At 39.8% G+C, this 206,268-nt stretch carries 183 protein-coding genes, 3 tRNA genes, 1 pseudogene and 2 riboswitches (1 of these 189 only partly in view); of the genes and pseudogenes, 77 read left to right on the top strand and 110 right to left on the bottom strand.

What is annotated here, in order from left to right; genetic code table 11:
* From BLQ18_RS16975 to BLQ18_RS17175, 5 genes are all read left to right on the top strand, one after another.
* The coding region (locus BLQ18_RS16975) for a hypothetical protein (protein WP_175443724.1) at positions 1-363 on the top strand (363 nt) is incomplete at its 5' end.
* Between the two features lie 2 nt (positions 364-365).
* Positions 366-1,532 (top strand): gliding motility-associated C-terminal domain-containing protein, encoded by a 1,167-nt coding sequence (locus BLQ18_RS06700; RefSeq protein ID WP_090293608.1) that lies wholly within the window; start codon positions 366-368, stop codon positions 1,530-1,532.
* Positions 1,533-1,595: 63 nt separating this feature from the next.
* Positions 1,596-2,330: a M15 family metallopeptidase gene (locus BLQ18_RS06695; protein ID WP_090293607.1), complete on the top strand. Its 735-nt coding sequence runs from the start codon at positions 1,596-1,598 to the stop codon at positions 2,328-2,330.
* Between the two features lie 39 nt (positions 2,331-2,369).
* Positions 2,370-3,134 carry a M48 family metalloprotease gene (locus BLQ18_RS06690; protein WP_090293606.1) on the top strand — a complete coding sequence of 255 codons (765 nt, stop codon included), beginning with the start codon at positions 2,370-2,372 and terminating at the stop codon, positions 3,132-3,134.
* 115 nt (positions 3,135-3,249) lie between these two features.
* Complete coding sequence (locus BLQ18_RS17175; protein ID WP_313795034.1) at positions 3,250-3,417, top strand: DUF6747 family protein; 168 nt, start codon at positions 3,250-3,252, stop codon at positions 3,415-3,417.
* Positions 3,418-3,514: 97 nt separating this feature from the next.
* On the opposite strand, the gene BLQ18_RS06685 is transcribed toward BLQ18_RS17175, so the two are convergent.
* On the bottom strand, positions 3,515-3,904 hold the full coding sequence (locus BLQ18_RS06685; protein WP_090293605.1) for an ankyrin repeat domain-containing protein: 390 nt from the start codon (positions 3,902-3,904) through the stop codon (positions 3,515-3,517).
* Between the two features lie 206 nt (positions 3,905-4,110).
* On the opposite strand from BLQ18_RS06685, the gene gpmI reads away from it, so the two are divergent.
* Genes gpmI through BLQ18_RS06670 form a run of 3 tightly spaced genes read left to right on the top strand, consistent with a single transcriptional unit; the run spans position 4,111 to position 7,285 of the window.
* Positions 4,111-5,628 carry a 2,3-bisphosphoglycerate-independent phosphoglycerate mutase gene (gene gpmI, locus BLQ18_RS06680; protein WP_090293604.1) on the top strand — a complete coding sequence of 506 codons (1,518 nt, stop codon included), beginning with the start codon at positions 4,111-4,113 and terminating at the stop codon, positions 5,626-5,628.
* Positions 5,629-5,674: 46 nt separating this feature from the next.
* A complete protein-coding gene (map, locus tag BLQ18_RS06675) occupies positions 5,675-6,493 on the top strand; it encodes a type I methionyl aminopeptidase (protein ID WP_090293603.1) in 819 nt (272 codons plus the stop codon).
* Between the two features lie 27 nt (positions 6,494-6,520).
* Entirely contained in the window at positions 6,521-7,285 is a 765-nt protein-coding gene (locus BLQ18_RS06670; RefSeq protein WP_090293602.1) for a class I SAM-dependent methyltransferase, read from the top strand.
* Here the strand turns inward: BLQ18_RS06670 and BLQ18_RS06665 are convergent, their stop codons facing one another.
* The 8 genes from BLQ18_RS06665 to BLQ18_RS06630 form a co-directional block, all read right to left on the bottom strand.
* Positions 7,286-8,287 carry an FAD:protein FMN transferase gene (locus tag BLQ18_RS06665; protein ID WP_090293601.1) on the bottom strand — a complete coding sequence of 334 codons (1,002 nt, stop codon included), beginning with the start codon at positions 8,285-8,287 and terminating at the stop codon, positions 7,286-7,288.
* Complete coding sequence (locus BLQ18_RS06660) at positions 8,287-8,646, bottom strand: Na(+)-translocating NADH-quinone reductase subunit F (RefSeq protein WP_090293689.1); 360 nt, start codon at positions 8,644-8,646, stop codon at positions 8,287-8,289. Before BLQ18_RS06660 ends, BLQ18_RS06665 begins: the two co-directional genes overlap by 1 nt.
* A gap of 88 nt (positions 8,647-8,734) precedes the next feature.
* Complete coding sequence (gene nqrF, locus BLQ18_RS06655) at positions 8,735-10,045, bottom strand: NADH:ubiquinone reductase (Na(+)-transporting) subunit F (RefSeq protein WP_090293600.1); 1,311 nt, start codon at positions 10,043-10,045, stop codon at positions 8,735-8,737.
* A gap of 2 nt (positions 10,046-10,047) precedes the next feature.
* The gene (gene nqrE / locus BLQ18_RS06650) at positions 10,048-10,797 is read right to left on the bottom strand and encodes an NADH:ubiquinone reductase (Na(+)-transporting) subunit E (RefSeq protein WP_090293599.1); all 750 of its coding nucleotides are present in this window, start codon (positions 10,795-10,797) and stop codon (positions 10,048-10,050) included.
* A gap of 11 nt (positions 10,798-10,808) precedes the next feature.
* Positions 10,809-11,456 carry an NADH:ubiquinone reductase (Na(+)-transporting) subunit D gene (locus BLQ18_RS06645; protein WP_090293598.1) on the bottom strand — a complete coding sequence of 216 codons (648 nt, stop codon included), beginning with the start codon at positions 11,454-11,456 and terminating at the stop codon, positions 10,809-10,811.
* A 1-nt stretch (position 11,457) separates the two neighbouring features.
* The gene (locus tag BLQ18_RS06640; protein ID WP_090293597.1) at positions 11,458-12,207 is read right to left on the bottom strand and encodes a Na(+)-translocating NADH-quinone reductase subunit C; all 750 of its coding nucleotides are present in this window, start codon (positions 12,205-12,207) and stop codon (positions 11,458-11,460) included.
* A gap of 2 nt (positions 12,208-12,209) precedes the next feature.
* Positions 12,210-13,460 carry an NADH:ubiquinone reductase (Na(+)-transporting) subunit B gene (locus BLQ18_RS06635; protein ID WP_090293596.1) on the bottom strand — a complete coding sequence of 417 codons (1,251 nt, stop codon included), beginning with the start codon at positions 13,458-13,460 and terminating at the stop codon, positions 12,210-12,212.
* Between the two features lies 1 nt (position 13,461).
* Positions 13,462-14,814 (bottom strand): Na(+)-translocating NADH-quinone reductase subunit A, encoded by a 1,353-nt coding sequence (locus tag BLQ18_RS06630; protein WP_090293595.1) that lies wholly within the window; start codon positions 14,812-14,814, stop codon positions 13,462-13,464.
* Between the two features lie 150 nt (positions 14,815-14,964).
* Between BLQ18_RS06630 and BLQ18_RS06625 the strand changes: the two genes are divergently transcribed.
* From BLQ18_RS06625 to BLQ18_RS17150, 5 genes are all read left to right on the top strand, one after another.
* A complete protein-coding gene (locus BLQ18_RS06625; RefSeq protein WP_090293594.1) occupies positions 14,965-16,209 on the top strand; it encodes a type IX secretion system plug protein in 1,245 nt (414 codons plus the stop codon).
* Between the two features lie 29 nt (positions 16,210-16,238).
* Positions 16,239-17,492, top strand: a complete 1,254-nt coding sequence (locus BLQ18_RS06620; protein WP_090293593.1) for a DUF3667 domain-containing protein — start codon at positions 16,239-16,241, stop codon at positions 17,490-17,492.
* Between the two features lie 5 nt (positions 17,493-17,497).
* Positions 17,498-17,884: a Co2+/Mg2+ efflux protein ApaG gene (apaG, locus tag BLQ18_RS06615; RefSeq protein WP_090293592.1), complete on the top strand. Its 387-nt coding sequence runs from the start codon at positions 17,498-17,500 to the stop codon at positions 17,882-17,884.
* Positions 17,885-17,956: 72 nt separating this feature from the next.
* Entirely contained in the window at positions 17,957-19,585 is a 1,629-nt protein-coding gene (pruA, locus tag BLQ18_RS06610; RefSeq protein ID WP_090293591.1) for an L-glutamate gamma-semialdehyde dehydrogenase, read from the top strand.
* Between the two features lie 285 nt (positions 19,586-19,870).
* Positions 19,871-19,993 (top strand): hypothetical protein, encoded by a 123-nt coding sequence (locus tag BLQ18_RS17150; RefSeq protein WP_262492778.1) that lies wholly within the window; start codon positions 19,871-19,873, stop codon positions 19,991-19,993.
* On the opposite strand, the gene rsmG is transcribed toward BLQ18_RS17150, so the two are convergent.
* Positions 19,994-20,629: a 16S rRNA (guanine(527)-N(7))-methyltransferase RsmG gene (rsmG, locus tag BLQ18_RS06605; RefSeq protein ID WP_090293590.1), complete on the bottom strand. Its 636-nt coding sequence runs from the start codon at positions 20,627-20,629 to the stop codon at positions 19,994-19,996.
* 113 nt (positions 20,630-20,742) lie between these two features.
* Between rsmG and BLQ18_RS06600 the strand changes: the two genes are divergently transcribed.
* Both BLQ18_RS06600 and BLQ18_RS06595 read left to right on the top strand, forming a co-directional pair.
* Entirely contained in the window at positions 20,743-21,843 is a 1,101-nt protein-coding gene (locus BLQ18_RS06600) for a fatty acid desaturase family protein (protein WP_090293589.1), read from the top strand.
* A 15-nt stretch (positions 21,844-21,858) separates the two neighbouring features.
* Complete coding sequence (locus BLQ18_RS06595; protein WP_090293588.1) at positions 21,859-23,043, top strand: pyridoxal phosphate-dependent aminotransferase; 1,185 nt, start codon at positions 21,859-21,861, stop codon at positions 23,041-23,043.
* A 135-nt stretch (positions 23,044-23,178) separates the two neighbouring features.
* Here the strand turns inward: BLQ18_RS06595 and BLQ18_RS06590 are convergent, their stop codons facing one another.
* Positions 23,179-24,669, bottom strand: a complete 1,491-nt coding sequence (locus BLQ18_RS06590; RefSeq protein WP_090293587.1) for a TrkH family potassium uptake protein — start codon at positions 24,667-24,669, stop codon at positions 23,179-23,181.
* The gene (trkA, locus tag BLQ18_RS06585; protein ID WP_090293586.1) at positions 24,669-26,018 is read right to left on the bottom strand and encodes a Trk system potassium transporter TrkA; all 1,350 of its coding nucleotides are present in this window, start codon (positions 26,016-26,018) and stop codon (positions 24,669-24,671) included. The genes BLQ18_RS06590 and trkA overlap by 1 nt, the downstream gene beginning before the upstream one ends.
* 193 nt (positions 26,019-26,211) lie before the next feature.
* Here trkA and ubiE point away from each other — a divergent pair, with 193 nt between their 5' ends.
* Positions 26,212-26,940: a bifunctional demethylmenaquinone methyltransferase/2-methoxy-6-polyprenyl-1,4-benzoquinol methylase UbiE gene (gene ubiE, locus BLQ18_RS06580; RefSeq protein WP_090293585.1), complete on the top strand. Its 729-nt coding sequence runs from the start codon at positions 26,212-26,214 to the stop codon at positions 26,938-26,940.
* Between the two features lie 4 nt (positions 26,941-26,944).
* Positions 26,945-27,643, top strand: a complete 699-nt coding sequence (gene porT, locus BLQ18_RS06575; RefSeq protein WP_090293584.1) for a type IX secretion/gliding motility protein PorT/SprT — start codon at positions 26,945-26,947, stop codon at positions 27,641-27,643.
* 1 nt (position 27,644) lies between these two features.
* On the opposite strand, the gene BLQ18_RS06570 is transcribed toward porT, so the two are convergent.
* Positions 27,645-28,364 carry a TrmH family RNA methyltransferase gene (locus BLQ18_RS06570; RefSeq protein ID WP_090293583.1) on the bottom strand — a complete coding sequence of 240 codons (720 nt, stop codon included), beginning with the start codon at positions 28,362-28,364 and terminating at the stop codon, positions 27,645-27,647.
* Between the two features lie 24 nt (positions 28,365-28,388).
* Between BLQ18_RS06570 and tamL the strand changes: the two genes are divergently transcribed.
* From tamL to BLQ18_RS06545, 5 genes are all read left to right on the top strand, one after another.
* Positions 28,389-30,971 carry a translocation and assembly module lipoprotein TamL gene (gene tamL, locus BLQ18_RS06565; protein ID WP_090293582.1) on the top strand — a complete coding sequence of 861 codons (2,583 nt, stop codon included), beginning with the start codon at positions 28,389-28,391 and terminating at the stop codon, positions 30,969-30,971.
* A 54-nt stretch (positions 30,972-31,025) separates the two neighbouring features.
* A complete protein-coding gene (gene fbaA, locus BLQ18_RS06560) occupies positions 31,026-32,093 on the top strand; it encodes a class II fructose-bisphosphate aldolase (RefSeq protein WP_090293581.1) in 1,068 nt (355 codons plus the stop codon).
* A gap of 27 nt (positions 32,094-32,120) precedes the next feature.
* Positions 32,121-32,981 carry an acetyl-CoA carboxylase, carboxyltransferase subunit beta gene (accD, locus tag BLQ18_RS06555; protein ID WP_090293580.1) on the top strand — a complete coding sequence of 287 codons (861 nt, stop codon included), beginning with the start codon at positions 32,121-32,123 and terminating at the stop codon, positions 32,979-32,981.
* A gap of 269 nt (positions 32,982-33,250) precedes the next feature.
* Entirely contained in the window at positions 33,251-33,520 is a 270-nt protein-coding gene (gene rpsO, locus BLQ18_RS06550; RefSeq protein ID WP_090293579.1) for a 30S ribosomal protein S15, read from the top strand.
* Between the two features lie 219 nt (positions 33,521-33,739).
* Positions 33,740-35,965, top strand: a complete 2,226-nt coding sequence (locus tag BLQ18_RS06545) for a polyribonucleotide nucleotidyltransferase (protein WP_090293578.1) — start codon at positions 33,740-33,742, stop codon at positions 35,963-35,965.
* A 59-nt stretch (positions 35,966-36,024) separates the two neighbouring features.
* Here BLQ18_RS06545 and BLQ18_RS06540 read toward each other — a convergent pair whose 3' ends face one another.
* A complete protein-coding gene (locus BLQ18_RS06540) occupies positions 36,025-37,269 on the bottom strand; it encodes an acyloxyacyl hydrolase (RefSeq protein ID WP_090293577.1) in 1,245 nt (414 codons plus the stop codon).
* A 203-nt stretch (positions 37,270-37,472) separates the two neighbouring features.
* On the opposite strand from BLQ18_RS06540, the gene BLQ18_RS06535 reads away from it, so the two are divergent.
* A complete protein-coding gene (locus BLQ18_RS06535) occupies positions 37,473-38,336 on the top strand; it encodes a sigma-70 family RNA polymerase sigma factor (RefSeq protein ID WP_090293576.1) in 864 nt (287 codons plus the stop codon).
* Positions 38,337-38,507: 171 nt separating this feature from the next.
* On the opposite strand, the gene BLQ18_RS06530 is transcribed toward BLQ18_RS06535, so the two are convergent.
* A complete protein-coding gene (locus BLQ18_RS06530; RefSeq protein ID WP_090293575.1) occupies positions 38,508-39,059 on the bottom strand; it encodes a conjugal transfer protein TraO in 552 nt (183 codons plus the stop codon).
* 362 nt (positions 39,060-39,421) lie between these two features.
* Between BLQ18_RS06530 and rpe the strand changes: the two genes are divergently transcribed.
* The 4 genes from rpe (at position 39,422) to BLQ18_RS06510 (ending at position 42,053) form a co-directional block, all read left to right on the top strand.
* Complete coding sequence (gene rpe / locus BLQ18_RS06525; protein WP_090293574.1) at positions 39,422-40,081, top strand: ribulose-phosphate 3-epimerase; 660 nt, start codon at positions 39,422-39,424, stop codon at positions 40,079-40,081.
* Positions 40,081-41,067, top strand: coding sequence for a YpdA family putative bacillithiol disulfide reductase (locus BLQ18_RS06520; RefSeq protein WP_090293573.1), 987 nt, complete (start codon positions 40,081-40,083; stop codon positions 41,065-41,067). The genes rpe and BLQ18_RS06520 overlap by 1 nt, the downstream gene beginning before the upstream one ends.
* An 81-nt stretch (positions 41,068-41,148) precedes the next feature.
* Positions 41,149-41,574 carry a DoxX family protein gene (locus BLQ18_RS06515; RefSeq protein WP_217630568.1) on the top strand — a complete coding sequence of 142 codons (426 nt, stop codon included), beginning with the start codon at positions 41,149-41,151 and terminating at the stop codon, positions 41,572-41,574.
* Positions 41,575-41,579: 5 nt separating this feature from the next.
* Positions 41,580-42,053, top strand: coding sequence for a glutathione peroxidase (locus BLQ18_RS06510; protein ID WP_090293572.1), 474 nt, complete (start codon positions 41,580-41,582; stop codon positions 42,051-42,053).
* Position 42,054: 1 nt separating this feature from the next.
* Here BLQ18_RS06510 and BLQ18_RS06505 read toward each other — a convergent pair whose 3' ends face one another.
* From BLQ18_RS06505 to BLQ18_RS06490, 4 genes are all read right to left on the bottom strand, one after another.
* On the bottom strand, positions 42,055-43,098 hold the full coding sequence (locus BLQ18_RS06505) for a D-alanine--D-alanine ligase (protein WP_090293571.1): 1,044 nt from the start codon (positions 43,096-43,098) through the stop codon (positions 42,055-42,057).
* A gap of 2 nt (positions 43,099-43,100) precedes the next feature.
* Positions 43,101-43,817: an NRDE family protein gene (locus tag BLQ18_RS06500; RefSeq protein ID WP_090293570.1), complete on the bottom strand. Its 717-nt coding sequence runs from the start codon at positions 43,815-43,817 to the stop codon at positions 43,101-43,103.
* Positions 43,805-44,290 (bottom strand): hypothetical protein, encoded by a 486-nt coding sequence (locus BLQ18_RS06495; RefSeq protein ID WP_090293569.1) that lies wholly within the window; start codon positions 44,288-44,290, stop codon positions 43,805-43,807. The genes BLQ18_RS06500 and BLQ18_RS06495 overlap by 13 nt, the downstream gene beginning before the upstream one ends.
* A gap of 113 nt (positions 44,291-44,403) precedes the next feature.
* The gene (locus BLQ18_RS06490) at positions 44,404-44,847 is read right to left on the bottom strand and encodes a YHS domain-containing (seleno)protein (RefSeq protein WP_090293568.1); all 444 of its coding nucleotides are present in this window, start codon (positions 44,845-44,847) and stop codon (positions 44,404-44,406) included.
* Positions 44,848-45,064: 217 nt separating this feature from the next.
* Here BLQ18_RS06490 and BLQ18_RS06485 point away from each other — a divergent pair, with 217 nt between their 5' ends.
* Positions 45,065-47,464, top strand: a complete 2,400-nt coding sequence (locus tag BLQ18_RS06485; protein ID WP_090293567.1) for a hybrid sensor histidine kinase/response regulator — start codon at positions 45,065-45,067, stop codon at positions 47,462-47,464.
* A gap of 119 nt (positions 47,465-47,583) precedes the next feature.
* Here the strand turns inward: BLQ18_RS06485 and BLQ18_RS06480 are convergent, their stop codons facing one another.
* The 16 genes from BLQ18_RS06480 to BLQ18_RS06405 all read right to left on the bottom strand — a co-directional run bounded on the left by BLQ18_RS06480 (position 47,584) and on the right by BLQ18_RS06405 (position 65,762).
* Entirely contained in the window at positions 47,584-49,203 is a 1,620-nt protein-coding gene (locus BLQ18_RS06480) for a carboxylesterase/lipase family protein (protein ID WP_090293566.1), read from the bottom strand.
* A 198-nt stretch (positions 49,204-49,401) separates the two neighbouring features.
* A tRNA-Arg gene (locus BLQ18_RS06475) sits at positions 49,402-49,475 on the bottom strand.
* 143 nt (positions 49,476-49,618) lie between these two features.
* Positions 49,619-50,068 carry a GatB/YqeY domain-containing protein gene (locus tag BLQ18_RS06470; protein ID WP_090293565.1) on the bottom strand — a complete coding sequence of 150 codons (450 nt, stop codon included), beginning with the start codon at positions 50,066-50,068 and terminating at the stop codon, positions 49,619-49,621.
* Positions 50,069-50,169: 101 nt separating this feature from the next.
* Positions 50,170-52,146, bottom strand: a complete 1,977-nt coding sequence (ftsZ, locus tag BLQ18_RS06465; RefSeq protein ID WP_090293564.1) for a cell division protein FtsZ — start codon at positions 52,144-52,146, stop codon at positions 50,170-50,172.
* 26 nt (positions 52,147-52,172) lie between these two features.
* The gene (ftsA, locus tag BLQ18_RS06460) at positions 52,173-53,504 is read right to left on the bottom strand and encodes a cell division protein FtsA (protein ID WP_090293563.1); all 1,332 of its coding nucleotides are present in this window, start codon (positions 53,502-53,504) and stop codon (positions 52,173-52,175) included.
* Positions 53,505-53,507: 3 nt separating this feature from the next.
* Positions 53,508-54,227, bottom strand: a complete 720-nt coding sequence (locus BLQ18_RS06455) for a cell division protein FtsQ/DivIB (RefSeq protein WP_090293562.1) — start codon at positions 54,225-54,227, stop codon at positions 53,508-53,510.
* Positions 54,217-55,566 (bottom strand): UDP-N-acetylmuramate--L-alanine ligase, encoded by a 1,350-nt coding sequence (gene murC, locus BLQ18_RS06450; protein WP_090293561.1) that lies wholly within the window; start codon positions 55,564-55,566, stop codon positions 54,217-54,219. Before murC ends, BLQ18_RS06455 begins: the two co-directional genes overlap by 11 nt.
* A 100-nt stretch (positions 55,567-55,666) precedes the next feature.
* On the bottom strand, positions 55,667-56,758 hold the full coding sequence (gene murG, locus BLQ18_RS06445; protein WP_090293560.1) for an undecaprenyldiphospho-muramoylpentapeptide beta-N-acetylglucosaminyltransferase: 1,092 nt from the start codon (positions 56,756-56,758) through the stop codon (positions 55,667-55,669).
* A complete protein-coding gene (locus BLQ18_RS06440; protein WP_090293559.1) occupies positions 56,745-57,950 on the bottom strand; it encodes an FtsW/RodA/SpoVE family cell cycle protein in 1,206 nt (401 codons plus the stop codon). The genes murG and BLQ18_RS06440 overlap by 14 nt, the downstream gene beginning before the upstream one ends.
* 3 nt (positions 57,951-57,953) lie before the next feature.
* Entirely contained in the window at positions 57,954-59,288 is a 1,335-nt protein-coding gene (gene murD, locus BLQ18_RS06435) for a UDP-N-acetylmuramoyl-L-alanine--D-glutamate ligase (protein ID WP_090293558.1), read from the bottom strand.
* On the bottom strand, positions 59,289-60,509 hold the full coding sequence (mraY, locus tag BLQ18_RS06430) for a phospho-N-acetylmuramoyl-pentapeptide-transferase (protein ID WP_090293557.1): 1,221 nt from the start codon (positions 60,507-60,509) through the stop codon (positions 59,289-59,291).
* 11 nt (positions 60,510-60,520) lie between these two features.
* Positions 60,521-61,984, bottom strand: coding sequence for a UDP-N-acetylmuramoyl-L-alanyl-D-glutamate--2,6-diaminopimelate ligase (locus BLQ18_RS06425; protein ID WP_090293556.1), 1,464 nt, complete (start codon positions 61,982-61,984; stop codon positions 60,521-60,523).
* On the bottom strand, positions 61,981-63,990 hold the full coding sequence (locus BLQ18_RS06420) for a penicillin-binding protein (protein ID WP_090293555.1): 2,010 nt from the start codon (positions 63,988-63,990) through the stop codon (positions 61,981-61,983). Before BLQ18_RS06420 ends, BLQ18_RS06425 begins: the two co-directional genes overlap by 4 nt.
* A complete protein-coding gene (locus BLQ18_RS06415; protein ID WP_090293687.1) occupies positions 63,990-64,307 on the bottom strand; it encodes an FtsL-like putative cell division protein in 318 nt (105 codons plus the stop codon). Before BLQ18_RS06415 ends, BLQ18_RS06420 begins: the two co-directional genes overlap by 1 nt.
* A gap of 104 nt (positions 64,308-64,411) precedes the next feature.
* Positions 64,412-65,314, bottom strand: coding sequence for a 16S rRNA (cytosine(1402)-N(4))-methyltransferase RsmH (gene rsmH, locus BLQ18_RS06410; RefSeq protein ID WP_090293554.1), 903 nt, complete (start codon positions 65,312-65,314; stop codon positions 64,412-64,414).
* Positions 65,307-65,762: a division/cell wall cluster transcriptional repressor MraZ gene (locus tag BLQ18_RS06405; protein ID WP_090293553.1), complete on the bottom strand. Its 456-nt coding sequence runs from the start codon at positions 65,760-65,762 to the stop codon at positions 65,307-65,309. Before BLQ18_RS06405 ends, rsmH begins: the two co-directional genes overlap by 8 nt.
* A 265-nt stretch (positions 65,763-66,027) precedes the next feature.
* On the opposite strand from BLQ18_RS06405, the gene BLQ18_RS06400 reads away from it, so the two are divergent.
* The 6 genes from BLQ18_RS06400 (at position 66,028) to BLQ18_RS06375 (ending at position 70,466) form a co-directional block, all read left to right on the top strand.
* The gene (locus tag BLQ18_RS06400) at positions 66,028-66,792 is read left to right on the top strand and encodes an alpha/beta fold hydrolase (RefSeq protein ID WP_090293552.1); all 765 of its coding nucleotides are present in this window, start codon (positions 66,028-66,030) and stop codon (positions 66,790-66,792) included.
* A gap of 2 nt (positions 66,793-66,794) precedes the next feature.
* Positions 66,795-67,406: a ribosome biogenesis GTP-binding protein YihA/YsxC gene (yihA, locus tag BLQ18_RS06395; protein ID WP_090293551.1), complete on the top strand. Its 612-nt coding sequence runs from the start codon at positions 66,795-66,797 to the stop codon at positions 67,404-67,406.
* A 73-nt stretch (positions 67,407-67,479) separates the two neighbouring features.
* A complete protein-coding gene (locus BLQ18_RS06390) occupies positions 67,480-68,346 on the top strand; it encodes a helix-turn-helix domain-containing protein (RefSeq protein WP_090293550.1) in 867 nt (288 codons plus the stop codon).
* 90 nt (positions 68,347-68,436) lie between these two features.
* A complete protein-coding gene (locus tag BLQ18_RS06385) occupies positions 68,437-69,165 on the top strand; it encodes a pirin family protein (RefSeq protein WP_090293549.1) in 729 nt (242 codons plus the stop codon).
* Between the two features lie 76 nt (positions 69,166-69,241).
* A complete protein-coding gene (locus BLQ18_RS06380; RefSeq protein WP_090293548.1) occupies positions 69,242-69,898 on the top strand; it encodes an SH3 domain-containing protein in 657 nt (218 codons plus the stop codon).
* Between the two features lie 100 nt (positions 69,899-69,998).
* On the top strand, positions 69,999-70,466 hold the full coding sequence (locus BLQ18_RS06375; protein WP_090293547.1) for a hypothetical protein: 468 nt from the start codon (positions 69,999-70,001) through the stop codon (positions 70,464-70,466).
* A gap of 50 nt (positions 70,467-70,516) precedes the next feature.
* Here BLQ18_RS06375 and gldC read toward each other — a convergent pair whose 3' ends face one another.
* Together gldC and gldB are read right to left on the bottom strand one after the other, a co-directional pair.
* Positions 70,517-70,852 (bottom strand): gliding motility protein GldC, encoded by a 336-nt coding sequence (gene gldC / locus BLQ18_RS06370; RefSeq protein ID WP_090293546.1) that lies wholly within the window; start codon positions 70,850-70,852, stop codon positions 70,517-70,519.
* A 1-nt stretch (position 70,853) separates the two neighbouring features.
* A complete protein-coding gene (gene gldB / locus BLQ18_RS06365; RefSeq protein ID WP_175443723.1) occupies positions 70,854-71,843 on the bottom strand; it encodes a gliding motility lipoprotein GldB in 990 nt (329 codons plus the stop codon).
* A gap of 66 nt (positions 71,844-71,909) precedes the next feature.
* Here gldB and nadE point away from each other — a divergent pair, with 66 nt between their 5' ends.
* A complete protein-coding gene (gene nadE, locus BLQ18_RS06360; protein ID WP_090293545.1) occupies positions 71,910-72,698 on the top strand; it encodes an NAD(+) synthase in 789 nt (262 codons plus the stop codon).
* A gap of 153 nt (positions 72,699-72,851) precedes the next feature.
* Complete coding sequence (locus tag BLQ18_RS06355; protein ID WP_090293544.1) at positions 72,852-73,481, top strand: response regulator; 630 nt, start codon at positions 72,852-72,854, stop codon at positions 73,479-73,481.
* A gap of 53 nt (positions 73,482-73,534) precedes the next feature.
* Here BLQ18_RS06355 and dnaG read toward each other — a convergent pair whose 3' ends face one another.
* A complete protein-coding gene (dnaG, locus tag BLQ18_RS06350) occupies positions 73,535-75,508 on the bottom strand; it encodes a DNA primase (protein ID WP_090293543.1) in 1,974 nt (657 codons plus the stop codon).
* 141 nt (positions 75,509-75,649) lie between these two features.
* On the opposite strand from dnaG, the gene BLQ18_RS06345 reads away from it, so the two are divergent.
* The 3 genes from BLQ18_RS06345 (at position 75,650) to BLQ18_RS06335 (ending at position 78,408) form a co-directional block, all read left to right on the top strand.
* Positions 75,650-77,470: a Xaa-Pro dipeptidyl-peptidase gene (locus BLQ18_RS06345; RefSeq protein ID WP_417935099.1), complete on the top strand. Its 1,821-nt coding sequence runs from the start codon at positions 75,650-75,652 to the stop codon at positions 77,468-77,470.
* Between the two features lie 82 nt (positions 77,471-77,552).
* Positions 77,553-78,113: a flavodoxin domain-containing protein gene (locus tag BLQ18_RS06340; protein WP_090293541.1), complete on the top strand. Its 561-nt coding sequence runs from the start codon at positions 77,553-77,555 to the stop codon at positions 78,111-78,113.
* On the top strand, positions 78,100-78,408 hold the full coding sequence (locus tag BLQ18_RS06335; RefSeq protein ID WP_090293540.1) for a phosphoribosylpyrophosphate synthetase: 309 nt from the start codon (positions 78,100-78,102) through the stop codon (positions 78,406-78,408). The genes BLQ18_RS06340 and BLQ18_RS06335 overlap by 14 nt, the downstream gene beginning before the upstream one ends.
* A gap of 1 nt (position 78,409) precedes the next feature.
* Here BLQ18_RS06335 and BLQ18_RS06330 read toward each other — a convergent pair whose 3' ends face one another.
* Positions 78,410-79,039 (bottom strand): 2OG-Fe(II) oxygenase, encoded by a 630-nt coding sequence (locus tag BLQ18_RS06330; protein WP_245668074.1) that lies wholly within the window; start codon positions 79,037-79,039, stop codon positions 78,410-78,412.
* Between the two features lie 119 nt (positions 79,040-79,158).
* On the opposite strand from BLQ18_RS06330, the gene BLQ18_RS06325 reads away from it, so the two are divergent.
* Complete coding sequence (locus BLQ18_RS06325) at positions 79,159-79,395, top strand: zinc-ribbon domain-containing protein (protein ID WP_090293539.1); 237 nt, start codon at positions 79,159-79,161, stop codon at positions 79,393-79,395.
* On the opposite strand, the gene BLQ18_RS06320 is transcribed toward BLQ18_RS06325, so the two are convergent.
* From BLQ18_RS06320 to rsgA, 12 genes are all read right to left on the bottom strand, one after another.
* Entirely contained in the window at positions 79,390-80,535 is a 1,146-nt protein-coding gene (locus BLQ18_RS06320; RefSeq protein WP_139150369.1) for a hypothetical protein, read from the bottom strand. The two genes, BLQ18_RS06325 and BLQ18_RS06320, sit on opposite strands and share 6 nt — an antisense overlap.
* Before the next feature lie 88 nt (positions 80,536-80,623).
* Positions 80,624-81,358 carry a hypothetical protein gene (locus tag BLQ18_RS06315; RefSeq protein ID WP_090293537.1) on the bottom strand — a complete coding sequence of 245 codons (735 nt, stop codon included), beginning with the start codon at positions 81,356-81,358 and terminating at the stop codon, positions 80,624-80,626.
* Positions 81,359-81,368: 10 nt separating this feature from the next.
* Positions 81,369-81,938 (bottom strand): RNA polymerase sigma factor, encoded by a 570-nt coding sequence (locus BLQ18_RS06310; RefSeq protein WP_090293536.1) that lies wholly within the window; start codon positions 81,936-81,938, stop codon positions 81,369-81,371.
* 107 nt (positions 81,939-82,045) lie between these two features.
* Positions 82,046-83,020 (bottom strand): polyprenyl synthetase family protein, encoded by a 975-nt coding sequence (locus BLQ18_RS06305; protein WP_090293535.1) that lies wholly within the window; start codon positions 83,018-83,020, stop codon positions 82,046-82,048.
* Between the two features lie 264 nt (positions 83,021-83,284).
* Positions 83,285-84,325 (bottom strand): dual-specificity RNA methyltransferase RlmN, encoded by a 1,041-nt coding sequence (gene rlmN, locus BLQ18_RS06300; RefSeq protein WP_090293534.1) that lies wholly within the window; start codon positions 84,323-84,325, stop codon positions 83,285-83,287.
* A gap of 73 nt (positions 84,326-84,398) precedes the next feature.
* A complete protein-coding gene (queA, locus tag BLQ18_RS06295; RefSeq protein WP_090293533.1) occupies positions 84,399-85,448 on the bottom strand; it encodes a tRNA preQ1(34) S-adenosylmethionine ribosyltransferase-isomerase QueA in 1,050 nt (349 codons plus the stop codon).
* 87 nt (positions 85,449-85,535) lie between these two features.
* The gene (locus tag BLQ18_RS06290) at positions 85,536-86,765 is read right to left on the bottom strand and encodes a 3-phosphoshikimate 1-carboxyvinyltransferase (protein ID WP_090293532.1); all 1,230 of its coding nucleotides are present in this window, start codon (positions 86,763-86,765) and stop codon (positions 85,536-85,538) included.
* Between the two features lie 69 nt (positions 86,766-86,834).
* On the bottom strand, positions 86,835-87,161 hold the full coding sequence (locus tag BLQ18_RS06285; protein WP_090293531.1) for a nucleotide pyrophosphohydrolase: 327 nt from the start codon (positions 87,159-87,161) through the stop codon (positions 86,835-86,837).
* Positions 87,162-87,203: 42 nt separating this feature from the next.
* Positions 87,204-89,174 (bottom strand): DUF3857 domain-containing protein, encoded by a 1,971-nt coding sequence (locus BLQ18_RS06280; RefSeq protein WP_090293530.1) that lies wholly within the window; start codon positions 89,172-89,174, stop codon positions 87,204-87,206.
* Positions 89,174-91,075 carry a DUF3857 domain-containing protein gene (locus tag BLQ18_RS06275; RefSeq protein ID WP_090293529.1) on the bottom strand — a complete coding sequence of 634 codons (1,902 nt, stop codon included), beginning with the start codon at positions 91,073-91,075 and terminating at the stop codon, positions 89,174-89,176. The genes BLQ18_RS06280 and BLQ18_RS06275 overlap by 1 nt, the downstream gene beginning before the upstream one ends.
* Positions 91,076-91,156: 81 nt before the next feature.
* Positions 91,157-91,609 carry a D-aminoacyl-tRNA deacylase gene (gene dtd, locus BLQ18_RS06270; RefSeq protein ID WP_090293528.1) on the bottom strand — a complete coding sequence of 151 codons (453 nt, stop codon included), beginning with the start codon at positions 91,607-91,609 and terminating at the stop codon, positions 91,157-91,159.
* Positions 91,609-92,547: a ribosome small subunit-dependent GTPase A gene (gene rsgA, locus BLQ18_RS06265; RefSeq protein ID WP_090293527.1), complete on the bottom strand. Its 939-nt coding sequence runs from the start codon at positions 92,545-92,547 to the stop codon at positions 91,609-91,611. Before rsgA ends, dtd begins: the two co-directional genes overlap by 1 nt.
* A 97-nt stretch (positions 92,548-92,644) precedes the next feature.
* On the opposite strand from rsgA, the gene BLQ18_RS06260 reads away from it, so the two are divergent.
* Positions 92,645-93,085, top strand: coding sequence for a hypothetical protein (locus BLQ18_RS06260; RefSeq protein ID WP_090293526.1), 441 nt, complete (start codon positions 92,645-92,647; stop codon positions 93,083-93,085).
* 63 nt (positions 93,086-93,148) lie between these two features.
* Here the strand turns inward: BLQ18_RS06260 and BLQ18_RS06255 are convergent, their stop codons facing one another.
* From BLQ18_RS06255 to BLQ18_RS06235, 5 genes are all read right to left on the bottom strand, one after another.
* Positions 93,149-93,823, bottom strand: coding sequence for a head GIN domain-containing protein (locus BLQ18_RS06255; protein WP_090293525.1), 675 nt, complete (start codon positions 93,821-93,823; stop codon positions 93,149-93,151).
* A 128-nt stretch (positions 93,824-93,951) separates the two neighbouring features.
* Positions 93,952-95,034: a bifunctional 3-deoxy-7-phosphoheptulonate synthase/chorismate mutase type II gene (locus BLQ18_RS06250; RefSeq protein ID WP_090293524.1), complete on the bottom strand. Its 1,083-nt coding sequence runs from the start codon at positions 95,032-95,034 to the stop codon at positions 93,952-93,954.
* A gap of 8 nt (positions 95,035-95,042) precedes the next feature.
* Positions 95,043-95,903 carry a prephenate dehydrogenase gene (locus BLQ18_RS06245; protein WP_090293523.1) on the bottom strand — a complete coding sequence of 287 codons (861 nt, stop codon included), beginning with the start codon at positions 95,901-95,903 and terminating at the stop codon, positions 95,043-95,045.
* 3 nt (positions 95,904-95,906) lie between these two features.
* A complete protein-coding gene (locus BLQ18_RS06240; protein WP_090293522.1) occupies positions 95,907-97,049 on the bottom strand; it encodes a pyridoxal phosphate-dependent aminotransferase in 1,143 nt (380 codons plus the stop codon).
* On the bottom strand, positions 97,049-97,876 hold the full coding sequence (locus BLQ18_RS06235) for a prephenate dehydratase (RefSeq protein ID WP_090293521.1): 828 nt from the start codon (positions 97,874-97,876) through the stop codon (positions 97,049-97,051). The genes BLQ18_RS06240 and BLQ18_RS06235 overlap by 1 nt, the downstream gene beginning before the upstream one ends.
* Positions 97,877-98,255: 379 nt before the next feature.
* Here BLQ18_RS06235 and gldA point away from each other — a divergent pair, with 379 nt between their 5' ends.
* Both gldA and BLQ18_RS06220 read left to right on the top strand, forming a co-directional pair.
* A complete protein-coding gene (gene gldA / locus BLQ18_RS06225) occupies positions 98,256-99,155 on the top strand; it encodes a gliding motility-associated ABC transporter ATP-binding subunit GldA (RefSeq protein WP_090293519.1) in 900 nt (299 codons plus the stop codon).
* Positions 99,156-99,242: 87 nt separating this feature from the next.
* Entirely contained in the window at positions 99,243-100,694 is a 1,452-nt protein-coding gene (locus BLQ18_RS06220) for a pyridoxal phosphate-dependent decarboxylase family protein (protein ID WP_090293518.1), read from the top strand.
* On the opposite strand, the gene BLQ18_RS06215 is transcribed toward BLQ18_RS06220, so the two are convergent.
* From BLQ18_RS06215 to metK, 18 genes and pseudogenes are all read right to left on the bottom strand, one after another.
* The gene (locus BLQ18_RS06215) at positions 100,691-101,776 is read right to left on the bottom strand and encodes a serine hydrolase domain-containing protein (RefSeq protein ID WP_090293517.1); all 1,086 of its coding nucleotides are present in this window, start codon (positions 101,774-101,776) and stop codon (positions 100,691-100,693) included. The genes BLQ18_RS06220 and BLQ18_RS06215 overlap by 4 nt on opposite strands.
* 74 nt (positions 101,777-101,850) lie before the next feature.
* Positions 101,851-102,588 (bottom strand): head GIN domain-containing protein, encoded by a 738-nt coding sequence (locus BLQ18_RS06210; protein WP_313795033.1) that lies wholly within the window; start codon positions 102,586-102,588, stop codon positions 101,851-101,853.
* An 80-nt stretch (positions 102,589-102,668) separates the two neighbouring features.
* Positions 102,669-103,769, bottom strand: a complete 1,101-nt coding sequence (locus BLQ18_RS06205; RefSeq protein ID WP_090293515.1) for an acyloxyacyl hydrolase — start codon at positions 103,767-103,769, stop codon at positions 102,669-102,671.
* Positions 103,770-103,932: 163 nt separating this feature from the next.
* Entirely contained in the window at positions 103,933-104,886 is a 954-nt protein-coding gene (gene metF / locus BLQ18_RS06200; RefSeq protein ID WP_090293514.1) for a methylenetetrahydrofolate reductase [NAD(P)H], read from the bottom strand.
* Positions 104,887-104,889: 3 nt separating this feature from the next.
* A complete protein-coding gene (gene metH / locus BLQ18_RS06195) occupies positions 104,890-107,586 on the bottom strand; it encodes a methionine synthase (protein ID WP_090293513.1) in 2,697 nt (898 codons plus the stop codon).
* A 9-nt stretch (positions 107,587-107,595) separates the two neighbouring features.
* The gene (locus BLQ18_RS06190) at positions 107,596-108,597 is read right to left on the bottom strand and encodes a homocysteine S-methyltransferase family protein (protein ID WP_090293512.1); all 1,002 of its coding nucleotides are present in this window, start codon (positions 108,595-108,597) and stop codon (positions 107,596-107,598) included.
* A 92-nt stretch (positions 108,598-108,689) separates the two neighbouring features.
* A riboswitch (SAM riboswitch) is annotated at positions 108,690-108,810 on the bottom strand.
* Between the two features lie 142 nt (positions 108,811-108,952).
* On the bottom strand, positions 108,953-109,714 hold the full coding sequence (locus tag BLQ18_RS06185) for an SDR family NAD(P)-dependent oxidoreductase (protein ID WP_090293511.1): 762 nt from the start codon (positions 109,712-109,714) through the stop codon (positions 108,953-108,955).
* Positions 109,715-109,797: 83 nt separating this feature from the next.
* A pseudogene (locus BLQ18_RS17170) lies at positions 109,798-110,019 on the bottom strand (helix-turn-helix domain-containing protein); the annotation flags it as partial.
* Between the two features lie 15 nt (positions 110,020-110,034).
* Positions 110,035-110,715, bottom strand: coding sequence for an AraC family transcriptional regulator (locus BLQ18_RS06180; protein WP_313795032.1), 681 nt, complete (start codon positions 110,713-110,715; stop codon positions 110,035-110,037).
* A gap of 90 nt (positions 110,716-110,805) precedes the next feature.
* Complete coding sequence (locus BLQ18_RS06175; protein ID WP_090293510.1) at positions 110,806-111,867, bottom strand: NAD(P)/FAD-dependent oxidoreductase; 1,062 nt, start codon at positions 111,865-111,867, stop codon at positions 110,806-110,808.
* A gap of 45 nt (positions 111,868-111,912) precedes the next feature.
* The gene (cobA, locus tag BLQ18_RS06170) at positions 111,913-112,689 is read right to left on the bottom strand and encodes a uroporphyrinogen-III C-methyltransferase (protein ID WP_090293509.1); all 777 of its coding nucleotides are present in this window, start codon (positions 112,687-112,689) and stop codon (positions 111,913-111,915) included.
* Positions 112,682-114,772 (bottom strand): HEPN domain-containing protein, encoded by a 2,091-nt coding sequence (locus BLQ18_RS06165; RefSeq protein WP_090293508.1) that lies wholly within the window; start codon positions 114,770-114,772, stop codon positions 112,682-112,684. The genes cobA and BLQ18_RS06165 overlap by 8 nt, the downstream gene beginning before the upstream one ends.
* Positions 114,773-114,836: 64 nt before the next feature.
* Positions 114,837-115,460, bottom strand: a complete 624-nt coding sequence (locus BLQ18_RS06160; protein WP_090293507.1) for a phosphoadenosine phosphosulfate reductase domain-containing protein — start codon at positions 115,458-115,460, stop codon at positions 114,837-114,839.
* 173 nt (positions 115,461-115,633) lie between these two features.
* Positions 115,634-116,041: an RrF2 family transcriptional regulator gene (locus tag BLQ18_RS06155; protein WP_090293506.1), complete on the bottom strand. Its 408-nt coding sequence runs from the start codon at positions 116,039-116,041 to the stop codon at positions 115,634-115,636.
* Between the two features lie 54 nt (positions 116,042-116,095).
* Positions 116,096-117,268 (bottom strand): trans-sulfuration enzyme family protein, encoded by a 1,173-nt coding sequence (locus tag BLQ18_RS06150; RefSeq protein WP_090293505.1) that lies wholly within the window; start codon positions 117,266-117,268, stop codon positions 116,096-116,098.
* Entirely contained in the window at positions 117,265-120,651 is a 3,387-nt protein-coding gene (gene thrA / locus BLQ18_RS06145; protein WP_090293504.1) for a bifunctional aspartate kinase/homoserine dehydrogenase I, read from the bottom strand. The genes BLQ18_RS06150 and thrA overlap by 4 nt, the downstream gene beginning before the upstream one ends.
* 79 nt (positions 120,652-120,730) lie before the next feature.
* A riboswitch (SAM riboswitch) is annotated at positions 120,731-120,837 on the bottom strand.
* A gap of 117 nt (positions 120,838-120,954) precedes the next feature.
* On the bottom strand, positions 120,955-122,889 hold the full coding sequence (locus BLQ18_RS06140) for a CocE/NonD family hydrolase (protein ID WP_090293503.1): 1,935 nt from the start codon (positions 122,887-122,889) through the stop codon (positions 120,955-120,957).
* A 104-nt stretch (positions 122,890-122,993) separates the two neighbouring features.
* On the bottom strand, positions 122,994-124,247 hold the full coding sequence (metK, locus tag BLQ18_RS06135; RefSeq protein ID WP_090293502.1) for a methionine adenosyltransferase: 1,254 nt from the start codon (positions 124,245-124,247) through the stop codon (positions 122,994-122,996).
* A 328-nt stretch (positions 124,248-124,575) separates the two neighbouring features.
* On the opposite strand from metK, the gene BLQ18_RS06125 reads away from it, so the two are divergent.
* The 3 genes from BLQ18_RS06125 (at position 124,576) to BLQ18_RS06115 (ending at position 127,435) form a co-directional block, all read left to right on the top strand.
* Positions 124,576-125,193 carry a deoxynucleoside kinase gene (locus tag BLQ18_RS06125; protein ID WP_090293500.1) on the top strand — a complete coding sequence of 206 codons (618 nt, stop codon included), beginning with the start codon at positions 124,576-124,578 and terminating at the stop codon, positions 125,191-125,193.
* Positions 125,194-125,300: 107 nt separating this feature from the next.
* Complete coding sequence (locus BLQ18_RS06120; RefSeq protein ID WP_090293499.1) at positions 125,301-126,578, top strand: serine hydrolase domain-containing protein; 1,278 nt, start codon at positions 125,301-125,303, stop codon at positions 126,576-126,578.
* A gap of 140 nt (positions 126,579-126,718) precedes the next feature.
* Entirely contained in the window at positions 126,719-127,435 is a 717-nt protein-coding gene (locus tag BLQ18_RS06115) for an energy transducer TonB (RefSeq protein WP_090293498.1), read from the top strand.
* 93 nt (positions 127,436-127,528) lie between these two features.
* Here the strand turns inward: BLQ18_RS06115 and BLQ18_RS06110 are convergent, their stop codons facing one another.
* The 4 genes from BLQ18_RS06110 to BLQ18_RS06095 all read right to left on the bottom strand — a co-directional run bounded on the left by BLQ18_RS06110 (position 127,529) and on the right by BLQ18_RS06095 (position 134,280).
* Entirely contained in the window at positions 127,529-129,931 is a 2,403-nt protein-coding gene (locus BLQ18_RS06110) for a sodium-translocating pyrophosphatase (RefSeq protein WP_090293497.1), read from the bottom strand.
* Between the two features lie 116 nt (positions 129,932-130,047).
* A complete protein-coding gene (locus BLQ18_RS06105) occupies positions 130,048-130,575 on the bottom strand; it encodes an inorganic diphosphatase (protein ID WP_090293496.1) in 528 nt (175 codons plus the stop codon).
* Between the two features lie 76 nt (positions 130,576-130,651).
* Entirely contained in the window at positions 130,652-133,147 is a 2,496-nt protein-coding gene (locus tag BLQ18_RS06100) for a DUF5686 and carboxypeptidase-like regulatory domain-containing protein (protein ID WP_090293495.1), read from the bottom strand.
* Positions 133,148-133,302: 155 nt separating this feature from the next.
* Positions 133,303-134,280, bottom strand: coding sequence for a pyruvate dehydrogenase complex E1 component subunit beta (locus BLQ18_RS06095; protein WP_090293494.1), 978 nt, complete (start codon positions 134,278-134,280; stop codon positions 133,303-133,305).
* Positions 134,281-134,448: 168 nt separating this feature from the next.
* Between BLQ18_RS06095 and BLQ18_RS06090 the strand changes: the two genes are divergently transcribed.
* The 8 genes from BLQ18_RS06090 to BLQ18_RS06055 all read left to right on the top strand — a co-directional run bounded on the left by BLQ18_RS06090 (position 134,449) and on the right by BLQ18_RS06055 (position 141,710).
* Positions 134,449-135,195, top strand: coding sequence for an electron transfer flavoprotein subunit beta/FixA family protein (locus BLQ18_RS06090; RefSeq protein WP_090293493.1), 747 nt, complete (start codon positions 134,449-134,451; stop codon positions 135,193-135,195).
* Positions 135,196-135,209: 14 nt separating this feature from the next.
* Positions 135,210-136,178, top strand: coding sequence for an electron transfer flavoprotein subunit alpha/FixB family protein (locus BLQ18_RS06085; protein WP_090293492.1), 969 nt, complete (start codon positions 135,210-135,212; stop codon positions 136,176-136,178).
* A gap of 89 nt (positions 136,179-136,267) precedes the next feature.
* Complete coding sequence (locus BLQ18_RS06080) at positions 136,268-136,897, top strand: bifunctional nuclease family protein (protein ID WP_090293491.1); 630 nt, start codon at positions 136,268-136,270, stop codon at positions 136,895-136,897.
* A gap of 114 nt (positions 136,898-137,011) precedes the next feature.
* The gene (locus tag BLQ18_RS06075; protein ID WP_245668081.1) at positions 137,012-138,364 is read left to right on the top strand and encodes a NupC/NupG family nucleoside CNT transporter; all 1,353 of its coding nucleotides are present in this window, start codon (positions 137,012-137,014) and stop codon (positions 138,362-138,364) included.
* A 348-nt stretch (positions 138,365-138,712) separates the two neighbouring features.
* Positions 138,713-139,537, top strand: coding sequence for a thymidylate synthase (locus tag BLQ18_RS06070; protein WP_090293489.1), 825 nt, complete (start codon positions 138,713-138,715; stop codon positions 139,535-139,537).
* A gap of 10 nt (positions 139,538-139,547) precedes the next feature.
* Entirely contained in the window at positions 139,548-140,363 is an 816-nt protein-coding gene (locus BLQ18_RS06065) for an energy transducer TonB (protein WP_175443722.1), read from the top strand.
* Between the two features lie 92 nt (positions 140,364-140,455).
* The gene (locus BLQ18_RS06060) at positions 140,456-141,226 is read left to right on the top strand and encodes a hypothetical protein (protein WP_090293487.1); all 771 of its coding nucleotides are present in this window, start codon (positions 140,456-140,458) and stop codon (positions 141,224-141,226) included.
* 70 nt (positions 141,227-141,296) lie between these two features.
* On the top strand, positions 141,297-141,710 hold the full coding sequence (locus BLQ18_RS06055) for a Dabb family protein (protein ID WP_090293486.1): 414 nt from the start codon (positions 141,297-141,299) through the stop codon (positions 141,708-141,710).
* Positions 141,711-141,759: 49 nt separating this feature from the next.
* Here the strand turns inward: BLQ18_RS06055 and BLQ18_RS06050 are convergent, their stop codons facing one another.
* Both BLQ18_RS06050 and BLQ18_RS06045 read right to left on the bottom strand, forming a co-directional pair.
* The gene (locus BLQ18_RS06050) at positions 141,760-142,056 is read right to left on the bottom strand and encodes an isoamylase early set domain-containing protein (RefSeq protein ID WP_090293684.1); all 297 of its coding nucleotides are present in this window, start codon (positions 142,054-142,056) and stop codon (positions 141,760-141,762) included.
* Positions 142,057-142,198: 142 nt separating this feature from the next.
* Positions 142,199-143,293, bottom strand: a complete 1,095-nt coding sequence (locus tag BLQ18_RS06045; RefSeq protein ID WP_090293485.1) for an aminotransferase class V-fold PLP-dependent enzyme — start codon at positions 143,291-143,293, stop codon at positions 142,199-142,201.
* Between the two features lie 55 nt (positions 143,294-143,348).
* Here BLQ18_RS06045 and BLQ18_RS06040 point away from each other — a divergent pair, with 55 nt between their 5' ends.
* Complete coding sequence (locus tag BLQ18_RS06040) at positions 143,349-143,738, top strand: 2TM domain-containing protein (RefSeq protein ID WP_090293484.1); 390 nt, start codon at positions 143,349-143,351, stop codon at positions 143,736-143,738.
* The gene (locus tag BLQ18_RS06035; protein WP_090293483.1) at positions 143,738-144,235 is read left to right on the top strand and encodes a dihydrofolate reductase; all 498 of its coding nucleotides are present in this window, start codon (positions 143,738-143,740) and stop codon (positions 144,233-144,235) included. The genes BLQ18_RS06040 and BLQ18_RS06035 overlap by 1 nt, the downstream gene beginning before the upstream one ends.
* On the opposite strand, the gene murI is transcribed toward BLQ18_RS06035, so the two are convergent.
* The 8 genes from murI to BLQ18_RS05995 form a co-directional block, all read right to left on the bottom strand.
* Positions 144,232-145,011, bottom strand: coding sequence for a glutamate racemase (gene murI, locus BLQ18_RS06030; RefSeq protein ID WP_090293482.1), 780 nt, complete (start codon positions 145,009-145,011; stop codon positions 144,232-144,234). The two genes, BLQ18_RS06035 and murI, sit on opposite strands and share 4 nt — an antisense overlap.
* A gap of 87 nt (positions 145,012-145,098) precedes the next feature.
* Positions 145,099-145,608: an OmpH/Skp family outer membrane protein gene (locus tag BLQ18_RS06025; protein WP_090293481.1), complete on the bottom strand. Its 510-nt coding sequence runs from the start codon at positions 145,606-145,608 to the stop codon at positions 145,099-145,101.
* Between the two features lie 49 nt (positions 145,609-145,657).
* Positions 145,658-146,491 carry an OmpH/Skp family outer membrane protein gene (locus BLQ18_RS06020; RefSeq protein ID WP_090293480.1) on the bottom strand — a complete coding sequence of 278 codons (834 nt, stop codon included), beginning with the start codon at positions 146,489-146,491 and terminating at the stop codon, positions 145,658-145,660.
* Between the two features lie 98 nt (positions 146,492-146,589).
* The gene (locus tag BLQ18_RS06015) at positions 146,590-149,259 is read right to left on the bottom strand and encodes a BamA/OMP85 family outer membrane protein (RefSeq protein WP_090293479.1); all 2,670 of its coding nucleotides are present in this window, start codon (positions 149,257-149,259) and stop codon (positions 146,590-146,592) included.
* Positions 149,231-149,971, bottom strand: coding sequence for an isoprenyl transferase (locus tag BLQ18_RS06010; protein WP_090293478.1), 741 nt, complete (start codon positions 149,969-149,971; stop codon positions 149,231-149,233). Before BLQ18_RS06010 ends, BLQ18_RS06015 begins: the two co-directional genes overlap by 29 nt.
* Position 149,972: 1 nt before the next feature.
* Entirely contained in the window at positions 149,973-150,656 is a 684-nt protein-coding gene (porG, locus tag BLQ18_RS06005) for a type IX secretion system protein PorG (RefSeq protein ID WP_090293477.1), read from the bottom strand.
* Between the two features lie 112 nt (positions 150,657-150,768).
* Positions 150,769-151,650 carry an NAD kinase gene (locus BLQ18_RS06000; protein ID WP_090293476.1) on the bottom strand — a complete coding sequence of 294 codons (882 nt, stop codon included), beginning with the start codon at positions 151,648-151,650 and terminating at the stop codon, positions 150,769-150,771.
* A 1-nt stretch (position 151,651) separates the two neighbouring features.
* Positions 151,652-152,308 carry a CBS domain-containing protein gene (locus BLQ18_RS05995; RefSeq protein WP_090293475.1) on the bottom strand — a complete coding sequence of 219 codons (657 nt, stop codon included), beginning with the start codon at positions 152,306-152,308 and terminating at the stop codon, positions 151,652-151,654.
* Between the two features lie 86 nt (positions 152,309-152,394).
* Here BLQ18_RS05995 and BLQ18_RS05990 point away from each other — a divergent pair, with 86 nt between their 5' ends.
* The 7 genes from BLQ18_RS05990 (at position 152,395) to clpX (ending at position 159,449) form a co-directional block, all read left to right on the top strand.
* Positions 152,395-153,111 carry a pyridoxine 5'-phosphate synthase gene (locus BLQ18_RS05990; RefSeq protein ID WP_090293474.1) on the top strand — a complete coding sequence of 239 codons (717 nt, stop codon included), beginning with the start codon at positions 152,395-152,397 and terminating at the stop codon, positions 153,109-153,111.
* Positions 153,111-153,881, top strand: a complete 771-nt coding sequence (locus BLQ18_RS05985) for an alpha/beta fold hydrolase (protein WP_090293473.1) — start codon at positions 153,111-153,113, stop codon at positions 153,879-153,881. The genes BLQ18_RS05990 and BLQ18_RS05985 overlap by 1 nt, the downstream gene beginning before the upstream one ends.
* Before the next feature lie 135 nt (positions 153,882-154,016).
* The gene (locus tag BLQ18_RS05980) at positions 154,017-155,516 is read left to right on the top strand and encodes an SGNH/GDSL hydrolase family protein (RefSeq protein WP_090293472.1); all 1,500 of its coding nucleotides are present in this window, start codon (positions 154,017-154,019) and stop codon (positions 155,514-155,516) included.
* A gap of 75 nt (positions 155,517-155,591) precedes the next feature.
* Positions 155,592-155,936: a phage holin family protein gene (locus BLQ18_RS05975; RefSeq protein ID WP_090293471.1), complete on the top strand. Its 345-nt coding sequence runs from the start codon at positions 155,592-155,594 to the stop codon at positions 155,934-155,936.
* Positions 155,937-156,035: 99 nt separating this feature from the next.
* Positions 156,036-157,358, top strand: coding sequence for a trigger factor (tig, locus tag BLQ18_RS05970; RefSeq protein ID WP_090293470.1), 1,323 nt, complete (start codon positions 156,036-156,038; stop codon positions 157,356-157,358).
* 89 nt (positions 157,359-157,447) lie between these two features.
* Positions 157,448-158,125 (top strand): ATP-dependent Clp endopeptidase proteolytic subunit ClpP, encoded by a 678-nt coding sequence (gene clpP / locus BLQ18_RS05965; protein ID WP_090293469.1) that lies wholly within the window; start codon positions 157,448-157,450, stop codon positions 158,123-158,125.
* 88 nt (positions 158,126-158,213) lie between these two features.
* On the top strand, positions 158,214-159,449 hold the full coding sequence (gene clpX, locus BLQ18_RS05960; RefSeq protein WP_090293468.1) for an ATP-dependent Clp protease ATP-binding subunit ClpX: 1,236 nt from the start codon (positions 158,214-158,216) through the stop codon (positions 159,447-159,449).
* On the opposite strand, the gene BLQ18_RS05955 is transcribed toward clpX, so the two are convergent.
* From BLQ18_RS05955 to BLQ18_RS05940, 4 genes are all read right to left on the bottom strand, one after another.
* Entirely contained in the window at positions 159,446-159,985 is a 540-nt protein-coding gene (locus BLQ18_RS05955) for a hypothetical protein (RefSeq protein WP_090293467.1), read from the bottom strand. The two genes, clpX and BLQ18_RS05955, sit on opposite strands and share 4 nt — an antisense overlap.
* A 205-nt stretch (positions 159,986-160,190) precedes the next feature.
* Positions 160,191-160,640, bottom strand: a complete 450-nt coding sequence (locus BLQ18_RS05950) for a hypothetical protein (protein WP_090293466.1) — start codon at positions 160,638-160,640, stop codon at positions 160,191-160,193.
* A gap of 96 nt (positions 160,641-160,736) precedes the next feature.
* The gene (locus BLQ18_RS05945; RefSeq protein ID WP_175443721.1) at positions 160,737-161,669 is read right to left on the bottom strand and encodes a helix-turn-helix domain-containing protein; all 933 of its coding nucleotides are present in this window, start codon (positions 161,667-161,669) and stop codon (positions 160,737-160,739) included.
* A 201-nt stretch (positions 161,670-161,870) separates the two neighbouring features.
* Entirely contained in the window at positions 161,871-163,379 is a 1,509-nt protein-coding gene (locus tag BLQ18_RS05940) for a GH3 auxin-responsive promoter family protein (RefSeq protein WP_090293464.1), read from the bottom strand.
* A 97-nt stretch (positions 163,380-163,476) separates the two neighbouring features.
* Here BLQ18_RS05940 and BLQ18_RS05935 point away from each other — a divergent pair, with 97 nt between their 5' ends.
* The 4 genes from BLQ18_RS05935 (at position 163,477) to BLQ18_RS05920 (ending at position 167,864) form a co-directional block, all read left to right on the top strand.
* Positions 163,477-164,277, top strand: a complete 801-nt coding sequence (locus tag BLQ18_RS05935; protein WP_090293463.1) for a DUF2797 domain-containing protein — start codon at positions 163,477-163,479, stop codon at positions 164,275-164,277.
* A 5-nt stretch (positions 164,278-164,282) separates the two neighbouring features.
* On the top strand, positions 164,283-165,572 hold the full coding sequence (locus BLQ18_RS05930) for an APC family permease (RefSeq protein WP_090293462.1): 1,290 nt from the start codon (positions 164,283-164,285) through the stop codon (positions 165,570-165,572).
* A 154-nt stretch (positions 165,573-165,726) separates the two neighbouring features.
* Positions 165,727-167,061 carry a YfcC family protein gene (locus BLQ18_RS05925; protein ID WP_090293461.1) on the top strand — a complete coding sequence of 445 codons (1,335 nt, stop codon included), beginning with the start codon at positions 165,727-165,729 and terminating at the stop codon, positions 167,059-167,061.
* Between the two features lie 38 nt (positions 167,062-167,099).
* Positions 167,100-167,864, top strand: a complete 765-nt coding sequence (locus BLQ18_RS05920; protein ID WP_090293460.1) for a DUF6090 family protein — start codon at positions 167,100-167,102, stop codon at positions 167,862-167,864.
* A 31-nt stretch (positions 167,865-167,895) separates the two neighbouring features.
* Here BLQ18_RS05920 and BLQ18_RS05915 read toward each other — a convergent pair whose 3' ends face one another.
* From BLQ18_RS05915 to sppA, 3 genes are read right to left on the bottom strand one after another with little or no spacing between them, the layout of a single operon-like run.
* Positions 167,896-170,607, bottom strand: coding sequence for an AsmA-like C-terminal region-containing protein (locus BLQ18_RS05915; RefSeq protein WP_090293459.1), 2,712 nt, complete (start codon positions 170,605-170,607; stop codon positions 167,896-167,898).
* Between the two features lie 36 nt (positions 170,608-170,643).
* Positions 170,644-171,351: a queuosine precursor transporter gene (locus tag BLQ18_RS05910; RefSeq protein ID WP_090293458.1), complete on the bottom strand. Its 708-nt coding sequence runs from the start codon at positions 171,349-171,351 to the stop codon at positions 170,644-170,646.
* 4 nt (positions 171,352-171,355) lie between these two features.
* Positions 171,356-173,116 (bottom strand): signal peptide peptidase SppA, encoded by a 1,761-nt coding sequence (gene sppA, locus BLQ18_RS05905; protein WP_090293457.1) that lies wholly within the window; start codon positions 173,114-173,116, stop codon positions 171,356-171,358.
* A 70-nt stretch (positions 173,117-173,186) separates the two neighbouring features.
* On the opposite strand from sppA, the gene folK reads away from it, so the two are divergent.
* Complete coding sequence (folK, locus tag BLQ18_RS05900; RefSeq protein ID WP_090293456.1) at positions 173,187-174,332, top strand: 2-amino-4-hydroxy-6-hydroxymethyldihydropteridine diphosphokinase; 1,146 nt, start codon at positions 173,187-173,189, stop codon at positions 174,330-174,332.
* 120 nt (positions 174,333-174,452) lie between these two features.
* On the opposite strand, the gene BLQ18_RS05895 is transcribed toward folK, so the two are convergent.
* On the bottom strand, positions 174,453-174,986 hold the full coding sequence (locus BLQ18_RS05895) for an RNA methyltransferase (protein ID WP_090293455.1): 534 nt from the start codon (positions 174,984-174,986) through the stop codon (positions 174,453-174,455).
* A gap of 249 nt (positions 174,987-175,235) precedes the next feature.
* On the opposite strand from BLQ18_RS05895, the gene mutS reads away from it, so the two are divergent.
* The 3 genes from mutS to BLQ18_RS05875 all read left to right on the top strand — a co-directional run bounded on the left by mutS (position 175,236) and on the right by BLQ18_RS05875 (position 178,092).
* Positions 175,236-177,818, top strand: coding sequence for a DNA mismatch repair protein MutS (mutS, locus tag BLQ18_RS05885; protein WP_090293683.1), 2,583 nt, complete (start codon positions 175,236-175,238; stop codon positions 177,816-177,818).
* A 75-nt stretch (positions 177,819-177,893) separates the two neighbouring features.
* A tRNA-Gly gene (locus BLQ18_RS05880) sits at positions 177,894-177,966 on the top strand.
* Between the two features lie 41 nt (positions 177,967-178,007).
* Positions 178,008-178,092: transfer RNA gene (locus BLQ18_RS05875), tRNA-Leu, on the top strand.
* A gap of 66 nt (positions 178,093-178,158) precedes the next feature.
* Here the strand turns inward: BLQ18_RS05875 and BLQ18_RS05870 are convergent.
* The 5 genes from BLQ18_RS05870 to BLQ18_RS05850 form a co-directional block, all read right to left on the bottom strand.
* Positions 178,159-179,205, bottom strand: a complete 1,047-nt coding sequence (locus tag BLQ18_RS05870; protein WP_090293453.1) for a DNA cytosine methyltransferase — start codon at positions 179,203-179,205, stop codon at positions 178,159-178,161.
* On the bottom strand, positions 179,183-179,872 hold the full coding sequence (locus tag BLQ18_RS05865) for a hypothetical protein (protein WP_090293452.1): 690 nt from the start codon (positions 179,870-179,872) through the stop codon (positions 179,183-179,185). Before BLQ18_RS05865 ends, BLQ18_RS05870 begins: the two co-directional genes overlap by 23 nt.
* 150 nt (positions 179,873-180,022) lie before the next feature.
* A complete protein-coding gene (locus BLQ18_RS05860; protein ID WP_090293451.1) occupies positions 180,023-180,877 on the bottom strand; it encodes a helix-turn-helix domain-containing protein in 855 nt (284 codons plus the stop codon).
* 198 nt (positions 180,878-181,075) lie between these two features.
* Positions 181,076-181,573 (bottom strand): hypothetical protein, encoded by a 498-nt coding sequence (locus BLQ18_RS05855; protein WP_139150368.1) that lies wholly within the window; start codon positions 181,571-181,573, stop codon positions 181,076-181,078.
* Between the two features lie 216 nt (positions 181,574-181,789).
* Positions 181,790-183,946 carry a helix-turn-helix domain-containing protein gene (locus BLQ18_RS05850; RefSeq protein ID WP_090293449.1) on the bottom strand — a complete coding sequence of 719 codons (2,157 nt, stop codon included), beginning with the start codon at positions 183,944-183,946 and terminating at the stop codon, positions 181,790-181,792.
* Between the two features lie 346 nt (positions 183,947-184,292).
* Between BLQ18_RS05850 and BLQ18_RS05845 the strand changes: the two genes are divergently transcribed.
* The 3 genes from BLQ18_RS05845 (at position 184,293) to BLQ18_RS05835 (ending at position 186,587) form a co-directional block, all read left to right on the top strand.
* On the top strand, positions 184,293-185,000 hold the full coding sequence (locus BLQ18_RS05845; protein ID WP_090293448.1) for a collagen-like triple helix repeat-containing protein: 708 nt from the start codon (positions 184,293-184,295) through the stop codon (positions 184,998-185,000).
* 18 nt (positions 185,001-185,018) lie between these two features.
* Entirely contained in the window at positions 185,019-185,699 is a 681-nt protein-coding gene (locus tag BLQ18_RS05840) for a collagen-like triple helix repeat-containing protein (RefSeq protein WP_090293447.1), read from the top strand.
* 183 nt (positions 185,700-185,882) lie between these two features.
* Positions 185,883-186,587, top strand: a complete 705-nt coding sequence (locus tag BLQ18_RS05835; RefSeq protein ID WP_090293446.1) for a collagen-like triple helix repeat-containing protein — start codon at positions 185,883-185,885, stop codon at positions 186,585-186,587.
* Positions 186,588-186,638: 51 nt separating this feature from the next.
* Here BLQ18_RS05835 and BLQ18_RS05830 read toward each other — a convergent pair whose 3' ends face one another.
* Both BLQ18_RS05830 and BLQ18_RS05825 read right to left on the bottom strand, forming a co-directional pair.
* Complete coding sequence (locus tag BLQ18_RS05830) at positions 186,639-187,349, bottom strand: gluconate 2-dehydrogenase subunit 3 family protein (RefSeq protein ID WP_090293445.1); 711 nt, start codon at positions 187,347-187,349, stop codon at positions 186,639-186,641.
* Positions 187,350-187,353: 4 nt separating this feature from the next.
* Positions 187,354-189,078, bottom strand: a complete 1,725-nt coding sequence (locus BLQ18_RS05825; protein ID WP_090293444.1) for a GMC oxidoreductase — start codon at positions 189,076-189,078, stop codon at positions 187,354-187,356.
* 221 nt (positions 189,079-189,299) lie between these two features.
* Here BLQ18_RS05825 and BLQ18_RS05820 point away from each other — a divergent pair, with 221 nt between their 5' ends.
* On the top strand, positions 189,300-191,675 hold the full coding sequence (locus BLQ18_RS05820; RefSeq protein WP_090293682.1) for a S9 family peptidase: 2,376 nt from the start codon (positions 189,300-189,302) through the stop codon (positions 191,673-191,675).
* 52 nt (positions 191,676-191,727) lie between these two features.
* A complete protein-coding gene (locus BLQ18_RS05815; protein ID WP_090293443.1) occupies positions 191,728-192,972 on the top strand; it encodes an NRAMP family divalent metal transporter in 1,245 nt (414 codons plus the stop codon).
* Here BLQ18_RS05815 and BLQ18_RS05810 read toward each other — a convergent pair whose 3' ends face one another.
* From BLQ18_RS05810 to BLQ18_RS05780, 7 genes are all read right to left on the bottom strand, one after another.
* Positions 192,973-194,919, bottom strand: coding sequence for an OmpA family protein (locus tag BLQ18_RS05810; protein WP_090293442.1), 1,947 nt, complete (start codon positions 194,917-194,919; stop codon positions 192,973-192,975).
* 1 nt (position 194,920) lies between these two features.
* Entirely contained in the window at positions 194,921-195,910 is a 990-nt protein-coding gene (locus BLQ18_RS05805) for a PorP/SprF family type IX secretion system membrane protein (RefSeq protein ID WP_090293441.1), read from the bottom strand.
* 1 nt (position 195,911) lies between these two features.
* Entirely contained in the window at positions 195,912-201,233 is a 5,322-nt protein-coding gene (locus tag BLQ18_RS05800) for a Calx-beta domain-containing protein (RefSeq protein ID WP_090293440.1), read from the bottom strand.
* A 138-nt stretch (positions 201,234-201,371) separates the two neighbouring features.
* Complete coding sequence (fabD, locus tag BLQ18_RS05795) at positions 201,372-202,256, bottom strand: ACP S-malonyltransferase (protein WP_090293439.1); 885 nt, start codon at positions 202,254-202,256, stop codon at positions 201,372-201,374.
* Between the two features lie 105 nt (positions 202,257-202,361).
* The gene (locus tag BLQ18_RS05790; RefSeq protein ID WP_090293438.1) at positions 202,362-202,877 is read right to left on the bottom strand and encodes a gamma carbonic anhydrase family protein; all 516 of its coding nucleotides are present in this window, start codon (positions 202,875-202,877) and stop codon (positions 202,362-202,364) included.
* 56 nt (positions 202,878-202,933) lie between these two features.
* Positions 202,934-203,665 carry a LytR/AlgR family response regulator transcription factor gene (locus tag BLQ18_RS05785; RefSeq protein WP_090293437.1) on the bottom strand — a complete coding sequence of 244 codons (732 nt, stop codon included), beginning with the start codon at positions 203,663-203,665 and terminating at the stop codon, positions 202,934-202,936.
* The gene (locus tag BLQ18_RS05780) at positions 203,665-205,896 is read right to left on the bottom strand and encodes a tetratricopeptide repeat-containing sensor histidine kinase (protein WP_245668072.1); all 2,232 of its coding nucleotides are present in this window, start codon (positions 205,894-205,896) and stop codon (positions 203,665-203,667) included. Before BLQ18_RS05780 ends, BLQ18_RS05785 begins: the two co-directional genes overlap by 1 nt.
* 183 nt (positions 205,897-206,079) lie before the next feature.
* Here BLQ18_RS05780 and BLQ18_RS05775 point away from each other — a divergent pair, with 183 nt between their 5' ends.
* Positions 206,080-206,268 carry the 5' portion of a VWA domain-containing protein gene (locus BLQ18_RS05775; RefSeq protein WP_090293436.1) on the top strand. The gene runs 981 nt beyond the window's last position, so the window shows 189 of its 1,170 coding nt (coding positions 1-189); it begins with the start codon at positions 206,080-206,082; its stop codon lies beyond the right edge, outside the window.

The following is a 206,268-nucleotide window of genomic DNA, read 5'->3' as shown; positions in this document are numbered from 1 at the left end:
GCACTTAAAGAAGACCTCGCGAACAAATCCACAAATGTAGCATTAGGTACTTCAGATGTGCTATACCCATCTCAAAATGCCGTTAAATCCTATGTCGATACTGTAACAGATGAAATAGCATCAGCTGCAAAAGTTCTTGCAGCCAATAATGTATTAGGTTTCCCAGGACTCTACACCATCAGTAATACTGCAGTAGAACCAAATTCAATAATTCAGTTAACCGTTGAAAATGCATCAACACCAACAATTATCCAATTATTAAGTCAAGGAGTGGAAACATTTTCAGTTCAAGTTTACACATTTTCTGGAGGATCTTTTGTAGAGTCAAACTCGAATTGGCAATACATTGTGGTGAATCCTTAATTATGAAACTCCTCCTCCAAATAACACTTGTTCTCACCACCAGCATAGCCGTGGCACAAACTGCTTTCTATAACAGTGGCAATGTACAAGTGCACAACAATGCCAATATTGGTCTGCATACCGATTTTATCAATAATGCCAACTTTGATCAAACCACGGGGACCCTTGGATTTTATGGCAACCGCGCTATTATAGTTTCAGGAAGTATTCCTCCAAGTTTGTGGGATGCTGAAATTTTTATGGATGCAAACGTTTTTTTGCAAACCCCTATCATGGTTCGGAACAATGTAAATTTTGTGGATGGGGACGTTTTAACGCCTACCAACCTTCAATCAGTATACCTCAGTTTTATGAACGAAGGTTTATATACTGGAGAAGGTGATTTTTCAAAAATCACTGGTTTTGCTGCCATTAATGATAGGAATGTGTTTATTTTTCCAGTAGGAGACCCACAACGTTTAAGACCGTTGACTTTAAATTCACAGGGCAACACGCCATTAGTCATTTGTGGCTATTTTTTCGAAAACCCTTCCAATCCATCCTCCGTGCTTAACACTTTTGACACCTTCACCAAAGTAAATGATATTGGCACTGTTTCGGACCGTGAATTTTGGATTGTACAAAGTGATGTGCCCGCCCAGGTCACTATTAGCTGGGATGACCGAAGTAATTTGGCTGCCATTCCCAATGCTACTTTCGAATCTATCATTGTTGTTGGATGGAACAAATCGGCCAATCAATGGGTGATTATTGGCAATTCAGGAATGAGCGGGGATATCAATCAAGGGTTTGTTACTTCACAAACTTTTGTTCCAAGTGATTATGCCGCCATCACTTTTGGTACCATTCCATTACCCACCGATACTTTCGCCGTGAACAATCCAACTTTGGGCAACTATTTTTTGAGTCCCAACGCAGATGGCATCAACGATGTTTTGGTTATCGATGGACTTGAAGAATCGCCCAACAACGTTGTTCGTATTTTTAACCGATATGGACAAAAAGTGTTTGAACAGGTTAATTACACCAACCAATTTCAGGGCATTGCCAATACGGGCACTTTAGTTTTGGGGCAAGAAAAAGGACTGCCAGAAGGTGTTTATTTTTATACAGCCACACTCTTTGACCTCGAATTGGAATACACAGGATTTTTGTTCTTGGACCAATAACCAATTTTGTAGCAGCCCGTTTTACTGAAAAATACTTCTTAAATTGGTCAAAAATCCAAATTGATGAAAAGAAGGAATTTCATAAAAACAGCTTCAGCTTCTAGTCTTGCCCTCAGCATACCACCTTTTTTACCTTTAGGAGAAGTTTCAGAATACTCTACCGAAGAACTAATGGGCAAAGCAGATGTTGCACTTTATGGTGAAGGAATCAATTTGAGAAAAGAAGCCTATGAATCCTTTTTGGAAATGAAAAGTGCCGCAGAAGAAGACGGCATCAACATTAAAATTGCATCAAGCTTTCGGGATTTTTACCGTCAAAAAAGTATTTGGGAACGCAAGTATACCCAATATACCCAAACCGACAATATGGAACCCATTGATGCCATAGACAAGATTATAGAATATTCTACCATTCCTGGAACCAGCAGACACCATTGGGGTACTGATATTGATATCATTGATGGCAACAAAAAAGTGGATGGCGATGTACTGGTTGCTGATAAATTTGAAGTTGGAGGACCCTATGACGAACTGAAACTTTGGATGGATATTAATTCCAAAGACTACGGGTTTCATTTGGTCTATACCGAAAATCCAAGACGAAGAGGTTTTAAATACGAACCTTGGCATTATAGTTATGCTCCTATCTCAATTCCTATGCTAACGGATTACAGAAGACTCAACGTTTTGAAGTTGCTTCAAAGGGAAGACATTCTGGGATCTGAACACTTCACAACAGGTTTTGTGAGAACCTATGTGCAGGACAATATTTTGGACATCAACCCAGAATTGTTATAAGCCTTTTTTGTACCTTCAACTTACTAGAACACTACCATTATGAGAAGAGGAAGTTGGAGGATTCGCATCCTGATCGGCTTGGCGATTGTGGCTTTTGCTTTTATTCGTCGTTGCAGCAATCAAGAGGAAAATCCATATACGGGCAGAACCCAAAACATTAACATGACAACTGCCGATGAAATTGCCATCGGCTTGCAGAGTGCCCCAGAAATGGCACAGCAACACGGAGGCCTTTATCCAGATGAACGGATGCAATCGCTGGTGGACGCCGTTGGAAATCGATTAGTGAACAATAGCATTGCACGAGAAACACCTTACCGATATGAATTCCATTTATTGGCAGATGACAGAACCATTAACGCTTTCGCACTTCCTGGTGGACAAATTTTTATCACCTACGCACTTTTTTCTCAATTGAATGAAGCCCAATTGGCAGGAGTTTTAGGTCATGAAATAGGACATGTAATCGGAAGGCATTCTGCGGAACGTATTGCCGAAAGTAGTTTCTGGCAAACCCTTGCCACTGGCGCAAGTGTTGGTGGCGACATGGGCAACCTAGTGGCTGGCATAGGTCAAAATACCTTATTGACCAATGGTAGAGATGATGAATTGGAAAGTGACGATTTAGGAGTGCTTTTCATGATTCAATCCAAATACGACCCATACGAAATGATTGAGGTAATGCAAGTTTTAAAAGCAGCTGCAGGTCCAAATCGTGTTCCTGAATTTCAAAGCACCCACCCCGACCCAGAAAACAGGATTGAACATATAAAAGAAGCCATCCAAAAATATTCAGGTCGATAGAATCGGCACTTAATCGATTAAAAAATAGAGAAGGAAATATTTCATTACCTTTGAGTCAACCCCAAATCCTACAACCGTTCTCTTAGCCGATTTTGCTATTTAAAAGAGAGAACACATGGGAACACTAGAACATTTTAAAAATCTCTATTTAGAGGCATTTAACGATTGTAAACCAAGCTTTGTGGTACTTTTATTAAAAGGGTACTCTATTTTTTGTGCGGTCATGCTTTTTATGGCTTTTTACGCATTCTTTTACAGAGCATTTAACGGTTTCGAATTTTAAGCCGAAAGAAACACTCTTTTGCAAGAACACTACATAAGTAAATGAAATGAAAAAGCCCATCCAAATTGGATGGGCTTTTTTGATGAATAAAACCCCTCTATTTTTTCATAGCAGATTCTAAAACTTCAAGCGCTTCATCGGCATGCGACAGTTCGGCATATTTCTTTGCAGTCATACCTTTGTCACATCTTTTTTTAAGGTCGGCCCCATTTTCAATAAGAACTTTAAGGACTTCCACCTTGTTGTACCTACTTGCATAATGAATGGGTGCTCTACCCAATGATTTTTGATTAACGTCTTCCCCTAATTCGATTAGCTTTTTAACTGTAACCACATCACCTTGGATGACTGCCTTACAAAAGGCACTTAGTTCGGGAGCAACATTTTCGGTAGTCGGTTGAACGGCATCGGAGCCTAGTTCGTTGGCAGAAACGCCAGTTAGTGCCACAACAAATGCAATGGCAACCGTGAAGATTGTTTTTTTCATGATGTTTTGATTTTGATTAATGAATATTAGTTATAAAAGTAGACTGATAAAAACCGAACATGTTACAGGATTAACAGTTTTATAACCAAACTTTAACAAAATCTCATGTTTCATTTAAAATAATTAACAAATTCACAAAGATAAATTTTAACAAAAACTAGTGTGTACGCCTAATTCACTTTATTTTTGAGGTACAATTTTTTACTATGAATAAAAAGGTAATTCTAATGATTCTGGATGGTTGGGGAAAATCTCCAGATCCAAAGGTTTCGGCCATTGAACAAGCAAACACCCCATTTATAGATTCACTGTACAGAAACTATCCCGATGCAGATTTACATACGGATGGAATGAATGTAGGACTGCCCGAAGGACAAATGGGAAACAGTGAGGTAGGACACATGAATCTAGGTGCTGGAAGAATCGTTTATCAAGATTTTGCCAAAATCAATAAGGCGGTTCAAGAGGATACCCTTAAGGATGAAAAAGTATTAACAGATGCCCTTGAATTTGCCAAAGAGAACAATAAACCAGTTCACTTTTTAGGTTTGTTAAGTGATGGTGGCGTACATAGTCACATCAACCACCTAAAGGCACTTATCAAAATTGCAGATGATGCTGGAGTTGAAAACTCTTATGTACACGCATTCACCGATGGGCGCGATGTGGATCCTAAAAGTGGAAAAGGCTTTTTGGAGGATTTGACTTCCTATTGTGCAGATAAAAGTACTAAACTGGCCACTGTAATTGGTCGGTACTATGCCATGGACCGTGATAAACGCTGGGAGCGTGTAAAATTAGCTTATGATGTCGTGGTAAATTCCGAGGGAGAAAAAATTCAAGATATCGGTGCAGCGATGCAAAAAAGTTATGATGAGGGCGTTACCGATGAATTTATCAAACCTTTGGTACTGACTGATGCAAATAACGAACCTCTTGCCAAAATTGCAGAAGGTGATGTGGTTATTTTCTTCAACTTTAGAACCGATAGAGGTCGGGAATTGACCCAAGCGTTGAACCAACAGGATTTCCATGAGCAAAACATGCACAAAATGGACCTGTATTACGTAACCATGACCAATTATGATGAGTCTTTTAAAGGCATCAAAGTAATTTACGATAAGGACAACATCAAGGACACACTTGGCGAAACCTTGGCTAAAAATGGGAAGAAACAGATTCGAATTGCCGAGACTGAAAAATACCCTCACGTAACCTTCTTCTTCAATGGGGGACGTGAAGAACCTTTCGAAGGTGAGCAACGAATTCTTTGTCCTTCACCAAAGGTGGCCACTTACGATTTGCAACCCGAAATGAGTGCTTATGATATTCGTGATGCCATTGTTCCTGAATTGAAAAAAGGAGAGGCTGATTTTGTTTGTCTCAACTTTGCCAATCCAGATATGGTAGGGCACACAGGAGTAATGGAAGCTGCGGTTAAAGCATGTGAATCGGTAGATGAATGCGCAAAAGACGTAATCACTACAGGTTTGGAAAATGGGTATTCCACTATTGTAATCGCCGATCACGGAAACTGCGATACCATGGTTAACCCAGATGGTACTCCGAATACCGCACACACTACCAATCCAGTGCCGTTGATTATTGTTGACAAAGACATTAAAGATGTTAAAAGTGGGGTTTTGGGTGATATTGCACCGACTATTTTAAAAATGATCGGGGTTCCGCAACCAGAACTTATGACCCAAAAACCATTGGTGTAAGGGAACAATACCACTAAATCCATAGAATCAATTTATCTTTGCGCCTATGATTCATGTAAAGACAGCAGAGGAAATAGAATTGATGCGCGAAAGTGCCTTGGTAGTATCCAAAACTTTGGGCATGCTCGCGAAAGAAATAAAACCAGGAGCCAATCCTTTAAAGTTGGACAAAATGGCCGAAGAATTTATTCGGGAACAGGGTGCTGTTCCCGGATTCTTGGGTATGTACGACTTTCCCAATACCCTAAACTGGAGTCCTAACGCACAAGTTGTTCACGGCATCCCCAGTAACGAACCTTTAAAAGAAGGAGATGTTATATCAGTGGATTGCGGAGCCGTTAAAAATGGATATCACGGGGACCATGCCTATACTTTTGAAGTTGGTGAAGTGGCTGCAGAAACTAGAAAATTACTAAAGGTTACCAAGGAATCTCTGTACATCGGAATTCGAGAGTTCAAAGAAGGAAACCGAGTTGGAGATGTGGGTTATGCCATACAAAAATATTGCGAAGATCACGGCTATGGTGTAGTTCGTGAGTTGGTTGGACATGGTTTGGGTAAAGACTTGCACGAAGATCCCCAAATGCCCAATTATGGTAAACGAGGTCGCGGGAAAAAATTTGTTAATGGAATGGTTGTGGCCATTGAGCCGATGATCAATATGGGAACCAGACGTATCAAACAATTAAATGACGGCTGGACCATATTAACTGCTGACGGAAAACCAAGTGCCCACTTTGAACATGATGTGGCCTTAGTGGACGGAAAGCCAGAATTGCTTTCTACTTTCCAATACATTTACGAAGCTTTGGGCATTACCAGTGATGAAGAGGATGAGTTCCGTGCTAAGAAGTTGGTATTATAATCCAATTCGTGATAATTCGATTAATTCGTGTCAAAAATATTCAAGTATTTCCTGAACCTAATCCCTAGGCCTTTATTAATCAGGTTAAGTTATTGGGTGCGCCCAGTGGTAGCATTATCACTGAAAGGAAACAACTTTACAGACCCGATCGACGGTAAATCATTCAAGAAATTTTTGCCTTATGGTTATGAGAATCCAAGAGAGAATGTACTCTCCCCTTCTACTCTTTCTTTAGAAAGACACCGTTTGCTTTGGTTGTATTTAAAAAACGAAACCAATTTCTTTTCCCAACCCTTAAAATTATTGCACTTTGCCCCTGAGCAAGCATTCTACAAGCGCTTCAAAAAGTTAAATAATATTGATTACACCACCACTGATTTAAATTCACCTTTGGCGGATGTAAAAGCAGATATTTGCAATCTACCTTTTGAGGAAAATTCGTTTGATGTGATTTTATGCAACCACGTTTTGGAGCACATCCCAGATGACACCAAGGCCATGCAAGAGTTGTATCGAGTATTGAAACCTGGCGGATGGGGTATCTTTCAAATTCCACAAGACTTAAAACGGGATGTCACTTTTGAGGACGATTCCATTACCGACAAAAAAGAACGAGCCAAGATCTTTGGACAGTACGACCATGTTCGAATTTATGGACGGGATTATTTTAATAAACTCCGAAGCATTGGCTTTAAGGTTGAAGAAGTGGATTACACCCATTCAATTCCAGCAGAAGAAGTTGAAAAATATAGATTGGCAAAAGGGGAAATCATCCCTTTGGTGAAGAAATAATTATTTCTGAATTAGCTTTTCAAAACCTGGAGTAAAATACTCCTTGGTCTCGCCATTTTCATCCAAATAAATAATGTAGGCCTCCAACTCACCGTGCTCTTGGATTACTTGCTTGGATTCTTCTAAATCCATTGCCATAAAGGTTGTAGCAAATGCATCAGCAACGGCACAAGTTTCAGCAACGACACTTGTTGCCAATACACTGGAATTTTTAGTATAGCCTGTTTTTGGATTTATGGTGTGTACATATTTTTCACCAGTTTCGGGATCCACCCTAAACTTTCGGTAGTTTCCAGAAGAAGCCATAGCCTGATCTTTCAAGGAAACAATCAATTTGAGTTGGCGTCCTGTTTCTACCTGAGGATCATCAATTCCAACAGACCATTGTTTTCCAGACACCAGATTGATTCCCTTGGCCAGTACCTCACCCCCTACTTCAACTAAATAGTTTTTTATGCCTTTAGCATCGAGCATGGCTCCCAATCGATCAATAGCATAACCTTTGGCAACTGCATTAAAATCAAAACGAATGGAGGGACTTGCCTTTGAAATGGTATTATCATTGTTCATGCTCACCTTTCCCCATCCCACATAGCTTAATAAACTATCCACACGCAGGCTATCAAGCTCAATTTGTTCTCCAGGCCCAAATCCCCATGCATTGGCCAAAACGCCAATAGTAGGATCAAAATAGCCGTTGGAAGCTTCATGAACTTTTGTTGAGATGTCAAATACCTCTTTAAACATATCATCCACCACAATGGTAGAGTCACCTAAATTGATTTTCGAAATATCGGAAGTTGGGATGTAGGTAGACATGGACTGGTTCAACACCTGAAATACAGAATCTATTTCTTGTTGGTAATCCAACTCTTGGTCTGCAATGTAAATGATGGAATAGGTGGTACCCAAAGCATTTCCCCAAGTTTGATTTTTAATATTTGTAGTTGGACCACATGATAAAAGCAATATTAGTACTCCTAAAACCCAGAATCGATTCATTATATTTCTATTAATCCTTGATAATCCACTATATATTCTTCATCTAAATGAACAGGCAATGTTCTATCGGATGCATTGGCCAAGCCAACACCAGCAAAGTAGGTTTTGGCCTCAAACTTTATGGCATGTTCCTTTACTGTATACATCAACTCCTCATCGTACTCTCTTGGGTCTAGAGGAAATTCCACATTTCGAACTACAATAAAATGCATTATTTTTTCCTTTAGACAGACGTATTGCGGGTTCTTTTTGAGCTTACTGTTAATGGCCATAAACTCAAATCCATCAGCTTCCAACTCACGACCCACAATATTCATGGCCAAATTGTGCAATTCTTGTTCTGTTAATGGTCTACTCATAGCAATAAAAAAAACCGATGCCTTTAGAGCATCGGTTGGTTTTATAAATACCTCTCGACAATGCTCGAGGTTAGGATTCAACTTTTAATTATCCTCCAAAGTCATCGAATCGGATATTCTCATCTGGAATACCAAAATCCTGACCCATTTTTTCCACTGCTTTATTCATCAATGGTGGTCCACAGAAATACAATTCAATATCTTCAGGAGCTTCGTGATGGTTTAGGTAGTTTTCAATTACACAGTTGTGAATGAAACCAACGAATCCATCTCCTTCTTCGTCGTTTATGTCTTTCTTTACCTTCCAGTTATCTTCTTCCATTGGTTCTGAAAGTGCCAAATAAAACTTGAAGTTAGGGAATTCTCTTTCCAATTCTTTAAAGTGCTCTAAATAGAATAACTCTCTTTTGGAACGACCTCCGTACCAGTATGTCACTTTTCTATTCGTCTTCAAAGTTTTGAACAAATGGTACAAGTGCGAACGCATCGGCGCCATACCAGCTCCACCACCAACATAAAGCATTTCTGCTTCTGATTCGTTGATGAAGAATTCACCAAACGGACCTGAAATTACTACTGGGTCACCTTCTTTTAAACTAAAAATATAAGATGATGCAACACCTGGGTTTACATCCATCCATCCATTTTTAGACCTATCCCATGGTGGGGTAGCAATTCGAACGTTTAACATAATTTCCCTTCCTTCTGCTGGGTAAGAAGCCATAGAGTATGCTCTTTCAACAGTTTCTGGGTTCTTCATGACCAATGGCCACAGGTTAAACTTATCCCATTCTGCTTTAAACTTGTCTGGAGTTTCATGCTCTTCTGGGTGAGCTGTGATGTCTATATCTGAATATTTTACTTCACATTCTGGAATCTCAATTTGGATATATCCACCAGCTTTGTAGTTCATATCCTCTGGAATCTCAACCACAAATTCTTTGATGAAAGAGGCCACGTTGTAGTTACGAACCACTTTGGCATTCCATTTTTTGATTCCGAATACTTCTTCCGGAATTGTGATTTCCATGTCTTGCTTCACCTTCACCTGACAGGCCAAACGTGCTCCATGCTGCAATTCTTTTTTGGAGAAGTGTGGAGTTTCTGTTGGCAATGCTTCACCACCACCAGAAAGTACGTGGCACTCACATTGAATACAGGTTCCACCTCCACCACATGCAGACGGCAAGAATATTTTTTGATTACCCAAAGTGGATAATAAAGAACCTCCTGAGGCTACTTCCACTTCCTTTTCACCATTTATGGTAATGGTTACGGGACCGGATGGGGATAATTTTTCTTTGGTGAACAGCAATAATGCCACCAATAATAACAACAAAACAAGAAATGCTACTACGGTAATAAGAATAGTACCCCCGGTACTTGCGGCTAATATCATCTTTATTTGTTTATGGCTTCGTTATAAGAGATGGCTTTGTCTTGATCTTCATCGTCCACAATCTCCTTTTTAATTTCTTTTTCTTCTTCAGCTTTTACCGTAGCGGTCTGGGCTTCTTCCGGTGCCTCGTTGTCACCAGTCAACATTCCACCAAAACTCTGGAAACCGATTCCCATTAAACCTGTAATGATAAAAGTAATACCCAATCCTCTTAACGGGGCAGGCACATTGGAATATCTGATTTTCTCGCGAATAGCGGCAATGGCCAATATAGCCAAGAACCATCCAATCCCTGAGCTGATTCCGTAATTGAAAGCCAATCCAATATTTGGAATCTCACGGGTTTGCATAAACAAAGACCCACCTAAGATTGCACAGTTTACCGCAATCAATGGCAAGAAAATACCCAATGAGTTATAAAGGGATGGCGAAAATTTCTCTACTACAATCTCTACCAACTGTACCATTGTGGCAATGGTAGCAATAAAAAGGATAAATGAAAGGAAGCTAAGGTCGTAATCGGCATATTCTGGGCCTAACCATACCAATGCACCATCTTTCAATAGGTATTTATCCAACAACCAGTTCATAGGTACTGTAACACCCAATACGAAGATTACAGCAGCACCCAAACCTACTGCGGTGGATACTTTTTTGGATACGGCCAAATAGGAACACATTCCCAAAAAGACCGCAAACACCATATTGTCTACGAAGATTGATCTAAAAAACAGTTCTAAATGCTCTAACATACTTCTTCAGTTTAAGCTTCTTCAATTAATTCTCTATTTCGGGAACGTTGTACCCAAATAATGATTCCCACAACAATCAATGCTGCTGGAGGAATAATCATAAATCCGTTGTTTTCGTATCCGATGGAATACAAACCAGTTTTGGTCACAGGATCACCCAACACTTTGAAACCAAATAGGGTTCCTGAGCCCAAAAGCTCTCTGAAGAATCCAACAATTACCAAAATAATTCCATATCCCAAAGCATTACCGATACCATCCAAAAATGCTTTTCCTGGTGTGTTACCCAAAGCGAAGGCCTCAAAACGACCCATGATGATACAGTTGGTAATGATCAAACCAACGAATACGGAAAGGGTTTTACTCAATTCGTAAGCGAAAGCCTTTAGCACTTGGTCCACAATAATTACCAAGGCTGCTACCACTACAAGCTGAACAATAATTCTAATTTTTGACGGGATTACGTTACGAAGCAATGAGATTACCACGTTACCCATACTCAATACAAACAATACTGAAAGGGCCATTACCACAGATGCTTTTAGCTCAGCTGTAATTGCCAGTGCAGAACAGATACCCAATACCTGAATGGTAATCGGGTTATTGTCCGCTAAGGGGTCCAATATCAGATTTGCATCCTTTTTTGAAAGTAGTCCCATATTAATTTGTTCTAATTGTTTCTAAATAAGGTTTGTACAACTTCAGACTTTCTTTGATCATGGCTGTTACCCCATTTCCTGTAATGGTTGCACCTGCAAGGGCATCCACCGCATTGTCTTCTTTGTCGTTATTCATTGGATCGTTGTTCCCTTTGGCTACGGTAATACCTTCAAAGCTATTTCCATTTAAAATGGATTCACCAATAAAGTCGTCCATAAAGAAACGTTGCTTAATGTTTGCTCCCAATCCAGGAGTTTCTCCTCTGTGATCGAAGTAAACCCCCTGAACCACCATTTTGTCATCCAAGGAAATGTATCCGGAAATAACATCCCATAATCCTTTACCACTCATTGGAATGATGTAAAATTTCTTTCCATCTTTCTCTCCAATCAATAAAGGGAGTTCTGCTTTTTCACCAGCTTTTGCTTTTACTATTTCCTTTTGCACATCAATTAAGTATGCATTTTCCTTAGCTTCGGCAGTGGAGCCATCAAGCACCAATTGTTCTGTAATGTATTTTGAAAATTCTTCTTCCACTGATGTAGTGGGAACAAAAACCACATCTCCATCACCTTCATTTTCATTTACGCCCATGGCATACAGAATGTTCTGCTGCTTTTCGAAGCGCTGATTTTCGTGAATCTTTGGTTTTAGGCCAGATGCTACAAAGGCAAGTAAAGAACCTACTACAACTACCATAACTACCGCAAAGATTACCGTGTAGCTATTTTTATCTGTACTGATTGCCATAATTAAGCTGTTTCCGTTTTTAATGAATCAACCTCATCCGAAGATTTTGGATAAATTGTGGCTGTCTTCAATCGTTTCAATCTCTTTTTAATGTTTCCTCGTACCACATAATGGTCTATGGTCGGAGCAAATACGTTCATCAATAAGATGGCCAAGAACACACCTTCTGGGTATCCTGGGTTAAATACTCGAATCATCACGGAAAGGAAACCGATCAAGAAACCGTAAATCCATTTTCCTTTATTGGTCTGTGAACCTGTTACAGGATCAGTTGCCATGAACACAATACCGAAGGCCAAACCACCTACCAATAGGTGCTGCCAGTAAGGGAAGCTCATTAACGTATAGAATTTACTGTAAGTTGGCAACCATCCTGCATCTACAACTCCATTAAAAATCAATCCCATGGCCAAAGAACCCAAAACGGCACTTACCATAATTCTCCATGATGCGATTTTTGAAAAGATCAAGAAAAGTGCTCCCAACAAAATCAACAAAGTTGATGTTTCACCCACAGAACCTGGAATGAATCCGTAGAACATATCTGCAAGCGAAAAAGTTGGTTCGCTCCCCGCTGCCAATGAACCCAAAACGGTTTCACCAGAAATGGCATCGGCAGTACCTGCTCTTTCTACAGCTTCGTGCACCCAAACTTTATCACCACTCATCCATGTTGGATAAGCGAAGAATAAGAAAGCACGAATAGTCAATGCAGGGTTAAGGATATTCATCCCTGTACCTCCAAAAACCTCTTTACCTATAACCACACCGAATGCAACGGCTATGGCCAACATCCAAAGTGGAGTATCAACTGGAATAATCAATGGCACCAACATACCTGTAACCAAATACCCCTCTTCCACTTCGTGTCCTTTAATTACAGCAAACAAGAATTCAATGGCCAAACCAACACCATAGGATACAATTACCAAAGGTAAAATGGTAGGGATACCCACCAAGAAGTTTTCCCAAGTCAAGAAGTGCTCAAAAAGAGAAAAGTTTTCTGGAAAACCGTTGATCGCCGAATAATGTTGATATCCTGCGTTGAACATTCCGAACAACAAACATGGCACCAATGCCATGATTACCGTGTTCATGGTTCTTTTTAGATCATCGGCAGAACGAACGTGTGCACCGGAGTGCGTAGTTTCGTTTGGCGTATAAAGGAAAGTATGCAGTGCATTGAAGGCAGGAGCCATTTTAGTGCCCTGATACTTTAGTTTTAACTGATGTAATTTATCTTTCATGCCCATATTATCCAAGTTCTTTTTGCAACAAATCCAATCCTTCCCTGATAATTTGTTGGTGTGGTTGTTTTGATATGCAGATGAATTCTGTCAATGAGAAATCTTCAGGAGCCACTTCATAAAGCCCCAATTGCTCCATTTCGTCCAAATCTTTAACCATACAGGCTTTCAACAACTGCAATGGGTAAATGTCCATTGGAAAAACTTGCTCATACTGCCCGGTTACCACAAAAGCTCTGTGCTCACCATTGGTATTGGTGTCCAATTTGTATTTTTTTCCTGGCAACATCCAAGAAAAGGTCATAGCCCTTGTATTGGAAATTTTATTGAAGATAGGCTTGTTCCAACCGAACAGATCGTAATCATCTCCTTCTGGAATTGCAGTAACGGTACTGTTATAAAAACCAAGATAACCCTCGGTACTTGTTTTGGTTCCGGTAAGCACATCTCCATTGATCAATCTGAAACGATCTTCAGTTACCCCACTTGCGTACAAGAAGGTAGAGATTTCAGCTCCGATTTTAGTGGTATAATATTGTGGAGTTTTCACTACAGACCCAGCTAATGCCACTTTTCTTTCGGCATTGAATTTACCGGTCAACACCAATTCTCCCAACATCAACAAATCTTGCGGAGAAAGCGTCCAAACAACTTCTCCTTTGTTTACAGGGTCAAATTGATTGATTTGCGTACCTACCAAACCTGCTGGGTGAGGCCCCTTTACCCTGTGCAACTCGATTCTTTTCATATTAAGAAATGGAGACCTGGTAGAGTCCCCAATCGAAACATGAATTTTACCAGGAGTCATTTTGCTCAAAGCATCGATACCCGCCTGAAGTTCTTGTTCTTTACCTTTAAGGATAAAATCAACATTGGCAGCCAAAGGTGCAGTATTGAAACCTGAGATAAAAATCGCTTTTGGCGTTTCGTCTGGGTTGGCAATTACGTCATAAGGTCTTTGTTTGATGAAAGGCCAACCCCCACACTGAAGTAGGTAGTTTTTAATGGCAGCTCCATCGGCCGTATCCAAATCCGGCACCTTATTTATAATATAGTTTTGTTCTTTGTCGGCAAGGATCTTAAGTGTTAAGATTCTTCTTCTTGCGCCCCTAACTACTTCCACCAACTCACCACTCACAGGAGAAACAAAGTGCATTTCTGCTTTGTTTTTATTGTAAAAGAGAGCTTCCCCTGCTTTTACCTCTTCCCCTTGTTTTACCAACATTTTTGGAGTGATTCCGTGGAAATCATCTAGGTTCAGGGCGTACACGTTACTGGTAACGGCTTTGGATGTCGTCTGCTCAGCAGCCCCGACGAGGTTGATGTTCAACCCCTTTCTAATCCGGATGTCTTTAGACATATTGTTGTAGACCTTTTGTTATCAAAATCGGTCGCAAATTTAGCACTAAAAGGATTGTTTTCATAATTATTATCCATAAAATTGGGATTATGGCGAGGTAAATTTCTTGGGCATACATTTTGCTTATCTTTACCTTAAAATCTACTGTAGATGCGTTTTTTAACCAGTCTGCTACTTATATGTTTTTCACATGTAGCGGTTTTTTCCCAAATCATGGAGGAAATTAATCCTCCAGAAAACATCAAGACCATAATTTTTAAAGGTCCTACCGATGACCAATTTCCTGTGGTTCAACTAGGAGAATCCATTAACCTTAGTTTTGATGATCTTACCGCCAGTGAGCAGGACTATTACTATAAAATTGTGCACTGCAATTACGACTGGACGCCTTCCCAAATATTGAAGTCACAATATTTATCGGGAATGGACAACCAGCGCATCATTGATTACGAAAACAGCTACACTACGCTTCAGCCCTACTCCAATTATCAGCTTACCATTCCAAATTCGAATGTGGGATTGCGATTAACTGGCAACTATGTACTGGAGGTCTACAATAGTTATAATGAAATTCAATTTTCAAGACGCTTCGTAGTATATCAAGATGCGGTTGTGGTCTCTGGGGAAATTAAACGATCACGTGATTTCAACTACATCAACACCAAACAAGCAGTTCAGTTCAGCATAAACACGGCTGCATTTCCCGTGGTTAATCCGCAAAGGGAAGTGAAAATCGTCATTCTACAAAACCATCATTGGCCCACAGCACTTTACAATATAAAACCGCAATACACTATAGGAAGGGAATTGGTGTATAAGTATTTTGACGAGACCAGTTTTTTTGGAGGCAACGAATACCTGAACTTCGACACAAAAGATCTTCGATCACCCACTTTTGCCATTTCCAGCATTGAAATGAAAGAAGTTTACCATCATTATCTTTTCACCAACGAATATCGAAATGATGAACCCTACACCTATTTTCCAGACATTAATGGGGATTTTGTGGTGCGCACCATGCAAGGTGAGGATGTCTCCCGCGAAGCCGAGTATTCGCAAGTACATTTTAGCCTGCCCTACACCAACCAAATTGGATTGGACCAGGTATTTGTCATCGGAAAGTTCAACAACTATGCACTTACTGACGAAAATAGAATGGTCTTTAACGAGGAAAATGGGAAATTTGAGACTACTCTAATGATGAAACAAGGGTTCTACAATTATAAATATGTAGTCCAAAAAGAAGATGGAAGTATTGAGCCCAATTTAGTGAGCGGTAATTTTCATTTTACAGAAAACAACTATTTGATATTGGTTTATTATCGTGATTTTGGGAATCTTTACGACAGTCTTATTGGTATTGGCTCATTGAATTCACGAAATATTAGCAATTAATTATCTTTAAAACCAAATCCTGGGGAGGCATGGGGAAAAAAGATGGCTTGATCACCAAAGGTCGCTATGAACTTAAATTTAGGGGAGTAAAATGTTTGAACTGTGGGCATCCGCTTGACATCAGCGATAAGTACTGTCCCAATTGTTCTCAAGCCAACAGCACTAAAAAACTTACGTTAAAGGATTTTTTCGATGAATTCTTTTCCAGTTTGATCAATTACGATTCCAAACTACTCAAGACTCTTTCCGCATTATTGCTCCGCCCAGGTACCATTACCAAAGATTATATAGAAGGGAAGCGAATTACCTACACCAATCCATTTAGGTTCTTGTTGAGTTTAGCTTTCCTGTATTTTTTGATGTTCACCTACAACAGTCAATTTGAAAATTGGGATCAAGCGGCCCGAAAATTTGACGGGACCATTTACGACGGCATTCCTTTTACGTTCAATACTGACACAGGTGGTTTTGAATTGGATAGTGTTGCCCTTGAAAAGCAAACCAAAGAGACACAGAATACCATTGACTCTTTAAAGAAGAACAATCCTGAAATTCTTGTTGGCTTTCACAAGATAGACTCCATAGAAGACAGCAATCCAAAACTTTCATCCACCTTGAAAAACTTGGATTCATTGGGCGTTTTCATGAATGGAATAAAAGAAAAAGAACGTCAAAAAGATTCTTTTATGAATTCCGACCCAGTCGGCTATTTCAAAACACTTGAATCTAAATCAGGAATGAATGCCTTTTCCAAAAAAGCAGAATTTTTTGGCCTTTATATTAAAAAGGACACCCTATTCAATTTTGCTGAAGCCCAGGCAAAATATCAAATTGAGCCAAGTACCACCAACAAAATGGCCTTCAATTTTTCCAACAGTGTTTGGAAAGTTGTTAGCGAACCTGGCACTTGGGTAAACGAAACCATTTCTAAGCTGCCATTCGTCGTATTTTTCTTTTTACCGGTGTTTACCTTGTTCATTTCTTTGGTTTACATCAGAAATAAATACAACTACACCGATCATCTTATCTTTAGTTTCCACAATCAGTCGCTCTTGTTTATCTTGCTCATCCTTAGCTTAACACTGGATGCTGTTTTTAAAATTAGTAGCGCTGGTATTTTTTTACTGATTTTCGGTATTTACCTTTATAAGGCAATGCGGAATTTCTATGGCCAAGGCAGGTTTAAAACAATTGTGAAATATATCTTTCTGAACACGATATTTTTGATGTTGGCTTTTTTCACCATCTTAGCAACGTTTACGGGAAGCGTCTTTACCTATTAATTAATATGTTTACACAGGTCACAAAAGGAATCAAAGTATCGGTTCGCACTTCATTTGAAGGCACCTTCTTTAAGAATTACAAAATGCACTATGCATTTGGCTACACCATTACCATTGAGAACCTCACCAAGGACAATGTACAATTAATGGCACGCCACTGGGATATTTTTGATGCTTTAAAAGACATGGAAACCATAGATGGCGAAGGCGTAATTGGCAGAAAACCTGTAATTAAACCTGGAAAATCCCACACCTATAGCTCGGGTTGTTTATTGGCATCCCCTGTTGGTGCCATGCGTGGGCATTACCAAATGGTGAATTTCACCAATGGTGAAGAATTTGAAGTAGAGATTCCTACATTTAAATTCGCCGCACCTTTTGCGATAAACTAATCCAGACCATTTTCTATTCGATATCGGTTTACTTACCTTTGGAACCATTGTAACACACTTAAAAACATTTCAATGGGAAAAGGATTTTTTCAAGTACCTACCGCAATTAACGAACCCGTAAAAAGTTATGCGCCAGGTTCTCCCGAAAGAGAAGAAGTACTTAAGCAATACAAAGCATTTTATAATAGCACCATAGACGTTCCCCTGTATATTGGTAGCGAGGAAATAAGAACAGGCAACACCAAGCCTATGTCTCCTCCACACGAACACCAACATGTTCTCGGACACTATCATTTGGCCGAAAAATCCCACGTTGAAAAAGCCATTGCAAACGGCTTGGAAGCTCGCGAAAAATGGGCCAACCTTACTTGGGAGCAACGCGCAGCGATCTTTTTAAAGGCAGCTGAATTGATTGCAGGGCCTTACCGAGCAAAAATGAATGCCGCAACCATGTTGGCTCAATCCAAAAATATTTACCAAGCTGAGATTGATGCAGCTTGTGAGATTATAGATTTCTTGCGTTTCAACGTAGAGTATATGTCTCAGATCTATGGAGAACAACCAGAATCTGCTGAAGGTATTTGGAACAGAGTAGAATATCGTCCTTTGGAAGGGTTTGTGTATGCCATTACGCCATTCAACTTTACCGCAATTGCAGGTAACCTACCAGCAAGTGCCGCGATGATGGGCAACGTTGTGATCTGGAAACCAAGTGACAGCCAAGTGTATTCCGCAAAAGTTATTGTGGATGTATTTAAAGAAGCTGGTTTGCCCGATGGGGTGATCAATGTGGTGTACGGAGATCCCGTTATGATTTCTGATACTGTTTTGGCAAGCCCTGATTTCTCTGGAATCCACTTTACTGGTTCCACACATGTATTCAAGGCATTGTGGAAACAAATCGGAAACAACATTGATAAATACAAAACCTACCCACGAATTGTAGGCGAAACAGGTGGAAAGGATTTTATAATTGCCCACCCCACTGCAAAACCACAGCAAGTAGCCACTGCAATTACTCGCGGAGCATTTGAGTTCCAAGGTCAAAAATGTAGTGCGGCATCCAGGGTGTACCTTCCAAAATCCACTGCTGATGAAATTTTGGAATTGGTAAAGGCTGATGTAGCATCTTTCAAAAAACCAGGTTCACCAGAGGACATGAGCAACTTTATCACTGCTGTGATCCACGAAGGTGCGTTTGATAAATTGGCCAGCTATATTGAACAAGCCAAAGCCGATAAAGATGCTGAAATTATTGCGGGTGGCGGATACGATAAATCTGTAGGTTATTTTATTGAGCCAACAGTAATTTTGACCAGCAATCCAAAATACGACACCATGTGTACCGAACTTTTTGGACCTGTGGTGACCATTTATATCTATGAAGATGCAGATTGGAGCGAAACGTTGAAATTGGTAGATAGTACATCCGAATATGGATTAACGGGAGCTGTGCTTTCAGCAGATCGTTACGCCATTGATGAAGCCACCAAAGCATTACAAAACTGCGCTGGAAACTTCTACATTAACGATAAACCTACAGGAGCCGTGGTTGGCCAACAACCTTTCGGCGGTGCAAGAGCATCGGGAACCAACGACAAAGCAGGTTCTATGCAAAACCTGTTGCGCTGGGTTTCTCCAAGATTGATCAAAGAAACTTTCGTAACTCCAGAGGATTACAGATATCCATTTTTGGGGTAAGCACAAGTTATAAACCTATTAAGTAAAAGGCTGTTATTTAAAATAACGGCCTTTTTTTTGTTTCACATTCGCGAGTGGAACGGTCCAAAATTGGCAAAAAACCTGCCTCAATAATCATTTCTAATATTCTCACTCATAAAATCACCTATATAATTGATTTACTGATATTTATTCGGAATATTTTTCATTAAACAGATAGTAAAAACAATATTCAATGTAAATTTAACGTTAATTAATTGTAACTTAAACGTAATAAACTTAATTTTACACCGTAAACCATTAGTTATGAAAGATAAAATGATTGCTTGGAGGAAAAAATTGGTCGCACAATACAATCGCCTATGGCAATATGCCAAAGACTATGCTAGAAAATGTAGATTGGTCTATAAAAGAATGTACAGTATTTAATTACCCCTTAAACTTTTGGGGGAGGTAGACTACCTTTTTGGTTTCAAAAAAGTCCTCTTCAAAATATTCCTGCAAGTCGAAAATTTGAACTGTCTCATAACCCTGTAGTTCTTCGGTCAAGTCACCACCTTTTAAATAGAGAATTCCATTTTTGCGTGCATGCGCAGAATCCTTTTTAATTTTCCCTTTGGTCCAATGCACAAAAGTGGGCATAGCTGCCACCGCTCTACTCACTATAAAATCAAATTGTTCAGGAATTTCTTCAACTCTTGCGTGATGGGCAGTTACATTGTCCAATTGCAAACCCTCAACCACCTCGTTCACCACTTTAATTTTTTTACCAATAGCATCCACCAAGGTAAAATTTACATTGGGAAATAAAATGGCCAATGGAATTCCAGGAAATCCTCCTCCAGTCCCAACATCTAAAATATCAGAGCCTTCATTAAAAATTTGAATCTTGGCAATTCCCAGAGAATGAAGCACATGACGCAAGTACAACTCATCGATATCTTTTCTGGAAACCACATTTATTTTTTGGTTCCAATCCTTGTAAAGTTCCTCAAGCTGAGCAAATTGCTCCTTTTGATGCTCGGTGAGTGTCGTAAAATATTTATAAATGAGGTCAGCTTTCATACACCAAAGGTTATTTTTGACAAAATTAATACTTTTAAGGACCTTAACACCGTTCTAACATAAAGCCTTATCGCAATAAGGTCTAATTGGTTATTTTTGTAAAAATTTATTTTATGGATAAGAGTACCGTCCGGTTTTCAAGAAAAGACTCTGCTCAATTTTTCAGAACTCTGAACAAGCGAGTTAACGATTACTTCAACGAAAACAACCTCAAAAAAACCGGAAACTGGAAACTTCACTTAAAAACTATAGTGATGTTCGCCCTGTTTTTGGCCCCTTACTTTTTAATCTTGACTTTGAATTTGCCTTTCTGGGCTTACCTTTTGCTTTCCATTACCATGGGAGTTGGTATGGCCGGAGTGGGAATGAATGTGATGCACGATGGTAACCACGGCGCCTATTCCAACAAAAAATGGGTAAACAAACTCATGGGAAGTAGTATTTATATCTTGGCAGGAAATGTATACAACTGGCAAGTTCAACACAATGTGCTTCACCACACCTACACCAATATTCATGAGCATGATGAAGATATGGAAGCAGGTAGAATTTTAAGATTCTCCGAGCATGCAGAATGGAAAAAGCACCACAAGTTTCAACACTACTACTCTATTTTCCTATACGGATTATTAACCTTTAACTGGGCCATTACCACCGATTTTCAGCAAATGTACCGTTACATGAAAAGAAAATTGAGCTATGGTAAATTGCCTAACCCCATAGTAAACTGGAGTACTTTGGTGATCACCAAGATCATTTACTTGACTATTTGGATCGTATTGCCTTTGATCTTTGTTGATATCGCTTGGTGGCAAGTATTATTGGGCTTCTTTATTATGCACTACGTAGCAGGTGTAATATTGAGTGTTGTTTTCCAATTGGCACACATTGTGGATCATGCCGAAACTCCACTTCCAGATGAAGAAGGAAACATGAAAAACACATGGGCCATCCACCAGTTGTTCACCACCGTGAACTTTGGCACAAAAAACAGAATAGTAAACTGGTTTACAGGAGGTTTAAACCACCAGGTAGAGCACCATATTTTCCCAAATATTAGCCACATACATTACACAAATATTTCAAAAATTGTGAAACAGACGGCTAAGGAATTTAATTTGCCTTACCACGAATACCAAACTACAAGAAAAGCTATAATTTCGCACTTCAAACACTTAAGGGAATTAGGCAAAGAGCCAGCCCTTCAATATTAGTAAAAAGAAGTATCCATGAGCAACCATTTATCTGACAGGATCAAGAACATGTCCACGTCAGCAACTTTGGCCATGGCCGCCAAAGCTCGAGAACTACGAAACGAAGGAAAGGATATTATAGGATTGAGTTTGGGTGAGCCCGACTTTAACATTCCCGACTTCATTAAAGAGTCTGCAAAGCAGGCCATCGATGAAAACTTTAGCAGCTATACCCCAGTTGACGGGTATGCTGAATTAAAAAAGGCCATCGCCCTCAAATTTAAAAGGGACAATGGATTGGATTACGGATTGAACCAAATTGTGGTTTCAACCGGTGCCAAGCAATCTTTGTACAATGTTGCCATGGTGGTTTTAAACCCTGGTGACGAAGTAATTCTTCCTGCACCATATTGGGTAAGCTATAGCGATATTGTAAAATTGGCCGAAGGTGTTCCTGTTGAAGTTTCAACTGGAATCGACACCGATTTTAAAATGACACCTGCTCAATTGGAGGCTGCCATTACCCCTAAAACCCGAATGATCTGGTTCAGCTCACCTTGTAACCCTAGTGGTTCGGTTTACAGCAAAGCGGAATTGGAAGGTTTGGCCGAAGTATTGAAAAACCATCCAGATATTTATGTGGTTTCTGATGAAATCTATGAGCACATCAACTTTGTTGGTGACCATGTTAGCATTGCTGCCATTGATGGAATGTACGACAGAACTGTTACTGTAAACGGTGTTTCCAAGGCTTTTGCCATGACAGGTTGGAGGATTGGATATATTGGCGCTCCTGAGTGGATTGCTAAAGGATGTACCAAATTGCAAGGCCAGGTGACCAGTGGGGCAAATTCCATTGCGCAACGCGCAGTTATCACTGCTTTGGAAGCTCCCGTGAACAAGATTCAATACATGATTGATGAATTCCATAAAAGAAGGGATTTGGTGCTTGGACTTTTAGGTGAAATCGAAGGTTTCAACCTTAATATTCCAGAAGGTGCCTTTTATGTGTTCCCAGACATCTCTGCTTTCTTTGGAAAGACCTTGAATGGAACCACAATCAACAATGCATCTGATTTTGCATTATATCTATTGGAAAATGCCAATGTAGCTACCGTAACAGGGGAAGCATTTGGAAATCCAAACTGCATCCGTATTTCTTACGCGGCATCAGAAAAAGAATTGAAAGAAGCTATTGCCCGAATTAAGGCGGTGCTTTAAACCATAGATTGTCATGCTGAACTTGATTCAGCATCTCATAATAAAGTTCATGTAATTAATTGAGACCCTGAAACAAGTTCAGGGTGACGAATTAAAAAGAAATTAAACCTCTTGAAATGTTTTCAGGAGGTTTTTTTATGTCTTTTTCCAGAAATATGGGGTAAGTACGATCAGAACAGTAAAAAGCTCCAGACGGCCTAACAGCATCAAGAAACTACACCACCATTTGCCTATTGGGGGTAAACTGTTGTAATTGCTCACTGGATTTAAACTTCCTAAAGCAGGACCTACATTCCCTAATGAAGAAGCAGACCCTCCTACGGCAGACACAAAGTCCAAACCTAACAGACCCAACACCAGGGAGCCTATAATGAATAGCAGCATATATAGCACGAAGAAAGCTATCACATTGTAAACAATATGCTCTGAAACTGTTTTTTGATTATAACGTACTGGAATCACCGCATTGGGATGCAGGGTACGTTTAAATTCCAAGATTCCGTTTTTAATAATAATCAAATGACGCATCACCTTGATCCCACCTGCTGTTGAACCAGCAGAGCCGCCCAAGAACATCAACCCAAAAAAGAAAACGGTTAAAAATGGGGTCCACGAGGTAAAATCAGCAGTAACAAAACCAGTTGTGGTAATCACCGCTACTACCTGGAACAAAGAATGCCTAAAGGCACTTTCCGCTTCTCCCCAAACCATGGGATGAAAATCGGAAACAGGCACCTCGGCCTTATAGTAGACGCCCAGTGTAGATAAAATGGCAAAAATCACTACGAAACCGAAGTAATATTTAAATTCTTCGTCCTTTAACACCCGTTGAATTCTTTTGGTCAAAGCAAAATAGCTCAATACAAAGTTACTTCCTGCCAAAAACATGAACAGGATAATAATATATTGAATAACAGGTTGGTCGTTCCAATAGGCCACACTAGCATTCTTGGTGGAAAATCCACCCGTGCTCATGGTTGCTAAAGCATGGTTGATGGCATCAAAAAATGACATTCCAGCAAACTTTAACAGTACAGTTTCCAAAACGGTGTATCCAAAATAAATGAACCACAAACGCTTGGCTGTATCCGTAATCCTTGGGTGCAATTTATCCCCTGCTGGACCTGGTGCCTCAGCAGCAAACAACTGCATACCTCCTATTCCTAAAAGTGGAAGGATGGCAATGGCCAAAACAATAATCCCCATACCTCCTATCCAGTGGGTAAGGCTTCGCCAAAGTAAAATACCAGAGGGAAGTCCTTCAATATCATCCAAAATGGAAGCCCCTGTCGTGGTATAACCCGACATGGTTTCAAAAAAGGCATCGGTTATAGAAGGAATGGACCCAGAAAACAAATAGGGCAACATCCCTGAAATGGACATGATAATCCATCCGAAAGTAACCACAATATAACCTTCCTTTCGCTTCACTTCCTTTTTATGACCTCTAGTGTAGAACATGGCCATAATTCCAAAAAGCATGGTCACAATGGCAGCCAACATAATATCCAAGGTGGCACCATCATTATAAATACCACTGGCTACCGCCGCTAAAAGCATAAAAGAGCCATTGCAGAGCAGCAACAACCCCATTATATGGATAATGATTCTTGTATTCAGCTTCATTATAGGAACAGCTTTTCTATCCTCGGAATGGCCTTTGGTAAACAGCAGACCACTACGCGGTCGCCTTGCATGATCCTAAAATCACCCAATGCGATGATTCCTTCACCATTTCTGATAACTCCACCGATACTGGCTTCTCTTGGAAAATTCAATTCTCGAATCAATTCCCCGTTCACCAAGGAAGAAGCTTTTACTTCAAACTCCAAGATTTCGGCATTCAAGTTGTTCAAACGGGTCAAGGCAAGTACCTCACCTTTTCGGATATATCTAAAGATGCTGTTGGCAGCCAACAGTTTTTTATTGATCAAGGTATCCACTCCAATGGAATGGGATAATTGAAAATAGTCCATGTTTTCCACCAAGGCAATCGTTTTTTTAATGCGTTTGCTTTTGGCCACCAAACAGGACATGATATTGGTTTCGGAATTTCCAGTTACCGCGATAAAGGCATCCATGGATTCCAAGCTTTCTTCATCCAACAACTCCACATTGCGTCCATCACCATTGATGACCAAGGCATGGGGCAACTCATCGGCAATATCAAAGGCCTTTTCCTTATTTTTCTCTATAAGTTTTACATTGAATTTTTTGGTACAAAGGTCACGAGCGGTTTTAAAACCAACCTTACTACCTCCAAGAATCATCACGTTTTTGATGTCTTGCTTTTGCATACCCGTAAGCTTGTACAACTCCTCTACCCCTTTATCGGAAGTAATGAAATATACCTGATCACCTTCCTTAAAAATGGTATCCCCTCTGGGAATCAAGGTGAATTGGGTACCAGTTCGCTGTAAGGCGATGGGCATAAAGTGCAGTTCAGGGAAAATTCGAGCCGCTTCTTTCACCATTTTACCTACAAAAGGTGCTGTTTTGGGCAAAATAACCCCGAACATGGTCAAAAGTCCACCTTCAAATTCATAAGTATCGTTAAACGCAGACTGATTCAGCATCAACTGGATTTCCATCGCCGCCAATCGTTCTGGAGATATGAGTTCATCGATACCAAGTTGCTCAAACTTGATCAAATCACGATTGTCCATAAACTCGGTATTGGAAATCCTGGCCATGGTCCTTTTAGACCCCAATTGCTTGGCCAATACACATAATGTAAGATTCGTTGTTTCCGACTCGGTTACTCCGATTACTAGATCGGAATCGTCTACTTGGGCATCTTGGAGCACTTGAATGGACGTGGCGTCTCCTCTTAGCACGCGAATATCCAAATGGCTATCGGCATATGCTAATTTTTCCTTGTCCGTATCGATCAATGTAATCTCTTGGGCTTCATAGGACAAAAGTTTTGCCAAATGGAAACCCACCTCACCTGCTCCTGCTATAATGATCCTCATTTATAGGAATATGATGTTTTTAAATTTTTTCAAATGTATTGGTTCTAAAAACAATTCAGTGGGTTATGGCCGGCTAAATGACATATTTTTAGTCCAATAGGCTTCAATAGTTCATTTGGTGGGCAAAATTACACAAATATTTTAGTCTCCGTCCCTTATTCCGAAGTTGTATATTTGCCAGCAAATTAAAGCCATGTCGGAAAAAGTGACCCCATATAAAGAATCCCAACTCGGTAAGAAAGAACAGGTGAAGCAAATGTTCGATAATATTTCGGGCAATTATGATGGACTGAACAGGGTGATTTCCTTTGGAACAGACATTAAATGGCGTAAAAGAATCGTTGCTTTTTTAACCGATAAATCTCCAAAAAACATTTTGGACATTGCCACTGGGACAGGTGATCTGGCCATTGCCTTGAACCAGACAGGGGCAGAAAAAATTGTTGGTTTAGATCTTTCCCCAGGCATGTTAGAGGTTGGAAAGAAAAAGGTTGCCGACAAAAAACTGGACAAAACCATTGAAATGGTGGTGGGCGATAGTGAAAATCTACCTTTTGAAGACAATTCGTTTGATGCCATCACGGTTGCTTTTGGAGTTCGAAACTTTGAAAACCTCGAAAAAGGCCTACAGGAAATTTATCGTGTGTTAAAACCAGATGGACATTTTTTGGTTTTGGAAACTTCAGTACCTACCAAAACTCCTTTTAAACAAGGGTACCGCTTTTACACCAAATACATTTTACCGAACATCGGCAGATTATTTTCAAAAGACAGATCGGCCTATGCATATTTGAGCGAATCGGCGTCTGTTTTTCCACATGGAGAGGCTTTCAACAATATTTTGGGCAAAATTGGGTTTATAGGAATAGAGAACAAACCACAAACCATGGGTGTAGCAACCATTTATGTCGCCTCAAAATAGTTTAATGAAAAATTTTCTCATTCTATTTGGACTACTTGTTTTGGCCAGTCCAACTTCAAATGCCCAATTTGGCAAAGACCCGATTTTAAATCTGCAGAACGAGGATAAATATCTTCTTAACTGGGGGTACTATCTTGGTTTTAACCAATATGATTTTCAATTTGAATACAAGGATGATATTGGCCGTGATGTTTTGGTGGATAAAACTTTTGGATTTAATGTTGGGCTGATCGGAGAGCTTCGAATCAATGAATTTTTGGATGCGCGTTTTGAACCTGGACTACTTTATACGGCCAGAACTTTAGGTTTTCCTGGTTTTTCCAATGAGAACGATGCACTTCGCGAGGTACGATCCACATACATCCGTTTTCCATTATTGTTAAAGGCCAGCACCCGAAGAATTGGCAACTGGAAGCCATTTATTATTGGTGGTGTTTATACATCCATGAACTTAGGCGCCAAGGAGGATAGTTTGGATGATAACAGTACAGGCGAATTTCGGATGAAAAAGAATGTATATGGTTACGAAATTGGTTTTGGTATCGATTTTTACACCGAATACTTTAAGTTCACCCCATCTATTCGAGGAGTTTTTGCCTTAACGGACGAGTTGGTTCCCGATAACAATCCAGATAGTCCATGGACGGGAAATATCAACGCCATGCGTACCCGAGGTATTTTCATCAACTTTACTTTCGAGTAAACTAGCTTCTTCTTATTTCATTTAAAAGAATTGCCGTTGCGGTGGCTACATTTAGACTTTCCGTAGTAGTTTCTCCAAATTGAGGAATTGAGATTCTTTTAGTGACCATTTGATTTACTTCATCGGAAACACCATTGGCCTCATTTCCCATGACCAGTATTCCACTTTGTGGAATTTCTTCGCTATACACAGATTCACCATCCATAAAAGCACCATATACGGGTTTTTCTGTTTCCTTTAAATAATCAACTAAATCCAGATAGCTGATTTGAACCCGAGCAATAGAACCCATTGTAGCTTGCAACACTTTTGGATTGTAACAATCTACAGTATCCTGCGAACAGATCAATTGTTTGATGCCGAACCAATCGCAAAGACGGATAATGGTTCCCAAATTCCCTGGGTCACGAACAGCATCCAACACTACTACCCAATCAACTTTTGAGCTATCCGAAACTTTTTCAATATAAAAAACGCCTAAAACTCCATTGGGTTGCGAAAGGCTGCTCATTTGTTTCAGCACCTTGGAATCGACCAACTCAGAACCTTCAAATCTATTGACTTTTGCAGGGTCGTCCACCAAAATAAGGTAAGGTTGAACACCTTCATGTAAAAGCTCCTTTACAACTTTTTCACCCTCAACAACAAATAGCCCATGTTGAGATCGGTACTTTTTTTGCTTTAGGCTTACAACTAGTTTAATTTGGTTTTTTGTAACCATCTAAATCGTGTATTTTTGACGTCTATGAGGGGTTCTTTAGGTCTATTGTACAACAGAGCAAAAATAGGGTTATTGTTGCTTTTGTTCGGCATATCGGGGTGCAATACCTTAAAAAAGGTGGAGGATGAAGAATTACTTCTGACCAAAAATTCCATTTTTGTTGATGAGGAAAAAGTGACCGATAGCGAAATTAAAGGACTTATAGGTCAAAAACCCAATAGCAGTGTTTTAGGTTATCCGCTGCGCTTGAACTTGTACAATCTTGCCAAAGAAAATCCCGACTCTTCTTTTAATGATTGGCTGCACAGAAAAGAAAAAAGAGAAAAACGACTTAATAATTTCCTTTCCGCAAAGCAGGTAAATCGACTTCGTGAATCTTTTTTGGTGAAAGGTTCAAGTGAATTTTTAAAACGGATCGGAGAACCTCCTGCAGTAATTGACACGGCAAAGACCAACAAGTCTGTAAAGAGATTGGAGGCCTATTACAACACCAAAGGATATTTCAACAGTGCAGCCACCTATGAAATTGTGGAAGGCAAACGTGAAAAACGAGCCGAGCTGCATTATAAGGTCAACCTTAGCAAGCCCTATATTGTAGATTCAATTCAAAAAAATATTGCATCCCCAGAATTGGATTCCATTTATAAATTGTCTGCCAAAAAAAGTTATGTTAGGGAGGGAGAACAGTTCGATTTGGAGAAGTTCACCTTGGAGCGAGAGCGATTGACTTCCTTATTTCGGAATTCGGGGGTTTACAACTTTCAGGAAAGCTCCATAAACTATGATATTTTAAGAGATACTACACTAGATGCCAATGATCAGTTGTTGGACATTCAATTGAACATCAAAAAATTCAGGAGCAGCTCCAATGGTGTTGACACCACCACGAATTACAGGGTTGCGCGCATCAAAAAAATCAACATTTACGCCGATTACGACATTTATGGTGCAGCCGATTCTTTGCAAGTGTTGGAATACGACAACTACAATATCTATTACAGCAATAAGCTTCGGTATAAACCCAAGGCCCTTACCGATGCCATATTTTTCACCAAAGACAGTATTTATCGGGATTTGGACCGTTTACGCACCTACCGCCAAATTACCAACCTGAATACGTTTAAGTATCCCAACATCGATTTTATTCCAGATTCGACCCAAACCGAACTGGTGTCCAATATTTATTTGGCTGCAAAACCGAAGTATTCGCTGAACATGAATTTTGACATCACCCACTCCAACATTCAGCAAGTGGGTACTGCTTTTAGTACTTCAGTGATCACCCGAAACGTATTCGGCGGAGCGGAAACCTTAAATGTTTCCGCCAGAGGATCTATTGGTTTGTTGAGCGACGCTTCCCTGTCCAACGAAACCTTCACTTCCGAAATTGGAGGTGATATCAATATTACATTTCCGAGAATTTGGTTTCCGTTTAAGACCGAAAAGGTTATTCCTTATTATATGTTGCCCCAAACACGATTGTTGGCAGGTACCAATTTCCAAAGGAACATAGGCTTGGACAAACAATCCTTAAATTCGGTACTTTCTTATAATTGGTCACCGACCAACCTTCATAAAAACAATTTTGAATTGTTGAATGTTGAGTTCGTGCGCAACGTAAACCCCGATAACTTTTATAATGTTTACCGAAACACCTTCTCCAATCTAGATGACATAGCTGATCAGTTTAAGGGTGATTCACAATATGATGACTACTTTGAAGTAGATGATAACGGCGACCAATTTTTAGATATTCCTAACGGGGCCAACACCTTCGCGGATGACGTATTGAATGGATCTATCCCAGTAACATCCGAGGAATACGATGAAGTTAATAGTATTGAAGAGCGAAGAGTTCGATTGACCGAAAACAACCTCATATTTGCTAGTAACTTCTCCCATACCAAGAATAGCAAAAGTGATATTAACGATCTTGATTTTTACCAGTATCGAATAAAAGTAGAAAGTGCAGGTGGCATGTTGGCACTTGTAGCCAATGTTGTGCCCTACAACAAGAACGATTCAGGACAGAATTTGGTCTTTGGAGTGCCTTTCTCCCAGTATGTAAAAACCGAGTTTGATTACATCCGCCACTGGCGCGTTGGAGAATCTCAGGTAATCGCATTTAGAAGTTTTGCCGGGATAGCTATCCCCTATGGCAATTCAAACAGCATTCCTTTTGTTCGCAGTTACTTTGCAGGTGGTTCCAACGACAACAGAGCTTGGAATGCATATGAATTGGGTCCAGGTAAAACCATGAATGTTAACGATTTTAATGAAGCTAACCTTAAATTGGCCTTCAACCTCGAATACCGTTTTCCATTGGTGGGCGATCTTAAAGGTGCCCTATTTGCCGATGCTGGAAACATTTGGAATGTCTTTGATAATGAAAATAATCCCGATGCCATTTTTAGTGGAATAGACTCTCTGGCTGACATAGCATTAGGTAACGGGTTTGGTCTACGCTACGATTTCACCTATTTCGTATTTAGGTTAGACCTGGGATTCAAGACCTTTAATCCCGGTAAAGTTGGTTCCGATCGTTGGTTCGATGGGTACAACTTTAAAAACTCCACCTTTAATATAGGTATCAATTATCCCTTCTAGAGTAAATAATTTATTACTTTTGTTTCCTAATTTTAACTCGAAACCATCTTAATTATGTCCCACAACATAAAGCCGGGTGTAGCAACCGGAGATCAAGTCCAAGAAATTTTTAAGCACGCAAAAGCCAACGGTTATGCGCTTCCAGCTGTAAACGTAATCGGTTCTGATACCGTAAATGCCGTAATGGAAACCGCTGCTGCATTGAATTCACCTGTTATCATCCAATTTTCAAATGGTGGGGCACAATTTAATGCTGGTAAAGGATTGTCCAACGACGGACAAAAAGCCGCCATTTTAGGAGCTGTAGCTGGAGCAAAACACGTACACCAATTGGCTGAAGCCTACGGGGCAACCGTAATTCTTCATACTGACCACTGTGCAAAAAAATTATTGCCTTGGATCGACGGCCTTTTGGATGCCAGCGAAGAGCATTACAAAGCCACAGGAAAATCCTTGTTCAGTTCTCACATGATCGACCTTTCAGAAGAGCCGATTGAAGAAAATATCGAAATCTGCAAAGGGTATCTTGAGCGTATGAGCAAAATGGATATGACCTTGGAGATCGAATTGGGAATCACAGGTGGTGAGGAAGATGGAGTTGACAATTCAGATGTTGACGATTCCAAACTATATACGCAACCCGAAGAAGTAGCATTTGCTTACGAAGAACTATCAAAAGTGAGCACAAAATTCACTATTGCGGCTGCATTTGGTAACGTTCACGGGGTATACAAACCTGGAAATGTAAAATTGACTCCAAAAATCTTGAAAAACTCCCAAGAGTTTATTTCTGAAAAATATGGAGTTAAAGAAAATCATATCGATTTTGTATTCCATGGTGGTTCTGGATCTACTTTGGAAGAAATCAGAGAAGCCATTGGTTATGGTGTAATCAAAATGAACATCGATACCGACCTTCAATATGCATTCTTGGAAGGAGTAAGAGATTACATCCAAGGAAAAGGTGATTACCTTCAAGCACAAATTGGCAACCCTGATGGGGATGACCAACCCAACAAAAAATTCTACGATCCACGTGTTTGGCTTCGTGAAGGAGAAAAAACTTTTAGTGCACGTTTGAAAAAAGCCTTCGAGGATTTGAACAACGTAAACTCTTTATAATTTTCTGTATAACTAAATTTTGATTGCATGTCGTCTTGGTTTAAAAGAAAGGAAAAAGGAATACAGACCCTAACAGAAGAAAAAAAAGACACCCCTAAGGGGTTATGGTACAAATCCCCAACGGGTAAAATTGTTGAAGCGGAGGATTTGGCCAAAAACTTCTATGTTAGCCCAGAAGATGATTACCACGTAAGAATTGGAAGTAAGGAATATTTTGAGATACTTTTCGATGACAACAAGTTCAAAGAACTTGATATAAAAATGTCGTCAAAGGATCCCTTAAAATTTGTGGATACCAAAAAATATTCTGAACGTCTTAAAGCAGCCGAATCAAAAACGGGATTGCACGATGCTGTGAGAACTGCCATTGGAAAATCCAACGGAAAAGATTTGGTGGTAGCCTGTATGGATTTCGCCTTTATCGGTGGATCTATGGGAAGTGTTGTTGGAGAGAAAATTTCTAGAGCCATCGATGTGGCCAAAAAGAAAAAGATTCCTTTCTTGATGATTTCCAAATCAGGTGGAGCAAGGATGATGGAAGCTGCACTTTCATTAATGCAGTTGGCAAAAACCTCAGTGAAATTGGCACAATTGGCTGAAGCCAAAATCCCATATATTTCGTTGTGTACAGACCCAACTACGGGTGGAACCACAGCTTCATATGCTATGCTGGGAGATATCAACATTGCCGAACCAGGCGCATTGATCGGGTTTGCAGGACCACGTATTGTTAAAGATACTGTTGGTAAAGACCTTCCCGAAGGTTTCCAAACGGCAGAATTCTTAAAAGAGCATGGGTTCTTGGATTTCATTTCCCACCGTAGGGATTTGAAGAAAAAGGTCAACCTTTACATAGATCTAATTACGAATCAACCCGTAAGAGCATAAAAAAAGCCCCGAATTCGGGGCTTTTACATTTTTTGTCAACCTGAACTGGTTTCAGGTTCTCATTATAATAGGAAATCAATTTGATGAGATTCCGAAACAAGTTCGGAATGACAAAACAAAACTCTTTTCCAATCGTTTTATATTGAAAACCATGAATATTAAACCTTTAAAAGGTTATTTATAAACATGGTGAATTCAAAAAAAGAATTATCTTTGCACGCTGATTGATAGACAATCAATACATAATAATCATTTAAATAAATATTGGAATGTATTTAACCAAAGAAGTAAAAGCTGAAATTTTCAAGAAATTCGGCGGCTCTGAGAGCAACACTGGTTCTACGGAAGGACAAATTGCTTTGTTTACACACCGTATCAACCACTTGACACAACACCTTAAAAGGAACCACAAAGATTATGGTACTGAGCGTTCCTTGGTGGCATTGGTAGGTAAAAGACGTAGTCTTTTGGATTACCTAAAGAAAAAAGATATTGAAAAATACCGTTCTCTAATTAAGGAACTAGGTATCAGAAAATAAAAATTAAGGGGAGGCTTTGGCTTCCCCTTTGTTTTAGTTGGACGTGTTCCAACGAAATACAAGTCCCGAGAGAAATTGGGCAAACACAAAAAGCTTCAAATAGTTTTTCATTGGTCAGTGCCCAAGGCACAACACAACAACAACACAACCCGACCGCCCGGATGGCGGTAGACCAAATGTTTAACAACCACACCCTTTGGGTGAGGTAACATTATTTTTATGATTCCAAAAACTTTTAAGGAGGTCATTGACCTTGGTGACGGTAGGGAAATCTCTATCGAAACAGGAAAATTGGCAAAACAGGCCCATGGTTCTGTCGTTGTCCAGTCTGGCAAATGTATGTTGTTATGTACAGTTGTCTCCAACTATAAAGCTGCCGATGTGGACTTTTTACCACTGACTGTAGATTATAGAGAAAAATTTGCCGCAGCAGGTCGTTATCCTGGCGGTTTCTTTAAGCGCGAAGCAAGACCGAGCGATGGCGAGGTTTTGACCATGCGTTTGGTGGACAGGGTTTTGAGACCTTTGTTCCCAAAAGATTATCACTCAGAAACTCAGGTGATGATTCAATTAATGTCTCATGACGATGACGTTATGCCAGATGCAATGGCAGGTTTGGCCGCTTCTGCAGCCATCCAACTTTCAGATTTCCCTTTTGAATGTCCTATTTCAGAAGTTCGTGTTGGTAGAATCAATGGTGAATTGATCATTAACCCAACGAGAGCTCAATTGAACGAGTCTGACATTGATATGGTTATTGGCGCATCTGCCGATTCTGTAATGATGGTGGAAGGTGAGATGAGTGAGATTTCTGAAGAGGAAATGGTAGAGGCCATCAAATTTGCCCATGAAGCCATTAAAGTACAATGTGAAGCTCAGGTAAAACTAGCGGAAGCATTCGGAAAGAAAGAAGTTCGTGAGTACGAGCCAGAAAGAGAAGATGAAGACTTGGCCAAAAAAGTACACGATCTTACTTATGATAAAGTGTATGCCATAGCAAAAGCTGGTTCATCCAAGCATGAGCGTAGTGCAGCATTTGAAGCCATTAAAGAAGAAGTTATCGCAACATTCTCGGAAGAGGAGTTGGAAGATTTTGGAGATTTGGTTTCCAAATATTTCTATAAAGCCGAAAAAGCTGCTGTTCGCGATCTAACACTGGAAGAAGGTCTTCGTTTGGATGGTCGTAAAACCACAGACATTCGTCCAATCTGGTGCGAAATTGATTATTTACCATCCGTTCACGGTTCTGCCATCTTTACTCGTGGTGAAACACAAGCATTGGCAACAGTTACTTTGGGAACCTCTAGAGAGGCCAATCAAATTGATATGCCATCTTACGAGGGTGAAGAAACATTCTATTTGCATTACAACTTCCCTCCTTTCTCAACAGGTGAAGCCCGTCCAATTCGTGGTACTTCCCGAAGAGAGGTAGGTCACGGGAACTTGGCGCAACGTGCCCTTAAGGGTATGATTCCTGCTGATTGCCCTTATACCGTACGTGTGGTTTCTGAAGTTTTGGAATCCAATGGTTCCTCTTCTATGGCAACCGTATGTTCAGGTACAATGGCATTGATGGATGCTGGTGTTCAGTTGAAAAAACCAGTTTCTGGTATTGCAATGGGATTGATCACCGATACTGAAACAGGAAAATATGCGGTGCTTTCCGATATCTTGGGTGATGAAGATCACTTGGGTGATATGGACTTTAAAGTAACCGGTACTGCCGATGGTATTACTGCTTGCCAAATGGACATCAAAGTAAAAGGTCTTTCTTACGAGATCTTGGTAAAAGCTTTGATGCAGGCCAAAGATGGCAGGTTACATATTTTGGAAAAACTAACCGATACCATTGAAGCTCCACGTGAGGAAGTTAAGTCTTACGCTCCGAAAATCATTACCAGAATTATTCCTGGTGAATATATTGGTGCCCTTATTGGTAAAGGTGGAGAGGTTATCCAAGACCTTCAAAAGAAATCCAATACTACGATTGTGATCAACGAAGATCCAGAGACCGAAGAAGGTATCGTGGAAATCTTGGGTACTGATCAAGATGGCATCGATATGGTTTTGGCCAAGATTGATTCTTTGATGTTCAAGCCAGAAGTTGGTAGTGTGTACGAAGTTAAAGTGATCAAAATGTTGGATTTTGGTGCTGTAGTGGAATACACCGAATCTCCAGGTAACGAAGTATTGCTTCACGTATCTGAATTGGCTTGGGAACGCACAGAAAATGTATCCGATGTAGTAAACATGGGGGATGTATTCGATGTGAAATACTTCGGTATAGATCCAAGAACCAAAAAGGAAAAGGTATCAAGAAAAGCCTTGTTACCAAAACCTGAAGGTTACGTAGAAAGACCTCCAAGAAATGATAGAGGTAACGATCGTAGAGGTGGTGGAGACCGAAGAGGTGGAAACCGAGATAGAAAACCAAGAAGAGACTAAAGCTTCTTGAAATTATAGTAAAAGCTCGTTCTTGGGAACGGGCTTTTTTTTATGCCTTTTTACAAATTGAATCTTCGAACATATCCAAACGTAAACTCGCTAAAGTCCGCTTGTCCCAAATTCGCATTGATAAAAGCCCCCACAAAAAAGTTATGTTTGGGTGCTTTATCCGTATCCAACAAATAATATTTTAAACCCATTCTGCTAGAAACCAATCGCTTTATATTGTAATAACCATCGAGTTCTCCGAGTACAATCTCTTCTTCCCCATTGGGAAAATAGGTATACCCCTCATTCAATTGCCAATCTATTTTATAAAAGGGTTTGTAATAGTTCAGCCCTACATTAAGTTCCATCCCAACATGGCTCAACAACAATTCCGCACTACCTGAAATCCCCAAGGCCGAAGCACTAATTATGGGGCTTTCCGTGAATTGGGGTTCTTGGGTTCGAACTAAGGTTTCTTCATTCTTGATGTAGTTGTAATAGTGTCGGTAAAAATTATAATACAACCCAACTCCAAACTTAAATGTTCTGTTTATAATTTTTCCTGCAGAAAAAGCCACGGCAAACACCTCTTCCTTATCATTAAAAATATCGGAAAAGGAATTCTGGCCCACTCCAAACCTTCCAGTATAATACCATTCCAAAACTTTAGGGTATTCCTTAGGATCTCTCTCGATAGGAATTATCGCTTCATTTTTAAAATTGATAGAGGTTCCCCAAAGAACTGAATTATAGCCCCTATTTGGTTTGCGAGTATGCCCGTTGGAATGGTGAGCATATCCCACCCCCATGCGCCAGTTGGTTGATCTATTCTTTAAAAGGGTATAGTATAAAAATGAATTATAGGACCAATTTAATCTTGTGGAAACTCCTTTATTATAAGGATTGGTTTCTTTATTGTACCGTCTTGTCATGTAAGAACCACCCATCGACACCCACAAACTAAAACCATCCAAGGTTTTGGGAAACAATGAAAACTCCGCATAGGGCATTACACTGTAGGCATAGCCCAACGCATCTTTGTTTCCTAGATCGGTAAACCCAAGTGAAATTCCTGTTTTTGGGCCATTAAGGTGATACCGCCAATATTTGGGTTCTTTCGATCCAAACTGTCCCACATTAAAGAACAAGCTTTTTTGTATTCCATGCTCAGGAAATTCGCTGTTGGAGTTGCCCAACATGCCTACATAAACATCAAACCCTAAATAACCATAATTTTTAGGCAGCTCTTGTTGTGCCCATGTAGAAACGGAAATCAAACAAAAGAAAGTAAAAACAAAACGGATGATAAATCTCATCTATATAATTTGAATTCCTTTACGTTAACTAAATTTTTAACATTTTATGATGTAAATAAGCGCTGAATATAACCAATGTTAGTTTTGACAGGTGTTTGAAACCAAAAAAATAAAATAAATTTTATCAAATTGTAACTTTTCACGTTTTTCTACGTATAACCTTATGAGCTCTAGCTCTAAAATATAATTGAAGGGAAAAATAGATGAGACAGTTAAAGATTACAAAACAGGTTACCAATAGGGAAACCGCATCGTTGGACAAATATTTGCAGGAAATCGGTAAGGTAGATTTGATCACTGCCGATGAGGAGGTGGAGTTGGCACAGCGTATTAAAGCGGGAGACCAAATAGCCTTGGAAAAATTAACTAAAGCAAACCTTAGGTTCGTGGTTTCTGTTGCAAAGCAATACCAAAACCAGGGACTTACCCTACCCGATTTGATCAATGAGGGTAACTTGGGATTGATCAAGGCAGCACAACGTTTTGATGAAACCCGTGGATTTAAATTTATTTCTTACGCCGTTTGGTGGATTCGTCAGTCCATTCTACAGGCTTTGGCGGAGCAATCACGTATTGTGCGTTTGCCATTGAACAAGATTGGTTCCATCAACAAGATCAATAAAACATTTGCTTTCTTGGAGCAAGCACACGAGCGTACCCCATCTGCTGAGGAAATTGCCAAAGAATTGGACATGACCGTGGAAGATGTGAAACAATCGTTAAAGAACTCAGGTCGTCACGTATCCATGGATGCACCTTTGATCGATGGTGAGGATTCTAACCTTTACGACGTATTGCGTAGTGGTGAATCTCCAAACCCAGACAAAGATCTTTTGCACGAATCTTTGCGTACCGAAATTGAACGCGCTTTAGAGACCTTGACTCCTCGTGAGGCCGATGTAATCAGACTTTACTTCGGATTGGCAGGTCAACATTCCATGACTTTGGAAGAAATCGGAGAGACGTTCGATTTGACCCGTGAAAGGGTTCGTCAGATTAAAGAAAAAGCAATCCGACGCCTAAAACATACCTCAAGAAGTAAAATTTTGAAGACCTATTTAGGTTAAAGTGTGAATATTACGCTAAAAAATTACAGTTAAACTATCCTTAAATTTGATTTTTGGCAGGAAAGTTGTAATTTAGTAAGATATAACAGTTTATCATGACTGTTCGTTTTTTGATTGATGAATAAACTCCGGCTGATTACCGGAGTTTTTTCATTTATATACTTTCCTATTTTATTTAAAGAAATACCGAACCCCTGCCCCTACTACAGCAAAGGATTCATCCACTTTACTATTCACATGGTAATAACCCGTTACAGGAACATACAATGAAAGAGCATCCGTGAGGTAAAAATCCATCTCAAAAGAAACAAAAACGCCATAAAGCATACCACTTTCGGGAATGGTATAGCCAAACTTAGTAAACGATTCCCCTTTGTTGATGTACTCATAACCTCCAGACAAACCACCTCCCACATAAATGTAAAAACCACGATTAGGACGAGATATGACCGTTTTAAAATAACCTACATTCATCAAATAATCGGTGTATGGAAACTCAATACTGGAATCTGGTTGTTCCTTTGAATTAACCATGGAAAGCGACACATGCCAATAATCAGTAGCATTATGATAATGGTTCACCAACAAATTTAAACCATAACCATTGGTACGGTAACTTGGATTAAAAGCCACAGACAAATAACTGCGTTGAGCCATAATTTCTTGGGCGGAAACCATTAAAAGTCCGAACACCAAGAGTGAAAATATATATTTCTTCTTCATTCCTTTTGAAGATTTGGGTAGCAAGAACTATAAACTAAAATCTGGGGCCTGAGGTTGGCGGCCCTTTAAGGTTGAAGAAAAAACCTATCACTTGAGGGATAAGTCTACCACAATATTAGCCAAAAAATGGTACAATCAATTGATGGCTTCGAATTATTCGAGGAACGGCACAGGGGTTGAGGGTTGAGGGTTAAGGGTTAAGGGTTAAGGGTTAAGGGTTAAGGGTTAAGGGTTAAGGGTTAAGGGTTAAGGAAAATTGAAAAACTAATTTATCATTGTTCACAGTTAATTGTTAACTGTTAATTGCTTATTGCTCATTGTAAATTGTTCATTGTAAATTGATATTTGGCTAAATTTGTACTATGGATAAAAAATATGTTGCCCCATCGCTATTGGCATCCGATTTTGCCAACCTACAACGAGATATTGAAATGGTGAACCAAAGTGAGGCCGACTGGTTTCATTTGGATGTGATGGACGGGGTCTTTGTCCCAAATATTTCCTTTGGAATGCCCGTGATTCAAGCTATTGCAAAACATGCTAAAAAACCATTGGACACTCACTTAATGATCGTTAACCCCGATCAATACATTAAAACCTTTGCCGATTTGGGCGTAAATCATTTGACCGTTCATTACGAAGCTTGCCCGCATTTGCACAGAACGCTTCAAGCTATTAAGGCCGAGGGCATGAAAGCAGGGGTGGCCATTAATCCACATAATTCAGTAAAACTCTTGGAAGATACCATTCAGGATATAGATATTGTGATTGTGATGAGCGTGAATCCAGGGTTTGGAGGGCAATCCTTTATCGAAAACACTTATCAAAAGGTAAAAGACCTAAAACAGCTTATCCAAAGCAAGAATGCCAATACACTCATCGAAATCGACGGTGGTGTGAATGTGGACAATGCAAAAAAATTGATAGAGGCAGGTGCCGATGTTTTGGTGGCAGGCAGTTTTGTTTTCAAAAGTGAAAATCCAACAGAAACCATTAAAGATTTAAAAGTAGAAATAGCATAATGCAGGAGTTTGATGTTGTAATTATTGGAGGTGGACCTATTGGTATTGCCTGTGGTTTGGAAGCCAAAAAACAAGGATTGAGCTATATTATTATTGAAAAAGGGCCGATTGTAAACTCCTTGTTCAATTACCCGATGAACATGCAGTTCTTCTCTTCTTCGGAGAAATTGGAGATTGATGAAATCCCATTTATCAGCAAAGAGGCCAAACCCAAGCGAAACGAAGCTTTGGAATACTACCGAAGAATCGTGACTTCAAACCAACTTAATATTCATCTTTTTGAGAAAGTGGAAAAAGTTGAAAAACAAGGCGACTACTTCCAAGTCATTTCAGAAAAGGATGAGTACCGTGCAAAAAATGTAGTGGTTGCAACAGGTTTCTATGACCTGCCCAATACCATGAATGTTCCTGGGGAAGATTTACCTAAAGTTTCCCATTACTATAACGACCCTCACTTTTATGCCAGTCAAAAATTGGCAGTTATCGGTGCCAGCAATTCTGCCATTGATGCCGCATTGGAATGTTGGAGAAAAGGGGCCGAAGTCACCTTGATCATTCGAGGTCCAGAAGTAGGGCAACGTGTAAAATATTGGGTGCGTCCCGACATCATAAACCGAATTGAGGAAGGAAGTATTAAAGCGTACTATAATTCTACCGTTAAGGAAATAGAACCACATAAAATCACCATAAACACGGAAGATGGGGAAGTTACTTTTGAAAACGATTTTGTTTTGGCCTTGACAGGCTATATGCCCAATTTTGAATTTTTGGAAAAACTCGGCATCGCACTTTCCGACGATGAAAAACGATTGCCTACCTACGACCCAGAAACCATGGAAACCAATGTTGATGGTTTATTTTTGGCAGGAGTTATCTGTGGTGGCATGGAAACCCATAAATGGTTTATCGAAAACTCACGTATCCATGCTCCAATTATCATGAATACCATTAAGCATAAAATGGAGTTAGCGGGAAAAAATTCCTAAATTGAGTCAACATTTGTAGCTTTTCGAAAAGGCTTCCTTTTAGATATGATTATCTTTAAGGGAAACCGAAAAAGCTTTCAAATGAAAATTTCAACTAGTTTCACTCAAAATGTTTGTAGGGTCATCCTCGGATTATTGATGATACTGGCAGGTATTGGCCACCTAACCTTTCAACGCGAAGAATTTCAAGCCCAAGTGCCCCGATGGTTACCTACCAGCGATACTTTTATGGATTTTGTGGTGGTAGCGTCTGGCGTTGTTGAAATTCTCTTAGGCCTTGCCATGGTCATTTTGTTCAAATACAAAGTGAAAGTTGGTATCATATTGGCCATTTTCTATGTTTTGATCTTCCCTGGAAACATTTCACAATACACCAATAGCATTGATGCTTTTGGACTGGATACTGACCTTAAGCGATTGGTTCGTCTATTTTTTCAGCCCGTATTGATTCTTTGGTCACTTTGGTCCACTGGAGCACTTGTACATCTTTTGAACAAACAAAAATAGCAGTTATGGAATTTTACAACTTTGAAGCAAAGCGATTGAATGGTTCCCCTGAAAAAATGGAAACCTATAAAGGCAAAACTGTGATTGTGGTAAATACGGCCAGCAAATGTGGATTCACTCCCCAATACAAAGGTTTGGAATCGCTTTATGAAAAATACAAAGACCAAGGTTTGGAAATTCTGGGTTTTCCCTGCAATCAATTTGGGAATCAAGAGCCTGGTGAAGCGAGTGAAATCAGTGAATTTTGCCAAGTGAATTATGGAGTGAGTTTCCCTATGTTTGCCAAAGTTGACGTAAATGGAAAAAATGCGCATCCAATATTCAAATTCTTAAAATCGAAACTAGGTAGTTTGTTAGGGAGTAAAATCAAATGGAATTTTACCAAATTTGTCATCGATAAAAACGGAAAACCTGTTAAGCGCTTTGCACCTGTAACCGAACCTGAGGCTATGGAAGATTACATTAAGGGGATTTTGTAGGTTAGGCCATTTTCAACTTCGCCTGTAGCGCCCCAGATTCCTTGAGCATGGTTCTGCCGTCCTTAAAACTGAGATACGGATGACCATTTTGATGGTTGAGCATGCTTATTTCACAAAGCATCCCCCAATGTCGGGCAACTTCCTTCCAAGCCCAAAACAATGAATGCTCGGGGTCATAAATATGGGTAGCCTCCCCTCCTGCTCCGTTAATTTCGATAATGCTAAAGTTTTTTCCTTTGGAAAGGTCTTCAAAGGAATGGTACAAAACATCTAGCCGACCATAATGAAACCCTTGAATTCGTTGGCAAACCTCATCAATGGCATTCACCAAATCAGTATTTATTTTATTACTGATATCGACAAATTTAGCCCCTCGGGTATGACTTCCATATGGTACCAAAATAAACTCCTCTCCCATTTTCAATACGCTTTGCAGTGTGTCTCCAAACTTATTCTGTAATGCCTTTAATTGAAAATGACTTCTTGGATTTGCTTTGATTAATTCCAAAATACTTTGTTTGCCATCACCAGTCACAGATAAAAATTCTTTGGATACAATGCCTGTAATTTTCCCTATCTCTTCATCTGGTTTTCTCACATAAAAAATCCCAACTTCTTTAGAGTATGGGATAAGTTCCTGAACCAAAAAATCGGATGGAGACCAAGCTACGTATTTCTGGAATGCTTCTTTATCATGAATTTTTTCCACCCCAAAGGATTTCATCCCAATATTGGGCTTTGCAATAAATGGAAAACCTATTTCAGAAGCCAAAATACGTTCCAAGGCTGTATCTACTGACTCATTCTCGGGGAAAAATATGGTTTTCGGGATGTATTGATCAGGAATCATATCGTAGATTTCCTTTTTGGAAATCATAGCCATACCTCCGTTTTTCATTCCAGGATTGGCAGCATTAAAATAGAAAATGGACCTTGCCTTAATGGAATAATACAACCAAACTGGGAACATGGGATAATAAATCAACCAAAAGGGCCAATACTCCCAATGGGTGATCCGATGCCAAGTAAGTTGTAAACGTTCCATTATTAAAAAGTGAGTTCTCCAGCAGAAAAGAGCACATCAAAAACTTTATCGTTCAATAGATCCAAGTGTTTCATCAAAATCTGGTCATCTCCCAAAACCGCCTGAGTCACACTAAATGTTTTTAGTCCTGATTCCCTATCAATGATAAATCCATTTTCAAAGTCATTGTGGTTATTGGAATGAAAATCCAGAACTTCCGAAGCGCCAATAGCTGTGGTGGTTTCTTGAAATTTATCAAACAATTGCGCCCTTTGTTGAATAGTTTCATCGGAATATAGCGTGGCCGAGGCCCAAATATGGTTTTGGGTCTTATCCAAGGGTCTAAAATATTTTTGATTGCCATCCCAACGAAATTCAACTAAGCTTGCATCAAAAAGCACCAAAGTAAAGGGTTCAATTTGGTATAGCTCCAGCTCCTTTAGAAAAGCCAATGGATTTTCCGAACTTATGATATCCAGTAAAATAAGTCCACGACTTTTGGCATAGGCACCGCCCATTTGATGGTTTACAAAAGCCCCGTTGAGCAATACTCCAACTGCACCATTCTCATTTAAGGCAAACCAAGTACCTCCTGCTTTGGGATCTTTTGGGAAAAGCACCTTTACCGCACCTATAGTTTCTTCTTTGGGCTGATGCGCTAAAGGTCTGGAAATATGCTCATCTCGATTGGAAGTGATAACATATTGACCTTGCGAAGAAACAAAACTTACTGTGCACATGTTTTTCTGTATTGCATGGTTGAGGGTGCAACCCCAAATGAAGTTGGCAGCTCCTGTCCTGTTAGCTGTTCGATTCCGACCTTGATCAAGGCGTGATGGTGAATGGTATGTTCCAAATTGTACATGACTTCGCGATAATAATTGGAATCCAAACAAGTGGTCTCGCCCTCCAACTCATAAGTGATTTTCAAATTCTTATTGGGCTGTTGAAGCTGGGACTGAATTAGGCTCAATTTTTCCAAAGCAAAGGATAAATCTTGCTCAATTCTTAAATCTCGTTGTCTATGATCATAAGATACGTCAGCGGATTCATATCCCTGAATCAAACAAAAATAGAGCTCTATTACGTGTCTAGTATGCTGCCCAATGGTGGCATCGGAAAGTACACTGCATTTTTGGGAGTAACAATTTAAGGGCAAAGTCAAAAGTACTTGCTTGAATTGCTCTAGGGTTTCCAACGAGGGTTTGAACATGTATATTAAGGTTGTTTTTAGATTGATTTGTGCTATTTGGTTTAAGCTATATCAGCATAAGATAGAAAGAATATTCAATGTATCCTGCATGCCCAATTCACTTTTACCTTTCATTAATTTTTAATTTTCTCCCAATTTTTATTGGCTTGGTCTTTTAGTTTGTTTGGTGATTCATCCAACCAAAATTGCAAGGTGTTGTTTTTGCCTTGATTGTAAAACAGGTACAGTTTCCCATCCCTAATTTCAAAAGTTTCGGGATTTATATTGACTTTTTTTCCATTTACGGCAACAGCATAAGCGCAATACCCGCCGTATTGCGGTAAAAAAGCTTGGGGATTCTTTTTGAACTTTTTCAAATTGTCAACACTGGAAAACTTGTAGTTTACCTCATCATAAACGGCTGTTAAATCTGTTTTGCCTTCAACCGCCATTCCATCAAAATAAGAGACCACATCATATCCATTGGCGGCAAAACCTTTTTTGGTATTGTAATCTATAGTTTGGGCATAACCATAAACACCCGAGATCAATAAAAGCAGTACCACCCAATTTTTCATTTTGATTGATTTTTTAAAGTATTGGTTTGTTTAGTCCAAGGTAAAGCAGATTCCTTTCAACATTTTTTGCTGTTCACCGATATTTTTTTGGATTACGTCTAAAGGATGGTAGTTCCAGACACTTCAGTGCACTATTAAAGCAAAAGCACCGTTTCTAAAACAAACCAACTAACTTGATGACACTTCCCCAAAAGGTGGATTCAATAATACCTGCTTAATGCGCTTTATAATTCCCCCAACCTCTATTGCATGGCTTAATGCCCTTTTATTGTTATTTTCATTTGTTTCCAATGCTCAATTTAATGAGAGTGATCTTGGTTCTGATGCTATTTCACTTCGTTCAAAAACCTCGGTATTTTTAGCGGGGCAAGAGGACTATAGTTTCGAAGAAATAAGGAACAATCCTAACCTCAATTTTGTTCCACTTTCCAGTTTAAAGGAAAACTTGGGTTTTACCAATGATCATTATTGGATGTCTTTCACTTTGGAGAATCCTACCGATAAGTATTCCCAGTACTATTTGGAAACTGCAAGACCCATAACGGATATAGTAAACCTATACCTGATTGATGCTACAGGTGAGGTGCAGAAACAATATAGTGGTGATAAAATACCCTTTGCCGAAAAAACTATTCAGCATAGAAAATCAATTTTTGACATAGCACTGGAGCCAAATCAAAAACTACAGGCTTATATTCATCTTAAAAGTGATGGCGAAGTTGTGATGCTTCCCATGAACCTTTATTCTGAGAATAGCTTTTTTAGGCTTACTTATAAAGAACAGGTTTTCTATGGGTTCTTTTATGGTATTTTGATATTGGCGAGTATTATCTATCTGTTCTTCTTTTTTGCCTTAAAGGACAGAGCTTTTATTTACTATGCCCTATACGTGCTTTTTATAGCATTGATGCAGTTTTCATTGGATGGTTTTTTTCATCAATATTTTACGCCCCAAGGAGGTTGGTTGTCTGATAGAGCAGTTTTACTTACCGCTTTTATTTCCTTGTTCTTTTTTGGGAAATATGGAGACATCTTCCTAAACCTAAAAAAAAACAGCCCCGTATTGCATGTTGCCAACAAGGCCATTAGTGCTGGGATTATAATTGGCACCTTAATTTTAGCTGCTGTCCCAAGTTTATTTAAAAGTTGCTATCCATACGCCAACGCCATTGGTATTTTGGTTTTGATCCACATGATCAGTGCCATAGTAACTTTAAAGGTTAAAAAGGAAAAGGTGGATATCTATTTTATTATTGGTGTCACTTTTCTAATTTCTGGTTTTGTGGTCTTTATCCTTAATAATTTCAATACCATAGAAAATTCATTTTTTACGAGTAATGGAACTAAGTTCGGTATTGGGTTGGAGATTATCTTTTTATCCATATCCATGAGCAATAGAATCCGTAACCTCCGAATGGAAAATGAACACAATCAATTATTGGCACTCCAAAGGGCAGAAGACATGAACGAAATTAAATCGTCCTTTCTGTCCAACATCAGTCATGAACTTAGGACACCACTTAATTTAATTATGGGTGTTGCCACATCATTACAAGAAAATAAAGAGGAAGAAAATCTGGAAGAAAAATGCAAGATGATCCTTGGCTCCTCGAAAAATCTATTGGGTTATATTGAGGATATTCTTGATTTTACGGTAATAGAAAAAGGAGATCAAGAACTTAAAGAGATTCCTTTCGATTTAAAATCCACCTTGAACAGGGTGCTAAATACCCAAGAGAGAAAAGCGATATCCAAAGATCTGGCGTTTGCTTCCACCATTTCAGATAAGCTACCCGCAAGAATTGTAGGAGACAAGGGTAAACTAGTACAAATTCTCAACCATATTTTGGACAATGCCATTAAGTTTACCAATCAAGGTGGTGTGTACACACAAATAGATTGCAAAAAAATCAATGGTAAGGCCACCATTTCTTTCACCATAAGTGATACTGGAATTGGCATTTCGAAAGAAAAAATGAGTACTATATTCGAATCTTTCACAAAGAAATCCTTTAGGGATAAACGAGAGTTCAGTGGATTGGGATTGGGACTCTATATTGTAAAAACCTATGTTGATTTGCAGAATGGCGATGTCCAATTCAGAAATAATCACCAACAAGGAACTATTTGTGAACTAAACTTAAGTTTTGAAATTGACGAGGATATTGCACTTGTAAATGAGGCACAAATTATACCGTCTTTCGATAAAAAATTGGGGACAACTAATGTCCTTTTGGTTGAGGACAATAAGATGAACCAAACCGTGGTAAAATTACTGTTCAAAAAGAACTGGGGAGATGTAAACCTAATTATCGCAAACCATGGCAAAGAAGCATTGGAAATACTGAAGACCAAATCTTTCGATTTCATTTTAATGGATTTACAAATGCCCGAAATGGACGGTTTTGAAACCACTTCCATTATTAGAAGTGGAAATGCGCAATGTCCATCAGACATCCCCATAATTGTCCTTACCGCTGACAATACCAGTGCAACCCGCAAGAAAATATTTGAACTTGGCGCTAATGATTTGGTCACCAAGCCTGTTAATGGGCCATTATTGTTCTCCAAAATCAACAAACACTGCTTTGCAAAACACAGTGAGAAAGTAGCTTAATCTTTTAAAAACGTAGTTCTTTTTAAGTACGAGGTACATGGTCATTTATTTATAAAAGCAAAAAAAAAAGCGTACTCCAATAGGGACACGCTTTTTATATTTTAGGTATAAAATCAACTTTAAGAACCTGTTACCAATTTTAAAAATTCCTTATCCCTTTGAGGGGAAACAAAGCATTCTTCATCTAAAAACATAGTGTGCGTATCCGTGGCATTGTAAACGGGCCACACTGGCAAAGCATCATGATTTGGATCACCAGTTTTCGCAAAATTGATCCAAGCTTGACTCATTTTATGAGCCAAAATATGTGCCTTTTCTCCACCGCCTGTCATTTGAACGGCTCTTTCAATATTATCAAAAACAAATGGGAGTTCCATACAGTGCAATGACTTGTATTTCCCATCAAACACGGGTGATTGCCAAGTAAACAAATACATATATACTGGAGCACCACCTTTTAATGCAGATTTTCTGTTGGCTTGAAAAACGGCACCTGGACGGAACATGGCATCTATGTCCAACAGATCTGATGGTTTGGTATCGTTAGGATATGCCTTTTTAACCGCCGCCAAATAATCATCAGCTTTGTCCTTGTAGGTATTTTTGATATGTGCCATGATTTCCTCTTCCGAAGCATTAAAAAAGCGACCGTTGGCAAATGGAGTAAACTCATTTTTAGTGGTCCCGATCAGAAGCGGGATGTCTTTGGACAATTCGAAAGCCTCATCCGAAAGCAATTGATATGGAAAAACATTACCGTCATGACTTGGGCCCCAATTCAAGGAACCCATACCGATAACTGGTTTTCCTTCCGCTTTCATTTTTTCACCAACCACTTGCAACGCCTTTGAACTTGCTGCGCTTAATTGTTCAAATGGGATGGTTTGCAATTGATCCACTTGGTCAGCTGATAAACCTAATTGATTCAATACTTCCGTACCAATTTCTTGCGTAACTTCCTTTTCCAACATATTGGAACGCATAGCCCCGCTTTGGTTGATGGCTTTATGAAATAGTCCCTTGGCTTTGGGCATGGCCATTAAATTGTTCACTTTGGCTCCACCTCCTGATTGACCAAAAATGGTGACATTGTTTGGGTCTCCACCAAAGTTGGAAATATTAGCTTTCACCCATTCCAAAGCAGCAACGATATCCAAAATACTGTTGTTAGCTGAAGTTTTATACTTTTCTCCATAAGCGGATAAATCCAAGAAACCAAGCACGTTTAATCGATGATTGATGGACACTACCACCACATCCCCTTTTTTACTCAAATTCTCACCATCATAGGATGGCAATTCTTGACTGGAACCTGCAGTGTAACCACCACCATGAATCCAGAATAGCACAGGTCTTTTCTTTTGATCTGTGTTAGGTGTCCAAACATTAATACGAAGACAATCCTCGCTAGTATATCCCCAATCGTGGTCGAACACAAATTCGGACTCATCCATTACTGAAGTAGTCGGAGTCAATAACGGAGCTACGGGACCATACATCGTTGAGCTACGAACTCCTTCCCAAGCATCCACTTTAGTGGGCGCCATAAATCGCTCAGCCTTTGCGTAGGGAATCCCCTTATAGGTATAAATTCCGTTTCGAATAAAGCCACGGACCTTACCAGATTCTGTATCTGTAACGGCAACATCTTTACCTGTTTGAAGTTCAATTTGGGCATGCAGTTTTGGAAACAGACACACCAATGCTATCGCGAATAGCAAACTCGATTTAATTTTCATATGAAATAGTTTGATAATTTATTTTATGCCCTATGAAAATAATTAAAATTTCAGGAGAAGATTTATCAAATGCTTGTAAACCATTAAGTAGCTGCCTTTATTTGGGGTTTTTAACACATTTTGACCGAGTGTTATATTTATGAATACTTAAAAGCCCGAAAGCAAATTGCTTTCGGGCTTTTAATATAAGTTCTTAAGTGACCCAGGGAGGATTCGAACCCCCAACCCTCAGAGCCGAAATCTGATATTCTATCCAGTTGAACTACTGGGCCATTAATTAACTCTTATAAAAAGAGCATTCCAATTCTTTCAATTTGCTATCAGAACCGAAATCTGATATTCCCTGCCTGCGGCTGGCAGGTATCCAGTTGAACCCCGCCTAACGGACGGGCAGGTACTGGGCCAATTATATGTTTTATGAGCTAAGCTTTGCTTTTACAATGGTAGAAATGGTTTTTCCATCGGCCTGTCCTGCCAATTCCTTGGAAACAATACCCATTACCTTGCCCATATCCTGCATTCCCGAGGCTCCAACACTATCAATGGTCTGAACGACCACTTTTTCAATTTCTTCCTCGGTCAATTGCTCGGGTAAAAACTTTTCAATCACCGCAACTTGGGCCAATTCTGGCTCTGCCAAATCATCACGGCCTTGTTCTGTAAAAATAGCGGCACTGTCCTTACGTTGCTTTACCAATTTCTGAACCAACTTTACTTCATCTTCTTCGGAAAGTTCTGTACCTACTTTTTCTGTTTTTGCCAATAATATGGCAGACTTAATGGCTCGCAACGATTCTAAGGCAACGGTATCCTTTGCCTTCATTGCGGCTTTCATTTCTGTCATTACCTTTTCTTGCAGTCCCATTTGTTTGATTTTAGGGTTGCGAAGATAAAAAATAAACCCGAAAGAAAACGAACTTTCGGGTTTATGCTTTCCACTAAATCAATGGATGTTAATGTACACTACTAATCAACATTATCATGCAAAAAAGAGTTGTTGGAACGCAGTTGAAGATCATCATTGCTATCTTCACTTAAAGTGGTTCTTGACACCTTTTGTTCCTTGGGCACATCGTTAAGGTCTACCCCTTGACGTTTGTACGCAGGCTCCTTTTCTATTTCGTCTATACTGTTTCTATTATTTTGAAACTTGTAGTTGAAATTTTTCAACTTTCTCCTTCTTTCATCCGCTCTATCTCTTAAAATATCACTGATAGAACTGTTCATCGGATCCAAACTAGCAGAAGTTTCCTCTTGCTGCTCCTTCTTCTCCTCAACTTTTACGGTCTTCTTTTCAAAAACAAGCTCATTCTCCACCAACTTTGGTTCATGGGTTTCTGCCATTGACTTTGCGCCAGTCAATTTATTCTCCAACTCCATGTATTCTTCCAAGTTGTAGCGAGTTTCGCCCTCTTTATTGTATTCAAGAACAGGGTTTACTTCAACATATTCGTTCACTTTTACATCTCCGATACCGTCATCCAAATTAAAGGTTACCGTAAGTTCCTTTTCTTCTTCCTCTACCTCTTCTTTTTGATTTAAAGGCATGTCGAAACTCAAAGTAAATTGATCCTCATTGGACTGTGAAGCTACTTCTTCGGCATCAACCACCTCAATGTTATTCAAGATACTTTTGGCTTCAATTATGATGAAGTCATCTTCCTTGGTTGGTTCCACCAACACCTCTTCATAAAACACATTAAAGTTTCTGATGTAATTGGTGGTCGGAATCAAATCTGGATCTTTTGGAGCTGGAGCAGGCGCTTCCTGTTCCTCAACCATTTCCAATGTATGCTTTACAATCTTTGGTTCTGGCTCTGGTTCAGGTTCTGGAGTTCTTTCAACTTGCACTTCTTGAACCGCGGTAGCTTCTGGTGTTAAATCTTGTTGAGCAGTTTGCTCATCTTCCAGAGTATAAAATACCTTTTTGGACTCGGTGTTTACAATATTGTCTTGTTGATCCACATTAAATCCCGTAGCAATAACCGTTACAGCAATAGCTTCACCAAGGTTATCATCTTCACCAACCCCCATAATGATGTTGGCTCCGTGACCTGCCTCGATTTGGATATGATCGTTGATTTCACCGATTTCATCAATAGTGATTTCTTGGGAACCGGATACGATCAACAACAATACATTTTTGGCGCCTTGTATTTTGTTATCATTCAATAAAGGAGAATCCAAAGCTTTCATAATGGCCTCGGTAGCTCTTGAAGAGCCGGATGCAGCCGCTGATCCCATAATGGCGGTACCACTATTGGAAAGCACCGTTTTGGCATCCCTAAGGTCAATGTTTTGTGTATAGTGATGCGTAATTACCTCTGCAATACCCCTTGCTGCAGTGGCCAATACTTCATCAGCTTTAGAGAAACCGGCCTTAAACCCAAGATTACCGTAAACTTCTCTTAATTTATTGTTGTTGATGACAATGAGTGAATCTACATTGGCACGCAATTTTTCAATTCCCGTTTGAGCTTGTTTGTTACGCATGGCTCCTTCGAACTGGAAAGGCATGGTCACAATTCCCACCGTAAGCACATCCATTTCCTTGGCCAATTTGGCAATAACAGGAGCTGCTCCCGTACCTGTACCACCACCCATTCCAGCGGTAATAAAAGCCATTTTGGTGTTTTGTCCCAACATGGATTTAAGATCTTCCATACTTTCCAAAGCTGCTTGCTCTCCTACTTCTGGATTGGCACCAGCACCTAAACCTTCTGTCAACGAAACGCCCAATTGTATTTTATTAGGCACGGAACTGTTCTGCAAGGCTTGTGCATCCGTGTTGCAGATTACAAAATCCACTCCATTGATACCAGCTTGGAACATGTGGTTGATAGCATTGCTACCTCCACCTCCAACGCCAATAACTTTAATTACGTTGCTCTTGTTCTTGGGCAAATCAAAAGCGATGTTATCAAATTCAGTGTTCTTACTCATAACGGTTGTGTTTCTTATGGGGTTTATTATTCTGCGTTGTCCAAAAAGTCTTTCAACTTCTCAGACCACTTATCGAAAATTGATTTTCTGTCACCATGGGACGTCACAGTTGCCTTAGCTCCCATTTCTTGTTCTTGTTCCACCAACACCTCTTCTTCGACCAAGGTGTTCTCTTGATGAAGCCCCAAGCTCTTTTTCTTGGCCTCCAAGGAATTCATCAATAATCCAACAGCGGTAGCGTACAACGGACTGGCCACTTCTTCATCGGAATCCCCGGCCAAATGCTCGTTTGGATATCCAATTCTGGTGTCCATTCCAGTAATGTATTCCACCAACTGCTTTAAATGCTTCAATTGGCTACCACCACCGGTAAGCACAATTCCAGCAATCAATTTTTTCTTTTGCTCTTCGTGTCCGTAATTTTTGATTTCCACGTACACTTGCTCCACAATTTCCACTACTCTAGCGTGAATAATCTTGGAAAGATTTTTAAGCGTGATTTCTTTTGGCTCACGACCACGAAGTCCAGGAATGGAAACAATTTCATTATCCTTGTTCTCACCTGGCCAAGCAGAACCGAATTTTATCTTCAAAAGCTCGGCTTGCTTCTCAATAATCGAGCAGCCCTCTTTAATGTCTTCTGTAATTACGTTACCCCCGAAAGGAATCACGGAGGTATGACGGATAATCCCGTCCTTGAAAATGGCCAAATCAGTAGTTCCACCCCCTATATCGATAAGGGCAACACCAGCTTCTTTTTCTTCTTGGCTCAAAACAGCATCAGCAGAGGCCAATGGTTCCAAGGTGATATTCCCAAGATCCAATCCTGCACTTTTAATGCAACGACCAATATTTTTGATGGATGAAACCTGACCAACCACCACATGGAAATTGGCTTCCAAACGTCCGCCGTACATTCCAACAGGTTCTTTAATTTCAGTTTGTCCGTCCACTTTGTATTCCTGTGGCAATACATGAATGATTTCCTCACCGGGAAGCATCACTAATTTGTACACTTGGTTGCACAATTTGTCTAAATCCTCTCCATCTATTACCTCCTCTGAGTTGGGACGCGTAATATAATCGCTATGATGTAGGCTACGGATGTGTTGACCGGCAATACCCACAACCACAGATCCAATTTTAAGACCTGAGTTTAACTCTGCCTGTTCCACGGCTTGTTGAATGGAAGAAATGGTCTGGGTGATATTATTGACCACTCCTCGGTGCACACCGAGACTTTTGGATTTTCCAGTGCCCAATATTTCTATTTTTCCATACTCATTTTCCCTACCGATGATCGCTACGATCTTGGTAGTTCCAATATCCAACCCAACTGAATAATTACCCTGTTCCATATGTTATATTTTGGTGCAAACCACTTGATTGTTGAACTCTAAACTCACTGTTGCATATTCTTCCAAGGTTTTATCCTTGGTGGCCTTGGTATAAAAGGCCATAAAATTTTTAAACTTTACATTAAGGTTTTCCACCCCTCCCAAATTCACCACAAAATTTTCCATTCGGAATTTGAGTTGGTAGTTTCCTTCTTCTTCAATATGAATACCGATGATATTTTTCCTAAGAAAATCATCATCGTTGATATAGTTCAAAATCACATAGGCATCCTCTAGGCTCTTTCCAGTTATCTTACCCGTTATGATAGGAACCCTGGCGGAATGATACCTTGACAAAGGCATACGACCTCCCGTGTCATCCAAATAAAATTTGGAGACGCCTTCAACTCTCCCTATGGGTTTGCGCTGAATTATCTCAGAGATAAGCTCCCCGTTTACAGTAAGATAGACTTGGGCATTTTTGACCATATCGTTGGATAGAATTACCTCCTCTATGGTATTCAAAACTAACTGTTCTTTTGCCCTATTTTCAAGGGGTCCGCATTTTTGTATTAACAATTTATTAACCGCATCCTCTGTTAAATACAGGTTTTCTTCCCCTACAAACTCAACGGAGATTTTGCTCACTTGTCTTTTACTGTTTCGTTGATCGGCAAAACCGTAGAGCGCGACCACGGCGACCAACAAAAAGGTCAGTTTTATGTAATCCCAATTAATGCGCATAACTCAATTCTTTTTTGATTTTTGGCACTTCTAAACCAATATCACCTGCACCAAGGGCAACCAATACACCCGATTTGCAGTTACTCACTTCGTTGATCAAGTCTGATTTCGCAACCAGTTTCTTGTTCGGATTCTCTATTTTGTCCAACAACCATTGCGAGGTCACCCCTTCAATGGGCTCTTCTCTAGCGGGATAAATTTCCAATAGGATGATGTCATCGAATTGCGATAGACTCTTCGCAAAATCATCAGCAAAATCTTGGGTTCTGGAAAACAAATGGGGCTGGAAAATCACAGTGACTTTCTCTCCCGCATGCATTTCACGAACAGCTTGATACACCGCATTGATTTCTGTGGGATGATGTGCATAATCGTCTATGAACACAAAATCCTTTTGTTTGATTTGATACGAGAACCTACGTTGAACTCCTTTAAAACTTCCCAAAGCTTCAGCAAGGCGGTGTGGTGGGCAGCCGGTTTGCACCGCCATCGCGAAAGCAGCTAATCCATTGAGCAAATTGTGCCTTCCAGGTTTGTTGAACTTTACATGCTCAATAACCTCTGTAGGCGTGACGAGATCAAATATGTAGGTACCATGTTCAATGTTAATATTTTGAATGCAGTAATCAGAGCCATCCTCAATACCGAAAGTGCTTCCTGCCAAGGACAATCCATTACGTACAAATAATTTTCCGTTGGGTTTTATTTTGCCCACAAACTCCCTAAAAGAGTTTTCCAATTCCTCTTTGGTGCCATAAATATCCAAATGGTCGGCATCCATCGAAGTTACGCAGGCAACTGTTGGGGTTAGGCGCAAGAATGAACGATCAAACTCATCAGCCTCTACTACCGAATATTCTGTTCCTTCCAATACAAAGTTGCTATTGAAATCTTCCGAAATCCCACCTAAAAATGCCGAAAATGGCAATTCACATTCCTTGAGCAAATGGGCCAAAATGCAGGAGGTAGTTGTTTTACCGTGCGTTCCCGCTACGGCAAGACAAAATGAATCTTTGGTAATGATGCCCAACACTTCAGAACGTTTTTTAATATCGAAACTGTTGTTTTTATAGAACTGATATTCGGAATGCGAAACAGGTACAGCAGGCGTATATACCACCAAGGTCTGTGGATGCTTGAACGTATCAGAAATCAAATCCACATTGTCCTCAAAATGAACCGAAATACCCAACTCCTCCAGACCTTCTGTAATTGGGGTTGGCGTTTTATCGTAGCCAGCCACTTCTTTTCCAATAAAATTGAAATAGCGGGCCAAAGCGGACATACCAATACCTCCGATTCCGATAAAATAGACGCTATGTATATCTTTCAAGTTCATTATTCAAATTTGTCAGTTCGAGCGCAGTCGAGAACAGCAATCACCTCTCGACTCCGCTCGAGGTGACATACTTTATTTATTTGTTCTTTCAATTGCAATCTCACTTCTTCAACAACTTTTCAATTTCATCCACAATATGTTCCGTGGCTTTTGGCATGGCCATCTTTTTAATTTGCTCTCCCAATTTTTCTTGCATTTCCTTTGACTCCATCAATTCAGAAAAACGGGTTGCAAACGCTTCATCCAATTCACTTTCGCGAAGCATAATGGCAGCATCTATTGCCACCAAAGCTTGTGCATTTTGGGTTTGATGATCCTCTGCGACATTAGGCGATGGAATAAAAATCACTGGTTTACCCACCAAACACAATTCAGATACCGAACCTGCACCAGCTCTGGAAATGATTACATCAGCCGAAGCATAGGCCAAATCCATTCGGTTGACAAAGGCCAATACTTTTACGGATTCAGATTCATATTTTTTATATTCTTCGTGATACAATTTTCCGCACTGCCAAAGCACTTGCAGTCCCTGTTTTTCAAAAAAACTAAGCTCTTTTTCAATCAATTGGTTGATACGTCTTGCACCAAGGCTACCGCCCAAAACCAATAGGGTCTTTTTATTGCCATCAAGACCAAAAAATGAAGCTGCTTCTTTCTTGCTTTCTTTTATCTGCACCAAGTCAGTTCGGATGGGATTTCCTGTTTTTACAATCTTTTCCTTTGGAAAAAAGCGCTCCATTCCATCGTAGGCTACGCAAATCTTCTCTGCTTTATTCGCCAATAGTTTGTTCGTAATCCCAGCATAGGAATTCTGTTCTTGAAGCACACAAGGAACACCTGAACTTTCGGCCATTCGCAACAAAGGTCCACTAGCAAAGCCTCCCGTGCCAATGGCAACATGGGGTTTAAACTGTTTCACTATTTTTCGTGCTTCTAACAAACTACTTATCAGTTTTAATGGAAACATGAGATTCTTCAATGTCAGTTTCCGTTGTAATCCACTTATCCACAAACCTTTTATTTCGTATCCAGCCTGCGGCACTTTTTCCATCTCCATTTTATCCTTGGCCCCCACGAACAAAAACTCGGCATCAGGATACCTCCTTTTTAATTCGTTGGCTATGGCCACTGCGGGATAAATATGTCCTCCCGTTCCCCCTCCAGAAAGTATAAACCTATATCTGTCCACTTAATACTTCTAAAGGATTCGTTTCATCTATATCGTAGGATTGCTCCTCTAAATTTTCTTTTTTATTGCTGGCGCTCAACACAATTCCAATCGCCATACAGGTCATCCAAATGGATGTCCCCCCCATACTAATCAATGGCAAAGGCTGACCTGTTACGGGAAACAACTGCACAACAACCGCCATATTGATGAATGCCTGAAAAACAATCGGCAAGCCAACCCCTATCACCAGTAATTTTGAAAATATGGTTTTGGCCGAATGCGCCACCACCACAATTCGAAATAGCAACAACAAATAGAAGAAGAGCAAAGCTCCCCCTCCCAGTAACCCGTATTCCTCAATAATGATGGCAAAAATGAAATCCGATGTACTTTGGGACAACATGTTCTTCATCACACTTTTTCCTGCTCCTTTACCCACAATGCCTCCTTCGGCAACGGCAATTTGGGCCAAGGTCAATTGGTGTAAATCATCCTTGTCCGCTTGTTCTGGATGAATAAAAGTTTCAATCCTAGATTTCCAAGTTCCTGCCCTTTGCGGCAAAACCTCGGGCGCTTTGAAAAGCACAAACAGGAACATACCACCGAGCACGATTCCCGTGCCGACCATCGCCATTAAATATTTTAAGGGATAACCTCCCAAAAAACACAACACCAACACCATAAAACTGATGATGGCTGCTGTAGAAAAGTTCTCGGGCAAAATCAATAGAATCACCAAAGCAACAGGCAACCAAAGTGGTAGCAAGCTTTCTTTAAAAGTGATTTTTACATCTTTGATCTTGGTCAAGTATCTCGCAATCCAAATCATTAAAACCACCGAAGCCAGCGTAGAGGTTTGAAAATTCACCCCTACAAACGGAATCTTGATCCATCGATTGGCTGTTACCCCTCCAATGCGAGTTTCCACAGTCAAGGTATAGGCCAACAGTAGCAAGACAATAGGCAATGCAATTATGGACAGCCCTTTAAAGTAATGGGTTGGAATTCGGTGAATGGCATAGATGATTCCGAATCCCAAAAACAATAAAATGGCGTGCTTCACCAAATGACCCAACGTAGTTCCATCACCATTGACGTACACCAAATTGGTACTGGCGCTGTACACTGGCAAAAATGAGAAAAGAGCCAAGAGGGCCACTACACCCCAAATGGCTTTATCACCTTTCAGATTTTTGAAGATTGCAAACACGTTCTACAAATTTTTTACTGCGGTTTTAAATTGATCTCCTCTGTCTTCGTAATTATTGAACAAATCGAAACTGGCGCAAGCTGGTGACAACAAAACGGTATCGCCGCGCTCAGCAACCTTGTAAGCAACTTTTACAGCTTCCTCCATGGAATAGGTTTCGACCATTGGCTCCACAACATTCCCAAAAGCTTCAATCAACTTGGAATTATCAACCCCCAGGCAGATGATTGCCTTTACTTTTTCTCGTACCAACGGCATCAACTCAGAATAATCGTTGCCTTTATCCACACCACCAACAATCCAAACAATGGGTTTCTTAATACCATCCAAGGCATAAAAAGTGGCATTTACATTGGTCGCTTTGGAATCGTTGATGTATTCCACATGGTTGATTTTCAACACCTTTTCCAACCTGTGGGCCGCCCCTTGAAAGGACTGGATACTTTGACGAATAGTCTCCTTCCTCACCCTCACTAAATGCGCTGCCATGCTGGCTGCCATTGTATTCTTCACGTTGTGTTGACCTTCCAAGGCCAAAATATCTCTACTCATTTCCAAGGTTTTATTTTCTAATTTTATTTTAATCGTATTGTCTTCCATCCAAGCTCCTTCTTCCAATTTCTTTTGTACAGAAAAGGGTATCAATTTGGATTGAACTGGGTGTTCCTTTAGCCATTCCACTATCACTTCATCATCGGCATCATAGATCAGGTAATCATTTTCATCCTGATTCATGGCTATCCTGAATTTGGAAGCGATATAGTTTTCAAACTTGTACTCGTATCGGTCCAAATGGTCTGGAGTGATGTTGGTTAGGATGGCAATGTGTGGTTTAAAATCCACGATGCCGTCCAACTGAAAGCTGCTTATCTCCAACACATAGTGGTCAAAATCTTGTTCAGCCACCATTTTAGCATAGCTATCACCGATATTGCCTGCCATTCCCACATTCAACCCTCCATCTTTCAACAAATGATGGGTCAACATCGTAGTCGTGGTCTTTCCGTTACTTCCTGTGATTCCAATGATTGTTACATCGGTAAATTTTGATGCAAACTCAATTTCAGATATCACTGGAATTCCTTTCTCGACCAATGCTTTCACCAAGGCTACTTTATCGGGTATCCCTGGGCTTTTCATCACCACATCGGCGTTCAGAATTTTGGCTTCGGTATGCTCACCAGACTCCCATTCAATCTCAAAATGTTCAAGAACTTTTTGGTATTTCTCCTTTATTTCTCCTTTGTCCGAGACAAAGACTTCAAATCCTTTTTGTTTGCCCAAAATGGCGGTTCCAACGCCACTTTCTCCTCCTCCGAGTATCACCAACCGACCCATTTATCTAATTTTTAGGGTCACTATACTGATGATGGCCAACATGATTCCTATGATCCAAAAACGGGTCACGATTTTACTTTCGTGGTACATTTTCTTTTGATAATGATGGTGCAATGGCGCCATTAAGAAAATCCGTTTTCCTTCTCCATATTTCTTTTTGGTATGCTTGAAATAACCCACTTGCAGCATCACCGAAAGTGACTCTGCAAAGAAGATTCCGCACAAAATCGGAATCAATAATTCTTTTCTAACAATAATGGCAATCACTGCGATTACACCTCCGATGGTCAAACTGCCTGTATCTCCCATAAAAACTTGAGCAGGATAGGTGTTGTACCATAAAAATCCAACCAAAGCACCCACAAAAGCAGCAATAAACACCACCAACTCCTCAACTCGGGGTAGGTAAAAAATGTCCAAATAGCCAGAAAACTGAATATTACCAGAAACGAATGCGAAGATGCCCAGCGTGAGCACTATTATGGCCGACGAGCCTGCCGCCAAACCATCAATTCCGTCTGTTAGATTAGCTCCATTGGAAACCGCGGTTACAATCAGAATCACAACCATAACAAAAATTACCCAGGCATACTCCGCTGCTCCATCACCCATCCAGGAAATAAAATCTGCGTAATCCAGCTGATTATTTTTGAAAAATGGAACGTTGGTCCGCAAGGATTTGGTTTCTTCTCCAAAAACTCGTTCTACCTTAAAATTTTGGGTAATGGTTGTGGTATCCTTCTCCTTTACGGTCACATCTGGATGAAAATAAAGCGTCAATCCCACGATTAACCCCAACACCACTTGACCTATAACCTTGAAACGGCCCTTAAGACCTTGCTTGTCCTTTTTAAAGATTTTAATGTAATCATCAATAAAGCCGATAATCCCCATCCATATCATGGTCACAATCAACAGAATCACATAAATATTTTGAACATCGGCAAACAATAAAACAGGCAACAATGTGGACCAAATAATGATCAAACCACCCATGGTTGGAGTTCCTGCTTTTTGAGATTGACCTTCCAACCCCAAGTCACGAACGGTTTCTCCAATTTGCTTTTTCTGGAGGAAAAGAATGATTCTTTTTCCGTAGACCATTGCAATCAACAAAGACAACAATACCGCCATGGCCGCCCTAAAGGTGAGGAACTGAAAAAGTCCCGCCCCTGGCATGTCGTATTGCTTCTCTAAAAAATCGAACAAATAGTATAACATGGTCTACTTTCCTATTTATTTAGGCTATCCAAAGCCTCTTTTACTTCTTTAAAATCATCAAATTCCACTCGAACACCATTGGTCTCCTGATAGGTTTCATGCCCTTTTCCCGCAACAAGAATTATATCGTTGGACAAGGCCAACTTGCATGCCGTTTTTATGGCTTGCTTTCTGTTTTCGATGGACAGCACCTTTCTAGTATTTTGAGGCTCCACTCCAGCTTCCATTTCTTCAATAATGGCTGCCGGGGATTCTGAACGAGGGTTATCTGAGGTAAATATGGCATGGTTGCTCATTTCTGAAGCGATATGACCCATAACCGGACGCTTAGACTTATCACGGTCACCACCACACCCCACTACGGTGATGACGTTTTCATTTCCAGTCCTCAATGCATTGATCGTAACCAATACATTTTTAAGTGCATCCGGCGTATGGGCATAATCAACAATAGCCGTTATTTTATCTTTTGATATGTAATATTGAAACCTTCCATCCACATTTTCCAACTCACTCATCAATCGTAGGGTTTCCATTTTTTCAAGCCCTAAAAGATTAGCTGTGGCGTAGATGGCCAACAAATTGTATGCATTAAAATCCCCAATCAATTTGGACCACAATTCATTTTCATCAACCTTTAAAAGTTGACCATTGAATTGCTTTTCCAAAATCTGGGCACGGTAATCCGCGAAAGATTTAAGTGCGTAGGTATATTTTTTTGCTTTGGTGTTCTGCAACATCACCAAGCCATTTTTATCATCGATGTTCACCAACGCAAATGCTGTTTTTGGCAAACCATCAAACAATTTCTTTTTGGTATCACGGTACTCGGCAAAAGTTTTGTGGTAATCCAAGTGATCATGGGAAAGGTTGGTGAAAATTGCACCTTCAAACTGCAATCCTTCTGCTCTTTTTTGATGGATGCCGTGAGAACTCACTTCCATAAAGCAGAACTCCACGCCCACTTTGTTCATTTCACTCAGGTAGTTGTTGATGGTCAACACATCTGGAGTGGTGTGGGTAGATTTATATTCTTTATCATCTACCAATACTTTTATAGTGGAAATCAACCCTACTTTATAGCCTGCCTTTTTGAAAAGGTTATATAATAGGGTAGTTACCGTAGTTTTTCCGTTGGTTCCCGTAACCCCAACCAGTTTTAGGTTTCTGGATGGGTTATCGAAATAGTTGGAAGCAATAATCGCCAAAGCACTGTTGCAGTCATCTACCTTTAAATAGGTGACACCATCCACCATCAATTCTGGAAGTTCTTCGCACACAATGGCCCTTGCTCCCGAATCCACTGCTTTTTGAATGAAGTTGTGTCCGTCGGTCACAGTACCACGAACGGCCACGAACACATCATCCATTTCCACTTTACGGGAATCGAAATGCACTTGGTTCACCATTACGTTGGTATCGCCACTAACAGCAGATAGACTTACCTTATATAATATGTCCTTCAATAACTTCATGAAAGCTCCAATACTATTTTTTTAACTTCTTTGAGGTTGGTTCCTTGGTTCACGGATTGATTTTTCACTTTTCCGTTCCCTTTAACCTCTACCTCTATGCCCAGATTCTCCAAAATGGCAACGGCATCCATGCCGCTCATACCTTTTACATTGGGCACTGTACTATGTTTTTTCTGTACCTCGGCATAATACGCTTGGTACTTTTTGTTCAATTCTTCGTCAATGATTTCCTTTTCTTCCACTTCATCTACCATTGGGGAAATGGCATGGATTTTTTGCGCCATGGATTTAAAGACAGGCCCAGACACATCGGCACCGTAGTATCCCTCCTTTTTATCTGGCTCGTGAATGATTACAATACAAGAGTATTTTGGGTTGTCAGCTGGAAAATAGCCTGCAAATGTTGAGATATAAGCCAGTTTATCTGGATCCTTGGCTACATAGTTTTTTTGCGCCGTTCCTGTTTTGCCTGCCATGGAAAAATTCTTGGAATACAGTTTATGACCTGTTCCGTAATCTTTCTCCACCACATCTTTGAGCAGCTGTTGTACTTTTTTTACGGTTTCCTTAGAACAGATGGAAGAATTAACCACTTGCTTGTCAAATTTCTTCACCACTTTACTTCCCTCGCGTACTTCGGTAATCAAGCGTGGTTTTACAAATACACCATCATTGGCAATGGCATTGTAATAAGCCAAAGTCTGCATGGGAGTTAAAGACACTTCGTAACCATGAGACATCCACCCCAAAGAGATTCCAGACCAACCTTTGTCACCAGGGTAACGGATTACAGGATCTCCCTCTCCGATAATGGGCAATCCTAATTTTTCATGCAATCCCATGTTCATTAGGCGATTCACGAATTTTTCGGGCTGCTCCTTATAATTTTCATTGATGATCTTGGCAAATGCGGTGTTAGAGGATAACGCAAAAGCCTTGGCTACGCTAATTTTTCCGTACCCGCCCCATTTGGAATCTTTTACTACACCATCATAAATACGGTATCTTCCATTTTCGGTATCGATCACAGAGCTAGTATCAACCACTTTATCCTCCAAGGCAGCCACCAATGACATCAATTTGAAAGTGGAACCTGGCTCATGGGATTCCCCAACAGCATAGTTCAACTTTTCATAATATTTTCCTTCGGAGGTTCTTCCCAAATTGGAAATGGCCTTTACCCCCCCTGTTTCGGTTTCCATTACCACCACGCAACCGTGATCCGCTTTGTATTTTTCCAATTGCTTTAGCAACTCGTGATGCGCAATGTCCTGAATGTTCACATCGATGGTTGAAACCACGTCCAAACCATCTTGTGGCTCCACAATATTATCCAAACCAACAGGCTTCCATTGGCCTTTAGCAATTCTTTGCTTTAATCTTTTTCCTTCCTTACCACGCAAATAGGTTTCACCAAAAGCTCCATCCATTCCCACACGGGTGTAATACCCATTTTCATCCACGCGCTCATACCCAATACTTCTTGCAGCCATCTGACCCAATGGATATTCACGCACTACGCGATGGGTTTCAATAAATCCACCTTTATAAGGTCCAAGATTGAACAATGGAAATTGTTTGATACGGACATAATCCAAATACCCCACATTACGGGCCACCAATTTGTATCGGTTTCCATTAGCTTTCGCCTTTCGGAATAATTGTCGATAATAAGAAGACGGTCTATCAAAAAGCAACCCCAACGAATCGGAAAGGGCAGCTACGTGTTTTTGAAAATTTTCTTCGGAAACGGTCTCGGCATCAAAACGAATCTCATATTTAGGAACTGAAGCTGCCAACAAGCTCCCATCTTCAGAATAGAGGTTACCACGATTGGGCTCTATGGTAAACATCTTTTCCGTCTTGCTCAACGCCAGTTTTTGATATTCCTCGGCACGCACCACCTGAATATCTACCAACTTCACCACCACAGCAATGGCCAATACCACAAGACCCCCGGAAACCAGGTACAGTCTATTCATGATATTTTTTTCAGTGATGGCCATTAGTCTTCAGATTTTACCCTAATTTTTTTTGGTGGATTTTGTGATGGCACCAACCCTTGGGCCAACATGCTCTCGCGTAAAGTGGATTCCAATTTCAATTGTTGAACACTGGAACGCGCTTCAAAAAATTCACTCTTTAACATGCGCACCTCTTCGTTCAAGGCAGCGATTTCGAGCACTTTTTTATCAGCATTATGGCTACTGGAGATCATCATGGCAGCCAAAAAAGAGGCAAACAACAAAAACAGCCAGTTCTTGGGAGCATCTCCGCTCACCAAAAACTTACCTTTTAATATGTCCAGTAATCCTTTTCTCATTTCATGTTCAATTGTCATTCCCGCGAAAGCGGGAATCTATTTGCAAGTCATCTTTCTACCTCTTGTTATCTTAAGCTTCGACTACGCTCAGCGTTCGAGAATTTTTATATTTTTTCCGCAATGCGGAGTTTTGCACTTCTGGCTCTATTGTTCTGAGCTATTTCTTCTTTTGATGGCACGATCAATCCTCCAACTTTTTTCATGGGCACATTTATGTTCCCATAGAAATCCTTTTCAGGCTCCTCATCAAAACTTCCAGCACGGATAAATCGTTTTGCCAAACGATCTTCCAATGAGTGGTAACTGATCATACTCAACCTTCCTCCTTCGTTCAATAACTCGGGCACTTGAAGCAAAAACTCCTTGAGCACCTCGATTTCTTGGTTGACCTCGATGCGAATGGCTTGATAGATCTGCGCCAAAATCTTGTTCTCTTTCATTTTGGGCAGAAACCTTTTCAAGACTTCTTTCAACTCATCTGTAGTTTGAATGGGATTTTCCAATCTGGCCTCAACAATGGTTTTCGCCATGGCATTTGCATTACGCAATTCGCCATATTGAAAAAGCACTGTCGCCAAATCTTCTTGGGAATAGGAATTGACCACCTCGTAGGCCGACAATTCACTGCTTTGGTTCATCCGCATGTCCAAATCGGCATTGAACCGAATGGAGAAGCCTCGTTTGGCTTCATCGAACTGATGGGAAGACACCCCAAAATCCGCCAAGATTCCATCAACTTTCCGAATGCCATAGAACTTTAAATACTGTTTGAGATAGCGAAAGTTCTGGTTGATCAATTGAAACCTTTCATCTTCAATGGCATTCTGCAGGGCATCCTCATCTTGATCGAACGCGAACAATTTTCCGCCTTCACCCAATCTTTTTAATATTTCTCTGGAATGTCCTCCGCCACCAAAGGTGACATCAACGTACACTCCATCCTTTTTTATATTTAATCCGTCCACCGACTCTTGCAGCAGCACTGGATTATGGTATGCGCTACTCATCGTCTGCAAAAATCTCTTCGGCTAAATCCGCATAATCTGCTTCTCCTTTAGCCAAGACTTCTTCATACATATCCTTGTTCCAGATTTCGATTTTATCGAAAACCGCATTGAGCACAACTTCCTTTTCAATATTGGCGTATTCCACCAGATTTTTTGGAATTTGCAATCTGCCCGAATCTCCATCAATGGCCACTTCTTTCATTCCAGCCACAAAGTTTCTCACGAAAGCATCGTACTTTCGGTTGATTTTACTTTTCTTCATGACTTTTTGCATGAGCACATCAAATTCTTGCTTGGGATACAACTCCAGACATTGCTGAAAAACAGACCGCTTGATCACGAACCCATCCTTTAAAACAGGCAAAAGCTGATTCTTTAAAGAGATGGGCAATAGCACCCTCCCTTTAGTGTCAGCTTTACAATCATGTTGTCCGATGATATGGGTCACTAGGAATCAATTGGTTACTTAATACAACTCAAATATATAGATTTTATTTCCACATTTCTCCACTTACCCCCACATTTGTTAATAAATTCCCCACTTTTTAAAAAAATCCAAGAGATTTAACAGCAAAACTTCGGGTTTGGGAATTGAAGATTTGTGGATCAAAAAGTTCATTTAGCCAAAATCTTCTTGCCGTTTAGCCAAAAACCTAAATTCTTTGTGATATGAATTACCTATATTTGCCGCTCTCACTACCAACTAACTTTTGATGGAAGAGCATTTAATTGAGGACGGAAAATATAGATACATTGAGATGGGGGAAGGAACCCCGATGATCATATTGCACGGACTGATGGGAGGTTTGAGCAACTTCCAAGGTGTGTCCGAGTATTTCCCATCCAAAGGGTATAAGGTGCTGATTCCCGAACTGCCCATTTACGATATGCCACTTTTAAAAACCACGGTAAAACACTTTGCCAAGTTTTTGGAAGAATTTATTGAATACAAAGGATTGAAAGATGTGATTCTCTTGGGGAACTCCCTTGGTGGACACATTGGACTTTTACACACCAAACTGTACCCTAAAATGGTTAAGGCCTTGGTGATTACTGGAAGCTCTGGTTTGTACGAAAGTGCTATGGGTGATGGTTACCCCAAGCGTGGCGATTACGAGTTCATTAAAAAGAAAGCCCAAGATGTGTTCTACGATCCAGAAGTGGCCACCAAAGAAATCGTGGACGAGGTTTTTGCAACCGTAAACGATAGAATAAAATTGGTAAAGACATTGGCCATTGCCAAAAGTGCGATTCGGCATAATATGTCCAAGGATTTACCGCATATGAAAACCCCAACTTGTATTATTTGGGGAGAGAATGATACAGTTACTCCACCGAACGTGGCCAAGGAATTCCATGAATTGTTGCCAGACTCGGATTTGTACTGGATTGAAAAATGTGGTCATGCCCCAATGATGGAGCACCCAGAAGATTTTAACCGCATTCTTGAAGCGTGGCTGGAAAAGCGTAACTTCTAAACATGAAAATTACTTCGGCAGATTTTGTAATGAGCAACTCCAATGTTGCCAAATGTCCCAACGAGCCTCTACCTGAATACGCTTTTATTGGTAGGTCTAACGTGGGAAAATCTTCCTTGATCAATATGCTCATGGAGCGCAAAGGGTTGGCCAAAACCTCTGGCAGACCTGGGAAAACGCAGCTCATCAACCATTTTAAGATTAATAACAATTGGTTTTTGGTCGATTTACCTGGTTATGGTTATGCCCGAGTTTCCAAAAAAGACAAAAAGACCTTTCAGAAGTACATTACCGAGTATTTTCAGAAAAGGAAGCAATTGGTCTGTGGTTTTGTTTTGGTGGATATTCGCCACGACCCACAACCTGTGGATTTGGAATTTATGGAGTGGTTGGGCACCAATCAAATTCCATTTGCTATTATTTTCACTAAGGCAGATAAGTTGAAACCTGCCGCCATAGAAAAATACGCCAATAACTATTTGCAAAAACTTCTGGATGGCGTTTGGGAAGAAGCCCCTACACATTTTATCACCTCATCGTCCAATCGAATGGGACGCGAGGAACTTTTAGGATTTATTGAGGACATCAATCAAGAGTTTTTTAAGAATCAGTAAAACTCCACTTTCTTCCACTTTGCCTATTTTCATTCAGTTTTAAATTCAGTACTTTTCACACAAGTACCGAAGCATGGATGTTTTTAAGACCTATCACAATGTTAACAAGACCGATGATTCCCTCAGTTTTGGAATTTCTCGGATGGAGGACATCTATGCTAAACGAGGAGGAAAACCCGACGAACCCCATCGGCATGATTATTATACCATTTTACTGGTTTTGGATGGTGAAGGACAACACATTATCGATTTCAATCAACACACTCTTGAAAAAAATCAGGTATATTTTATAAGTCCAGGGCAAGTGCATCAACTCACCGAAGACAAACCCACGTTGGGGTATGCTATTGTTTTCTCCACCCAATTTTTAGTACTCAACAATATTCCTGTGGAATTTATTGAGGATATCAACCTCTTTAACGATTTTGCCAACACCTTACCTTTAAAGGTGGACCAAAGTGAGATGGATCGTTTTTCTTCCTATGCAGAAGAAATGATTCGTTTTTATAATGGCAATGCGCCCTACAAATTAGAGGCCATTGGCGCTTTGCTCAAATTGTTATTGATTGGTTCGCACAATCTTTGCTCTTTGAATGAATTGGACGCGCAGACCATGGAATCGGGAGGTTCATTGGTGCGAAACTTTAAACAATTGGTGAACCAACACTATTCGGAATGGCACCACACCTCATCGTATGCCGAAGCATTGAGCATTACCCCTGACCACCTCAACCGAGTGGTAAAATCCTTAACTGGAAAAACAGCCAAGGAACATATCCAAAGTAGATTGACCATAGCAGCAAAGCGTTTGCTTTATTTCTCCGATCTATCCAATAAGGAAATTGCTTTTCAATTGGGATTTTCAGAGCCTGCCAACTTTAGTGCTTTTTTCAAGTCCTGCACAGGAAAATCACCTAGCTCATTTAAGGCTTCTGCCTAATATCGGATTTTCATAAGGGGTTCCCGTTTTTTCATACCGTTCAAACTTAAAGGTATATCGAACTTTGTATCAACATAAAAAAGGACGATTATGAAAACGGTATTACACAAATCAAATACAAGAGGCCATGCCAACCACGGATGGCTGAATTCGCACCATACATTTAGTTTTGCAGGGTATCACGACCCTAATCGAATGCATTTTGGGGTACTTCGCGTTTTAAATGATGACCAAGTCGCCCCTGGGCAAGGTTTTGGTACCCACCCTCACGATAATATGGAAATTATCTCCATTCCTTTGGAGGGTGATTTGGAACATAAGGATAGTATGGGCAACACCACAGTAATTAAAGAAGGTGATGTTCAAGTGATGAGTGCTGGTACTGGAATTTATCACAGTGAATACAACAAAAACAGTGATAAGGAAGTAAAGTTTCTTCAAATCTGGGTGTTCCCTAAAGAAAGAAACGTAGAGCCTAGATACGATCAAATTTCCATTCGGGAAATTGAAAAGGCCAATACCTTTTATCAAGTGTTGTCGCCAAATGCTGATGATGATGGCGTTTGGGTGCACCAAGATGCTTGGTTTCATTTAGGAAAATTTGATGCAGAAGCTACTGACACTTACACCCTTAAAAAAGAAGGCAATGGTGTTTATGCCTTTATTTTGGATGGCGAAGTGGAAATCAACGGTCAAAAATTGGAAAAACGAGATGGGTTTGGTCTTTGGGAAACCGACAGTTTCGATTTTAAATCTTTGACCAACAGTCGGGTTTTACTCATGGAAGTTCCCATGGCTTTACCCCGAATTGGTGGGTAATTTATATTGAAAAGCCTCTATTTTGAGGCTTTTTTTATGATTAATGGTATTTTAGTTTCCCATAAAACCAACCGAAATGCAACGTACCATTTTTCTTTTTTGCTTATTTCTTTTCTCTTTTCAACTTTCAGCGCAAGAAACCTTATACCCACCCAATCCAAATATTACCGATCATTCACTTTCAAAATTTTTAACGGAACTCACCTTGGCAGTGGGCAAAAAGGACAAGAATTTTATTTTGGAACATATTTACCCCAGCATACTCAATAGTTTTGGTGGTGATGGTGGAGTTGAAGAATTTAAAGAATATTGGAATTTTGATAGGGACTTCTCCAACTTTTGGACAGTCATGGAAAACATCCTTTTAATAGGAGGTCCAACATTTGATGCTGAAAAGGAACCTGATTATTATTACCTACCCTATACTTTTACGGATTGGCCCGAACAATACGATGCTTTTGAGCATTATGTGGTTTTTGGAACCAATGTAAATGTCAGAGATCAACCAAGCGTTTCAGATTCAAAAGTATTGGGACAATTGAGCTACCAAATTGTAAAAATAGCTCACCTAAACAGTGAAGATAAAAGTGAATGGACAAAGATAAGCACCATTGATGGGCAACTTACTGGATACGCTTACAATAAGTTTTTGGTTTCCCCAATAGGTTATCGATTGGGATTGTATAAAAGTGAAAATGGCTGGATGATCAATATGCTCGTTGCTGGAGATTAAACATGAACAAACCTAAATCCATCAATTGAAATTAGGCATCCGTCAATTTGAGTTCCTATTACTGCTTCACCTTTCCTTATTTTGATCAAAACTTAATCAAATGGATGAAAGTAAAACCGCAATTTCTGGATTCTTAAAAAGAATCAATTTGATTCATAAGGCGATTATGGCAAGTCCAATAATAGTTGGGTTGGTTGTATATCAAACAGCCGACAACCCTTACCTATTGATTTTTGATGCTTGGGACTTACTTATGTTATTTGCTATCTCAGCAATTCTACTTGGATTTTATTTGAGTGATCAACTCTTTAAAAAATATCTTTTAGCAATACCACCTAATGCTTCTCTAACTCAAAAGCTTGAAAAATTTCAAGCTGCCTTTTTACTAAAAATGGTATTTCTGGAAATGCCTGCACTTATCTGTGCCGCAATCTTTGTTTTGACACAAAACTTACTTTACCTCATCGTTATCGGAGGAATCGTGGTTTACATGAGCCTACATAACACAAAAAAAGAAAATATAATCCATGCTCTGGATTTAAGGGGGGGGGGGGGCGGAAAAGGATAAAATAAATCAAGCCCATTAAATGGGCTTGATTCAAACAAAGTTTCAAACTATTATTTCTTCAACTCCAGTTTCTCTGCGAAGTAATCACAAAAATCCTTCATGGTTGCGGTCATCTTTTCGTCTTGGGTGGCTTTAAAAAAAGTGTCGGCCATGGTCACCAAGGTTTGGTGAAAAAATACTTTCATCTCATCCACGGGCATATCTTTGGTCCAAAGGTCAATTTTCAAAGACTCTTGGTTTTTACTGTCCCAAACGGATAGCAACATGGCTTTAGCTTCCTCTTCGTTTAATCCACCGTCTTGTGCCGACCATTTTAATTCTTCGGGTACGCGATTTTCATCCAACCCTACTGTTAATTTTATTTCTGAAGTATGTACTACTGCCATCTTATCTTTTAGGTTTGTAATTCGATTTCTTTAATATTTCATCTGCAGGCATCTCCATCAACTGCTGTAAGCCCACATCATTCTTTTCCATAAAGGCCCTAACAATTTGCCATCCCATATATCTTCCCAATCGAGGTGGTGACTCATTGTCCAGTTCCAATCCAAATTTTGAAAATGGAGCAGGGTCCAAAAATTTCCTATCCAATCCGTTGTCGGTACTGTAAAGCAATTCGCGCTCCACAAAATATTTCCAGATCTGCTCTTCGTTTTCTGTAGCCCAATCCATTTGCTCTTGAGAATACCCGATTTTTTGGGCATCGGTATTGAATGGAATCAATTTATCTTTAAGATACAGTTCTTTCCCATAATACACCATTCGCGATAACAAAGTCCGATTTCTAGGGTAGCTCAAGACTTTTTTCGAATAGGCACTGGCCACATCGGAGACCAAAAATGATTTGTCCAACGAAGCAGCGATATATTTTTGAATTCCTTCATAAAAATAGTGGTCAGCACCTAAATAATTGTCCAATCCAATCAGCAATAAGGTATCCGCCAAAATTATACGGTCGTCATACCTAACATCTGAAGTCAAGGTAACCACATGAGGAATTGGAGTATTCGGGTAATAATATTTAATGTGTTGAAAAAGGGATTCTAAATCTTCGGACTCATTCTTAAAATCTCCAAAAGTCTTGTCCACTTCTTCAAACAATTCTACCTGTAATGTATCGGTTAGCTTTGCCACCCAAACACTATCCGAAAACTGCGCTGGAAACAAATAGGGGAATTTATGTTTTAATGTGGGAATGTCATTTGCATCTGCAGTAGCAAACTCACGATCAAAACGGGAGATCTTTAAGTCGATTGGAACTTTCGAAATCTCTTCCTCTATTTTATTTTCTTCATTACAAGCCCCCAACATTAAAATCATTAGCAATAAAAGGCCAAGAAAAGACGGGATTTTAAAGTATTTAGCGAACCACTTCATTTTTAAGAGGACAGGGTTTAAATTTACAGGGCACAAAGGTAATTTATAGAATCTAAATAGTAAGATATGCAAACAGAAAAGGTAATAACACATATTGTTGACTGGTTAAAAGATTATGCAACCAAGGCAAATTGTAAGGGTTTTGTAATCGGGGTTTCAGGAGGAATCGACTCAGCGGTCACTTCTACCCTTTGTGCAAAAACTGGTTTGGACCTTTTGTGTTTGGAAATGCCAATTCACCAAGGTGAAAATCAAGTGACCCGCGCAGATCGTCATATTGATTGGTTGATAGAGAATTTTCCGAATGTTTCCCGTCAGCCTGTAAACCTTACTCCAGTATTTGATAGTTTGGTAGAAGCTTTCCCAAAAACTAAAACCGAAGAAGAAAGGTTTATGTCCCTGGCAAATACTCGCGCTAGATTACGCATGACCACCTTATATTATTTTGCCGCCCTTAAAGGCTATTTGGTAGCTGGGACGGGAAACAAAGTTGAAGATTTTGGAATTGGGTTCTATACCAAATATGGTGATGGCGGGGTTGATCTAAGTCCAATTGCCGATTTGGTAAAAACTGAGGTTTATGAAGTAGGCCGGGTACTTGGAGTTAACCAAGATATCATGGAAGCACCTCCAACTGATGGTCTTTGGGGAGACAGCCGTACCGATGAGGACCAAATTGGCGCATCTTACCCTGAATTGGAATGGGCCATGCAAATGGACGACCAAGGTAAAACAGCAGATGATTTTACGGGAAGGGAAAAAGAAGTATTCTCTATATATAAAAGGTACAATTCTGCCAACAAACATAAGATGGTTCCTATACCCATTTGTGAGATTCCTGAAGGTTTAAAGTAACCAGTCACCCAAAAAACCCTAAACTAAAACGAAAAAACCATAGTTTTTCTATGGTTTTAAGAAAAAAATTAGAGTTTTACATCGGTAAATTGTTATCTTGCTTGCCACTAAATGTAAGTATTTAGCCACTAACCATACTTTAAACTAATTTAAATGATCAAAGTTTTAATTGCTGATAACCATCCCATTGTGAGGCTTGGTGTTAAGCAAGTGCTTGAATCTAGTTCAGATATTGAAGTTATTTCAGACGTTTCTACCACTACTGAACTTTTTGAAGCTCTAAAATCGACGACCCCCGACGTAGTGATTTTGGAAATGGACATTCCAGAAATCAACGGTATAGCAACATTACGAAAACTTAAAATGGATTACCCAGACATCAAAACATTGATGTACAGTGGTCAATCCGAGGATGTTTACGCCCTTAGCACCATTAGAGCTGGTGCTTTCGGTTACCTGTCCAAAACCGCTGACGTGGATTACATTATTTCCGCCGTTAAGAAAGTGAGTGAAGGCAACATGTTCATTACCAATGAACTTGCCCAGCGTTTGGCTTTCGACGAAGGAACTCAAAAACCACGTAGGTTCTTTAGAAAACTTTCTTCCAGAGAGGTTGAAGTATTGAAACTTTTGGCCAGTGGAAAAAGAAACAAAGAAGTTGCGGAAGGACTTAATTTGAATGAAAAAACAGTAAGTACCTACAAAGCACGTTTGATGAAAAAATTAAATGTGGACAACTTGGTAGACTTGCTACAACAAGCAAAAGCCTTAGAGCTTTATTAGAAAAACCAAACTAACTTGAACTAATCCCGATCAGAAATGGTCGGGATTTCTTATTAAGAAAGCACCCTGTTCAATTTGGCATTCAACAATTTGTTGAGCTGAAGATAGTTCATGATTTCTTCCAGAACTTCGGTATTATCGCCATTGTTATCTTGGGTACGTTCCTGTAGTTTTAGAATTCGATTCTTGACCAAATTACAGCGAAGGGTTAAAATGGTTTCCCCGACTAATTGGGCCACACCAACTTGTTTATCTTTTGGATAGATGTCCTTACGTTCCCAATCGTGAAGCACATATTGCTCTTCTTCCATTAAAATGGAAGAGACCTCAGCAACAATTTCTTGTTCCAAATCAGACATAAAAGTATTTACTGAAAAATCAGCATCCTCATTCAAACGCTCGATCAGTTTATAATAAATGACTTTAAACTGCTCATTGGTCAATTCTATTTCGTCTTCCTGAAGATCTAGATATACTTTTTCATAGACTTTGGCCTCGGTGACTTCGGGTTCCAGAACCAATTCGCCATCTTCATTTTCTTTCAAGACCAAATCCTCAAACTCCTGTTTTTGGTTTCCGTAGAGCAACAACACCTCAATGATCTTGCGTTCCAACTCATATTGTACATCAACCTTTTCAACAACCGCATCGTTCTTAACAACCTCAAATGCCTTTTGCTCCTGTTTGACCTTTTTATTGGCTTCGGTTTGAAACTTTTTGTCAATTTGAGCAAGTGTATTATATAGAACCTCCTCAGAAATCTGCATGATTCTGGCACACTCCTGAATATAGATCTCCTTTTGAATACGATCAGGAATTTTACTGATGCTGTTCACAATGTCCCGAACCGTATCAGCCCTTTTTATAGGATCATTGGCGGCTTCCTCAGCTAACAAAGAGGTTTTGAACTGAATAAAATCTTTGGCATTTTCCTCCAAATAGAGCACCAAATCTTCATAGGTGTTGTTCTTGGCAAAACTATCAGGATCCTCACCTTCTGGAAATGTACAGACCTTTACATTCATGCCCTGCTCCAAAATAAGGTCAATTCCACGCAAGGAAGCACGTAATCCAGCTGCATCCCCATCAAAAAGTACCGTAATATTTTTGGTGAGTCTGTTGATCAACCGAATTTGCTCAGGTGTCAAAGCTGTCCCACTGGAGGACACCACATTCTCCACACCCCGCTGAAACATTTGAATAACATCGGTATAGCCTTCCACCAAATAACAATTGTCTTCCTTGGCAATGGCCTGTTTGGCAAAATTGATTCCGTAGAGCACTTTGCTCTTGTGATAAATTTCACTTTCAGGGGAATTTAAATATTTGGCGGCTTTTTTATCGCTGGTTAAAATACGACCACCAAACCCAAGCACCCTCCCACTCATGGAATGGATGGGAAACATCACCCTACCCTTAAATCGGTCAAAGGTTTTGGTTTCTCCGCCTGCTTGTTCCTTAACAATGGTCAGACCCGTTTTTTCTAAGAATTCCAACTGATAGCCTTCTCCCAAAGCATCCTTTGTAAAGGCTTCCCATTGGTCTAAACTATATCCAAGACCAAACTTTTTAATGGTTTCATCGGTAAAACCTCGCTCCTTAAAATAAGTAAGGCCAATGGCTTTTCCTGGTTCGGAGTGCCAAAGAGTTTTGGAAAAGTATTTTTGGGCAAACTCGGAAACCAAATACATACTCTCGCGCTCACTGGCGAGTTCTTTCTGCTCGTTGGTCTGTTCGGTTTCCTCAATTTCAATGTTATATTTTTTAGCCAAATATTTTATGGCTTCTGGATAGGTGAAATGTTCGTGTTCCATTAAAAAAGCCACCACATTTCCTCCTTTGCCACTACTAAAATCCTTCCAAATCTGTTTTACAGGAGAAACCATAAAACTCGGGGTTCGCTCATCTGTAAATGGGCTCAATCCCTTAAAATTGGAGCCAGATTTCTTCAACTGCACAAAATCACCAATTACCTCCTCCAATCGGGCGGTTTCATATACTTGATCTATGGTGGTTTTTGAAATCACGGAAAAACGTTAAAATAGCTGTTAAAGGTAAATAAAAACAAAGTTTTCACGAATTGGAAATTCAAATTGGATTTTCAGATTTACTATCTTAGAAGCATCTTACTGTTTTACAGAACGGGTGATGCCCTAAAATTGAAATTTATGAAGATGAGAACACTGCTCAGTATTTGTTTTATAGTCCTATTTACCAGCCTTAATTTTGGAATTTATGCCCAAATGGCCGATAAAGCAGCTCCCGTTATTGAAAATGGTGAAGCTCAAGTGGTCGAAGCTTTTTCCGACCCCAGTAAATGGATAAGACACGATCTATGGGTGGAGACAGAATTTGATTCCGATGGTGACGGTAAACTGGACCGTATGCACGTTGATGTAACCCGACCTGAACAAACGGATTCCGAAGGACTGCAACTACCCATTATTTACGAATCTAGTCCTTACTATGCAGGTACAGCTGGTTTGGATAAAGATATTTTTTGGGATGTAAAACATGAGTTGGGTGAACTGGGCAAACCCAGAAAGCATCCTGAAGTTACACGCATTGGAGAACGTCCGATTATATCCAATTCCCAAATTCAAACTTGGGTTCCTAGAGGATATATTGTGGTTCATTCTTCGTCACCAGGTACGGGACTTTCCGATGGAGCCCCAACGGTTGGTGGAGATAACGAATCTTTGGCACCAAAAGCAGTTATCGATTGGTTGTGTGGAAGAGCCAAAGGGTATACCGAGCGTGATGGAGATAAGGAAGTAAAAGCTTATTGGTCCACTGGTAAAGTGGGCATGACGGGAACTTCGTACAATGGAACCATTCCATTGGCAGCGGCAACCACAGGTGTGGATGGATTGGAAGCCATTATTCCAGTTGCGCCGAACACTTCCTATTACCATTATTACAGATCAAACGGTTTGGTACGTTCACCAGGAGGATATTTGGGTGAAGATATCGATGTTCTTTACGATTTTATCCATAGTGGTGACGAATCTAAAAGAGCCAGAAACAACCAAGTGGTTCGAGATACAGAGATGAAAAATGGCTTAGATCGTATTAGTGGTGATTACAATGATTTTTGGGCTGGTCGTGATTATTTGAATGATATGAAGCCTATGAAAGCTGCACTTTTGATGTCACACGGTTTCAACGATTGGAACGTAATGCCTGAACACAGCTATCGAATTTATAACAAGGCGCGGGAAATGGGATTGCCTGTTCAAATTTATTACCATCAAAACGGACATGGCGGACCACCACCTGTTAATATGATGAACCGATGGTTTACCCGATATTTATATGGTGAAGAAAATGGCGTTGAGAACGACCCAAAAGCTTGGATTGTTCGCGAGTACGACAAAAAAGACAATCCAACACCTTATGCAGATTTTCCGAATCCTGAAGCAAAAGATATAAAACTCTATGTATCAAAAGGAGCACCTGAAAAAGGTGGACTTTCAATTTCAAAACCTAATAAACAGGGTACTGAAACGCTCGTGGACAATTATTCATTTTCAGGGGCCAGTTTGGCTCAAGCTGAAACCACGAAGCATCGATTGATTTATCTTACCGAACCTTTAACCGAAGACGTGCACATTTCAGGGATTCCTAAAGTGAACATCAAATTGGCCAGCAGCAAACCTGCAGCCAATTTATCCGTTTGGTTGGTTTCATTGCCTTGGAAAGAAGGGTATAACACTAAAATCACGGATAATATTATCACTAGAGGATGGGCCGACCCACAAAATCACAGTTCCTTAACAAAGAGCGAACTGCTAAAACCTGGCAAATTCTATGAAATGGAATTTGAATTAATGCCCGATGATCAAATTATTCCAAAAGGGCAACAAATTGGATTAATGATTTTTTCAAGCGACAAGGAATTTACACTTTGGCCAGAACCTGGGACAGAATTGACGGTTGATTTGGATGGAACAGTACTGACCCTTCCTGTGGTTGGAGGTAAATTATAATCTTACAGCAACTGATCGATATCATTTGAATTGCTTTTGATTTTAAGTGTCTTTGGGATAGTTTAACCATTATCCCAATTACATGAATATTTTAATTGTTTACGGCACAGCTGAGGGGCAAACGCAAAAAATCGCAAGCTTTATGGCAAACATTTTCCATGAAAATGGTCATAATGTAGTAACAGCAAATGCAACCGAAAACCCACCTACCCCAGAGGAATTTGACGCCATTTTAATTGGAAGTTCCATCCATCTGCATAAATTCAAATCATCCATCAAATCTTATATAAAAGAAAACTTGATGGGTTTGAATGAAAAATTGACTGGGTTTTTCTCTGTAAGTCTGGCCATGGCTTCGAATAATCCTGAAGAACATGAAGCCGTTAAAGAGATCACAACTTCATTCTTATCCAAATTAAACTGGAAGCCCAAACACATTTATCATATGGCTGGTGCTCTAAAATTCTCAAAATATGATTATCTTAAGAAGATGACCATGCGTACCATTGCCAAAAAGGAAAGACCTGGCGAGGAGATTGATATTAATTTGGATTACGAATATACCGACTGGAAAAAGGTCGAAACACAAACATTGAACTTTGCTGAAAGTTTACAAAAATTAAAACTCCATGAACAAACATAGTTTTTCAACACTTTCCGAAGCCGTAAACACCCTGACTTCCGAAGGTTTCAAAGAAGATTTTGAGGCAGGAGAAACTAGTATCATAGCACTCTATTCCAAAAAAGAATATGATCCGAGTGAATTAAAAATTCTAGGCACCTATCGTTTTGAAGGGGAAACAAATCCAAGCGATGAAGCCACTGTATTTGCCCTTGAAGCTTCCGATGGCACCAAAGGAACTTTAGTCATGTCCTACAGCGCTGAACACGGACAAAATGTGGAATTGATCAAACAAATTCCGAATGCGCAGGAATAACCTAACCAAAAAACTTACCCATGGCCGACGGTTGGTACAGCAACCAACCTGTTAGGCTAAACCTACTTTTATGGGCTTCCAAAACAGCATGTGGTACTTCTGCACTTTTAAACATGACACAACGAGCCGCCAATGGTTCCACCAAAAAACTGGAGCCATCCTTTTCAAAAATCTCTAACTCCCCACCATCTCCAGGTTGCCAAGCATCATTTAAGTAGATGATCATGGATATCATTCGGTTATTTCGACTTTCGAACTGATCCAAGTGTTTATCGTAGTGCCCTCCAGAAGGATAATGCGCCAAATGAAACTCATAACCTGATAAACTGAGGTAACAATAACGGTTAAAAATATGCATGGTCTCATCGAGCAAGCTCCAATAGGCTTCTAAATTTGCATCACGCTTACGATCTAGCCAATAGGTAAAATCGCCCCGAACTTTTGTATTGATTTGATGCTCTTCCAAAGCCCCTATTCCTGCCAAAGTAAAAGCAGGCAATTGACCGAGAAAAAAGGATTTGATCTCGGTATATAAATCTTCGCGCAGAAAGTGATCTATGATCACATAATCCTTATTGGAGATGTCATCCATCCAGGACAGCCAATCCTCCAAACCATGATAGGTTTTCAAGTTTCAAAAATGTGCGCAAATGTAGCTGATTTTTAAAAACGAACTTTAAATTTCTTTATCCTAGACTTTGAAAACCATACCTTCGTAAAGCACTAATTTTGTCCCAATATTCTTTATTCATGATTCTATTTTTTGGAACAAGACCTGGTAAAAAAGAAAGCAAGCAACTAAATAATGTTGCTTGCCCTTATTGTCATCAGACCAATACCTTAACCGTGATGGCACAACCCAACTATGCCCATTTGTTCTGGATTCCCATATTTACGATCAACAATGTAAAATATGCGGAATGTTCCCATTGCAAAAAAGTGTATTACAAAGAGGAATTTACGCCTGAGATGGAAAATGCCCTATAGCTCAAATCGGATTCCCATCGCTATATTGTTTCGTTTTTTAGAAGTTATTTGTCCATCCTGATTAAAGTAGAAGCTTTCCCTAAAATTTGGTGTCAGATCGTATTTTACAAAAAAGGTGCTATTACCATGACCAGCATATGTACTCAAACCAAAAAAGGATTTTCTTCGGGCTTCTGAAGAACCTGTAAAATAAGCTCTTTGTAAATATTCCGAACCATTTTCACTAGGCTCAAACCCATCACCGAACTTAATTTTTTGAATAGTTTCTATATTGATTCCATAATATGCTCCAAGTCCTACCTTGAATTTATTCTTTGTAGAATATCTCACATAATCCCCATATTCTTTCCTTTTAGATGGTCCAAATTCAAAATGTATAGGAAAAATAATATCAGTTTGTCTAAATTTTGATTTTTTCAATTTACCAGTTGGACTACCATAAACTTCATTGGCATTTGCGAGTTCTATAACTGGCGGTTCGTAATTCCCAACTATTTCCGTATTTCTGACAAACAATTGATTATTGGTTTTTAATCCATTCCACTGAAACGAAAATCCATAGGTAAAGCGCAACCAATTGCTGTTTTTAAATACTCTTGTTTTCCAAACCCAACCTAGTTCAAGTGACTTACTTCCCAAAATTTGATGCGGAAGTTCCAACACAGGTTTATCTTCAATAATGTTGTTCAATATCCCAATACCAAAAACTAAATTGGATCGTGTTCTTCGATCTCTTCTGGGAAGATCCGATCGATAATAATTAATTCCCAGCAATTCATGGGCTTCTTCAAAAAAGTGTTCTTCTAGAAACACTTCTGGAATCAATAAGTAAGATTCATTTCGTTCCAACAATGCAATTTGGTTATCCAAAATCGCAGATTTATTCTCAATATTCAAAGCCCGCCTTTCGGCTGCTTCTTTTTTTAATACATCTGCCTCCTGCATACTTATCTCCTCGTTATCCAAACGCTTATTGATTTCCTTTACTTCAGATTTTAAGGCTTCCTTTTCTTCTTCAATAATGCGTTGCTTCTCAATTTTCAGTGCCTCTATTTTCTTTTGATAGTCTTCCTGTCCGACCATGGATTGGGAGATTAAAAGCAAGAATACCAATGCGGAATAAAATGTAATTGTTCTCATGATTTGTTTTGGTTTAGCCATCTTCTACCCTTTCCACCTAACCGAATAGGCGGAAAAGAATCGAAGAATGGTTTTGATTGATGAATAGTTATTCGTTGCGGTCTGCAACCGCGGTTCGTAGTTTAAAATAGCCTGTTTTTAAGGCGTCAAATATTTGGTCCCTGAACGATTCGTCGAGCTCGTCCTCTACTTCGGCCAGTAAGGACATCGCATCAACGGTTCCGTTCGGTGTAAAAAGTTTATCGGCCATAATTTGTTTCTGGGCTGCATAGAGCAGTGAGTCTACTTCTGCATCGGAGACATTTGTTTGCGAAGCTTCCATTTGTGCAACTTGCGCCACAACTTCATCCAGTTTTTGCGCGATCAGCAAGTTTCTATTTTGCTCCAATTGATCTTTTACTGCATCTTCATTTATGGATTGATCTAATCTTGGTTGGACAATGGCAATTTGATCAGATTGAGGTTCTACTTCTTCTTTTTCAACGGGTGATTCAATATCAGTTGCAGCAACTGTATTTTCAACAGAAACTGATTTTTCCACTTCAAAAAGCTCATTTTGGTCTTCTACAATCACATCTTCCTCCACCTGCTCTTCCACCAATTGCATGGGTTGTTCCTCAGTGGCCGAATCAGAATTAAAATAAAATACTGACACCAAGACTATGCCCACAACACTTGCTGCAATGGCATAGGGAAACCAACGTTTTCCTCCATTTTTCTTTTCAACGGAAACTTCTGAAGTAATTTTCTCCCAAGCATTGGAAGATGGAGTGATTTCCCGATCCTTCAGTGTTTCCTTGATATGTTTTTCCAATTTATCCATATCCTAAATTTTATTTGCCCGATTCTCTTCGGGGCGACATTCCTTTTAAAGTCAAATTTTCTTGAAGCATTTTTCGAGCTTTGAACAGTTGCGATTTTGAGGTGCCCTCCGAAATGTCCAACATCTCCGCAATCTCTTTGTGTCCAAAACCTTCAATGGCGTAGAGCAAAAAAACCGCTTTGTACCCCTCTGGAAGTGCATCTATCAAATGCTGCACATACTCCATATCCAAAACTGAATCTTGGTGGGTTGGATGTTCATGATGCACATCAATCGCATCTTCATCATACACCACAAATTGCTTTTTGCGCAGATGGGATATGCTTTCCCGAACCATAATGGTTCTGATCCACCCCTCAAAACTCCCTTTGAAACCAAATGAACTTAAATTGTTGAATACTTTGATGAATCCCGTCACCATTACATCTTCGGCATAATGCAGGTCTTTTACATATTGTCTGCAAACCCCCAACATTTTAGGTGCAAATTTTTCGTACAACAACTTTTGGGCTTGCTGATCCCCTTTAATTGATCTTTTGATCAATTGCTTCTCGTTATTGTTCAAAGAGATAATTCTCAAAGTAATGGTTTCATTAGTGCTTCTATTTTATAGACGCAATGAAAAATAGAAAGGTTGCCTGAAAATAAAATTTTTAGGTATAAAATTGAATATTAGTATATTAAAATTTATTTTTTTCGATCAACCACGTAGTTGACCATTAAAGTAAGGGAACTTTTATATTCAGAATCGGGGTAATTGTCCAAAATGGACAGGGCTTCATCTTTAAACTCCAACATCTTGGACACGGCATATTCCAGACCGCCCATCTCCTTTACGTAGGCAATGACTTCACTTACGCGTTTCTTGTTTTTGTTATGCTTTTTGATGGAATTGATGAGCCACTTTCTTTTTTCGGTATCACTTTGGTTGAGGGCATAAATCAACGGAAGCGTCATTTTTTGTTCTTTTATGTCGATCCCCGTAGGTTTTCCAATCTTCTCGGCGCCATAATCAAAAAGGTCATCCTTGATCTGAAAGGCCATTCCACAAAGCTCACCGAAACGTCTGAAAGTTTCTACTTCATCAGAATCGGGTCGTACAGAACAAGCACCCATGCTACAACAAGCAGCGATCAAGGTGGCCGTTTTTTGGCGGATGATGTCGTAATATACCTCCTCGGTAATATCCAACAAACGGGCTTTTTCTATTTGAAGTAGCTCGCCCTCACTCATATCCCGAACCGCATTGGAAATGATATGGAGTAAATCGTAATCCTTATTTTCCAAGGAAACCAAAAGACCTTTCGAGAATAAAAAATCGCCTACCAATACAGCAATCTTATTTTTCCAAAGTGCGTTGATGGAAAAGAAGCCTCTGCGCTTATTACTGTCATCCACTACATCGTCGTGTACCAAACTTGCGGTGTGAATCAATTCGATGATGGAGGCTCCTGTGTAGGTACGCTCATTCACTTCACCATTCAACAATTTAGCGGTCAAGAACACGAACATAGGGCGCATTTGTTTGCCCTTTCTGTTTACAATGTAATAGGTGATTCTATTGAACAAAGCCACTTTGGACGACATGGATTTAAGGAATTTCTCCTCAAAAAGTTCCATTTCATCTTCAATGGGCTCCCTAATCTGCGAGACTATTTTCAACTGTTGGGTTTGGCAATTTTGGTTTTGAGACCCTAAAAGTAGCGAAAATGCCACAGTTGGTCACAGGATAAAACAAGTTTTAAGACAGATGTGCGAAATGCTCGATAATTGGTTGGTTCTAATTTGAAATTAATTTCTCGACTGCGCTCGAAATGACAAATTAATTCTTTTTGAACTTGACTCTTGAACTTGTGCTTGGGGTGAAAGGTGAAAGGTGAAAGGTGAAAAAATATTGTTTACTCAAAATTGATCATTGTTAATTGATTATTGCTTATTCGCCAATTGTCCGCAAGCAGCATCAATATCCTTTCCACGAGATCTACGAACAGTTACGGTAATCCCATTTCGTTCCAAGGTGTTTTGGTACATTTCCACCGCTTTGTTGGAAGCTTGTTGAAACTCTCCATCATCAATCGGATTGTATTCGATTAGATTGACTTTGGACGGTGCAAACTTGCAGAATTTCACCAAGGCATCCACCGCTTCTTGGGTGTCGTTGATGCCTTTCCAAACTACATACTCGTAGGTGATTTTGTTCTTGGTTTTGCTGTACCAATATTCCAATGCCTCACGAAGATCCTTTAAAGGAAATGTTGCATTGAATGGCATAATGGAAGTACGGACCTCATCAATAGCAGAATGTAAGGAAACGGCCAAACCGAATTTCACCTCTTCATCGGCCATTTTTTTAATGATCTTCGGTACGCCAGAAGTGGAAACCACAATTCGTTTAGGTGACATACCCAATCCCTCGGGGGAAGTAATCTTGTCAATAGCCTTAAGCACATTGTTATAGTTCATCAAGGGTTCGCCCATGCCCATAAAAACGATATTGCTCAACGGACGGTCAAAATACAATCGGCTTTCGTTGTCTATCGCCACCACTTGATCGTAAATCTCATCTGGATTCAGGTTTCGCATACGCTTTAAGCGTGCCGTGGCACAAAATCTACAATCCAAACTACATCCTACCTGACTGGAAACACAGGCTGTGGTCCGTGTATCTGTCGGAATCAAAACGGACTCTACAATCAACCCATCATGCAAACGGACCGCATTTTTAATGGTGCCATCAGAGCTGCGTTGCATTTGGTCTACCCGAATATGGTTGATCACAAAGTTATCTTCCAACATTTGTCGGGTTTCCTTGGAAATATTGGTCATGGCATCAAAGTCATGGGCAGATTTTTGCCACAACCATTCGTATACCTGGTTGCCCCGAAATGCCTTGTCGCCCTGCTCCACAAAAAATTGTCGTAGCTGCTCCTTGGTCAATGCCCGTATGTCTTTCTTTTTGATTTCCATTACCTAAAGATACAGAAGAAAAAATCCCGCAGGTAGTTACCTAACGGGATTTCCCTTTTATGAAATATCGTGTTTATAGAATCAACATCGCATCCCCGTAGGAATAAAAACGATATCCTTCCAAAATAGCTTGCTTGTATGCTTTCTTGATTAAATCGTGACCTGCAAATGCAGAAACCATCATCAACAAAGTTGATTTTGGCAAGTGGAAGTTGGTAATCATACAATTTGCAATGCTGAAATCGTATGGAGGGAAGATGAACTTATTGGTCCAACCCTCAAAAGTATTCAAAGTGTGTTCCGAAGAAACGGCACTTTCCAAACCTCTCATCACTGTTGTTCCCACAGCGCAAATCTTTCTTTTTTGATCCTTGGCATTGTTCACTACCTCTGTAGCTTTTTCATCAATCACCAATTCCTCACTGTCCATTTTGTGCTTGGACAAATCTTCTACCTCAACAGGGTTAAAAGTACCCAATCCAACGTGAAGCGTCACTTCGGCAAAATCGATGCCTTTAATTTCCAAACGCTTCAACAAATGCTTAGAGAAGTGCAGACCTGCAGTTGGAGCAGCCACAGCACCTTCATGCTTTGCATAAATGGTTTGGTAACGCTCTTCATCTTCTGGGGTTACTTCTCTTTTAATGTATTTTGGAAGTGGAGTTTCCCCCAACTCTCTCAATTTTCTTCTAAAATCGGTATAGGAACCATCATAAAGGAAACGCAAGGTTCTACCTCTTGACGTGGTGTTGTCGATTACCTCAGCCACCAAACTTTCGTCATCACCGAAATACAATTTGTTCCCGATACGAATCTTTCTAGCAGGATCAACCAACACATCCCAAAGGCGTTGTTCTTGGTTCAATTCCCTTAGCAAGAACACCTCGATTCTAGCTCCAGTTTTTTCTTTATTTCCAAAAAGTCGAGCAGGAAACACCTTGGTGTTGTTCAAAACCATAACATCACCTTCGTCGAAGTAATCAATTAGGTCTTTGAACATTTTGTGTTCAATTTTTCCTGTATCTCTGTGAATTACCATTAGTTTGGATTCGTCCCTGTGTTCCGCAGGGTGTTCGGCCAACAATTCTTTTGGCAATTCAAAATTGAAGTTCGATAATTTCATTTGGACTTTTTTTCGTTTTTTTAAAGAGGATGCAAATATACGACCTCGCAATAGGGGATGTCAAGTAATTTGATGATTAAATGCCCATTACATTTCTGCAATGCCGAATCCAAGGGCCTTCAAATCATTCCAAAAATCGGGGTAGGATTTTGAAACAACGCCTGCATCATTTACCATCAAATCTTTTTTTAATGCCAATGGGCCAAAAGCCATCGCCATTCTGTGGTCGTTGTAAGTATCAATGGCCACTCCAGTATTTAAGGTTTCGGCGGCGTGAAGTGTAAGACTCTCTGCATCGATATCCACCTTGGCTCCAAATTTTCCAAGCTCGGTTTGTAAGGCAGCCAAACGATCGGTTTCTTTAATGGGCAATGTATGAAGTCCTGTTAAATGACAATCGATTCCCAATCCCAAACAAGTTACTGCAATAGTTTGAGCAATATCAGGGGCATTGGCCAAATCGCATTCAAAAAAATCAGTTTTGGCTTCTGCTATTTTTGATAGGGTAATTTGATTGTTTGAAAAAGTGGTTTCCACCCCAAAATGGGTATAAATTTTAGCCAGTACGCTATCTCCTTGCAAGGAACTTTCTTTATAGGATGAAAGTTTAATTTCTGAACCAACTTCGGACAATGCGGCAATGCTATAAAAGTAACTTGCCGAACTCCAATCGGACTCCACTACTAAAGTAGTATCAGCTACACTTGCTTTGGACTCCACTTTAATTTTGTTGCCTTCAAAAGAAGTGTCAACTCCTATTTGTTCCAAAAGTGCCAAGGTCATTTTAATGTATGGAACCGAAGTTATTTTGCCAATCAAATCCAATTCCAATCCATTTTCCAAACTTGGTGCGATTAACAATAAGGCAGAAATGTATTGACTACTGATATTGGCTGGCAGGGAAACTTGGCATTTTTCCAATTTTTTACCAGAAATCTTTAATGGGGGATAACCCTCTTCTTTTTCGTATTGAATATCGGCACCCAAGGCTTGCAAAGCTTCAACCAGAACTTTTATGGGTCTTTCTTGCATACGTGATGAGCCCGTGAGCACGACTTCTTTACTTGCTTGAGATGCGAAATAGGCCGTTAAAAACCGCATCGCTGTTCCTGCATGGTGAATGTCCACTGTACCGTTGGAGATTTTCAACCCCTTTTGCATTACCTCACCATCATCGGAATTGGAAAGGTTCTCAATGTTCACATTTGGAAAAAGCGCTTGAAGCAATAACGAACGGTTCGTCTCGCTTTTGGAGCCTGTAATTCCAATTTCCTTTTGGATGGTTTTATTTGAAGGTGCGGTAAGTTGAAGTCTCAATTTTCTTCTCTTTGAATGAATCTTCAAAACTAGAAAAAACAGCCCTAATGTCACTTTATGGGCGCAACTTTATTTCAGCTTTTTGTTATTCTGATGACGGTCGTGATCGCGCTTGGTCTTTAGATCTAGTTTTTTATCGAAAGCTTCTTGTAAATCAATTCCTGTTTGATTGGCCAAACACAGCACCACAAAAACTACATCGGCCAGCTCCTCGCCCAAATCTTTGGCTTTGTCGGATTCCTTTTCGCTCTGTTCTCCATAACGACGCGCGATGATTCGTGCCACCTCCCCTACTTCTTCGGTAAGCTGGGCCATATTGGTGAGTTCGTTAAAATAACGAACACCATGGTTCTTGATCCATTCGTCTACGGCTTTTTGTGCATTTTCGATGTTCACCTTATTCGATTTTATTAAGACACAAAGGTAAGCACTACCAAATTATATCTTTTCAAAAACCACATAACTGTTGTTTTGCGCGGTTACGGCATTTTCAAAAAACTTTTTCACATAGGCATAGCCTTCACTGGTGTACTGGGTATATTTTAAATGTAGACTGAATTGCACCATTACTTTACCTTGTGATTCATTGCAATTAAATCTCAAAACCCCACTATTATCAGGAAGTCCAACATTCATGGGATTTGGAATCTCTTTTATTTTGTAACCTTCTGGAATATTTATGCTAGCATAATATTGAAAGGTTCTAACGTAGCCAAAATCCACTGGGTAATATCTGTTTTCCGACTGGAATGGATTCTTTTTAAAATATCTGATAGCAAAAGGATTCACCAACACTGTAGATCCATTGCCCACATTTTCCAATGTAAACTCGTAATGTTCCACCAATTGATTTTCATTTGATTTTTCCTCATCGACCTGAAAATCCTCCACATAAAAATCATTTATGGTGCTTTCATCAAATTTATCCAAATATTCTTCCTCGGTCATGGTAGCCAAATAGTTTCTTTTGAAATAGGCTTCGTACCCTGTGGAAATTTCATCAAAAACACCAGACCCAGATCCTGATTCAAAATCCAGTTCCATTTGAAGTCTGACGGATCTTACATTGGATTTTTCAGGCTCAATATCGAACCAATAACTTCCATCATCTAAATCCATTACCCTTCCATAATAATTTAGACATCTATATGGCAACATTCCAAAGTTTAAATTCTTTTCGGTGGCATCCAACAGATAGGAAGTTCCATCTATATCAACTTTAGCAATCAAATAATTAAAATCGGTCATTACGGGATGACTCTTTTTAGGCAAACCATGTTCTCTAGTAGATACAAGCATGGCATCGGCATCCAAATCGGCTGCATTAAGTAAATTGATCAAAGTAATATTGATTTCGGCCACATTACCCGTTCTTTCATCAAACGCTTGCTTCACCCTATTTTCCCATAGTACACCGAATTTTTCGTTCCAAGTATAGTAGGATTGTACAAATCTGTAAATGTTTTTGGCCTTGGTAAGTTTATCTTCACTTTGCGTAAAAAGATCGAGAGGAATATTCCTTTCAAAATAATTTTTCTTTCGCAATTGCCCCCCAACATCCTTATCGCCTCGCAATTGACGGTCCACATCCCGCCATGTCTTTGTATACTTTGTATTTATACCATCAAACCCTAATTTTTCTGAAAGCTCAAATTCGAGTTTTGACCTGTAATTGGTAGCTCCCAGCATATATTCCTCATCATCTTTAAAGGCTGGAACGTGTTCCATTACATATTTCAACACTTCACAATGGCTGGATTGATTGGGTCTACTTGGCAAACGAAAACACCTTTCCCGAACAGTTGCTTCATTTACATCTAAATTAAGCTCCCCTTTTAAAGAACGGTTGTATCGATAATTCGCAGGGATCTTGGCATTGTATTCGGTATATATTTTTGGGATATCATCTTGAAAATACCAGCCTTTGAGATTGTATAGGTATGGTGATTGAATTTCATAACTGTATTCCAATACAGATCCTTCCTGAACATTGGGAAATGTGAATTTTTTCTGAGACCAATGTTCATTTATATCTTCATCAAAAATATTGCTTTGGTCCAAGCTGGACTTAACACCATTATTATGGGTTATGGCCCTGATTTTGCTTACTTCCTCTGTACTTCTATCGGAATGGTAATAAGGAATTTCGATATCCGCGTGATCAAAACCATTTTTATTGATAATTTTCTTTTTGGCGTGGTATTTTGTGATCAGCATGATATAGCCGTTACGAACCTCAAAATAGTTCTCTCCCTTTTCATACAGAAAAACCGCATTGGCCGTGGTATCCTTTTCATAGGTTTTAAAGTCACTCTCGAAAATGGAGAGTTCCCCAAATTCAAATTCTATTTGACCAAAGGTGAATACACAATGCAAAAGCAATATGGGTAAAAGAAATTTTTTAAGCATTAGGTTTTGTTTTTTTTGTTTAGTAAGATTTTGGTGTTGTCGCCCCGAACTACTTTCTTTCTAAAATCACGGTATTTCTCATAGTCCTCTTTTGGGTAGTTACCCGATTTAACGAGCAATTTTCTTTTATATCGTAAGGTGTTAGAATCCACTTTTTCCAGCGCCACTTCGTAGGTGCCGAATTTATTGTCAATTCTTTTGGGTTTCATCAATTCTTCAGGCTCAAAACCCTCTGGTAAATGAATGAGATATTCGTCCTCATCCAAATATCCCCTAGAAATCACCACATCCTTTTGGCGATTTCTCACCTTTGAGGGTACCCGTAAATTCCGATTGAAAACATTTAGTATTAGGATCAGTTGATCATTTGCACTTGAAAGATAATTTCCAGCCTTAATGCTTACATTTTCAACAAACTCGACTTCATTTTTATTGTTCTGAAACGACACTTCTTCCAAAGTCAAATTGTTGATATATCCGAAATACCTTTTGTAAAAATCTTCTTGCTCCTTTTTAGGTTGGTCTTTAAGCCAATATTTTTGGTCGTATTGTGTTCCAGAAGAAACGATAACTGCCTTTCCTTTTATGCTTTGGTCGCTATTTACAGTATACTCCCCAGTAGTCTTTTGATAATTTCCTTCATCTAAACTCTCCCTAGTTTTAACCAATTGACCACCCTCTGGCGTTATTTTAAGAACATATCTATTGTCGGTAAAGGTTCCCAAATGGTTCATGGGCACTGTTTGACTAGTACACTCCAACCAAATATCTTCTCCATTAATGGGTACATTGAGAAAAACGTGATTTCCCTGCATGGATGCAAAATCATTATCCAAACTTCGTATTTGTTCATCACCGTAGACAACTGTATAATAAGAATTGACCCCAACTGCACTTAATAGGGCTTTGGTATAATTGGTCAATCCTTTGCAATCGCCATATTTTACACGATCCACTTCCTCGGCACTCATGGGCATCCATCCACCGATTCCTAATTTGACATTTATATAGCGGGTATTAGCTTGCACATATTCATAGATCAATCTGGTTTTTTCATAATCATCTTCTACCCCCTTAACCAAGTTTTGAACCTTTATTATAGTATTTGGATCTAGTTTGTCCCTACCAATAATAAGTTGGTCATAAATCCATTGACCCAATTCATTCCAATTGGATGCAGCACCATCGACCCCTTCTAAATGGAATTTGTTTAATCCTACTTTTACATGAGGTGCAAAATCCCTAAAAGAAGGGGACATAGGCTCACTTTTAATGGCCTCAATGTTTTTGGCTTTATAATGCAATTCATTAGATGTACTGCTTGAACTGATTTGATAGCCATCGAAATTTTGTTCCTGATACCTAAATTGAATACGCTCATCTGCACGAAAGTCAAATTCACTGAGCTCGGTACTTACATTATAATCATCTAGAAAGGGCCAGGTTGGTGTAAAAGCAGTATTTGGAGTGGTATATTCTTGAATAAATTCAATGGTATAAGGGTATTGTATTGGGGTATAATTTAAAAACATGACCCTGGAATCGGAATAGAGTGTTCCTCCACTGATGGCGCTTTGGTCCAAAAAGTCCTTTTTCTTGAATTTTTTAATTTCATTCCCATTGGCGTTATAGACGATAGCCTCCAGGGTTGAAATTTTATCATTTTTTTCGTAGTAGGCATAAGCATCAACTTTATCATCGCCATCTTCATTTAGTACGGTTACTACGCGGTGATATCGAATTTCCATTTTATCCTGTGCCAACACAACCACATCCATTGTGTGCTTCCGAAGTACGGCATCTGCACCTGTTAGGAGGTTTTCTGGAATAGATTTTACACTGTATTGAGCATGAAAAAAATTAGAAAAAAAGATAAAAAAGGTAAGTGCAAAAAATCGCATTAGTATGGTTAGGGTTTGGTCTTCTAACGCTAATGTGATTAATTTCTTACAAAAAATCAATAGTAAATCGATAAAATACGACTACTCCTTATTTTTTGTATCGATGGTTATGGTCACTGGACCATCGTTCAATAACTTCACTTTCATGTCGGCACCAAAGATTCCCGTGCCGACTTTTTTGCCCAATTTTTGCGCCATAACCTGTACAAAATTCTCATACAAGGGTATGGCTATATCTGGTTTGGAAGCTTTAATATAAGAGGGTCTGTTCCCTTTTTTGGTCTGGGCGTGCAACGTAAATTGACTTACTACTATGACATCTCCATCAACATCCAAAACGGAGCGGTTCATCACATCATTTTCATCTCCAAAAATGCGGAGATTGGCAATTTTTTGAGTTAACCAGTCAATATCTTCTTTTCCATCGGCATCTTCAATGCCCAACAAGACCAAAAGGCCTGTTCCTATTTCTGAAATAATTTCACCATCAACAGTTACGCTGGCTTCTGAAACTCTTTGTATTACGCTTCTCATTATCTTTCTCTGTATGGACTGTCCTCTTCCCCAGTTAGCATTTGCACATAACTTCGGTACCTGCTCCAAGCAATTTTATCATTTTCCAAAGCATCCTTTACCGCACATTTGGGTTCATCCAAATGCAGGCAATTATTGAACTTGCATTCGGACTTCAACTCAAAAAATTCTGGAAAATAATCACCGATTTCATCCTGTTCCATATCCACAATTCCAAATCCTTTGATGCCAGGTGTATCGATGATTCGTGCATTGAACGAAAGATCATACATTTCTGCAAAAGTAGTGGTGTGCTGTCCTTGTAAATGTTGTTCAGATATTTCGGTCGTTTTCAATTGGAGTCCTGGTTCCAAGGCATTCACCAAAGTTGACTTCCCAACTCCAGAATGACCCGCGAACATACTAGTTTTGTCCACCATCATCGCTCTCACTTTATCTACATTTTTACCGTCTTTTGCCTCGATGGGAATACAGGTGTAGCCAATATGGGAATACAGTCCCATTAAGTAATCCACCTCGTCTAATTCTTCTTGGCTATAGGTATCCAATTTATTGAAAAGTAAAACCACAGGAATATCGTAGGCTTCGGCAGTGACCAAAAAACGGTCGATAAAAGCGGTAAAAGTGGGTGGATTATTCAACGTAATCAATAAAAATACCTGATCCAGATTCGCCGCAATAATGTGGGTTTGTTTGGAAAGCTTAACCGATTTACGAATGATGTAGTTTTTTCGCTCCCCAATTTCAGATATTACGGCAACGGTTTCATCACCAATATCTTCCAATTGAAAAACCACATGATCACCTACAGCAACGGGGTTGGTGCTCTTTATGTTTTGGGTACGGAACTTGCCTTTTATGCGACATTCATAAAAATCACCCTCCACCGATTTTACAGTATACCAGCTACCTGTTGATTTATAAACAGTTCCGTTCACTATTATTTTATATTTTCATTACAAAGAAACAATATTCCTTATTTTTCGTCCTATATCTTTGACAACAGTTTTAAATATTCATTAACTATTTCAAATTATGAAAAAATCAATTTTTATTGCATTGCTAGCCCTTATGGCTGGATTTGGTGCTTATGCACAACAGTACAAAGTGGTAACCAGTGTAGAATCCATTGTTCCGAACGGATTGGGTAGATCACGTATCATCAACGCTTTGGAAGACAAAGATTATAAGGATTACACCAGTGTGCAGACGGAGGATGACAACACTCGAAACAAATCGGATCGTGGTGATATTCGCGTCAAAAACTTTGAAGAAACCAAACTATTGAACTTTTATAATATTGGTGGTATCCGTTTTCAGAACATTGCTGCCAACGATGCCGTGATCACTTCCATGATCAACGATATGATTACCAATGGCTGGGAATTGGCCTTTGTGGTGAGTGGTGTGGAAAGTGAAGCTGGAAAAGGAGACGGTCAAGGTATTTTTATTACCCGATACATCTTTAAAAAGTAAAATTTCTATAAATAAAAAAGCCTCTTGGAAAACCAAGAGGTTTTTTTTTGCACGTAATCTTCATTAATCCTTGATGTAGATTCTACCACCTACAAAGGTTTTTTTATGGACCGTTTTAGGTTGACCGTACACATACACGTCTCCCCCAGCCTTTACATTGATGTCTACCATTTCCGAAGCAAAAACATCAGCTTCGCCACCAGCAGAAATTTTTATATCGGTATTGGAAGTTCTTAATTCCCTTCCTTCAAACACACCTCCAGTGTTCAATACCACACTTTGGTTTTTTGCCAAACCTGAAGCTTCAATTATACCACCCGTCACCGCACGGATATCGGCATAATCCACATCCATTCCAATGTGGATAGTGGCTCCTTCTTGGGCCCTAAGCTCTATTTTACTTTTTTGAACCAACTCATTGCAGGTAATTTCTGCACCTTCATTCCCATCGATCACATCCAAATTGGTGTAGTATACTTCAATCATGGTGTCCTCACCTTGAAACTTCTTGTCCAACTGCATACGAAGTTTCAAAACTCCATTTTTATTGGTCCATTTAATATCATCCACATTCCAACCTTTGATCATAATTCGGTTTTCATCCGATTGGATCAAATTCACCTCGATAAGGTCGAATACTTTAATCTCATTGAACTCTCCAACTTCCGTGTCGATAATGCGTTGGGAAAACATGATCAACGGAAGCAAAATCAAACTAAGGGTACATATTTTTTTCATGTTGTAGTGTTTTTACTCTTGAAAGATGGATGAGCAACCGATTTGTTACAGTTTCAAACAAAAAAACCATCCGAAACCCAAATTTAATACCTGGATCGGATGGTTTTACAACCTAAATTTTAAATCAACTATGCGTTGATAATTTTTTCTTGGTGGTTGATGGATTCTTGGTGAATCGCTTTGAACATTTTCAAAACAAACTCCTCGCTCAATCCTCTTTGCTCACCTTCCAAGATCATATTTCCTAAAATGGCGTTCCATCGGTTACTTTGAAGTACGGCAACGTTCTTTTGCTTTTTCAATTCCCCAATACCATCAGAAACTTTCATTCTTTTACCCAACAAATCAATCAACTGATTGTCCAACACATCAATTTGTGCTCTAAGGTTGGTCAACTTGCTATTGTATTCAGCTTCCTCGTCGGTTTCTTTTCTAATTCGAAGATCTTTCATAATCTGAACCAATGTTTTTGGGGTTACTTGCTGTGCAGCATCACTCCAAGCATTGTCTGGATCGTAATGTGTTTCGATCATCAAACCGTCAAAGTTTAAATCCAAAGCGGTTTGGGATACATCAAAAATCATATCACGTTTACCAGTAATGTGGCTAGGATCATTAATAATTGGAAGATCAGGAAACTTGGTTTGCAATTCAATGGCCAATTGCCATTCTGGAATATTTCTGTACTTCGTTTTTTCGTAGGTAGAGAATCCTCTATGGATCACACCCAACTTTTCTATATTGGCAGAGTACAATCGCTCCACTGCACCCAACCACAAAGAAAGGTCTGGGTTTACTGGGTTCTTTACCAAAACAATTTTATCGGTACCTTCCAAGGCATCTGCAATTTCTTGGATAATGAATGGGCTCACGGTAGAACGTGCCCCGATCCATAATAAATCCACATCATATTCCAATGCCAAATCAACGTGGGCTCTGTTGGCCACCTCGGTAGCGGTTTTTAAACCTGTTTCTTCCTTAACTTTTTGCAACCACTTCAATCCAATTGCTCCTACTCCCTCAAAATTTCCAGGACGAGTTCTTGGCTTCCAGATTCCAGCGCGGTAGTAATTCACGTCGGTATCTTTTAGTTCATGTGCAATTTTAAGCACCTGGTCTTCGGTTTCTGCACTACATGGACCTGCAATAACCAGAGGATGCCCCAAATTCATGTCATCCAACCATTTTCTCATTTCCTTCTTGTTTTCCATAATACTCTCTATTTTTTTGTAAGTGGTATTCCTTTTAGTATTTGTTTTATTTTATTGGTGTTACTCATTTCTTGATGGACATTTTCAAAATCGTTGTCCAAGATCAGTTGCTTAAATGTGGTAAGGTTTTGAATGTACTCTTCCAAGGTTTCCACCACATTGTCTTTGTTCTGTTCAAAAATCGGTGTCCACATATCGGGTGAACTTTTTGCCAAGCGAACGGTGCTCTCAAAACCACTCCCCGCCATGTCAAAAATATCACGTTCATTTTTCTCTTTCTCAATAACTGTCTTTCCCAACATAAATGAGCTAATGTGTGATAAATGAGATACGTACGCGATGTGTTTGTCGTGTGCTTCGGGGTTCATATAGCGAATTCGCATCCCGATTTCCTGAAAAATAGCCAATGCTTTTTCCTGCAATTTGAAAGCCGTTTTTTCCACTTCGCAAATGATCATGGTCTTTCCCGTGTACAAACCTTCCAATGCTGCGGTCGGACCTGAAAATTCGGTACCTGCAATGGGGTGGCAAGCCATAAAATTTCTTCGATTTGGGTGTTCGGCAACCTGCTCACAAATCAATCTCTTGGTGGAACCTGCATCTATCACCACGGTATCATCCCCTGCAGCATCCAAAATTTTGGGCAACTCGGTCACCAAAACATTCACTGGGATACCCACATACACCAAATCCGCCGTTGCCAAATCTTGGTAACCCCCTTTTTTATCTATGATTTGAAGTTGAAGTGCCTCATCCAAATGAGTTTCACTTTTATCCACTCCAATGATTTCCGCTTCGGGATGCAACTTTTTCACATCCTTGGCAAAAGAACCGCCAATCAATCCAACTCCTATGATGACTACTTTCATGATCTAAAATCTTTCTATGGCTTCTTTGATTTTTTCTTCTTTCACACAAAGCGAAAAGCGAATGTATCCTTCACCGTTGCTCCCAAAAATGGTTCCAGGCGCGATGAAAATATTCTTATCGTACAATACCTTGTCTATAAACGCTTCGGATGCTTCTGCTCCCTCGGGCAATTTGCACCAAACAAACATGCCCACTGCATTTTTATCATAGGTGCACCCCAATTTGTCCGCTAATTGAAACATCAACTCGCGTCTTTCGGTGTATACTTTGTCCAATTCTTCGAACCATTCGGGCCCGCTTTGTAATGCAGCAATAGCTCCTTTTTGAATGCCGTAGAACATTCCAGAGTCCATATTACTCTTTACTTTGAGTACGGCGTTGATATGCTCTGCACTCCCCAATACCATTCCTACTCTCCACCCTGCCATATTGAAGGTTTTGCTCAAACTATTCAGCTCCAACGTGCATTCTTTAGCTCCATCAATGGATAAAATACTGGTAGGATTGCTCGATAAAACAAAGCTGTAAGGGTTATCGTTTACCAAAAGAATTTCATGTTTCTTAGCAAAATCTATCAACAACTTAAGTTGTTCCAAAGTTGCGGTTGCGCCAGTGGGCATATGTGGGTAGCTGATCCACATTAATTTTACTTTGGATAAATCCTTTTTGGAAAGTGCCTCCAAATCTGGAAACCACCCATTTTCAGCAGTCAAATCGTAATTTACCGCCACTGCTCCCACCAAATTGGTCACGGAAGCATAGGTCGGATACCCTGGATTGGGCAACAACACCTCATCCCCTACATTTAAAAAAGCCATACTAATGTGCATGATTCCTTCCTTGGAACCCATTAACGGCAAAATTTCAGACTCTGGGTCTACCGTCACCTCAAACTTTTGCAAATAGAAATCCGCAATGGCCTCCCGTAACTGCGGCAAACCTTGATAACTTTGATATTGGTGTGCCCCAGCTTCGGTTATGGAATCCCGAAGAGTTTCCAACACCAAAGGTGATGGAGCCAAATCTGGGCTTCCAATTCCCATATTTATAATGGGTTTGCCTTGGGCAACCAACCCTCTTACCTCTCTCAATTTTTTGGAGAAGTAATATTCCTGAACGGTATTTAACCTATCGGCTGTGATCATTACAACAATGCATTTTTATATTCACCCAAAACCTGAAAATCTTCGGACATGATCTCCAACAACGATTTGGCTTTGGCAAAGTGATCGTATTTTTCAAAAGTGACATCCACAAAAAAGGCATACTTCCAAGGGGTCTCAATCACGGGAAGGGATTGAATCTTGGTCAAGTTCATATTGCAATCGCTCATCACGTTCAGCACGGTGGCCAAACTCCCCCTTTTATGGTCGGTTATGAATCGCAACGATGCCTTGTTGATTTCTTCTTTGGGTAGTACTTTATTCTGTTTTTTTACAATAATGAACCTTGTGGAGTTGTTAACAATGGTCTGAATGTTGTCCGCGATAATTTCCAAATCGTACAACTCTGCGGCCATCTTAGGTGCGATGGCTGCAATATGTTCCAGTACTTCTTCTTGAATTTTTTTGGCAGTTTCGGCCGTATCCGCACTTTCCACCAATTTAATTTGGGGGTAATCCTTGAAAAACTCCTTGCACTGCAACAAGGCCATAGGGTGTGAATGCACCTCTTTTACATCTTCCATGGTTTTTCCTTTGAGCACCATCAAATTGTGATGGATCCCCAAATAATGCTCCCCGATAATATGAATCTTATTATGGTAAACCAAATTGTAATTGGGAATAATGGAACCTGCTATGGAGTTTTCAATGGCCATAATGCCCTTATCAGCAGTCCCTTTCATCAAATGGTCGATAACGGCATCGAAACTACTGCATTCCATCAGCTCGATATCCTCCCCAAAAAAATCTGTGGCCACTTGATGGTGGTTAGATCCTTTAATTCCCTGAATGGCTATTTTTAAACCCATGGCAAAAAAAAAGTCCCGATTGCATCGGGACTTTATATATTGGTTATACTTTAAACGTATCTATAATAGTCCCGTTGCTCCTTGAAAAAAGAAGTAAAAATAAAAACGGTTCCAGAAATACGTGTTTGTCATTTTCTTGTAAATTCTCGGCCAATTTAGTTATTCATTCTGAAAAGCAAAGTGTTTCACTAAATTTTTTTGATTTTTTTTTCAAAATAGACATTTCCACTGCATATTATTTTACAGAAACCGTGCTTTTTTAAGAATACTCCCTTTGCTCTATATTTTATTAGGCTGAAGTAATCCTATCTCTTCTGTTTGAAACACAAGGATTAAAACATCGAAAAGTGTATTTTTGGATTCCTTAAATCCAATTTGAATGTCCATTACCGTACAGAACATTACCAAAACCTTTGGCTCGCAAAAAGCATTGAACAATGTTTCCTTTACCATTAACAAGGGGGAGGTAGTCGGGTTTTTAGGCCCAAACGGAGCTGGAAAATCAACCATGATGCGGATTCTGACCACGTATTACAAAGCCGATGAGGGTGATGCCGCCGTAAATGGTTTTGATGTGTTGAACGCAGAAAAGGATGTTCAGAAAAGTATTGGCTATTTGCCAGAGCACAATCCGCTGTATTTGGAAATGTATGTAAAGGAGTATTTGGCCTTCAATGCCGATGTGTACAACGTAGACAAATCAAAAATAAATGAAGTAATTGAGCAAACGGGATTGAAACCCGAAGCCCACAAAAAAATAGGGCAGTTATCCAAAGGATACCGTCAACGTGTGGGGCTTGCCGCTGCTTTGTTGCACGACCCTGAAGTTTTGATTCTCGATGAACCGACCACAGGCCTTGATCCCAACCAATTGATTGAAATAAGAAAATTGATTCGTGACATTGGAAAAGAGAAGACCATTTTGCTCTCCACCCACATCATGAAAGAAGTGGAAGCGGTTTGTGACCGTGTAATCATCATTAACAAAGGGAAATTGGTGGCCGATAAAAAATTGGAAGAACTTCGCGAAGCAGAGGAACAGATTATCGAAGTGGAATTTGATTACCGTGTGGAAGAGCAGTTGTTGCAACAAATGCCCAATGTATCGAACGTAAAAAACATTGTGGGGTTTGTTTATGAAATCACCTTCAATACGTCCAAAGATATGCGACCTGCCGTTTTTGATTTTGCACATGACAACCAATTGAAAACACTTCAACTGAGCAGAAAAAACAAAAATTTGGAAAGTTTGTTTACAGAACTGACTTCAAAGATATAGCCTAATTATCCCCAAATACAAGTGCCGTTGTTCTATTAAAACCATAACATTTGTGGTATTTTTGCACCTCAGAAGAAATAGGACTCGATGAAGAAGAACAACGCCAGATTGGAACTCTCCAAAGAAGCAATGAAAACCTATGGTTATCAAATTGTTGATGCTATAGTGGAACACCATGCCACCCAACACGAAAAGTTACCCGTTGCCCTAGGTTCTAGGGAAGAAATGGATTCTTTATTTTTGGAGGAGGCGCCAGAAAAAGGTTCTGACCCTAAGCAGGTGCTCGATTTTGTTTTGGAAAAAGTGATGACCAATAGTGCGAATATGGCACACCCAAGGTCATTTTCTTTCGTGCCTGGCCCAAGCAATTATATCAGCGTAATGGCCGATACCTTGGCAACGGGTTATAATATTTTTTCTGGTGGATGGGCTGCAAGTCCAGCTGCTGCAGAATTGGAAATCGTGACCATTCAATGGTTGTTGAAAATTTTCGGATTCCCGAAGAAAAAGGGTGGTGGAATCTTTACCAGTGGTGGTTCCATGGCCAACTTAACAGCTGTGGTTACTGCTCGTCGCATTAAATGTGGGGATGATTTTTCCAAAGCAGTTATCTATCTTTCGGACCAAGCTCACTCTTCCAATATTAAAGCGATTCGGGTTTTGGGATTTAAAAAGGAGCAGATTAGAATCATACCGACCGATAGCGAATTGAAGTTTTCGGTCAACAAATTAAAAAACTGTATCGCCAAAGATAGATTGGAGGGCATGTATCCTTTCTGTTTGATTGCCACTGCGGGAACCACCAATACAGGAACTGTTGACCCTTTGGTTGAATTGGGCAAAATATGCAAGAAAGAAGATATTTGGTTTCATATTGATGGTGCCTACGGCGGAGCTGCCATTCTATCCCAAAAAGGAAAACAGGCCATGAAAGGCATCGAAAAAGCCGATTCCTTGACTGTAGATCCACATAAATGGTTTTTTCAACCCTACGAAATGGGCTGTCTTTTGGTGCGAAACCACAAAAACCTGAGTCATACTTTTACCGAAAAACCTGAATATTTACGAGATATCGAGGGGAACACCTCTGAAATTAATTTCTACGACCACGGTATTCAATTGACACGTAGATTCCGAGCGTTGAAATTTTATATGTCTTTAAAAACGTTTGGTTTAAAGGAGTTCCGTGATGCCATTTCTTATAATATTGATTTAGCTGAAGAGGTTGAAACCAAATTGAGGGGCAGTAAAAGTTGGGAAGTGGTATTTCCTGCAACTTTGGCGGTAATTAATTTTAGGTATAATCCAATTTCAAAAAATTACAGTGAGAAAGAGTTGGATAAAATCAACCAGTACATTTCTGGAAAAGTGGTGGATTCCCGAAAAGCGCTTTTGGTGACCACCATTTTGAATGGGCAGATTGTGCTGCGTATGTGCCTGATCAATCCAAGGACCACCATGGAAGATGTCACCGAAACCTTTGACCTTTGCAAAAAATACGCTTTGGAAATTGAGGAGAAATTGGCCAGCAAGGCTTAAACGTCTTCTTCAAATATGGCATTAATGGCCAAATCCAATTCATTTTGGATTTTCGGGTCTGTGCAATTAATTAATATGGCTATCACTTTTTCCTGTTCTGGGTACACAAAAAGGTTGGTATAAGCTCCTACGTTACTTCCAACGTGACCAACAAATGGTCTCCCTTGACTATCTTGACTAACCTGAAAACCTAACCCATAATAAGTAGGTTCGTCCTTCACCATTTGAGAGGTCAACAATTGGTCGTAGGTTTCCTTTTTGAGCAATTTTTGTTCTAAGATTGCTTGTCCGAGTTTGACCACATCTTCACAAGTTGACATATATCCACCTGCTGCCAATTTGTAATTGTTATTTACTTGAGTAGCTTCAGTAAAACATAATGCCCTCTTGGTGTAAAATTGAGCTTGGTTCTCGACTCCGCTCGAACTGACAATATTTTCCTTTGGAGAAACGGTGTTTTTCAATCCCAAGGGCATCAAAATAGTTTCTCTCACATAATCTTGGAACAACACACCACTTGCTTCTTGCATCGCCAAAGACAACAAAACAAAATCAAAACTATTGTAGAGATAGCCCTTTCCTGGTTCAAAAAGTAGAGGGTCATCCTTAAAAACCGAAATACTATCCTTTATAGAAAAATCTTGATTCAAGGCAAATTCCTTACCTCGGTAGCTCCTAATACCAGCTGTGTGAGTTGCCAATTGCCGAAGTGTAAAATCATATTTCTTTTTCGGATAATAAGGCACGTAGGTGTAGAAAGATTCATCCAAATTGAGAATACCATCCTCCACCATTTTACCCAAGGTCAATCCTGTGATGCATTTAGAAATACTGGCAATGCGGAATACTGTTTGTTTTGGGTCGACTTTGAGTTTTTCCTCAAGATTAGAAAAACCATATCCTTTTTGAAGTACTATTTCACCTTTATTTAAAATAGTGACAACGAAACCTGGCACTTTTTTTTCAGCAACTAGATTATGAAAAAGTACATCCGCTTTTTCCAATCCGTGCATCCCATTCAAGGATTTCACCTTTGGAATTGGTGAGAATAATTTTTTGATATGCGTAAATAGGTTCCCCAAGAATTCAGTTTGAACCTCGAAATTAAATAGAAATATTAAAGTAATTGAAGATAAATATCATCAAAGAAAGTTTCTTAATCCTGAAAAATTAACCTCCCATTAAAAATTTCTTCTACATTGATCTCTGGTGGTGTGTTTACACTGATAACATCCCCTGTACCTCGAATCACACCGCTTAAACTTTGTTGCGGATTCACAAATACATCATTAGATCCCCTATGATTTACATCGACATGAGTTGCAACCATATTTTCAGCTTCGATTCTTGAATCCCCTGCAGCAATAGTTATATTAAAATTCTCGGTATTTCCTTGTAGTTTGAAATAAGCAATTCCATTTACTACAATTCTAACCGTAGTTGAATTAAGGTTTAAATCAAAAGAACCATCGGTAGTTTCTGTTTCTGGATTATTGAAACTTTCCGCCAACAATGTTAAACTTGGATAATCCAAAACGCCGTCACTAGAAATCAACAAACCTGTACTGCTCCGAATTTCAGAAATATTGGGAGAGGTTATATAAACAGTGGTCAAACCATAATCACGAACATAATTACAGATGTTCTCATTTCGTACAATCAAGCGGCCTTCTTCAACGGTAGCAGAAACATCGTTTAGCAAATATTCTCCAGTTTCAACCTCTACTAGTTGTTCTTCGCCTTGTTTTAGAACCACTTTTAAATTTTCAAAAACGGTAATCTTGGAAAATTCAGTAACATCAACAGTTTCACGAACTAAATCCCCTGCATTTTGAAAACAATTTGGAACGTTGTCGCCATTGCAGGAAATCAGAATTAAGAATGTAAATGACAAAAAACACTTCTCGACTGCGCTCGAAGTGACATTCATTATTTTTTCAAATCTTCTAAATTCTAACATCTCAAATCTCAATACTATAGTCTAATTCCCATTCCAAATTCAACAGCCTCCGCTTTTGCTCCGTGCGATTTTAAAGTCAACGCTCCAAAAATTTTGTTTCCAAAATAGCGTTTCATTCCAATTCTGTTGTACATCTTCCCCTCAAAATCAAAAGGATAATACACGTAATACCCTAGTTGAGTCACTACACTCATTTTATTTACAAAAAGTTCATGGCCAATAAATAGCCCTACCCTTTTATAGTCAGTATCAGGGTCAACATCCAACTCTGGAAAAGCAGTGGATTGATATCGAATCAGCTCCTTTAAAAAATTGGAAAAGAAAACATCGGTTCCCAATTGGATGGCGCTTTTTTTTCCCAATCGTTTATCGGCATAAGCAGATATTGTGACAAACCCATAGCGACCCATATTGATTACATCGCTTTCATTGGCACCTGCTCGCAAAACAATATTATATCGAATTGGTTCCGAAGTGATTCCTGTTGATTCTGGTTTTAAATACTCATAAGTGGAATCAGCATCTAAAGTATAGGTCAAACCAACATTAAAGGCAAAAGTATTGGTCGAAGTATTTGGCGCTTTAAAATTGGCATTGGAATAATGGATAAAGGACAATCCTGCATTCACTCCCAAACCAGCAAAGAGGTTTTCTTTATGATAGTTCAGCATCAATAAAGTACTACTCAATATATGGCTTCCGTAGGCATTGTTTCTAAAGTTCTCCTTTTTATCATAAGGATTGTTATTGTAGGCCAAACCCTGCGCCACTCTCAACTGTACATTTCTCTTTAAAAAATAGAAATTGTAATGTCCGTAAACACTATAAAGTTGACCTAATGTTGGGTTGTTTGTATTCTGATAAACAAAAGTGTATCCAGTATCGGGATAACCAAAATCCCCTTCCCATTCTTTATAACCGTAGGTTTTTCTGCTTATCCCAAGAATAACCCCAGCTGGATGATTGGTAATCAAATGTGAAATATCAGGGTTATGGAGCAATATAGATCCGTAAAACGGATTGGCATCCAATACGAATTTTTTAGGGGCTTCATCCGATTGGGAAATCCCAAAAAATGAAGTCAGTAATATAGTTAGGCTAAGTAGGTACCTCATGGGGCACTAAAGTAGGAAATTAAAAAAACACCAATAATATTAATCCTGAAAAGTAATTAGTCATCATAATTTGTCATTCTGAACAAAGTGAAGAATCTTTAAGCCTGAAATACTAGATTGGATAAGATTCTTCGGCCACTACACTCCCTCAGAATGACAACTTCTAAAAAAGTTCCTTTGCAATGGCCATCACATTATCTGATTTCCCCATGGAATAATAATGCAGAACAGGAACTCCAGCCTCCCTTAATTCTTTGGATTGCTGAATAGCCCATTCCACCCCAACTTGACGTACGGCCTTGTTGTCCTTGCATTCTTCCACGGCATTGATCAAATCCTCAGGAAGATCAATACTGAACACATGAGGTAACAATTGCAAGTGCTTTTTCACGGCAATGGGTTTTATTCCAGGAATGATCGGAACATCAATTCCCATTTCACGTGCCGCTTTTACAAAGGCAAAGAATTTTTGGTTATCGAAAAACATTTGGGTCACAATGTAATCTGCCCCCAAATCCACTTTTTCTTTCAATCGTTTCAAATCAGACTGAAGTGACGGTGCTTCCATATGTTTTTCTGGATAACCTGCTACTCCAATACAGAAACTTCCCAAATCACTGGATTCAAAAGTTTCGTGTAAATAATTCCCTTCATTGATATCCTGAATCTGCTTTACCAGATCGGTTGCATATTGATGTCCACCTTTGGTAGGAGTAAAATATTTCTCCTCTTTTCGTGCATCACCACGAAGTGCCATCACATTTTCAATTTCCAGATACTGACAATCCACTAAAAGATATTCAGTCTCTTCCCTGGTAAATCCACCACACAACACATGAGGGACTGTATCCACATCGTATTTATGTTTCAATGAAGCGCAAATACCTAATGTTCCAGGACGGGTACGGGTCAGTTTTTTATCCAACAAGCCATCTTTCTCCTTGTAAATATATTCTTCCCGAGATGTGGTAACATCAATAAAAGGTGGCTTGAACTCCATTAAGGGGTCAATATTATTGTAGAGTTCTTGAATGCTTTTCCCTTTTACGGGTGGAACAATCTCGAAACTGAACAAGGTTTCCCCATTCGCTTTTTTTATGTGATCGGTGATTTTCATCTACTATTCGTCAACTATATTCGGAGCCAACCATTTTTGGGCTTCCTCCAATTTAATATTTTTTCGTTCAGCAAAATCCTGAACTTGATCTTGTTTTATTTTCCCCAATCCGAAATACTTGGCTTCTGGGTGTCCAAAATAATAGCCACTTACACTTGCAGCAGGCCACATGGCCAAACTTTCGGTCAACTTTACTCCTATTTTTTCTTCCACGTCCAACAAATCCCAAATGGTCAATTTTTCCAAATGGTCGGGACATGCAGGATAGCCAGGTGCGGGTCGAATACCGCGATATTTTTCTTTAATTAGAGCTTCATTGTCCAAATTTTCATCCACTGCGTAGCCCCAATGTTTGGTTCGCACCTCTTTGTGCAAATATTCGGCAAAGGCCTCCGCCAATCTATCGGCCAAAGCCTTGATCATTATGGAATTGTAATCATCATGATTTTTTTCGAACTCAGTGGCCAATTCTTGGGTTCCAAATCCTGTGCTTACACAGAAGAAGCCCATATAATCTTGAATTCCTGATTCTTTGGGAGCAATAAAATCTGCCAATGCGATATTTGGAACAGTTTCTCGCTTTTTTAATTGTTGACGGAGGGTTCTGAAGATAAAAGTTTGCCCCTCGTTCTCGACTGCGCTCGAACTGACAACTTCAATATCATCTTCATCTATTTGATTGGCAGGAAACAACCCGAAAATAGCCTTTCCTTTTAGCAATTTTTCATCCAAAACCTGCTTCAAAAGGGTTTTGGCATCTTTAAAAAGTTCTTTGGCCTGATCACCCACGACCTCATCATTCAAAATATCAGGGTATTTTCCATGCAGATCCCAACTTCTAAAAAATGGCGACCAATCAATAAATTCTTCCAATTTGGTCAAATCGAAATCTTCCAACACCTGAATCCCCAATTGGTTCGGTTTTTTAATGTCCGATGAATCCCAATCGATTTGCATTTTATTTTTTCGAGCATCGTCCAGTGTCAAATATTCCTTGTGCTTGGAACGGTTCAAGAACTTGTCGCGAAAACTCTCGTAATCCAGCTTGATGGATTTTTTATACTTCACAGAAGTCTCATCGCTCAGCAAATCGCCCACCACAGTTACGGCTCTGGAAGCATCGTTCACGTGCACCACAGAATGACTGTACTGGGGGTCGATTTTAACCGCTGTATGTGCTTTACTGGTAGTTGCTCCACCAATCAAAAGAGGCACTTTAAAGTTTTGGCGCTCCATTTCTTTGGCCAAGAACACCATTTCGTCCAAGGATGGAGTAATCAAACCGCTCAACCCAATAATGTCCACTTGCTCTTCTTTGGCCCTATTGATGATTTTTTCAGGTGGCACCATCACACCCATATCTATAATCTCGTAATTGTTACAGGCCAATACCACACTTACGATGTTCTTTCCGATATCGTGCACATCGCCCTTTACAGTTGCCATCAAAATTTTACCTGCTGCTTTGGCATCTTTATCTTTTGATGCTTCAATGTAAGGAGTTAGATAGGCTACGGCCTTTTTCATTACCCTAGCGGATTTTACCACTTGGGGCAGGAACATTTTACCGCTTCCGAACAAATCTCCAACCACATTCATCCCTGTCATCAAATTACCTTCGATAACTTCCAAAGGTTTGGTTGCTTGCTGACGGGCTTCTTCAACGTCTTCAACAATATATTGGTCGATCCCCTTGACCAAGGCACGGGTAATCCTATCTTGAAGTGGTTCTTCACGCCAAGATAAATCCACCTTGCTTTCCTTTGCAGTACCCACAACGGTTTCCGCAAACTCCAACAATCGTTCTGTTGCATCGTCCCTTCTGTTGAGCAACACATCTTCTACATGTTCCAACAAATCTTTTGGAATATCGTCGTATACCTCCAACATAGTTGGGTTTACGATTCCCATATTCATCCCAGCTTTAATCGCATGGAACAAAAATGCGGAGTGCATGGCCTCACGAACAGGGTTGTTTCCCCTAAAGGAGAACGATACATTACTCACGCCACCACTAACACTGCAATAGGGCAAATTTTCACGCACCCATCGTGTACCTTCGATAAAATCGATGGCGTTATTTTTATGTTCGTCCATTCCCGTTGCAACAGGGAAAATATTCAAGTCGAAAATGATATCCTCTGGCGGAAAATTCACTTCGTTCACCAAAATATCGTAGGAACGTTTTGCAATCTCTTTTCGGCGCTCCAAAGTATCGGCTTGACCCACCTCATCAAAGGCCATTACAATAACGGCAGCTCCATATCTTTTGATCAGTTTGGCATGGTGGACAAACTCTTCTATTCCCTCTTTTAGGCTGATGGAGTTCACCACACATTTTCCTTGCACCACTTGCAGTCCTGCTTCGATAATTTCCCATTTGGAACTATCGATCATAATGGGAACTCGAGCAATATCTGGTTCTGAAACAATCAAATTCAGGAATCTGACCATGGCCTCTTTGCCATCAATCAGACCATCATCCATATTAATATCGATGACTTGTGCACCACCCTCAACTTGGTCACGGGCGATGTCGAGTGCCTCATCAAACTTTTCTTCCTTTATCAGCCTTAAAAACCGTTTGGAACCCGCCACATTGGTCCGTTCCCCCACATTAATGAAATTGCTTTCTGGGGTAACGACCAAGGGTTCAAGACCACTTAGCTTTAAATATCGTTGTTCGTTGTTCACTGTCATAATCTAATACTAGGCTGGAGTCAACAGTTTTCTAGGTTTGTAATCTTTAACTACTTCTGCAATGGCCTTGATATGTTCTGGAGTGGTACCACAACATCCACCAACAATGTTTACTAATCCTTTTTCTACATATTCTCGGATTTGAGCAGCCATTTGCTCAGGTGTTTCATCATACTCACCAAATGCATTGGGCAATCCTGCATTGGGATGAGCAGAAACAGCAAATTCAGATTTAGCCGAAACCACCTCCAAGTACGGCACCAATTGTTTGGCTCCCAAAGCACAATTGAATCCAACTGATAAAATTGGAATATGGGAAATGGAAATCAAAAAAGCCTCTGCAGTTTGACCTGACAAAGTCCTTCCTGAAGCATCGGTTATAGTGCCACTGACCATCACTGGAACTTCTATGTTTCTTTCTTCTTTTACTTCTTCAATGGCAAAAAGAGCAGCCTTGGCATTCAAGGTGTCAAAAATGGTTTCCACCAATAATATATCAACACCTCCGTCGAGCAAAGCCTCAACTTGTTGTTTATAGGCAATTCGAAGTTCATCAAATGAAACAGCACGAAACCCTGGATCGTTCACATCGGGTGACATACTAGCAGTTTTATTGGTCGGACCTATACTTCCTGCTACAAACCTTGGCTTGTTTAGGTTCTTTTTAGTGAATTCATCGGCCACTTCTCTTGCGATTTTAGCCGATTCAAAATTAAGTTCATATACCAATTCTTCCATGCCGTAATCGGCCATAGCGATGGTAGTTCCAGAAAATGTATTGGTCTCCAAAATATCCGCACCTGCTTCCAAAAACTTTCGATGTACTTCTTTTACAGCAGTTGGCTGAGTGATGGACAACAAATCATTATTACCTTGCAAATCACTTGGCCAATCTTTGAAGCGTTCACCCCTGAAATCCTCCTCCTTGAATTTATAGCGCTGCAACATAGTGCCCATGGCTCCATCCAGCACTAAAATCCGTTTCTTCAATATGTCTTCAATTTTTTCCATAGTACAATTTCCTTCAAAAAAGGATGTAGTGAGATCAAGAAAAGTGCGGAAAAATACGTTGCTGTATTCTTTTCGTTATCCTTCCCCTTCCAGGTTGATCTTCCGAAAGGTCTTGAAATGAATTCAAGACAGGGGTAGAATGTAGCACCTTCTCGAGGTCGAGGGTTGCTAAGGCTTCACAGGGTCTAATCCCTCCACCTTTCTTGATAACACTTTCAATTTATAAATGAACTGAACTGCAAAGAAACGGCACTCCCTAGTGAAAAGCAAAAAAAGCCTTTGAATTTTTAGAAATCCAACAATAAAAAAACGGATTGATTCCTCAACCCGTTTTCGTCTTGTAATTGTGATGTTTTTAAACCAACATCCCTCCTGAAACTTCGATGCGATGACCGTTGACCCATTTGGCATCTTCGGAACATAAAAATGTCACTACGCCACCAATATCGCTCGGAATTCCAACACGGCCCAAGGCCGTAATACTTGCAATAGCTGTTCTTTTTCCCTCATCATTTTTATTGGTTCCCCCACCAAAATCGGTTTCGATGGCACCTGGCGCTACCACATTCGACCTAATTTGGCGAGCCCCCAATTCCTTGGCTTGATATCGGGTCAGAGCTTCAATGGCGGCTTTCATGGAGCCATAGACTGAATATCCTGGGAATGAGAAACGGGCCAATCCACTCGAAATATTTACAATTCCACCGCCTTCCGATAGCATGGGTAATAACTTTTGAGTCAAGAAAAACACCCCTTTAAAATGGATATTGACCAAGGCATCCAACTGCTCTTCTGTGGTTTCTGAAATTGGGGCATTGATTCCAATCCCAGCATTATTGACCAAATAATCCAAATTTTTTGCATCAAATTGAGATTCCAAGACATTTTTGACCTCATCAGCAAAGGCATCAAAACTATTGGATTTTGCAACATCCAATTGAAGCGCGTAGGCTTTTTGACCTAAACTTTCTATTTCGTTTACAGTTTTGTCAGCCTCCTCTTTATTGTGTTGATAGGTAATCAAAACGTTCAACCCTTTTTCGGCCAATTTGATGGCCATATTTTCTCCCAGTCCGCGGCTACCCCCCGTGATCAATGCTACTTTTTCTTTGTTCATTGTAATTGATTTTTGATTTCAATACAAAAGTATTCGCGATAAACCCCATAGGTTTGCGAGCATCAATCGATTTTTTGCAAAAATCAAACTTTAAGGGTCGACCTAAATTTTAAAGGAGATAGTTGTGCATGTTTTTTGAAGAAATTGGAAAAGTGGGCGACTTCTTCGAATCCAAGACTAAAGGCAATTTCTGAAATACTCCAATCCGTGTTGTTGAGCAATATCTTTGCTTCTTCAAAAATTCGGGCATGAATAATCCCTGTTGTTGTACTTCCAGTGGTTTCTTTCAACACCTTGTTTAAGTGATTGGCATGGACAGCCTAACGCTCGCTAAAATCGTTGGCCGTTTTTAATAAAAGACCCTGTGATGGAGAATTGATGGGAAACTGTCGCTCCAAAAGTTCCACAAACAAATCTGTAATGCGAATTGCTGCATTTTTAGTATTCTCGTGCGATTGTATGGGATGTAGCTTTTGTCCTAAATGCAATAATTCAATTACGTAAGCTCGAATCAAATCAAACTTAAAGGCATAGTCTGAAGAAAGTTCGCGTTCAATTTTCTTGAACAATTGCTCAATCTCCACATAATTTTCCTCTGAAATGTTGAGTATTGGAAATCCTCCTGGTTGAAACAAAGGTAACTTTTCCAAAATGACCCCACTTTTATCCTTTGATAAAAAGTTCTCAGTAAAAACACAAAAGTAGCCTGATTGTTCTTCATCCTGCGGCACATAGTTGTATGGAATCTTTGGGGAAGCAAATAGCAGTGCCTTGTCCTCAATAACAATGGTCTTGTCGGCATATTCAGCTCGATTTTTACCATTGATCAAACTGATCTTGTAATAGGATCGACGGTCGTATCGCATTTCGCCTTTGCTCAGCCTTGCCCTATATTCAGAAATATTGAAAACATTAAAATGCCCTATATCTTTCCCAATGTTCTCTGGAATGGGCAAACTCAACTTTCCGTAGAAATCGCGCAGCGTAAAAAGGCTTTCCATACAATTGTAAAAATCAAATATACCCTAAAAACAAAAACACCCCTCAAAATTGCTTCTGAAAGGTGTTTGCTTAGCTAAAAACTATAATGGTTAGTTGATGCTCTGCACCACTTCTTTTTTGGCCTCTTTTTTAGAACCGTCAAATCCTTGCACGCCACCAACTGTCGTATATTTCATTACAAATCGCTTATCTGGGTTGATAATTTGATAGGCAAACTGACACATTACCGCAGCTTCATGAAAGCCAGACAAAATCAATTTAAGTTTTCCAGGATAGGTATTTACATCACCGATGGCAAAAACCCCTGGAATATTGGTTTGGTAATCCTTGGCATTGTTTACCTTGATGGCATTTTTTTCGATTTCCAATCCCCAATCTCCGATAGGCCCTAATTTTGGAGATAACCCGAACAATGGAATAAAGAAATCGGTTTCAACGTAGGCATCTTCCCTATTCTCATCATTATATTTTATAACAACGGCCTGAAGTTCATCCTTGCCATGAATTTCCTTAACCTCAGCTTCGGTATACAATTGAATTTTGCCCAATTTGGCTAATTCCCTTGCTTTTTCTACAGAGTCCAAAGCGCCACGGAATTCGTTTCTACGGTGAACCAATGCCACTTCGGAAGCTACATCGGCCAAGAAAATAGCCCAATCCAAGGCGGAATCACCTCCACCAGAAATCACTACTTTTTTATCGCGGAATTGTTCTGGGTCTTTCACCATATACTCCACCCCTTTACTTTCAAAAAGTCCAATATTGGCAATCAATGGTTTTCTAGGTTCAAAAGATCCTAAACCACCTGCAATTACCACCACTGGTGCATGGTGCTTGGTTCCTTGACTTGTTGTAACTATAAAAGAGCCATCGTCTTGTTTCTCCAAAATTTCTGCACGCTCACCCAAGGTAAAACCAGGTTCGAACGGTTTAATCTGCTCCATTAGGTTATCCACTAATGTTCCTGCCAAAATCTCTGGGTAGGCTGGAATATCATAGATTGGTTTTTTAGGATAGATCTCGGAACATTGTCCTCCAGGTTGTGCCAACGCATCAATTAAATGGCATTTTAGCTTTAACAAACCTGCTTCAAAAACGGTGAACAAACCCGTTGGCCCTGCTCCGATTATAATGATATCTGTTTTGATCATACTACTACTTTTTAATTGCTCTCGACTGCGCTCGAGCTGACATTACTACACTTTTTCTTGCAATTTTTCTCCCTTAATTTGATACTCTTTTTGAATATCCGATATTATTTGACGGTGGTTTACCACCTCTCCGATCACAATGATCGCTGGATTGGATAACTGCTGCTCCCTTGCCTTGTTCTCAATGGAAGCAACAGTGCCGATTCCAATCTTTTCTTGGTCCGTGGTGCCATTTTGAATAATGGCCACTGGCGTATTTTCTTTTTCTTCTTTTTTAAATAGCTCCATGATCTCTCCCAATTTGGACATGCCCATTAGGATGATTACGGTTGCATTTGATTTTGCGGCCAATGCCACATCATTGGATAATTTGTGCTCTTTGGTGGTTCCTGTGATTACCCAAAAACTTTCTGCAGCTCCTCTTTTGGTCACTGGAATGTTTTGTGATGCAGGCACGGATACCGAAGATGAAATCCCAGGCACAACAGCCACTTCAATTCCGAACTGGGCGGCATATTCCATTTCTTCTGCTCCACGACCAAACACAAATGGGTCACCTCCTTTTAAGCGGACAATATGCAATCCTTGATTGGCGCGTTGCACAATCAACTCATTGATTTGCTCTTGTTGATAAGCATAACACCCCTTGCGCTTTCCCACAAATATTTGTTCCGCTTGAGATGCATATTCCAATAGCTCTGTGGACACCAATGCATCAAATAGCACAACATCCGCATTTTGCAAGGCTTTGATCCCTTTTAGGGTAATCAAATCCACATCGCCTGGGCCTGCACCCACTACTGTCAATTTTCCACTACGCATGTTCCAACTCCATTTTTCTGAACGCTTCCAATTTTTCCAACACTGTTTTGGCATCTTCCAAATAACTTTTTGCAAAAGCTTCAGATGGTTCGTTCTGGTTCAACTGAAGGGCCACTTTTTCAAACCCGCCCTCAAAGGCTATTTTATCTGTCTCCACATACAACCTATCAAAATCCTTGATGATGCTTGCATGGGTATTCACTTTTACTTTTTCTGCCGTCAACAATGCCTTGGCAGAGTTTACAATGGATTGGTAGGAATAATAAATACTAGCCACCCATTTTCCCTCTTTGATGGCTTCTTCGGCATTTTCGATTTTCTCTTGACTTTCGAAGAACAATGTAGCTACTAAATCCACTATCACTCCTGCACATTCCCCTACTCCAATTTCCTTGACATATTTTTCCTCGTTGCCCCAGTCAATAAAATCTTCGTGGGTTAAATTATCTACATCAGTCAATGGTTTTAGGAAATCGTAGAAATAGATTTGTCCTTTTTCCTCGTAATAATCGGTGAATGAAGCACCGTTCCCATTAGCTTCAAAATCATCCAAAATAAGACGCAAAGCCTGTGGTCCTCTTTTACTTGGAATCTTGGCCACTTTGTCGGCAAATCTTGCTTTTCCATCGCCATAATTTCCACCTCCCAACAACACTTGAAGTGCTGGAGCCACCAATTTATCTTTGGTTCTAACGGACATTCCTTGGAAACCAATGTGAGCCATATTGTGTTGCCCGCAAGCATTCATACATCCACTGATCTTGATGACCACATCTGGATTTTTGATGTATTGTGGATATTCAGCTTTGATTACTTTTTCCAACTCATCAGCTATTCCCGTACTACTGGCAATACCCAAATTACAGGTATCGGTTCCAGGACATGCAGTGATGTCCAATGCTTTGTTATAGCCCGCTTCGGCAAAGCCAAGTTTTTTCAATTCTTGATAAAAGAATGGAACCAAATCCTCTTTTACATAAGGAATCAATATGTTTTGTCTAAGGGACAAACGAATCTCCCCCGCTGCATAATCTTGCACCAATTTGGCCAGTTCACGGGCTTTATCCGTATAGAAATCACCTAAAAGCACTTTGATACCGATGGCAACATATCCCTCTTGTTTTTGAGGCACCAAGTTGGTAGACTTCCAATCTTCAAAAGCTGTTTGGTCTTCGATGGTAACTTCTGGAGTTTTAACCTCAGCGACATTCACCTTTGGATAATCCTCAAAATTGATGGGATAGGTTTGATGAGGAACTGCTGTTTGTTCTTCTTCCAATAATTGTTTGAAACCATCCAGACCGATATCTTTCAGCAAGAATTTCATACGAGCTTTTGCCCTACTTTTTCGCTCGCCGTATCTATCGAACACGCGGACAACCCCCTCCATCATTGGAATGATTTTATCTGTAGGTAAAAAACTATACAATTCATCGGCATGGCGCGGCTGTGAACCCAAGCCACCTGCCAACATCACTTTAAAACCTCTTTCACCATCTTTTTCTTTGGCTATAAAACCAAGATCATGCATATAGGAAAGGCCTGTATCGGCATCACTGGCTGAGAAAGAAACTTTGAATTTTCTTCCCATTTCCTGCCCGATAGGATTTCTTAAGAAATATTCAAAAACGGCTTGTGCATACGGAGAAACATCGAATGGTTCATCCACATCAATACCTGCGGTTTCACTGGCTGTTACGTTACGAACGGTATTCCCACAAGCTTCACGAAGCGTAACTTCATCCTTTTCCAATTCGGCCCAAAGTTCAGGGGTACGCTCCAAATCCACATAGTGAATCTGAATATCTTGACGGGTAGTGATATGCAATCTTCCACGAGAATACTCATCGGAAACATCGGCAATTCGAAGCAATTGTTTGCTACTGACCTTACCATAAGGCAATTTGATCCGAATCATCTGAACACCCTGTTGACGCTGTCCATAAACTCCACGTGCCAAACGTAGGCTTCGGAACTTTTCCTCATCGATATTGCCATCTTTGAACTGGCGGATTTTTTTCTCCAATTCGATGATATCTTTCTCTACTACTGGGTTTTCTATCTCTGTTCTAAAGCTTTGCATATGCTATTTTTCCTATCGTTTTTATAGATTAATTTGAATGAAATAATCTAAAATGTTTTTTTGTTTACTGTAAGTGAATGCCGCACTCTCTACTTTCCAATGCCTTTACTGGATCAAAGTACGTACTATTCTTGGGAAGGTTGTGTTGCTCCAAATAACCGTCCAAGTCTTCATCGGTCCAATAATAAAATGGGCTTACTTTAAGGATACCCTCTTTACTATAGCTTAAAATATCTTTGGAGGTTCGTAAATCAGTCTGACGAATTCTGATATTGGAAAACCAAATATCTGGCTTGAAATCTGCCAACGCTCTTCTAAAGGGTTCCAATTTCACAATTTCAGAAAACTCGGCATGCTCTGGCTGATCTACCGATGGAAATCCCAAACGATGCTCTGTAAAGGCTTTTGTCTCTTTTGGAACATAGGTGTTTAGATTTAGATTGAGCAAATTGGTCAAGTACGAAGCATGTTCGTAGGTTTCAGGTAAGTTATACCCCGTATCACACCAAACTACATTGATATCAGGGTCTTCCATACTGAAAGTATTGAGCAGAACCGCAGAGTACTTTCCAAAACTTGTTGTTACAATTCTTCTTTCTGACAATTGCAGAGCCCAGCTAATAATTTCTTCTGGGGGTATTCCTCTAAATTGCTTGTTGTAGTATTCTAAATCTATATTAAGAGCCATAAGATATAAAGTCTATCGTTTTAATAGGAATTACAAACGTAAAATTATTTTTTAGAAGAAAAACCAAAACAAATCTTAAATTTATTTTTATCCTATAGTTTTAGTAGATTAATAGAATTTCAGGTGTATTATTATCAAATCATCAATTGTAAAACTGAAAATGAGGGAGTTAACTACAGTAAGTCTGCTAAAGTATTGTTTCTGTAGACATCTAAGGCACTGTCCCTTACCTGAAGCATTAGCTTGTGAACAGAGCATTCACCCTCGTCGGGACAATCGTCACATTTTTCGTAGAAATTGAGGCTAACGCACGGCACCATGGCAATAGGCCCCTCCAACACACGCATAACGGTAGTCATGGGAATATCTTTGGGTTCCTTGATGAGGTAATATCCCCCACCTTTACCTTTTTTGGAACCAAGAAAGCCATTGCGCCTTAAGGTAAGTAATATGCTTTCCAAAAACTTTTGGGAAATGTTCTCGTGCTTAGCTATTTCAGCAATTTGAACAGGCTCCTTACCCTCTACTTTTGCAAGAAAGGTAAGTGCCTTAAGTCCGTATTTTGTCTTCTTGGAGAGCATTATACGAATATAGGGAAATTTAGTAATCTACTTCCTTAAAAGATACCTTTCGGTTTACCCCAAAGCTTGCTCAACATCCGCAATAATATCATCAATATGTTCCAACCCGACTGAAACCCTTACCATACCGTCAGAGATACCAACAGCTAGACGTTCTTCGGTAGTTAATTTACTATGCGTTGTTGATGCAGGGTGGGTCACAATACTTCTGGAATCCCCTAAATTGGCCGAAAGCGAAAGCAATTCGATACTATCAAAGAATTTCCGACCAGCATCCAAACCACCTTTTACCTCAAAAGCTACCACGCAACCACCAGCTTTCATTTGTTTCTTCGCAATTTCATGCATCGGATGCGATTTTAGGAAAGGATATTTCACCCATTCAATTTTATCGTGTCCCTCCAAAAAGGTGGCCAATTTCAATGCATTTTCACAATGTCTGTCCACACGAATGGCCAAAGTTTCCAAACTTCTGGATAATACCCATGCATTGAAAGGTGATAAAGCAGGTCCCGTAATTCTAGAGAATCTGTACACCTTATCCATTAATTCACCACTACCAACGGTAATTCCTGCCAAAACTCTACCTTGACCGTCCATCAACTTGGTGCCTGAATGGATAACCAAATCAGCACCAAATTTTATAGGCTGTTGTAGATAAGGTGTCGCAAAACAATTGTCAATAATAAAAATGAGTCCATGTTTTTTGGCAATATTTCCCAATGCCTCTAAATCCAAAACATCCACCCCTGGATTGGTTGGGGATTCAGCATAAATGATTTTGGTGTTGGGTTGAATCATTCCCTCGATGGAATCCAAATCATCCACATCAAAATAACTGGTACTGATATTCCATTTTGGAAAAAAGTTGGTGAACAATGTATGTGTTGAACCAAAAATACTTTTGGACGAAATTACATGGTCACCAGCATCCAATAAAGCGGCTAAAGTTGAAAAAACAGCTGCCATTCCAGAGGCATAGGCAAATCCATTTTCCGCACCCTCCATCTTACAAACCTTTTCAATCAGTTCATTGTTGTTAGGGTTGGAATATCTGGAATAAATATTGCGTTCCTTTTCTTCGGCAAATGAAGCACGCATATCTTCCGCATCTTCAAAAACAAAGCTGGAAGTCATATAAATGGGGCTGGAATGCTCCAAATTCTGACTGCGCTCCATTTGTGTGCGAATTGCTTCTGTTTCAAATTGCTTGCTACCTTTTCTCATATCTTTTCTGCTATTCTTAAAATATCACCAAAAACTCCTCTTGCGGTCACAGCGGCCCCTGCCCCTGCCCCTTGAATCACCAATGGATTTTCTCCATAGGATTCCGTATAAATCTCGATAATGGAATCGGAACCTTTGATCTGTCCCAAAGCACTTTCTTTTGGAACGGAAATCAGTTTTACATCCAAAATCCCTTTATCTTGCTGAAGATCGCCATGTAAATCACCCACATAACGTAGCACATGACCTTCTTCTTGTTTATTCTTGATCTCTGAATACACCCCATCCATCTCACCAATACGATTCATAAATTGATCAAATTGGAGGGGTTGAAGCTGTTCAGGAATCAAATTCTGCACATTAATATCCGAAAATTCATTTTGAAGATCGAGCTCACGGGCCAAAATCAATAATTTTCTACCTACATCATTTCCAGACAGATCTTCTCGTGGGTCTGGTTCGGTATAGCCATTTTCCATCGCTTCCTTAACAATGATGGAAAAAGCGGTTTCCTTTTCTGAAAATGTATTGAAAATATAACTCAACGAGCCTGAAAAAACGCCTTTGATTCTTGTGATGTTTTCTCCAGACAGGTGTAATAATTTGATTGTATCGATTAATGGAAGTCCTGCTCCAACATTGGTTTCGTACAAGTATTGTTTTTGATTCGCATCCAAACATTTTCGGAGGCTTTTATAGGTATCAAAACTCAATGTATTGGCAATTTTGTTGGAAGAAACCAAGTCAAAACCATGTTTTACCAAAGTTTCGTAGTTCTCCACAAAAGTGTTGCTTGCAGTGTTGTCCACAGCTATCAAGTTCTCCAAATGATTCCTTTTGGCAAAGGTAATGATGTCAGCAACCTCGTAAGACACTCCCTCCTTTTCCAATCTTTCTTTCCAATTGGATCCGATACCTTTGGCATCCAACAATACTTTTCTGGAGTTGGAAACCGAAAAAATGCGCAAGTCCAAACTTTTACGTTCTTCAATGCTCTTTTCTGAATTCAGGATTTGGTCAATCAAAGTACCTCCAACCGTTCCGTGACCGAACAAGGCCAAATTGATTTTCTTTGCGATTCCGAAAATCTGTCCGTGAATCACATTGATGGCTTTGTGAAGGTCAGATTTCTTCACCACCATACTCACATTCTTACCCGTTACGGTATTATTGAACAACAACGGAATCACCTGGTTTTTTACCAAGGCGTTGAACGGTTTATGGAAACTGCTCAAGTCCATTCCCACAATGGAAATCACCGAAACATCTTTTACCACGGTTATCTGGTTGATATCTTGACTTGAATAATCCGTCTCAAATTCTTGATCGAGCACTTTTTTGGCCTTTTCGGCTTTGGACTCATCCACCACCAAACCGATACCTCGCTCGGAAGACCCCTGCGAAATAATTCCAACACTGATACCATTTTGACCCAATGCACGGAAAATACGCATATCGACCCCAACCTTTCCAAGCAGACCTCTTCCTTCTAAATTAATAAGAGCCATATTGTCCAGCACCGAAAGGGATTTAATTCCTCCATTATCAGTTTTTGGGCCGATCAAAGTCCCTTCATTATCGTCGTTGAACGTATTGCAAATACGCAATGGAATATTTTTCTCAATAAGCGGGATTATGGTCTTCGCATGTAAAATGTTAGCCCCGAAATTGGCCAACTCATTGGCTTCACTGTATGAAATCACATCAATCAGCTTGGCATCGCTAACCAAATCGGGATTGGCCGTAAAAATCCCATCTACATGGGTGTAATTGATCAACTCAGAAGCATCCAAATAATTCGCCAACAAAGCAGCGGAGTAATTACTTCCGTTTCTGCCCAAAGTAGTGGTTGAACCATCTCGGTTAGACCCGATAAAACCAGTCACCACGGGAATAGTGTCTGCCTCCAATTCATGGAAATAGCGAAGCACGTTTTCTTTTGATGCACCTTGGTCCACCTCCGCATTGCTATAATTATCGTCCGTGGTAATCAATTTTCTGGAATCGAAAAGCTTTGCTTTTAACCCAGATGCTTTGAGAGCGGCAGTTACATATTTGGCGGACAACAACTCCCCAAAAGACAACATTTCGTCTTTGGTTTTAAGGCTGTAATCCCCAGTTAAGGAAACTCCGTTCAATATTTTTTCGATAGCATTGAGCTCATCGAAAATGTCAACATTAAAGTTATTTTTTTGATAGGCAGCGAACTTATTCAATTCTTCTTGAAAATCCTTGCCATCTGCAGCTTTGTCCAATAAATTTTCCAACTGATCGGTCGCTTTGCCCCTTGCGGAAACCACAACGGCAAAATGTTCGTTGGCTTCAGCTCTTTTTGATATGATGTCAAGGACTCTTTCAATGCCCTCACCATTCGCTAAGGATTTTCCCCCGAACTTTAATATTTTAATGCGTTCCTTTTTTGCTTCAGGTTGAAAAACGGGCTGCAACAGTTTTTCCAATTGCTCAAATTCCATCAAAAAGGCATCGTGACCATGAAGCGATTGCACTTCTCCATAAGTTACATTGGCATTGGCCTGGGCCAATCGCTTAAAGGTTTCCTTGTTTTCTTCCGCAGTAAAGAACAAATCGGAATTCACTCCGATAATATGGATTTTCATCTCGCTTTCTTGAAGAGTCTTAAAAGCTGCATCCCCATTTCGGGTAATGTCGATGGACTTTAATAATTGGTTCATCAACTTATAGGCGGAAAGCTGAAAACGCTCTTGTAATTTTTTCCCGTGGTGCATCAACCAACTTTCCACATTGAACACTTTCAGTTCTTCGTTAGTGCTACGTTTGAATCGTTCCTTGAAAGATTCAGGGGTACGGTAGCACAGCATCGCATGCATACGGGCATCGTGCACAGGTTGCTTGGAATTCACCAAAAACTGCTCTTGAATTTGACAGTTGGCAATCAACCAATCCGTAGATTTCCAATCGGATGCCACTGGAATCAAATGTTCGGTAATGTTCGGATTGAATGCGGTCATTTCCCACGCAATTCCACCACCCAAAGAACCTCCGATAATGGCAAACAGCTTTTCAATTTGAAGTTGCTTTAATCCCAACAAAAAGATTTTGGCTATATCTCCAGCTACAAAATCCTTATAATTTTCTATGACAAAACCATCGTATCCATTTCCAGGGATATTAAAGGAAAGAACCGTATAAATATTGGTGTCGATGCATTTTCCCTCGCCAATCAAATCGGTCCACCAACCGCCTTCGCCTGCTACGTTGGAGTTCCCTGTAAGTGCATGGTTCACCAATACAATGGGTGCCGAATGCAAGGGCTGTCCAAAAATTTCATAGGAAAGCTTCAGGTCTTGAACGGACCCGTTTATCGTTTCAAATTGTTCTATGGCCAAATGCCTTAATTCCATAATAGCAATATAAACCCCAAAGGGTCAATTAGTAATAAATAGTATGGTTATAAGAAAGTGGGGCAGAGACTACCTGTTTTCGTTATCTATTCCCGTTGGGATAGAATGTAGCACCTTCTTGGTCATGGACACCAAGGGTTGCTAAGGCTTCAACGGGTCTATTCCCTCCGCCTTTCTTGATAACTAACAATACGTGTTTGAACTTCGTGGGGCAAAGATACTGATGGAAAGATGGATTTTCCTAATCTTTTCGGATTTTTTCACGAAAGACCAATTCTTGCCCCAAGGTTCAAAAACAAAATTCTATTTCAACACCGTAAACTCAATATTGGAATCGGTGAAAACGGTATGGGTTTGGGTTTTAAAGTCTGACTCATCCGCTTTGAAGATATTGTCCACATAAGTTTGTGGATTCAAATCGATAAGTGGAAACCAAGTACTTTGCACCTGAATCTGCAATTTGTGTCCTTTTTTAATGGTATGGAACACATCTTGAAGCTTGATGTTCACATCCGTTTTCTCATTGGGTGTAAATGGCTCAGGGTCTGAAAAACTATTTCTAAATCGACCACGAAGCACTTCACTTCGTACCATTAAATGGTAATTGCTCATTTTGAGGTGGTCCTGCATTTCTTCATTGGTTTCCACATCGGCAGGATGCACATCAATCACCTTTACGATCCAATCGGCTGCAGTACCCGTTGTGGCCACTTTTAAATGCGCCATAATATCTCCCGCCAAGGTAAAATCCTCGTCCATCACCTCAGTTTCAAAAACCAAAACATCAGAACGGCGCGCAGCAAAACGTTGATCATCCGTCATGTATTTTCTTGGTGTGAAAACGGTTTTTACATCCTCAGAATAAGGTACAGGCTTTTTTATATCGCTTATGAATTGAATTCCTTTGACTCCTTTAGGCTCAGTGGTGAGCTCCTGATCTTCGGATAGGTACATGGTCTCCTTTGCTGCATTTGCAGGAGGCCAAGTGTCATAGGTTTTCCATTCTTTTTTACCTGTATCAAACACATAAGCTTCGGGCAACCCAGAATTCGGACCTCCATCCCCTTTTAAAAAGTGGTTGAAGAATTTGGTCTCGATATCTTTCTGGAAAAACAACGAAATGGAATCGCCAAAGTAATAGTTTCCAACAACGTTTCTTTCGCGATTTCTGGCCCAACCTCCATGGTCCCAAGGTCCGAACACCATGGTGTTATAGTTACCATCGTTATATTTTTCAATGTTTTTATAGGTCTCCAATGGCCCATAAAGATCTTCGGCATCAAACCACCCACCCACAATCATGGTAGCTACACTGCTCTTCACATTTTTCAAATGCTGAATCAATCCGCGACTCTGCCACATTTCATCATAATTCGGGTGCTCTTTCAGTTCATTCCAGAAATAATCATCGGTTACACCTTCTGGACGCATTTTAGGGGTGTCGGCAGTTTCGTACTCAAAAAAGTGGTCTAGATTTTTCAACGGTCCTGCATCCAAAAAGTATTGGTATTGGTCTTCGGTTGGTAGACTTGGCAATGTATACCAAGCGGTGTCCACGGGTTGATCTCCATTAGGTCTTGGGGTTCCGAAAAGTGATGTTGCCCTAAAGTAACTCAACAAATAGGCTCCGTTATGGTGGAAATCATCAAAAAAGAAATCCCCAATACAAGCCTGAGGTGAAGCGGCCTTTAAGGCAGGGTGCGCATCCACCGTTGCATAAGTTGCATAGTGTCCAGGGTACGAAATCCCCCAAATCCCGACATTACCATTGTTGTTTTCAACATTGTTCACCAACCATTCAATGGTATCGTAGGTATCGGAACTTTCATCCACCTGATCGTTGGAAGTTTTATTGGGAATATACGCTCGCATGTTTACGTAATGTCCCTCACTCAGCCATCTTCCTCGCACATCTTGATACACGATAATGTTCCCCTCTTTCATTAAATGTTCATTGGGACCAATCTTTGTTCTAAAATTTCCTTCACCATAAGGTTGGGAGCTATATGGCGTACGCTGCATGATGATGGGATACTCCTTTGAGGTATCTTTTGGGGAGTAAATTGTGGTGTGCAAAGTGATGCCATCACGCATCTCAATATCCACTTCTTTTTTAGTGTAATTATCGGCCACATAGGTATCCACCTCGGCCACTTCGGTCTTTGTTGTTTTATTACAACTGACTACGGCAAACAACAAGCCGACACTTAAGAATAGAATTTTGAAATTGAATTTCATGCTGAGTTAGTTTTGAGTTTCTAAAGCTACTAAAGAATGAAGAGGGAGACAATAAAAAAAGGAGCCCGTTTTGGACTCCTTTTTCATTTTATATTGTTAATGGATTAAAGGTCAAAGGCTTCTTTCACCTGATCTACCATATCCAATTTTTCCCAAGTGAAGAGTTCCACTTCTTTCTCGATTCTACCATTATAAGGTGACTCGTATACCTTGGTCAAGGTTTGTGGCTGCTTGCCCATGTGTCCATAAGCTGCAGTTTCCAAATAAATGGGATTGCGCAATTTTAGGCGTTCTTCAATGGCAAAAGGTCTCATATCGAACAATTCCGAAGCCTTTTTGGCGATTTCACCATCACTTAATCCTAGTTTGGAAGTACCGTAAGTTTCCACAAAAATGGAGGTAGGCTCTACCACTCCAATGGCGTAACTTACTTGTACCAAAATTTCATCGGCAACTCCCGCAGCTACCAAGTTTTTGGCTACATGACGAGCGGCGTAAGCAGCACTTCTATCCACTTTGCTTGGATCTTTCCCGCTAAAAGCACCACCACCGTGTGCCCCTTTGCCCCCGTAGGTATCCACAATAATTTTTCTACCCGTAAGACCTGCATCACCATGAGGTCCACCAATTACGAATTTCCCCGTTGGATTAATGTGGTATTTAATACTATCGGTAAATAGCTTTTGAATGGCTTCAGGTAACAACTTTTGCACTTCAGGAATCAAAATCTGGATGATATCCTCTTTGATTTTGGCCAACATCACCTCATCGGCATCAAACTCATCATGTTGGGTTGAAACTACAATCGTATCAATTCGCTGTGGCACATTATCATCAGAATATTCGATGGTCACCTGTGCTTTTGCATCGGGTCTTAAATATGGAATTCGGGTACCTTCTCTTCTCAATTCGGCCAACACCTGAAGAATCTTATGGGAAATATCCAAAGCCAAAGGCATATAGTTTTCGGTTTCCTTGGTGGCATAACCGAACATCATTCCTTGATCACCAGCACCTTGCTCCTCTTTGCTCCCACGGTCAACCCCTTGGTTAATATCTTGGGATTGTTCGTGAATCAAAGAAATCACACCACATGAATCACCACTGAACTGATATTCCCCCTTGGTGTACCCAATTTTATTGATCACCTCACGGGCAATGCTCTGCAAATCAACATAGGTATGACTTTTCACCTCCCCAGCAAGCACTACTTGTCCCGTGGTCACCAAAGTTTCACAGGCCACCTTGCTTTCAGGATCAAAGGCCAAAAAATTATCCAACAATGCATCACTTATCTGATCCGCAATCTTATCTGGATGTCCTTCGCTAACGGATTCTGATGTAAATAAATATGACATTACGTTTAATTAATGGGAAATCTCGACTTAGACCTGCAACCGAAGCTCTCAATCATTAATGAAGAGGAGTCAAACCACCATGGGTTTGAACTGCTTTAGCATTTTTCTTGTGCCCTCTTTCCTGGCATCTGAGGTTGCAATCAGTCAAATCTTTCCTCGTTTTGAGGTGCAAAAGTACGTATTTGCCACATATTTTAAAACTTTGTTGACGATGCTTTTTTATAAGGGCTATTTAACCAGTTTTTTTTCGTCTACTGGATATACTTTGTATATTGCGGCGATTAGAATTTCCCTGATCATAAACACCAACTTTTAAACACTCACCCCTATGCATATTGCTGTTGCAGGTAACATTGGCGCTGGCAAAACCACCTTAACAAATCTATTGGCCAAACACTATAAGTGGGATGCCCATTTTGAGGATGTGGTTGACAATCCTTATTTGGATGATTTTTATACCCAAATGGAGCGTTGGAGCTTTAACCTGCAGATTTACTTTTTGAACAGTAGATACCGTCAGATTCTGAAAATTAGGGAAAGTGGAAAAAGTGTGATTCAAGATCGAACCATTTATGAGGATGCGCACATTTTTGCACCCAACTTGCATGCGATGGGGTTGATGACCAACCGAGATTTTGAAAACTACAAAAGTCTTTTTGAGTTGATGGAGAGCTTGGTGCAACCACCAGATCTATTGATTTACCTTAGAAGTACCATTCCCAATTTGGTGAGCCAGATTCACAAGCGTGGTCGGGATTATGAAAATTCAATTTCCATTGATTACCTCAGCCGTTTGAACGAGCGTTACGAAGCTTGGGTGAACACCTATGCCAAAGGAAAGCTCATTATTTTTGATGTGGACAATCTGGATTTTGTGGACAATCCCGAAGATTTAGGTGAAGTGATCAACCGCATTGATGGTGAGATTCACGGGTTGTTTGAATAATTCCTGCTTCTAAATTTTCAATTACTTTATTTTCTATTCTTTTGATTGAAAGAATATTGGGTATATTTAATGGTATTTGCATATCCAAATAACCAAAAAGCACTACCATGACCACTAAACATCCAATCCCATTTAAAGTTTTGTTCATTGCATTGTTCCTGCAAGTTTTCACCTATGCACAAGAACTTGCCAAAGTACCCGCAGAACAAGTGGGCATGTCCTCGGAACGCCTTGCATATTTGACTTCAACTTTTCAAGAGTATGTGGATCAGAACAGATTGCCTGGTGCATCCATTTTGGTAGCACGAAAAGGTAAAATTGCCTATTTCGAAACTTTTGGCAAAAATGACATTGTAAATAATGTTCCGATGACCGAAGGTTCCATTTTTCGAATTGCATCTCAGACCAAAGCTATTGTAAGTGTTGGGGTGATGATACTTCAGGAACGAGGCAAATTATTGATTACAGACCAGGTGGGCAAGTTTATGCCCGCATTTCAAAAAACCAAAGTAGCTGTTCGCAAGGATGATGGGGGCTACGACATTGTTGACGCGGAGAGACCCATCACCATTCGAGATTTGCTCACCCATACTTCTGGAGTTTCTTATGGTAGTGGTATTTCGGCAAATTTATGGGAAAAAGCAGGAATTCAAGGATGGTATTTTGCGGACCGCGAAGAACCTATTCAAGCGACAATCAACAGAATGGGCGACCTACCTTTTGAAGCCCAACCTGGTGAAAAATTTGAATACGGTTACAACACCGATATCCTTGGCGCTTTGATTGAAGTGGTCTCTGGAGAACCTTTGGATGTTTTTCTAAAGAAAAATATCCTTGAACCTCTGGGCATGACAGACACCCATTTTTATCTTCCCGAAGCAAAAAGAGCACGTTTAGCCGTTGTGTATTCCCCTACTGAAAATGGTTTGGAGCCAGCCCCAACTCCTGGTGGCATGGTAGGCCAAGGAGCTTATGTAGATGGACCACGAACAAGTTTTTCGGGGGGTGCTGGGCTATTGAGCACATCGATGGATTATGCCAAATTCCTGCAAATGATGTTGAACAAAGGTGTTTTTAACGGAAATCGCATCCTTTCCAGAAAATCTGTGGAATTGATGACCGTTAACCATTTGGGCAAGGCACAATTCCCTTGGGTAGGTGGAACTGGTTTTGGATTGGGCTTTTCAGTGGTTGAAGATTTAGGAGACCTTGGCACATTGGGTTCTGTTGGCGAATATGGTTGGGGTGGCGCCTACCATTCTTCCTATTGGGTAGATCACCAAGAAGAAATGGTGGTGGTCTATTTTACACAATTGATTCCGTCTGGAGACATTGATGACCATGGAAAATTACGTGCATTGATCTATCAAGCCATAGTGGATTAAAAAATAATTCCCGTTTACTCACTCAAGAGATTCGTTCCCTCATTGGCACTTTATTTCGGTTGTTTTTGAAGTTAGTTTAGGATTGGGATTTACCCATCACTATTAACTATGCCTTTTATAGGCTCAAAAACTATGATATTATGAGACCGAAAAAGAACCCACAGTTAGACCTTAGAAAAAACAGCTTGCTGTATTTTATGGTTGGAATGACCTTTATTTTACTGCTCACCTTTTTGGCATTGGAATGGAAAACCTTCGACCCAAAATCGGATTGGGATATTGGACAATTAGACCCAAACCTTTTACCTGATGAAGAAGTGCCGATCACCTTTCAAAAACTACCAGAACCTCCCAAACCCAAAATTCAAACCCCGCCAAAAATTGAGATTGCGGATGATGAAGATGATATTGTCGAACCAGTTATTGAACCTGACGACACCAATCAAGATACTCCTGTGGCAGAAGTAGACGATATTAAAGTTGAAGAAGAAGAAATCGATGAAGAAATACCTATCATTTCAGTGGAAAATGTGCCAATTTTCCCTGGTTGTGAGGGTGAAACCACAGAAAAAGGTAAACGTGATTGTTTCCAAGAGATGATGAAAAAACATATCCGTAAAAATTTTAGATATCCCGAAGTGGCTCAAGAAATGGGATTGCAAGGCAGGGTAGATATCAGATTCACCATTGAAAAAAACGGCGATATTGGAAATATTAAGTTTCGAGGGCCACATGAAACTTTAGAAAATGAAGCAACTCGAATAATTTCCAAATTACCTACAATGACCCCAGGAAAACAAGGTGGAAAACAAGTAAAGGTAACTTATACCCTACCGATTACTTTTAAATTGAATTGATATCTCGACTTCGCTCGATATGACATTCAACCCGATTAAATAAAAAAACCACGCCGTTGGGCGTGGTTTTTCCAGCTTTATGTAAAGCGCGAGCTAATCCTTTGCCTCGGCACTCTTATATTCTTGAATTTTTTTCTCCAATTCTTCTTTGGTAGCGGCTGTAAACTCTTCGGTTTCTTCCACCAACTCACCATTCATTTCGGTACTAGTGGTCACAACAGCTTTAAACGCTCCGTCTTCAGTATTGCTTACCTCAACACGGATTTGCTTTTCAACTGCTTTGGTTTCCATCATTCCATGGTCGGTAACCGTGATAACAGTTCCATCTTCTTTGGTGATGGACAATTCATCCGCAGGAGCCAAACTCACTAAACTTGGTGCGATGACCAATGCCACTACAGACATCAATTTAAGCAAAATATTTAAAGAAGGACCAGAAGTATCCTTAAAAGGATCACCAACGGTATCTCCCACAACAGCTGCTTTGTGTGCATCGGTTCCTTTTTTACCTTCACTTTCGATGGTTTTTTTCGCGTTGTCCCATGCTCCACCTGCATTAGATTGGAATATGGCCATCAAAACTCCAGCGGTGGTAACTCCTGCCAAAAGTCCACCTAACATTTCAGCTCCACCGATAAAACCAACAGCCACGGGAACGGCAATGGCCAATAATCCTGGCATAACCATTTCCTTAATGGATGCTTGGGTAGAAATTTCCACACATTTATCGTATTCGGCCACACCATCTGCAGCTTCAAAAATCTCCATATCTTCCTTACTGGCTTTGGAAAGGTCCGCATCGTACTTACGCATCACTTCCAAAGCAGCTTTTAGTTTAGGAATGTCCCTAAACTGACGACGTACTTCCTCGATCATGGACATGGCTGCTCTACCTACGGCATTCATGGACAAAGCCGAGAATACAAATGGAAGCATTCCTCCTACTAAGAGTCCCGCCATAATATCGGGTTGGGATACATCAATGGATTTAACGCCAGCTGTTTTCATAAAGGCAGCAAATAACGCCAAGGCGGTCAATGCGGCAGACGCAATAGCAAATCCCTTTCCGATGGCTGCGGTTGTGTTGCCTACGGCATCCAATTTATCGGTCCTTTCGCGAACTTCACTCGGCAATTCGGCCATTTCGGCAATTCCACCTGCATTATCTGATATAGGTCCGTAGGCATCAACGGCCAACTGGATTCCTGTATTGGCCAACATTCCCACAGCTGCAATGGCAATTCCATATAATCCTGCAAAATAATGGGAAACCAAAATTGCAGCAGCTATTAAAATAATAGGAATGGCTGTTGACATCATCCCTACACCCAAACCTGCAATAATATTGGTTGCAGCTCCTGTATCGGATTGTCGAACAATTGAATTAACAGGTTTTGTGCCTGTTCCTGTATAGTATTCGGTTACCTTTCCAACCAAAAGTCCTGCAACAAGACCTGCAATTGTGGCCCAAAAAACACCCATGGAGGTAAATTCATTGCCACCCTCCATCCAAGATTCTGGCAACATGGCATTTATTATAAAATAGGACGCAATCAGCATTAATGCTGCCGATCCAAATTCTCCAATATTCAAAGCGGTTTGTGGATTTCCGCCATCCTTAACTTTTACAAAGAAAGTACCAATGATTGACATGATGATTCCTACAGCAGCCAATGCCAGTGGCAAATACACTGCACCCAAACCATCATAAGCTGATTGAAACTCGGGTAGTCCAGCAAAAACAGCACCTAAAACCATGGTACCGATAATAGATCCTACGTAAGATTCGAAAAGGTCAGCTCCCATTCCTGCAACATCTCCAACATTGTCCCCAACATTGTCTGCAATAGTTGCAGGGTTTAAAGGGTGATCTTCTGGAATACCTGCTTCTACCTTACCCACTAAATCAGCTCCAACATCTGCTGCTTTGGTGTAAATTCCACCACCAACACGAGCGAAAAGTGCAATGGACGAGGCTCCTAATGAAAATCCGGAAAGCACATTCAGCACTTCACCGATTTCCCAACCTTGACCGCTATAAATCATAAAAAGTCCACTCAATCCTAAAACACCGAGACCTACTACACCAAGACCCATAACAGCTCCCCCAGCAAAGGCGACTTCCAGTGCTTTCCCCAAAGAGGTTCTTGCAGCGTTGGTAGTCCTTACATTGGCTTTGGTTGCCACTTTCATTCCAATAAAACCAGCAAGGGCTGAACAAATGGCCCCAACTATAAAGGAGACAGCCACCATTCCATTGGAACCTGCCTCATTACTTCCTTTAAAGAAAAGCAACACGGCAACTGCTACAACAAAAATGCTCAGTATTTTATATTCTGCCTTTAAGAATGACATTGCCCCATCGGCAATGTTCTTGGCAATTCTTGCCATTTTTTCGTCCCCGACCTCTTGTTTGGAGATCCATACATTTTTAATAAAAACGTACAATAGGCCCAAGACACCGAAAATGGGCAAAAACTTCACGATTAATTCCATAGATTGAGTTGTTTAGTATTTTACAATGGTAGCTAATGTAGTAAAATACGAAGTAATAAAAAAAATGCGCTTTTAATTAATAAAAGCGCATTTTTTTAATGTTATTGTTATGTAATCTATATTGTGAAAGTCCTTTTCTTTTTGTGGTCGCTATCTTCATAACGCGCAACACATTCTTCATAGATTTTTACGGCTTCATTTACATCGCCCCAACCACCAACATCTACTTTCTTCTCTTCCAAATCTTTATATACTTGAAAGAAGTGTTCAATCTCTTTTAAACGGTGTGGGTTCAATTCGCTGATGTCGTCTCTTTTACTCCAGATAGGGTCAGAAACGGGTACACAAATGATTTTTTCATCTGGACCTTTTTCATCCGTCATGTGGAAAACACCTACGGGCTTCACTTCTATTACCACCATTGGGTAGGTTGGTTCGGTACTCAACACCAATACATCCAACGGATCTCCATCCAATGCTAATGTTTCTGGAATAAAACCATAATCTCCAGGATACATCATCGAGGAAAATAAGGTTCTATCGAATCGGATTTTGTTTAGGGTAAAGTCGTATTCGTACTTGTTTCGGCTACCTTTGGGAATTTCTACCAGTACATCAAAGGTTATACGTGGTTTTTTTGACATTTTAGAGATTTATTTATTTGACAAAAATAACTAGTACAACTGGAATAAGCCGAATAAATTGCTCATTTCATTGGAATTAAAAACTAAATCCGAAACTTCCTGTTACTCCAAATCGTCTTGCATCGGGATTCTCTAGGTAATTTCCTCTAAAATTGAAGTCAATCCTGAATATTTTAAAGATGTTGCCAACCCCAAAGGAATATTCCCAATACAATTTATCGGTGGGTGCCTGTAACGGAATATTGGTGGGTGCACTTAAAGCAATATTCTCTTCCGATAGCTCACCCCACGCACCTCGAACACCAATTATTTCCCTTAAATTAAGTTTGCGCAAAAAGGGAATTCTAGAAAACAACCTTCCATTAAAATTGTGTTCCAAGTGGACTGTTACATAGGTATCGGTCACGAATTCATAAAAATCCAAGTTGGGGAATACATTATATATGGTAAACAAAGTTTGGTTCCCTGGAATAACACTGAGCAAACTCAATGGAACTGCTCCGAAAGTCTTACCTGCCTCAATACTTGTCGTCAATCTCCCAAAACCACCAACTTGCCATGGTTGGGTATATGAAAATTGCAATTTTTTAAAATCGAAATCACTTTCCAAAAAGCCATCGATCCCGTGAGTGTACTTAATAAATATGGTACTGTAGTCATCATTGATATCGGAACGTTCCACTCCATAACCTATGGTTCGCTTTCCTGGAGTATAAATTAAGGTAGTGCTGATATCAAATTGTTTTACTTCAGAAGATATACCTGTTGGCAAAGTGGAATCCACATAATCCAAACTAAAGGCATCTGGCAATGCAGAACTTAATTCGCGATAGGAACTGCCAATATTCAATTTTACATTGGTAAAGGGCTCTATTTCTATATTAAAGGTTGACAGATTAATGTTGCTCAACCTATCATTTGTTCCAACGGTCACTAAAGATGAGGATGCTATACTCCTACCCATTACATCATTGGTGCTGGTCAAGCTCAATCCCAGTTGTTCAATATCACGCCGATTACCCCCAGAAATGATCAATCGGTTTTTTCGATCCAACAAGAACTTGCCTTGAAAGCCATGTTTGAATTTTTTATCATCAAAACCATAGGCCATATATCCTTCCAAGCGCCACATATCATTCTGGCCAAAATAGGTACGTGCGCCTCCCCGCAAACGAATCCCTTCCGCATCGTTAACACCAACCGAACTATAAATATCCCCAAGGTCAATGTTCCATTTATCGATTTCGATATAGCCCGAGCCCAAAATACTGACCAAATCGTAGTAAGTTCTGAACTTAGGAACTGTTTTTAAGGTATCGAGCAGATTAAAGATTCCTGCTTCATCATCATTGAGCTGTTCCAAACGTGCATTTTTCCAAAAGGCGCTGTCCTGCTCAAAAACCCGAGGGTCGTAGGGGTCAGAGACCGCTTTGTAAAAATCTTCAGTTCGTGGAATATTAAAATTGTAATTATCAAAAACTGTGGTTCGCTTGCCATATACCCCTTTGGATTCCTCTTTTTTGGTGAAACTGAAATCACTCAACATATAATCCCGTTTCAGCAAAAACACCGAATCATTGACCACGTCAAAATCCTGCTCAATATAGATATCCTTAACCCAATTGATGTTAGCACTTTTGGTGACCTGCATGTTAATCTTCTTGATGGCAAAGGTGGTATCGTTCACCCAAAAATCCCCCTTAAAGGTAAGCTCGTTTTTTCGCCTTGGGTAATAAATAATATTATAACACCATTTATTATCAATGAAGGTACTATCGGACAATACATAATTATAGACATCCACTCCTGTTTTAGAGAGTGGGCTGGTAAAACTCTTGTCGAAAAACTTGAGGTAATTGTTATAGATATTGTAGTCGGAATACAAGTCTTCCACAAATGCCGTTATGGCTTGATTTCCACTAAATCCTGAATTTTTATTCCCTAAAACATCCTCTTTTTCACGATCAAGATTATTATCCCCATAAACTTTGGAAAAGGTTTCATTCAAGAAAATGGGCAAATAAGTTTTTCCCGTGATTCTTGAAGTATCCAAATCCTCGAACATAAATTCCAACCCTTTAAACAGCTTGCTCTTGATCATGGCACTGTCAATGGTATTGAGGTCGAATTCTATTTTCTCGTATTTATCGTATTGATATTGGTCGAACATCCGAACCCCATTCTGACGTTTTTTAGCCCATATTTTTTTAAGAATTTCTATCGCAGGATTGTTCTTTTTGGATTGCTTTCCCGTGTAGACGACCACTTCTTGAAGTGCTTCGGCGGATTCGGCAAGTACAATTTCCAACCCATAATTTACCTTTTGGGTCAATTCAATCACCTTGGTCTCGTATCCGATAAATGAAATCTTGATGGCATCATAGGTTTCGTCTGACTCGAGATAAAAATGGCCATTATCATTAGTGATGGTTCCTTCGGATGAGTTAATAAAGATAATATTGGCAAAAGCCACTGGCATCCCAGAATCGTCAGTAACCATACCTTCCACCTTGGTTTGACCAAAAGCAGTGATACAAAAAAGAAAAAATAAGGGAAGAAGGAATTTTTTCATGAGCGGATATTAGGGACAAAACAAAACCTATTGGTTTTCTATCCTAACCTTAGTTCAAATTTGGATTAAATGAATTAGTTATCAAAAAATTGTTCCCAAAAAAAGCCCCATCAACTAAGTTGATAGGGCTAATATACCTTACAAATATGATTTTACTACTTATATAACACCTTTTTAACAGCCTTGATCACATCGTCAGCGTTTGGCAACCAATCGGCCAAAAGCACTGGCGAGTATGGTGCTGGGGTATCTGCAGTATTCAATTTTACGATAGGGGCATCCAAATAATCGAATGCTTTATCTTGTACATGATAGATAATTTCAGTCGCTACGTTACCAAATGGCCAAGCTTCTTCCAAAATCACCATTCTGTTGGTTTTCTTAACCGAATTCAAAATAGTAGCGTGGTCCATTGGACGAACAGTTCTCAAATCGATGATTTCACAACTGATTCCTTCTTTCTCCAATTCATCGGCAGCCTTGTAAGCTTCTTTTATGATTTTTCCGAAAGAAACAATGGTCACATCTGTACCTTCTCTTTTAATATCGGCCACACCCAATGGAATGGTGTATTCTCCTTCTGGTACCTCACCTTTATCACCGTACATCTGCTCAGACTCCATAAAAATCACAGGATCGTCATCACGAATGGCTGCTTTCAACAATCCTTTTGCATCGGCTGGGTTGGATGGCACCACTACTTTTAAACCTGGACAGTTTGCGTACCAGCTTTCAAAAGCTTGGGAGTGTGTCGCTGCCAACTGACCTGCAGATGCTGTTGGCCCTCTAAATACGATAGGGCAATTAAATTGACCTGCCGACATCTGACGGATTTTTGCAGCGTTGTTTATAATTTGATCAATTCCCACCAAGGAGAAGTTGAATGTCATAAATTCTATGATGGGTCTGTTTCCGTTCATAGCAGAACCTACACCGATTCCAGCAAAGCCTAACTCAGAAATTGGGGTATCCAGCACACGCTCCGGCCCAAATTCGTCCAACATTCCTTTTGAAGCTTTATAGGCACCGTTGTACTCGGCCACCTCTTCACCCATTAAATAAATGGAATCATCTCTGCGCATTTCTTCGGACATTGCCTCCGCAATGGCTTCCCTAAATTGTAATGTTTTCATTGAATCGTACTAAAATTAGTTGGTGTGCTTAAAAACGCAAGCAAAAATAGCAAAAAGTAGACGAACATTACCGTGCCTGAAACCAAAAAAAACAACAAAATTTATTATGCATGCATAATAAATTATCAATTTTATCTTTATATTTGAGCAGATAAACCTAAAGTATATATGAAGATTTTAGTTTGCATTAGCAACGTACCGGATACTACTTCCAAAATCAATTTTACGGAAGGCGACACCAAGTTTGACACAAACGGGGTGCAATTTGTGATTAATCCAAATGATGAATTTGGATTAACGCGAGCCATGTGGTTCAAAGAAAAACAAGGTGCAACGGTTCACGTGGCCACGGTAGGTGGTGCACAAACTGAACCTACCATAAGAAAAGCATTGGCTATTGGAGCCGATGAGGCCATTCGAGTGAATGCCGAACCCAAAGATGGTTTTTATGTAGCCCAACAATTGGCCGAAGTGGTGAAAAACGGTGGTTATGAACTTGTAATTGCTGGACGTGAATCCATTGATTACAACGGCGGGATGGTTCCTGGTATTCTTGCTACCCTTTTGGACATGAACTTTGTGAACATGTGCATTGGATTGGAAATTGATGGCACCACAGCTACAGCCATTCGCGAAATTGATGGCGGAAAAGAAAAATTAAGCACTTCCCTACCCTTGGTTATTGGAGGTCAAAAAGGATTGGTTGAAGAAAGTGACCTCAAAATTCCGAACATGAGAGGAATTATGATGGCACGTAAAAAAGCTTTGAATGTTGTGGAGCCTATTGATGCTTCCCAACCCACCCAAGACCAAAAATTTGATAAACCAGCTGCCAAAGGACCAGTTAAATTGGTAGATGCAGGCAACGTAGGAGAATTGGTCGAACTATTGCACAACGAAGCGAAAGTTATCTAAACAAGAAAAACATTATGTCAGTATTAGTATATACCGAATCCCTTAAGGGAAAATTCAAAAAAAATGCCTTTGAAGTGGCCTCTTACGCACATAAAGTGGCCCAAGATCTAGGCACAACGGTTACCGCTGTTGCTTTTAATGCAGAAGATGCTGCAGCATTGGGCACTTATGGAGTTTCAAAAGTTTTAAACGTATCCTATGATGCTCTATCTACTTTCAGTGCAAAAGCCTACGCAGATGTCTTGGCACAAGCGGTAAAAGCGGAAGATGCAAAAGTTGTCATTTTAAGTTCAACGGCAGATACCAAATATTTGGCTCCAATTTTGGCTGCTAAATTAGGCGCAGGATATGCCCCAAATGTTGTTGCTGCACCTGATAGCACATCACCTTTTGTGGTAAAAAGAACGGCTTTCAGTAATAAAGGCTTCGTACATACCGAAATCTCATCCGATATCAAAATCGTTGGAGTTTCTAACAATGCATATGGAGTTGTGGAAAATGCTGTTTCTGCATCCGTAGAAGATTTTAACCCATCTTTGACCGATGGCGATTTTGCCGTAAAATCGGTAGAAGTGGATAGAGTTGCAGGAAAAGTAACCATTGCCGATGCCGATATTGTTGTTTCTGGAGGTCGTGGCCTAAAAGGTCCTGAACACTGGGGCATGGTGGAAGAATTGGCCGATGTTTTGGGAGCTGCAACCGCTTGCTCCAAACCTGTTTCCGATTTAGGATGGCGTCCGCATAGCGAACACGTTGGTCAAACTGGAAAACCTGTAGCGAGTAATCTTTATATCGCCATTGGTATTTCAGGAGCGATTCAACATTTGGCAGGTGTGAGCGCCTCCAAAGTAAAAGTGGTGATCAACAACGACCCTGAGGCTCCATTCTTTAAAGCAGCAGATTACGGAATAGTCGGCGATGCCTTTGAGGTAGTGCCCGAACTCATCGAAAAATTAAAGGAATTTAAAGCCCAAAACGCTTAAATTTTGTTAATTTGCCCATTGCAAGGGGCTGTTCAGATAACTGGTTATGTCACTTATTTGAACAGCCTTTTTTGTTTTAGGAGGATAATATGAGCTTAGTACGATTAAAAATAAAGGGGATATCATACAGTCAAACACAAAATGGCGCGTATGCCCTTATTTTAAACGAAGTAGAGGGAGACCGAAAATTACCCATTGTTATTGGCGCTTTTGAAGCACAATCGATTGCCATTGCATTGGAAAAAGAGATAAAACCACCAAGACCTTTGACCCATGATTTGTTCAAAAATTTCGCGGATCGGTTTCAAATAGTGGTTAAGCAGGTCATCATTCATAAATTAGTAGACGGGGTGTTTTACTCCAGCATCATCTGCGAACGCGAAAATGTGGAGGAAATCATTGATGCAAGGACTAGCGACGCTATAGCTCTGGCCCTTCGTTTTGATGCTCCTATTTTTACATATAAAACCATTTTGGACAAGGCAGGCATCTTCTTAAAATTCTCTTCTAAAGAAAAAGAAGAAGATGACGATGACAGTATTGTAGTGGATGAAATTCTCCAAGAAGGAGAAACCGTGGAGATTGAATCTGGCGCCGAAGCCCAAGGGTATCGCGAGTTGTCGCTAGAGGAACTCCACAAAGAATTGGATAAGGCAGTAGCCAACGAAGACTACGAAAAGGCTGCCAAATTAAGGGACGAAATTTCCAAGCGCAAATAAACTTACATGGCGAAAAAGACCCAAAGTTTCCTGATACTTTTACTCATTTGTTCGGTCGCTTTCGGCCAAAGTTCCATACCCGCAGATTCCTTAAACGTTGCCATCGGTTCTACCATGGTCGAGGAAATCACCACGGCACAATCAACTGAAATTATTCCCAACCAAGGTTTTTCTTTAAGCACTTTATTGAGAGGAGCTTTGGGAATGGCGGTTTTGGTTTTGATTTCATTTTTGTTCAGTTCCAACCGAAAAGCCATTAATTGGAAAACTGTTGGAATCGGTCTTTCACTACAAGTATTGATTGCCATTGGGGTATTGAAAGTTTCCTTTGTGCAATATGCTTTCGAAAAAGTAGGTGCTGTATTTGTCAGCATTTTAGATTACACTCGAGCAGGAAGCCAATTCCTATTTGAAGGTTTGGTAGTGGATATGGACACTTTCGGATACATTTTCGCATTCCAAGTGCTGCCAACCATCGTATTTTTCTCTGCCTTGACCTCAGTACTCTATTATTTAGGGGTGATTCAAGTAGTCGTGAAATGGATGGCATGGTTGCTATCCAAATCCTTGGGCATATCTGGTGCTGAAAGTTTATCCGTTGCAGGAAATATCTTCTTGGGACAAACTGAAGCTCCTTTGCTCATCAAAGCCTATTTGGAAAAAATGAACCGTTCCGAAATCCTTTTGGTAATGATCGGTGGAATGGCCACCGTTGCTGGAGCCGTTTTGGCCGCTTACATTGGATTTTTAGGGGGTGACGACCCAGAACTTCGATTGGTTTTTGCCAAACACCTTTTGGCTGCGTCCGTAATGGCTGCTCCTGGTGCCATTGTTATTTCGAAAATACTTTACCCACAAACAGAAAAGGTAAACACCGACGTTTCTGTTTCTGCTGAAAAAATCGGAGCCAACATTTTGGATGCCATTGCCAACGGAACTACCGAAGGTTTAAAATTGGCCTTGAATGTGGGCGCCATGCTTTTGGTGTTCGTTGCATTCATTGCCATGATCAATGGAATCTTAGGTTGGGTTGGAGACCTGACCACATTCAACAGTTGGATTGCAGCCAACTCCCCCTATGAAAGCTTTTCCATTGAAGCCATATTGGGAACTATTTTTGCTCCACTTATGTGGTTAATCGGAGTTGCCAACGAGGATATTATGCTCATGGGTCAACTGCTAGGTATTAAATTGGCTGCAAGTGAGTTTGTCGGCTATATTCAGTTGGCGGATCTTAAAAATGTCGCCAGCGGAGTTCATTTTTCATACAACAAATCGGTAATCATGGCCACCTATATGCTTTGTGGCTTTGCCAACTTTGCTTCCATTGGAATCCAGATTGGCGGTATTGGTTCTTTGGCTCCTGGCCAGCGCAAAACCTTATCCGAATTCGGAATGAAAGCCGTTTTGGGTGGTTCTTTGGCCTCCTTGCTTTCTGCCACAATTGCTGGGATGATTTTAGGGTAAAGAGGTGAAATTATGGAGCGTCAGTTCGAGTTTTTTCCTTTGGAAAAAGTATCGAGAACAAGCTTTACATTATTGAAATTCTGACTCTCGATACAATTTTTATTCGTTCACACTCTAAAAATCACTCGAGTTGACGAATTTCAATTTACAATCGAAACTGGTTAATAAACTTTTCATAAGTCTTTAGATTTTCTATTTCAAAAAACTACGCTTTAAGGTAATTTCGATGGATTGATTTTTTGTCAGATTAGAGCTAGTATCCTGAGCGTAGCCGAAGGAGCAGTCGAGATGTCTTAGATTTCTCCTCATTCCATCGTTCGAAATGACTTTTAAAATGAACTAGACAGCATGAAACAATACCACGACCTTCTTACACATGTTTTGGAACACGGCAACCAAAAAGGCGACCGTACAGGAACAGGAACTTTAAGTGTTTTTGGATATCAAATGCGATTTGACCTTTCCGAGGGTTTCCCGATGGTGACTACCAAAAAACTGCACCTGAAATCCATTATCCATGAACTGTTGTGGTTTTTGAAAGGAGATACCAATATTGAATATCTTCAAGAAAATGGCGTACGCATTTGGAACGAGTGGGCCGATGAAAATGGTGATCTTGGTCCCGTGTACGGATACCAATGGCGTAATTGGAACGGTGATGAAATTGACCAGATTAAGGAAGTTATCGAATCCCTTAAAAACAATCCGAATAGCCGCAGAATGTTGGTTTCTGCATGGAACCCAAGTGTTTTACCCGATACTTCAGTTTCGTTTTCGGAAAATGTAGCCAATGGAAAAGCCGCCCTCCCTCCTTGCCATGCATTTTTCCAGTTTTATGTGGCCGATGGCAAACTTTCGTGCCAATTGTACCAACGCAGTGCAGACATCTTTTTAGGAGTTCCTTTTAATATAGCCTCCTATGCATTGTTCACCATGATGATGGCCCAAGTTTGCGGGTACCAGCCTGGGGATTTTATACACACCTTTGGTGATGCCCATATTTACAACAACCATATGGAGCAGGTAGAACTACAATTGAGTCGTGACCCTCGCCCTTTGCCTACCATGAAAATCAACCCAGAAGTAACAGATATTTTTGACTTTACTTTTGACGATTTTGAATTGTTGAACTATGACCCACATCCTCATATTAAGGGTATGGTTGCGGTGTAAAATCAATCACATGATTAGAGCTATATTCATAACCATAGCATTATTTAGTTTCAAAAGCATTTTTTCTCAAAGTGAGATCAATTATTTCCCTCAAGAAGAAATTATACTCACCGATTGTGCAAACAGCTCAAATAATAGCCAATGTGTTTATGAATATTTACAAAGTAAAGTAACAGCATTCCTAAATGACCCAAAGAAGGCAAAATATCTTCTTAAATATGAAAAGGACACATTACATATTGGTGCTCGGTTAATATTCGATCAAAATAATCAGGTTCTTGAGGATAAAAGTTACGCCACAATAAGAGACAAAAATCTAGGAAAAAAATACAATAAAGCACTTGAAGACCTATTTTACAATCTGAATATCAAAGAGATTATAAATAGGAAACCACAAGAATCCCTACACGAGTTTTCATATCAGTTTTTAATCACCAAAATGGAGGGTGAAACTGACATTGCTTCCATTGAAGTTGAAAAAGACTATACTGGTGGTGCCATTCATCAAATACCAAGATTTCCAGGTTGTGAAAGCTTAACTGAACAGGAGGCTCGCACCTGTTTTCAAGAGAAGATGCAAAATCACATCAAAACCCATTTCAATTACCCTAAAAAAGCTATTGAAAAAAGAATTTCGGGAACGGTCTATATCATTTTCACCATAAACAAATATGGTACTGTAGAAAATATAAGAATGCGCGGGGACACTATTTTGCAGGGAGAAGCCCTACGAATAGTCAATTTGTTACCAACATTTACACCTGCAACCGTAAATGGAGAACCAGTCAAAATTCCATACTCCATCCCTATGCACTTCCGCTTATAATTTCCATTTTGACTGCATTTTAAACCTCTACACCTTAATTTTCTCTAACTTGTACATAAGTAGAAGTTGTCCTGATTTTTAATTTACCGTTAATGGGAAGAGTACACCTATTCGAATTTGAAGACCAAAAATGGTTTCCGTCATTTTTACGGAACTACGGAACCGATTTTCTTCAGTTTTTATCGAATAAAACCAAAATGTACAAACCCATTATCCCCATCATTTTAAAAGGTTTGGAAAAAAGCGGCACAAATCAAATTGTTGATTTGGGTTCTGGTGGTGGTGGCGGACTGCTTTGGCTCAACTCGGAATTGAAAAAAGAAATTCCCGATTTAAAGATCACCCTTACCGACTTTTACCCCAACCTTCCAGCATATGAATACACCACAGCACAAGCAGACAATTTTGAATATGTTGCTTCCCCAATCGATGCTCGAAATGTACCCGAAAATTTAAAAGGGCTGCGCACCCAATTTTTGTCACTACATCATTTTAAACCTGAGGATGCCAAACGTATTTTGCAAAATGCCGTTGACGCGGATAGTCCAATTGCCATTTTTGAGGGGCAGGAAAGAAGTGTTCCGAGCATTTTGGCCATGATTTTTTCACCCATAAGTGTGTTGCTCACCACTCCATTCATCAGACCTTTCAAATTGAGTCGTATTATTTTCACCTATATTATACCAATTGTGCCCTTATTTGTTTTGTGGGATGGGGTTGTGTCATCCTTGCGAACCTATTCGATTAAAGAAATGGCAGCATTGGTCGACTCCCTATCTGAAAAAAATAAATTTGAATGGGAAATTGATAAGGTAAAATCGGGCCCAGGGGTTGTATTGTATCTTTTGGTGACCAAAAAGTAAATGTATTTAATTACCAGTATTTTGTGCTAATTTAGAGCCACACATTCCGTAACCTTTAAAGCACACAACCATGAAAACCGCACTAAGCACACTTTGTCTTATTTTATTTTTGGTAGGATTTAGTATTCCTACGCATCAACCGAATAGCACCAAGAACGTGAAAACAACCGAAGTCACAGCCAGTAAATTACGCCACGTAGTATTATTCAAATTCAAAGAAACATCTACCGAAGCCGATATTAAAAAAGTAGAAGAGGCTTTTAACGCTCTACCCTCAAAAATTGACTTGATCAAGGATTACGAATGGGGACTGAACAACAGTCCAGAAGGTCTGAACAAAGGGCTTACCCATTGTTATTTTTTAACTTTTGATAGCGAAGCGGATCGGGATGCTTATCTCCCACATCCAGACCATCAAGCTTTTGGAGCAGTCGCAGGTCCACATATCGCCGATGTTTTGGTAGTCGACTATTGGACGAAGTAAAAAAGAAATCCGCCACCGAGGCTTGGGGAACTCCCGATGGCGATTCTATTTAAAGTTCTAAAACGGCATTTTCCGTACCAGCATAATCGTTCCATTGGTAACGATCTGCTTCGGCTTCGTTGGTATAAGTGCCGTCAATTAAATATCTAAATTCGTAACTGTTTTCCACAGGTAAATCGAACGTACCTTTAAAGGTTCCGTTTTTCAGTTTCGTTAAGCTGCTCTTTTTAGGATTCCATTTATTGAAATCCCCTACTACAGCAACAGTCTTTGCCTCATCTGCAGGAACAGTGAATGTAACTTTGCAAACAGGCTTACTTTTTAAGTATTGTTTTTTAATTGCCATGGTACCAAATAATTTTAATTCCGATACAAAACAATGCATAAAACCATTTACTTACAATAAGTTAGCACCGATTTATCAAATTGATAAAATGCAGCTAACTTAAGGGTTACTTTTGCTAAATTTTTTTAATGAATTTTACCAATTATCCTTTTGAAGACCAACGCTTTAGAAGTGTTCCTATAACATCTATTTCCTCTTCGGTATTGTAAAAATGAAAGCTTAATCGAATACCCCCACCACGAAGCGAAGCCACCACATCTTCGGCTGTCAATTTGTTAAAGAGTTTCTCATCCCCTTTAATACTGAAGATGGTTGAATGTTCCTTTCTTTTAGTGATTGATGGCTCCAATAGCCCCAGTTCCGAGAAGGTTTCCATCCCTTTTTTGGACAATTTCTTTAATTGTGTCTGAATATGTTCCTGCCCAATTTCATCCAAAAATTCAAGGGCAAATTCCAAACTTCCAAAATTGAAGGAATCCAAATGACCTGGTTCTAAAAACTTACAGAAGGAAATATTATTACGTTGTGATGCATCGTTGTTTACTGATCCATTACCAATGCCTTTCAATTCAAACTGATCTTTGATTCCATCCTTAACCAGAAAAAATCCGTTACCATAACCAGCCAACAACCATTTGTAGGCACTGGCACCCAGAATATCGATTCCTGATTTTTCGAAGTTGAAAGGTTCCTGTCCACAATATTGGGTACCATCAGCAATGATCATCAGGTTGGGAAATTCTTTTTTAAGTTGTTTTAAAAATTCAAAATCAATTTTAACTCCATTCACCCATTGCACCAAACTCAAGACAAAAATGTCTATGTTTTCGGATTTCACCTTTTCATAAATATGATCCTCCATGTCTTCATCGATATCCACATAGGCGCGGTCAAAATTTCGGGTTTCGAATGGCCAGTTCACCGAAGGATAATCGTTGTTGAGCAACAAGACTTTTTTGTTTTTAGGCATTCCTTCCAACAACAAATTAAAGCCTAAACTAAAATTGGGCACCAAAGCCACATTTTCGGGTTTACAATGAAAAAACTTCCCTACCGCTTTTTTGATTTCGGGCATGTGGGCAAATCCCTTATTCTTCATATCACTTCCACCAATCAGATAGTCCAAATCGTGTCCTTGTCTCCACTCCATCAAATCTTCACTTAAAAGTCCTGCGGAAGCGGTATTGGCGTAGATACTTTGGTTAAGAACGGGGAATTTTTTTCTTAGGTGTTGCATTGCAAATGGCTTTGGATCGAATTACTTTATCTTTGTTGATAAAGATAGCCATTCCATGTTGTCATTCGGAAAAAAGAACAAACCCAAAATAGATTTGGAGCAGCATGAACTTTTGGAACATGCCCAAAAACGCATTGCCCAAAAGAAACGCTTGTTCACCCATTTCGTGATTTTTTTGATCGGTAGCATCTTTTTACTTCTGGCGAATAAAGTTTTAAAATACGGTGAAGCCCATGATTGGTCAGTTTGGATTATTCTAGTCTGGTTCTTTTTACTATGCCTACATACTTTTAATATTTTTGTGACCCAAAAATTTATGGGTAAGGATTGGGAACGCAAACAACGGGAACGATTGGTGGCACTTCAAAAGAAAAAAATAGCGGAGATCCAAAAAGAAATTGAAACGGATTTCCCCCTTTCCAAAATCAATAAAAAAAAAGAATAGTGAAGCAATTGATCATTATTGCCGCGGCAGGTGAAAACAATGCCCTGGGCAAGGACAATGACCTCGTTTGGCATCTTCCAGACGATTTTAAGCGGTTTAAGACCATAACTTCGGGCCATAAGATAATCATGGGTAGAAAGACATTGGAAAGCTTCCCAAAACCTCTTCCCAATCGCACACATATTGCCATTACCCGTGATACCGATTATACACCCAAATTTCCATGCACCATTGTTCATTCATTGGAAGCCGCGATTGATTTGGTGGAACCAAATGAGACTGCTTTTATTATTGGCGGAGGTGAGATTTACAAACAATCGATGGCGATTGCTACCTATATTGAATTAACGCGTGTTCATGAAACTTTTGAAGCGGATGCCTTTTTTCCAGAAATTGATCCAAAAAACTGGGAGTTGGTTAAGGAAGAACATCATCCAAAGGATGAAAAGCACAAATACGATTTTTCCTATTTGACCTACCGCAGGATACAGGATTAAAAATCTAAGTAAGAAATTTGTGCCGATGGGGAATTGACCAATTGCTCCAAAACTGCAACGTCTTTATTACTGTAAAAAATATGGGAAGGGGCGTTATTTTCTTGCGTCATCAAATTGTTTTGCTCCAAAACGGCCTTGGTCTGCCTAGCCACAGCCTCCCCTGAATCAATGATTGTTATGTTTGGGGGCAATAATTCTCTTAGTATAGGAATTAAATAAGGATAGTGGGTGCATCCCAACACCAAACAATCGATGTTTTGTTCCAGCATGGGTTCTAAAAATTGGTTGAGCAGAGTTTTCATTTCTTCAGATTTAATATCTCCTGATTCAATTAATTTAACCAATCCTTTTCCCTCTTGTTCCAGCACGGTAATTCCTTCTGCATAAAGTTTAGAGGTATTGGAAAACAAACTACTGGAAAGTGTGCCCTTGGTGGCCAATATGCCCACTTTTTTGGTCTGTGTTTGTAATGCTGCAGGTTTAATGGCAGGTTCTATTCCTATGAAGGGTACCTGAAAATGCTCCCGAAGATAATCGATGGCATTGGTGGTTGCGGTATTGCAGGCCACCACAATCAACTTACAACCTTGATTTAATAAAAATTCGGTATTCTTAATGCTGAGTTGGAGTATTTCTTCTTTGGATTTTTCTCCATAGGGTGCATTGGCACTATCGGCCAAATAAATGGTGCTTTCATGCGGAAGCATTTTTGCCACTTCTTTCCAAATGGAGGTTCCTCCTACCCCTGAATCAAAAACACCTATGGGTTTGACCATAATTAAAAATAGCTACTTTGAATTTTACCCACAAAAAAACCGCTTTTTGATGAAAAAGCGGTTTTTAGTTCTTTTAAAAAATCGGGATTAGAATCCTAATTCTTGTTTTACAGCTGACAAAAGGTCTGGACCTTTAGACACGATCAAGCTCAATCCTGGGCTAGCATCGATTACATAATCGTAACCTTGTGCCGCAGCAACTTTTTCGATGGCTGCTTTTGCTTTATCGGAAATAGGAGCAAACAATTCTTGCTGCTTTTTCTGCATTTCTTGCATGGCAGCTTGCTCAGCCTCTTGAATATTTTTTTCGAAACCTTGAAGTTCAACGGCTCTTTGTTCGTTTTCTTCTCTTGTTTTGGAAGTGGCTTCGTTTTGGTATTGTGTATATTTGTTTTGAAGCTCGGTCATTGAGCTTTGAATATCTGCACGGTAAGTTTCCTGCAACTTCTTCAATTCAGCTTGGGCAGCCTTCATCTCTGGCATATCTGTTAACAACTGCTGAACGTTGATATGTGCAATCTTGCTCTGAGCATTAACAAATCCAGTAGCCGCTACAAACAAAACTAGTGCTACCGCTATCCTTTTTACATTTTTCATGATTCTCTCTGTTACTATTTTGACTTTAAATTTAGTGGTCCAATATACTTTATCCTATTGAATCTTTCTGTTGTTCTTGCGCTTTTTTTCGCTCTTCCAATTTGGCTTTTCGATTGGCCTCGCGCTCTTCCAATAATTTTTTCCTTCTTTCTTCGTATGCTTTTTTGCGTTCTTCTCTTAAACGTAATTTTTCTGCTCTATCTGCTTCGGCCTGCTTTTCCCTTTCGGCTTGGGCTGTAGCAGCATTTTCTTGACGCTCTCTTAGGGCATCACTTATTTCCTCATCAGCTTCGGCCTCCTCGGCTTCAAACTGCTCCAATCTGCTTTGTTCCTCTTGTTTTCTGTTCGATGCGCTAACTTTTCTTGTTCGCCCTATCTCCCTTAACACCAAGTCACTGATATCGTGTCTTTTTTCGGAGTACAACATTACAACATCTGCCGATTTATCAAAAATAAAATCGTATCTTTTATTGCCTCCGATTTTCTGTACCTCGTTAAATACCTGGTCTTGGATTGGCTGAATTAACAGCTGCTTTTGCAATACCAAATCACCACGTGGTCCAAAACGGTCTTGTTGGTAATCCAACATTTCCTTTTCCAAGATTTGAATCTCTTCTTCGCGCTCCGCAATCAACTCGTCGGTAAGCAGCACTTTTTCGGCCATAAGGTCCTTTTTCATCTGCTCAACCACGCTTTGCTTCAGATCAATCTCTTGCTTCCACTTTTCAGCTTTTGCATTTAATTGCTCGGTGGCATCCCTATATTCCTCTACATTCTCGAGGATATATTCCATATCCACGTATCCGATACGTACTCCTCTTTGGGAAAACCCATAAAAGGATGTCATCAAAACAACTAAAACTAAAAGAACTTTTGAATTCATCTTTGATTCCGCATTTTACATAGAAAATATCGTGCCAAAATAATCAAATCCTTTTAAATGAGGTGTTTACGAATTATTAAGACACAATTTTCCATTGATTAAAACTGCTGCCCGATGATGAAGTGCGTTTGCCAGCCACTTGGTCCAACCGATGATGGTCTGGAATCTGTATCGAATCCGTAACCAAAATCAATCCCCAAGAGTCCGAATGCCGGCATAAAAATACGTAGCCCCACTCCGGCAGATCTTTTTAATTCAAACGGATTATAGTCTTTAAAATTGTTGTAAGCATTACCTGCCTCTAAAAAAGTTAGGGCATAAATGGATGCTGAAGGCTTCAACGTTAATGGATAACGCAGTTCCAAGGAGAATTTGTTGTAAATAGTTCCTCCGTCCTGTTCCAAATTATTGGTAATTGGGTTTCTACTATATGGGGTCAAGGACTGGTTTTCGTATCCACGCAATTGAACCACATCCCTACCATCCAAGGTAAAGTTTCCAAGTCCGTCACCACCTACATAAAAACGCTCGAATGGAACATCTCCAATATCGTGGTTGTAGGCACCCAAGAATCCAAATTCTGCATTGGTTCTCAATACCAATTTATCTACCAAAGTGGTGTACCAGTCTCCTTTAAACTTAATCTTGAAATATTCCAATAGTTTGAAACGCTCTTCTTCCATGCGCTCCAAGTCTTCTTGTAAACGAGCAAACTCCAATTGTCCTTCAGTTGAATCGTCACCTTGTAGATCGTACAATCTTTGGGTGGTCTCATCAATATCCTCCTTCAATTGTTTGTAGTCCTTTCCACTAAACAAAGAATATGGTGGGGTCATTTTTGCTGTTAGTTCAAAATTAGACCCAGTCATTGGGAAAATTCTACTTGGTCCTTGGGAACTTCTTGAAATACCTAATGTATAGCTTAAGGAGTTGGAGCTACCATTACCAAAGTTGAACAATCCACTGTTGTAATCGTTAAAGTCGTACAACTGATAACTTACGGCGTGCGAAATGGTGAAGAAATCATCTGGCCACTGTACCCTTTTCGCCAAACCGGCAGAAACTCCTGTTATGGCAAATCCTCTTGATCTATCTACATCCAACCTACCATTACTGTTATATCCTGTAGCAAATTGTTGCGTTCTGGATAAGGAAAGGTTAAACCTTACCGGCTTTTTACCTCCCAACCATGGTTCGGAGAAGTTTAAACTATACACCCTAAAGGTTCTACTGGCCTGTAAACGCAAAGCAAAAGTTTGACCATCTCCCATGGGCACAGGTTGGTAGGCTTCTTTATTGAAAATATTCTTTAAGGAGAAGTTGCTAAAGGAAAGTCCCAAGGTACCGATGAATCCACCACCACCAAAACCACCTTGCAGTTCAATTTGGCTGGAACCTGACTCTACTAGGCTATAGTTGATATCTACCGTACCTGCATTTGGATCTGGGTTTTGGATATCTGGAACAATTTGTTCTGCATCAAAAAAGCCCATTTGACCTAATTCGCGAATACTACGAACAATATTGGACTTGCTGTATTTTTGACCTGGACGTGTACGCAATTCCCTAAAAATTACGTGGTCGTTGGTCTTATCGTTTCCAGAAACAGTTACGTGATCCAAGAAAGTTTCCTTTCCTTCAATGATCCTGATTTCAAAATCGATAGTATCGTTAACGGCAGAAACCTCAACTGGGTTAATTGTTGAAAACAAATAACCGTTGTTTTGATATAGGTTGGTAATATCGTTTGCATCTGGATCACCTGCATCGGCCACCCTTTCTTTCAACAATACGCCATTATAAGTATCGCCTTTTTTAATTCCCATTACTTGGGCCAAAACTCTATCGGAATATACCGTGTTTCCCACGAAATCTATATCACCAAAATAGTATTTGTCTCCTTCCTCTACTGTGATGGATAGATCAATACTTTTCTCGTTCACTTTCACAAAGGTGTCGGTAATTACCCTTGCATCCCTATACCCTCTTTCGGCATATGTTTCCACCAATTTATCAAGGTCTTCTTGAAAATCAGCCTCTATATATTTGGATTTTTTCCAGAAACGGCCTGGCTTTCTTTTCTTGGTATTTTTCAGGGACTTGGCCAATCTTTTATTGGACAACTTTTCGTTTCCAATAAAATTGATTTTTCTAACTTTTACTTTATCACCCTTTTTAACATTGATTACCATGTTTTGGGTGTTGGTACCCGATGTATCGGCAACGGTAGCAATGTTGACGTTGGCATTAAGATACCCTTGTTTTTTGTACTTGTTCTGAAGAAAGTTCTTGGTGTTCGCAATTAAACTCTCGGTAATCTTCTTCCCCTTTTTAAGGTCGGTATCGTCAATAATGTCTTGAACCTTGCGTTTTTTAACCCCGTAAACGGTTACATTATTTAAGGTAGGACGCTCCAAGATGTTCAACTCCAAAAAGATTTGATCGCCTTCAATCTTGGTATAGTACATTTCTACATTGCTGAACAAATCAAGATTCCAGAGTTTTTTGATCACTGCACTGATTTCATCTCCTGGAACCCTTATAGGCTGCCCCACACGCAAACCCGTGTAGGTAACCACGGTCTGTTCGTTATAACTTTGTAGCCCTGTAACGGTAAGACCACCTAATATGTAGTCTTTTCCATCCTCAAAGTTGGTTTCTTGGGCAATTCCCGGAATGGAGAATAGCAGTAGGGGAATTAATATTTTAAGGTGGTTACGTAAAGAGTTTGCAATACCTTTAAGTGAGTTGTTCGCTTGTTTTTCCAAATCGTCGTTCTCTATTTTGGTAACTTAATATGGCTTCTACCAAATGATTTTCTCTAAAATCGGGCCAAAATACATCAATAAAATATAATTCAGCGTATGCAATCTGCCAAAGTAAAAAATTACTTATCCTACATTCGCCGCTTGTGCGTATAAGTAAGTCTACATCAGGCAAAAAGTGCGCGTAAAGATGTGTATTTATAACCGCTTCGTCAATATTTTCGGGTGAAATTATATTATTTTTAACTTTGACCGCAATCTCCTGAACTGCAGTTTTTATCTCTTCCCGCGACCCATAACTCAATGCAAGGGTCAACGTCATTCCGGTATTATTTTCCGTTTTGGACATTACCTCGGTAAGTTCTTGAAAGGCTTTTTCGGGAAGTGTATCTATTTTTCCAATGGCCCTTAACCTTATATTATGTTTGTTCAGGGTCTTTAATTCCTTTTTCAATGCCGTAACCAACAGCTTCATAAGGGTATCGATTTCTACCTTTGGGCGATTCCAGTTTTCGGTAGAGAAAGCATATAAGGTTAAAAAAGGAATTTGAAGCTTGGCACAGCTTTCTACGGTCTTGTTCACTGCATCCACACCGTTTTCGTGACCAAACATGCGAAGTTTTCCACGTTGTTTGGCCCAACGACCATTACCGTCCATGATTACGGCGATGTGTTTTGGCAATTTGTCTTTGTTAACGTCTTCTAGCGTGTACATTTTATTGAAAACAATCCTGGCAAGGTTTACGTCCAAAGGTATAAGTCAATGTTAAACCTGAAAAGACGTACCAGTCGTCGCTCAATATATTTCCGAATCGGAATTGCTCAAAATTGGAACCTTCAGGGTTACTCGCGTCCAAATTGTCCGTAAAAGTATATCTGGCCCCAATTTCGGCTCCAAGAATCAAAAATTGATTTAAACGATACTTAGCCCCAACCGTCATTGGAATTGCAAAACTACCTTCTTTTTGGTTAATATCCTGCACTTGAAGGGCATCAATATAATTAAAATCGTACCTAAAGTAGGTTATACCCGTATATAAGTAAGGTGTAAAGGCGGGTCCGAGCTTATGAAGATTGTATTCAACAAAGTTAATTTCGAGTCCTGCAGAGAATTCCAACACCGAATTATCGACCACATATCCACGTTGTCGCCTGGATTGCATGTGCGATTTGTTATCGTTTGCCGTAAAACTACCATAGGTTACACTACCTCTCCAAGCATATCGCTTTCCAGCATTCCATTTAAAGATCCCCCCAAAAGCAGGGCCAGTAGGCAACAGGTAATTTGTTCTTCCCACATCACCGATCATGTTTACACCTCCTGCAAACACACCAATCTCATAGGTTTGGGCACTAACCTTGATCACACAGCACAGCAAAACTGCTAAAATTATCCGCATTTTATCCACTAAATTTCAGTAATTAAGAGTAAAGGAAGGTCAATAAACACTGATTTATGATTGTACTCTTTTGTTAAACAGATTTTCGCCTCTTTTATTGTTTTTAATATGCTCAATTGCGTCGGTCTTCGCCCCAAAGCAATTTATTGCGTAGTGTTTTTAAAAAGCTTTCGGATTTATATTCTATCATTTTAATGGTGAAATCGGATTTTTTGATTCTGATTTCCTTGCCATTGGGAATATCCGTGATTCTCGAATCCAAAGAAACCAAATGCGTTTGCTCCCTACCCGACACCTTAAGGCGAATTTTGGTATTGTCAGAAATAACCAACGGACGGGCATTTAAATTATGTGGAGCGATGGGCGTCAATACCAACGATTTTGCCGTTGGCTCAATCACAGGTCCACCACAGCTCAAGGAATAGCCAGTAGATCCAGTTGGCGTAGAAACAATAAGTCCATCGGACCAATATGCGGTTAAATATTCATCGTTCAACCAAGTTTCTACGGTAATCATGGAAGTGGTATCCTTTCGGCTCACGGTAATCTCATTCAAGGCAAAATTGAGTCCATTAAACTCATCCGTATCCGAATTCAAGTCCACTTCCACCAAGCTACGTTGCTCAATGGTATAATGTCCAGCCACAAACTCCGTGACCAGTTTACGTACATTTTCCTTTTTAAAGGTGGATAAAAACCCTAGCCTTCCCGTATTCACCCCAACGATGGGAATCCCCAAATCCTTCACATAGGTAACGGCACGCAACATGGTTCCGTCGCCCCCAAAGCTTACGAACATATCAAAAAAGCGGTCCAAACCTTTGGTTTGGTTAAACTCACCTTTAATATGTCCTTTAGAAAATTCGGAAATGTGTTTGTTAAAACCTTCTTCCACATAAATGGAGGCATTATGTTTTTTAAGCTCATCAATCAGCTCCTCCACACATTGCCTATCCCCTTCTTGAAAAGTTTGACCGTAAATGGCTACTTTCATACTATACGTTAAGATATTTCTCGAGGTAGTCGGAACGCTGCTTCAAATCTTCCAAAAACTGATCATCGCTATTACCGAACTCTATAGTGTAGTTGTATCGCCTAAAAGTCTGCGCCACCTCGTTCATATTCTGGGTTCCAATCTTTAGGGTAATCTGAACCATATCATTTTCTGCATTGGTAATAAATGCCCCTAACAAACGGGCGTTGTTACTTTCCACTATCTGGGCCATCTCACTAAACGAATAATCCTTCGCCCCAATGGATACCACTAGAATGGCACCTGGTTCTTTAAAAAATGGCGTATCTATAAATACATCCACAATATCATCCAGACTATAATAGCCCTGCACCATTTGGTCTTTGTCCAAAATTGGAAGCACATTGGCTTCATTTCTCGAGAACATTTCCAACACGTCCAACCAAGAGGTCTCCTTGGTCACAAAAAAATGTTCCAACTCATACCGAAAATCCTCAATGGTTTTTTCGGGTTCAAAACAAGCCAGGTCGTTTTCGGACAATAACCCCAAATAAGTTCCATTTTCGGTTACGGCCACATGCGAAGAAGTGGTCTCCTCAAAAAAAGCAATAACATCCTTCAAGGTTTCTGAAACCTCGAAAACAGGTACGGTATGGATAATTCTGTCGTGGATATACATATCACAGCTATTAGGTGCAAAATACTAATTATAAATGGCAAAAGGCATGCCGAATTCTTATTTTTGACAATCTAAAAAAGAAGTACATGACAAAGTTGAGTGTCAACATAAATAAGCTCGCCACATTGCGAAATTCTAGAGGCGGCAATGTCCCCAATTTAATTGAAGCCACAAAAGACATCGAATCTTTTGGTGCTCAAGGCATTACCATTCACCCTCGACCCGACGAACGACATATTCGTTACCAAGATGCCCGTGACCTAAAAAAGGTGGTGACCACTGAATTTAATATTGAGGGGAATCCAGTTCCAAAATTCATCGATTTGGTTTTGGAAGTGAAGCCTACCCAGGTAACCTTGGTGCCCGATGCCGAGGATGCCATTACTTCGAACGCAGGCTGGGATACTATAAAACACAAGGATTTTTTGGTTGATGTGATCAAAACCTTCAAAGAAAATGGTATCCGAACTTCCATTTTTGTGGATCCTGATGTTGAGATGGTAAAAGGCGCTGCAGAAACTGGCACCGATCGCATTGAATTGTACACGGAAAGCTTTGCTGATGAATTTGCCACAGGCAACAAAGAAGCAAGTGTAAAACTTTTTACCGAGGCTGCCGAAATGGCACACCAACTTGGGTTAGGAATCAATGCGGGGCACGACTTAAGCTTGGACAATATCAAATTCTTTAAGGAGCACATTCCAAACCTTTTAGAGGTTTCCATTGGTCACGCATTGATCTGCGAGTCGCTTTATATGGGATTGGAAAATGTGATCAACATGTATTTACACCGCTTAAAATAATGGAGTTATTACATTCAAAAATACTGGGAGAAGGCAAACCTTTTATCATTCTACATGGCTTTTTGGGCATGTCGGACAATTGGAAAACCTTGGGTTCTCAATATGCCGAAAATGGTTTTCAAGTTCATTTGGTGGATCAACGCAACCATGGTAAAAGTTTTCATTCTCCAGATTTCGATTACGAACTCCTCAGTCAAGATGCCATTAATTATATGGATCACCACGGAATTGATTCTGCTTATGTGCTTGGTCATTCCATGGGTGGAAAAACGGCGATGCAGTTGGCTACTTCTCATCCAGAAAGAGTAGAAAAATTAATTGTGGCGGACATTGCACCCAAGTTTTACCCACCACATCACGATTTTATATTCAATGGTCTGTCCAAATTAAATTTTGATGAAATCTCCAATCGTCGTGAAGCAGATGAAGAACTTGCCAAACATATTCAGGACATGGGCATTAGAATGTTTTTGCTCAAAAACCTGTATTGGGTAGAGCAAGGAAAGCTTGGTTTTCGATTCAATTTTGATGTTTTAAAAGACAAAATGAGCGAAATTGGAGAGAACATTGCCCCTACGGCCATTTATGAAGGCCCAACTTTGTTTTTGCGCGGTGATAGATCCGAATACATTATGCCCAACGACTATCCTGAATTAAAAAGACACTTCCCAAATTCAGAAATTGAGACCATTGACAAGGCAAGTCATTGGCTTCATGCAGAAAACCCAAAGCAGTTTTTCGAAAAGAGTTTAAGATTTCTGAATTCTTAAAATCACACCCTTTTTATTATGCATGCATAATTTTTTTACCCTTTTTATTGCCTGTATAACAAATTTAATATAGATTTGGTTCATTCTGAATTTACCATAAGATTAACTTATACAAACTCTAACTGCTTAATTGATATGAAAAAGTTTTATGCCCTACTTCCAATACTAGGCTTATTCTTGTTTGCATGTGAAGACGATACCCCCATAGTTGAAAATCCTGAACCAACACCAGAATATACTGCTGGCTCAGCGGATTTCACCAAATATGTGGCCGTAGGAAACTCACTAACCGCTGGATTTTCGGATAATGCCTTATTTATAGATGGGCAAACCGCATCCATGCCAAACATGTTGGCCAGTAATTTTGCATTGGTCGGTGGTGGCAATTTTGAAATTCCTTTTATGGCTGACAATCTCGGTGGGATGACCTTAGGAGGAACCCCTATTTCAGGAAACAGATTGTATTTGGCATTTGCAGCAGACGGCCCTGCTCCCACTCCTGTTTCGGGACAAGGTAGCACGGAAGTCTCCAATAAATTAAGTGGACCTTTCAATAATATGGGAATCCCAGGTGCCAAGAGTTACGAACTTTTGGCTGAAGGTTATGGTAGTGTAGCTGGCGTATCCATGGGATTGGCAAATCCTTATTTTGCACGTATTTCTTCGTCAGAATCTGCTTCCGTAATTGGAGATGCAGCCGCACAAGGCGCTACCTTCTTTTCTTTATGGGCAGGATCAAACGATATTTTATTATACGCCACTGGTGGGGGAACTGGAGTTGACCAAACTGGTAATTTAAACCCAGCCACCTATTCTAGAAGTGACATTACAGATCCAAATGTTTTCGCATCTGTGCTTAATGGTATTTTACAAACCATGACCGCAAATGGTGCTGAGGGGGTAATCGCAAACCTTCCCAATGTAACTGACGTTCCTTATTTCACCACCGTTCCTCACAATCCAATTCCGTTGGATGCAGCAACCGCAGCCTATTTAAATAGTGAGGCAGCTTACGGAGCTTATAATGCTGGATTGGCACAATTACAATTAGGAGGTTTTATCACCGAAGCTGAATTGGCCAAAAGAACCATTTCTTTTTCAGCTGGAGAGGGCAATGCCGTTGTAATTATAGATGAAGACCTAACTGATCTTACTGGTTTTAACCCTGCTTTGATCAACATGCGACAAGCCACAGCAGACGACCTTATGGTGTTAACCTCTAGTTCTTTTATTGGAACCTTGGCCGACCCTGCAAACCCAACCTCCATAAATGGAGTTGCAATTCCTTTGGCAGACAAGTGGGTATTAACACCTGAAGAGCAAACTATAGTTGAAAATGCATTGACGGCATACAATCAAACCATAGCTGCTTTGGCAACACAATATGACATTGCTTTTGTTGATGTCAATTCACTTTTAGCTGAACTTAATTCAGGAGGATTTCAACAAGCAGATGGTAGTGTTGTTACCGCTACTTTTGCCACAGGAGGTGGATTCTCTTTGGATGGTGTTCACCCAGCACCTAGAGGATATGCGATTTTGGCCAATGCATTTATTGAAGCCATCAACACAAAATACGGATCGAATTTGCCAGGAGTTAATCCTTTGGATTATACCGGACTATATATTAACTAAGCAAACATTAATTTTTTTATCTTAAAGGCACCGCAATGCGGTGCCTTTTTATGTTTAAACATTAATCATTTTTATATGAAACTTATTCTAAGACTTTTGCTCAATGCCATCGCAGTGGTAATCCTGTCCTATATTTTACCAGGGGTCGGAGTTGATTCCATGATGACCGCAATCATTGTTGCCGTAGTACTCAGTGTACTTAATTTTTTGGTTAAACCGATACTTGTGATTTTAACCCTACCGATCACCATCCTTACCTTGGGATTATTTCTCTTGGTAATCAATGCCATCATCATATTAATTGCCGCAAATCTTATTGGCGGGTTTCAAGTTGTCAGCTTTTGGTGGGCCGTTATTTTCAGCTTATTGTTATCCATTTTACAGGCAATTTTACACTCAGTTTTAAAGGAAGACCAATAAAAATCATACGGTTTGAAAGTCAACGGTTTAAAAAGTTGTTAGCAACCCAAAAAAGCATTACTTTTGCATCCCATTTTTGAAAAGCAAATTAGGTAGGAGATGAATATAACCAAAGAGCAGATTGACGATCTTAATGCAGTAGTAAAAGTTGCAATCAGCAAAGAAGACTATCAAGACAAGGTAGAACAAATCCTTAAGGATTATCGAAAGCAGGCCAACATTCCTGGTTTCAGAAAAGGTCAGGTTCCCATGGGCCTTATTAAAAAACAGTACGGAAAAGCTGTTTTGGTTGATGAAGTGAACAAACTACTTCAAGACAATCTGAACAAGTACCTTACCGAAGAAAAATTAGATGTTTTGGGAAATCCACTTCCAAAACAACAAGACGATTTTGACTGGGATAGCGAAAACTTGGATTTCGAATTTGAATTGGGCTTGGCTCCTGATTTCGAAGTGAAATTAAAAACCAAAAAAGCGGTTACCCAATACAAAATCGTTGCCGATAAAAAAATGATCGACGACCAAGTTGAACGTATCCAAAAACAATACGGCAAATTGGTTTCCAAAACCGAAGTAGGTAAAAAAGACGAGGTTACTGGTTTCTTTGCAAACGAAGCAGAAGAAATCGACCACAAGACCACTTTGGAATTGGATAAAATCAAAAGTAAAAAAGCCATTGATGCCCTTGTAGGCAAAAAAGTTGGTGAAGTAGTTACGTTGAACACCAAAGGTTTGTTCAAAGAGGACTACTTGCTTTCAAGCTCTTTGGGCATTACGCCAGACAAAGCTGAAAAATTGGCCATCGACGTTACTTTCACTATTGAGGAAATCAACGAAAGAGAGCCTGCTGAATTGAACCAAGAATTGTTCGATAAATTGTTCGGTGAAGGAAATGTTTCTTCAGAAAAAGAATTGAAAGACAAGATCAAGGAAGATTCAGAAAAGCAGTTCGAGCAACAATCCGATCAGAAATTGTTGAACGACATCACTGAAAAACTGATTGAGGAGACCACTTTCGAACTACCTGCCGACTTCTTGCAAAAATGGATTCAGGTTAGTGGTGAAGAAATGTTGACCAACGATCAAGCCAAAGAAGAATACGAAAAGTCTGAGCAAGGTTTGCGTTACCAATTGATTGAAGGTAAAATCATTAAAGAAAATGATCTTCAAGTTCAATTTGATGAATTGAAGGAGTTCGCCAAAGGTTTCATTAAGGCACAAATGGCACAGTATGGCCATATGGATCCTAAAGAAGAAGAATTGGACGGTATTGCCGCAAGAGTTTTAGGAAACCAAGATGAAGTAAAAAGACTTTCTGAGCAATTGATGAGCCAAAAGCTTTTAGACCTTTACAAGGAAAAAGCAAACCTTAAGGTGAAGGAAGTGTCTTATGACGACTTCATCAAGGAAGCATATAGCTAGGCTTCGCTAAAAGAAAAATAAGTATCTTTACGGTGCCGGAAAGCTAATTTTTCGGCACCTTTTTTTTAAGATAAATCGATTTAAATCCTATGGATTACGGAAAAGAATTCAGAAAATATGCTACCCAGCATCACGGAATAAACAGCATGCACTATGATCAAATCATGAGCAGCATGTATCCCATGAACATGACCCCGAACATTATCGAGGAAAGACAGTTGAACGCTGTTGCCATGGATGTTTTCTCCAGATTGATGATGGACCGTATTATTTTTATGGGTACTGGTATCAATGATCAAGTAGCCAATATTGTACAAGCCCAATTATTGTTCTTGGAAAGTGCTGATGCCTCCAAAGACATCCAGATTTATATCAACTCACCAGGTGGAAGTGTATATGCCGGATTGGGTATTTACGACACCATGCAGTTTATTAAACCAGATGTTGCAACTATCTGTACTGGAATTGCCGCATCTATGGCAGCTGTATTGCTATGTGCCGGTCACGAAGGAAAACGTAGTGGATTACCACACTCAAGAGTAATGATTCACCAGCCACTTTCAGGAGCTCAAGGTCAGGCCAGCGATATCGAAATTGCTGCTAAAGAAGTGCTTAAGATCAAAGATGAGTTGTACGAGATCATCTCCAAGCATTCCGGTCAAACATTTGATAAAGTATATGAGGATAGTGATCGTGATTACTGGATGAAGGCAGAAGAGGCCAAAGCATACGGTATGATCGACGAAATTTTGGTGAGAGAAAAATAAAAACCACCATCAATTAATTTAAAAACAGCCACTTATCGCAGAACAAATCGAATTTTTTTGCGTTATTGTGGGTGAATAGTGTTTATATATGGCAAAGGAAAACTTGGAATGTTCATTTTGTGGTAGAAAAAAACCAGAGACCAATTTATTGATCGCTGGTTTGGATGCGCACATTTGCGACAGATGTATAGAACAAGCCCACAGCATTGTTGCTGAGGAATCCAAACAATCCAAAAACCAAGATCTTTCTTCGGAACTGGTATTGAAAAAACCCATGGAAATCCGTGATTTCCTGGATACATTCGTTATTGGACAAGAGCGTACCAAAAAGGTAATGTCCGTAGCGGTGTACAACCACTATAAAAGATTACTTCAGCCCAAAGGCAAAGAGGACGAGGTTGAAATTCAAAAAAGTAATATCATAATGGTGGGGCAAACAGGGACAGGTAAAACCCTTATTGCCAAAACCATTGCCAGAATGCTCAATGTGCCTTTGGCCATTGTAGATGCAACTGTTTTGACCGAAGCTGGTTATGTAGGTGAAGATGTGGAAAGCATTCTGACCCGTTTGTTACAAGCAGCAGATTACAACTTGGAAAAAGCGGAACGCGGTATTGTTTTTATTGATGAGATTGATAAAATTGCCCGTAAAAGTGATAATCCATCCATTACCCGAGATGTATCTGGTGAGGGTGTTCAACAAGGACTTTTAAAACTTTTGGAAGGAACCACAGTTAACGTTCCGCCTAAAGGTGGACGTAAGCACCCCGATCAAAAATTCATTGAGGTAAATACAGAAAATATCTTGTTTGTTGCAGGTGGTGCTTTTGATGGTATCGAAAGAATCATCACCAAACGTTTGAACATGCAAGCTGTGGGTTATAGCGCCTCCAAAGCTGAGGATAATTTGGACAATGAAAATATTCTCCAATATATCATACCAAAAGATTTAAAAGAGTTCGGACTTATCCCAGAGATTATTGGGCGACTTCCCGTACTTACACACATGAATCCTTTGGATGCCAGAACATTGAGAGCGATTTTAACCGAGCCAAAGAATGCCATCATCAAACAATATGAAAAATTGTTTGCCATGGATGACATCACTTTTACCATTACAGACCAAGCTTTGGACTATATCGTAGAAAAAGCAGTTGAATATAAATTGGGTGCACGTGGATTACGCTCCTTATGTGAAGCCGTTTTCACCGATGCTATGTTTGATTTACCTAGCAGTGATGAAACGGAATTCAAGGTCACCAAATCCTATGCGGAGAAAAAGTTATCTTTTGAAACCATCAAAAAATTAAAAGCAGTTTCTTAAACTGCTTTTTTTGTGACTTTTTCCAAAAGCTCAAGACATACATCCGAAATAATTTTTTCGTCAGAATACAACATGTGTCCAAAATTGGATACCACCTTAAGGTCTGCTCCCACTTCTTGGGTCCAACTAAAATCTGGTTTGAACTCATCGCGTTCACCAAAAATCAAATTAAGATCGGTTTTGGGTTTTTTATTCTCAAGTCTAATTCGAGTTGCAGAGATTGCAGTCAAAGATTTCATCGGTAAACCTTTCAATGCAGCCTTATATGCAATTGTACCACCCGTACTGAAAGCCAAGTAATGTGCTGGCTCATTCTCTTTGCGCAACAAATTGTTCACTGCAGTTTCAATTCCACCATCCACAAAAGCCTTGTGCACGTTCTCTTCAGAAGAAATGGCTACATCGATGTTACCCAATTGCTGGCTATCATAAAATTCGATGTCATAATACTGCTGAAGGTATCCAAAATAAGAAGTAATCCAAAGTCCTTTTTTAGCGCCCCACATATCGGAAACGACAATTAGCTTTTCTGACATAATCTGTATGGTTTTGTGTTTATTATAGATTTGTTGCCGTGAATTTCATTCTTAAACGACTGATTTCCATTTTTATTTGTTCAAAAGTGTCCTTTCTACGACGAAAGGGCCAAATCTACGAAAACGTTTTCGTAAATACGTTTATTTAGTATGCACGGTTATGTTTTACGTGTTTTTGGTACAATTATTAACACCAAAAGAATGTTTAAAATCGATGGCCTACCGATATTCCAGCCCAAGGAATTATTTCATCAGTATCAAAAAAGATAGGGCAGAATGTCAATTTCAATATCACCTTTTTATTTGGATAATACTTTCTATACCCAATATTGGGAATAAGGAACAAACCCTCATCCTCACCAACATCATTTAGCACAATCGTATTGGTAACGCCCCATTCAAAAAAGTTGCCTTTATTCATATTCCATAAATAATAGACCCCCAATGGAATTGTAAAAATGAGAGGCTCATCAAAAATTCCAGGATTTACCCCAGTACCTATTCTAAAATTTAAATGTGAATCGGAAAACAACTGCCTTTCGTAGTTTACAGAAAAGAATGGACCTGCACCACCGAGTTCGCCATACAACAAATTGTTTTGAGACCACACCAATCCATAAAAGAGTAATAGAACAATTGTAATAGCATTTTTCATGACCTTCTGTTTTAACGTTCGAGTCAAAACTAAGGTCTTGTGGAAGCGTAGTAGTCCAAGATTATCCATTTCGGATATATCAGGACAACAAACTAGCTATCCGTTTCGGTAGATTATTGGAGACATGCCACAAATCTTTTTAAAGGACGCATAGAACGCTGACTTGGAATTAAAACCACATTCCAATCCAATAGAAACAATGGTGTAATGATCATATTGGGGATCATTCAAAATTCTTTTGGCTTCCTCAATTCGCATGGCGTTGATATAATCGGTGAAACTTTCACCTGCATGGCCATTTATGAGTTTGGAAAGCTTACTGGTCCCCATTTGAAGTTCTTCGGCCAAAGTATTTAAACTTAACAAAGGATCTAAATACCGTTGATTGTTTTCCACATAATCGTTAACCGATTCAAACTCACTCTTATTGGACATGGTCTCAAATGCGACTTTATTTTGACGCTTTGAGGCGGACAAAACAGACCGTAGTCCTATCCTGTCCTTCAATACCACATATTGGAAAAATCCTTGGTACCCCACCCAATAGATCAACACGGAAGAAAAAAATCGAAGTGGATAATAACTGTAAAATGGATTTTCATTTTTTGCCATGGTATTCAGAACTACGGCCAAGATCCAAAAAACAAAAACCGCCCCGCCCAGTCGTAAAAACCATTTAATCCAATTTAGGTTGTCCAATTTTAAAATATCGGGATACAAACTTCCATAATGGAACAACAACCTGATTGATTTAATGTAAAGGAAAATGGAATAAACCAAAGCAACGATATCTTCACCCAAATTATACCTGCGAATCAAAATTTCATCCGCCAAACCTTGATACACTAAGTAAATAATTATCAATCTTGCTATAATGGCCACCCCAAAAAGTACAGCTGAAAAAACCACAAAGGGCCATCGCTTACTTTCAATACCCAAATAATACACCAAAAAAGCATAAAACGAGGAAACAATAAGCAAATTCCAAGGCACTATAAATTGACCATCGAATAGATTGGGGTAAATCAATTCCTTTTCAATAAGCCAGGTTTGAAAGTTATTAAGTGAGAGAAATAGAACGAATAAATTCAGAAATACTACTGGTAGCTCAAATTTTCTGCGAATCAAAAACGTACCAATGACAAACAAAAAACCGTGAATAGCCCCAATAATCAGAAAAAAATCAAAGATCTGCTGAAAAGTCATTGGTTTGAGGTTGGTTTTAGAGGTTTAATTCATTTGCAAAAGCTCTTCAATATAACATCGGTCATTGGACAATCTTGGAATCTTATGTTGACCACCCAGTTTGTTCTTCGATTTTAACCAATCGTGAAATAGATTTTTTCGCGCCACATGCACCTTTGGCATGTTTAAGGTAATATTATTATACCTTTTGGCCTCATAATCAGAATTAAGTGCCTTTAAGGCATTATCCAATACCTCTGTAAAATAGTCCAAATCTTCAGGCGGCTTTCTAAACTCAATCACCCATTCATGCCCACCTTTTTCTTTCCCTTCCATAAAAATAGGAGCAGCGGTGTAGTCCATGATCTCAGCATCAGTTTTCAAACAAATTTGCTTTAAGGCCTCCTCTGCGTTTTCAATAATCAACTCCTCGCCAAACACATTAATGTGATGCTTGGTTCGGCCCGTTATTCGAATTCGGTATGGATTTTTGGAGGTAAAACGTACGGTATCCCCAATTTTATAGCGCCAAAGTCCCGCATTGGTCGTGATTACCATAGCATAGTTGATACCCAATTCCACATTCCACAACGGAACGGCTTGCGAAGCTTCTCCATGTGCACTTATCGGAATAAACTCATAGAAAATCCCATAGTCCAACATCAATAATAGGTCACTGGAATTATTGCGATCTTGAATGGCAAAGAATCCCTCCGAAGCATTATAGGATTCGTAATAATTGAAATTCTTTCGAGGCAGTAGCTTTTTGTACTGGTTTTTATAGGGCGTAAAACTTACCCCTCCATGAAAATACACTTCCAGATTTTCCCAAATCTCAAACAAATGATTTTTACCCGTTTTTTCAAGAACTTGGTTCAACAGCACCAGCATCCAAGACGGCACCCCTGCCAAACTGGTCACATTTTCACGGATACTTTCCTCAATAATGGCCTCCAATTTGGATTCCCATTCGCTCATTAAGGAAACCTTATTACTTGGTGTACTACTATACTCTGCCCAAAGTGGCATATTGTCAATTAGAATGGCAGATAGATCACCAAAAAATGATCCATTATCCTCATACAATTCCTTGCTCCCTCCCAATCGAAGACTTTTACCATTGAATAACTGCGAATTTTCATTGTTGTTCAGATACAGGCACAGGAAATCCTTGCTCGAATTATAGTGGCAGTCTTCCAAGGCTTCATTGCTTACTGGAATAAATTTGCTCTTGGCATTGGTGGTACCGCTACTTTTGGCAAACCATTTAATGGTGGTAGGCCAAAATAGGTTCTGCTCTCCCCTACGTGTCCGTTCAATCATTGGAGCGATATCTTCGTAACCAACAATAGGCACCCTATTTCTAAACTCTTCGTATTTCGGCAAATCTGCAAAACCATATTGTTTGCCTATCATGGTGTCTTGCGAAAAATCCACCAACTGGCGCAATACCTCATCCTGTACATCGAGAGGATATTTCAAAAAAAGTTCAATCTGGTGGTATCGCTTTCGCAGCAACCAAGATGCGATGGAATTGAATAATGGTATTGGCATTTTAGGTATCTTTAACCAAGAAATTTAGCTAGGTGTCTTAGCTAAAATAGCTTTTCTAGCTTTCATTTTCAAATAAGAACAAAACATTCAATTTAATATGTTGTACGAAGGAGTCTTGCGCAAAATGCAAACCCAAAACGGGAAACCCATCCAATATTTTTTGGTTTTTGAAAACGATTTCATCAATATGAACCAAGTGTTGGACAAGGAACTCCAGATTGATTTTATAAAATTTCAATGTTTGAACTGTGGTGAGGACAAACCCATCTACCGTCAAGGGTTTTGTAGAAACTGTTTTTTTGAAACACCAACCGCAGGTGAATGGATCATGAAACCTGAATTGAGTACCGCCCATTTGGACAAAGAAGACCGCGATTTGGAGTTTGAAAAGCGCATGCAATTGCAACCGCATATTGTGTATTTGGCCAATTCGAGCAATGTAAAAGTTGGGGTAACCCGAAAATCTCAAGTACCTACCCGTTGGATTGATCAAGGCGCCCACGAAGCCTTGGAAATTGTGGAAGTTCCCAATCGATATTTGGCAGGAATCACGGAGGTGGCCCTTAAGGAATTTGTAAGTGATAAGACCAGTTGGCAAAAAATGCTCAAAAACGATATCGAAGATGTCGATTTGCTCGAATGGCGTGAAAAATTGAAAGCCAGCATTCCCGATGAAGTAGCTGATTATTTTTTAAAGGACCAGGAAGAAACCCACTTGGATTTTCCCGTTTTGCAATATCCTGAAAAGGTGAAAAGTTTGAATTTAGATAAAACTCCTAGTTATAAAGGGTTGCTAAAAGGCATTAAAGGGCAATATCTCATTTTTGAGGACAACACTGTATTCAATGTTCGTGGCAGCGAGGGCTATTATGTGGGCATTGATGTAAATCCAAAATAAAAAGCATGGCAAAAAAAATAGGATTGACCGAAGCCATCTCCATTGGTATTGGAGGCATGGTTGGTGGGGGTATTTTTGCCGTTTTGGGACTTGCCGTTTCCTTGGCTGGTGGTGGAACTCCTGTTGCTTTCCTTTTTGCTGGGCTTATCGCCTTAATTACTTCATATAGTTATGTGAAGCTATCAAAGACTTATCCTGACCGTGGAGGAACCGTCAAATTCATTAATCAAGGGTTTGGGGAAAACATTTTTAGTGGAGGCATCAACAATTTGTTATGGGTGAGCTACATCATTATGCTGTCACTCTATGCATCCGCTTTTGGCTCCTATGCACCCAATTTATTGAAAATTACAGGCGGTCAATTGGATTTTCATATCTATGCTAGTGCCATTATTATTTTAGCCTCCGCCATTAATTATTACAGCATTAAAGTTGTTGGTGCCATTGAATCCTATGCCGTCATCATCAAATTGGTGATATTGATTTCTTTTATCGGAGTTGGTATGTATGGGCTGATGGGCAATCCAAATCTGGACCAATTGTCCATATCCAATTGGGAAACACCTTTAAAATTGGTGACGGGAGGCATGGTTATTTTCGTGGCCTATGAAGGTTTTGAACTGATTGCCAATGCCGCTCCCGATATCGAAAATCCTGAAAAGAATATTCCTAGAGCCTATTATATTTCGCTCCTATTTGTGATTCTGCTTTACATCGTCATTGCCATTGTTACCGTGGGTTCCTTGCCTTTCAAAGAAATTGCGTCTGCACAAGATTATGTATTGGCCGAAGCTGCAAAGCCGATGCTGGGCAAGATCGGCTTTTCCATTATTACTATCGCGGCGCTTATTTCCACATTTTCCGCAATCAATGCGTCACTCTATGGTGGTAGTAGGGTGAGCTATGAAATTGCAGAGGATGATGAATTGCCACATCAATTCACCTATAAATTATGGAACCAACCCATAGGGTTGCTCATTACCGCTATTTTAACCTTGGTGCTGACCAACACCTTAAAATTGGAAAGTATTTCCACCGCAGGTAGTGTGGGATTTCTGCTCATTTTCGCGGTGGTAAACTATGTAGGATATAAATTGGCACCTCAAACCAAAAGCAATAAAACGTTGCCCCTAATTGGATTTATTTTGTGTGCGTTAGCTACCCTTGTTTTGTTGGTTCAACAATTTAACTCCAACAAAATGGGAGTAATCGTTGCCCTTTCCATTATAGCCGTTTGTTTTATTATTGAGACGTTTTATAAAAAGACAGAGCGAAATAAAAACCCTTCAAAATAGTCCCTCATTCAATATAAATATCTGATTTTTAAATAAAAAGAATTACTTTAAAGGAGTTATTCTTTCCAGATTATGAAGTAGGTCAGGTTTTTAGGGAAAGTATACCAAGCATCTAGTTCTTGAAGTAACCATACCCTATATAAACCAACTTCAGATGAAAAAATTCCCGAATGCATTCGTCATTCTACTTGCGGTTATCTTTTTGGCTTGGATATTCACCTACATTATTCCTCAAGGTTCCTACGAAAGAGTGGCAGACACAGAAACTGGCATCACCCGAGTAGTCAATGATTCGTATCAGCAAATCAGCACAGAAAGCCCATCACTTTTTGATCTTATGGTTGCAATACCCAACGGAATTGCTGGACGGGCCGAGCTTATTGTGCTCATTCTTTTGATTGGCGGATGTTTTTACCTCATTGAAAAAACCGACACTTTTAATCAAGGTTTGGTGCAATTGGTTTCGATCCTAAAAGGAAAAGAAAGTCTGGCACTTATAATTGTAGCTTCAATTTTCACAGCTGGAGGTGTTTCTATCGGTTTACAGGAAGAGGTAGTTGCCATGACCCCTGTCCTGTTATTGTTTGGCAAAAGTTTGGGCTACAATACCCTTACTATGATCTTCGCCAGTTATGGTTCCTCTGTAGTGGGAAGCTCCTTTAGTCCGTCGAATCCTTTTGCGGTGATCATTGCACAGAAGGAGGCGGCATTACCGTTGCTGTCTGGCAGCACCTTGCGTATCATCACTCTTCTTATCGCCTTTTTGGTCTGGGTAGCCTATCTGCTGTATTATGCCAAAAACAACCGTATTGAAAAAATAGAAATGCCCACCCAAAGTACTTCGATGAGTACACGAAGTAAACTTATATTGGCCTTATTGGCAATCACATTTACCATTGTTATCTATGGCATCATTCAGTTTGATTGGGGCTTTATGCAAATGTCTGCCTGTTTTTTTGTGCTTGGTATTGCCTCAGGACTCATTTCCAAATTTGGTTGGAACAAAACTGGGGAAACCTACATTGCTGGAATGAAAGAAATGATTTTTGCTGCCATCATCATTGGTTTGGCCAATAGTATTTCCATTTTATTAAAAGATGGGATGATCATGGACACCATTGTGTATGGACTTTTTACTCCTCTAGAAAATTTGCCACCTGCTTTTTCTGGGGTAATGATGATGATTTCCCATGTGTTTTTGCACTTCCCCGTGCCCAGTTATTCGGGTCAAGCAATATTAACGCTCCCTATTTTGGTGCCACTTTCCGATTTAATTGGATTATCACGACAAACCTGCGTGTTGGCCTACCAATATGGTGCAGTAATGGCGGATATGATCGTACCCACCAATGGTGCACTGATGGCTGTTTTGGCACTTGCTAATATTTCCTACAACAAATGGTTCAAATTTGCCCTAAAACCTGCTTTATTAATGTTGCTGATTGGAGCTATTTCCATTGTAGTTGCTGTAATTACAGGTTACAACTAAACAAAAGTATTTGTAAGTTTAGGTCTTGAAAACCAACCATGCTTAAGTTTTTTAGAAACATCAGAAAAAAAATGGTGGCTGAAAAGAAGGTCAGCAACTACCTATTATACGCCATTGGCGAAATCGTTTTGGTCGTTATCGGGATATTGATTGCCCTCGCGATCAACAATGCCAATGAAAACAGTGTCAAAAAAGAAAAAGAACAGATTTACCTTTTGGGTTTACAGGACGAGTTCCAAACCAGCAAACTCAAACTTGAAGAGTTGATCAAGGTGAACAAACAAAGCTATGAGGACGCGAAAAAAATCCTCGCTTTTATGGAAACTGATTCCCTGCCAAGCGAAGCTACCCTTTCCAATTTATTTTTGAACGCCTTTGCTTTTGATATTTCTTTCAACCCGAACAACTCTCTGCTCAATGAAATGATCAATTCGGGGAGTTTAAAAGATGTAAGAAACCCTAGATTGCGTTTGTTGCTCACCAATTGGGTTTCCAACTTAGAGGATATCACCAAACAAGAAGTCATGTTAGATGCCGAAAGAACTAAGATTATTGATATGTTCCGAACTGAGCAGCAAAGCATAAAAACCATCTTTAATCTTTCAGGGGTTTCTGGAGATCTGGGCTTACCCAATGCCTCTGAAAATCAAAGCAATCTCTCTATTTTAAATTCCACAGCTTTTGAGAACAATTTGCTCATCTTCATCCTCACCAGCATAAATACAGAAACAACGCATTACACGCCTTTAATGCAAAGCATGGATGTGATTTTGGAAACCATTGAGGGAGAAATTAAGGAATAAAAAAGGGCGATTAAAAATCGCCCTTTAATTTTTAGTTTACGGTGTCTTTTTTCTTTTTGCCGAGCAGCCCACCTAAAAGTGACTTAGCGGTTTCTTCTACTTTATCTTCCTTTTTAGTGGTCGTCGCGGTAGAATCTGTGGTTTTGGTTTTATCGCCGCCCAATAAATTACCAAGGGTCTCACTGACACTTGACTTCGTTCCTGTAGAATCCTTGGAATTCTTATTGAGAGCATCAGATAATAATTTGCTGGCCGACTCCTTTCCTTGGTTCACCAATTTCTGTTTTTGAACCTCAACCAATTGGGTGGTCAATGTTTTTACACCTGAGGTTAAATCGGTGGTTACGGTGGGGTCAGTAAAACTACCGCCAATATTAGCAGTTACGGGAACGGTCATTTCCTTAAGGCTGTCATCGTTTAATTGCGCAATTAATTTGTTCACCTCGGCCCCCATGTATTTGGCAGGCACGTCCAATGTCGCTTTATATTGCATTTGCTTATCAAACGAGTGGCTTCCATCCACATTGATAGCGATATCTTTATATTTTAAGGTAAATGGTTTCACTTTAACCGTACCATTATCAAAACTCAAAGCGGTTTTTAAACCATCCAAGTTGATTTCCTTTGTGTTCAAAAAGTTCAACTTACTGTCCAAAGAAGACACCAAAGGTGCTTTTTGGGTATCGATGGTCGGAGACAACAGCTCGGCCAATAAATTCCCTGAAATGGTGGCCAAATTAGGCGTAAAATCTTCGTTCAGGTTTCCAGACAAATTAATGTCTGAATTTAATTTTCCTTGCAAAGCAGCCGCCAAAGGCGTCAAGGTTTTTAGCAAATCCAATCCAGCAAAAGATTCCCCGATATTAAAGTTGCTCATGCCCAAATCCACATCAAAAGTGGAACTTTCCCCTTTGGTGGACACCGAACCTTTAAGTCCAAGCGTTCCGCCAAATAAGTCAGAGGTCAAATTCTGAATGGTGGCTGTTTCATCTTTGATGGTCATGGTACCTTTCACATTTTTCAGCTTGAGGTTATCATAAATCACGGTAATGGCCGCAGCCTCCAATGTACAATCCAAGAATGATGGAATTTTGATGCGTTCATCGCCCGTACTCGAAATAGTTCCTTCTTCTTGCGAAGTTTCTCCACTTTCCTCAGTGTCGGTATCCTCCATCATAAAATCGTTCAGAGCAAATTGGTTCGAAGTCAATTTGAAATTCCCTTGAATGTTCTCATCATTGAACATAAATCCAAGCAAGTTGGTCAAAGTACCGCTCGCATTAAAATCAGTACTTCCTGTTTTTCCCTCAAATGAATTCAAGGCCACAGTTTGCGGATTGAAAGTCATGGCGGCTTTGGTGATAGCTACGGGATGTTTCAATTCTGGAGAGGCATATTCAAAACCAGTCAATTCAAAATTACCGCTCATTTTGGTGTTTTGGTACTGGTGTTTCTCCAAAGAAGCCATATCAAAACTAGTGGTGGCATCGGCATTCAAAATACCCTTTAAGTTGTATTCGTCTGGCACAGGATACGCTTTTGAAATGTTGGCCAAGTTCACACGACCATCCATGTGAGCATTCACTTTAGTGTTGCCCATCAACTCTCTGATCTTTGCATTCAGATTGAACTTATCTTGATCAATGGTAAAAGAAAGTCTATTGATGTTCACATAGGTATCCTCTACAATTCCAGTTTCATTATTGATTTCTGTATTGATAAACACATTGCTCACCGATTTTGGTAAGTCTGGATATTTGAAAGAGGCATTGTCCGAATTGATTTTGATATTGAACGCAGGAATATGTTCCTCATCCACAATTCCCTTGAATTCCCCGTTCACTTCAAAATTACCTGTAGTTTGTACGGTTTCAATATTGGAAGCATAGGCTTCTGGAATCACCGCCAAAAAGTTTTTGAAATCGGAAGATGGCGTTTTAAAGGTAATATCCACTTCTTGGTTGTCATCGTTCAACTTTACAAATCCGTCAAAAACCAAGGCCAATTGGTTCACCATGGCTTTGTTGTCCAAAAAGGTGTATTTGCTTTCGGCCAAATCAATGCCGATCAGGGCATCCAAATTGATTTTATTGTTGTTCAAATATTTGGTACCCTCCATTTCAAAAGAGACCAAAGCTTCGGTCAAGGTTTTGAGTTCGGATTTTTCCAAGGAAAGGTCACCCGACCCAGAATGGTTCATGTCGGTAATGGCCAATTTCATACCACTCGCCAAATCTTCATAAATAATATTGGTATTGGTGATGGAATACGAATCCATGGCCAAGGTGAAATTACCACTGGATTCATCGGTCGATGTTTCTTCTGAAGCTGAATCACTTTCTTTAGCGATATCATAATTCGCATTGCCCTCCTCATCTGCTTTGATGTGGATTTTGGCGCCATCAATATTGAACGTTTTGATCACCAATGGTTCATCGGCAGCTTTGAAAAACTCTTTGATGGACATGGCCAATTCAATTTCCCCAGCAGCGAACAGAGTATCTCCCTCAAAAGGAGCTTTGTTCACCAAGGATAATTTGGAAAGTTCCACGTTGGCATACGGAAAGCTTTTGAGCAAGCTTAAACTTGCATCTTCAAAGTCGAGCGTAGCGTTGATGTTTTCGTTCACTTTTTCCTTAATCAATCCCTCAATTTTACCTTGAAGGAAGATGGGAAGCACAATGATCAGGACAAGTAGGATAAGTAGGGTTATGCTGGCAATCTTCAGGATTTTTTTCTTCATACTTTAATGTTTTACAACAAATTAAAGGAGAAGTTGTTAATCCAGTGAGATTTCTTCCCCTATTTTTAAGTTAAATCTTTTCCGCATTAGATAAACGAAAAAGTATAGCAGTGGCGTATCCAAAAGGGCAATAATCATTTTAAAAACCACCCCACTGATCAAAAGCCCATAAAATTTGTCCCAAGGAAGCACTCCAAAAAGACAGAGCAATAAAATAACTGTTAGGGTATCAATAAATTGCGATGAAAAAGTGGAAAAGTTGTTCCGCAACCAGAGCATTCTTCCCTTGGTCACCCTTTTCCAATAGTGATAAATGGTGATGTCGATGTATTGCGCTGCCAAATAGGCCAACATGGAGGCCAATACCCCTAAAGGTGACAATCCGAACACCTTGGTAAAGGTTTCATCGCCAACGGGTGAAGAGGGAATGGCATTTGAATAGTTGGCAATCAAGATAATTCCCATGGAGAAAAAGGAGGCAAAGATTCCTGCCGTTACCACTTGATTGGCCTTTTTTTGTCCAAATATCTCGGAAACCAAATCCGTAATCAAAAAGGTAATGGGATAGGGTAAAATACCTACCGAAAGTTCGAACAAGGGGGCTCCAAAAACGGTGACATCCCCAAACGGACTCCACGAGAAAAACTTTTGAAATATGAGATTGGACACCACCAAGGAAGTGATGAACAGAGCTCCTAAGTATAAATAAATTGAAAAGGCAAGTTTCTTGTCTTTTGGCGTCATTCCCTTATTTGATGTTTAAGCTAAACGGCATTTTGGCCTGTATGCCCTCCTGCTCGCTGAATTGTTTAAACTCTTTTAAAACTTTGTAGGCCTCTGCCCCTATTTCTTCTTGGATCAAACTTTCACTGATTTTGGATTTCATGCCGCCAAAATTTTCTTGGAAACGCTCAAATCCTGACTTGTACTTTGGATATTTTTGGATGCCGTAACTGCCTAGATCGGCCATATCGGCTGCCATGGCAATGGCATCTTCCAAGTTGCCAAGTTCATCCACCAAACCAAGGGCCTGAGCATCTACTCCACTCCAAACGCGACCTTGTGCAATTTTATCCACTTCAGCGGTGCTCATATTTCGACCTTGGGCCACACGCTCCAAAAAGGTATTGTAGGTCTCCTCAATACTTTCCTGCATCTGAAAACGGAACGTATCGGTCATGGGTTCAAAAAAGGAATAATCAACTGAATTTTTATTGGTGCCCACTTGTTCGGCATTCACACCAATGTTTTCTGCCAATTGGTTGATATTGGGAATAGTCCCAAACACCCCAATAGAACCTGTAATGGTGGTAGGTTCAGCTACAATTTTGTCACCCCCAACTCCAATATAATAACCCCCTGAAGCAGCAACATTTCCAAAGGAAACCACCAAAGGTTTGTCCTTTTTGGCCAATTGCATTTCTCGCCAAATAATATCGGAAACCAAGGCACTTCCTCCTGGAGAATCAACGCGAAGCACGATAGCCTTTATTTTATCGTTTTTGGCCGCTTTTTTTAAGGCATCCACAATAACACCCTGCCCTATGTAATCTTTTCCGCCCTCGCCAAACAAAATTTCACCTTGGGCATAGATCACAGCAATTTTATCGGTCCCTGATCTAAGTTTCCTTTTGTTGGCCTTGTAGATATAATCGGAAAGCGACACATATTCCAACTCATCGGATGCTGGGATTCCAATTTTATCTTTCAAAATAGATTCATAAGCATCGTAGTGTATCGCTCCATCCAAAAGTCCAGAGGCAACGGCATAATTTGGTGTTCTTCCACCAAGGGTATCAGCAATAATATTCAAATCCGAAGTGGAAATATTTCTTGAGGTTGAAATATCGTTAATGAGCACATCCCAAATAGACGTGATCAATTCTTTGATTTGAGTACGGTTTTCATCACTCATGGTGTTGGACAAAAAGGGCTCTACCGCACTTTTGTATTTTCCATGGCGAATTACCTCCATTTTAATTCCTGATTTTTCCTGTAGGTCTTTATAATAAAGCACCTCACTGGCCAAACCTTTAAAATCCATAGTGCCGACTGGATTGATGTACACCTCATCGGCCACACTGGCCAAATAGTAATCCTTTTGGGTATAAAAATCGGAATGGGCCGTTACAAATTTGCCCGACGATTTAAAATCCTCCAAGGCTTGGCGAATTTCACTCGTCTGTGCTATCCCTGCCTGAAGAAACCCTGTCGTAATGCTTATTCCTGAAATATTTTCATCACTCTTGGCCACCTCTATGGCATGAAGAATTTCATCCAATCCAAGTTCTTCTGCCCAAAAACTGGCAAAGGGGTCAGCTTCATCTTGTCCTGTGTAATCCAAAACAGGAGCCACAAAACTTAGTTCCAGCACACTATTCTTTTTCACAACCACTCCATCTTCCATACTGCCTATCAGCGCCATAAAGATGAAAAACATGCCCACAAGGATCATAAATGCCACAAGGCTCCCCAAAATAGAGGCAAGTAGGTTTCTCAAAAACTTCATTCAAATAAAATTTAATACACTTCAAATATAACCATTGTAGTATTGTTTTGTTTATTTTGTCTATTCGATTATGGTGAGAAAACAAAAGGTATATCTTTCTTTGGGAAGCAATATGGGTAACCGTTTGGCTACCCTCCAAAAGGCTATTTTTCGCATTCAAAAGGAGGTGGGACAAGTATTGGACATTTCCAAGGTGTACGAAAATCCAGCTGTTGGTTTTGAGGGCGATGATTTTTTGAATATCGTGATTTCCCTTTTGACCGAATTGCAGCCATCAGCCTTGTTGGATTCTCTATTGCAAATTGAAACCGATTTTGGCAGAACCCGAAGCCAAGACGAAGGTTACAGTTCCCGTACCTTGGATATCGACATTATTTATTACGGCAATGAAATTTTGAATGATGACCATTTGGTGATACCCCACCCGCAAATGCAGAACCGCAATTTTGTTTTGAAGCCGTTGAGCGATATTGCACCGCAGTTTTATCATCCAATTTTGGGTAAAGACACTCGAAACTTGCTGCAAGAATGCAAGGACAGAAGTCAACTTACCAAAACCCACCATAAATTGTTCAAGGACAGAACGGGCTTGTTTACCCAATTACAACTCATTGCCATTGAAGGGAATATCGGGGCTGGAAAAACTACACTATCCAAAATGATCTCGGAAGATTTTAATGCCAAATTGGTTTTGGAGCGTTTTGCGGACAACCCCTTTTTGCCCAAATTTTATGAGGATCAATCGCGGTATGCCTTTCCTTTGGAAATGTCTTTTTTGGCGGACCGTTATCAACAATTTATGGACGACACTTCGCAGTTCGACCTTTTTAAGAGTTTTATGGTGAGTGATTACGACATTTTCAAGTCACTTATTTTTGCCAAGATCACCTTACAAAAAGAGGAATACAACCTATACCGAAAGGTTTTTAATTTTATGTACAAGGAGGTGAAAAAGCCTGAAATTTACCTCTACCTCCATCAAAATACGGAACGGTTACTATCCAATATTAAAAAAAGAGGACGCGATTATGAGCAAAAAATAGACCCTGTTTATCTCGATAAAATCAATCGCGGTTATTTGGATTTCATCAAAAGCCACCCCAGCCAAAACAGCCTAATTATAGATATTAGCGAGCTTGATTTTGTGCAAAATCCAACCGATTACGAATATGTTTTACAGCAATTGGAAAACAATATTCTATCGACAATTATTTAACAGAATTAACGGTAAATGTTTGGATATAACGAATGGTTTTATTTTATTAGCACCCTCGATTCGAGAAACTAACTAACTCAGATTTTATATATGGCCCTGTTGATCAGGGCCTTTTTATTTTCAGGAATTGAGTTTTGACCAAAGATCCCACACCACTACCCCAGCACTTACAGAAATATTCAAGGAATGTTTGGTGCCGAACTGAGGAATCTCCAAAACAGTATCACTGGCACTTACCACTTCTTGGGCTACTCCTTTTACTTCATTTCCAAAAATTAGGGCGACGGTTTTGTTCGGTTCTGGTTGAAATTGATTAAGCATAACCGCACCTTCAGCCTGCTCCACCGAAACTATCTGAATATCATTTTGTTTTAATTCTTCTACCAACTCCAACGTATCTTTTTTGTATTCCCATTCGACACTTTCTGTAGCGCCCAAAGCTGTTTTTCGAATATCCTTGTGTGGAGGCGTGGCTGTAATTCCACAGAGGTAGATTTTCTCCACTAGAAATGCATCGGCTGTTCTAAATACCGAACCGATATTGTTTAAAGAGCGGATATTGTCCAAAATAATAATGATTGGCGTTTTCTTAGCCTGTTTGAACCCATCCACATCCAATCGTTCCAGCTCGCTATTCTCCAGTTTTCTACTCATTTTTTAAACATTGAGGGTAAAATATCAACAATTATTTTTGATGGTAGATGAAAACGATATATTCGTTTCGACTTCCATTGGTCAAGATTTTGTCATCTTGAGCGCAGTCGAAAGGTTGACAAAATACATCTCGACTGCGCTCGATGTGACAACGGCATTCAAATTTAACCGCTTCTCGAACGGGGGCAAAAATAAAAGAATAATATCGCTTTGGCAGCCAAGAACAAAACAAAGAAGGTGACTCCTTTAATGCAGCAGTACAACACCATCAAGACCAAACATCCTGATGCGTTGTTGTTGTTCCGTGTGGGGGATTTTTACGAAACCTTTGGTGATGATGCCGTGAAAGCTGCGAAAATATTGGGTATTATTCTCACCCACCGTAACAATGGTGGCGATAAAACGGAGCTCGCAGGTTTTCCGCACCATTCGCTAAACACTTATTTACCTAAATTGGTGAAAGCGGGTCAACGAGTGGCGATTTGCGACCAATTGGAAGACCCCAAACAAACCAAAAGTATTGTAAAACGTGGTGTTACCGAATTGGTTACTCCTGGGGTAGCGTTGAACGACGACATTCTTTCTGCCAAGAGCAACAACTTTTTAAGTGCTGTCCATTTTGGTAGAACTAAATTGGGGATTTCCTTTTTGGATATTTCCACAGGGGAATTTTTAACCGCTGAGGGTTCTTCTGAACAGGTGGATAAATTGCTTCAGAATTTTTCTCCCAATGAAATATTGGTTTCCAAAAAACACAAAAAGGAATTCTTGGAGCTTTTTGGCAATCAATTGCACAGTTTCTTTTTGGAAGATTGGATTTTTCAGGAAGATTATGCCCAAGAAAGTCTGAACAACCATTTCGGGACTAAAACCCTTAAAGGTTTTGGCATTGACCACCTCAACCATGGAATCATAGCATCGGGAGCTGTTTTGCATTACCTCTCCGAAACGCAGCATAGCCGATTACAGCATATTAACAACATTCAACGGATTGCCGAAGAGGAATATGTTTGGATGGACCGATTTACCATCCGCAATTTGGAGTTGTACCATTCGCCACACCAAAATGCGGTGACTTTATTGGACATTATCGACAACACCCTCTCCCCTATGGGTGGACGCATGTTGAAACGTTGGTTGGCGCTTCCTTTAAAAAATAAAGAGAAGATTCAACAACGCCATGATGTTGTTGCCTATTTGAAAGCGGAAACGCAACAACTGGAAAAAGTACAACATTGGATCAAACCTATGGGTGATTTGGAACGTTTGATTTCCAAATTGGCCACGGGGAAAATCAATCCGAAAGAAGTGGTTCAGCTAAAAAATTCCTTGGAAGCTTTAGTTCCCATCAAAATATTGGCCCAAGAAAGCAGCAATGCCTCATTGCAACAAATCGGACAGAATTTAGATGCCTGCGAAGTGCTTCGTTCCAAAATCAAAGAGGTGTTGAATGAGGAGGCCCCTATCAACATTGCCAAAGGCAACACTATTGCCCAAGGGTATTCTGAAGAACTGGACGAATTGCGCAACTTGGCCTTTTCAGGAAAGGATTATCTGGATAAGATGTTGGAGCGTGAATCGGAACAAACGGGAATCACATCCTTGAAAATTGCTTCGAACAACGTTTTTGGATACTATATCGAAGTTCGAAATACCCATAAGGATAAAGTTCCTGAAAGTTGGATACGTAAGCAGACTTTGGTGAATGCGGAACGCTACATCACCGAAGAGCTTAAAGAATACGAGGCTAAAATTTTAGGGGCAGAAGAGCGCATTTATAACCTAGAACAGCAACTTTTTGAGCAATTATTGGTGTGGATGCAGGAATATATTTCCCCTGTGCAACGCAATGCCAATTTGATTGCGCAATTGGATTGTTTGTGCGGATTTGCACAATTGGCCACTGAAAACAATTATGTGCATCCTTTGGTTGATGAATCTACCGAACTCAATATCAAAGAGGGCCGTCACCCTGTTATCGAGAAACAGCTTCCGCTTGGGGAAAGTTATGTAACCAATGATGTAACCCTGAATCGAGAGGAGCAACAAATCATTATGATCACAGGGCCCAACATGAGTGGAAAGTCGGCACTTTTACGTCAAACGGCCCTGATTGTATTGTTGGCGCAAATGGGAAGTTTTGTTCCTGCTTCGGAAGCTCAAATTGGCTTGATAGACAAAATTTTCACGCGCGTTGGTGCCAGCGATAATATCTCCATGGGCGAATCGACCTTTATGGTTGAAATGAACGAGACCGCTTCCATTTTGAACAACCTTTCGGAACGTAGTCTGGTGCTTTTGGATGAAATTGGAAGAGGAACGAGTACCTATGATGGAATTTCCATCGCTTGGGCAATTTCAGAATACCTGCATGAGCATCCGTCACGGGCCAAAACACTCTTTGCGACCCACTATCACGAACTCAACGAAATGACCAATACCTTTCCCCGCATCAAAAACTTTAATGTTTCGGTAAAGGAATTGGAAGACAATGTGCTTTTTCTTCGAAAGCTAACGCCTGGTGGCAGTGAGCATAGTTTTGGTATCCATGTGGCCAAAATGGCGGGAATGCCGCAACAGGTGATTCAGAAAGCGAACAAAATCCTTAAAAAACTGGAAAAATCCCATTCCAGTGAAGAAATGACGGATAAATTGCAAGCATCCCAAGATGAGATGCAATTGAGTTTCTTTAATTTGGACGACCCCTTGTTGGAGGAAATCAAAGAAGAAATTTTGCACTTGGACATTGATACTCTGACACCTGTGGAAGCGTTGATGAAATTGAACGAGATCAAAAGATTGTTGAGCAAAAAGAAAAAGGCGACTTCCTGAAAAAATTCTTTTTAGTTTAAAGAAATGTATTAAATTTGCATCCGCGCTTGGGAAAAGTGCGAAGTTCTTTAAAATGCGAAAATAGCTCAGTTGGTAGAGCATCACCTTGCCAAGGTGGAGGTCGCGGGTTCGAATCCCGTTTTTCGCTCAACAAAAACGCTGCTTGCAGCGTTTTTTTGTTTAAGTCCTGCTCGAGTGGTGGAATTGGTAGACACGCCGGACTTAAAATCCTGTGGGCATTTTGCCCGTGCGGGTTCAAGTCCCGCCTCGAGTACAGAAATCCCTTTTAACTTATTGGTTATTAGGGATTTTTAATTTAACCACTTTATAAATTCCACAACTACAAAATTTTTTCAAGCAATTGTTCCGCTGTTGCTTGAATTGCTGGAACGGCCACAGAGTTGCCCAGTTGCTTATATATTTGAACATCGGACACAGAATCGACAATAAATTCATCAGGGAATCCCTGTAACCGTGCCCATTCTCTAGGTGTCATTTTTCGAATCCCTTCCCGATTAACTTCACCTTTTATTCTAGTAATAGGTTTAAAGTTCGTTAGGCGGTCATCATATACCAAATTTCTTTCGCGGCCCATTCCTCCAACAACAATAGCGTTAGCAATTCCATCATCTGGAATTACCATGTAGCCAAACCCGTTGCCTTTTTGCTTATGCCTTTCTTTGTGTCTCCTAAGTGTATCCAAATAGGTTGTGGACAAGTAATATTTGACCGAAACCTCGGACTCCTCCTTGATATCTTCAAAAACCTTATTTTCCTTTACAGGTTCAGGATATTCAAATGATTCAACGTCCAAATCCTTTCTAAATCCAACGATAAATATGCGCTCCCTATTCTGTGGCACACCAAAGTCCTTTGCATTGATTACCTCAGGCTCGGGCACATAATACCCCAAATCTTCTCGAAGCACATTTAGGATTGTCTGCAACGTTATTCCCTTGTCGTGCATTTTTAAGCCTTTAACATTCTCCAAAAAGAATGCTTTAGGTTGTTTATGCTTTATAATTCTAGCTACATCAAAAAATAATGTGCCCCTAGTATCATCAAAGCCACCTTTTTTGCCCGCAATGGAAAATGCTTGACATGGAAAACCTGCACACAACACATCATGATCTGGAATATCTGCCTCATTTATTTTGGTGATATCGCCATGCGGTTTTTCACCGTAATTAGCTTCATAGGTTTTTTGCGCATATTTATCCCATTCTGAAGTAAAAACACATTCCCCTTTTAAATTTTGAAATGCCATTCGAAACCCTCCAATTCCTGCAAAAAGGTCTATAAATGTGAACTTAGGCCGATCTGTATATCCAAATGGAACTTCTTTCCTTTTGTTTGATTCTAAATCAAGAGTTTTTGCTTCCAGCATAGGAGGTTATTTGCTTTGCGAGCAATGCTACATGGGTTTGGGATAAAAGTAAAAAGTTTGAAACTTTTACAATGTTTTTAGAAGACAAATCGACCGAAAATTCTATTTGCTTGAAACAATTTTTATAATCATGTCGAACTCTGTTCTTTCTATCCTTATATTTTTTGGCCCTCGGGGTTTGAGTAAAAATTGATACACAAAAAATTTTCTCATTTTGTTGGATCATAAGATCCACTCCATCTTCAATATCCACCTTTAGGGAATATTTGACCGCATCAAAATTTTTGCTCTCGGTACACAATTTAAAAAAATGAAAATCTCGAACCAAAGACGGATATGAACGAAGCAATCTATTTTCCACCCCATTTTTGCTCAACGGTTTTGCTTTAAATTGAAGAAACTGCCCATCCTCCGAAATTTGGTTTAAAACTATGTAATGTTGCATAAGTTCTGTTTCATTGGGAATTCTATCGTAGGTGAATACAAAATGAAAAAATGTAGTGGCAAAATAGGGAATATTGGAATTTTCAACCTCCTTATCAACCGTCCTTCCCTGCCCTGAATATTTTATGCCTTTAAGATTTTCCTCAATCTTCTTTGAGTCCAGTAAAGATGGTTTTAAGAGGTAGGCTTCTCTTTCAAAGAATCTTATATCTGTTATATCCAAACGCTTGAAAATTAAAATAATAAAATCACTAAAGTAGTTATTTCTCCCTACCTCAACTATTTAGCATTTTTAATCTGATAGATTGCATCAGGAATACTTCACCTTAAAAATCAATTAAATATTGCTTGGTAAATACAACTCTATAATTGATCAAAGTAATATAAACTCCAATTCTTCCACTACATTTTGAGCCAATTCCTCTTGTGCTTTAAATGGATCCCTTGATTCGCTTTCAAAAGTTTGGGACCAGATTTGCAACCCATTTTTTGTATAAATCAATTGCACCGTAATCTGATAGTATTCACCCAATCGTCGTACGCTACCATTTAAAACATATTTCACGTCCAACTTTTTCCCAATTTCATTCATCATTACATTTTTATCCTTGTAATAAAAGGATGATGTTTTTCCGATGACCCTAAAATTGTCGTTCTGGGTTAATTTATTAATAACCGCCTCACTTAGTCCATCGGAAAAATAAGCTTGATCTTGCGTTTGACTTAAATCTTCGAAAGGTAAAACCGCAATGGAATTATTGGTCGTCAAAGTATTCCAATTCCAGAATGCAAATGCAGAAATTAAGGACAGAACAATGATGCCGACCAACCAAACTATCATTTTTCTTTTAAAAAAAAATGAAGGTTTTTTTTGAATATTTATCTCTTGGTCAGGTGTGTATTGGTGAAGTAAATGGGTATCACTGGGCAAGAACCCATAATATTCTTTGAATCTTTTCGTGAAATAAGCTGGACTACCAAAACCGACCATATAAGACACATCTGAAATTGGGTATTCGTGTTCCTTGAGCAATTCAAGGGCCTTTTCCAGTTTAATCTCACGTATAAATTGAGTGGCCGATTTACGAGTTTCTTTTTTAATGAGTTTGTACAGCTCAGAACGACTCACAGCCATTTCATTGGCCAAGGATTTTACTCCAAAATGTTCATTGGACAAATTGGCCAGCACAACTTGTTTTGCCTTTAAAATAAAACCATTGTGATTCATCGGATGATTCGGTTATAATTGGAATCGTCTTTGATTTGGCACCTTATTAAGTTACAAAAAATATGGATTTCTTTTTTAAAACAGGCTGTTATAAAACACTGACCAGGGTCTATAAAACAAAAAATCCGGTGATAAAGTTTCACCGGATTTTAGGACTCGCTAGCTAATTGAAATAATCGCATACAGTGTTAATTCAGTTTAGAATTCGATGGTTACATTCTTTTTCTTGCCATCTTTCATTAATTGGAATCGACCTTTTCTTTTTAGGTCCTTATCGTAATCATAAGTAACCACATAGGCATCTTTGTTGATCATCCAACCTGGATTCTCGTTGTAAACCTGTTGTCTAATATCCAATGGAAAGGTGATATCGTAATATCTCTCAACAGCTTCCGTAATGGTACCGTTTTGATTGTAAGTGGCAATGATATGACCTTTTTCACCAGAAAAAGTAACTTCAATTTCTTCCACTCCCTCTACAAAGAGTTTCGATTGTCGAATGTCATATTTGGCCGCTTTGTTTTCCAAATCGGTTACTACAGCGGGAAAACGATAATCAAGAACCACCCCTAAATAGGTATGGTTGGCAGCTCCAACGGTAACTTCAGAAAGTTCCACGGTTCTTTCAGTTTCTTCCTGTGCGAAAGATGGCATTGCAAGACACAATGCGAAAAATAAAATTAATAATGATTTCATGACTCTAGATTTTAAGATTGAACATTTATTGGATGTGTAATTGATGGCCATTAATTACACTGCTAAATTGCGATTTAAGCCATTGAAAGGTTAGTACTTATGGGTAAAAAACCTTTGAAAAAAATTTATATCACTTTCAAAAAATGGTCATTTAACAGAAAATTGGGGAAATAAAAGTCGAAATTGAGATGCATTTGAGTTGCCCAACTAAATTGACTAATTAATCGGGTTAATGGACAAGTTTAATGAGGATTGCGAAGGAAGCAGATGTTGTTGCTGTATTTCAATAAATTGTTGCTCATCTCGATACGGGTCATATTGTGAATAGCCATTGAACAGCATCCAACTCATATTGGGTTTACCTAAATAATAATACATGGAATCCCTTCGACCCAGAGCGGCATATGCAAAGGCCTTATATGCATTACCCATGGGATATGAGGCTACTTTGTCCGCTTCTTCCATCCTGCCCATTTTGGCTAAGACGGTAGCTTTCAGATCATGTCGGCTTGCTAAAAGACTATCGTTAGCGATTAACAAAGCTTGACTGTAGTCCTTTTTAAATAAATAATAGAAAAACAATTTATACAGCTGCTCTTGTTTTGTTCCGATAGTTTTAAAATCTTTTGATTGACTCAATTTCCATGCTTTTTCAAAATCACCATTGGCAACAAGATGAAAAAAATAACTATACACAAATGAAGGTTCCAAAGCATAGGCTTTTTCATAATATGAAACGGCCAAGGTTTCATTATTAAACACTTGGTCATAAATTCTTCCCACTTGTTGATTTAATACCGCATTTTGATAAGACGACATTTTAACACTGTCTTGCAGTGCTTCCATATACACAGTTAACATTTGCCTTCTATCGTTACTTCGATAGGCGACATTTTCAGATTTTTGATAAATAATGGCCAACTCATCAATGATCGGTGAAATCTTCTCTAAATAAATTTCCGCTTCATTCAACAGTCCATTGAGCCGCAGAGCCTCCAACTTGTGAAATCGATGGTTTCGGGATAAAGGATCCAACTCGGCTGCAATATTTATGTACATCAAGTATTTTTTTTCGTCTATGTAATCATCATTCTTACCATAATACCAAGCCAATTCAAAATTCACAATGGCATTATTGGGATCAATGGCAAGAGCCTTTTCCAAACTTTCCAAACCTTTTTGGGGCTGATCAAAAATTTCGTATTCAATAATTGCTCTGGAAACATGGGCAATTACAGTGTTGGAATCCAATTGAAGCGCCCTATCAATATTGGTGAGACTTTGATCCAAATAAATGGAATCCTTTTTATCATTATGAATGAATTTATTTATTTGGGCATAGGCCATTTCTGCATAGGCATCGGCAAAACTGGAATCTAAAGTTATGGCTTGTTTTAAGTATTGAATGGAAGACTCAAAATCCCAATTAACCGCCATTGCGGAAGCATTGAATTCTTTTCCTTTTAAATATAATTTGTACGCCTCCATATTACCTGTAGGCACCTTTTCCAATAATAAGGAGTGTTTTGGATCTATAGACACCTCCAAAAGTTTTGCAACTCTTGTGGATACCTCTTGTTGAATCTTAAAAAGTTGATTCATTTCCTCATTAAAAGATTCGGACCATAGAGCCACTCCCTCTGCATCTACCAAACGCACATTGATCAAAATTCGATTGTTAAACTCGCGAACTCCTCCTTCCAAAAAATAATCGGCCTTGAGCTCTTTTGCAATTTCAGGGATGCTCATTAAAGATTCCTTATATCGTGAAGTTGAAGTTTTGGAAATAACCTGGAGTCCATTCAGTTTGGACAGTTTTTCTGAAATATCCACTGAAATCCCGTTACAAAACCAACTATTGTTCTTATCCTTGCTGATGTCCTCAAAAGGCAAAACAGCAACAATTGGCTTTTTATCTTTAGAGCTAACCACCATGCCCCTCAAACTGAATATTACCGCAACAATCAATAATATAACAGCTCCAACTAGAACAATATTATTTTTTGAAATGGGAGCTGTATCTCCTTTTTCATCGGTATAAATATGATGTTTTACTTCTCCTGGGGAATAGCCATACTTGGCCTTAAAGCATGTGGCAAAATAGGCTGGACTGTGAAAGCCCACTTTATAGGCAACCTCTGAGACCGAATTCTCGTCTTCCTCAAGAAGGTCCATGGCTTTCTGCAAACGAACATCCTTTATAAAACGGTTTACTGAATTACCGGTATGCTTTTTTATTTTTTTATAGAGCTGGGATCTACTGGTTCCATAGAGTTTGGCCAATTTCTCCACACAGAATTGTTCGTTATCGAAATTTTCACAGATAAGACGCGAAATTCGTTCAAGAAATCGATTTTTATTTTCAGATTCCATGAGAACAAAATGATTTATGGCAATGCCATTATTTTTCAGAGGAATAGTATTAAATTAATAATATTTCTTCATTTTATTGTTGATTTTATATTTATTTAACACTTATAGGAAATTACTCTCAATTTAAAAGAGTTAATACTATAAATAACAAAACGAGATTACCAAAAACACTACTCGACCATTCCTATTCCAACAAAATTAATTTGTGTGATTTTTCTCCATTCTTTTTGCTATTGGTGAAGCCAAAACCATCATCCGTCAATCAGCCGCCCATATCCATCAATTACCCCAAAATTTCACCTGTGGCTTAGGGTAATTTTGACTTCATAACCTTTAAAAAAACGAGATGAAACTAATTAAACTTTTTGGCTATGTGTTCATTGCCATGAGCATAACATTGACTTCTTGCTCTGGAGAAGATGGAGAACAAGGGCCAGCTGGAAAAAATGGAGACCCAGGTGCCCAAGGAGCGACTGGTGACCAAGGAGACCCTGGACAAGACGGTACAGACGGGCAGGGCTTTGATGAACTTGCCCAATACGGATTTATTACTTTGGAATTGGAAGGAGTTAGAAATGATGGAGTTGCTTTCACAGATTCCAATACTTTTAAGTTCACCAATACCCAATTTGCCGAAACTCAAACCAATGAACTTTTAATAACTGAAATTGATGTAGATGAAACTTTATATCAATCTAAAATTGGTCGATTCTTAAGCGCACCGGATAATGCATACCAGAATACCTTAATCTATATGGAAATAGGAATCATTAACCCAGGCCAAGATTCTGAAGCATTGGTACAATTTAATTATGGCTTAACCAACTATGCAGTTATTGGTGACGACAATAAATATTTTGTTTTAGATCACATATACAATGGTACTGACCCAGAAATCCAAGATCTTCTAGTTTCTGATATTGTTTTTGAAGACGCGGACAACCATTTAACTTTTTCATATGCATTTACCATTACGGCAACTGGAAACTCCACAGGAAACCCACTCAATGTATCTGGTATTGTGGATGTAAATGTTTTAGAACAAATCCAGTAATCCTTAAAACAGAAAACAATGAAAAAAGCCACTATTCTTTGTATTTCTTTGCTGGCCCTAAGCATAGGATTTGTTTCTTGTTCTGATGGTGCAGATGGTTTGCCAGGCACAAATGGTAATCCTGGAGAAACTGGACAACCTGGATCAAAAGGAAATCCTGGAACTGATGGAACCAATGGGGAAGATGCATTGGGTTATGAAGAACTCACCAAATATGGATCAGTAACCGTAAATTTAGAAGGCACCAGACCAGATGATGTTCCCTTTGAAAATACCACCGAATTTAAGTTTTCGAATACTGAGTTAACGGATGGTATCTATATTGAAAATAATATTACTCTTCTATACAACGCTCGATTTTTAAGTATACCAGATGACACATATCAAAATGTATATCAAGAGGCATTTTTAGCTGTCGAAAATTTAGGAGGAGAAATTGAAGCATTGGATAATTTCTACTACATGATTACTAATTTACCTATCATTGGTGAAGACCATAAATACTTTGTATTAAATCTCACCTTTGGCCAAAACGACCCTTCCGACATTATTCAAGATTTTGTATTTGACCCAAGTGACAACCATCTAACTTATACATATTCTTTTGCAGTAAATGCAGCAAACAATTCTTCAAATCACGACTTAAATGTTTCTGGTGAGGTTGATGTTTACCTATTAGATGAATTATTAGAAAATTAGATTATTACCCCAACCTAACCATTACTTCCCTACCCTGTGCATGAATTCGCACAGGGTTTTTTGTACCTATTTCCCACATCATATTCCAAATATTGTATCCATCAAACCATAAGTGGCATCCATCAATTGGAAACAAGTACAAGCGTAGTTTTCTTCTACTTTTAAACACATTGTTTTTTAATTATGAAAATTCAAAAAAGTCTCAGTACACTTCTTATTTGTTTAAGTCTAATGGTATCCTCCTGCGCTGGAGAGGATGGTTTGAATGGAACACCAGGCAAAAATGGAAATTCTGGAGACCCTGGACTTAATGGTGCACCAGGAAGCAATGGTCTAAATGGCAGCGATGCAATTGGATTCGATGAGCTTACAAAATTAGGCTATGTGGTTTTGGAATTGGAAGGTACACGCACAGACGGAGTAGCCTTTACCGATTCTACCTCCTTTCAATTTACCCCGATCGATTTGGAAATAGCGCTTACTTCCCACTTGGAATTTCAAGACACACCCGACGGCACTTTACACCAATTTTATGGAGTACGATTCTTAAGCATACCCGATAACAGTTATCAAAACACCTACTTCTCTTTTAACATAGATATGCTAAACCCTGGTGAGGAAAATATGCAGATTAAATCATTTTCCTATTCGCTTACCAAATATGCCGTTATTGGGGACGACAACAAATACTTTATCCTCACCCAAACACATAATAACCAAGGTCCTGAGATTCAAAATTTAGAAATTACCGATGTATCGTTTGATGCTACAAACAACCATCTTGTTTTCTCCTTTTCATACACCATTGTTGGTACTGCAAATGCAACGGGAAATCCGCTTCAAATGCAAGGTTTTTTAGATGGCTATTTCTTAGAGAAAATTCAATAACAAAAAAGGGGCGCACTAAAGTGCGCCCCTTTTTACATTATCAAAATAATATTAAGTAATCAAATTACCTTTCTCGTCCCATTCTGCGATTACGCCTCGTTTGCTTTGGTCCACACATTTGGCCAACCATTCCTCTTCGTAGGCCACTCCGTGCTGTTCCAAAACATCATCAGGAACTCCATCCCAAACATTTGGCATATTTCCTTTATACCCAATTTCCTCAATACCAATTTTGGAGGTATAAAATCCAGTCATGGTCAAATTACGGATCAAGGAAAAGAAATTCACTTCAAAAGGGCGCTCATTACCTGGTACTTCTGGATCATAATAAGCAATTTCATCCAGAATAGCCTTTTGTTGCTCTACCGTAGCGTCTTTAAATTCCACTGAATTTTCGGTGTTGCATTTATGATCCAACCACATCAATCCACCTCGGATATCAGGCTGATAAGCTGGAACATCCTTCGCCATAAATTCGATAAAATCCACTACCTCAGCATCCGATGCCGCCTTAAATTCTTCGGAGGCAGGCAAAATAAGGTCGCACAGAATGGTCAGTGTAGCTATTTCATGTGGATTTAAAAATTGCTCATCGTGTAATTCTTGAATCAACTCTTCTTCCAAAGGCACACGTCCAGGATAGGTGATTTTTGGCGATTCCACCAACTGTTCAGTTTCACCCGAAGGCTTACAACCATGTATGGCCAATCCACCAGCCACGGAACCCAGTACTATCGATTTTAAACTTTTTCTTCTGTCCATGTCCTTAAATGTTTTGTTGTTTCAATTGATCCACAATGTATTCAGAAGCTCTCATGGAAAGTGCCAAAATGGTCCACGTACAGTTTTTATCTGCCTGTGAGGTAAACGGTCCAGCATCCACAATAAACACATTGTCCACATCGTGCAACTGTTGGTATTTGTTGGTCACCGAATTTTTAGGGTCATCCCCCATTCTTGTGGTTCCTACCTCATGGATAATGTTACCAGGGTTGTGGAGTCCATAATTGGTGTCCTTACCTGGTTTTTCACCCATAAACTCACCGCCCATATTGGTTAAGATTTCCTCAAAAGTATCTTGCATGTGCTTGGCTTGGTTGATCTCGAACTGCGACCATTTGTAATGGAAACGCAATACTGGAATACCAAATTCATCCACCGTGGTTGGGTCTATTTCACAATAATTATCTCTTCGGGCAATGGATTCTCCACGTCCCGCCATTCCAACTACAGCACCATAATATTTTTTGGCATCGCTACGCAATACATCACCATAACCACCTACTTTGGTTCCAAAGAATTTATTGAATTCGTTGGCATTGAATCCGAAACCATAACTCGGCATGCCCATTCCACCCCAAACTTCAATGTGATAACCACGTGGGAAATCCAATTTGGAATTATCGCCCCACCAAGGTGAGTACACGTGCATACCCCCTACGCCATCTTCATTGTAAGATACCTTTCGGTTCATCAAATCAGGAATAAAAGCGGCTCTATCAGCACCCGTGGAATCGTGAAGATACCTACCTACCACATCACTGCTGTTACCCAATCCGTTCGGGTGTTGCTTACTTTTTGAATTTAAAAGGATTCGTGCAGAACTACAGGCCGAAGCACCAAGCACTACCACTTTTCCTTTCAATTTATATTCCTTTCTGTCCTCTTTGTTGATATAAGAAACTCCCGTGGCCCTACCTTCTTCATCCGTGGTAACTTCGCGAACCATGCAATTCACAAAAAGGTCGATTTGACCACCATTTTTCTGGGCTGGGAAAATCAAACAAGTACCCGCGGAGAAATCCGCATATACCTGACAAGCTCGGTTACATTGTCCACAGTAAAAACAAACGCCACGATCGTTGTTGATTTTTTTGGTCAACATCGATAATCGGGATGGATATACTGGGATATTACTTTTTCTTGCACCTTTTATATAGAAAAGCTCATGCAAACGTGGTTTTGGAGGTGGCAAAAAGAACCCATCGGGATCGTTGGGCAATCCTTCATTGGTACCAAAAACCCCAATCATCTTATCAACTTTATCGTAATAAGGCTTTACATCGTCATAACTAATGGGCCAGTTATCGCCATGGCCATCCACATCTTTGTGCTTAAAATCCTTTGGACCAAATCGTAAGGAAATACGCCCCCAGTGATTGGTTCTACCACCCAACATTCTAGAGCGGAACCATTCAAATTGGGTCCCATCTTTTTGGGTGTAGGGCTCTCCTTCAATATCCCATCCACCATAAGCTGCATCAAAATCGCCAAAAGGACGGAAACGGGTGCTTTTTCCCCTTCTTGGACTTTCATAAGGCCATTTTAACTGGGTTTGGTGTTCGGGCAGTGCTGGGTCAAAAAACGGACCTGCCTCCACAACGGCCACTTTTAGACCAGCTTCAGACAGCACTTTTGCCGACATTCCACCTCCTGCTCCCGAGCCAACAATAATGGCATCGTAAACAGTTGAGTTTTCAATAATTTGCATTGATTTGATTTTGGTTTAGTTTAATTCTTTGTAAATCAAAATATTGAATCCCACACAAACGCCTTGACCAACATTTTGAATGTTTTAAAGATACTTTTTCTGAACAAAAACTTGAGCCCTTTTTTAATTTTTCCTTAGGATTTGATATCGAGACTAAATCAATAAAATACGCGATATTTGAAAAAGTGATTCAACCAAACCAACTAAAACGTCAAAAACCAATGGGAAAATATAATATCCTCCTAGCGCTGATTTTATTATCATTTCATAGTCTTTCCGCTCAAAAAGGAAACAATTCTGTTCTTAAAATAAAAGACATAATGCAGGGGGACGACTTTGTGGGGCACCTACCTTCGGGAGCTTACTGGTCTACCAACAGTGAAACCTTATATTTTGATTGGAACCCTGACGGGGCTATGAGCGATTCACTGTATGCCTATTCTTCAAAAGATGGAAACATCAACAAAGTTGGATTTTTGGATGCCAATGCCCTTCCATCATCCAGACTTACCTATAACAAGGAAAAAACGAAAGCGCTGTACACTAAAAACGGGGATGTTTTCTTGTTGGATGTTGCAAGCTATTTAGCAAAACCTATTGCAAAAACTACCAAATGGGAAAGTAATCCTCATTTTACGGATAATGGAAAAAGTGTTGCTTTTGTGCAGGACGGAGAATTGTTCACTTGGGATATTGCATCTGGAACCCTGGAACAAAAGACCAATTTTGTAAAATCGAAAGACTCCGAACCCAAAAGAGATTCCAAAGACGAGTGGTTGTACCAGGACCAATTGGACATTTTTGATGTATTGAAGGAACGCAAGGAAAAGAAAGATGCGGGAGACAAAATCAATGAGCAGTTAAAAGAGTTACAACCTATAGAATTGGTGACTGGCAGTAAACGAGTAATCGGCCTTCAAATAGATCCTTCGGGAAATTATATCACTTATACCTTAATGGATAGACCCAATTCAAAAGGGACCATTGTACCCCATTTTGTAACCGAGTCTGGCTATACCGAAGATCAAAATACACGTTCTAAAGTCGGTGACGAACCTACCAAATATGAAATGTTCGTTTACGACATTAAAAACAGAACAAGCTACCCAGTGGTTTTGGATAATTTGGAAGGTTTGGATTATGTACCTGAATACACTAAGGATTATCCAGACAAACCTTATGAAAATGAAGACCGCATTGGAACCATAACTGGACCTACTTGGAGCACTGATGGCACTAAAGCTGTTTTGGATATTCAGGCGAACGATTATAAAGACCGTTGGATTGTATTATTGGATCCAAAAACAGGAAAAGTAGATCAATTGGACCGCCAGCATGATGAAGCATGGATCGCAGGTCCTGGAATTGCACGATGGGGAGGTGGTTCTCTTGGTTGGATGCCCGATGAAAAAAGCATTTGGTTTCAATCTGAAAAAACAGGCTACTCGCATTTATACACTTTAAATGTTTCCACTAAAAAAGCAAAAGCTTTGACTTCTGGTGAGTTTGAGATTTATGATCCTTTTATTTCCAAGGATGATAACCGTTGGTATTTTACATCAAACAAAACACATCCAGGAGACCGACAGTTTTACACCATGTCTTTAAAAGGAGGCAAATGGGAACAATTGACTGGCATGGTTGGTAGAAATGATGTGACACTTTCTCCCGATGAGAAGAAAATGGCCATTTTGTACTCCTACTCCAATCAACCTACAGAACTTTATGTTCAAGATAATCCTGTGGTTACAGGAAAAGAAACAACTGCGGAAAAGATTACCGATTCCTATACCGATACATTCAAAAATTATAACTGGAAAGATCCAGAAATCATCACTTTTAATGCTGAGGATGGTGCTGAAGTACATGCTAGACTTTATCAACCAGAAAGCACCGTAAAAAACAAGGCAGCTGTAGTTTTTGTTCATGGCGCTGGTTATTTGCAAAATGCCCACAAATGGTGGAGTTCTTATTTTAGAGAGTATATGTTCCACAATCTTTTGGTGGACAATGGATATACCGTACTCGATATCGATTACCGTGGAAGTGCTGGTTATGGACGCGATTGGAGAACAGGAATTTACCGTTATATGGGTGGAAAAGACCTTTCAGACCAGGTTGACGGAGCCAAAATGCTGGTTGAAAAATATGGGATTGACACGGACAAAATTGGAATCTATGGGGGTTCTTATGGTGGTTTCATCACTTTAATGGGAATGTTCAATGCCCCTGAAACCTTTAGCGCAGGTGGTGCCATTAGATCTGTTGGTGATTGGGCCGCCTACAACCATGGTTACACTGCTCGTATTTTAAATACTCCCGCTACGGATAGCATAGCTTACAAACGCAGCTCTCCCATTTATTTTGCGGATGGCCTTAAAGGTGATTTATTAATCCTGCATGGTATGGTAGACGACAATGTACATTTCGAAGATATGGTTCGACTTTCACAACGTTTAATCGAATTGGGTAAAGAGAATTGGGAAATGGCAGTTTATCCTGTTGAGCGTCATGGATTTGTGGAACCCAGCAGTTGGACAGATGAATACACACGTATTTTTTATCTCTTCGAAAAGTCATTGCTGAACAAAAAATAAAATTTCAGTAAAAAAACATATCTTCCACTTGAAAAATTAACAAACAAGCTGGATGAAAGCATTGCTGAAAGCGCTGGGCCCTGGACTCTTATTTGCCAGTATGGCCATTGGCACCTCACATTTGGTATTATCGACCAAGGCAGGTGCACAATATGGTTGGGTGATGGTTATTCCAATTATCTTGGCCAATCTGTTCAAGTACCCATTTTTTGAGTTTGGTATTCGATACACTACGGTTACTGAAAAAAGTTTGATTGAAGGGTATTCCAATTTGGGGAAAACTTATTTATGGGTCTATGCTATCATAACCTTGATTTCCACTTTTACCGTTTTGGCAGCACTTTATGTGGTTACCGCAGGATTGTGCATGAACTTATTTAATGTAACCTCGGTAGGAGCGGATATTGTTTCACTCCTTCTATTCCTATTCATAAGTGTTTTGTTGATTGTTGGGAAATATCGTTTTTTAGAAAACTCCCTAAAAGCGGTTATCACCATTCTTTTTGTGGCGCTTTTGATCACTACGGTAATGGTATTGCAAAAAGGACCTGTTCCCGATGCTGCCAACTATCAACGTCCAGAAATTTTTAACGAGGTTGGCATATTATTTTTGATTGGATTGGTTGGTTGGATGCCTACTGCGGTAGAGGCTTCTGGTTGGGTAAGTATGTGGGGGATGGAAAACTTAAAGACCATGAAAAACAAACCTACCTTGAAAATTGCACTTCAAGAGTTTAATGTGGGATATATATTAACAGGGATTTTGGCCTTGTTTTTTATGATTATTGGTTGGATGACCCTTTATGGAACGGGAACCGAATTGAGTGGTAGTTCCGTTGTGTTTGCAGACCAATTGGTGAATCTTTTCACAGTTCACATAGGAAATTGGGCCTACTTTTTTATTGCCGTAGCGGCTTTTGCCACCATGTTCAGTACGTGTATGACAGCCCATGATGCTATTTCAAGGGTAAGTGTGGATGTCTTGCAAAAACTCTATCCGAACCAATCCCTTTTCAGTAATAAAAATGCATTTACGGCAATGGTTTTGGCTATGGCAATCATCAACTGGTTGGTAATCATCCTTTTTAGTGCCAACATGGGCAATCTTGTAGGATTGGCCACTTTTGCTTCATTTGTTTTGGCTCCTTTATTAGGGTGGATGAATTTAAAAACGGTGACAAGCAAAGACATTCCGATAGAAAACCAGCCAAAATTGGGCTTACGTATACTTACCTATACGGGCATGGTATTCCTAACCTTGTTTGCTTTGTATTACTGTTGGATGCTTTTGATGTAATTAATCAAAAAGTACGTTGTCGTTAAGCACAACAATCAATGAGCGTTGGTTTTGTTTGTGCAACATTTCCAAACAATAGACCCCATTGGTACAATTGTTCAAAATCTTTTCCTCACCATATCCGATGGAGTATAGTATACTGCTCGAAGGTACACCTTGCTCCACTAAATATTTTTTAATGGCATCGGAACGACCTTGTGTTAGTTTAAAATTGGTAGAACTCCCCCCCCTACTATCTGTGTAGGTTTCGATACGCAATTGCACTTCTGGGAAAGCTTTTACAAATGCTACAACTTCATCCAACTGGGTTGTAATTTCTGGAGTAAGCTGAACAGAGCTTGTAGTAAAATAAAAATCATCCGTTTTTACCACTTTCTGCCCCTCTCTTTCCTCCACTAAATCATCATATTGGGCCATCTCTACATTCAATCCATTCTGTTGGATGCTATCAAGTTGCTCTTGGTCAAATCGCTCAATATACCTTGAAAACCTTTCTTTGGTTCCTTCCAGAACCAATTCATCGGCTGCAGGGACTTCTATGCGATAATTACCATCTTCGTCGGAGTAAGTTTCAGCAATCATTTCCCCATCCATGTTCCATAATCTAACAGCAGCTTTTTCAACCACCTCAGATGGGTTATAGGGTTTTAGTACTTTCCCTTTAAAAGTTATTGTTCGTAATCCAGGTTTTTCATCCACTTTAAAACCATAAATATCATCTTTACCTTTTCCACCAGGACGATTGGAAGCAAAATACCCTAAAAGTCCGTCTCCTTCGTTTCGAATAATCAGACCAAAATCATCAAATTCTGTATTGATTTGTTCTCCAAGGTTGATGGGAATTCCAAATCCTTCACCTTCAACATTGGCTTTATAGATATCCATTCCACCCAATCCATAAAATACATCAGAGGCAAAGTATAAGCTGTTCTCGAAAATAAAGGGTGCTATTTCATTCCCCGACGAATTGATTCGAGGTCCTAAATTGATTGGTGCGGACATCATTTGCCCATTATTGGTGTACACAAAATAAATGTCGGTTCCGCCATAACCATCTTCAAAATCAGCGGCAAAATATAGCTTGCCATTGGAATCATCATAAAATGGATAATAGAACGAAGTGCTCAAATCCTTCAATAACCCTTGATATGATCCATTGACACTTTGCTTTGCAATGGACAAGGCATTTTTACCATTATCATCAAAAGCGAGCTCATCGTCATCAGTGGTATTGGACAACACATAAAAAACACTGTTCAATGCCTCGGAATATGAAGGTGTGGCTTTATGATAATCTGTGGCACTCAATATGCCGAATTCCTTTACGGTCGAAACTTGCCCATTGGCCTGTATTTCGGACTCATAAATATTAAAAAAACCTTCCCCTCCTGGTTCAAATTGCAACTTTTTGTTTGCAGAACGCGCACTGGTGAACAATAATTTATTGTTGTAAAAACTTGGTGAAAAATCGGTCTGAGCGCTATTTCCTTCCAAATTGAATATTTGATAGTCCAATTCGTTTTCGGCCGACTCGTTTGCCAACAATTGATTGTTGAATTCCATATTCTCCATCAATTCCTTTGGAAATGAAGTTGACATGGTGGTCAAATAGGCCTGTTTTTGTTCCTTATCCGCCGATTTGGACAAACTCTGGAGCATTTTATTGTAATGATGGGAATCCATCAAAGTATCCTTCTTATAGATTTCCAAATAGGCTTCGCTGGCCTTATCAAAATTATCTGTTTCGAAATAGGCATCGGCCAAATTCAAATACTGTTGTTCGGTTAAAGACCCTTCAGAAATTTGCTTTTCGTAGGCGGCAACCGCTTTTTGGTATTCGTATTGAAAGAAAAGAACATCACCCGTAGATTTTTTTTGAGCAAAGCCAAAACTTATTCCCAAAAGGACTACACATAGGGTTAAACGTATATTTTTTGTTCTGTTCATTTTAGAAAAATCTTGGGGAATCTATTTGTTTGCCTTTGTTTTTTGATTTCTTATCCTTGGTTTTGTTCGTTCCCGAACCAAATCCGCCTCTACCAATGTAGAATTTCAATATTGCTTCATGGGATCCGCCGCTGTATTCACCTAAACCATTGGTGTTGTAATCATAAGAATACCCTATAAACATGCCATTGGAAATCTGGAAACCTGCCAAAGCACTCACCGCATTGTCGAATCTATAGGAAGCTCCCAATGTAAGGGCATCGATAAATTGAAAATTGGCGGATAGGTTGAACGTAACTGGTGAACCTTGTAAATAGTTCATTAAAAAGGCTGGCTTGAACTTGGTTCTATCCCCCAACTGAAATACATAACCACCAATGGCATTTACCTGCATATTGTCCTCCACAATAGTTGCCACCTCATTATTATAAAGTGCATTCGTCAAGAAATTAGGAACCGAAAGCCCTAAATACCATTCTTCTTCGTGGTACATAAACAATCCTGCACCCACAGTTGGGTAAAAATTGGAATAGCTCCCACCTAGAATAGACTGATCGGCAGGATCTTCAAATGTTCCTTTGGAATAATCTATTTTAATGTTGCTACCCCCTGCATTCAACCCAAAAGACAACTTTGTTTCTTCCGACAATTGAATTTGATAGGAATAAGCAATATCAAAATACGTTTGATTGGATGGCCCAAGTTCGTCACTGACAATATTAATTCCCAATCCCATTTTTTTGTTGCTGAAAGGAATATTGGCACCAGCCCTGATTGTTGTCGGTGCTCCTGGAATATCGACCCATTGGGCACGGTACAATCCTATAATTTCTGGACTTTCCACCGTACCTACATAAGCGGGGTTAAAACTCCCAATATTATACATGTACTGGGTATATTGAGGTTCTTTCTGGGCATGCAACAGACTTATCCCACCCACAAGCAATAACAAAATGAAATAATATGTACGCAATGCTAAGTTTTTATTCATTTTAATTATCCCTTACAATTTGAATCCAACCTTTAACCACATCACTTCCGTCTCCATTTAGGTCTAGAATATAGAAATAGGTACCTTTTGGCAAATCACCATTTTTACCAGTTCCGTCCCAAGAACTATCATATCCATTCATTTGGAAGACACTGTTGCCGTATCTATCAAACACCTCAAAGGTATTATTAGGAAACTGTTCATGACCTACCAAAGTCAATCTATCGTTAATGCCATCATTATTTGGTGAGAAAATGGTACAGATTGTTCCAATATCTTCACACTGGCTTCGATTTACCTGAACTGATGCTGAATCTGTATTGTTATTGGGCTCTAAATCATTTGGAAATGACGACACCAAACTTGCCGTATTTTGAAGGGTTTCCACCAAAGTGACTTGAACTGTAATATCCAAAGTGACTATTTCTTCAGCCCCCAACTCATCAATCAACCATTCTCCAGTATTCGGGTCGTAGGTTCCAGTTGAAGCGGAATGGGATTGATATTCAAATCCATTGCCCAAGACATCACTCACGACAACATCCAACACTCTATCCAAAGTGGTATTCTCCACAGTAATGGAAAAGGTTACATTTTGATTCAAAAGTACCTCAGTCCTATTGACCTCTTTCGTAATTGCCAAATCGATATCCGCTGGATTACAATCAGGCGTTAAGAAAGGATCACATGCATCCAATGGATCTGTTGCATTTTCAGGCACAGCAACTGTATCGGGATTGTCAATCACCAATACTTCTTCTCCGTCGGTCAAGCCATCACCATCGGTATCAGGATTGTTTGGATCGGTTCCAAGGTCGGCTTCTTCCCCATCGGTAAGGCCATCCCCATCGGTATCAGTTATACAATCACTTACAGAAATAGTTACTTGTACAGTCGCATTTGTACATGGTGCCACAGCTCCAGTTGTAGTATATTCAAACACATAATTGCCTGCTGGCAATCCAGCAAAATCTACATTGTTTTCGGCATCAACAACCAACGCTCCCTCAGAAGGGTCGGTAAAAATAGCCCATGTGCCTGCATCTGCACTAGAAAGGGTGGTATCCAAATCAACACTATTTGGACCTCCATTACCCACTACATTACAAGCAATGGTATTGGTCGGTGTTCCCACATTGGGTGAATCGTTTATTTCTGCTACAACCTCTACACGCTCGGTTTCGCATCCGTTGGCAGAGGCCGATACATAAAAAGAAGTGGTTTCGGATAGGGTATTGGTTGTAAAAGTAGCACTCGTACCCACTAAGTTTCCTCCTGTCGCTGCATCGTACCAATTATAGGTAATAACACTTTCATCGGCCACAGTTGCAGTCGCGGTTAATGTTAAAATGGATGGTCCACAATTGGAATCGCCCATAGTGGTTTCAATTACTGGCGTGAAATTACGCACCAAGGTCAAATCCAAAACAGGACTGGCGCAATCATTTACATCATCGTAATAAAATCCGTAATAGGTTCCAGGTTCTACCACTGTACTGCTATTTAAATGGGCTCCCGTATCGGTTGGAATATCACTTGTACTCCAAGTTAAAACGGTCCCTGTAGGAGCAGTTCCAGAAACATAGCTACTTAGATCGGTGTTTACCACATCGCAAAATTCAATGGTAGTATCATCACCATTAAATTGAGGCGCTGTGTTCCCTGCATTACAAGGACCAGCACAATCGTTAACCGTAACTGTTACATCCACAAATTGGTTAGCGCAAGGTGCTACAGCCCCTGTGGTGGTATATCTGAAAAGATAATTTCCTTCGGGTTGGCCATTAAAATCAACTGAATTAGTTCCATCGATGGAAATTGAATTTCCTGCTGGAGATGTCAACAATGTCCATGTTCCAGCATCTGCCCCAGTTAAAGTAGTATCCAAATCCACAATAGTAATTCCATCATTTGAATTGCTACAGGTAGCCACATTGTTTGCAGTACCTGCATTTGGAGTTGTACTTTGGGTTAAGGTTACGGAAACCGCTGGACTAAAACAATCGTTCAAACTATCATAAAAGAAACCGTAGTAAGTTCCAGGAGCGCTTACCACACTTCCTCCCAAATAATCTGCACTAACAGAAATATCTGAATTGTTGCTCCATCTTAAATCCGCTCCTGCAGGGGCTGTACTTGAAATATAAAAGTCCAAATCTTGATTAAAGGCATCACAAAATGCAGTGGGCACACCACCATCCAAGCTCGGAGCTGTAGTTCCCGCATAGCAAGTTTCCTTTGTCACATTATCAATCGCTGTTGCGCCATCTCCGTTCACGTTTGACAGCACAACGGAAAGCGTGATTGTACCGTTTCCAAGATTACTTAAATCAATTCCCGTTATTTGCTGGTTCGAAGTTGAAATTGTTCCCAAGCCCGTAATTGGGGCACCACCTCCATCACTACTAAAACTATATTCGTAATCAGCACCTACTTCTGCCCCTGAAAATGTGAACCCAATATTGGTGTCATTTCCAGAGTTGATAGGGTCTTGGTTTATGGAAACACTATATCCCGACGGAACAGCAACAAATTTGGTCGAAGCATCAACCGCTACTGGGCCAGCACCATTATCGTTGGTCAATGTCACACTCAAGGTAATGGTTCCATCACCCAAACCACTAAGATTTACACCTGTTATCTGTTGTGATTGCGATGTGATTCCTCCCGTGCCTGTTACATTACTACCTCCACCACTGCTGCTGAAAACATAGTTATAGGTAGTTCCAAAAACCGCGTTTGAAAAGGTGAAACTTATGTTATCCTCATTGTTTGAAGTAATCGGATTCTGATTGATGGACACACTATACCCAGTTGGCACAACTGTATTTTTTATTGCGGTATCTGTAGTTGCGGGCCCTTCGGTACCCAAAGCATTGCTTATAATTACAGAAAGTGTAATCACTCCATCTGGCAAGCTACTTAAATCAATACCCGAAACATTTCTATTTGCAGTAAGTACAAATCCATTACCGGTTACTTCTGCCACATTGCCATCTCCATCACTGGTGAAAATATAATCAAAAGTGGTCAAAAAAGTAGGCGCATTAGCCAGGGAAAAACTTACATTTTCATCGTTGGTAAGATTGATAGGGTCTTGGTCAATGGTTACTGTATATCCACTTGGAGGAACATCATCTTCACTTTCAATTGTGACCGTTGCTGTATTTGGAGCACCAATGGTGTAACCCGACCCTGCCTCAAGGGCAACAATTACCGTTTCATCCAATTCGGTCAATGCATCATCTAAGGGATCAACAACGATAACTGCGGTTTGTTGTCCATCAATAATATTTACGCTCCCTGACAATGTCACATAATCATCATCGGGGATGGCATCGCCCGAAACAGAATAATTTACAGTCAACGTGGCACCTGTGTTGTTCACCGAACCTATATCCACAGTAAATATACCTTCTGTTGTACCCAATTCCGTTGCAGTATCATCCGTTGCGGTGATCGTAGCAATTGGACTGTCCTCACTGATTATGGTCACCGTAGCGTTGTTTGGACTTCCAACCGTATACCCAATGCCCGCATTTAGGGTCAAGACCACAGTTTCATCAATCTCAATTTCGGTATCATTAACAGGCGTAAGAAGTATCATGGCACTACTGGAATTGTTAGCAATCTCAACCGTACCAGTCAATGCGATAAAATCATCTCCAGAAGTAGCCGTTCCTGAAACCGTGTAATCTATCGCCAAAGGTGAACCGCTTATATTCGCAACATCAAGGGTTACCGTGTATTCTCCTGTGGTGGTTCCAGACTCGGTAGATGTATTATCTGTAGCGGTAATCGTTGCGGTTGGAATATCTTCACTTACTATGGTCACCGTTGCCTCGTCGGGATTGCCCACCGAATATCCTGTGCCAGCCTCAAGGTTCAAGATTACCGTCTCATCGACTTCAACCTCTGTATCGTCAATAGGCGTAAGCAAGATTGTAGCACTACTTGAATTGTTGGCAATTTGCACACTACCAGTAAGCGCAATAAAATCGTCTCCAGAAGTAGCTGTTCCAGAAACTGAGTAGTTAATTGTCAAAGGTGATCCGCTGATGTTGGTAGCATCCAAATTCACAGTGAACTCACCCGTAGTAGTGCCTGTCTCAGTCGCGGTATCGTCGGTTGCGGTTAGTGTTGCCGTAGGATTATCGTCATCAATAATAGTGTTTGTCGCCTCAATATTTGCGGGCACATCCAATTGGGCCAATCCACTACTAATTCCAGTTAAAGTAATTATTACAGTTTCATCCCCTTCAACAATTACATCCTCCAAAACATTAATTCCAATTTCAGCCGAAGTATCGCCTTGGGGAATGGTTAGGGTACCGGACAAGGTTGAATAATCATCACCTTCCGTTGCTGTTCCTGAAACACTATACGTTATTTCCGTGTCAACAGGCGATACCGAAGTTTGGGTAACTATCAAAACTCCATCTGTAGGTGGCCCCCCACCATTGTTTTCGGCCCCATTTGTATCGTTGGCAATACTCACTGTTACGACATCCTCACTATCAATGGTCACATCTGCCGACGTAGGACTTCCTAAAGGAAAGAGGGTTTCGTTGCTTGTTCCTGTAATTTCAAGGCGCACAAATTCCTGTTCTTCTATTTCAGAATCGTCAACAGGTGTAAGCAATATAGTGGCCGTTTGATTGCCTGCGGTAATATTTATGGAAGTTGGAAGGGCATTAAAATCAGTAATTTCATCAGCTGTTGATGCATTGGCAATGTTCAAATCGACAGTGATATCCCCACCAGTTCCATTAACAGCCCCCAAATCAACTTGAAACGCACCAGTATCCGTACCAACTTCAGACGCACTGCCATCAGTAGCGGATATAGTCACATCGCCTGTATCATCATTTAAAATGCTATAGACCGTTGTTGAATTAGTCCCTGGAATAATATCTCCTGTTGCATCACCTAAGGCAAACTCAATTGTTTCGTCAAGCTCAACAACGTTCTCATTTGATATTGATAGAGTCGATAAATCAAATACATCGGACGAATAATTCCCTGCGGGGAAATCTATAACCTGGGGAGATGTAAAACCATAATCCACACCAGATGTTGCTGTTCCCAAACCTGTATCAAAAACTTCAATTGAAGCGGGTGCCAAAATTTCTCCAGTAACAACAATCTGTGGAAAGTTCCCACCACCAGCTTCATTATCTGAACTTGCGGCCTGTGTAAATTCCACCGTGATTTGCCCATACCCCAGTACAAATCCAAAAAGAAAAAATAAGAAAAACCAAAGACCGCCAGAACCAATAGCGGAACTTGGTGCCAAAGAGGTTGATTTTAGCATTAATTGCATTCTCGTGCGTTTCAGTTATGTTCTTTGTTGCCTGCTTGTAGTTAGTTATTTGGGGATTTCAATAATACAAAAAAGGCAAGGAAGTTCCTTGCCTATTAGTTTAAATATCTGTTTATTCGGATAAACGGGTTCGCCCGTTTACGAAATTTCTGCAGAGCTTGTTTCGGCTTCTCTGTGAATTTTCTTCACCAACCCTTGTAAAACCTTACCTGGCCCTACTTCAACAAATTCCGAAGCCCCATCTTTCACCATTTGTTGAACGCTTTGTGTCCACTTAACGGGAGCAGTCAATTGCAGTATTAAATTCTTTTTGATTTCCTCTGCATTGGACACTGCCGTAGTGGTTACATTTTGATAAATGGGACAACTTGGAACTTTAAAATCGGTGGCTTCAATCGCGGCCGCCAATTCCTCTCTTGCGGGTTCCATTAATGGTGAGTGAAAAGCCCCACCAACTGGCAATAGCAAGGCTCTTCTTGCCCCTGCTTCTTTCATTTTTTCGCAAGCAATATTCACAGCGTCCACTTCTCCTGAAATCACCAATTGCCCAGGGCAGTTATAGTTTGCAGGCACAACAATTCCTTCAGTCTCGGCACATAATTTTTCCACCACATCATCTTCCAATCCCAAAACGGCAGCCATAGTACTGGGTTGAATTTCACAGGCTTTTTGCATAGCAAGTGCACGTTGTGAAACCAATTTTAACCCATCCTCAAAGTTTAGGGTTCCATTGGCCACCAAGGCAGAAAATTCCCCCAACGAATGCCCTGCAACCATATCAGGTTTAAAGCTTTCACCCAAAACTTTACTCAATATCACAGAATGCAGAAAAATGGCAGGTTGGGTCACTTTTGTTTGTTTAAGGTCTTCGGCCGTACCTTCGAACATGATATCGGTTATTGGAAATCCTAGTATTTCGTTAGCTTTTTCGAACAAATCCTGTGCTTCGGAATGGTTTTCATAAAGATCTAATCCCATACCTAAAAATTGCGCGCCTTGTCCTGGAAAAATATATGCTTTCATCTTAGTTTAGTTTTAAAGTGGAACAAAAATAGGCAATATTAGATTTATGGATTGTCCGATGGTTAGAGGTTTGGATTTTTTGATTCTTGGATTGGCAAGCTTTATTTAATCCTCTTTGAACCAGCTCGAATATTTCACATAATTGTTGGCGATGCGGTCAATCTCCCCTTTACTCAATTCGGGACTAATGTCCTTGATTTTCTTGGCGGGCATTCCAGCATAAATACTGCCCGATTCCACATGGGTTCCTTTGGTAACCACAGCTCCTGCCGCAATAATGGAATTGCTTTCCACCACACAATCATCCATAATAATGCTTCCCATCCCTACCAAAACATTGTCCTTTATGGTACAACCGTGAACAATGGCATTATGGCCGATGGAAACATTATTTCCGATGGTGGTCGGAGATTTTTCATAGGTGCAATGAATCACAGCACCATCCTGTACATTTACTTTATTTCCCATTTTTATAAAATGCACATCACCTCGCACCACCGCATTAAACCATACACTGCATTGGTCTCCCATAGTCACTTCACCGACAATGGTTGCATTTTCGGCAATAAAGCAATCGGTTCCCATTTCTGGACTTTTGCCCCTAACGGATTTTATTATCATTCTAATAGATTTTGTAAAGTTGAAAATGGACTAATGACAGCCCACGATAAGACAATTTATTGAAAAAATGAGAGTAAATCGGCCTTTTTGGATGCGGAAACGGAAAGTTCTTTACCATTGGACAAAATCACACTTCCTCCCTTGCCCTTTTTGTATTTGACCACTTCGGAAACATTGACCAAATAGGACTTGTGAATTCGGGCAAAAGGATAGGGTTTTAGGGCGTCTTCAAAATATTTCAATGTCTTGCTCACCACGATTTTTTTCTTTTCCAGATAAATTTCGGTGTAATTATCATCTGCCTTGCAAAAGTAGATATCGCCCACTTCCAATACCTGAAATCCGTCTTGTTGGGGCAATGTTATTTTTCCTTCTGCACGAATTGGTGCAGTTTGAAGCACTTGTCCCTCTAACGCATTTTCCTTTTCCTTGATGTCCTTTACATAATCCACCGCTTTGATCAATTCATCAATATTTATGGGCTTCATTAAATAATAAGCTGCATGGTGATTCAAGGCATCAATGGCGTATTGATTGTATGCGGTCACGAATATGGTCTCAAAGTTTCGTTCTGGAATTTTATCCAATAGGTCAAAAGCATTACCAAAAGGCATTTCCACATCCAAAAAAACCAAATCGGGATTATGCTTTTTAATTTGCGCCAAACCCTGTTCAATATCAGCGGCCTCTCCCAACAATTTTACCCCATTGCAATACTTTGCCAAATAGTTTCGGAGTATTTCCCTACTATTAGCCTCATCCTCGACAATTATTGCGGTTAGCTCCATTATTTTTTCTTGAGTTTTAGAGAAACTTTGGTTCCCGTTTGGTCTTCATTTAAATCGGAAATGGAAACTTCCACCCTGTTTTTGTACATATCGTTCAAAATCTGGATTCGTTTTTTAATGTTGCCCATTCCCTTGGATTTTTGCTTGCGCTGATTGGCCGTTTTAATGGCTGCGGATTTTTTTCTTCCAATTCCATTATCCTCAATGGTGATTTCCAACATATCATTCGTCAATTGGTCCACCTTAATATGTAAAAACCCTTTTTCTTCTTTATAACGAAGCCCGTGCCAAATGGCATTTTCAATATAAGGTTGCAATAACATCGGTGGAATTTGAAAGGCATCAACATCCACTTTATCATCAACCTTAATTTTGTAATCGAATTTATCCTGAAACCTAGAATGTTCCAATTTCACGTAGAGCTCCAAAAGTTCCAATTCTTGTGTCAATGAAATAAAATCTTGCTCGGAATTCTCCAGAACACTTCGCATCAACACCGAAAATTCACTTAAAAAGCGGTTGGCGCTTCGCTCATCACTCTTGGCGATATAATTGTTCACCGAATTGAGCGCATTGAAAATAAAATGCGGGTTCATTTGGGTACGGAGTGACTTTAAAGCCAAAAGGTTGTTGGCCAATTTTTGCTGTTTGTTGCTTCGGTAGTATAAAAATGCGGTAAAGGCCATTAATGCAATCCCGAAAATTAAAGAATAGATGATCCATTTTTGACGCTTGCTGGTTTCCTCATATAATTGTTGCTCCGTGACAGCCAAACTGTATTTGCTCTGATTGAGTTCCCGTTCTTGCTCCAAACTCGAAATCCGATTTTGGGTGTTGGCAATTTCGCGACTAAAACGTGCTGCTTGGGATATTTCTTGTTCTTTGCGCACATAAAGACTATCTACAACCGCCACATAATCTTGATAGGTCTCCAAAGCCTTGGTGTAATCGCCTTTATTGCGATACACTTCGGATAATTTTCGTGTGGCATCTTTTTGCACCACCAGATCATCTTCCTTATCGGCTTCCACAATACTTTTTTCCAAATATGGGATGGCCTCGTCCAATTTTTCTTGAGCGATGTAGGCATTGGCAATTTTGTAGTTTATACGTTGCGAAGTGATGGTGTCCGCCCTAGACACTCCTCTACCTTCAACTGGAGCACTAGGACGTGGTAATTGGTTCAGTTCAGACAAACTTTGTTTACGCAATTGGATTTCATCATCATATCGACTTTTTTGATTGTAAAAATCGGCCACCTTTTCGCTCTCTTGGATCATACGTTCAGGAGCTACCTTTTTGGAAAGGCTCAAGGAGTTTTGATAAAACCCCTCTGCTTCAATCGAACGATTTTCACTGGCAAATGCCGCTCCCATTTTAGAGCTTAAATCAATTACTTTAGGAGAAATCTGGTTTTTTTCGGCAATCACCAAACCCTGTTGATAGTATTCTTGAGCGTCTCTAAGTTTGGACATTCCCTTATTGGCATCCCCTAAAGCTTCAAAAAGTTCCACGCGTTGATAGGGCACCATGTTTTTGACATCTACCAAGGGTAACAGCATTTCCTCCCCCTTTTGAAAATCTCCATTTAAAACATAAACTTGTCCCAACAAAAGCTTGGTTTTGTTCGATTCTCGAGCAGCCAGTGCGTCCTTAAAATTGGTGATTGCTAAATCGTACTGCTCATGATACATATAAATCTCACCAAGTGCTGAGAGTGACTTTGCCAATTCTGTTTTATTTCCCGAACTTCCCAAGGGTTCAATGGATTGCGCGATGAAATCAATACTCTTTTCTAAATCCGTTTTCTTATAAAGATTCGCAGAATCCAAAAAACGCTGATGATCGGCCAGCGAATTCCTCTCACTTATGGATTCCTTTTTTATGCGTTGTGAGGAACGTCTATCACTGTAGCCTTCCACCAAAACATCCACATCTTCATTGGAGGTGATTCGGTGGCGCACTGTTTCAAATTCAGGGCTTTCAAAAATGAGTACATCTCCAAGGGAAGCTTTAATTTTAAATTCTCCCAAACTATTGGTGAAGGTATAATTGCCCCTATCGGTGGAAACTTGAACCTGCGCAATGGGGGTGCGATTTTCTTTTCCCATTACAGAGCCTTTGATTTCTATTTGATTTTGGTTGTTACCCATTTGGGCAATTCCAAAAACAGAAACCAGCATCATTACAATTAATATGTAAATCCTTTTGACCATAACTTTAGTAAACATAGTGCATCCCCCGCGTTTTAAAAAATGGGGCAAACCAGAATACTCTCCAATTACCTATTCTTTTTCCTGACTTACGAATCCAATTGGTACGGTCACTCACTCCCTTGGTTCGTTCCCTCATTCCCAATTTTAATTGAAAAATGTTGCCAATACTTTTAGGGCATCATTTAAAAACATTGAACTATGAAACATATCAATCAATTATTAGGAACAGCTTTTGCTTTAATGGTCACCGCATCGAGTTATGCATGTAACCTTAAAGCTCAAGAAAGCACAAACACCACCTTAATTACTTCAACTGTAGCCGAAAAACCTGCAAAACAATATGTGAAAATTGCATTGCTTTTGGATACGAGCAATAGTATGGATGGA

This window comes from Flagellimonas zhangzhouensis, assembly GCF_900102925.1.
Taxonomy (GTDB): domain Bacteria; phylum Bacteroidota; class Bacteroidia; order Flavobacteriales; family Flavobacteriaceae; genus Flagellimonas; species Flagellimonas zhangzhouensis.
The sequence above is the reverse complement of the archived record's forward strand: the minus strand, read 5'-3'. Positions and strand labels throughout refer to the sequence as shown.

What these genes read in the sequence shown, in the direction of transcription:
- BLQ18_RS06620 (WP_090293593.1), top strand. Translation starts at nt 16,239, where the DNA reads ATGGGGAAAAAAGATGGCTTGATCACCAAAGGTCGCTATGAACTTAAA.
- fbaA (WP_090293581.1), top strand. Translation starts at nt 31,026, where the DNA reads ATGTCCCACAACATAAAGCCGGGTGTAGCAACCGGAGATCAAGTCCAA.
- BLQ18_RS06040 (WP_090293484.1), top strand. Translation starts at nt 143,349, where the DNA reads ATGTTGTCATTCGGAAAAAAGAACAAACCCAAAATAGATTTGGAGCAG.
- BLQ18_RS06455 (WP_090293562.1), bottom strand. Translation starts at nt 54,227, where the DNA reads ATGCGCATTAATTGGGATTACATAAAACTGACCTTTTTGTTGGTCGCC.
- BLQ18_RS06545 (WP_090293578.1), top strand. Translation starts at nt 33,740, where the DNA reads ATGATTCCAAAAACTTTTAAGGAGGTCATTGACCTTGGTGACGGTAGG.
- BLQ18_RS06400 (WP_090293552.1), top strand. Translation starts at nt 66,028, where the DNA reads ATGGAAGAGCATTTAATTGAGGACGGAAAATATAGATACATTGAGATG.
- BLQ18_RS05855 (WP_139150368.1), bottom strand. Translation starts at nt 181,573, where the DNA reads ATGAAATCATTATTAATTTTATTTTTCGCATTGTGTCTTGCAATGCCA.
- BLQ18_RS06685 (WP_090293605.1), bottom strand. Translation starts at nt 3,904, where the DNA reads ATGAAAAAAACAATCTTCACGGTTGCCATTGCATTTGTTGTGGCACTA.
- BLQ18_RS06160 (WP_090293507.1), bottom strand. Translation starts at nt 115,460, where the DNA reads ATGGCTCTTAATATAGATTTAGAATACTACAACAAGCAATTTAGAGGA.
- BLQ18_RS06080 (WP_090293491.1), top strand. Translation starts at nt 136,268, where the DNA reads ATGAGCTTAGTACGATTAAAAATAAAGGGGATATCATACAGTCAAACA.
- rpsO (WP_090293579.1), top strand. Translation starts at nt 33,251, where the DNA reads ATGTATTTAACCAAAGAAGTAAAAGCTGAAATTTTCAAGAAATTCGGC.
- yihA (WP_090293551.1), top strand. Translation starts at nt 66,795, where the DNA reads ATGAAAATTACTTCGGCAGATTTTGTAATGAGCAACTCCAATGTTGCC.
- BLQ18_RS05815 (WP_090293443.1), top strand. Translation starts at nt 191,728, where the DNA reads ATGAAAGCATTGCTGAAAGCGCTGGGCCCTGGACTCTTATTTGCCAGT.
- dtd (WP_090293528.1), bottom strand. Translation starts at nt 91,609, where the DNA reads ATGAGAAGCGTAATACAAAGAGTTTCAGAAGCCAGCGTAACTGTTGAT.
- BLQ18_RS05860 (WP_090293451.1), bottom strand. Translation starts at nt 180,877, where the DNA reads ATGAATCACAATGGTTTTATTTTAAAGGCAAAACAAGTTGTGCTGGCC.
- BLQ18_RS06140 (WP_090293503.1), bottom strand. Translation starts at nt 122,889, where the DNA reads ATGAAATTCAATTTCAAAATTCTATTCTTAAGTGTCGGCTTGTTGTTT.
- BLQ18_RS06415 (WP_090293687.1), bottom strand. Translation starts at nt 64,307, where the DNA reads ATGAGAAAAGGATTACTGGACATATTAAAAGGTAAGTTTTTGGTGAGC.
- BLQ18_RS06335 (WP_090293540.1), top strand. Translation starts at nt 78,100, where the DNA reads ATGAACAAACATAGTTTTTCAACACTTTCCGAAGCCGTAAACACCCTG.
- BLQ18_RS06510 (WP_090293572.1), top strand. Translation starts at nt 41,580, where the DNA reads ATGGAATTTTACAACTTTGAAGCAAAGCGATTGAATGGTTCCCCTGAA.
- BLQ18_RS06540 (WP_090293577.1), bottom strand. Translation starts at nt 37,269, where the DNA reads ATGAGATTTATCATCCGTTTTGTTTTTACTTTCTTTTGTTTGATTTCC.
- BLQ18_RS06505 (WP_090293571.1), bottom strand. Translation starts at nt 43,098, where the DNA reads ATGGAACGTTTACAACTTACTTGGCATCGGATCACCCATTGGGAGTAT.
- BLQ18_RS06190 (WP_090293512.1), bottom strand. Translation starts at nt 108,597, where the DNA reads ATGGAAAAAATTGAAGACATATTGAAGAAACGGATTTTAGTGCTGGAT.
- BLQ18_RS06425 (WP_090293556.1), bottom strand. Translation starts at nt 61,984, where the DNA reads ATGAAGTTATTGAAGGACATATTATATAAGGTAAGTCTATCTGCTGTT.
- BLQ18_RS06065 (WP_175443722.1), top strand. Translation starts at nt 139,548, where the DNA reads ATGATTAGAGCTATATTCATAACCATAGCATTATTTAGTTTCAAAAGC.
- metF (WP_090293514.1), bottom strand. Translation starts at nt 104,886, where the DNA reads ATGAAAATCACCGATCACATAAAAAAAGCGAATGGGGAAACCTTGTTC.
- BLQ18_RS06485 (WP_090293567.1), top strand. Translation starts at nt 45,065, where the DNA reads ATGCGCTTTATAATTCCCCCAACCTCTATTGCATGGCTTAATGCCCTT.
- BLQ18_RS05985 (WP_090293473.1), top strand. Translation starts at nt 153,111, where the DNA reads ATGGAGTTATTACATTCAAAAATACTGGGAGAAGGCAAACCTTTTATC.
- BLQ18_RS06185 (WP_090293511.1), bottom strand. Translation starts at nt 109,714, where the DNA reads ATGAACAAAGAAAAAGTAGCATTGATCACGGGGGGTAGCCGCGGACTG.
- BLQ18_RS05990 (WP_090293474.1), top strand. Translation starts at nt 152,395, where the DNA reads ATGACAAAGTTGAGTGTCAACATAAATAAGCTCGCCACATTGCGAAAT.
- thrA (WP_090293504.1), bottom strand. Translation starts at nt 120,651, where the DNA reads ATGGAATTAAGGCATTTGGCCATAGAACAATTTGAAACGATAAACGGG.
- gldC (WP_090293546.1), bottom strand. Translation starts at nt 70,852, where the DNA reads ATGGCAGTAGTACATACTTCAGAAATAAAATTAACAGTAGGGTTGGAT.
- BLQ18_RS06075 (WP_245668081.1), top strand. Translation starts at nt 137,012, where the DNA reads ATGGTCGAGGAAATCACCACGGCACAATCAACTGAAATTATTCCCAAC.
- BLQ18_RS06095 (WP_090293494.1), bottom strand. Translation starts at nt 134,280, where the DNA reads ATGAAAACATTACAATTTAGGGAAGCCATTGCGGAGGCAATGTCCGAA.
- BLQ18_RS06055 (WP_090293486.1), top strand. Translation starts at nt 141,297, where the DNA reads ATGAAAACCGCACTAAGCACACTTTGTCTTATTTTATTTTTGGTAGGA.
- sppA (WP_090293457.1), bottom strand. Translation starts at nt 173,116, where the DNA reads ATGAAGTTTTTGAGAAACCTACTTGCCTCTATTTTGGGGAGCCTTGTG.
- BLQ18_RS06320 (WP_139150369.1), bottom strand. Translation starts at nt 80,535, where the DNA reads ATGAGAACAATTACATTTTATTCCGCATTGGTATTCTTGCTTTTAATC.
- porT (WP_090293584.1), top strand. Translation starts at nt 26,945, where the DNA reads ATGAAAAATTTTCTCATTCTATTTGGACTACTTGTTTTGGCCAGTCCA.
- tig (WP_090293470.1), top strand. Translation starts at nt 156,036, where the DNA reads ATGAATATAACCAAAGAGCAGATTGACGATCTTAATGCAGTAGTAAAA.
- nqrF (WP_090293600.1), bottom strand. Translation starts at nt 10,045, where the DNA reads ATGATATTAGCCGCAAGTACCGGGGGTACTATTCTTATTACCGTAGTA.
- BLQ18_RS05940 (WP_090293464.1), bottom strand. Translation starts at nt 163,379, where the DNA reads ATGCCAATACCATTATTCAATTCCATCGCATCTTGGTTGCTGCGAAAG.
- BLQ18_RS06165 (WP_090293508.1), bottom strand. Translation starts at nt 114,772, where the DNA reads ATGCAAAGCTTTAGAACAGAGATAGAAAACCCAGTAGTAGAGAAAGAT.
- BLQ18_RS06105 (WP_090293496.1), bottom strand. Translation starts at nt 130,575, where the DNA reads ATGTCAAAAAAACCACGTATAACCTTTGATGTACTGGTAGAAATTCCC.
- BLQ18_RS06390 (WP_090293550.1), top strand. Translation starts at nt 67,480, where the DNA reads ATGGATGTTTTTAAGACCTATCACAATGTTAACAAGACCGATGATTCC.
- BLQ18_RS06060 (WP_090293487.1), top strand. Translation starts at nt 140,456, where the DNA reads ATGGGAAGAGTACACCTATTCGAATTTGAAGACCAAAAATGGTTTCCG.
- BLQ18_RS06275 (WP_090293529.1), bottom strand. Translation starts at nt 91,075, where the DNA reads ATGCGATTTTTTGCACTTACCTTTTTTATCTTTTTTTCTAATTTTTTT.
- BLQ18_RS05975 (WP_090293471.1), top strand. Translation starts at nt 155,592, where the DNA reads ATGAAACTTATTCTAAGACTTTTGCTCAATGCCATCGCAGTGGTAATC.
- BLQ18_RS06500 (WP_090293570.1), bottom strand. Translation starts at nt 43,817, where the DNA reads ATGTGCACAGTAAGTTTTGTTTCTTCGCAAGGTCAATATGTTATCACT.
- mraY (WP_090293557.1), bottom strand. Translation starts at nt 60,509, where the DNA reads ATGTTATACTATTTGTTCGATTTTTTAGAGAAGCAATACGACATGCCA.
- ftsZ (WP_090293564.1), bottom strand. Translation starts at nt 52,146, where the DNA reads ATGAGTAAGAACACTGAATTTGATAACATCGCTTTTGATTTGCCCAAG.
- BLQ18_RS06110 (WP_090293497.1), bottom strand. Translation starts at nt 129,931, where the DNA reads ATGGAATTAATCGTGAAGTTTTTGCCCATTTTCGGTGTCTTGGGCCTA.
- BLQ18_RS06515 (WP_217630568.1), top strand. Translation starts at nt 41,149, where the DNA reads ATGAAAATTTCAACTAGTTTCACTCAAAATGTTTGTAGGGTCATCCTC.
- nqrE (WP_090293599.1), bottom strand. Translation starts at nt 10,797, where the DNA reads ATGTTAGAGCATTTAGAACTGTTTTTTAGATCAATCTTCGTAGACAAT.
- map (WP_090293603.1), top strand. Translation starts at nt 5,675, where the DNA reads ATGATTCATGTAAAGACAGCAGAGGAAATAGAATTGATGCGCGAAAGT.
- trkA (WP_090293586.1), bottom strand. Translation starts at nt 26,018, where the DNA reads ATGAGGATCATTATAGCAGGAGCAGGTGAGGTGGGTTTCCATTTGGCA.
- rpe (WP_090293574.1), top strand. Translation starts at nt 39,422, where the DNA reads ATGGATAAAAAATATGTTGCCCCATCGCTATTGGCATCCGATTTTGCC.
- BLQ18_RS06490 (WP_090293568.1), bottom strand. Translation starts at nt 44,847, where the DNA reads ATGAAAAATTGGGTGGTACTGCTTTTATTGATCTCGGGTGTTTATGGT.
- BLQ18_RS05785 (WP_090293437.1), bottom strand. Translation starts at nt 203,665, where the DNA reads ATGGAGCTAACCGCAATAATTGTCGAGGATGAGGCTAATAGTAGGGAA.
- BLQ18_RS06010 (WP_090293478.1), bottom strand. Translation starts at nt 149,971, where the DNA reads ATGTACACGCTAGAAGACGTTAACAAAGACAAATTGCCAAAACACATC.
- BLQ18_RS06340 (WP_090293541.1), top strand. Translation starts at nt 77,553, where the DNA reads ATGAATATTTTAATTGTTTACGGCACAGCTGAGGGGCAAACGCAAAAA.
- BLQ18_RS05790 (WP_090293438.1), bottom strand. Translation starts at nt 202,877, where the DNA reads ATGATAATAAAATCCGTTAGGGGCAAAAGTCCAGAAATGGGAACCGAT.
- tamL (WP_090293582.1), top strand. Translation starts at nt 28,389, where the DNA reads ATGAGGGGTTCTTTAGGTCTATTGTACAACAGAGCAAAAATAGGGTTA.
- BLQ18_RS05845 (WP_090293448.1), top strand. Translation starts at nt 184,293, where the DNA reads ATGAAACTAATTAAACTTTTTGGCTATGTGTTCATTGCCATGAGCATA.
- BLQ18_RS05810 (WP_090293442.1), bottom strand. Translation starts at nt 194,919, where the DNA reads ATGAACAGAACAAAAAATATACGTTTAACCCTATGTGTAGTCCTTTTG.
- ftsA (WP_090293563.1), bottom strand. Translation starts at nt 53,504, where the DNA reads ATGGAACAGGGTAATTATTCAGTTGGGTTGGATATTGGAACTACCAAG.
- BLQ18_RS05835 (WP_090293446.1), top strand. Translation starts at nt 185,883, where the DNA reads ATGAAAATTCAAAAAAGTCTCAGTACACTTCTTATTTGTTTAAGTCTA.
- BLQ18_RS06025 (WP_090293481.1), bottom strand. Translation starts at nt 145,608, where the DNA reads ATGAAAAATGTAAAAAGGATAGCGGTAGCACTAGTTTTGTTTGTAGCG.
- BLQ18_RS06690 (WP_090293606.1), top strand. Translation starts at nt 2,370, where the DNA reads ATGAGAAGAGGAAGTTGGAGGATTCGCATCCTGATCGGCTTGGCGATT.
- BLQ18_RS05950 (WP_090293466.1), bottom strand. Translation starts at nt 160,640, where the DNA reads ATGAAAAATGCTATTACAATTGTTCTATTACTCTTTTATGGATTGGTG.
- BLQ18_RS05830 (WP_090293445.1), bottom strand. Translation starts at nt 187,349, where the DNA reads ATGGACAGAAGAAAAAGTTTAAAATCGATAGTACTGGGTTCCGTGGCT.
- BLQ18_RS06380 (WP_090293548.1), top strand. Translation starts at nt 69,242, where the DNA reads ATGCAACGTACCATTTTTCTTTTTTGCTTATTTCTTTTCTCTTTTCAA.
- BLQ18_RS05895 (WP_090293455.1), bottom strand. Translation starts at nt 174,986, where the DNA reads ATGAGTAGAAAACTGGAGAATAGCGAGCTGGAACGATTGGATGTGGAT.
- BLQ18_RS06205 (WP_090293515.1), bottom strand. Translation starts at nt 103,769, where the DNA reads ATGAGGTACCTACTTAGCCTAACTATATTACTGACTTCATTTTTTGGG.
- BLQ18_RS05915 (WP_090293459.1), bottom strand. Translation starts at nt 170,607, where the DNA reads ATGAAGAAAAAAATCCTGAAGATTGCCAGCATAACCCTACTTATCCTA.
- pruA (WP_090293591.1), top strand. Translation starts at nt 17,957, where the DNA reads ATGGGAAAAGGATTTTTTCAAGTACCTACCGCAATTAACGAACCCGTA.
- BLQ18_RS05995 (WP_090293475.1), bottom strand. Translation starts at nt 152,308, where the DNA reads ATGTATATCCACGACAGAATTATCCATACCGTACCTGTTTTCGAGGTT.
- BLQ18_RS06345 (WP_417935099.1), top strand. Translation starts at nt 75,650, where the DNA reads ATGAAGATGAGAACACTGCTCAGTATTTGTTTTATAGTCCTATTTACC.
- murD (WP_090293558.1), bottom strand. Translation starts at nt 59,288, where the DNA reads ATGGGTCGGTTGGTGATACTCGGAGGAGGAGAAAGTGGCGTTGGAACC.
- BLQ18_RS06000 (WP_090293476.1), bottom strand. Translation starts at nt 151,650, where the DNA reads ATGAAAGTAGCCATTTACGGTCAAACTTTTCAAGAAGGGGATAGGCAA.
- BLQ18_RS06150 (WP_090293505.1), bottom strand. Translation starts at nt 117,268, where the DNA reads ATGAGAAAAGGTAGCAAGCAATTTGAAACAGAAGCAATTCGCACACAA.
- murC (WP_090293561.1), bottom strand. Translation starts at nt 55,566, where the DNA reads ATGAACTTGAAAGATATACATAGCGTCTATTTTATCGGAATCGGAGGT.
- BLQ18_RS05825 (WP_090293444.1), bottom strand. Translation starts at nt 189,078, where the DNA reads ATGCAAATTATTGAAAACTCAACTGTTTACGATGCCATTATTGTTGGC.
- BLQ18_RS06480 (WP_090293566.1), bottom strand. Translation starts at nt 49,203, where the DNA reads ATGAAAATTAAATCGAGTTTGCTATTCGCGATAGCATTGGTGTGTCTG.
- BLQ18_RS06050 (WP_090293684.1), bottom strand. Translation starts at nt 142,056, where the DNA reads ATGGCAATTAAAAAACAATACTTAAAAAGTAAGCCTGTTTGCAAAGTT.
- BLQ18_RS06115 (WP_090293498.1), top strand. Translation starts at nt 126,719, where the DNA reads ATGAGACCGAAAAAGAACCCACAGTTAGACCTTAGAAAAAACAGCTTG.
- BLQ18_RS06595 (WP_090293588.1), top strand. Translation starts at nt 21,859, where the DNA reads ATGAGCAACCATTTATCTGACAGGATCAAGAACATGTCCACGTCAGCA.
- BLQ18_RS05870 (WP_090293453.1), bottom strand. Translation starts at nt 179,205, where the DNA reads ATGCTGGAAGCAAAAACTCTTGATTTAGAATCAAACAAAAGGAAAGAA.
- mutS (WP_090293683.1), top strand. Translation starts at nt 175,236, where the DNA reads ATGCAGCAGTACAACACCATCAAGACCAAACATCCTGATGCGTTGTTG.
- BLQ18_RS06085 (WP_090293492.1), top strand. Translation starts at nt 135,210, where the DNA reads ATGTCAGTATTAGTATATACCGAATCCCTTAAGGGAAAATTCAAAAAA.
- BLQ18_RS06470 (WP_090293565.1), bottom strand. Translation starts at nt 50,068, where the DNA reads ATGGGACTGCAAGAAAAGGTAATGACAGAAATGAAAGCCGCAATGAAG.
- BLQ18_RS06260 (WP_090293526.1), top strand. Translation starts at nt 92,645, where the DNA reads ATGAAAAAATCAATTTTTATTGCATTGCTAGCCCTTATGGCTGGATTT.
- metK (WP_090293502.1), bottom strand. Translation starts at nt 124,247, where the DNA reads ATGTCATATTTATTTACATCAGAATCCGTTAGCGAAGGACATCCAGAT.
- BLQ18_RS17175 (WP_313795034.1), top strand. Translation starts at nt 3,250, where the DNA reads ATGGGAACACTAGAACATTTTAAAAATCTCTATTTAGAGGCATTTAAC.
- BLQ18_RS06660 (WP_090293689.1), bottom strand. Translation starts at nt 8,646, where the DNA reads ATGAGTAGACCATTAACAGAACAAGAATTGCACAATTTGGCCATGAAT.
- BLQ18_RS06125 (WP_090293500.1), top strand. Translation starts at nt 124,576, where the DNA reads ATGCATATTGCTGTTGCAGGTAACATTGGCGCTGGCAAAACCACCTTA.
- BLQ18_RS06635 (WP_090293596.1), bottom strand. Translation starts at nt 13,460, where the DNA reads ATGGGCATGAAAGATAAATTACATCAGTTAAAACTAAAGTATCAGGGC.
- metH (WP_090293513.1), bottom strand. Translation starts at nt 107,586, where the DNA reads ATGACAGTGAACAACGAACAACGATATTTAAAGCTAAGTGGTCTTGAA.
- BLQ18_RS06590 (WP_090293587.1), bottom strand. Translation starts at nt 24,669, where the DNA reads ATGAAGCTGAATACAAGAATCATTATCCATATAATGGGGTTGTTGCTG.
- gldB (WP_175443723.1), bottom strand. Translation starts at nt 71,843, where the DNA reads ATGAAGTGGTTCGCTAAATACTTTAAAATCCCGTCTTTTCTTGGCCTT.
- BLQ18_RS06235 (WP_090293521.1), bottom strand. Translation starts at nt 97,876, where the DNA reads ATGGGTTTAAAAATAGCCATTCAGGGAATTAAAGGATCTAACCACCAT.
- BLQ18_RS06520 (WP_090293573.1), top strand. Translation starts at nt 40,081, where the DNA reads ATGCAGGAGTTTGATGTTGTAATTATTGGAGGTGGACCTATTGGTATT.
- BLQ18_RS06535 (WP_090293576.1), top strand. Translation starts at nt 37,473, where the DNA reads ATGAGACAGTTAAAGATTACAAAACAGGTTACCAATAGGGAAACCGCA.
- BLQ18_RS06245 (WP_090293523.1), bottom strand. Translation starts at nt 95,903, where the DNA reads ATGAAAGTAGTCATCATAGGAGTTGGATTGATTGGCGGTTCTTTTGCC.
- BLQ18_RS05920 (WP_090293460.1), top strand. Translation starts at nt 167,100, where the DNA reads ATGCTTAAGTTTTTTAGAAACATCAGAAAAAAAATGGTGGCTGAAAAG.
- BLQ18_RS06385 (WP_090293549.1), top strand. Translation starts at nt 68,437, where the DNA reads ATGAAAACGGTATTACACAAATCAAATACAAGAGGCCATGCCAACCAC.
- clpP (WP_090293469.1), top strand. Translation starts at nt 157,448, where the DNA reads ATGGATTACGGAAAAGAATTCAGAAAATATGCTACCCAGCATCACGGA.
- apaG (WP_090293592.1), top strand. Translation starts at nt 17,498, where the DNA reads ATGTTTACACAGGTCACAAAAGGAATCAAAGTATCGGTTCGCACTTCA.
- BLQ18_RS06180 (WP_313795032.1), bottom strand. Translation starts at nt 110,715, where the DNA reads ATGGAAAGCCTTTTTACGCTGCGCGATTTCTACGGAAAGTTGAGTTTG.
- porG (WP_090293477.1), bottom strand. Translation starts at nt 150,656, where the DNA reads ATGCGGATAATTTTAGCAGTTTTGCTGTGCTGTGTGATCAAGGTTAGT.
- BLQ18_RS06640 (WP_090293597.1), bottom strand. Translation starts at nt 12,207, where the DNA reads ATGGCAATCAGTACAGATAAAAATAGCTACACGGTAATCTTTGCGGTA.
- BLQ18_RS06495 (WP_090293569.1), bottom strand. Translation starts at nt 44,290, where the DNA reads ATGTTCAAACCCTCGTTGGAAACCCTAGAGCAATTCAAGCAAGTACTT.
- queA (WP_090293533.1), bottom strand. Translation starts at nt 85,448, where the DNA reads ATGAAATTATCGAACTTCAATTTTGAATTGCCAAAAGAATTGTTGGCC.
- BLQ18_RS06625 (WP_090293594.1), top strand. Translation starts at nt 14,965, where the DNA reads ATGCGTTTTTTAACCAGTCTGCTACTTATATGTTTTTCACATGTAGCG.
- BLQ18_RS05850 (WP_090293449.1), bottom strand. Translation starts at nt 183,946, where the DNA reads ATGGAATCTGAAAATAAAAATCGATTTCTTGAACGAATTTCGCGTCTT.
- BLQ18_RS06090 (WP_090293493.1), top strand. Translation starts at nt 134,449, where the DNA reads ATGAAGATTTTAGTTTGCATTAGCAACGTACCGGATACTACTTCCAAA.
- BLQ18_RS05980 (WP_090293472.1), top strand. Translation starts at nt 154,017, where the DNA reads ATGAAAAAGTTTTATGCCCTACTTCCAATACTAGGCTTATTCTTGTTT.
- BLQ18_RS06695 (WP_090293607.1), top strand. Translation starts at nt 1,596, where the DNA reads ATGAAAAGAAGGAATTTCATAAAAACAGCTTCAGCTTCTAGTCTTGCC.
- rlmN (WP_090293534.1), bottom strand. Translation starts at nt 84,325, where the DNA reads ATGGAAATCAAAAAGAAAGACATACGGGCATTGACCAAGGAGCAGCTA.
- folK (WP_090293456.1), top strand. Translation starts at nt 173,187, where the DNA reads ATGGTGAGAAAACAAAAGGTATATCTTTCTTTGGGAAGCAATATGGGT.
- BLQ18_RS06315 (WP_090293537.1), bottom strand. Translation starts at nt 81,358, where the DNA reads ATGGATAAATTGGAAAAACATATCAAGGAAACACTGAAGGATCGGGAA.
- gpmI (WP_090293604.1), top strand. Translation starts at nt 4,111, where the DNA reads ATGAATAAAAAGGTAATTCTAATGATTCTGGATGGTTGGGGAAAATCT.
- BLQ18_RS06255 (WP_090293525.1), bottom strand. Translation starts at nt 93,823, where the DNA reads ATGAAAAAAATATGTACCCTTAGTTTGATTTTGCTTCCGTTGATCATG.
- BLQ18_RS06045 (WP_090293485.1), bottom strand. Translation starts at nt 143,293, where the DNA reads ATGCAACACCTAAGAAAAAAATTCCCCGTTCTTAACCAAAGTATCTAC.
- murI (WP_090293482.1), bottom strand. Translation starts at nt 145,011, where the DNA reads ATGGTCAAACCCATAGGTGTTTTTGATTCAGGGGTAGGAGGAACCTCC.
- clpX (WP_090293468.1), top strand. Translation starts at nt 158,214, where the DNA reads ATGGCAAAGGAAAACTTGGAATGTTCATTTTGTGGTAGAAAAAAACCA.
- BLQ18_RS17150 (WP_262492778.1), top strand. Translation starts at nt 19,871, where the DNA reads ATGAAAGATAAAATGATTGCTTGGAGGAAAAAATTGGTCGCACAATAC.
- fabD (WP_090293439.1), bottom strand. Translation starts at nt 202,256, where the DNA reads ATGAAAGCATATATTTTTCCAGGACAAGGCGCGCAATTTTTAGGTATG.
- rsmH (WP_090293554.1), bottom strand. Translation starts at nt 65,314, where the DNA reads ATGAGTAGCGCATACCATAATCCAGTGCTGCTGCAAGAGTCGGTGGAC.
- ubiE (WP_090293585.1), top strand. Translation starts at nt 26,212, where the DNA reads ATGTCGGAAAAAGTGACCCCATATAAAGAATCCCAACTCGGTAAGAAA.
- rsmG (WP_090293590.1), bottom strand. Translation starts at nt 20,629, where the DNA reads ATGAAAGCTGACCTCATTTATAAATATTTTACGACACTCACCGAGCAT.
- BLQ18_RS06020 (WP_090293480.1), bottom strand. Translation starts at nt 146,491, where the DNA reads ATGAATTCAAAAGTTCTTTTAGTTTTAGTTGTTTTGATGACATCCTTT.
- BLQ18_RS06530 (WP_090293575.1), bottom strand. Translation starts at nt 39,059, where the DNA reads ATGAAGAAGAAATATATATTTTCACTCTTGGTGTTCGGACTTTTAATG.
- BLQ18_RS06375 (WP_090293547.1), top strand. Translation starts at nt 69,999, where the DNA reads ATGGATGAAAGTAAAACCGCAATTTCTGGATTCTTAAAAAGAATCAAT.
- BLQ18_RS06645 (WP_090293598.1), bottom strand. Translation starts at nt 11,456, where the DNA reads ATGGGACTACTTTCAAAAAAGGATGCAAATCTGATATTGGACCCCTTA.
- BLQ18_RS06630 (WP_090293595.1), bottom strand. Translation starts at nt 14,814, where the DNA reads ATGTCTAAAGACATCCGGATTAGAAAGGGGTTGAACATCAACCTCGTC.
- BLQ18_RS06120 (WP_090293499.1), top strand. Translation starts at nt 125,301, where the DNA reads ATGACCACTAAACATCCAATCCCATTTAAAGTTTTGTTCATTGCATTG.
- BLQ18_RS06220 (WP_090293518.1), top strand. Translation starts at nt 99,243, where the DNA reads ATGAAGAAGAACAACGCCAGATTGGAACTCTCCAAAGAAGCAATGAAA.
- cobA (WP_090293509.1), bottom strand. Translation starts at nt 112,689, where the DNA reads ATGCGTAGTGGAAAATTGACAGTAGTGGGTGCAGGCCCAGGCGATGTG.
- BLQ18_RS06600 (WP_090293589.1), top strand. Translation starts at nt 20,743, where the DNA reads ATGGATAAGAGTACCGTCCGGTTTTCAAGAAAAGACTCTGCTCAATTT.
- nadE (WP_090293545.1), top strand. Translation starts at nt 71,910, where the DNA reads ATGCAAACAGAAAAGGTAATAACACATATTGTTGACTGGTTAAAAGAT.
- BLQ18_RS05840 (WP_090293447.1), top strand. Translation starts at nt 185,019, where the DNA reads ATGAAAAAAGCCACTATTCTTTGTATTTCTTTGCTGGCCCTAAGCATA.
- BLQ18_RS05925 (WP_090293461.1), top strand. Translation starts at nt 165,727, where the DNA reads ATGAAAAAATTCCCGAATGCATTCGTCATTCTACTTGCGGTTATCTTT.
- BLQ18_RS05955 (WP_090293467.1), bottom strand. Translation starts at nt 159,985, where the DNA reads ATGTCAGAAAAGCTAATTGTCGTTTCCGATATGTGGGGCGCTAAAAAA.
- BLQ18_RS05930 (WP_090293462.1), top strand. Translation starts at nt 164,283, where the DNA reads ATGGCAAAAAAAATAGGATTGACCGAAGCCATCTCCATTGGTATTGGA.
- BLQ18_RS06325 (WP_090293539.1), top strand. Translation starts at nt 79,159, where the DNA reads ATGATTCTATTTTTTGGAACAAGACCTGGTAAAAAAGAAAGCAAGCAA.
- BLQ18_RS05780 (WP_245668072.1), bottom strand. Translation starts at nt 205,896, where the DNA reads ATGTTTACTAAAGTTATGGTCAAAAGGATTTACATATTAATTGTAATG.
- BLQ18_RS06155 (WP_090293506.1), bottom strand. Translation starts at nt 116,041, where the DNA reads ATGCTCTCCAAGAAGACAAAATACGGACTTAAGGCACTTACCTTTCTT.
- BLQ18_RS05805 (WP_090293441.1), bottom strand. Translation starts at nt 195,910, where the DNA reads ATGAATAAAAACTTAGCATTGCGTACATATTATTTCATTTTGTTATTG.
- BLQ18_RS06250 (WP_090293524.1), bottom strand. Translation starts at nt 95,034, where the DNA reads ATGGAAAACAAGAAGGAAATGAGAAAATGGTTGGATGACATGAATTTG.
- BLQ18_RS05935 (WP_090293463.1), top strand. Translation starts at nt 163,477, where the DNA reads ATGTTGTACGAAGGAGTCTTGCGCAAAATGCAAACCCAAAACGGGAAA.
- accD (WP_090293580.1), top strand. Translation starts at nt 32,121, where the DNA reads ATGTCGTCTTGGTTTAAAAGAAAGGAAAAAGGAATACAGACCCTAACA.
- BLQ18_RS05910 (WP_090293458.1), bottom strand. Translation starts at nt 171,351, where the DNA reads ATGACGCCAAAAGACAAGAAACTTGCCTTTTCAATTTATTTATACTTA.
- BLQ18_RS06665 (WP_090293601.1), bottom strand. Translation starts at nt 8,287, where the DNA reads ATGAATCGATTCTGGGTTTTAGGAGTACTAATATTGCTTTTATCATGT.
- BLQ18_RS06355 (WP_090293544.1), top strand. Translation starts at nt 72,852, where the DNA reads ATGATCAAAGTTTTAATTGCTGATAACCATCCCATTGTGAGGCTTGGT.
- BLQ18_RS06700 (WP_090293608.1), top strand. Translation starts at nt 366, where the DNA reads ATGAAACTCCTCCTCCAAATAACACTTGTTCTCACCACCAGCATAGCC.
- BLQ18_RS05800 (WP_090293440.1), bottom strand. Translation starts at nt 201,233, where the DNA reads ATGCAATTAATGCTAAAATCAACCTCTTTGGCACCAAGTTCCGCTATT.
- BLQ18_RS06240 (WP_090293522.1), bottom strand. Translation starts at nt 97,049, where the DNA reads ATGATCACAGCCGATAGGTTAAATACCGTTCAGGAATATTACTTCTCC.
- BLQ18_RS06280 (WP_090293530.1), bottom strand. Translation starts at nt 89,174, where the DNA reads ATGCTTAAAAAATTTCTTTTACCCATATTGCTTTTGCATTGTGTATTC.
- BLQ18_RS06175 (WP_090293510.1), bottom strand. Translation starts at nt 111,867, where the DNA reads ATGATCAAAACAGATATCATTATAATCGGAGCAGGGCCAACGGGTTTG.
- BLQ18_RS06070 (WP_090293489.1), top strand. Translation starts at nt 138,713, where the DNA reads ATGAAACAATACCACGACCTTCTTACACATGTTTTGGAACACGGCAAC.
- BLQ18_RS05820 (WP_090293682.1), top strand. Translation starts at nt 189,300, where the DNA reads ATGGGAAAATATAATATCCTCCTAGCGCTGATTTTATTATCATTTCAT.
- gldA (WP_090293519.1), top strand. Translation starts at nt 98,256, where the DNA reads ATGTCCATTACCGTACAGAACATTACCAAAACCTTTGGCTCGCAAAAA.
- BLQ18_RS06420 (WP_090293555.1), bottom strand. Translation starts at nt 63,990, where the DNA reads ATGGCCATCACTGAAAAAAATATCATGAATAGACTGTACCTGGTTTCC.
- BLQ18_RS06570 (WP_090293583.1), bottom strand. Translation starts at nt 28,364, where the DNA reads ATGGTTACAAAAAACCAAATTAAACTAGTTGTAAGCCTAAAGCAAAAA.
- BLQ18_RS06100 (WP_090293495.1), bottom strand. Translation starts at nt 133,147, where the DNA reads ATGAAAAAATTCCTTCTTCCCTTATTTTTTCTTTTTTGTATCACTGCT.